General features: G+C 66.3%; 224 protein-coding genes, 8 tRNA genes, 1 other RNA gene and 5 pseudogenes (1 of these 238 running past the window's edge). 128 read left to right on the forward strand and 110 right to left on the reverse strand.

The genetic code is table 11. The features are described from left to right. Window positions 1-269 precede the first annotated feature (269 nt). From V0Z78_RS13435 to V0Z78_RS13450, 4 genes are all read left to right on the forward strand, one after another. Window positions 270-1097, forward strand: coding sequence for an FkbM family methyltransferase (locus V0Z78_RS13435; RefSeq protein WP_336345186.1), 828 nt, complete (start codon window positions 270-272; stop codon window positions 1095-1097). Next, the gene (locus V0Z78_RS13440) at window positions 1094-1861 is read left to right on the forward strand and encodes a CDP-alcohol phosphatidyltransferase family protein (RefSeq protein ID WP_336345187.1); all 768 of its coding nucleotides are present in this window, start codon (window positions 1094-1096) and stop codon (window positions 1859-1861) included. The genes V0Z78_RS13435 and V0Z78_RS13440 overlap by 4 nt, the downstream gene beginning before the upstream one ends. 76 nt (window positions 1862-1937) lie before the next feature. Beyond that, window positions 1938-2936, forward strand: a complete 999-nt coding sequence (locus tag V0Z78_RS13445; protein ID WP_336345188.1) for a zinc-binding dehydrogenase — start codon at window positions 1938-1940, stop codon at window positions 2934-2936. A 1-nt stretch (window position 2937) separates the two neighbouring features. Continuing rightward, the gene (locus V0Z78_RS13450) at window positions 2938-3834 is read left to right on the forward strand and encodes a class I SAM-dependent methyltransferase (protein WP_336345189.1); all 897 of its coding nucleotides are present in this window, start codon (window positions 2938-2940) and stop codon (window positions 3832-3834) included. Here V0Z78_RS13450 and V0Z78_RS13455 read toward each other — a convergent pair. The 6 genes and pseudogenes from V0Z78_RS13455 to V0Z78_RS13480 form a co-directional block, all read right to left on the reverse strand. Then, complete coding sequence (locus V0Z78_RS13455; RefSeq protein ID WP_336345190.1) at window positions 3831-4811, reverse strand: CapA family protein; 981 nt, start codon at window positions 4809-4811, stop codon at window positions 3831-3833. The genes V0Z78_RS13450 and V0Z78_RS13455 overlap by 4 nt on opposite strands. 87 nt (window positions 4812-4898) lie before the next feature. Continuing rightward, the gene (locus V0Z78_RS13460; RefSeq protein WP_336345191.1) at window positions 4899-5180 is read right to left on the reverse strand and encodes a hypothetical protein; all 282 of its coding nucleotides are present in this window, start codon (window positions 5178-5180) and stop codon (window positions 4899-4901) included. 124 nt (window positions 5181-5304) lie between these two features. Continuing rightward, a complete protein-coding gene (locus V0Z78_RS13465; protein ID WP_336345192.1) occupies window positions 5305-5829 on the reverse strand; it encodes a helix-turn-helix transcriptional regulator in 525 nt (174 codons plus the stop codon). Window positions 5830-5867: 38 nt separating this feature from the next. Continuing rightward, window positions 5868-6190, reverse strand: a pseudogene (locus tag V0Z78_RS19075) (PLP-dependent transferase); the annotation flags it as partial. Between the two features lie 65 nt (window positions 6191-6255). Further along, window positions 6256-6456, reverse strand: a complete 201-nt coding sequence (locus tag V0Z78_RS13475; protein WP_336345193.1) for a hypothetical protein — start codon at window positions 6454-6456, stop codon at window positions 6256-6258. Window positions 6457-6500: 44 nt separating this feature from the next. After that, window positions 6501-7031, reverse strand: coding sequence for an Ntn hydrolase family protein (locus tag V0Z78_RS13480; RefSeq protein ID WP_336345194.1), 531 nt, complete (start codon window positions 7029-7031; stop codon window positions 6501-6503). Window positions 7032-7632: 601 nt separating this feature from the next. On the opposite strand from V0Z78_RS13480, the gene V0Z78_RS13490 reads away from it, so the two are divergent. From V0Z78_RS13490 to V0Z78_RS13515, 6 genes are all read left to right on the forward strand, one after another. Beyond that, complete coding sequence (locus tag V0Z78_RS13490) at window positions 7633-8763, forward strand: homoserine dehydrogenase (protein WP_409338741.1); 1131 nt, start codon at window positions 7633-7635, stop codon at window positions 8761-8763. Window positions 8764-8899: 136 nt separating this feature from the next. Continuing rightward, window positions 8900-9988, forward strand: a complete 1089-nt coding sequence (locus V0Z78_RS13495) for a YihY/virulence factor BrkB family protein (RefSeq protein WP_336345196.1) — start codon at window positions 8900-8902, stop codon at window positions 9986-9988. Window positions 9989-10123: 135 nt separating this feature from the next. After that, window positions 10124-11392 (forward strand): translation elongation factor EF-1 subunit alpha, encoded by a 1269-nt coding sequence (gene tuf / locus V0Z78_RS13500; protein ID WP_336345197.1) that lies wholly within the window; start codon window positions 10124-10126, stop codon window positions 11390-11392. Between the two features lie 3 nt (window positions 11393-11395). Then, window positions 11396-11704 (forward strand): 30S ribosomal protein S10, encoded by a 309-nt coding sequence (gene rpsJ, locus V0Z78_RS13505; protein WP_336345198.1) that lies wholly within the window; start codon window positions 11396-11398, stop codon window positions 11702-11704. 102 nt (window positions 11705-11806) lie between these two features. Continuing rightward, a complete protein-coding gene (locus V0Z78_RS13510; protein ID WP_336345199.1) occupies window positions 11807-12421 on the forward strand; it encodes a rhomboid family intramembrane serine protease in 615 nt (204 codons plus the stop codon). A gap of 90 nt (window positions 12422-12511) precedes the next feature. Beyond that, window positions 12512-12583, forward strand: a tRNA-Ala gene (locus tag V0Z78_RS13515). Between the two features lie 205 nt (window positions 12584-12788). Here the strand turns inward: V0Z78_RS13515 and V0Z78_RS13520 are convergent. Next, entirely contained in the window at window positions 12789-13841 is a 1053-nt protein-coding gene (locus tag V0Z78_RS13520) for a hypothetical protein (RefSeq protein ID WP_336345200.1), read from the reverse strand. 624 nt (window positions 13842-14465) lie between these two features. Here V0Z78_RS13520 and V0Z78_RS13525 point away from each other — a divergent pair. The 3 genes from V0Z78_RS13525 (at window position 14466) to V0Z78_RS13535 (ending at window position 18127) form a co-directional block, all read left to right on the forward strand. Beyond that, on the forward strand, window positions 14466-15650 hold the full coding sequence (locus V0Z78_RS13525) for a flavin-containing monooxygenase (RefSeq protein ID WP_336345201.1): 1185 nt from the start codon (window positions 14466-14468) through the stop codon (window positions 15648-15650). Window positions 15651-16109: 459 nt separating this feature from the next. Beyond that, a complete protein-coding gene (locus tag V0Z78_RS13530) occupies window positions 16110-16583 on the forward strand; it encodes a DUF1330 domain-containing protein (RefSeq protein WP_336345202.1) in 474 nt (157 codons plus the stop codon). A gap of 266 nt (window positions 16584-16849) precedes the next feature. Further along, entirely contained in the window at window positions 16850-18127 is a 1278-nt protein-coding gene (locus V0Z78_RS13535) for a glycosyl hydrolase (protein WP_336345203.1), read from the forward strand. Window positions 18128-18582: 455 nt separating this feature from the next. Here V0Z78_RS13535 and fer read toward each other — a convergent pair whose 3' ends face one another. Continuing rightward, the gene (gene fer / locus V0Z78_RS13540; protein WP_336345204.1) at window positions 18583-19224 is read right to left on the reverse strand and encodes a ferredoxin Fer; all 642 of its coding nucleotides are present in this window, start codon (window positions 19222-19224) and stop codon (window positions 18583-18585) included. A 176-nt stretch (window positions 19225-19400) separates the two neighbouring features. Between fer and V0Z78_RS13545 the strand changes: the two genes are divergently transcribed. Next, window positions 19401-19676, forward strand: coding sequence for a hypothetical protein (locus V0Z78_RS13545; RefSeq protein ID WP_336345205.1), 276 nt, complete (start codon window positions 19401-19403; stop codon window positions 19674-19676). 97 nt (window positions 19677-19773) lie between these two features. Here the strand turns inward: V0Z78_RS13545 and V0Z78_RS13550 are convergent, their stop codons facing one another. Then, on the reverse strand, window positions 19774-19929 hold the full coding sequence (locus V0Z78_RS13550; RefSeq protein WP_336345206.1) for a hypothetical protein: 156 nt from the start codon (window positions 19927-19929) through the stop codon (window positions 19774-19776). Between the two features lie 184 nt (window positions 19930-20113). Between V0Z78_RS13550 and V0Z78_RS13555 the strand changes: the two genes are divergently transcribed. Continuing rightward, window positions 20114-20830: a class I SAM-dependent methyltransferase gene (locus V0Z78_RS13555; protein WP_336345207.1), complete on the forward strand. Its 717-nt coding sequence runs from the start codon at window positions 20114-20116 to the stop codon at window positions 20828-20830. 75 nt (window positions 20831-20905) lie between these two features. On the opposite strand, the gene V0Z78_RS13560 is transcribed toward V0Z78_RS13555, so the two are convergent. Further along, window positions 20906-21283: a DUF7522 family protein gene (locus V0Z78_RS13560; RefSeq protein ID WP_336345208.1), complete on the reverse strand. Its 378-nt coding sequence runs from the start codon at window positions 21281-21283 to the stop codon at window positions 20906-20908. A 241-nt stretch (window positions 21284-21524) separates the two neighbouring features. Here V0Z78_RS13560 and V0Z78_RS13565 point away from each other — a divergent pair, with 241 nt between their 5' ends. Further along, on the forward strand, window positions 21525-22088 hold the full coding sequence (locus V0Z78_RS13565) for a universal stress protein (RefSeq protein ID WP_336345209.1): 564 nt from the start codon (window positions 21525-21527) through the stop codon (window positions 22086-22088). A 334-nt stretch (window positions 22089-22422) separates the two neighbouring features. On the opposite strand, the gene V0Z78_RS13570 is transcribed toward V0Z78_RS13565, so the two are convergent. Together V0Z78_RS13570 and V0Z78_RS13575 are read right to left on the reverse strand one after the other, a co-directional pair. After that, a complete protein-coding gene (locus V0Z78_RS13570; RefSeq protein ID WP_409338742.1) occupies window positions 22423-23730 on the reverse strand; it encodes an RNB domain-containing ribonuclease in 1308 nt (435 codons plus the stop codon). Window positions 23731-23800: 70 nt separating this feature from the next. Beyond that, window positions 23801-24112, reverse strand: coding sequence for a DUF7562 family protein (locus V0Z78_RS13575; RefSeq protein ID WP_336345211.1), 312 nt, complete (start codon window positions 24110-24112; stop codon window positions 23801-23803). A 441-nt stretch (window positions 24113-24553) separates the two neighbouring features. On the opposite strand from V0Z78_RS13575, the gene V0Z78_RS13580 reads away from it, so the two are divergent. Next, a complete protein-coding gene (locus tag V0Z78_RS13580) occupies window positions 24554-25033 on the forward strand; it encodes an RNA-binding protein (protein WP_336345212.1) in 480 nt (159 codons plus the stop codon). A 55-nt stretch (window positions 25034-25088) separates the two neighbouring features. On the opposite strand, the gene V0Z78_RS13585 is transcribed toward V0Z78_RS13580, so the two are convergent. Next, window positions 25089-25769: a DUF1028 domain-containing protein gene (locus V0Z78_RS13585; RefSeq protein ID WP_336345213.1), complete on the reverse strand. Its 681-nt coding sequence runs from the start codon at window positions 25767-25769 to the stop codon at window positions 25089-25091. Between the two features lie 85 nt (window positions 25770-25854). Between V0Z78_RS13585 and V0Z78_RS13590 the strand changes: the two genes are divergently transcribed. Beyond that, the gene (locus tag V0Z78_RS13590) at window positions 25855-26223 is read left to right on the forward strand and encodes a cell division protein SepF (RefSeq protein ID WP_336345214.1); all 369 of its coding nucleotides are present in this window, start codon (window positions 25855-25857) and stop codon (window positions 26221-26223) included. A 5-nt stretch (window positions 26224-26228) separates the two neighbouring features. Here V0Z78_RS13590 and V0Z78_RS13595 read toward each other — a convergent pair whose 3' ends face one another. Beyond that, the gene (locus V0Z78_RS13595) at window positions 26229-26564 is read right to left on the reverse strand and encodes a NifU family protein (protein ID WP_336345215.1); all 336 of its coding nucleotides are present in this window, start codon (window positions 26562-26564) and stop codon (window positions 26229-26231) included. 76 nt (window positions 26565-26640) lie between these two features. After that, the gene (locus V0Z78_RS13600; protein ID WP_336345216.1) at window positions 26641-27612 is read right to left on the reverse strand and encodes an ROK family protein; all 972 of its coding nucleotides are present in this window, start codon (window positions 27610-27612) and stop codon (window positions 26641-26643) included. 125 nt (window positions 27613-27737) lie between these two features. On the opposite strand from V0Z78_RS13600, the gene V0Z78_RS13605 reads away from it, so the two are divergent. Further along, window positions 27738-28562, forward strand: coding sequence for a DUF2171 domain-containing protein (locus V0Z78_RS13605; protein ID WP_336345217.1), 825 nt, complete (start codon window positions 27738-27740; stop codon window positions 28560-28562). 30 nt (window positions 28563-28592) lie between these two features. On the opposite strand, the gene V0Z78_RS13610 is transcribed toward V0Z78_RS13605, so the two are convergent. Then, window positions 28593-29039, reverse strand: coding sequence for a universal stress protein (locus tag V0Z78_RS13610; protein ID WP_336345218.1), 447 nt, complete (start codon window positions 29037-29039; stop codon window positions 28593-28595). A 100-nt stretch (window positions 29040-29139) separates the two neighbouring features. On the opposite strand from V0Z78_RS13610, the gene V0Z78_RS13615 reads away from it, so the two are divergent. From V0Z78_RS13615 to V0Z78_RS13625, 3 genes and pseudogenes are all read left to right on the forward strand, one after another. Continuing rightward, window positions 29140-29877, forward strand: coding sequence for an SDR family NAD(P)-dependent oxidoreductase (locus V0Z78_RS13615; protein ID WP_336345219.1), 738 nt, complete (start codon window positions 29140-29142; stop codon window positions 29875-29877). 36 nt (window positions 29878-29913) lie between these two features. Beyond that, window positions 29914-30264: pseudogene (locus V0Z78_RS13620) on the forward strand (DRTGG domain-containing protein); the annotation flags it as partial. 74 nt (window positions 30265-30338) lie between these two features. Next, window positions 30339-30518, forward strand: coding sequence for a DUF7511 domain-containing protein (locus tag V0Z78_RS13625; protein ID WP_336345221.1), 180 nt, complete (start codon window positions 30339-30341; stop codon window positions 30516-30518). A 219-nt stretch (window positions 30519-30737) separates the two neighbouring features. Here the strand turns inward: V0Z78_RS13625 and V0Z78_RS13630 are convergent, their stop codons facing one another. The 4 genes from V0Z78_RS13630 to V0Z78_RS13645 form a co-directional block, all read right to left on the reverse strand. Further along, a complete protein-coding gene (locus V0Z78_RS13630; protein ID WP_336345222.1) occupies window positions 30738-31136 on the reverse strand; it encodes a GIY-YIG nuclease family protein in 399 nt (132 codons plus the stop codon). 131 nt (window positions 31137-31267) lie between these two features. After that, the gene (locus V0Z78_RS13635; protein WP_336345223.1) at window positions 31268-31945 is read right to left on the reverse strand and encodes a helix-turn-helix domain-containing protein; all 678 of its coding nucleotides are present in this window, start codon (window positions 31943-31945) and stop codon (window positions 31268-31270) included. Between the two features lie 110 nt (window positions 31946-32055). Continuing rightward, window positions 32056-32457 (reverse strand): MoaD/ThiS family protein, encoded by a 402-nt coding sequence (locus V0Z78_RS13640; protein WP_336345224.1) that lies wholly within the window; start codon window positions 32455-32457, stop codon window positions 32056-32058. Between the two features lie 92 nt (window positions 32458-32549). Further along, complete coding sequence (locus V0Z78_RS13645) at window positions 32550-33737, reverse strand: MFS transporter (RefSeq protein ID WP_336345225.1); 1188 nt, start codon at window positions 33735-33737, stop codon at window positions 32550-32552. A 79-nt stretch (window positions 33738-33816) separates the two neighbouring features. On the opposite strand from V0Z78_RS13645, the gene V0Z78_RS13650 reads away from it, so the two are divergent. Beyond that, the gene (locus V0Z78_RS13650) at window positions 33817-34728 is read left to right on the forward strand and encodes an ABC transporter substrate-binding protein (protein WP_336345226.1); all 912 of its coding nucleotides are present in this window, start codon (window positions 33817-33819) and stop codon (window positions 34726-34728) included. Here the strand turns inward: V0Z78_RS13650 and V0Z78_RS13655 are convergent. From V0Z78_RS13655 to V0Z78_RS13670, 4 genes are all read right to left on the reverse strand, one after another. After that, window positions 34717-35358, reverse strand: coding sequence for a TVP38/TMEM64 family protein (locus V0Z78_RS13655; RefSeq protein ID WP_336345227.1), 642 nt, complete (start codon window positions 35356-35358; stop codon window positions 34717-34719). The two genes, V0Z78_RS13650 and V0Z78_RS13655, sit on opposite strands and share 12 nt — an antisense overlap. Before the next feature lie 87 nt (window positions 35359-35445). Further along, window positions 35446-36780, reverse strand: a complete 1335-nt coding sequence (locus V0Z78_RS13660) for an MFS transporter (protein ID WP_336345228.1) — start codon at window positions 36778-36780, stop codon at window positions 35446-35448. A gap of 177 nt (window positions 36781-36957) precedes the next feature. Further along, a complete protein-coding gene (locus V0Z78_RS13665) occupies window positions 36958-37371 on the reverse strand; it encodes an arsenate-mycothiol transferase ArsC (protein WP_336345229.1) in 414 nt (137 codons plus the stop codon). 229 nt (window positions 37372-37600) lie between these two features. Continuing rightward, window positions 37601-40066: a PAS domain S-box protein gene (locus tag V0Z78_RS13670; protein ID WP_336345230.1), complete on the reverse strand. Its 2466-nt coding sequence runs from the start codon at window positions 40064-40066 to the stop codon at window positions 37601-37603. Between the two features lie 219 nt (window positions 40067-40285). On the opposite strand from V0Z78_RS13670, the gene V0Z78_RS13675 reads away from it, so the two are divergent. After that, window positions 40286-40687, forward strand: a complete 402-nt coding sequence (locus tag V0Z78_RS13675; RefSeq protein ID WP_336345231.1) for a VOC family protein — start codon at window positions 40286-40288, stop codon at window positions 40685-40687. On the opposite strand, the gene V0Z78_RS13680 is transcribed toward V0Z78_RS13675, so the two are convergent. Next, on the reverse strand, window positions 40681-41181 hold the full coding sequence (locus tag V0Z78_RS13680; protein ID WP_336345232.1) for a uracil-DNA glycosylase: 501 nt from the start codon (window positions 41179-41181) through the stop codon (window positions 40681-40683). The two genes, V0Z78_RS13675 and V0Z78_RS13680, sit on opposite strands and share 7 nt — an antisense overlap. 120 nt (window positions 41182-41301) lie before the next feature. Here V0Z78_RS13680 and V0Z78_RS13685 point away from each other — a divergent pair, with 120 nt between their 5' ends. Next, on the forward strand, window positions 41302-41904 hold the full coding sequence (locus tag V0Z78_RS13685; RefSeq protein WP_336345233.1) for a hypothetical protein: 603 nt from the start codon (window positions 41302-41304) through the stop codon (window positions 41902-41904). A 23-nt stretch (window positions 41905-41927) separates the two neighbouring features. Beyond that, window positions 41928-42698 carry a GTP cyclohydrolase III gene (locus V0Z78_RS13690; RefSeq protein WP_336345879.1) on the forward strand — a complete coding sequence of 257 codons (771 nt, stop codon included), beginning with the start codon at window positions 41928-41930 and terminating at the stop codon, window positions 42696-42698. 23 nt (window positions 42699-42721) lie between these two features. Here V0Z78_RS13690 and pdxT read toward each other — a convergent pair whose 3' ends face one another. Both pdxT and pdxS read right to left on the reverse strand, forming a co-directional pair. Continuing rightward, window positions 42722-43306, reverse strand: a complete 585-nt coding sequence (gene pdxT / locus V0Z78_RS13695) for a pyridoxal 5'-phosphate synthase glutaminase subunit PdxT (RefSeq protein ID WP_336345234.1) — start codon at window positions 43304-43306, stop codon at window positions 42722-42724. A gap of 25 nt (window positions 43307-43331) precedes the next feature. Continuing rightward, complete coding sequence (gene pdxS / locus V0Z78_RS13700; protein ID WP_336345235.1) at window positions 43332-44240, reverse strand: pyridoxal 5'-phosphate synthase lyase subunit PdxS; 909 nt, start codon at window positions 44238-44240, stop codon at window positions 43332-43334. Between the two features lie 123 nt (window positions 44241-44363). Here pdxS and V0Z78_RS13705 point away from each other — a divergent pair, with 123 nt between their 5' ends. From V0Z78_RS13705 to V0Z78_RS13715, 3 genes are all read left to right on the forward strand, one after another. Further along, entirely contained in the window at window positions 44364-45692 is a 1329-nt protein-coding gene (locus tag V0Z78_RS13705; protein ID WP_336345236.1) for a PQQ-dependent sugar dehydrogenase, read from the forward strand. 67 nt (window positions 45693-45759) lie between these two features. Next, window positions 45760-46143 carry a 6-pyruvoyl trahydropterin synthase family protein gene (locus V0Z78_RS13710; RefSeq protein WP_336345237.1) on the forward strand — a complete coding sequence of 128 codons (384 nt, stop codon included), beginning with the start codon at window positions 45760-45762 and terminating at the stop codon, window positions 46141-46143. Then, a complete protein-coding gene (locus V0Z78_RS13715) occupies window positions 46143-47198 on the forward strand; it encodes a glycosyltransferase family 4 protein (RefSeq protein ID WP_336345238.1) in 1056 nt (351 codons plus the stop codon). The genes V0Z78_RS13710 and V0Z78_RS13715 overlap by 1 nt, the downstream gene beginning before the upstream one ends. A 1-nt stretch (window position 47199) precedes the next feature. On the opposite strand, the gene queC is transcribed toward V0Z78_RS13715, so the two are convergent. From queC to V0Z78_RS13735, 4 genes are all read right to left on the reverse strand, one after another. Then, window positions 47200-47868 carry a 7-cyano-7-deazaguanine synthase QueC gene (queC, locus tag V0Z78_RS13720; RefSeq protein ID WP_336345239.1) on the reverse strand — a complete coding sequence of 223 codons (669 nt, stop codon included), beginning with the start codon at window positions 47866-47868 and terminating at the stop codon, window positions 47200-47202. Window positions 47869-48006: 138 nt separating this feature from the next. Then, window positions 48007-49347: a TIGR00341 family protein gene (locus tag V0Z78_RS13725; RefSeq protein WP_336345240.1), complete on the reverse strand. Its 1341-nt coding sequence runs from the start codon at window positions 49345-49347 to the stop codon at window positions 48007-48009. 2 nt (window positions 49348-49349) lie between these two features. After that, the gene (locus tag V0Z78_RS13730) at window positions 49350-49517 is read right to left on the reverse strand and encodes a hypothetical protein (protein ID WP_336345241.1); all 168 of its coding nucleotides are present in this window, start codon (window positions 49515-49517) and stop codon (window positions 49350-49352) included. 286 nt (window positions 49518-49803) lie between these two features. Further along, complete coding sequence (locus V0Z78_RS13735; RefSeq protein ID WP_336345242.1) at window positions 49804-50586, reverse strand: 7-carboxy-7-deazaguanine synthase QueE; 783 nt, start codon at window positions 50584-50586, stop codon at window positions 49804-49806. 129 nt (window positions 50587-50715) lie between these two features. Between V0Z78_RS13735 and V0Z78_RS13740 the strand changes: the two genes are divergently transcribed. The 3 genes from V0Z78_RS13740 (at window position 50716) to V0Z78_RS13750 (ending at window position 52887) form a co-directional block, all read left to right on the forward strand. Beyond that, the gene (locus tag V0Z78_RS13740; protein ID WP_336345243.1) at window positions 50716-51219 is read left to right on the forward strand and encodes a hypothetical protein; all 504 of its coding nucleotides are present in this window, start codon (window positions 50716-50718) and stop codon (window positions 51217-51219) included. Window positions 51220-51298: 79 nt separating this feature from the next. Then, window positions 51299-51439, forward strand: coding sequence for a hypothetical protein (locus V0Z78_RS13745; RefSeq protein ID WP_336345244.1), 141 nt, complete (start codon window positions 51299-51301; stop codon window positions 51437-51439). Further along, window positions 51439-52887, forward strand: a complete 1449-nt coding sequence (locus V0Z78_RS13750; RefSeq protein ID WP_336345245.1) for a sodium/proline symporter — start codon at window positions 51439-51441, stop codon at window positions 52885-52887. Before V0Z78_RS13745 ends, V0Z78_RS13750 begins: the two co-directional genes overlap by 1 nt. A gap of 4 nt (window positions 52888-52891) precedes the next feature. Here V0Z78_RS13750 and V0Z78_RS13755 read toward each other — a convergent pair whose 3' ends face one another. Both V0Z78_RS13755 and V0Z78_RS13760 read right to left on the reverse strand, forming a co-directional pair. Further along, complete coding sequence (locus tag V0Z78_RS13755; RefSeq protein ID WP_336345246.1) at window positions 52892-53320, reverse strand: universal stress protein; 429 nt, start codon at window positions 53318-53320, stop codon at window positions 52892-52894. A gap of 66 nt (window positions 53321-53386) precedes the next feature. Further along, window positions 53387-53791, reverse strand: coding sequence for a hypothetical protein (locus tag V0Z78_RS13760; protein WP_336345247.1), 405 nt, complete (start codon window positions 53789-53791; stop codon window positions 53387-53389). An 80-nt stretch (window positions 53792-53871) separates the two neighbouring features. Between V0Z78_RS13760 and V0Z78_RS13765 the strand changes: the two genes are divergently transcribed. From V0Z78_RS13765 to V0Z78_RS13785, 5 genes are all read left to right on the forward strand, one after another. Continuing rightward, window positions 53872-55614: an aldehyde ferredoxin oxidoreductase family protein gene (locus V0Z78_RS13765; RefSeq protein ID WP_336345248.1), complete on the forward strand. Its 1743-nt coding sequence runs from the start codon at window positions 53872-53874 to the stop codon at window positions 55612-55614. Then, window positions 55611-56327 carry a DUF7124 domain-containing protein gene (locus tag V0Z78_RS13770; protein ID WP_336345249.1) on the forward strand — a complete coding sequence of 239 codons (717 nt, stop codon included), beginning with the start codon at window positions 55611-55613 and terminating at the stop codon, window positions 56325-56327. The genes V0Z78_RS13765 and V0Z78_RS13770 overlap by 4 nt, the downstream gene beginning before the upstream one ends. Before the next feature lie 200 nt (window positions 56328-56527). After that, the gene (locus V0Z78_RS13775; RefSeq protein WP_336345250.1) at window positions 56528-56773 is read left to right on the forward strand and encodes a hypothetical protein; all 246 of its coding nucleotides are present in this window, start codon (window positions 56528-56530) and stop codon (window positions 56771-56773) included. Next, window positions 56770-57441: an aspartate/glutamate racemase family protein gene (locus tag V0Z78_RS13780; RefSeq protein ID WP_336345251.1), complete on the forward strand. Its 672-nt coding sequence runs from the start codon at window positions 56770-56772 to the stop codon at window positions 57439-57441. The genes V0Z78_RS13775 and V0Z78_RS13780 overlap by 4 nt, the downstream gene beginning before the upstream one ends. A 152-nt stretch (window positions 57442-57593) precedes the next feature. Further along, the gene (locus tag V0Z78_RS13785) at window positions 57594-58100 is read left to right on the forward strand and encodes a GNAT family N-acetyltransferase (protein WP_336345252.1); all 507 of its coding nucleotides are present in this window, start codon (window positions 57594-57596) and stop codon (window positions 58098-58100) included. Window positions 58101-58230: 130 nt separating this feature from the next. Here V0Z78_RS13785 and V0Z78_RS13790 read toward each other — a convergent pair whose 3' ends face one another. Genes V0Z78_RS13790 through V0Z78_RS13810 form a run of 5 tightly spaced genes read right to left on the reverse strand, consistent with a single transcriptional unit; the run spans window position 58231 to window position 61842 of the window. Then, entirely contained in the window at window positions 58231-58401 is a 171-nt protein-coding gene (locus V0Z78_RS13790; protein ID WP_336345253.1) for a hypothetical protein, read from the reverse strand. 32 nt (window positions 58402-58433) lie between these two features. Further along, window positions 58434-58772 carry a hypothetical protein gene (locus V0Z78_RS13795; protein ID WP_336345254.1) on the reverse strand — a complete coding sequence of 113 codons (339 nt, stop codon included), beginning with the start codon at window positions 58770-58772 and terminating at the stop codon, window positions 58434-58436. Then, window positions 58772-59035, reverse strand: coding sequence for a hypothetical protein (locus V0Z78_RS13800; protein WP_336345255.1), 264 nt, complete (start codon window positions 59033-59035; stop codon window positions 58772-58774). The genes V0Z78_RS13795 and V0Z78_RS13800 overlap by 1 nt, the downstream gene beginning before the upstream one ends. A 40-nt stretch (window positions 59036-59075) precedes the next feature. Continuing rightward, on the reverse strand, window positions 59076-59702 hold the full coding sequence (locus tag V0Z78_RS13805) for a TorD/DmsD family molecular chaperone (protein ID WP_336345256.1): 627 nt from the start codon (window positions 59700-59702) through the stop codon (window positions 59076-59078). A 1-nt stretch (window position 59703) separates the two neighbouring features. Then, the gene (locus tag V0Z78_RS13810; protein WP_336345257.1) at window positions 59704-61842 is read right to left on the reverse strand and encodes a 4Fe-4S binding protein; all 2139 of its coding nucleotides are present in this window, start codon (window positions 61840-61842) and stop codon (window positions 59704-59706) included. Between the two features lie 190 nt (window positions 61843-62032). Between V0Z78_RS13810 and V0Z78_RS13815 the strand changes: the two genes are divergently transcribed. From V0Z78_RS13815 to V0Z78_RS13830, 4 genes are read left to right on the forward strand one after another with little or no spacing between them, the layout of a single operon-like run. Next, complete coding sequence (locus V0Z78_RS13815; protein ID WP_336345258.1) at window positions 62033-65422, forward strand: molybdopterin oxidoreductase family protein; 3390 nt, start codon at window positions 62033-62035, stop codon at window positions 65420-65422. Continuing rightward, window positions 65423-66097 (forward strand): 4Fe-4S dicluster domain-containing protein, encoded by a 675-nt coding sequence (locus V0Z78_RS13820; protein WP_409338743.1) that lies wholly within the window; start codon window positions 65423-65425, stop codon window positions 66095-66097. Next, window positions 66094-66618, forward strand: a complete 525-nt coding sequence (locus V0Z78_RS13825; RefSeq protein WP_336345260.1) for a hypothetical protein — start codon at window positions 66094-66096, stop codon at window positions 66616-66618. Before V0Z78_RS13820 ends, V0Z78_RS13825 begins: the two co-directional genes overlap by 4 nt. Further along, window positions 66615-67727 carry a cytochrome b/b6 domain-containing protein gene (locus V0Z78_RS13830; RefSeq protein ID WP_336345261.1) on the forward strand — a complete coding sequence of 371 codons (1113 nt, stop codon included), beginning with the start codon at window positions 66615-66617 and terminating at the stop codon, window positions 67725-67727. Before V0Z78_RS13825 ends, V0Z78_RS13830 begins: the two co-directional genes overlap by 4 nt. 172 nt (window positions 67728-67899) lie before the next feature. Here the strand turns inward: V0Z78_RS13830 and V0Z78_RS13835 are convergent, their stop codons facing one another. Beyond that, window positions 67900-68373: a DUF4112 domain-containing protein gene (locus tag V0Z78_RS13835; RefSeq protein WP_336345262.1), complete on the reverse strand. Its 474-nt coding sequence runs from the start codon at window positions 68371-68373 to the stop codon at window positions 67900-67902. 128 nt (window positions 68374-68501) lie between these two features. After that, complete coding sequence (locus tag V0Z78_RS13840; RefSeq protein ID WP_336345263.1) at window positions 68502-68900, reverse strand: hypothetical protein; 399 nt, start codon at window positions 68898-68900, stop codon at window positions 68502-68504. Window positions 68901-68979: 79 nt separating this feature from the next. Between V0Z78_RS13840 and V0Z78_RS13845 the strand changes: the two genes are divergently transcribed. Continuing rightward, entirely contained in the window at window positions 68980-69159 is a 180-nt protein-coding gene (locus tag V0Z78_RS13845; RefSeq protein WP_336345264.1) for a hypothetical protein, read from the forward strand. A gap of 98 nt (window positions 69160-69257) precedes the next feature. On the opposite strand, the gene V0Z78_RS13850 is transcribed toward V0Z78_RS13845, so the two are convergent. Next, entirely contained in the window at window positions 69258-70556 is a 1299-nt protein-coding gene (locus V0Z78_RS13850; protein ID WP_336345880.1) for an MBL fold metallo-hydrolase, read from the reverse strand. A gap of 191 nt (window positions 70557-70747) precedes the next feature. On the opposite strand from V0Z78_RS13850, the gene V0Z78_RS13855 reads away from it, so the two are divergent. From V0Z78_RS13855 to V0Z78_RS13885, 7 genes and pseudogenes are all read left to right on the forward strand, one after another. Then, window positions 70748-72058 (forward strand): chymotrypsin family serine protease, encoded by a 1311-nt coding sequence (locus V0Z78_RS13855; protein WP_336345265.1) that lies wholly within the window; start codon window positions 70748-70750, stop codon window positions 72056-72058. Between the two features lie 11 nt (window positions 72059-72069). Further along, a complete protein-coding gene (locus tag V0Z78_RS13860) occupies window positions 72070-72252 on the forward strand; it encodes a hypothetical protein (protein ID WP_336345266.1) in 183 nt (60 codons plus the stop codon). Window positions 72253-72470: 218 nt separating this feature from the next. Continuing rightward, window positions 72471-72863 (forward strand): 30S ribosomal protein S6e, encoded by a 393-nt coding sequence (locus V0Z78_RS13865; protein ID WP_336345267.1) that lies wholly within the window; start codon window positions 72471-72473, stop codon window positions 72861-72863. 8 nt (window positions 72864-72871) lie between these two features. After that, window positions 72872-73297 (forward strand): DUF7112 family protein, encoded by a 426-nt coding sequence (locus V0Z78_RS13870; protein ID WP_336345268.1) that lies wholly within the window; start codon window positions 72872-72874, stop codon window positions 73295-73297. Next, window positions 73294-73719 carry a DUF5807 family protein gene (locus V0Z78_RS13875; protein ID WP_336345269.1) on the forward strand — a complete coding sequence of 142 codons (426 nt, stop codon included), beginning with the start codon at window positions 73294-73296 and terminating at the stop codon, window positions 73717-73719. Before V0Z78_RS13870 ends, V0Z78_RS13875 begins: the two co-directional genes overlap by 4 nt. 67 nt (window positions 73720-73786) lie before the next feature. Further along, complete coding sequence (locus tag V0Z78_RS13880) at window positions 73787-74479, forward strand: hypothetical protein (protein ID WP_336345270.1); 693 nt, start codon at window positions 73787-73789, stop codon at window positions 74477-74479. A gap of 63 nt (window positions 74480-74542) precedes the next feature. Then, window positions 74543-75154, forward strand: a pseudogene (locus tag V0Z78_RS13885) (arsinothricin resistance N-acetyltransferase ArsN1 family B). Here the strand turns inward: V0Z78_RS13885 and V0Z78_RS13890 are convergent. Further along, window positions 75137-76285, reverse strand: a complete 1149-nt coding sequence (locus V0Z78_RS13890; protein ID WP_336345271.1) for a DHH family phosphoesterase — start codon at window positions 76283-76285, stop codon at window positions 75137-75139. The pseudogene V0Z78_RS13885 and the gene V0Z78_RS13890 overlap by 18 nt on opposite strands. Before the next feature lie 41 nt (window positions 76286-76326). Further along, entirely contained in the window at window positions 76327-76761 is a 435-nt protein-coding gene (locus tag V0Z78_RS13895; RefSeq protein WP_336345272.1) for a universal stress protein, read from the reverse strand. Window positions 76762-76844: 83 nt separating this feature from the next. Here V0Z78_RS13895 and V0Z78_RS13900 point away from each other — a divergent pair, with 83 nt between their 5' ends. Continuing rightward, window positions 76845-77300: a universal stress protein gene (locus tag V0Z78_RS13900; protein ID WP_336345273.1), complete on the forward strand. Its 456-nt coding sequence runs from the start codon at window positions 76845-76847 to the stop codon at window positions 77298-77300. A gap of 15 nt (window positions 77301-77315) precedes the next feature. On the opposite strand, the gene V0Z78_RS13905 is transcribed toward V0Z78_RS13900, so the two are convergent. Then, complete coding sequence (locus V0Z78_RS13905; protein ID WP_336345274.1) at window positions 77316-77840, reverse strand: GNAT family N-acetyltransferase; 525 nt, start codon at window positions 77838-77840, stop codon at window positions 77316-77318. A 1-nt stretch (window position 77841) separates the two neighbouring features. Then, window positions 77842-78210, reverse strand: a complete 369-nt coding sequence (locus V0Z78_RS13910) for a universal stress protein (RefSeq protein ID WP_336345275.1) — start codon at window positions 78208-78210, stop codon at window positions 77842-77844. An 80-nt stretch (window positions 78211-78290) separates the two neighbouring features. Between V0Z78_RS13910 and V0Z78_RS13915 the strand changes: the two genes are divergently transcribed. After that, window positions 78291-79097, forward strand: a complete 807-nt coding sequence (locus tag V0Z78_RS13915; protein ID WP_336345276.1) for a DUF5806 family protein — start codon at window positions 78291-78293, stop codon at window positions 79095-79097. Window positions 79098-79110: 13 nt separating this feature from the next. Here the strand turns inward: V0Z78_RS13915 and V0Z78_RS13920 are convergent, their stop codons facing one another. From V0Z78_RS13920 to V0Z78_RS13940, 5 genes are all read right to left on the reverse strand, one after another. Beyond that, window positions 79111-79944, reverse strand: coding sequence for a cupredoxin domain-containing protein (locus tag V0Z78_RS13920; RefSeq protein WP_336345277.1), 834 nt, complete (start codon window positions 79942-79944; stop codon window positions 79111-79113). A gap of 487 nt (window positions 79945-80431) precedes the next feature. After that, on the reverse strand, window positions 80432-80599 hold the full coding sequence (locus V0Z78_RS13925) for a hypothetical protein (protein WP_336345278.1): 168 nt from the start codon (window positions 80597-80599) through the stop codon (window positions 80432-80434). 87 nt (window positions 80600-80686) lie between these two features. Next, window positions 80687-81160 (reverse strand): DUF7529 family protein, encoded by a 474-nt coding sequence (locus V0Z78_RS13930; protein WP_336345279.1) that lies wholly within the window; start codon window positions 81158-81160, stop codon window positions 80687-80689. Between the two features lie 37 nt (window positions 81161-81197). Next, window positions 81198-82481 carry a dihydroorotase gene (locus V0Z78_RS13935; RefSeq protein ID WP_336345280.1) on the reverse strand — a complete coding sequence of 428 codons (1284 nt, stop codon included), beginning with the start codon at window positions 82479-82481 and terminating at the stop codon, window positions 81198-81200. 25 nt (window positions 82482-82506) lie between these two features. After that, window positions 82507-83211, reverse strand: coding sequence for a lipoate--protein ligase family protein (locus tag V0Z78_RS13940; protein WP_336345281.1), 705 nt, complete (start codon window positions 83209-83211; stop codon window positions 82507-82509). A 96-nt stretch (window positions 83212-83307) separates the two neighbouring features. On the opposite strand from V0Z78_RS13940, the gene V0Z78_RS13945 reads away from it, so the two are divergent. Next, window positions 83308-84201, forward strand: coding sequence for a hypothetical protein (locus V0Z78_RS13945; RefSeq protein WP_336345282.1), 894 nt, complete (start codon window positions 83308-83310; stop codon window positions 84199-84201). Between the two features lie 84 nt (window positions 84202-84285). Beyond that, window positions 84286-84741: a PaaI family thioesterase gene (locus tag V0Z78_RS13950; RefSeq protein ID WP_336345283.1), complete on the forward strand. Its 456-nt coding sequence runs from the start codon at window positions 84286-84288 to the stop codon at window positions 84739-84741. 60 nt (window positions 84742-84801) lie between these two features. On the opposite strand, the gene V0Z78_RS13955 is transcribed toward V0Z78_RS13950, so the two are convergent. The 4 genes and pseudogenes from V0Z78_RS13955 to V0Z78_RS13975 all read right to left on the reverse strand — a co-directional run bounded on the left by V0Z78_RS13955 (window position 84802) and on the right by V0Z78_RS13975 (window position 86425). Next, window positions 84802-85125: a rhodanese-like domain-containing protein gene (locus V0Z78_RS13955; protein ID WP_336345284.1), complete on the reverse strand. Its 324-nt coding sequence runs from the start codon at window positions 85123-85125 to the stop codon at window positions 84802-84804. Window positions 85126-85239: 114 nt separating this feature from the next. After that, window positions 85240-85665, reverse strand: coding sequence for a desampylase (locus tag V0Z78_RS13960; protein ID WP_336345285.1), 426 nt, complete (start codon window positions 85663-85665; stop codon window positions 85240-85242). Window positions 85666-85702: 37 nt separating this feature from the next. Then, window positions 85703-86189: pseudogene (locus tag V0Z78_RS19080) on the reverse strand (DUF4385 family protein). Then, on the reverse strand, window positions 86186-86425 hold the full coding sequence (locus V0Z78_RS13975) for a hypothetical protein (protein WP_336345286.1): 240 nt from the start codon (window positions 86423-86425) through the stop codon (window positions 86186-86188). Before V0Z78_RS13975 ends, V0Z78_RS19080 begins: the two are co-directional and overlap by 4 nt. 59 nt (window positions 86426-86484) lie before the next feature. Between V0Z78_RS13975 and V0Z78_RS13980 the strand changes: the two genes are divergently transcribed. Further along, entirely contained in the window at window positions 86485-87237 is a 753-nt protein-coding gene (locus V0Z78_RS13980; RefSeq protein ID WP_336345287.1) for a 2-keto-4-pentenoate hydratase, read from the forward strand. Here V0Z78_RS13980 and V0Z78_RS13985 read toward each other — a convergent pair. Beyond that, the gene (locus V0Z78_RS13985; RefSeq protein ID WP_336345288.1) at window positions 87234-87806 is read right to left on the reverse strand and encodes a cysteine hydrolase family protein; all 573 of its coding nucleotides are present in this window, start codon (window positions 87804-87806) and stop codon (window positions 87234-87236) included. The genes V0Z78_RS13980 and V0Z78_RS13985 overlap by 4 nt on opposite strands. Window positions 87807-87876: 70 nt before the next feature. Here V0Z78_RS13985 and V0Z78_RS13990 point away from each other — a divergent pair, with 70 nt between their 5' ends. Together V0Z78_RS13990 and V0Z78_RS13995 are read left to right on the forward strand one after the other, a co-directional pair. After that, entirely contained in the window at window positions 87877-89433 is a 1557-nt protein-coding gene (locus V0Z78_RS13990; RefSeq protein WP_336345289.1) for an Hvo_1808 family surface protein, read from the forward strand. 38 nt (window positions 89434-89471) lie between these two features. Beyond that, window positions 89472-90638, forward strand: coding sequence for a nicotinate phosphoribosyltransferase (locus V0Z78_RS13995; protein ID WP_336345290.1), 1167 nt, complete (start codon window positions 89472-89474; stop codon window positions 90636-90638). A gap of 4 nt (window positions 90639-90642) precedes the next feature. On the opposite strand, the gene V0Z78_RS14000 is transcribed toward V0Z78_RS13995, so the two are convergent. After that, the gene (locus tag V0Z78_RS14000) at window positions 90643-91248 is read right to left on the reverse strand and encodes a TIGR00296 family protein (protein WP_336345291.1); all 606 of its coding nucleotides are present in this window, start codon (window positions 91246-91248) and stop codon (window positions 90643-90645) included. Between the two features lie 103 nt (window positions 91249-91351). Between V0Z78_RS14000 and rnpB the strand changes: the two genes are divergently transcribed. The 5 genes from rnpB (at window position 91352) to V0Z78_RS14025 (ending at window position 96963) form a co-directional block, all read left to right on the forward strand. Beyond that, window positions 91352-91696: RNase P RNA component (gene rnpB / locus V0Z78_RS14005), an RNA gene on the forward strand. A gap of 131 nt (window positions 91697-91827) precedes the next feature. Further along, window positions 91828-94062 carry a heavy metal translocating P-type ATPase gene (locus tag V0Z78_RS14010; RefSeq protein WP_336345292.1) on the forward strand — a complete coding sequence of 745 codons (2235 nt, stop codon included), beginning with the start codon at window positions 91828-91830 and terminating at the stop codon, window positions 94060-94062. A gap of 41 nt (window positions 94063-94103) precedes the next feature. After that, window positions 94104-94787 (forward strand): metal-dependent transcriptional regulator, encoded by a 684-nt coding sequence (locus tag V0Z78_RS14015; RefSeq protein WP_409338744.1) that lies wholly within the window; start codon window positions 94104-94106, stop codon window positions 94785-94787. 95 nt (window positions 94788-94882) lie between these two features. After that, on the forward strand, window positions 94883-95809 hold the full coding sequence (locus V0Z78_RS14020; protein ID WP_336345293.1) for a ZIP family metal transporter: 927 nt from the start codon (window positions 94883-94885) through the stop codon (window positions 95807-95809). Between the two features lie 80 nt (window positions 95810-95889). Continuing rightward, window positions 95890-96963 carry an alpha/beta hydrolase gene (locus tag V0Z78_RS14025; RefSeq protein WP_336345294.1) on the forward strand — a complete coding sequence of 358 codons (1074 nt, stop codon included), beginning with the start codon at window positions 95890-95892 and terminating at the stop codon, window positions 96961-96963. 27 nt (window positions 96964-96990) lie between these two features. On the opposite strand, the gene V0Z78_RS14030 is transcribed toward V0Z78_RS14025, so the two are convergent. Further along, on the reverse strand, window positions 96991-97248 hold the full coding sequence (locus V0Z78_RS14030; protein WP_336345295.1) for a hypothetical protein: 258 nt from the start codon (window positions 97246-97248) through the stop codon (window positions 96991-96993). 419 nt (window positions 97249-97667) lie between these two features. Here V0Z78_RS14030 and V0Z78_RS14035 point away from each other — a divergent pair, with 419 nt between their 5' ends. Then, a complete protein-coding gene (locus V0Z78_RS14035) occupies window positions 97668-98654 on the forward strand; it encodes an aminopeptidase (RefSeq protein WP_336345296.1) in 987 nt (328 codons plus the stop codon). 328 nt (window positions 98655-98982) lie between these two features. Here the strand turns inward: V0Z78_RS14035 and V0Z78_RS14040 are convergent, their stop codons facing one another. The 3 genes from V0Z78_RS14040 to V0Z78_RS14050 all read right to left on the reverse strand — a co-directional run bounded on the left by V0Z78_RS14040 (window position 98983) and on the right by V0Z78_RS14050 (window position 103316). Beyond that, on the reverse strand, window positions 98983-100074 hold the full coding sequence (locus tag V0Z78_RS14040) for an aminopeptidase (protein WP_336345297.1): 1092 nt from the start codon (window positions 100072-100074) through the stop codon (window positions 98983-98985). Window positions 100075-100148: 74 nt separating this feature from the next. Further along, the gene (locus V0Z78_RS14045) at window positions 100149-100583 is read right to left on the reverse strand and encodes a CBS domain-containing protein (RefSeq protein ID WP_336345298.1); all 435 of its coding nucleotides are present in this window, start codon (window positions 100581-100583) and stop codon (window positions 100149-100151) included. 84 nt (window positions 100584-100667) lie between these two features. After that, on the reverse strand, window positions 100668-103316 hold the full coding sequence (locus V0Z78_RS14050; protein WP_336345299.1) for a valine--tRNA ligase: 2649 nt from the start codon (window positions 103314-103316) through the stop codon (window positions 100668-100670). A 204-nt stretch (window positions 103317-103520) separates the two neighbouring features. Here V0Z78_RS14050 and V0Z78_RS14055 point away from each other — a divergent pair, with 204 nt between their 5' ends. After that, window positions 103521-104432 (forward strand): decarboxylating 6-phosphogluconate dehydrogenase, encoded by a 912-nt coding sequence (locus tag V0Z78_RS14055; protein ID WP_336345300.1) that lies wholly within the window; start codon window positions 103521-103523, stop codon window positions 104430-104432. Window positions 104433-104625: 193 nt separating this feature from the next. Here V0Z78_RS14055 and V0Z78_RS14060 read toward each other — a convergent pair whose 3' ends face one another. The 3 genes from V0Z78_RS14060 to V0Z78_RS14070 all read right to left on the reverse strand — a co-directional run bounded on the left by V0Z78_RS14060 (window position 104626) and on the right by V0Z78_RS14070 (window position 106025). Then, complete coding sequence (locus V0Z78_RS14060; RefSeq protein WP_336345301.1) at window positions 104626-105303, reverse strand: DJ-1/PfpI family protein; 678 nt, start codon at window positions 105301-105303, stop codon at window positions 104626-104628. A 102-nt stretch (window positions 105304-105405) separates the two neighbouring features. After that, window positions 105406-105648, reverse strand: coding sequence for a hypothetical protein (locus V0Z78_RS14065; protein ID WP_336345302.1), 243 nt, complete (start codon window positions 105646-105648; stop codon window positions 105406-105408). An 86-nt stretch (window positions 105649-105734) separates the two neighbouring features. Beyond that, the gene (locus V0Z78_RS14070; protein ID WP_336345303.1) at window positions 105735-106025 is read right to left on the reverse strand and encodes a HalOD1 output domain-containing protein; all 291 of its coding nucleotides are present in this window, start codon (window positions 106023-106025) and stop codon (window positions 105735-105737) included. Window positions 106026-106285: 260 nt separating this feature from the next. On the opposite strand from V0Z78_RS14070, the gene V0Z78_RS14075 reads away from it, so the two are divergent. From V0Z78_RS14075 to V0Z78_RS19085, 5 genes and pseudogenes are all read left to right on the forward strand, one after another. Next, on the forward strand, window positions 106286-106765 hold the full coding sequence (locus V0Z78_RS14075) for an Lrp/AsnC family transcriptional regulator (protein ID WP_336345304.1): 480 nt from the start codon (window positions 106286-106288) through the stop codon (window positions 106763-106765). Window positions 106766-106927: 162 nt separating this feature from the next. Then, window positions 106928-107509 (forward strand): 2Fe-2S iron-sulfur cluster-binding protein, encoded by a 582-nt coding sequence (locus V0Z78_RS14080; protein WP_336345305.1) that lies wholly within the window; start codon window positions 106928-106930, stop codon window positions 107507-107509. Window positions 107510-107630: 121 nt separating this feature from the next. Further along, a complete protein-coding gene (locus V0Z78_RS14085; protein ID WP_409338748.1) occupies window positions 107631-108992 on the forward strand; it encodes an MATE family efflux transporter in 1362 nt (453 codons plus the stop codon). Window positions 108993-109035: 43 nt separating this feature from the next. Then, a tRNA-Arg gene (locus V0Z78_RS14090) sits at window positions 109036-109108 on the forward strand. Between the two features lie 366 nt (window positions 109109-109474). After that, window positions 109475-109809: pseudogene (locus V0Z78_RS19085) on the forward strand (tyrosine-type recombinase/integrase); the annotation flags it as partial. A gap of 4 nt (window positions 109810-109813) precedes the next feature. Here the strand turns inward: V0Z78_RS19085 and V0Z78_RS14095 are convergent. After that, window positions 109814-110419, reverse strand: a complete 606-nt coding sequence (locus V0Z78_RS14095; RefSeq protein WP_336345307.1) for a homing endonuclease associated repeat-containing protein — start codon at window positions 110417-110419, stop codon at window positions 109814-109816. 230 nt (window positions 110420-110649) lie between these two features. Here V0Z78_RS14095 and V0Z78_RS14100 point away from each other — a divergent pair, with 230 nt between their 5' ends. Further along, on the forward strand, window positions 110650-111066 hold the full coding sequence (locus V0Z78_RS14100) for a hypothetical protein (protein WP_336345308.1): 417 nt from the start codon (window positions 110650-110652) through the stop codon (window positions 111064-111066). Window positions 111067-112868: 1802 nt separating this feature from the next. Then, complete coding sequence (locus V0Z78_RS14105) at window positions 112869-113741, forward strand: hypothetical protein (RefSeq protein ID WP_336345309.1); 873 nt, start codon at window positions 112869-112871, stop codon at window positions 113739-113741. Window positions 113742-113967: 226 nt separating this feature from the next. On the opposite strand, the gene V0Z78_RS14110 is transcribed toward V0Z78_RS14105, so the two are convergent. The 6 genes from V0Z78_RS14110 to V0Z78_RS14135 all read right to left on the reverse strand — a co-directional run bounded on the left by V0Z78_RS14110 (window position 113968) and on the right by V0Z78_RS14135 (window position 121084). Beyond that, window positions 113968-114171 (reverse strand): hypothetical protein, encoded by a 204-nt coding sequence (locus tag V0Z78_RS14110; protein WP_336345310.1) that lies wholly within the window; start codon window positions 114169-114171, stop codon window positions 113968-113970. Between the two features lie 44 nt (window positions 114172-114215). Further along, window positions 114216-114884: a hypothetical protein gene (locus V0Z78_RS14115; RefSeq protein WP_336345311.1), complete on the reverse strand. Its 669-nt coding sequence runs from the start codon at window positions 114882-114884 to the stop codon at window positions 114216-114218. Window positions 114885-115237: 353 nt separating this feature from the next. Continuing rightward, complete coding sequence (locus tag V0Z78_RS14120; protein ID WP_336345312.1) at window positions 115238-115549, reverse strand: hypothetical protein; 312 nt, start codon at window positions 115547-115549, stop codon at window positions 115238-115240. 1 nt (window position 115550) lies between these two features. Continuing rightward, entirely contained in the window at window positions 115551-117590 is a 2040-nt protein-coding gene (locus V0Z78_RS14125) for a hypothetical protein (RefSeq protein ID WP_336345313.1), read from the reverse strand. Window positions 117591-119312: 1722 nt separating this feature from the next. Continuing rightward, window positions 119313-120338: a tyrosine-type recombinase/integrase gene (locus V0Z78_RS14130; protein ID WP_336345314.1), complete on the reverse strand. Its 1026-nt coding sequence runs from the start codon at window positions 120336-120338 to the stop codon at window positions 119313-119315. 476 nt (window positions 120339-120814) lie between these two features. After that, window positions 120815-121084, reverse strand: a complete 270-nt coding sequence (locus V0Z78_RS14135; RefSeq protein WP_336345315.1) for a DUF7571 family protein — start codon at window positions 121082-121084, stop codon at window positions 120815-120817. A 176-nt stretch (window positions 121085-121260) separates the two neighbouring features. On the opposite strand from V0Z78_RS14135, the gene V0Z78_RS14140 reads away from it, so the two are divergent. Beyond that, entirely contained in the window at window positions 121261-121467 is a 207-nt protein-coding gene (locus V0Z78_RS14140; protein ID WP_008418277.1) for a cold-shock protein, read from the forward strand. A 476-nt stretch (window positions 121468-121943) separates the two neighbouring features. Here the strand turns inward: V0Z78_RS14140 and katG are convergent, their stop codons facing one another. From katG to V0Z78_RS14170, 6 genes are all read right to left on the reverse strand, one after another. Then, window positions 121944-124136: a catalase/peroxidase HPI gene (katG, locus tag V0Z78_RS14145; protein WP_336345316.1), complete on the reverse strand. Its 2193-nt coding sequence runs from the start codon at window positions 124134-124136 to the stop codon at window positions 121944-121946. Between the two features lie 295 nt (window positions 124137-124431). Beyond that, window positions 124432-125184 carry a TraB domain-containing protein gene (locus V0Z78_RS14150; RefSeq protein ID WP_336345317.1) on the reverse strand — a complete coding sequence of 251 codons (753 nt, stop codon included), beginning with the start codon at window positions 125182-125184 and terminating at the stop codon, window positions 124432-124434. Window positions 125185-125300: 116 nt separating this feature from the next. Continuing rightward, window positions 125301-125975, reverse strand: coding sequence for an ABC transporter permease (locus V0Z78_RS14155; protein WP_336345318.1), 675 nt, complete (start codon window positions 125973-125975; stop codon window positions 125301-125303). Beyond that, complete coding sequence (locus V0Z78_RS14160) at window positions 125972-126937, reverse strand: ABC transporter ATP-binding protein (protein WP_336345319.1); 966 nt, start codon at window positions 126935-126937, stop codon at window positions 125972-125974. The genes V0Z78_RS14155 and V0Z78_RS14160 overlap by 4 nt, the downstream gene beginning before the upstream one ends. Then, window positions 126934-127638 (reverse strand): ABC transporter permease, encoded by a 705-nt coding sequence (locus tag V0Z78_RS14165; protein WP_336345320.1) that lies wholly within the window; start codon window positions 127636-127638, stop codon window positions 126934-126936. The genes V0Z78_RS14160 and V0Z78_RS14165 overlap by 4 nt, the downstream gene beginning before the upstream one ends. Before the next feature lie 3 nt (window positions 127639-127641). Beyond that, window positions 127642-128586 carry a glycine betaine ABC transporter substrate-binding protein gene (locus V0Z78_RS14170; protein ID WP_336345321.1) on the reverse strand — a complete coding sequence of 315 codons (945 nt, stop codon included), beginning with the start codon at window positions 128584-128586 and terminating at the stop codon, window positions 127642-127644. 295 nt (window positions 128587-128881) lie between these two features. Here V0Z78_RS14170 and V0Z78_RS14175 point away from each other — a divergent pair, with 295 nt between their 5' ends. Continuing rightward, window positions 128882-129118 (forward strand): DUF7385 family protein, encoded by a 237-nt coding sequence (locus V0Z78_RS14175; RefSeq protein WP_336345322.1) that lies wholly within the window; start codon window positions 128882-128884, stop codon window positions 129116-129118. Between the two features lie 66 nt (window positions 129119-129184). On the opposite strand, the gene V0Z78_RS14180 is transcribed toward V0Z78_RS14175, so the two are convergent. From V0Z78_RS14180 to V0Z78_RS14190, 3 genes are all read right to left on the reverse strand, one after another. Next, window positions 129185-129334 carry a hypothetical protein gene (locus tag V0Z78_RS14180; RefSeq protein WP_336345323.1) on the reverse strand — a complete coding sequence of 50 codons (150 nt, stop codon included), beginning with the start codon at window positions 129332-129334 and terminating at the stop codon, window positions 129185-129187. A 156-nt stretch (window positions 129335-129490) separates the two neighbouring features. Beyond that, window positions 129491-130276, reverse strand: coding sequence for a DUF4397 domain-containing protein (locus tag V0Z78_RS14185; protein ID WP_336345324.1), 786 nt, complete (start codon window positions 130274-130276; stop codon window positions 129491-129493). Window positions 130277-130333: 57 nt separating this feature from the next. Beyond that, window positions 130334-131923: a bacterio-opsin activator domain-containing protein gene (locus V0Z78_RS14190; RefSeq protein WP_336345325.1), complete on the reverse strand. Its 1590-nt coding sequence runs from the start codon at window positions 131921-131923 to the stop codon at window positions 130334-130336. A gap of 233 nt (window positions 131924-132156) precedes the next feature. Here V0Z78_RS14190 and V0Z78_RS14195 point away from each other — a divergent pair, with 233 nt between their 5' ends. Together V0Z78_RS14195 and V0Z78_RS14200 are read left to right on the forward strand one after the other, a co-directional pair. Continuing rightward, window positions 132157-132339, forward strand: a complete 183-nt coding sequence (locus tag V0Z78_RS14195) for a UBP-type zinc finger domain-containing protein (RefSeq protein ID WP_336345326.1) — start codon at window positions 132157-132159, stop codon at window positions 132337-132339. 249 nt (window positions 132340-132588) lie between these two features. Beyond that, on the forward strand, window positions 132589-133077 hold the full coding sequence (locus V0Z78_RS14200; protein ID WP_336345327.1) for a hypothetical protein: 489 nt from the start codon (window positions 132589-132591) through the stop codon (window positions 133075-133077). Between the two features lie 245 nt (window positions 133078-133322). On the opposite strand, the gene V0Z78_RS14205 is transcribed toward V0Z78_RS14200, so the two are convergent. Together V0Z78_RS14205 and V0Z78_RS14210 are read right to left on the reverse strand one after the other, a co-directional pair. Beyond that, window positions 133323-133817 carry an ester cyclase gene (locus tag V0Z78_RS14205; protein ID WP_336345328.1) on the reverse strand — a complete coding sequence of 165 codons (495 nt, stop codon included), beginning with the start codon at window positions 133815-133817 and terminating at the stop codon, window positions 133323-133325. Between the two features lie 162 nt (window positions 133818-133979). Next, a tRNA-Val gene (locus V0Z78_RS14210) sits at window positions 133980-134053 on the reverse strand. 78 nt (window positions 134054-134131) lie between these two features. Between V0Z78_RS14210 and V0Z78_RS14215 the strand changes: the two genes are divergently transcribed. Together V0Z78_RS14215 and V0Z78_RS14220 are read left to right on the forward strand one after the other, a co-directional pair. Continuing rightward, window positions 134132-134614, forward strand: coding sequence for a DUF192 domain-containing protein (locus tag V0Z78_RS14215; RefSeq protein ID WP_336345329.1), 483 nt, complete (start codon window positions 134132-134134; stop codon window positions 134612-134614). 47 nt (window positions 134615-134661) lie between these two features. Continuing rightward, window positions 134662-136572, forward strand: a complete 1911-nt coding sequence (locus V0Z78_RS14220; protein ID WP_336345330.1) for an ABC transporter ATP-binding protein — start codon at window positions 134662-134664, stop codon at window positions 136570-136572. Here the strand turns inward: V0Z78_RS14220 and V0Z78_RS14225 are convergent. Further along, window positions 136569-136916 carry a DUF5789 family protein gene (locus V0Z78_RS14225; RefSeq protein ID WP_336345331.1) on the reverse strand — a complete coding sequence of 116 codons (348 nt, stop codon included), beginning with the start codon at window positions 136914-136916 and terminating at the stop codon, window positions 136569-136571. The two genes, V0Z78_RS14220 and V0Z78_RS14225, sit on opposite strands and share 4 nt — an antisense overlap. Before the next feature lie 92 nt (window positions 136917-137008). Between V0Z78_RS14225 and V0Z78_RS14230 the strand changes: the two genes are divergently transcribed. Beyond that, entirely contained in the window at window positions 137009-137746 is a 738-nt protein-coding gene (locus V0Z78_RS14230) for a creatininase family protein (protein WP_336345332.1), read from the forward strand. Here the strand turns inward: V0Z78_RS14230 and V0Z78_RS14235 are convergent, their stop codons facing one another. Beyond that, a complete protein-coding gene (locus V0Z78_RS14235) occupies window positions 137747-138238 on the reverse strand; it encodes a DUF5790 family protein (protein WP_336345333.1) in 492 nt (163 codons plus the stop codon). 63 nt (window positions 138239-138301) lie between these two features. After that, the gene (locus tag V0Z78_RS14240; protein ID WP_336345334.1) at window positions 138302-138643 is read right to left on the reverse strand and encodes a dihydroneopterin aldolase family protein; all 342 of its coding nucleotides are present in this window, start codon (window positions 138641-138643) and stop codon (window positions 138302-138304) included. Window positions 138644-138732: 89 nt separating this feature from the next. On the opposite strand from V0Z78_RS14240, the gene V0Z78_RS14245 reads away from it, so the two are divergent. Continuing rightward, window positions 138733-139344: a translation initiation factor IF-2 subunit beta gene (locus V0Z78_RS14245; protein WP_336345335.1), complete on the forward strand. Its 612-nt coding sequence runs from the start codon at window positions 138733-138735 to the stop codon at window positions 139342-139344. Between the two features lie 55 nt (window positions 139345-139399). Next, a complete protein-coding gene (gene azf / locus V0Z78_RS14250) occupies window positions 139400-140146 on the forward strand; it encodes an NAD-dependent glucose-6-phosphate dehydrogenase Azf (RefSeq protein ID WP_336345336.1) in 747 nt (248 codons plus the stop codon). A 4-nt stretch (window positions 140147-140150) separates the two neighbouring features. Here azf and V0Z78_RS14255 read toward each other — a convergent pair whose 3' ends face one another. Together V0Z78_RS14255 and V0Z78_RS14260 are read right to left on the reverse strand one after the other, a co-directional pair. Next, window positions 140151-140444: a hypothetical protein gene (locus V0Z78_RS14255; protein ID WP_336345337.1), complete on the reverse strand. Its 294-nt coding sequence runs from the start codon at window positions 140442-140444 to the stop codon at window positions 140151-140153. A gap of 40 nt (window positions 140445-140484) precedes the next feature. Then, a complete protein-coding gene (locus V0Z78_RS14260) occupies window positions 140485-141108 on the reverse strand; it encodes a DUF309 domain-containing protein (protein ID WP_336345338.1) in 624 nt (207 codons plus the stop codon). Window positions 141109-141298: 190 nt separating this feature from the next. Between V0Z78_RS14260 and V0Z78_RS14265 the strand changes: the two genes are divergently transcribed. Continuing rightward, entirely contained in the window at window positions 141299-141448 is a 150-nt protein-coding gene (locus V0Z78_RS14265) for a DUF1328 family protein (RefSeq protein ID WP_336345339.1), read from the forward strand. A gap of 586 nt (window positions 141449-142034) precedes the next feature. Here the strand turns inward: V0Z78_RS14265 and V0Z78_RS14270 are convergent. Continuing rightward, window positions 142035-142107 (reverse strand) — tRNA-Arg (locus V0Z78_RS14270). A 126-nt stretch (window positions 142108-142233) separates the two neighbouring features. Between V0Z78_RS14270 and V0Z78_RS14275 the strand changes: the two genes are divergently transcribed. The 3 genes from V0Z78_RS14275 (at window position 142234) to V0Z78_RS14285 (ending at window position 145091) form a co-directional block, all read left to right on the forward strand. Further along, on the forward strand, window positions 142234-143499 hold the full coding sequence (locus V0Z78_RS14275; protein ID WP_336345340.1) for a hypothetical protein: 1266 nt from the start codon (window positions 142234-142236) through the stop codon (window positions 143497-143499). A gap of 342 nt (window positions 143500-143841) precedes the next feature. Then, window positions 143842-144609, forward strand: a complete 768-nt coding sequence (locus V0Z78_RS14280; protein WP_409338749.1) for a sulfite exporter TauE/SafE family protein — start codon at window positions 143842-143844, stop codon at window positions 144607-144609. A 77-nt stretch (window positions 144610-144686) separates the two neighbouring features. After that, window positions 144687-145091 carry a universal stress protein gene (locus V0Z78_RS14285; RefSeq protein WP_336345342.1) on the forward strand — a complete coding sequence of 135 codons (405 nt, stop codon included), beginning with the start codon at window positions 144687-144689 and terminating at the stop codon, window positions 145089-145091. Between the two features lie 111 nt (window positions 145092-145202). Here the strand turns inward: V0Z78_RS14285 and V0Z78_RS14290 are convergent, their stop codons facing one another. Next, window positions 145203-145991: a YihY/virulence factor BrkB family protein gene (locus tag V0Z78_RS14290; protein WP_336345343.1), complete on the reverse strand. Its 789-nt coding sequence runs from the start codon at window positions 145989-145991 to the stop codon at window positions 145203-145205. A 169-nt stretch (window positions 145992-146160) separates the two neighbouring features. On the opposite strand from V0Z78_RS14290, the gene V0Z78_RS14295 reads away from it, so the two are divergent. From V0Z78_RS14295 to V0Z78_RS14310, 4 genes are read left to right on the forward strand one after another with little or no spacing between them, the layout of a single operon-like run. After that, window positions 146161-147600 (forward strand): single-stranded DNA binding protein, encoded by a 1440-nt coding sequence (locus tag V0Z78_RS14295; RefSeq protein ID WP_336345344.1) that lies wholly within the window; start codon window positions 146161-146163, stop codon window positions 147598-147600. 44 nt (window positions 147601-147644) lie between these two features. Further along, window positions 147645-148952, forward strand: a complete 1308-nt coding sequence (locus V0Z78_RS14300; RefSeq protein WP_336345345.1) for an aminotransferase family protein — start codon at window positions 147645-147647, stop codon at window positions 148950-148952. Window positions 148953-148997: 45 nt separating this feature from the next. Continuing rightward, window positions 148998-149429, forward strand: a complete 432-nt coding sequence (locus tag V0Z78_RS14305) for a histone (protein ID WP_336345346.1) — start codon at window positions 148998-149000, stop codon at window positions 149427-149429. 19 nt (window positions 149430-149448) lie between these two features. Next, a complete protein-coding gene (locus V0Z78_RS14310; protein ID WP_336345347.1) occupies window positions 149449-150456 on the forward strand; it encodes a histone deacetylase family protein in 1008 nt (335 codons plus the stop codon). Here V0Z78_RS14310 and cca read toward each other — a convergent pair whose 3' ends face one another. Then, window positions 150457-151809: a CCA tRNA nucleotidyltransferase gene (gene cca, locus V0Z78_RS14315; RefSeq protein ID WP_336345348.1), complete on the reverse strand. Its 1353-nt coding sequence runs from the start codon at window positions 151807-151809 to the stop codon at window positions 150457-150459. Window positions 151810-151902: 93 nt separating this feature from the next. Here cca and V0Z78_RS14320 point away from each other — a divergent pair. From V0Z78_RS14320 to V0Z78_RS14330, 3 genes are all read left to right on the forward strand, one after another. Continuing rightward, a tRNA-Asn gene (locus V0Z78_RS14320) sits at window positions 151903-151975 on the forward strand. Window positions 151976-152381: 406 nt separating this feature from the next. After that, window positions 152382-152456 (forward strand) — tRNA-Ile (locus tag V0Z78_RS14325). Window positions 152457-152784: 328 nt separating this feature from the next. Then, complete coding sequence (locus V0Z78_RS14330) at window positions 152785-153027, forward strand: hypothetical protein (RefSeq protein ID WP_336345349.1); 243 nt, start codon at window positions 152785-152787, stop codon at window positions 153025-153027. 19 nt (window positions 153028-153046) lie between these two features. On the opposite strand, the gene V0Z78_RS14335 is transcribed toward V0Z78_RS14330, so the two are convergent. The 4 genes from V0Z78_RS14335 to V0Z78_RS14350 all read right to left on the reverse strand — a co-directional run bounded on the left by V0Z78_RS14335 (window position 153047) and on the right by V0Z78_RS14350 (window position 158780). Then, window positions 153047-154135: an aminotransferase class I/II-fold pyridoxal phosphate-dependent enzyme gene (locus tag V0Z78_RS14335; protein ID WP_336345350.1), complete on the reverse strand. Its 1089-nt coding sequence runs from the start codon at window positions 154133-154135 to the stop codon at window positions 153047-153049. A gap of 78 nt (window positions 154136-154213) precedes the next feature. Then, window positions 154214-155239, reverse strand: a complete 1026-nt coding sequence (locus tag V0Z78_RS14340; RefSeq protein ID WP_336345351.1) for a lipid II:glycine glycyltransferase FemX — start codon at window positions 155237-155239, stop codon at window positions 154214-154216. Beyond that, window positions 155236-156849: an alkaline phosphatase family protein gene (locus tag V0Z78_RS14345; RefSeq protein WP_336345352.1), complete on the reverse strand. Its 1614-nt coding sequence runs from the start codon at window positions 156847-156849 to the stop codon at window positions 155236-155238. The genes V0Z78_RS14340 and V0Z78_RS14345 overlap by 4 nt, the downstream gene beginning before the upstream one ends. Further along, complete coding sequence (locus tag V0Z78_RS14350) at window positions 156846-158780, reverse strand: asparagine synthase-related protein (protein WP_336345353.1); 1935 nt, start codon at window positions 158778-158780, stop codon at window positions 156846-156848. Before V0Z78_RS14350 ends, V0Z78_RS14345 begins: the two co-directional genes overlap by 4 nt. Before the next feature lie 286 nt (window positions 158781-159066). On the opposite strand from V0Z78_RS14350, the gene V0Z78_RS14355 reads away from it, so the two are divergent. Next, window positions 159067-159140: transfer RNA gene (locus tag V0Z78_RS14355), tRNA-Phe, on the forward strand. Window positions 159141-159643: 503 nt separating this feature from the next. After that, complete coding sequence (locus V0Z78_RS14360; RefSeq protein WP_336345354.1) at window positions 159644-159778, forward strand: DUF7503 family protein; 135 nt, start codon at window positions 159644-159646, stop codon at window positions 159776-159778. On the opposite strand, the gene V0Z78_RS14365 is transcribed toward V0Z78_RS14360, so the two are convergent. Next, window positions 159779-161884 carry a hypothetical protein gene (locus V0Z78_RS14365; protein ID WP_336345355.1) on the reverse strand — a complete coding sequence of 702 codons (2106 nt, stop codon included), beginning with the start codon at window positions 161882-161884 and terminating at the stop codon, window positions 159779-159781. 153 nt (window positions 161885-162037) lie between these two features. Here V0Z78_RS14365 and V0Z78_RS14370 point away from each other — a divergent pair, with 153 nt between their 5' ends. After that, window positions 162038-162757 carry a DUF7504 family protein gene (locus tag V0Z78_RS14370; protein ID WP_336345356.1) on the forward strand — a complete coding sequence of 240 codons (720 nt, stop codon included), beginning with the start codon at window positions 162038-162040 and terminating at the stop codon, window positions 162755-162757. A gap of 108 nt (window positions 162758-162865) precedes the next feature. On the opposite strand, the gene artA is transcribed toward V0Z78_RS14370, so the two are convergent. Then, on the reverse strand, window positions 162866-163771 hold the full coding sequence (gene artA / locus V0Z78_RS14375; protein ID WP_336345357.1) for an archaeosortase A: 906 nt from the start codon (window positions 163769-163771) through the stop codon (window positions 162866-162868). Window positions 163772-164133: 362 nt separating this feature from the next. On the opposite strand from artA, the gene V0Z78_RS14380 reads away from it, so the two are divergent. Next, entirely contained in the window at window positions 164134-165060 is a 927-nt protein-coding gene (locus V0Z78_RS14380) for a PGF-CTERM sorting domain-containing protein (protein ID WP_336345358.1), read from the forward strand. 187 nt (window positions 165061-165247) lie between these two features. On the opposite strand, the gene V0Z78_RS14385 is transcribed toward V0Z78_RS14380, so the two are convergent. Together V0Z78_RS14385 and V0Z78_RS14390 are read right to left on the reverse strand one after the other, a co-directional pair. After that, entirely contained in the window at window positions 165248-165391 is a 144-nt protein-coding gene (locus V0Z78_RS14385; protein ID WP_336345359.1) for a hypothetical protein, read from the reverse strand. 430 nt (window positions 165392-165821) lie between these two features. Then, window positions 165822-168113, reverse strand: coding sequence for a BGTF surface domain-containing protein (locus tag V0Z78_RS14390; RefSeq protein ID WP_336345360.1), 2292 nt, complete (start codon window positions 168111-168113; stop codon window positions 165822-165824). A gap of 481 nt (window positions 168114-168594) precedes the next feature. On the opposite strand from V0Z78_RS14390, the gene V0Z78_RS14395 reads away from it, so the two are divergent. The 3 genes from V0Z78_RS14395 (at window position 168595) to V0Z78_RS14405 (ending at window position 170901) form a co-directional block, all read left to right on the forward strand. Then, window positions 168595-169125: a 50S ribosomal protein L16 gene (locus tag V0Z78_RS14395; protein WP_336345361.1), complete on the forward strand. Its 531-nt coding sequence runs from the start codon at window positions 168595-168597 to the stop codon at window positions 169123-169125. A gap of 147 nt (window positions 169126-169272) precedes the next feature. After that, entirely contained in the window at window positions 169273-170118 is an 846-nt protein-coding gene (locus V0Z78_RS14400; RefSeq protein WP_336345362.1) for an ATP-grasp domain-containing protein, read from the forward strand. A 33-nt stretch (window positions 170119-170151) separates the two neighbouring features. After that, window positions 170152-170901 (forward strand): restriction endonuclease, encoded by a 750-nt coding sequence (locus V0Z78_RS14405; protein WP_336345363.1) that lies wholly within the window; start codon window positions 170152-170154, stop codon window positions 170899-170901. Window positions 170902-171001: 100 nt separating this feature from the next. Here the strand turns inward: V0Z78_RS14405 and V0Z78_RS14410 are convergent, their stop codons facing one another. The 3 genes from V0Z78_RS14410 to V0Z78_RS14420 are packed head-to-tail and all read right to left on the reverse strand — an operon-like array spanning window position 171002 to window position 172967. After that, window positions 171002-171454, reverse strand: a complete 453-nt coding sequence (locus V0Z78_RS14410) for a thiol-disulfide oxidoreductase DCC family protein (protein WP_336345364.1) — start codon at window positions 171452-171454, stop codon at window positions 171002-171004. A gap of 34 nt (window positions 171455-171488) precedes the next feature. Beyond that, entirely contained in the window at window positions 171489-171869 is a 381-nt protein-coding gene (locus V0Z78_RS14415; protein WP_336345365.1) for an Hsp20/alpha crystallin family protein, read from the reverse strand. A 42-nt stretch (window positions 171870-171911) separates the two neighbouring features. Further along, entirely contained in the window at window positions 171912-172967 is a 1056-nt protein-coding gene (locus V0Z78_RS14420; protein ID WP_336345366.1) for a type II glyceraldehyde-3-phosphate dehydrogenase, read from the reverse strand. 213 nt (window positions 172968-173180) lie between these two features. Here V0Z78_RS14420 and gap point away from each other — a divergent pair, with 213 nt between their 5' ends. The 8 genes from gap to V0Z78_RS14460 all read left to right on the forward strand — a co-directional run bounded on the left by gap (window position 173181) and on the right by V0Z78_RS14460 (window position 180576). Beyond that, window positions 173181-174230 (forward strand): type I glyceraldehyde-3-phosphate dehydrogenase, encoded by a 1050-nt coding sequence (gap, locus tag V0Z78_RS14425; protein ID WP_336345367.1) that lies wholly within the window; start codon window positions 173181-173183, stop codon window positions 174228-174230. A 47-nt stretch (window positions 174231-174277) separates the two neighbouring features. Then, a complete protein-coding gene (locus V0Z78_RS14430; protein WP_336345368.1) occupies window positions 174278-175474 on the forward strand; it encodes a phosphoglycerate kinase in 1197 nt (398 codons plus the stop codon). A 5-nt stretch (window positions 175475-175479) separates the two neighbouring features. Continuing rightward, a complete protein-coding gene (locus V0Z78_RS14435; protein ID WP_336345369.1) occupies window positions 175480-176430 on the forward strand; it encodes a calcium/sodium antiporter in 951 nt (316 codons plus the stop codon). Continuing rightward, the gene (locus tag V0Z78_RS14440) at window positions 176427-177143 is read left to right on the forward strand and encodes an urea carboxylase-associated family protein (RefSeq protein ID WP_336345370.1); all 717 of its coding nucleotides are present in this window, start codon (window positions 176427-176429) and stop codon (window positions 177141-177143) included. Before V0Z78_RS14435 ends, V0Z78_RS14440 begins: the two co-directional genes overlap by 4 nt. A 60-nt stretch (window positions 177144-177203) precedes the next feature. Next, on the forward strand, window positions 177204-177959 hold the full coding sequence (locus V0Z78_RS14445; RefSeq protein ID WP_336345371.1) for a YqcI/YcgG family protein: 756 nt from the start codon (window positions 177204-177206) through the stop codon (window positions 177957-177959). A gap of 43 nt (window positions 177960-178002) precedes the next feature. Continuing rightward, window positions 178003-178965 (forward strand): aminopeptidase, encoded by a 963-nt coding sequence (locus tag V0Z78_RS14450; RefSeq protein ID WP_336345372.1) that lies wholly within the window; start codon window positions 178003-178005, stop codon window positions 178963-178965. Between the two features lie 273 nt (window positions 178966-179238). Beyond that, window positions 179239-179886, forward strand: coding sequence for an HVO_0476 family zinc finger protein (locus V0Z78_RS14455; RefSeq protein WP_336345373.1), 648 nt, complete (start codon window positions 179239-179241; stop codon window positions 179884-179886). A gap of 60 nt (window positions 179887-179946) precedes the next feature. Further along, window positions 179947-180576, forward strand: coding sequence for a protein-L-isoaspartate(D-aspartate) O-methyltransferase (locus tag V0Z78_RS14460; RefSeq protein ID WP_336345374.1), 630 nt, complete (start codon window positions 179947-179949; stop codon window positions 180574-180576). 93 nt (window positions 180577-180669) lie between these two features. Here V0Z78_RS14460 and V0Z78_RS14465 read toward each other — a convergent pair whose 3' ends face one another. After that, entirely contained in the window at window positions 180670-182238 is a 1569-nt protein-coding gene (locus V0Z78_RS14465) for an amidase (RefSeq protein ID WP_336345375.1), read from the reverse strand. Between the two features lie 179 nt (window positions 182239-182417). On the opposite strand from V0Z78_RS14465, the gene V0Z78_RS14470 reads away from it, so the two are divergent. From V0Z78_RS14470 to V0Z78_RS14490, 5 genes are all read left to right on the forward strand, one after another. Then, a complete protein-coding gene (locus tag V0Z78_RS14470; RefSeq protein ID WP_336345376.1) occupies window positions 182418-183176 on the forward strand; it encodes a protein-L-isoaspartate O-methyltransferase family protein in 759 nt (252 codons plus the stop codon). A 24-nt stretch (window positions 183177-183200) separates the two neighbouring features. Continuing rightward, window positions 183201-183380 (forward strand): hypothetical protein, encoded by a 180-nt coding sequence (locus V0Z78_RS14475; RefSeq protein WP_336345377.1) that lies wholly within the window; start codon window positions 183201-183203, stop codon window positions 183378-183380. Between the two features lie 282 nt (window positions 183381-183662). Further along, window positions 183663-184652 carry a helix-hairpin-helix domain-containing protein gene (locus V0Z78_RS14480; protein WP_336345378.1) on the forward strand — a complete coding sequence of 330 codons (990 nt, stop codon included), beginning with the start codon at window positions 183663-183665 and terminating at the stop codon, window positions 184650-184652. 181 nt (window positions 184653-184833) lie between these two features. Beyond that, a complete protein-coding gene (locus V0Z78_RS14485) occupies window positions 184834-185259 on the forward strand; it encodes a rhodanese-like domain-containing protein (RefSeq protein ID WP_336345379.1) in 426 nt (141 codons plus the stop codon). Between the two features lie 776 nt (window positions 185260-186035). Further along, a complete protein-coding gene (locus V0Z78_RS14490; RefSeq protein WP_336345380.1) occupies window positions 186036-186596 on the forward strand; it encodes a ferritin-like domain-containing protein in 561 nt (186 codons plus the stop codon). Between the two features lie 490 nt (window positions 186597-187086). Here V0Z78_RS14490 and V0Z78_RS14495 read toward each other — a convergent pair. Continuing rightward, window positions 187087-187159: transfer RNA gene (locus tag V0Z78_RS14495), tRNA-Asp, on the reverse strand. A gap of 187 nt (window positions 187160-187346) precedes the next feature. Between V0Z78_RS14495 and V0Z78_RS14500 the strand changes: the two genes are divergently transcribed. From V0Z78_RS14500 to V0Z78_RS14525, 6 genes are read left to right on the forward strand one after another with little or no spacing between them, the layout of a single operon-like run. Beyond that, entirely contained in the window at window positions 187347-187574 is a 228-nt protein-coding gene (locus V0Z78_RS14500; protein WP_336345883.1) for a DNA-directed RNA polymerase subunit H, read from the forward strand. Continuing rightward, on the forward strand, window positions 187574-189139 hold the full coding sequence (locus V0Z78_RS14505; RefSeq protein WP_336345381.1) for a DNA-directed RNA polymerase subunit B'': 1566 nt from the start codon (window positions 187574-187576) through the stop codon (window positions 189137-189139). The genes V0Z78_RS14500 and V0Z78_RS14505 overlap by 1 nt, the downstream gene beginning before the upstream one ends. A 3-nt stretch (window positions 189140-189142) precedes the next feature. Next, entirely contained in the window at window positions 189143-190969 is a 1827-nt protein-coding gene (gene rpoB, locus V0Z78_RS14510; RefSeq protein ID WP_336345382.1) for a DNA-directed RNA polymerase subunit B, read from the forward strand. An 18-nt stretch (window positions 190970-190987) separates the two neighbouring features. Beyond that, window positions 190988-193927 carry a DNA-directed RNA polymerase subunit A' gene (locus V0Z78_RS14515; protein WP_336345383.1) on the forward strand — a complete coding sequence of 980 codons (2940 nt, stop codon included), beginning with the start codon at window positions 190988-190990 and terminating at the stop codon, window positions 193925-193927. After that, window positions 193920-195122, forward strand: a complete 1203-nt coding sequence (gene rpoA2 / locus V0Z78_RS14520; RefSeq protein ID WP_336345384.1) for a DNA-directed RNA polymerase subunit A'' — start codon at window positions 193920-193922, stop codon at window positions 195120-195122. The genes V0Z78_RS14515 and rpoA2 overlap by 8 nt, the downstream gene beginning before the upstream one ends. A gap of 6 nt (window positions 195123-195128) precedes the next feature. Next, window positions 195129-195554 carry a NusA-like transcription termination signal-binding factor gene (locus tag V0Z78_RS14525; RefSeq protein WP_336345385.1) on the forward strand — a complete coding sequence of 142 codons (426 nt, stop codon included), beginning with the start codon at window positions 195129-195131 and terminating at the stop codon, window positions 195552-195554. Window positions 195555-195616: 62 nt separating this feature from the next. On the opposite strand, the gene V0Z78_RS14530 is transcribed toward V0Z78_RS14525, so the two are convergent. Further along, window positions 195617-196486: an MBL fold metallo-hydrolase gene (locus V0Z78_RS14530; RefSeq protein WP_336345386.1), complete on the reverse strand. Its 870-nt coding sequence runs from the start codon at window positions 196484-196486 to the stop codon at window positions 195617-195619. A gap of 138 nt (window positions 196487-196624) precedes the next feature. Between V0Z78_RS14530 and V0Z78_RS14535 the strand changes: the two genes are divergently transcribed. After that, window positions 196625-197053, forward strand: coding sequence for a 30S ribosomal protein S12 (locus V0Z78_RS14535; protein ID WP_336345387.1), 429 nt, complete (start codon window positions 196625-196627; stop codon window positions 197051-197053). Window position 197054: 1 nt separating this feature from the next. Continuing rightward, window positions 197055-197672: a 30S ribosomal protein S7 gene (locus V0Z78_RS14540; RefSeq protein WP_336345388.1), complete on the forward strand. Its 618-nt coding sequence runs from the start codon at window positions 197055-197057 to the stop codon at window positions 197670-197672. 89 nt (window positions 197673-197761) lie between these two features. Here V0Z78_RS14540 and V0Z78_RS14545 read toward each other — a convergent pair whose 3' ends face one another. Then, on the reverse strand, window positions 197762-198517 hold the full coding sequence (locus tag V0Z78_RS14545) for a DUF5781 family protein (protein WP_336345389.1): 756 nt from the start codon (window positions 198515-198517) through the stop codon (window positions 197762-197764). 228 nt (window positions 198518-198745) lie between these two features. Between V0Z78_RS14545 and V0Z78_RS14550 the strand changes: the two genes are divergently transcribed. Then, window positions 198746-200932: an elongation factor EF-2 gene (locus tag V0Z78_RS14550; RefSeq protein ID WP_336345390.1), complete on the forward strand. Its 2187-nt coding sequence runs from the start codon at window positions 198746-198748 to the stop codon at window positions 200930-200932. Between the two features lie 168 nt (window positions 200933-201100). On the opposite strand, the gene V0Z78_RS14555 is transcribed toward V0Z78_RS14550, so the two are convergent. Continuing rightward, window positions 201101-202045, reverse strand: a complete 945-nt coding sequence (locus V0Z78_RS14555; protein ID WP_336345391.1) for an ArsA family ATPase — start codon at window positions 202043-202045, stop codon at window positions 201101-201103. 95 nt (window positions 202046-202140) lie between these two features. Here V0Z78_RS14555 and V0Z78_RS14560 point away from each other — a divergent pair, with 95 nt between their 5' ends. Further along, window positions 202141-203313: a 3-dehydroquinate synthase II gene (locus V0Z78_RS14560; RefSeq protein ID WP_336345392.1), complete on the forward strand. Its 1173-nt coding sequence runs from the start codon at window positions 202141-202143 to the stop codon at window positions 203311-203313. Here the strand turns inward: V0Z78_RS14560 and V0Z78_RS14565 are convergent. The 3 genes from V0Z78_RS14565 to V0Z78_RS14575 all read right to left on the reverse strand — a co-directional run bounded on the left by V0Z78_RS14565 (window position 203300) and on the right by V0Z78_RS14575 (window position 204132). Continuing rightward, the gene (locus tag V0Z78_RS14565) at window positions 203300-203716 is read right to left on the reverse strand and encodes a DUF7575 domain-containing protein (protein ID WP_336345393.1); all 417 of its coding nucleotides are present in this window, start codon (window positions 203714-203716) and stop codon (window positions 203300-203302) included. The genes V0Z78_RS14560 and V0Z78_RS14565 overlap by 14 nt on opposite strands. A 58-nt stretch (window positions 203717-203774) precedes the next feature. Next, window positions 203775-203918, reverse strand: a complete 144-nt coding sequence (locus V0Z78_RS14570; protein ID WP_336345394.1) for a hypothetical protein — start codon at window positions 203916-203918, stop codon at window positions 203775-203777. A gap of 73 nt (window positions 203919-203991) precedes the next feature. After that, complete coding sequence (locus V0Z78_RS14575) at window positions 203992-204132, reverse strand: hypothetical protein (protein ID WP_336345395.1); 141 nt, start codon at window positions 204130-204132, stop codon at window positions 203992-203994. 91 nt (window positions 204133-204223) lie between these two features. On the opposite strand from V0Z78_RS14575, the gene V0Z78_RS14580 reads away from it, so the two are divergent. Together V0Z78_RS14580 and thiD are read left to right on the forward strand one after the other, a co-directional pair. Next, the gene (locus tag V0Z78_RS14580; RefSeq protein WP_336345396.1) at window positions 204224-205246 is read left to right on the forward strand and encodes an AIR synthase family protein; all 1023 of its coding nucleotides are present in this window, start codon (window positions 204224-204226) and stop codon (window positions 205244-205246) included. Then, entirely contained in the window at window positions 205243-206610 is a 1368-nt protein-coding gene (gene thiD, locus V0Z78_RS14585; protein ID WP_336345397.1) for a bifunctional hydroxymethylpyrimidine kinase/phosphomethylpyrimidine kinase, read from the forward strand. The genes V0Z78_RS14580 and thiD overlap by 4 nt, the downstream gene beginning before the upstream one ends. A gap of 66 nt (window positions 206611-206676) precedes the next feature. Here thiD and V0Z78_RS14590 read toward each other — a convergent pair whose 3' ends face one another. Both V0Z78_RS14590 and V0Z78_RS14595 read right to left on the reverse strand, forming a co-directional pair. Further along, entirely contained in the window at window positions 206677-207390 is a 714-nt protein-coding gene (locus tag V0Z78_RS14590) for a 5-formyltetrahydrofolate cyclo-ligase (protein ID WP_336345398.1), read from the reverse strand. 40 nt (window positions 207391-207430) lie between these two features. Further along, window positions 207431-208426 carry a patatin-like phospholipase family protein gene (locus tag V0Z78_RS14595; RefSeq protein WP_336345399.1) on the reverse strand — a complete coding sequence of 332 codons (996 nt, stop codon included), beginning with the start codon at window positions 208424-208426 and terminating at the stop codon, window positions 207431-207433. A 100-nt stretch (window positions 208427-208526) separates the two neighbouring features. On the opposite strand from V0Z78_RS14595, the gene V0Z78_RS14600 reads away from it, so the two are divergent. From V0Z78_RS14600 to V0Z78_RS14625, 6 genes are all read left to right on the forward strand, one after another. Next, window positions 208527-208898 carry a cupin domain-containing protein gene (locus tag V0Z78_RS14600; RefSeq protein WP_336345400.1) on the forward strand — a complete coding sequence of 124 codons (372 nt, stop codon included), beginning with the start codon at window positions 208527-208529 and terminating at the stop codon, window positions 208896-208898. A 48-nt stretch (window positions 208899-208946) separates the two neighbouring features. Next, window positions 208947-211619 (forward strand): DNA mismatch repair protein MutS, encoded by a 2673-nt coding sequence (gene mutS / locus V0Z78_RS14605; protein WP_336345401.1) that lies wholly within the window; start codon window positions 208947-208949, stop codon window positions 211617-211619. Next, window positions 211616-213601 (forward strand): DNA mismatch repair endonuclease MutL, encoded by a 1986-nt coding sequence (mutL, locus tag V0Z78_RS14610; protein ID WP_336345402.1) that lies wholly within the window; start codon window positions 211616-211618, stop codon window positions 213599-213601. The genes mutS and mutL overlap by 4 nt, the downstream gene beginning before the upstream one ends. A gap of 35 nt (window positions 213602-213636) precedes the next feature. Further along, the gene (gene kdgK1 / locus V0Z78_RS14615) at window positions 213637-214590 is read left to right on the forward strand and encodes a bifunctional 2-dehydro-3-deoxygluconokinase/2-dehydro-3-deoxygalactonokinase (RefSeq protein ID WP_336345403.1); all 954 of its coding nucleotides are present in this window, start codon (window positions 213637-213639) and stop codon (window positions 214588-214590) included. Window positions 214591-214676: 86 nt separating this feature from the next. Continuing rightward, complete coding sequence (locus V0Z78_RS14620) at window positions 214677-215792, forward strand: hypothetical protein (RefSeq protein ID WP_336345404.1); 1116 nt, start codon at window positions 214677-214679, stop codon at window positions 215790-215792. A gap of 58 nt (window positions 215793-215850) precedes the next feature. Further along, window positions 215851-216875 carry the 5' portion of an NAD(P)/FAD-dependent oxidoreductase gene (locus V0Z78_RS14625; protein WP_336345405.1) on the forward strand. It continues 373 nt past the right edge of the window, so the window shows 1025 of its 1398 coding nt (coding positions 1-1025); it begins with the start codon at window positions 215851-215853; its stop codon lies off the right edge, out of view.

Consider the following 216875-nt stretch of genomic DNA (forward strand, 5'->3'; position numbering starts at 1 on the left):
TCGTCCTTGTCCTCACTGATGAGTCGGACGACCTCCTCGGTGAGGCCCTTCTCGCTGCGCAGGGCGCTGCGTTCCTCGTTCTTGTGGTCGAAGCGCTCCTGGTTCTTGGTGAGTTCTTCCGAGCTCATGATCTGGTTCGGGGTAGGCAGCGAGCGCGTAAGAATGTGTGCACGGCTGTGGGGGCGCGAAACCGGTTTCGGTTACTCTCGCGATCCGAACGGACGAAGGGGAAACATCAAAGCCCGTTCCACCCGTCGATTGACACATCGATGGGCCGAGACGAGCTTCTGCGCGCGGTGATCGGGGGCTCCAGCCGCGCGGCCCGTCGCGTTCTCCGTCTGGCTCGTCACCTCCCTCACGACGCGTACTACGGGCTCTCGACCCGCAACTACCGCCACCGAGGGATTCTCACGCGAAAGCGCGTCCGTGAGGGGTCCTTCCGCAGCTACGAGCTCTACGACAGACACGGCAACGACTGGCTGCTCGACGCGCTGCTCGATCGCTGCTGGGACGACGACTGCGTCGTCGACGTCGGCGCAAACACCGGCGTTTACGCGCTGTCGGTCGCCGCCGAACGTCCCGAGGCGTCCGTCGTCGCGATCGAACCGGATCCGCGGACGGTCGATCGGCTCCGCGCGAACGTCGAGGCGAGCGGGTTCGACGACCGGATCGAACTCCTCCCGATCGGGCTCGGGGCCGAACCGACGACGCTGCCCTTCTACCGCTCGAACTACCACGAACTGAGCTCATTCAACCGGTACAACGCCGAGCGCTGGGAGGCCCGCGTCGTCGGCGTCGAGGGAATTTCCGTGGAGACCCTCGATGGGCTCGTCGCGGACGGCGAGATACCGCCGCCGGACCACCTGAAGATCGACGTCGAGGGGTTCGGCCGCGAGGTACTCGAGGGCGCCCACGAGACCCTCGCGACCCACCGACCGTTCGTCTACGTCGAGCCCCACGCCACTCACGAGGACGAGCGCGATCGAACCGGGAGCGCGGCCGTGGGCATCCGCGCGATCCTCGAGGAACACGACTACGCGATCATCCCGGGCGAGGACGCGTGGGTCTGCGTTCCGGAGACGGAGGCCGACGCGTGAACGACGTCTACGCCGGAACGACGCTGCGTCGTCTCCGGCTGCGCTGGGTCGTCGTCGCGAGCATCGCCGCCGTCGCGACGGCGCTTGCCTACGATCTGTTCACCGCGCGCTTCGCGACCACGCTTGCCCGCCGCTGGCTCGTGCTCTCCGGGCTCGTCCTCGCCTACGAACTCGCGTTGTTGTGGCGCTTTCTCCCGCGCAACCACGACGGCGAACGGCTGGCTCCCTCGCTCGGACCGGCGACGCTGCTCACCGTCGTTCGCGGCGTTGGCGTCGCCTTCCTCGCCGGCTTCCTCCTGTTGCCCCAGCCGACCGAGTCGCTGGTCTGGCTGCCCGCCGCGCTCTACGGGCTGGCGGCGCTTCTGGACTACGTCGACGGCACGCTCGCGCGCCTCACGGACCGCGTCACCGAGCTCGGGACGCGTCTCGACGTCGAGATCGACGCGCTCGGAATCCTGATCGCGCCGCTGCTCGCCGTGGCCTACGGACAGCTCCCGGTCTGGTATCTGCTCGCCGGCGCGGCACGATACCTGTTCGTCGCCGGGAAACGCCATCGCCGGCGGACGGGAAAGCCGATCCACGACCTGCCGTCGGGGCCGATCTCCCGGATCCTCGCGGGCGTCCAGATGGCCTTTCTCACCGTCGTCCTCTCGCCGCTGCTGACCCCGCCGGAGGCGACGGTTCTCGCGGCTGCCGTGCTGATCCCGTTTCTCGCGAACTTCCTCCGGGACTGGTGGCACTTGACCGGACGACTCCCGAGATGAGGGCAAAGAACGATGGGGGCCGGCGTCGAAGGGCGGACGTGTCGATCACGAGCCCTCCCGTCGCTGAACGTCACTGATGCCCGCACGCGCCGTCTCCTTTCGCGGTCCCGAGGAGGTCGCCGTCGTCCAGGAACCCGTTCCCCGGCCGGACGCCGACGAGGCGCTCGTCGAGGTCGAGTGTTCGGGGATCAGCCCGGGGACCGAACTGCTGCTCTACCGGGGCGAGGCGCCGACCGACCTCCCTGCCGACGAGACCATCCCCGCGCTCGACGGCGACCTCGAGTACCCGCTTCGGTACGGCTACGCCGTCGTCGGCCGGGTCCGGGAGGTCGGCGAGGAGGTTGATCCGGACTGGCTCGATCGACGGGTGTTCGCCTTCCACCCCCACACGAGTCACGTCTGCCTTCCGCCCGGGGAACTCCGGACGATACCCGAGGATTGTTCCGCGGCAGCCGCGACACTGCTGCCGAACGTCGAGGCCGCCGTCAACTTCGCGATGGACGCCGGGCCGATCGTCGGCGAGCGTGCGGTCGTCTTCGGCCAGGGCGTGCTCGGTCTGCTCACGACCGCCCTGCTCGCCGAGTACCCGCTCGACGCGCTCTGTACGGTCGATCGCTACCCGATCCGGCGCGAGCGCTCCCGGACGCTGGGCGCCGACGCGACGTTCGCCCCCGACGAGGACGACGCCCTCCACGAGGCGCTCGACGGCGCGGATCTCGCGATCGAGCTCTCGGGCGATCCGGCGGCGCTCGACGCGGCGCTTGAGGCCACCGGCTACGACGGCCGGGTGATCATCGGATCGTGGTACGGGAGGAAACGGGCCGACCTCGATCTGGGCGGGCGATTTCACCGGAGTCGGATCTCGATGCGGAGCAGCCAGGTGAGCACGATCGATCCCGAACTGCGCGGGCGCTGGGACAAGGACCGACGACTCGACGTCGCCTGGGACCGTCTGGTCGACCTCGACGCCGACGCGTTGCTCACCCATCGCGTTCCGGTAGAGGAGTGCTCCGAGGCATATCGACTGCTCGCCGAACGACCGAACGAGGCGATCGGCGCCGTCCTCACCTACTGAGATGAGCGAGAACGACTTCCAGCGCTACCTGCACGCGAAACGCACCGTCGACGATCGTGCGATCGATCGGCGGGTGCTCGATCGACTGACGGAGGAACTCCCCGCCGCCCGCCGGGTCGGTGAACCGCTCCGCGTCCTCGAGGTCGGCGCGGGCGTCTGTACGATGCCCACTCGTTTGCTCGAGCGTGACGTCTTCCCCGACCGGACCCGATACGTCGCCGTCGACGAACGCCCGGAGAACGTCGCCGCGGCCCGTGATCACCTCCGCGAACGGGGGTTCGAGGCCGACGACGGGGACGAAAACGAGGGAACCGGACGGCTTCGATACGCTGATGGCGAGCGGACGGTCGACGTCGAGCCGGTCCACGGCGACGCGTTCAAAGTCGAGGACGAAGGCGAGTACGACCTGCTGATCGCGGGGGCGTTTCTCGACCTCGTCGACCTCTCGCGGGCGCTGCCACGGCTGTTCGATCGCCTCCACTCGGGGGGGCTGTTCTACTTCCCGATCACGTTCGACGGCGCGACGATCTTCGCCCCCGAACTCGCGCTCGACGACCGGATCGCGGAGCTCTACCACCGCGACATGAACGAACGCACCCGGGACGGACGGTCGGCGGGCCACAGCCGGACGGGGCGGCGACTGTTCACGCGGATACCGGAGGCCGGCGGCGAGATCCTCGCCGCGGGGAGTTCGGACTGGATCGTCCACCCGCCGTATCCCGCCGACGAGGCGTTCTTCCTCCGTCACATCCTCCGAACGATCGAGGGGGCGCTCTCGGGTCATCGGGAGCTCGACGCCGAGGTACTCGACGAATGGATCGAGACGCGCCGCGGACAGGTCGAACGCGAGGAGCTGACCTACGTCGCCCACCAGCTCGACGTCCTTGGGCGGCTCTAGGGTTCGACCACGAGGTGCTCGCCGTCGCGCTTGAACTCAGTCCCGAACGGTTCCGACAGGTCGCGCATGCGTTCACGGCTCCACGCCGCGGCCCGCTTCGAGGCCGGGTGGACCGCGCAGTCGCTGATCTCCGTCGGAACGAGCCGGAGCTCCTCGATCTCCCCGTCCGCAATCCGGAGTTCGAACAGGAAACCCCGGTCGTTCCGCAGATCGGAATCGACCGCGTAGTCGTCGACGAAGTCGCCGCAGTCGTAGCAGATCGGCGCACCGTCGTACAGCTCGATCCCCTGGAAGACGTGCGCCGAATGGCCGTGGAGCAGGTCGACGCCGCGATCGACCAGCCAGCGGGCGAACTCCTCGAACGTCTCGGGCGGCTCGGTCACCATGTTCGGCCTCCAGTGGAGCGACGCCACCAGCAGATCGGGGTCGCGTTCGCGCGCCCGATCGAGCGCTCGGTCGATGGCCGTCCGGGCCTTCCCGTCCTCGACGTCGATCTCGATCCGGGCGGTTCCCGGCGAGTCGGGGCCGGCGGCGTACTCGGGCGTGTTATCGGTGAGCGCGATCACGGCGATCCGGAGGTCTTCGACCTCGACGATCGCCGGTTCGAACGCCTCCCGACGGTCGCGTCCCGCTCCCGCGTGCGCGATATCCGCTTCATCGAGATGGCGAAGGGTGTCGAGCAGCGCGGGCTCCTCGAAGTCCAGCACGTGGTTGTTCGCGAGGCTCGCGAAGTCGACGCCCACGTCAGAAAGCGCGGGGATCGCCCAGTCGGGGTCCGCCCGGAAGTGGAAGGGGTGGTTCGTCCGTCGCCAGGGGCGCCCGCGGGTCGAGAGACAGCACTCGAGGTTGACGAACAGTCCGTCGAGCGCCCGCAACCGCCCGCGAAGATCGCCCCAGACCGCCTCGACGGATCGACGGCGCTGGCGCTCGTCGACCTTTCGACCGAGCATCACGTCGCCGGTGAATCCGAGTCGCATATCGGCGTTACGTGCCACTACGATACGAACTGCACGGCTGTTTGACGGGATCGGTCGGTAGGACGGACTTCAGTGATTTAGTGACAGTTAGTGACAGCCTCCGCCCGCCATCATCCCGTCGTGATCGTGTTCCTCGTGCATGGTGTCCCGGTCGTTCGCGTGTCCGTGACCGTCCATATGTTCGTGATCGTCTCCCCGTTCGTGTTCGTCGTGCTCGTGCTCGCTTTCTGTCGGCTCGTCGTAGCCGTGCTGTCCATCCTCTTCGTGGAATTCGGCGGCTGTCGCGTCGGCGGCAGTCGCCGCTGACAGTCCGACGCCGAGCAGCGAGAGCGCGAGCAACGTGACGGCTATCGTCGTGAGTGTGCGCATGTTCGGTTACCTCCACTCGTGTGTAGGCGCGTCTCCTACTCCTATCCGTGGGTGTGAACTGGCGGCGGAGATTGCCCGAGAACGTTCATCGAGCGCTGTGAGCGTTTTTCACGACCGAGATCGTTCATCCGTCGGATTCGCGGCCTTCCAGGCGGTGGCCGGGGTAGATCCGATAGGTTCGACCCTGTCGTTCCCGCCGGAGCAGGCCGCGTTTCTCGAGATCGGTCACCGTCTGGCTCACCTTCGCCTTCGAGAAGTCGGATCGATCGCGCACCTCGATCTGAGTCAGGCCCGGCGAGTCGAGCACCGGACCCAGGACCCGTTGTTCGTCCTCCGGTAACAGCTCGAGGGGATCGTTCTCGCGCTCGCCCTCGTTCGGCGGTTCGATCGGCTCCGAGGTCGCTCCGGCATCGGTGCTTTCCTCCTCGGAGTTCGAAGGTTCGGTCAGTCCGTCGCGTCCCACCGCGTAGAACCCGGCGACGACGGCGGCGGTGAGTATCCCGCCGAAGACGTACCAGAGGGCGCCGGTGCCGTGCATGGAGGCGTGCATCCCGCTCGCCGTTCGAGCGCTCCACCAGCCGGCGACGCCGAGGCCGAGCAGCGCCGCGACGACCGCGACTACCAGCCGATCGGCGGTCCGTCGATCCATCGACGGAGGTAGCGTTCGGGGTCACCTACGCCTTGCGATCAGGTCGCGCGATCGATCGCTCGATCGATGTCGGCGATGATATCGGCGGGATCCTCGATGCCGACCGAGATCCGACCGAGGTCGTCGTTGACGCCGCTCGCGAGCTTCTCCTCGTCGGTGAGCCGCTGGTGGGCCGTCGAGGCGGGGTGGCTGATAAGCGCCTTCGCGTCGCCGGCGTTCGCGAGCAGGCTCGCGAGCTCGACCGCCTCGCAGACGCGCCGGCCTCGTAGCCAGCGCGGGACGACGTCCCGCGGGCGGACGGGTCCGACCCGTCAACGCCCTCGAGGCCGAACGTGATCGTGCCGCCGGAGCCGCGCTGGAGGCGAGGTCGGATGAACTACCGTGCGCGGATCGAGGACGAGGGTGCGGCCGGCTCCGACGGGCGGGTCACTCCTCCCGCCAGGGCTCGGGAGCGACCCCGAGCGCGACCACCAACGGTCTGTAGACCGCGCCGACCCCCAGCGCGATCACGACGCCGGCCCAGAACGGGATTCCGGCGAGGGCATCGACGACAGCGACGACGACGAACACGAGCACCATCACGGCGACGTAGTGGGGAACGAGCCGGCGCAGTTCCGTGGAGTCCATGGTGACGTTCGGATCGCGACCACCGTAGAACCTCGCTCGTAACGCTATCCGTCCGCGAGCGTCCAGACGTCGATCTCCTCGCCCGTCTCGGCGTCGCGTTCGGCGACGGTCTCGAGGACGTCCTTCAGGGGCTCGGCGGCCTCCTCGACGCCGGTCTCGCGATCGACTCCGTCGAGCCCGCCGATCGCGACCTGCGCCCCGGTGCCCAGCGCGAGCACGTCGTCACCGACCGATCCACCCTCGGCGTCGATCGCCCGTAGCGCCGCGATCCCCTCCTCGCGCGCGGCGACGATCGCCTCGGCGCCCGTCTCGCTCGCGACGTCACCCGCGAGCCGTTCCAGTGCGTCAATGCTCGGCCCGTGGTCCTGACGGTCGCGTAGCTGACGCAGTTCGTCCTCGAGACGGCGGCCGAACTCCTGGATCGCGCTCGCGGAGCCGGTCGCGCCGGCGCCGGCGGCGTCGAACGCGAACAGCTTTCCGAGGTCGTCGCTCCGCACGGTACTCCCGTCGGTCGCACGCCGGTCGGCCGCGAGCGCGACGCCGTCCGCGAGCCTGATCCCGACTACGGTTCCCATACCCCCCGAGACGGTAGCGGGCCACATGAACGTTGGTCCGACGAACCCGCCTCCTCCGTGGAGCGGCCTCGCCTCACGGCCGCTGGCCACGCGAACGGAAGAGGGGAGGTATCCCGAACGATCCCGATCGGACTCGAACTCGTTCTCGTTGCGGTCCGGCGACGCGAAAGGACGAACGCCGTACACGGCGTGACGACTGTGAACCCTTATGGTCGCCCGAGCGCGAGAGGGGGCATGCACCGACATGGCGGCCACGCGGAGGTGGGAGGATGAGCGAGGCTCGCGCCTACACCGTCAGGCTCGAACTCGTCGACGAGCCCGGCGAGCTGCTGCGAGCGCTGCGTCCCATCGCCGAGAACGGCGGCAACCTGCTGTCGATCTACCACGAGCGTGGGAACCTCACTCCACGGGGACGCATCCCGGTCGCGGTCGACCTCGAGTGCCCGCCCGAGCGCTTCGAGGGAATCGTCTCGAGCCTGCGCGAGGCCGGCGTCAACGTCATCCAGGCCGGCGCGGAGCACTACAGCGAGGAGGTGAGCGTGATCCTGGTCGGTCCGCTGATCGAGACCGACCTCTCTGACACGCTGCGGTGGTTCGAGGAGTGTGGGAACCTCTCGGTGATCGATCTCTCGCTCTCGGCGCCGGAGGACGACCGACCCAGCGCTCGCCTCCGGCTGGCGGCGGCGGCCGACGGCGTCGAGAACGCGCTGGGACGCGTTCGCGAGCTCGCCTCCGAGAAGGGGCTGCTCGTGATCGAACCACAGCTCGACCGCCCGGAGGGCGCCGCATGAGGCTCGCCGTCGTCGGCGCCGGCGCCGTCGGACGCGCGACCGTCGAGCTCGCCGGCGAGTACGGTCACAGCGTCACCGCGGTCGCGGACTCGACGGGCGCAGCGATCGACCCCGACGGCGTGGATCCCGAGACGGCGTTCGCGACGAAGGGCGAGACGGGAAGCGTCGGCTCCGACGACCCCGACGCGGCGCTCGCCGCGGAGTACGACGTCCTCGTCGAGGCGACGCCGACTACGCTCGGCGACGCCGAGCCGGGCTTCTCGCACGTCCGGGCCGCCCTCGAGCGCGACCGGCACGTCGTCCTCGCGAACAAGGGTCCGGTCGCCGAGCGCTACGGCGACCTACGCGAACTCGAACGCGAGAGCGCGGGCGAGATCCGGTTCGAGGCGACGGTGGGCGGGGCGATCCCCGCCATCTCGACGATCGAGGACTTCGGCCCCAGCCGGATCACGGCCGCACGCGGCGTGCTCAACGGCACCGCGAACTTCATCCTCACGCGCATGGCCGCCGAGGGGCTCGGCTACGAGCACGTGCTGAGCGAGGCCCAGGACCTCGGCGTCGCCGAGGCGGACCCCTCCTTCGACGTCGAGGGGACCGACGCCGCGCTCAAGTGCGTCATCATGGCGAACGTCCTGAGCGACGATCGGGAGTTCACCCTCGCGGACGCCGACGTCGAGGGGATCGAGGAGATCCCCGGTACCGCCCTCGAACTCGCCGCCGAGGACGGTCGGACCGTCCGGCTGATCGGCGAGGCGACCCGCTCGGGCGTTCGCGTCGGGCCGCGGCTGATCCCCGAGAACGGCACGCTCGCGGTCACCGGGACGCGAAACATCGTACAGATCGAGACGACCCATGCGGGCCGACTGAACGTCAGCGGACGCGGCGCGGGCGGCCCCGAGACCGCGACGGCGATCCTCTCGGACGTCGGCCGACTGGGCTGAGCCACCCCGGCCGTCGATCCGTCGGTTCTCTCGGGAGTCGCTTCCGTGTCGTTCGACGCTCGGACGACGGGTTCTCGACTCGCCGTCGTGGTCGCAAGCACGAGGGCTATGTGCGTCTCGGCACAAGCCACGACGAATGGATACCCGTCCCGAACGTCTGAAGTCAGTCGCACAGTCGGTCGCCGACGAGGTCAGCGAACAGAACGTGCCGTTCATGGCCGGCAGCATCGCCTATCAGGCGTTCGTCTCGCTCATCCCCCTGCTGGCGCTGGTCTTCCTCGCCGTCGCGGTCGTCGGCGACCAGTCGATGGCGAACCAGGTCACCGACTACACCCAGTCGTTCCTCCCACCGAGCGCACAGGACCTGCTCAGCGGCTACATCCAGGGCGAGGCGGACAGCAGCACCGCCGGCGCGGGCGTCATCGGGGCCGTCACGCTGATCTGGGGGACGCTCAAGATCTTCCGCGGCCTCGACACCGCCTTCTCGGAGATCTACAACTCCACGGCGGAGAACTCGCTCGTCGACCAGATTACCGACGGGCTCGTCGTCATCGCCACGATCGCCGGCGCGGTCATCGCCGCGGCGGTCGCCACGACCGCCTTCGCGGCCCTTCAGGAGATCCCGTTCATCGGCCTCCTCAACCCGGTGCTGCTGATCATCGGGCTGTCGATCGTCTTCTTCCCGATGTACTACCTCTTCCCCGACGTCGAGGACGTCACGCCCCGACAGGTCGTCCCCGGCGTGCTCGTCGCCGCGGTCGGCTGGGCGCTCCTGCAGGCGCTGTTCCAGATCTACCTCGCGTACGCCGGGACGGGGAGCGCGAGCGGCCAGGACGTCATCGGCGCGATCCTGCTGTTGCTGACGTGGCTCTACCTCAGCGGACTCGTCCTCCTGCTCGGGGCGGTCGTCAACGCGGTCCTCGCCGGCCGGGGTACCGCGGACGAGCAGCCGGACACCGACCGCGCCGTGGAGGAGCTCCACGACGAGGCCCGCGCCCTCGAACACGAACGGGAACGCCTCGAGCGGACGCGTACCGAACGGGCGACCGAGCGGAGCACGTCCGAACGACGGCGCGACGAGCCCGCCGAGTCCGACGAGCGCGATGGGGCCGACGACGTCGAGGCGTTGCGCCGGGCGAACCGGGCGCTGCGACGTCGGGTCCGGTGGTACGAGAAGCCGGTCTGGAAGCGGGCCGTCTGGCGGCTGCTCGGCTCCGGCCCATGACGGGCCCGATGCGGCGGCCGATCCGTGCGAGCTAGTGTCAGGAATCGCCGGACGTGACGGAGGTAGCGTATCGAAATGGTTTTATGAACAACTGGCGAAAACCTCTGTATAAGCGCCTCTGCGCGTGAGACACCCATGAGCGAAGACAAACCGCACCAGAACTTGGCCATCATCGGCCACGTCGACCACGGCAAGAGCACGCTCGTCGGCCGACTGCTGTACGAAACCGGCAGCGTCCCCGAGCACGTCATCGAACAGCACAAGCAGGAAGCCGAAGAGAAGGGCAAGGGCGGCTTCGAGTTCGCCTACGTGATGGACAACCTCGCCGAGGAACGAGAGCGAGGCGTAACCATCGACATCGCCCACCAGGAGTTCGACACCGACGAGTACTACTTCACCATCGTCGACTGTCCGGGCCACCGTGACTTCGTGAAGAACATGATCACGGGCGCCTCGCAGGCCGACAACGCGGTGCTCGTCGTCGCCGCCGACGACGGCGTCGCGCCCCAGACCCAGGAGCACGTCTTCCTGGCCCGAACCCTCGGCATCAACGAGCTGATCGTCGGGGTCAACAAGATGGACCTCGTCGACTACAGCCAGAACGACTACGACGAGGTCGTAAGCGAGGTCAAGGACCTGCTCAACCAGGTCCGCTTCGACACCGAGAACGCGAACTTCATCCCGATCTCGGCGTTCGAGGGCGACAACATCGCCGAGCGCTCCGAGAACACCGACTGGTACGACGGCAAGATCCTGCTCGAGGCGCTCAACGGCCTCGCGCCGACCGAGCCGCCGACGGACGCGCCGCTGCGCCTGCCGATCCAGGACGTCTACACCATCTCGGGCATCGGTACCGTCCCCGTCGGACGCGTCGAGACCGGCATCCTCGAGACGGGGATGAACGTCTCGTTCCAGCCCAGCGACGTCGGCGGCGAGGTCAAGACCGTCGAGATGCACCACGAGGAGGTCCCCCGCGCCGAGCCCGGTGACAACGTCGGGTTCAACGTCCGCGGCATCGGCAAGGACGACATCCGCCGTGGCGACGTCTGTGGCCCGGCCGACGACCCGCCGAGCGTCGCCGAGACGTTCAAGGCCCAGATCGTCGTGATGCAGCACCCCTCGGTGATCACCGCGGGCTACACGCCGGTCTTCCACGCCCACACCGCCCAGGTCGCGTGTACGATCGAGTCGATCGACCAGAAGATCGACCCCGCGTCGGGCGAGGTGAAGGAGGAGAACCCCGACTTCATCCAGTCGGGCGACGCCGCCGTCGTCACCGTCCGCCCGCAGAAGCCGCTCAGCATCGAGCCGTCACAGGAGATCCCCGAACTCGGGAGCTTCGCGGTCCGCGACATGGGTCAGACCATCGCGGCCGGTCGAGTGCTCGAGGTCAACGAGAAATAACCGATGCAGCAGGCACGCGTCAGACTCGCCGGTACGAACCCCAACGACCTCGACAACATCTGCGACGACGTTCGCGAGATCGCGGACAAGACCGGCGTCTCGGTGTCGGGTCCGATCCCGCTCCCGACGAAGACGCTCGAAGTCCCGGCGCGTAAGTCGCCGGACGGAGAAGGGACGGCCACCTGGGAGCACTGGGAGATGCGTGTCCACAAGCGCCTCATCGACCTCGACGCGGACGAGCGCGCGCTCAGACAGCTCATGCGCATTCAGGTTCCCAACGACGTCAGCATCGAGATCGTCCTCGAGGACTGACTCCGACGCCCGGAAGCGACTCCGGGTCCGATCTCGATCCGCACGCCACGCGGATCCGCCGCTCGCGCGCAGATTTTTGTAGTCCGCTTCGATAGTACTGGCATGGCGAGACGAATCTGGAGCCCCGTCCTGGAGACGCTCGCGCTGTTTCTGTTCGTCTTCGCGGTCCAGGGGCTGGCGTACGTCGTCGGTGCGGCGAGTCTCGTGGTGGGGCTGTTCGTGCTCAGACCCCCGATCGAGGTCCAGCCGTGGACGATCGTCACCAGCGTCTACGCCCACGGCTCGCTCGGCCACCTCGTCTCGAACAGCGTCGGCCTGGTCGTCTTCGGCTGGCCGATCGCCCGCGCGACGACGCGGATCCGGTTTCACGCGTTCTTCGTCGTCACCGGCGCGCTCGCCGGGATCGGCCAGGTCGTCGTCACCGGAAGCGGCGAGGCGGCCGGCGTCCTCGGAGCCAGCGGCGCCGTCTTCGCGCTGATGGGCTACCTGATCGCCGGCAACCGCCTCTCGGACGGTATCGCCGGCCTGATCCGGGTCCCCACCTGGCTGACCGCGGTCGTGTTCCTCGTTCTCGCCGCGGCGATCACGGTCGCGACCGCGGCGCCCGGAGTCGCGCTGATCGCACACTTCACCGGCTTTCTCTTGGGATTGGTCGCCGGCCGTGTCGGCGTTCTGAACCCAGGATCGTCGCGGAAGGCGGCCGAGCAGACCGTCTGAGTCGGCCGCCGTTCGGGCGTAGAGCGCCTCGAGAGCACCGACGTCCCGAAACACAAGCTACAAATAGCGCTCGTGGTTACGAGACGACGAGGGCTCGTAGATCAGTGGTAGATCGCTTCCTTCGCAAGGAAGAGGCCCTGGGTTCAAATCCCAGCGAGTCCATGTTTCTGCGCGCCGAGCACTCTCGCGAGGCGCGCGAATTCGATGTGAGCAGGGAGTGGAGCGAACGCAGTAAGCGAGGGGGGCTCCCAGCGAGCCCACTACCGTTCTACATCCTCTCGAAGGTCACCAATAATCCAACACTGCGGCGGTAGAACGCGGATGCGAGCGTCTAGCCGTGAGTCCTCGCCTACTGACAAATTCGAGTTCACTCCTCCCAGTGGATGTCCTCCGCTCCACCCGATTCCCGAAGAGTAAACGGTCCCACCGCAAGCGTCCGCTTCGCCACAGTAGCGATGCGGAGGATATACGCCAACAGCACGATGAACGGGGCAGTTCCGATCGTCACCGAAGCACACACCACCAGCAGGGCGGTATCCATGCCGAGTACCGTCCCGGAGATGAATCTCGGATCGAAGAACAGGATCATCGCGAAGGCAGTGATGAGCGCCGGGACCGCCGTATAGAGGATCGCGTGCGAGAGGTTGATTAGCTCCCACTGGAAGTAAAACGTCTTAAAGTGTTCGCGAGCCGGGCCCAGAAACTGCAATATCTCCAGAAGATCGTCGAACTCGTTCAACACCTCCTCAGAAAGAGAGGACCGGTGTTCGTTCTGTATGCGACGACCGGTGTGTATCTTCCGCGAATAGTCGTAGTCCAATGCCGCATTGAGCACCTGAAACGTCCCGAACTCCGCCCCGTTCAGTTGATCGCTGACCTCCGATGCATTATCGGTGATATCGTCGATATACTCCTCGATCTTCTCATGGACGTCCCCTGCGATATCGTCGCTAATACCGTTTCGAACCGTGTCAGCCTGCTTCTGGCTCGCTTCGACGAGCGCCCGGAAGAACGTGGCTGGTTCGGTGGGACTCACGGTCAGTCCCGCGACATCCTCGACGTCCTGGCGAAAGTCCATCGCACCCTGCATCTGGTTGCGCTGCTTCCCAAGCGGACCGAGTTCCTGGGCAATCACGAGCTGATTGATCCCCAGGATCAGTGTGACGGCAGTGATGACACCGGTGACGAGCGACGAGAACACGAAGTTCACCGATGACTCGGTTTGAAGGATGGTGATCGGAGCCGGACTGGCGGCGATGAACGCGACGAGCATGGCGAAGAGACCGATCGTCAGGATGCCGACGATGCTCCAGCGGTTCGCATCGAGAAGGATCCATCTCTTGAGGCGACCGTCGCCCGCTCGCTCCTGCATCGTATCGCCCGGGCCCGGATCGTTGTCGGACTGATCCAGAACAGACACTCTACCCTCCGGTCCGGCGGCGGGACGCATAGGGAATTCGATTCGCCGGGCGGGAAACGTTTCGTCGCTCGATCGCGTTTCAGCCTCGTTTCGAGCTCCTCAGGTTCACTTCCCGTTTCGTCGGTTATCTGATCTCGTCTACACTTCCTTCCGTCATCACGTGGGCCCGATCATCGGCTCGCGCTGTTTCCCACGCTCGATGCCCTCGAAGGAGAGGGCTCATCGACGGCGAACGCTTCACCCTCGCTGTCTAAGGCGATCCTCTCGGGTATGACGACCGCGATCGTTCCCACCAAATCGACGATTGACTCGCCGTCTGTCGCCGGATGAATGTTCGCTGTCCGAGAGCGCCGTGTCCAACACAGGTTAGCCGCCTCCGAACGGATGATGGTGTAGACGGTGGCGTGCCAACTCTTCAGACGAGCACCTGGTTCATCATCGACCTATTGAACTCAGCGTGCTGAATAGAGCGCGCGTATCTTGTAGTATTGACGGTACTACGAACCATGGACTGAGAAACGTTAACTCGCCACAAATCATAGTAGTGGTGTGATTCAAAGCCGACGCGTCGGTGTCTGAAACTCACAGAGCAAAGCGCAGCATCGAAGCAAGAGGAAACAATCCATGACTGAACATTACGGGACCATCGTAATCGGCGGCGGCCAAGCCGGCTTGGCCGCCGGATACTACCTGAAAAAGTACGACCAAGACTTCGTCATTCTCGATGCGAGCGACCGCGTCGGCGACGCATGGCGGGCCCGTTGGGACTCCCTCCGGGTGTTCACGCCCGCCCGCTACTCGAGCCTACCGGGGATGGACTTTCCGGGCTCACCGTACGCCTTCCCTACGAAGAGCGAAGTGGCCGATTACCTGGAGGCCTACGCCCAGCGGTTCGACCTGCCCGTCGAACTCGGCGTCCGCGTGGACGGGCTGGAACGGAGCGGCGATGGCTTCCTCGTCACGGCAGGCGACCGGCGGATCGAGGCGGATACCGTCGTGGTGGCGATGGCGAGCTACCAGGTCCCGAAGGTCCCGGATTTCGCGGCGGAGCTCTCCGACGACGTCGTCCAGCTGCACACGAGCGACTACCGCAACCCCGATCAGCTCCAGGACGGGGACGTGCTCGTCGTCGGAGCGGGCAACTCCGGTGCCGAGATCGCCCTCGACGTCGCCGCTTCACGCCGGCTGCAAGCGAGACGCTCCGCGTCTCGCCCTGTCGCCTCCGAGCACGAAACGTGGCTGTCGGGCCGGGACGTCGGCCACGTACCGTTCCACGTCGACTCGTGGGTCGGCCGTCACCTCGGGGTCCCGTTCGTAATGCGCGTGCTCTTCCACCGGATCTTCACGACGGGGACGCCGATCGGGCGCCGTATCCGCCCGAAGATGCTCTCACAGGGCGGCCCGCTGGTGCGCACGAAGCCGGGCGATCTGGCCGCGGCCGGCGTCGAGCGGGTGCCTCGCATGACCGGCGTTCGCGACGGTCGCCCCGTCGTCGGGGACGACGACGTTCTCGACGTCGAGAACGTCGTCTGGTGCACTGGCTTCCGCCCTGACTTTTCGTGGATAGAGCTCCCGATCTTCGACGGGAAGGAACAGCCCAAAGAGCCCGTCCACGTGCGCGGCGTCGTCCCGGACGAGCCGGGACTGTACTTCGTCGGCCTGTTCTTCCTGTACGCGATGACGTCGGGGCTGTTCACCGGCGTCGGTAGGGATGCAGAGTACGTCGTCGACCACCTGACGTCGACGGCGCGGCAGCAGCCTCGTCCGAGCTCTACCGGATCGGTGGACGGACTCCTACAGCAGTCGTAGTTGAGTTCAGTGTTGCCCCCGGGTCTGAGAACGGCCAGTCTCGCGAACGTCGCCATCTCACACGGTCTACTTCGTCCTCACCTGGATCCGGATTACCCGTGGTGACCTCACCCGCTGTATCTCGCACAGGGTTTCTGGCAGCTACTCGGTAGTTCGCTACATCTCTGCAAGGTAACAAATGGGTAGTCAGCGGATCCTAGACGTCACTACTACCTATCCCCTGTCCAGATCGCGTACTGACTACAACGGTTGTATACAACAGACGGTCATCGCTCGTTTCAGTCCCTGGGAGACGAAACAGCCGTTAGGTATGTGTGCGTACCGAGTACCTTCCTCCTCGAAACACGTCGTCACAAAGCAACAGTCAGAAGTTTTGATAGTATGATACTTATATGTGGTATGGTGTCATAGAACACACTCCCGCTAGCTCTGTAGCGACGGGCATGCGGGAGTGAAACCATGAGCCAGGAACCCACTTCGAACGGCATCTTCCGCCGAACGCTGTTGAAAGCCGGGGCGGCCATAGCGGGCACGCTCGGGATGACAACGTCCGTAACCGCCAGTAGCCCTACGGAGGAGACACGGGATGACGAACAGGAACCAAGCGAACCCGATCCATGTCAGAAAGCATACCTCATCGTCGTCAGCGAGATAACGGACATGGACCGATTTATGAACGAATACCTTCCTGTTGCTGCTGAGACGGCTGATGCCTACGGCGGGGAGACACTCGTTTTCTCGTTTGACCCGAACGTGGTTGAAGGCGAATGGGACCATACTCTGACGGTCGTCGTGGAATTCCCATCCCTCCAAACAGCACGAGAGTGGTACGCCGATGAAACCTACCAGGAAGTCAAGCAGATTCGCCATGAGACCACCGCCTACACGAATCTGATATTTGCCCCTCAATTCGTCCCTGAAGATCTTTCATAAGGGATTTTATCACATTCCTTCTACTACTGAATTGGATGAACCCTCCGTAGTTCATCCACTATTTCCGGGAGTCTTGGGTAGTACCCGAAGGCCCCTTCCGCTGAACCCATCGGTAACTGATAAACACCTCGGCGGTACGAAACTTCCCGTCTCGGCCGTAGGAACCCCGACGAGTCCGGCCGAGCGGATCGAACCCCGTCGTTTTCTCACGTCTCGTTCGCCGAAACGGTCAACAGAGCTATCAGTAGTATAGTTGTCATTTCGTCATGGATCGTAGACGGTTCATCGAACTGTCCGCGGCAGGGACGGGTATCGCGCTCGCTGGATGTACGGCTAACGACGGGGCCGAGAACGCGAAGGCCGCCGAGGACGGGACCGACGTCGAGGAGGACCCGGAGGAGACCGAACCTGAGGAGGAGCGACCGGAGCCGGAGGGCGGCGACGGGCGTCCGTACACGCACTACTCGCTCGACGTTCGGGACGAGCGATCGGCGGGCTACCCGGTCTGGGTCGACCGGAACGGGCGCGTCTACGGGCGCGACGGTCCGCGCGTGCTGGTGAGCGACGACTGGTGGGAGACGACCGAGACCCTCTACTCCTTCGAGGAGGAGGGGACGAAGGATGAGTACGTGCAGACGGTCATCGTCCCGGACAGCGGGCGCGTGATCGCCGGAATCGGGGGACGCGGCGAGACCGGCGGAAAGGTCGAGCTCGTCGACGAGGATCTCGGCGGGTCGGAGACGCTCTACCGGTTCGACTACGGCCGCGTCTCGAGCGAGTTCGGCCACGTCGCGTACGAGGACGTCGTCGTCATCGGCACGTACCATCTGTCGGACTTCGAGGCGAACAGACACGCCAACGAGGTGATCCTCTCGACCGACGGCGGGAAGTCGTTCGAGCTGATCCTCGAACCCGAACTCCACACCGAGGACGCCGCCAACCACCACGTCCACGACGTGGAGTACGACCCGTACGCCGGGCGCATCTGGGTCGCGGTTGGCGACCACGGCAACTCACAGATCTACTGGAGCGACGACCTCGGCGACTCGTGGACGGAACTCGACGAACGTGGTCGCGTGACGATGGTGACGCAGATCGCAGCGTTCGAGAACTGTGTCGCGTTCGGCACCGACGGCGTCCCCGAGGGGATCATCCGCTGGAAGCGCGACGGCCCGAACGACGAACCGGACGGCGTCGCGGACCTCGTCCGCCCGCACGTCGAGATCGAGACCGACCCCGACGACGACGTGATGGAGCTGTACGCGCGGCGGCGCTGGCACGTTCGCGAGGACGACGGACGCGAGCTGTGTCTGATGCCCTTCGGCTACTCGACCATGCACGAGACCGCGAGCGACTCGGTCGTGCTCGCCAGCGTCGACGGCGACGAGTGGTACGAACTCTACCGAACCGAGACCCGGGACGTCCTGCTCTCGAACGTCATGGGTCCGCTCTCGATGGACGGCGACCGACGGACGCTCGTCTCCGATAGCTTCCAGGCGGAAGGACACCAGATCGACGCGACGGTACCGTTGTTCTGGAACTAGCTGCCGTTCGATCGTCGGCGAAACGATTCGAAAGGACCCGAACGAGGACGATGCCGGAGGAGGGTCGCTCGATCGACGACGGGGGTCGCTTCCGTCGTGTCTCCATCCGGTTCCTCGATTCGGTGTGAACGAAACGACCCCACGGAGTCCGCGGGCAGCGGCGACGATCCGCCGGCCGATCGTCTCCCGGTGAATCCTTACTCCTCGACTACCTCTAGTGGGTAGGGAACGAAGTCGCCATGATGCCACCGTTCATCCGCCGCTGTCCCGAGTGCGGCCACGTGAGTCTGAGTCGTCGGTTCGAGAGCGTCGATGACGACCCGAACCGCGTCGAGTGTCCCTCGTGTGACCATCGGTTCGAGCCGACCGAGAGCCCCTGGTTGAACTGAACGTCGAGACGTTCCGACCGTCGCCGGCTGGCTCGGTCGTGACTCGCCGACGGAGTCGAGTCGGGATCAGTCGTTGGCGTGGGCTCGCTCGAACGGACGGGGCGGAAGACGGAGTTCGCCGAGGTCGGGCAGGTCCTTGACGTTGTAGACCACCTTCATCTCGTCGGTGGCCGGCGTGCCGTTGCACGAGAGCCGGATCCCCCGATCGAGCATCTCCGGCGGGAGGATGTGATTGACCGGCATCGCCATCTCGCCCTCCACGATCGCGACGGCACAGTTCGCACACGCCCCGCCCCGGCAGGCGTAGGGCCAGGCGAACCCGCGGTTCTCGGCGGCCTGCAGGAGCGACTCGCCGGGCTGGACCAGAAAGCGGCCGTGATCCGCCGCGTCGAGTCCCTCGTTGGCGGCCTTCTCGAAGAGATCCCCGTCGTCGAGCGTCCAGCCGTAGTCGTCGAGGACCTCGTAGTTGAGGTACTCGACCCGGGACTCCGGCCCCCGGTGGAGGTCGTCCTCCTCGGGATCGACGTCGATCCCCCCGCCGTTATCGCCCGCCTTCACCTCCTCGTACGCCTCCCTGACGAGCTGGAACTCCCGTGCGGAACCGCCCTGGTCCGGATGGCTCTCCATCACCCGGCGCCTGTACGTACGGTCGATCGCCTCCTCGTCTGCATCCGGATCGATCCCTAGAACGGCGAACGGGGACTCCACGAACGGTCCTAGCCGGCCCAGGCTGATAAATCCCTCTCGACGGCGACTTCCCGGCGTACGATCCATTCCCGCGAAACGATCGTCCGCGAGTCCCGTCACCTCCTGGGGACGAGTATTACTTCGTCCTGTAGTTAATCAGGGAAAGAACTAATACGCACCCCTCGCAATACCATACCATGATCGCCCAGAAGGCCGGACGCCGAACCCCACGTCGGTCCGACGAGAAGCTCGCGATCCTGGAGTTCGTCCTCCAGCGAGACAGCGCCCGTCTCAGCACCCTCATCGAGACGCTCTCGCTCGACGACGTCGAGACCCGCGACGTGCTGCTCGAACTGCGTGACGACGATCTCGTCTCCGCCTGCCCGCTGGACGAGGACGACCTCGTCGTGACGTCGCTCCCGCGGCTCCGGGGCCAGGACCGGACGAAGATCCACCGCCTGCTCTACAACTGAACGATTGCCGACCGCTCGCTCGTTTTACGATCGATCCGTCCGACGGATCGTGACGACTACCGAGAACGCACTCCTCGCTCGGTCGCACCCTACTCCTTCACGCACCGTTCGAAGTCTCTCTACTCCCTTCGTCGCTCAAGTTGACGCCCGCGGTGAGCCCCGAGACGTCGCCCCCGACGATCAGTACGTCGATCGTTCGGTTCGACGATCGGGACTCCGGGGTGTTCTCGTGGACCGTGGACCGCCGACTCATGGCGAGGGATACGTCGCGACCGAAGCAATCGTGATCGTCCGGCCCCCTCGTCGACACTCACGATCGACACGTCCGGCGTCTGGTGCCTCTCGGGCAGCCGAGACTGCTGCCGCCGGCGCGAACCCACGAGGAACCGCATGACGTTAGTTCCCGGCTCGCCACGGGGCAACGCACGAATCCGATCATGAACGACCTCCTCCGATCCGTGGTGACGGACTGGCTACGACGGGCGTACAACGCGACGATCAGGAACCACCTCCCGCGGAAGATCGGCTACTACAACGGCGTCGCGGTCCGGGCCCCGCGGCTGTTCGACTTCACCGATCACATCCCGGACTACAAGGCCGAACAGATGGACTGCATCGCCGCCGCGGTCGAGGCCGGGGACACGGTCGTCAACGTCGGCGGCGGTTACGGCGTCTCGACGGTCGTCGCGGCCCGTCGCGTCGGCCCGTCCGGCCGGGTGGCGACCTTCGAGCCCGCGGAGGAGGTGCTCGGTCCGCTCCGCGAGACGGCCGAGATCAACGACGTCGCCGATCGCGTCGAACTGCGGCACGCCGCGGTCGGGTCCCCCTCGCACCCCAAGGGGTCGATCGAGGGGGCCGAGACCCTCCCGCCGTCGGCGCTTCCCGAGTGTGACGTCCTGATCCTGGACTGTGACGGTGCCGAGGCGGAGATCGTGCCCCGCCTCGAGATCCGACCGCGTGACCTCGTGATCGAGTCCCACCCCCGCTACGGCGTCGATACCGGAGCACTGCTGTCGGTTCTCTCGTCCATGGAATACGAGTTTCCGGATCGCTACTTCGACGGAACCGGGGGGACTCACCACTTTCTCGCCACGAGAACCCCGGAGAAGTACTCCGAGGAGTGCACCGCCGGCCGCGACCGCCCGTCCGGCTGAACGGCGCTCGGCGGAGACACCCCGGGCCGGACGAGCCGACCAGCCCGGGCCGGGATGCCGCTTCGGGGTATCGTCTCAGGCCTCGGCCAGGACGGACTTGAGCGCGGTCGAGAGCTCCTCGAAGCGGTCGATCGAGAGCGAGTCGGTCGTCACCCAGACGCCGTGCTCGCCCTCGATGACCCGGGTGAGAAAGCCGTGTTCGAACATGCGGATCGTCGCCTCGTACTCCCCTAACTGGGTGTTCCGGTAGGCCGACTGGGAGCGAAAGCCCATCCGTTCGTGATCGGCGAACCCGACGAGGTCGGCCGTGCGGTCGAGATCCGACCGGAGGTAGAGCTGTTCGACGTGTTCCTCGTCGAAGTAGGTGATGCTCCGGAGTTCATCGCCGACGGCGGTCCGACAGACGCTCAACAGTTCCTCTTCGAGCTCCGGGTCGATGACGTTCTCGCCCATACCATCCAACCGACGGTAGGGCGGAATAAGCTGACGGTGGATGACTCGCCCGTCTCCGGCGAGTCGTTCCTCCCTTGATCTCCCTCGAGGATCTCCGGTACGGATCGGACGACGGTCGATCCACGCTGGAGCCCGCACTCGCGACCTCCCTCGATCCCTCGGAACTCGAACGCGTCTCCGATCACGATACGCGGTGTCGGCGACGGTAACTTACATCACCATCTACCGTGAACTATCCTCCATGGGAGTGGATACACTTCTACTGGCCGTCGGAGAGGAGGACGCCACGCGAATCGATCCGATCGCTGATACGGTGATCGACGTCGCAGTTCCGACCGGGGCGACCGTCGTGATCGCACACGTCCTCACCGAGGAGACGTACCGGCGCGCGCTCGACGAGGCGGGCGAGGAGACGACGACCGTTCTGGAGGAGCGCTTTAGGGACCGACTCCCCGACCGGCCCGGGTTCGAGGGCGACGTCCCGGCGTGGCTCGAACGGCGCTCCTGGACGGGCGAAGAGGTCAGACCGGAGGCGGTCGAGGCCGTTCTCGATCGAAAGGACCTGATCCGGGAGCTGGCGGTGGCGTTCGACGAGGCGGACGTCGAGTACGAGATCCGTGGCTCCGTCGGCGATCCCGCGGAACGGATCGTCGCCATGGCCGACGAACTCGACGCGGACTTCGTCGTCGTGGGCGGTCGGGACCGGTCGGCGACCAGCAGGAAACTGTTCGGGAGCGTCTCCCAGACGATCCTCAGGTCGGTGCGCTGTCCCGTGATCTCGATCCGGCAGGACGTCAGCGAGTAGCCGTCGATCCGCGCACTGTGCGTTCGATCACGCGTCGACGAACCACCTCTTCTTCCCCGAGGACACGTCGCCCGATCGACGACTCGCCTCCTTCCGCTCGTCCGACGAGCTCCTCCGGTCCTCCCGCCGATACTGTACGTGTGAGACGTTCTCGACGTATCATCGAACCTGGGGACCTTTCGCGCTTTCGTGCATATTAACTCGAGTATGAGTAAAGCAACTCGCTACAAGCTGTTCGTACGGGACGCGAAGAAAGTCAGCAGCGACGAACGCCGGTACTGAATCGTTCGGCACCCTCCTCACCGTTTCTCTCCTCTCTCATCGCTTCCGCACGCTACTCCATCTCCGCCTCCGTCGTCTCGGTCTCCGTCCCCTCTACGATCTCGAGGCCGCGGTTGTTGACTGCGTTGGGATCGAGCCCCACCTCCTCGAGGAACTGTTTGTACTCGCGTTCGCACTGTTCGCCGGCCTTCTGGCGGTCCGACGCCCGATCGCAGAGCGCCACCAGGTCCTCCGGAACGTCGTTGGTGTAGACGATCCAGTGGTTGATCAGATCGGAGAGTCGGCGGATGGGGCTCGTGAAGTGTCCGTAGATCTCGAAGTTGAGCGCGTGGTGGCCGCCGAAGGGGTCGTTCATGTAGCGCGCACGCGGCATCACCTTCATCACCGCCCACTGGATCTTGCCCAACTGTCGTTCCGGGGCGCTCTCGAGGGTGGCGTTGACCGCCTTTCGGGGGTCGTCCCACGCCTCACCGGGGATCGAGACGCCGTCGAGCTCCTGGATCTCCTGGAGCGCCTTGTCCCACTCGTCGGGACTCGGTTGGGGGTGGACGCGGTACATCGCCTCGACGCCCCGACCCCACATGAGCTCGTGGGTAACCGCCTTGTTCGCCTTCAGCATGCACTCCTCGATGATGGTGTGGGCGCGGTCCCGACGCGGGTTGAGCACGAGCGAGCCGTCCTCCTTTCGCTGCTCGTGCATCTGATCGGCCAGGTCGTGGACCAGCACGCACTCCTCGTGCAGCGGCGCGTCGGGATCCTCGAGGCGCTTCTCGGCCTGCGCGTAGGTCAGTCGCTCGTTCGACTCGATCACCGACTTGTAGATCTCGATCGTCTCGTAGGAGAGGGTCTCCTTGTCGAGGTGCATCTCCACCGTATGCGCGAGTCGGTCCTCCTCGGGAACCAACGAGCAGACCGTCTCCGCGAGGGTGGGCGGCAGCATGTGTACCGTGTACGCCGGGAGATAGACGGTGTTGGCCCGCTCGACCGCCGAGGACCACATCGACGTCTCCGGGGTGACGTAGTGGGTCACGTCCGCGATGTGGACCCAGAGGACGAACTCCTCGTCGCGCTCCTCGATCGAGATGGCGTCGTCGAAGTCCTGGGCGTCGATCGGGTCGGTCGTCCACGTCGTCAGATCGCGGAGGTCGCGGCGTTCGTCGACCTCGCTCTCGATCTCGCTCTGGACCTCCTCGGTGCGGGCTTCCGCCTCCTCGATCACCTCGGGGGGGAACTCGTCGGGTATCTCGAACTTCTCGAACAGTTCCTCGCGCTTGTTCTCGAGGTGGCGCGCGAGCTCCTCGCTGATCTCGACCGGGCCCTGGCCCTCGACGGTACCGGCCTCGGACTGGGCGTCGGTCATACGCATGCCTCCGGTGGCGTCATGCCCCCGGCTACGATCGAGAGCCAGTTAGACGTATCGGCGTGGCACCCTACCGCTCGCGCTCGCGTTCCTCGGCATCGACGGGGCCGTAGCGCTCCTCGACCAGCGCACAGTACCACGAGAGGAACTCCTCCTGTGGGTGTTCGCCCGCGTCGATCTCCACGAGCAGCCCCTCGAGTTCCTCGCGGGGCTGATGACAGAGCTCGCGATAGCAGCCCTTACAGAGGTGTTCGAACGTCTTCCCCTCCCGGTCCCACCGGTCGCCGTACTTGTCGTACTCGCGCGCGTCCGACCGTTCGACGTCGGCGTCACAGGCGATACAACTCACGGGCCGCTGGCCCTGTTTGCGGGGGCCCCACATGCGTCGCTAGAGGAATGGCCCCCACTTAGCCCTTTTCGCACGGCCGACGCGAAGCGACCTCCGGATCACGAGCGGCCTTCCACCGCGGTTTAGTGGCCGCCGCCCCTCCCGTCGACGAACGGCCCCGACCGACGACTTCGAGACCGTTCGCCAGAGGGCGATCGAGGCGATCGAACGCGATGACGTCGTCTCCGTCTACGCCGGCCTGATCCACGAGGACCGCCAGGACGCCTACTACTTCGCGAACGACGTCGACGACGAGCTTCAGCGCATGGCCGTCCGGCAGCTGGGCATGCTCACCCGAGTGCTCACCGAGCAGTCCGACCTCACCGCCGAGGAGGTCACTGAGATCGCGCGCGAGCGGGCCGACGAGATGAACCTCCAGTCCTGACCGTCGTCGGGAACGGACGTTTTATGCGCGACGGCCGTCAGGAGGTGGGTATGCAGGTCAGATCCCGCCACCACCTCCGCAACGACGAGGTGCGCGAACTCGAAGCCGCCCTGGGGTCGGCGCTGGGCGTCGAGCTCGACGCCGACAGTTACGAGCTCGTCGAGCTCGCGGACTCCCCGTTCGACCTCGTGCTCGTCGACGGCGAGCCCGCGGTCTTCTACTACGAGGACGAGCCCTTCCTCACCGTTCGCGGGGCGAACGACCACCCGCCGGAGACGGGCGTCGTCACCGTCGACGCCGGCGCGGTGTCGTTCGTCTCGAACGGTGCCGACGTGATGCGCCCCGGCATCGTCGACGCCGACGACGACATCGAGCCCGGCGACCTCGTCGCGATCGCCGAGGAGTCCCACGGCAAGGTGCTGGCGGTCGGTCGCGCGGAGACCGGCGGCGACGACATGGTCGGCGAGTCCGGAAAGGTCGTCGACTCGATCCACCACGTCGGCGACGATCTCTACGCGTTCACCGTGTAGTCCGGCCGACGACCCCCTTCCGCCTTCCCCTGCAGAACGCGTTCCGTCTTCTCGGTCACCCGCCGTCCTCGTCGGCCGTCCCATGGGTCTCGGCGTGGCCTCGCCTGGCCAGCTCGTACGTTCCGCGGAGCTCGGCGATCGGCTCCTCGCTCGCGTCGACGCGGAGGTCGTCGTACGCCGCCACCGGCGTCGGTTCCGTCGCCGAGACGACCCGAAGCGCCGAGCTCTGAACGGAGCGCTCCGTCCGCCGGTCCCCGCCCACGTCCTGGCCCGCCGCCAGCGCGTCGATCAGTCTCTCGGCGAGCGGTCGATTCCCGTCCCGGTTCGCCTCGTACGTCTCGGCGGTCGCCTCGAGCACGGACTCGTCGGCCAGCAGGTTTCCGGCGACGGTGTAGCCCTCGCCCTCGCGGTGGCCGAACCACCCCCGACACTCGTCGCCGGAGAAGGCGAACGTTCCTTCGTGGTCGACGCCGTGGAGCTGGCGGCTCTCGACGTCGTCGTCGGCGTTCAACAGCGCACGGAGGGCGTCCTCGATCGCCAGCCCCTTGTCGACGTAGCCGAGCCCCCGACGACCTAGATCGACGTTGACCAGACTCTGTGTGGCGATCGCGCCGTTTCCGCTCACGAACGGGCAGAGCCGACCCACGCCCGGAAGGCGCGTCGTCACCGCGACGCCGAACCGACGGCCGTCGGCTCCGTCGTTAGTGGGTTCACGAACACAGATGCTGAACGTCATCGTCGGCGGTTCGCTGGGCGCCGACAAAAAGGCGTCTCGACGCGTCTGACGCAAGAACTATACGCGCAGGGGAGCACCCTCGTCCATGGGGTTTATGGACAAACTGCTGGGCGAGCAGACCTCCCAAAGTCGCCGCCGAAACGTCGACGACTACGTCGAGGTCGGCCTCGGCGACGTCGAGGCGGGCCCGGGCGAGGGGGGTACGCAGATACACATCGCCGAGATCGACGGCCAGCGCGACCTGATCGCGATCAAGGACGCCATCTACGACGGGGACATCGTCATCGCGGACATCGTCAGGCTGCGAACGAGCGACAGCACGGTCGAGCACGTCATCGACGAGCTCAGACAGGTCGCCCAGGAGGTCGACGGCGACATCGTTCAGAAGGGTGACGATCAGATCATCGTCGCCCCGACGGGACTCTCGATCAACCGGAAGAAGCTCGGTCGCTGAGCGAGCTATCCGCGACCGCCCTCGCTGCGGTCGATGCCCATGACGCTCTCGGGCTGATCGACGCCGAAGCTCTCGCCGGCCTCCGGTGCCCGTACCGTGACCTCCTCGATCTCCGGCCACTGGAGCAGTTCGGCCTCGATGTTGCCGGTCGTGATCTCGCTGACCTCACAGCCTCGACAGCCGCCGCCGAGTTCGATGATGGTCTCGCCGCCGGGCTCGGCCTTGCGGACGGCGCTCGTCCCGCCGTGCATCTCGATGATCGGCATCTGTTTCGCGATCCAGGTCTCGACCCGGGACTGGAGCGTCTCCGCGTCGTCGGGGTCGCCGGCGTCGGTGCTCATTGCTCGAACGTAGTCCGTGTGGACTCGAAAGGGTTTGGGTTGTTCTCGCGGGCGTTGGGCCGAACGATCGCCTCACTCACAGCCGCGAACGGTCGCCGGTCCCGCCGGTGAGCGCGCTCGCGACCGCGCCGTGGAGGACGACGTCGTCGCCGAGCGTCGTGAGCCGGATCTCGGGGAGGTTGACGAACACCATCTCCTCGAGCTTCTCCCGGACGGGATCGAGCGTCAGTTCGGGGTTGTTCGTCGCGACCGCCCCGCCGACGTAGACCACGAGCGGGGCGTAGGCGTGGACGAGGTTCGCGACGCCCATCGCGTTCCAGTGGCTGACCTGGTCGATCACGTAGCGGGCGAACTCGTCTCGCTCGGCCTGCTCGAACACGTCGGCGGCGGAGAAGTCGGGGTCCTCGATCGGGAGGCCGGTGTCCATCCCCTGTGCGTCCCGGTAGAGCAGTCGGGCGTACTCGGGGATGTTGTTCCCCGAGCAGTAGGCCTCCCAGTGGCCGTCGTGGCCACAGCCGCAGGTCCGCAGCCCCTCGGGATCCAGCGTCATGTGGCCGACCTCGCCGGCGTTGCCGTCCCAGCCGGTGAGGACGTTGCCGTCGACCGCGACGCCGGCACCGATCCCCGAGGAGATGGTCAGGTACACCATGTCGTCGGGGTTGCGCTCGGCGTGAAAGCGTTCGCCGATCACCCCGGCGATGGTGTCGTTGTGGAGGTAGACCCGCTCGGAGCCGATCAGCTTCTCGACGGGCCCCGTCAGCGGGACCGTCTCGACGGTGTCGGGGAGGTTCGCGGGGTTCTCGATCGTCCCCGCCGCCAGGTCGAACGGTCCGAAGCTCCCGATCCCCGCCGCCCGAACCTCCCGTGGATCGACCTCTGCCATCGAACAGGCCTCGCGGAGCGTCCGCAACACCGCCTCGGTGACGTCGATGCCCGTCGGTCCGGCCGGGGTCGATCGTTTCGCCGTCGCCAGGATCGTCCCCTCCTCGTCGGCGACGGCCGCTCGGGTGTTCGTCGCGCCGAGGTCCACGCCGGCGTAGTATGCCATCCTGATTGCCGAAACGAGTCGCGCGTCACTTAACTGCATAGATTCTGCCGACAGCGTTCACATGATACCCCCGCACAGGCCGGGTCGCCCATTATCCGACCGGTCGCCCTACTCGCGACCGTATCATGAGCTCCGATTCTCGCACCCGACCGACCGAGGACGACGAGGGAAAGAACGTACTCGACGCAAACGGCGACCGCGTCGGCCTCGTAGCCGCAGTCGAGGGGGGGACGCTCCACGTCGAGACCGATCCGAGCATCACCGACGACCTCAAGGCCGCGCTGGGCTGGGGCGACGCCGAGGACACCCGGGCCGTCGACGAGTCCGAGATCGAGCGGATCACCGGCGACACCGTCCACCTCGCGTCGAGCGGGGGCGGAGCGGACACCGGGACCGCCGACACCGAGGGCGTCGAGCCGGGCACCGGCTCCGAGTCCGGCATCGGGGCCGGCTCCGAGACCGGAGCCCGCGAGGACGTAGCTGCGGACGAACGGGCGGCGGGGTCCGGGGAGGTCGGCGACGCGGGCGACGGGACCACCCCCCGATCCACGGACACCGCCGGAAGTGAGGAGGACGACACGGAGGTCTCCGAGATGCCGATGGACGACACGGGCGACGTCACCACCGGCCGGACGACCGAGTCCGGCGGAAGTGACGAGATGAGCGAGACGGGGGTCGACGAGGCTGCCGAGGATGGGGCGACCGAGGAGATGGGCGTCCCCGGCGAGGGGGTCGGAACGCCCGAGGACGAGGACGTTCAGGACCCCGCCCCAGACGAGCCGCGCGACGCCGAGGACGCCCGCGAGGTGGCCGACGACCTCGACGAGGACACCGAGGGCCCGACCGAGAACCCCGAGGAGCAGCCCTCGGTCGGCGAGGCCGCTACCCGCGGGGCCGAGGAGGACGACGCGAAGCTCGGCTCCGACGACGAACGCGACGACCGCCAGTAGCGCGGAGCCGAGGCGAACGCGGAGTATCCGTCAGTCCTGGACGAAGGTGACGGGACACGGCGAGGAGAGCATCACTTCCTGGGCGGTGCTTCCGAAGACCGCCTTGCCCGCCGGGCTCCGCCTGCGCCCGCCGACGAGCACGCGGTCGGCGCCGACGTCCTCCGCGAGGCCGACGATCGACTCGCCGCGGTCGCCGACGGAGCCGCGGATCTCGTAGTCGATCCCGGCGGCGTCGAGCGACTGGGCGATGGTCCGGGTCTCGACGTGGCGTTCGGCGACGGCGCTGGGGTCGGGACGATCGCCGGCGCTGAAGTCGAGGCGGTCTACCACCTCGTCGTACTCCCGCTGGGTGAACACGTGTCCTAGTACCACGTGTGCGCCCGTCGGCCCCGCGACGTCGATCGTCGCCTCGCCGAGTCGTTTCGCCCTGTCCTCGTCGTCCTGCCCGATCGCGACTAGTATCGTTTCGATCGCCATGCCCCACGTACATGTCCATTCGTTATAAACGCTTACCGGACCTCGACCGTCGTGAGCGCGATTCCCGCACAGCTATGGGACGACCGCCCCGACTCACGACGTGATCGAACCCGACCTCGAGGGGCGGACCGTTCTAGTGACCGGCAGCGCGAAGGGTCTCGGCCGAGCGTTCACGCTCGCCTGTGCCGACCGGGGTGCGGACGTCGCCGTCCACTTCAAGACGAGCGAATCAGCGGCCCGTGAGGTCGCCGAGTCGGCCCGCGAGCGCGGTGCCGAGACGACGACCGTCCGCGGCGACGTCACCGATCCCGACGAGGTCGACGCGCTGTTCGGGATCGTCGAGGCCGACCTGGGTCCGGTCGAGATCCTCGTGAACAACGTCGGCGCGTTCGCGCCGCGACACTGGGCCGAGATCGACGTCGAGACGTGGCGACGCGTGATGGAGACGAACGTCACCGGCACCTACCTCTGTTCGAGGCGCGCGCTGACGGGGATGCGCGATCGGGGCTACGGGCGGATCGTCAACGTCGGCTACGCCTCGAGCGAGAAGGGGATGGTCAACCCGAAGAACGCCCCCTACTTCATGGCGAAGTCGAGCGTGCTGATGTTCACCCGGATGCTGGCGGCCGACACCGCGGAGGACGGGATCACCGTCAATGCGGTCTCGCCGTACGTGATCGAGAACTCCGCGGAGTTCCCCGAGGAGCTCCCCCGAGGGCGACCCGCGGCCTACGAGGACGTGATCCAGGCGCTCTTTACCTTCCTCGAGGAGGGAAGCGGCTACATCAGCGGCACGAACCTCGAGGTCGACGGCGGCTGGCTTCCCGAGGACGTCTGAACGCTCGGAGACCGTTTCCGCGCGGTCGCATCGACGGGCGCGATGGGCGGTGACTCCACGCTCCGACACTTTCGGCGGACGCGAAACGCCGCGCTGATCACGGGCGGCGACCGTTCCGACGTCCGGACCGTCGCGCTCGAGGCCTCGGGTGTGACGCGTCCCGTCCTCACCGGGGGGATCCGGCCGTCGAGCGCGGTCGTCGGCAAGGCCGAGGAGCGGGGGGTCCCGATCATGGTCGTCCGGTCCGACACGCTCTCGACGATCGACCGCGCCGAGGACGTCGTCAGACGCGGTCGAACGCGGGATGCCGAGACCGTCGAGCGGATGTGCGGGCTGCTCTCGAAGCACGCGGACGTCGAGAGCGTGCTCGACGGGTACCGACCGTAGCGCTTCGACCGAACGGCCCTCGACCGGCGTGTGCAAGCGTACGGCAGTTAATCGATACACCGTAATCCACGACCGTGAGCGTTCCATTCCAAGCGCACGACGACGACGGACCGTTCCGCCTCATCACGCACGAGGAGGGCGAGCGGCTCGACTGCTGGACGGTCGTCCCCGAGACGCTTGCGTCCGACGAGCGATACACCGCCTGGATCAGCGCCGACTCCTCGACGTTCGCCGACCTCGAGGAGTGGCGCTGATCGTCCACGGCTTACGAACCCGAACGCGGTCGCAGTCGAAACGGTCCGTCCCGTCGTTTCCACGCGCCGGAATCGCCGTCGTCCTCTTCTCTGCCCCTCACGCGCCCGCTGATCGCCGTCGTTCACCCGAGCGGCCGCGGCCGCGTTCGACTCGGAGCCGGAGCGAAACGCCCTCCGGCTCGTCGGTCGGGGCCGGGGTCTCCGCGTGCGGACGGCCGGTCACCTGTGAGCGCGTTCGACCGCCGCCAGCAGCGTTCGTCGGTCGTCCGTGTACGCCAGATGTGACGAACAGCCGCAGTCCGAGGCTCCGAACCCCGTGATCCCGGCGTCGGGGAGAGCGCGGGCGACCGCACACTCGATCTCCCGTTCGGTGGTGCGAACCGCCCGATCGACACGAGTCGCGTCGTGGTCGAGCAGGTAGTCGACGTGCCAGTGGTGGACGTCTCGCTCGCCACGCGCGAGCTCGCGATGTCGGTCGACCCGCGAGAGGCCGCCGGGACCGAACGCGCTGCCGGTGTACGCGTACCAGCCGGCCGGGAAGCGGTGTTCGCCCAGCGCGCCGACCTCGATCGTCGTCGACTCCGAGAGCTCGATCACGAGCGTGTACGTCCCGCCCATGGTCGGTCCGGGATCGCCGACGTAACGACGCTGTCGGTCGTACTCTAGACGTTCGGGTTCCGGCGGCCGATGCGTTCGCGACCGGGAGATCCGCTCTCCGAGCGCGCGCTCGAGCCGACGTCGCCGCAGGGCTACGACCGCTCGGTCGGTGCCGGCGGTGCCGCCCCTTCCCGTTCGGGGAGCTCGCGGACGAACCGCTTCACGATGACCTCCTCGACGCGGTGGAGCGTCTCGCTGCAGGTCGACTTCGCGACGCCGAGTTCCTCGGCGAGCTCCGTGAGCGAGCACCCCCGTGGCGTGTCGTAGTACCCGCCCTCGACGGCCGCCAACAGCACCTCGCGCTGTCGCTCCGAGAGCAGCTCCTCGGTGTCGACTCGCTCGTGGACGTACTCGACCTCGAACCGGAGTCCGAACCTCCGGAGCCGGTCGCCGAGCACGGAGAGGTGCTCGCGCGAGCCGGTGACGTCGACGGTCGCGACCCCGTTCCGGATCTCGACCGGGAGCTCGATCGGGGTTCGTGACTCCCGTGCCGAGAGCAGGATCAGGGGCTCGGTCGTCTCGAACTGGACGATCGCCCGTCCCTCGTCGCGCTGGAGGACCGACAGCGACGCGAGGTCGTCGGCCGCGCGCATCTCCGCGAGGATCGACTCGACGTCCGGCGCGTCGATCCGCACCACCCCGAACCCGGCGTCCTCGCCGTCGCCGGGCATCGCCGCCAGCACGCGGAAGTCGGCCTCCGGCTGAGCCGTCGAGACCTCCTCGATCCAGACGCCGTCCGGCAGCGTGATCGACAGCCGCGTCCGTGCCATGTGTGTACACGAGCCGTTTTCGTTCGGCGGTGAATACGCTGTCGTTTCGAGCGCCGGCGGTCAGCGGTCGCGGTGGCCTCGGCCACTCGCCCGCCGATCTCAGCCGGCGACTAACAGCAGAACATGAACGGGTAGATGAGCGCGACGCGGTCGCCGTCGCTCAACTCGGTGTCAAGCCCGTCGAAGTGCTCGTTGAACCGCCCGTTGACGGTCACGCGGGCGTACTTGCGCGTCTGCTCGCCCTCGGGGTTCTTCCGCCAGGTGCCCGGTAGCTCGTCGGGAGTGGGCGCCCAGCCGCTGTGGGTGGCCTCGGCCTCCGTCTCGGCGATGAGCATGTGCTCGATGTCGTGCTCCTCGAACAGCGCCGCGAGCAGGTCGCGGAGCTTCGTCCCCTCGAACTCGTACTGAAAGCGGTGTTCGCCTACCGCGGTGTAGACGTGCCCGGTGCAGACGACCGTGACGGTGCGATCGGACGTTCGCTCGGGCTCGCCCTCGGATCGCGTCGTGCTCATGGAGGGTCGTAGTCCCCGGAGCACGGAAGCCACGATCCCGAACACGTTCGGTTGCGGGACGAACGCGCCCTCCCTCCCCTCGACGTCGGGACTCAGAGACCCAGATCCAGCGTCCGGTTGAGCACGAGCGCCGCCACCACTACCGAGAGCAGCGCGACGAACACCGAGAACGCCGCTCCCCAGCCCGCGAGGTCGGCGACGCTGCCGACGACGGCGCTTCCGGTCGCGCTGACGATCATGTACGCCGTCCGCACCAGCCCGAAGCCCGCCCCCTGCTCCTCGGCCGAGAGGTTGTCCATGAAGCGCGGCAGGATCGCGGCCCCCCAGCTCATTCCCGTTCCGACCAGCACGATCGCGCCGACGAGGACCGGAAGCCCGGCCCCGACTACCAGCGTCCCGTACCCGGCGATCCCCGAGAGCGCACAGAGCCCGGCCGCCGCGTCGCGCCCGATCCGGTCCGAGAGCACGCCCACGCCCGGCTGGGTGATCCCGTGGACGACGAAGTAGAGCGAGAACAGCGCGCTCGCGGCCGCCGCCGAGTGGCCGTGGTGGTAGATCAGGAAGGCGGGGAGGAAGGAGGCGGTCGCCTGCCAGACGAACTCACAGAGGATCGCGAGCAGCGCGGTGAAGGCGATCCGCGGGCGGGTAAGCAGGTCCCGAACGGGCCCGAGGGCGAAGCGTTCGCGCATCGGCTGGCCCGGGCGGGCGGGCTCGGTGGGCCGCACCTTCCAGGCGAACAGCAGGAAGATCGGCGCCGCGACGAGCGCGCCCAGCCCGATCGAGGCGCGCCAGCCGACCCAGCCGGCGACCGCCGCGGCGGCGACCGGCGCGAGCAGGCCGGCGAGCGGCGCCCCCGAATTGTGCAGGCCGATCGCGGTGCCGACCCCGTCGAACGTTCGCGTCAGCAGGCTGGTCGCGACGCTGTAGTGGAGGCCGGCGACCCCGCCCAGAACGACGGTGAGAAGCACGAAGACCGGCATCGACGGCGAGAGCGAGAGCAGGCCGCTCGCCGCAGCCGTGAGTCCGATCGCGGCGAGGATCACCGTCCGTTCGCCGTAGCGGTCCGCGAGCACGCCCGAGGGGAACTGCGCGAGCGCGTACGCCGCCCAGAGCCCCGTCAGCGCCAGCCCAACCAGCCCGGAGGAGGCGCCGAACGCCGCCTCGATCCGGGGAACGACGGGGCTGATCACCAGCCGCGCGACCATCGTCGCGAAGAACGCGAGCGTACAGAGGACGAGGACCGTCCACCGATAGTCCCATTCCCGCTTCCGCCGAGCCATCCCCTCTGCCTACCCGAGCCACCCCGAAGTCCCCGTCGATCCCGGTCAGCTATATGCTCCCGGGCACCCTACTCGGACCATGCGCGTCGTCACCCTGCTACCCTCGGCGACCGAGATCGTCCACGCGCTCGGCGTCGAACCCGTCGCGGTCTCGCACAGCTGCGACCACCCGCCGGAGGTCCGCGAGACGCCCGCGATCACCCACACCTCGGTCGACGTGGCGGCCGACAGCGCCAGCATCGACGAGGCGGTGCTCGAGGCCGAGCGCGCGGGCGGCGTCTACGGGATCGATGCCGAGGAACTCGAGCGCGCCGACCCCGACCTGATCGTTACGCAGGGAGTCTGCGACGTCTGTGCGGTCGACACCGTCCTCGTGCGGGAGGCCGTCGAGGAGCGAGGGCTGGACTGTGAGGTGCTCACGACCGATCCCCACAGCCTGGAGGACGTCCTCGCGGACGTCGAGCGGATCGGACGGACGATCCGCCGCGAGGAGCGCGCCACCGCCCTGGTCACCGATCTCCGCAGGCGAATCGAGCGCGTCCGCGAGCGCACGCCCGACGAGGGCGGGCCACGCACCCTCGACCTCGACTGGATGTCCCCGGTGATGGTCGGCGGCCACTGGGTGCCCGAGCTCGTCGAATCCGCCGGCGGCGAGTACGGGATCGTCGAACCGGGCCGGGCCTCGACGCCCGTCGAGTGGTCCTCGGTGATCGAGTTCGACCCCGAGGCGCTCGTGGTCGCGCCCTGTGGGTTCGACGTCGATCAGACCGTGGAGAACCTCGCGGAGCTCACGGGCCGGGAGGGCTGGGAGGACCTCACGGCCGTTCGCGAGGGGCGAGCCTGGGTGGTCGACGGCTCGGCGTACCTCAACCGCCCGAGCCATCGCCTGGTCGACTCGCTCGAGGTACTCGCCGGCTTACTCCACCCTGAGCGGTTCGACGCACCCCCCGAGACCGTGGCTCGGCCCCTCTCGACGCGATCAGTCGCGTAGCCGCGAATAGAGCGGCTTTCCCACCACGAGCAAACCGACTAGCGTGAGCGCGAGAACCGTGAGGGGGTCGAGCCCCTCGATCCCCTCGGCGCTGAACGCCTCGAGCTGTGCGCCGACGAACACCAGCCCGACGAGCCAGGGAAGGTCGCCGACCACGGTGCCGAGGACGAACCTGCTCGTTCGCACGCCGGCGACGCCCGCACCGTAGGAGACGAGGTCGGCGGGAACCGGAAGCAGCCGTGCGCCCGCGACCGCCCGAAGGTCGCCGGTCGTCTCGGCGAACCGTTCGCCCAGCTCGCTCACTCGGCCGAACGCACCGGCGTCGGCCTCGAGGTATCGCCCGATCGCGAACGGCGGGAGGCTCGTGAGCAGGAGGCCGACGAGGGCGATGAGGACGCCCGAGACGAGCCCGAAGTAGAAGCCGACGGCGACGGCAAACGGGCTGTGTGGCCAGCCGACGAACGGCCGAAGCAGGTAGAGCGCGAACAGGAGGGGAAGCAGCCACGGCGAGCCCTGAAGCGCCAACAGAACCTCGACGGCCCGCTCGGGCCCGAACGCGACGGCCGCGACCACGATCGCGCCGAACAGCGCGAACCCGAGCAGCGCCCGGAGGCGATCGCGCGTGGTCACGTCCGCGCTACGCCCGCCTCGCCGATGAACCTGCCGTCCGAACCACGCCGATCGGACGACCCGACTCTCGACGGACCGTCGATCGGCTCAGGCGTACGGCTCGAACTCCCTCCCGAACGCGAGGAAGTACGCCGTGCCGGCGACCCCGATCAGGCTCGAGAGCGCGAACGCCACGGTGGGACTGCCGCCGTAGGCGAGGTCGGTCCCCGGGATCGAGAGCCCGCCGTAGATCGCACCGCCGAGCGCCGCGCTCGGGATCACGACCGCGTTGCGCACGAGGTAGTACGCCCCCGAGACCCGCCCGCCGGTATCGCGTTCGGCGGGGCCGACGATCAGCGCCTTGTGGGCGGGGAGCCCGGCGAACCGAAGCCCCGAGAACGCGAACAGCAGTGCGACCACCCCTGCGTTCGCGGGTGCGGAGATAAGGAGTACCGGGAAGACCGCGTACACCGCGAAGCCGAGCGCGACGACCGGCTTCAACCCCACCGATTCGGCGAACTTCGCGGCCAGCGGCATCGAGACCAGCGCGATCACCATCTCGACCGCGAGCAGCACGCCGAAGAAGACGGCGGGAGAGAGGTCGAACGGGCCGATCGTGAGTCCGACCTCGAGGAACTGGGTGACGACGATCACGAAGAAGACGTAGACCATGCCGTTGGCGAAGCGCACCAGGGTGTCGCCGACCAGCAGGGGGCGGAGTTCGGGGGGTAAGTTCCGCAGGTCGTTCCGGATCGCGTCGAGACCCTCGAACTCCTTGCCGAAGGAGTCCTCCGATTCGTACAGGTAGTGCTGGACGGCCGTCGCGAGCAGGCCGAAGACGAGAGCGATCGCGAGGACGTACCGGAAGCCGACGGCGAAGTCGGCGAAGCGGTAGAGCACGCCGGCGGCGATCAGCGGGCCGACGAGGAAGGCGGTTCGACGGAAGACCTCGGTGCTCGCGAAGCCGCGGGCGAGCCGCGAGGGTGGGACCGCCTGCTTGACGATGGCGAACGTCGCACCGAGCCCGAACGACTTCCAGGCCTGCGCGAGGAACAGTCCGACGAAGATCCAGATCCACGGCTCGAGGACGACCCCGCCGATCTCGACGGTACCGAGGGCGGGCGCGACGAGCCAGAACGCGAACCCGAGACTCGAGAGCAGGCCGAAGGCGGTGAGCGAGACCCGCGAGCCGATTCGATCGGAGAGCACGCCGCCCGGATAGGGGTAGACGGCGCTGATGACGTTCCCGACGCTGCCGAACAGTCCGATCACGAACGCACTGGCGCCCAGTGCGGCCATGTACTCAGGAATGTATCGGCTGGTCATCTGGAAGCCGAGGCTGAACGCGAACATCGCGAGCGAGAGGACGAGCACGTCCCGTTCCAGGGAGAGGAACCGTCGGAACGTCGAGAGGGCGTCCAGCGACTCGGGCTCGGCGCTCATCCCCGGCCGTCGGCCGTACTCCCGCTGGTCTCGAAGCGACGTCGACGTTCACGCCGTCGTCCCCGCGTCGGCGCGTCCTTCGTGTTCGGATCCATGCTACCGGGTGGATTATCGGCGGCGATCACGTTACTGGTATCGGTACCAGAACCGTGGACCGCTCTCGCCGCTCCGCCGAGCCTACCCGCCGGTCTCGATCCGATCGAAGAGGTCGGAAACGCGGCGTTCGATCTCGTCGCGCTGGGCGCGTGTGGCGTCGATCGCGTCGCCGCTGGGGTGGGCGACCTCCCACGTCTCGGTCTCTCCCTCCCAGTCCGCCGGACGAACTCCCTCGATCGAACAGCCCATCGTCACGACGTGTGTCGCGCTCTCGACGTCCGACGGCGTGATCGCTCGGGGCTCCCGATCGCGGACGTCGATCCCCTTCTCGTCCATCACGTCGATCACCTCTCGATGGATACGGTCGGCGGGGTCGGTGCCGCCGGTGAGCAGTTCGACGTCGAGACCTCGGCGCTCGCGCTCGCGTTCGGCGAACGCGGTCGCCATCTGGCTCCTCCCTGCGTTTCCGGAACAGACGAACGCGACGGTCGTCATACGCTCCGGTAGGGGATCGGAGCGGATAAAGACCGAGTCGACGATCGACCTCGAGGACGGAAACGGACCGCATAGATGCGCGGACGGACGTGAGGTGGATGAGCTCCGCACGTGCCCCTGACAGCGCGTTCCGGTCACGACGCGCCATCGGGACGAACAGCCCCGTCGAAGGAAACGGTACTCCACAACCTGTTGCGTTCGTCGGAGACGACAGTGCAACCAGTTGCACTCACTCCAGCAGCGACGCGAACGACGCGCGTTCGGCCGCCCTGAGCGTCCGGTGAAACGTCGATCGGTTGACTCCCAACTGCTCGGCGAGTTCGGCGCCCGTCGTCTCGCGCGGATCCTCGAAGTAGCCGCTGAAGTACGCCACCTGTAGGATCTCCTGCTGGCGGTCGGTCAGTTCCGCCGTGGCCGCCCCCTGCCGTTCGGATCGGGCCATCGACGGGCGGTCGAGATCGTGGCGGCCGACGAGCTCGACGGTCCGGTAATCCGAGCGCAGCGACTCGACGAACCGGCGGACGGCCGACTCGGTGGGCATCTCGACGGTAACGGTCACCTCCTCGGCCGTGGCGGTCATCGATTCGATCCTCCCGCCGTGTTCGACGGCCTCGTCGAAGAGACACGGCTTCTCGTCTCGAACCGGCGGCCGGACGATCAGTTCGTAGAGCGCGTCCCCCTCGACGACTCGATGACTGGTCTCGATTCGGTCGATCCCCGCGACGAGTTCGTCCATTCGCTCCGGCGTGGTACCGTCCACGGCGACGAACCACCGGGACGCGCCGTCGGAACGGGGAACCAGGCCCCGGTGTTCGATCCGACAGCCCTCGTCGGCGAGTCGCTGGGGGGCGAACTCCGGATCGCGAACGCGGAGGCGTAGCTCGGTGACGCCGTCGCTCGCCAGCGCGTTTCGCGTCTCCATGGCGTCGATCGCGTACCCGATCGTCTCGCCGAGTTCGCGGAGCACGCCTCGTTCGCGCTCGCCGAACGCGTCGGCGCGATCGGCGTAGACACAGAGGACGCCGTAGCTTCGACCGCGGTGGGCCAACGGCACCGCCGCGATCGACTGGTAGTTTCGCGAGAGCGCCTCCGTCCGCCGGTCCTCGTCTCGGTCCTCCAACAGCGCGCGATCGACGGCGAGCTCCCCGGTGCGGGCCGTCCGCGCTGGCGCCGAGTCGTCGGCCTCGGTCGACGACTCGAGCTTCTCGAGATACGACTTCGGGATGCCCGACCACGCTTCGGGATCGATCCCTTCGTCGACCACCTCGCCGATCCAGGCGAACCGATAGGGCTCGGCCGCGGCGAGGCGCTCACAGACGGTCGACGTGATCCCGGCTCGACAGTCGGATCGGACGATCGCCTGGGTGACGCTCCGTATGATGTCGGTGACGTGGTTGAGTCGTTCGAGCTCCTCGTTGGCCCGCTGGAGGGTCTCCCCCTGTTCGCGGAGGGCGGCTTCCCGTTCGGTTCGATTGAGCGCGGCCTCCACGTCGTCACACAGGAGGCGGGCGAGCGAGACGGCCTCCTCGTCGAACGCCGCCGTTCGATCGGTCGGAACGACGAGCACCCCGTGGGTACCGATCGGGATCACGGCCGCCCTCACGCCGTCGTCGACCATCCGCGTCTCGCCGTCGACGAACGCCTCCCAGATCGGCGAGCCGTCCTCGATGCTCGATCGTACCTCGACGACCTCCCTCGCCGCCGGGCTCCGGGCGGCCGGTCGCAGTGCGTGGGTCTCCGAATCGAACGCGTACACCGCGGTCCGCGAGACCGGCAACAGCTCCGTGGCGGCGGCGACCGCGAGCTCGCACACCTCCTCGCCGGATTCGGCCCGCATCATCCGAGTCGTCGCCTCGTGTACCGTCGAGAGCGCCTGCTCGCGGCGTTTTCGGCCGGTGATGTCCTTCACGACGAAGACGGCGCCGTCGAACTCGCCGTCCTCGTACAGCGGGACGCCGTTGATCGACAGCCACCGACTCTCTCCGTCGATTCGGGCCGGATACTGGAGGTCGTAGACCGGCTCCTCGCGCTCTCGGATCACGTCGAACGGCCGTTGGCCCGCCGGCACCGGCTCGCCGTTCTCGTAGATCGTCCAGGGGACCTCCGACAGCGGCGTCCCGGCGATCTCGTCGGTTCCCATGACCTCGTTCATGCGCTCGTTGCCGAACGTGATCGTTCGCTCGGCGTCGATGACGAGGATCGTCACCGGACAGGTGTCGAGGATCCGCTTCGTGAGATCGCGCTCGTGGCGGAGCTGCTCCTCGATCCGCTTTCGTTCGGTGATGTCCACCGCGATGCCGACCACCTCGTCGATCTCGCCGTTCTCGTCCTCGACCGGGAACGACCGGTCGTGGATCCAACGCACCTCCCCGTCGGGCCGTTCGATCCGGTAGATCTCGTCGAACCCACCCCGTTCGATCTCGTTGTCCACGGCGTCGGCGACGCGTTCGCGGTCCTCGGGATGGACCGACTCGAGCAGCGTCTCCGGGTTCTCGTACAGTTCCTCGCGCGATCGTCCCCACACCTCCTCGAAGGCGGGGTTGACGTAGATCGTTCCGAACCGCTCGGGATCGCTGATCCAGAACACCTCCTTTGCGTGCTCGGTGAGCCGACGGAACTCCCGCTCGTGCTCCTGGAGATATCGACCGGCGCTCTCGTCGATCGGCGATCGTTTAACTCCCGTCGGATCGGCCATGACATTCGAAAGGAGAAGGACCGTCATAAACCTGTTCGCACCCTGAACGCTTTGGTCCTCGCGCTCCTCGAATCGCGCGATGAGAACGACCACTATCGGGCCGCACCGGACGACCGCACGGATCGCCTGGGTTCGCCCGAACGACGTCGGTGCCGTCGTTCGCGATCAGGCCCCGTACACGGCCGTCCGACCGCGCGCGGCGAGACCGGGGGTGGCGGTATGATCGAGGTCGCGGACCTGGACCACGTCGCCGTCCGTGTGAGCGACGTCGACCGCGCCCTGGAGTTCTACCACGAGCTGCTCGGTCTCCCGATTCGCGACCGCGCACTGTTCGAGGACGGCGAGCTACCGTTCGTCGCCGTCGTCGCCGGCGGCAGACACCTCCATCTCGTCCCGACCGACGAGCCCATCGACGTCGACGGCGAGCACGTCTGTCTGTTGCTTCGCTCGGACGACACCGACTCACGCGGGGCGATCGAGGGGTTCCTCGACGAACTACGCGAGGCCGGCGTCGACGTCGAGGAGGGCGAACCCCGCGAACGACTCGGCGCGTACGGCCGTGACTGGGCCGCCTACGTCCGTGATCCCGACGGTCGACGCGTCGAGCTGAAGTTTCACTGAGGTCGGCTCAGGATCGCCGCGAAGTCCTCCTCTAGCGTGTCCACTTTGCTCCGGTCGTAGAGGGCGGCCGCAGGGTGGAACGTCGGGATCGCTTCTCGATTCCGAACGGTCCTCGACTCGCCGCGCAGGTCGGTGATCGTCTCGTCGGTATCGAGCAGCTCACGCGCGGCGAACGACCCCATCGGCACGATCACGTCCGGGTCGACGCGATCGATCTCCGCGTCGAGCACCCCGCACCACGCCTCGATCTCGTCGCGGTACGGATCGCGGTTCTCCGGCGGTCGCACCTTCACGAGGTTCGTGATGTAGATCTCCCGCCGGCCGATCCCCACCTCCTCCAGAACGCGCTCGAGCCGTTCGACCTCGTCGGCTCCGGGCGCCTCCCCGACGGGCATCACGTCGGCATCGAGCGGGTCGACCGACGGGACGAACTGCGAGCGGTCGAACCGTTCCTCGGGGACGGCCGCGAGTTCGGTCTCGAACTCCGGGCACATGTCCCGTCCAACGGACGGCGGACGCAAAAACGGGCAGCCGGCGATGTCCGACCCGACGTCGCGATGCCGTCATCCGAATCGCTAAGTAAAGCGAAACGAACGTGCCGGTGTCGAACGGCAATGGAACGCGTTCCGTGCGACGAGGTCGTCCGCGCGTGGCTCGCCCGGGAGCGAGACGACCTCGAGGACTCGATCGAGGCGCTCTCCCCCGAGGCAGCCCTCGACGCGCTGCTCAGCGAGAACCCCGGCGCGGCGGCGTTCCTCTGGCGCGACGCCCCCGTGACCTGCTACCGGCTCTCCCTCTCTCGCGAGGAGTTCGACCGACTCCACGTCGTCCCCGGGCCCGAGGGGATGCTCTGGCGGGCGCTCTCGCCAGACGGCACCGTTCGGGGTGCCGCGGCGCGGATCGACCACGGCGATCCCGAGCGGCTGACCCGCGAGACCGGCGTCGACGTGCTCGCCATCGAGTCGCTCGCGACGTCGATATCCTCATCCTCGGTAGAGGAGCCGTTGGTCCTCTCGACGCGCCGGGGCGCGGTGCCGTGGCGCGTCGCCGACGGCAACCACCGCGCGACGGCGATGGCGCTGTCGGTGCGGCGCGGCGGCGAGTACGTCCCGTGGCCGGCGTATCTCTGCGTGGGGGCGAACCCGGTGCTCGAACCGCTCTCCCAGCGCGTTCGCGGCCTCTTCGGACGGCTTCGTCGGGATTCCAAAACGCAATAAAGCCATGGTCCCCACACTACCCTATAGTGACGACACAGATCTCGCTGGTCCAGATCGACAACTACGGGCCGTGGACGGTAACGCCCGAACCCCGCCGCGAGGTCGACCTCCAGACGCTCCAGTCGCGCCTATACGCCGACCTCTGCCAGGCGATCGGCCGGGAGGGTGGCTACGTCTTCTTCACCCGTTTCGACAACATGATCGCCGTCACCAACGGGCTCGACCTCGAGGACCACGCGCTGATTCAGGAGTCGATCGGCAACCGGTATCCCGTCTCGATCAGCATGGGCGTCGGCGTCGCGGAGACCCCCCGGAAGGCGCTGGCGGACGCCACCGAGGTGCTCCAGACCGCCGGTAGCGCCCAGGACGGCGAGCGTCGCGAGATCCTCGGCGGGGAGCCGCTCGAGGTCGACCGCACCGCGGAGGACGTCCGGATCGCCCACTTCGACGTGGTCGACGTCACCGGCACCTACACCGACCGGGTCGACGCCTTCGAGACGTTCATCACGATCGAGCAGGGCTACGCCGCGCTGATGCGCCACATGCACCGCGAGCACGACTCGCTCTCCTTCTTCGTCGGCGGCGACAACATCATCGCGGTCTGTCCCGAACTCGCGTCCGAGCGCTACGAGAGGGCGATCGAGCACGTCGCCCGGGAGGCAGGGGTCGATCTCCAGGTCGGCGTCGGACGCGGCACGACCGCCCACGGTGCCGGTATGGCCGCGAAACACGCGCTCGAGGCGTGTCGCCACAACGGCACCCGCGTCGAGCGAACGATCCCGGCCGACGACTGACCGGCGCGACGGCGCTCACGCCTTTACTGCTCGAAGAACGCCAGGTCGTGGATCCCCGACGACCCGGCGAGTTCCGGGTGGAACGCCGTGCCGACGACGGGGCCGTCCCGGACGGCGACGATCCGTCCGTCGTGTTCGGCGAGCACCTCGACGCCCTCGCCGACCTCGGTGACCTGTGGCGCGCGAATGAACGCTGCCGGGAACGGCTCGTCGCAGCCCTCGACGTCGAGCGACGTCTCGAAGCTGTCGCGCTGGCGGCCGAAGGCGTTGCGATCGACGGCCGCGTCGATCAGTCCCAGACACTCGACGCGCTCGTCGCCCGCGTCCCGTGCGGCGACGATCAGCCCAGCACACGTCGCGAGAAGCGGCTTTCCGGCCGCCACGTGCTCCTCGATCTCGGGGGCGATCCCCCCGCGGTGGACGAGCCGGGAGATGGTCGTGGACTCGCCTCCTGGCATCGCCAGCAGGTCACAGTCGGGGACCACCCCCGACTCCCGGACCTCCCGCACCTCGACCCGCTCGCCGTGGCGGGCGGCGGCGCGCTCGATCGCGTCGGCGTGCTCGCTGACGTTGCCCTGGACGGCGACGACGCCCGCGATCAGGCCCATCGTTCGGCTTCGATCACGGCTACGGTCACACGCCGCGTCCCTGGAGGCGCTCCTCCTCGGGGAGGTTCGCGTTGGCCTCGCCCTTCATCCCCCCGCCGATCCCCTCGGTGATGCCGGCGAGCGTCTCGGGGTCGTCCCAGGCGTTGACCGCCTCGACGATCGCCTCGCCCATCGCCTCGGGGTTCTCGGCGCCGAAGATGCCGCTACCGACGAAGATGCCGTCACAGCCGTGGTGCATCATCAGCGCGGCGTCAGCGGGCGTGGCGATCCCGCCGGCCGCGAAGTTCACGACCGGGAGGCGTCCGCTCTCGGCGGTCTCCTCGACGAGGGCCGCCGGCGCCTCGTGTTCGCGGGCCCACGCGGTCCGTTCCTCGCTGGACATCCCCTGGAGCTTTCGGATCGTCGCCTTGATGTTCCGCTGGTGGTGGACGGCCTGGTTCACGTCGCCGGTGCCCGCCTCGCCCTTCGTGCGGATCATGGCGGCGCCCTCGTCGATGCGTCGAAGCGCCTCGCCGAGGTTCCGCGCGCCACAGACGAACGGCGCGGTGAACTCGCGCTTCTCGATGTGGTAACTGTCGTCAGCGGGCGTGAGCACCTCGCTCTCGTCGATCATGTCGACGCCGATCGTCTCGAGGATCTCCGCCTCCTTCGTGTGACCGATCCTCGATTTGCCCATCACGGGGATGGAGACCTCCTCGATGATCTCCCGGACGTCGCCGGGGTCGGCCATCCGGGCGACGCCGCCGCGCTTTCGGATGTCCGCCGGGACGGCCTCGAGCGCCATCACCGCGACGGCGCCGGCGTCCTCGGCGATCCGGGCCTGCTTCCGGTCGACGACGTCCATGACGACGCCGCCCTTCTGCATCCGGGCGAACCCGCGCTTGACGAGGTCGGTCCCGTGACGGAGCTCCTCGAGATCGGTCGGTTGTGACATACCGGATCTTGGACTCCGTGGACTAATGTACGTCGATGCCGGAGGCGAGCGGTTCCTCTCCTTCGGCCTCGCCGATCGACGGCACGTGCAGGTATTTCCGTCCCGGATTCGTAGGGCCGCTCCATGGTTCCCCGCACCGGCCGCCGCCGGTTCCTGGCGGCGGTCGCCGCCGGTACGACGACCGGCCTCGCCGGCTGTTCGATGGACGGCTCCGACGACGCCGAGGCCGACTCGGCCGATTCCGACAGGGTGCAGCCGGCGACGCTCACCGGCCTGCCGGACGCGATCGCCCTCGAACTCGTGACGGACGAACTGGTGACGCCGACCGCCGTCGCATTCGTGCCCGACGCCGATCGGCGGTACGTCGCGGAACGGGAGGGGGTAGTCCACGTCCACGAGGACGACCGCCTCGACGAGCCGCTGCTCGATCTGACCGGCTCGATCGAGTCCGGCGGCGAGCAGGGACTGCTCGGCCTCGAACTCCACCCCGAGTTCGCCGAGAACCGACGGCTGTTCGTCCGCTACAGCTCGCCGTCCCGGCCGGGGACGCCCGACGGTTACAGCCACACGTTCGTCCTCGCGGAGTTCGAGGTGAGCGAGGACGGCAGGGAAATCGTGGCCGACGCCGAGCGCGCGGTCCTCGAGATCCCCAAGCCCAACGAGATCCACAACGCCGGCGACATCGCGTTCGGGCCGGACGGCTACCTCTACGTCCCGGTCGGCGACAGCGCCGCGTCCCCCGACCTCGAATGGCAGGGGCCCGGCACCGGCGGTTACGGCCAGGACGTCGTCGAGAACCTCCTGGGAAGCGTCCTCCGCATCGACGTCGACGACCGGGCGGACGGCGAGGGGTACTCGGTGCCGGACGACAACCCCCTGGTCGGTGAGGACGGTCTCGACGAGTACTACGCGTGGGGCTTTCGGAACCCCTGGCGGATGTCGTTCGACGGCGACGACCTCTTCGTCGCCGACGTCGGGAAGGACGAGTGGGAGGAGGTGAACCTCGTCGAGCGCGGCGGCAACTACGGCTGGAACGTCAAGGAGGGAACCGGCTGTTTCAACGCCGAGAACTGTCCGAACGAGACGCCCGAGGACGTCCGCGGCGGCGAGCCGTTGCTCGATCCGATCGTCGAGTACCCACACCCCGGCGGCGAGGAGGAGCCGGCGGTCGGCGGCGTCTCGGTGATCGGGGGGCACGTCTACCGCGGCTCGGCGCTCTCGGAACTGGAGGACACATACGTCTTCGGCGATCTCCACGCGGACGGCCGGCTGTTCGCCGCCCGACCCGCCGAGGACGGCGGGCTGTGGTCGATCGGCACCGTCGAGATCGCTGCGGGCGCGGAGGGCCTCGAACGGCTCTTCGCGTTCGGCCGCGACCCCGTCGGGGAGCTCTACGTGCTCGGGAGCGGCGCCGACGCGAGCGGTCTCTTTCGGATCGTTCCGGCCTCGTGAGGTCCGACCCGGTCGTGGTAGCTCGACCGGGCCGAACTATTTGGGCTCGCGGCCGTATCCTCCCTCCATGTACCGCGTCTCCGTCTCGACCGACTTCGTCGCACAGCACTTCCTCACCGTCCCCGACCCCGGCCCCGAGGGCGAGCCCCACTCGCACCGCTACGAACTGGAGGTTCGCTGTCGGGGTCCCGAACTGAACGAGTACGGCTACCTGCTCGACATCGACGAGCTAATCGCGGCGGTCGACGCCGTCGAGGAGCGCTACCGGGACGAGCTACTCAACGACCGCGAGGCCTTCGACGGGTTGAACCCCAGCGTCGAGCACTTCGCGCGGATCGTCGCCGACCGCCTTGCCGGGAGCCTCGACGCCCCGGAGGTCGAGACGCTGACGGTCAGGCTCCACGAGGACGAGATCGCCTGGGCGAGCTACGAGCGGGCGTTGACGGCCTGATGTACGTCGGCCTCGTCGTCTATGGCGACCTCGAACCGCGGTCGGGGGGCTACCGCTACGATCGCGAACTCGTCGAGGGGCTCCGCGCCTGCGGCGACCGCGTCGACGTGATCTCGCTGCCGGAGACGGGCTACCTCCGCAGTCTGGGTCACGGCCTCTCGTCGCGACTCTCCCGAGCGTTCGACCGGCCGTTCGACGTCCTCCTGCAGGACGAGCTCTGTCATCCCTCGCTGTTCCGGGCGAACCGCACGGATCGTGGCTACCCGATCGTCTCGATCGTCCACCACCTCCGATCGAGCGAGGACCGCTCCCGGGTCGATCGATGGCTCGCCACGGGCCTCGAACGCCGATACCTTCGGAGTGTCGACGCCGTGGTCTGTCCCAGCCGGGCGACCCAGCTGTCGGTCTCGCGGCTCGCGTCGGTTCCCGGAATCGTCGCCTGGCCCGGGCGGGGACGCTTCGCCCCGCGGATCTCGGCGACGGCGATCCGCGAACACGCCCACGAGGGGCCTCTCGAACTGCTGTTCGTCGGCAACCTCGTCCCGCGCAAGGGGCTCGACGACCTGGTTCGCGGGCTCGCGCGGGTCGACGGCGACTGGCGGCTGACCGTCGTCGGGAGCGAGGGCAACGCGGGTCACGTCGCTCGGGTCCGGACGCTGATCGACGACCTCGATCTCGCCGATCGGGTCCGGTTCACGGGCTGGCTCGACGACGACGCGCTCGCCGAACGGTTCGAACGCGCCCACCTGCTCGCGGTCCCCTCGAGCCACGAGGGGTTCGGCATCGCTTATCTCGAGGGGATGGGGTTCGGTCTGCCGCCGATCGCGAGCGCCGACGGCGGCGCCGCCGATCTCGTGGACGACGGTCGGACCGGGTTCCTCGTCGCGCCGAACGACCCGGCGGCGATCGGCCGCGCCGTCGGTTCCGTGATCGACGACCGCGCTTTCCTCGCCGACCTGGGGATCGCCGCGCGCGAACGCTACGAGCGCCACCCGACTCGCGAGGAGACCGCGGGTCGGATCCGCGCGTTTCTGGAGACCCGGATCGGCGGGTAGCTCAGTCCGTCGCGTACGCGATTGGGTCCTCGCTGCCGGCGCGCTCGAACGCCTCTCGCCTGTAGGAACAGGAGTCACAGGTCCCGCAGGCCGGCTCCTCCGCGCGATAACAGCTCCACGTGTGCTCGTAGGGGACGCCGAGATCGAGGCCGCGTTCGGCGATCTCGGTCTTCGAACGTTCGACGTACGGCGCCTCGATCGAGATCGCCGTACCTGGCTTCGTCCCCGTATCGACGACGCCCTGGAACGCCTCGAAGAAGGCGGGCCGGCAGTCGGGGTAGCCCGCGAAGTCCTCGCTGTGGGCGCCGATGAAGACGGCCTCCGCGCCGCGGGCCTCGGCGTAGGAGACCGCCATCGACAGCAGGTTCGCGTTCCGGAAGGGGACGTACGTGTCGGGGATCTCATCATCGTCGCTCGCGTCGCCCACCGCCATCGACTCGTCGGTGAGGCTCGAGCCGCCGATGGCACTGAGATGATCGGTCTCGATGTGGAGGAAGTCGCTCGCGTCGAGTTCCTCGGCGATCCGGTACGCGCAGTCGTACTCCTTCCCCTCGGTTCGCTGGCCGTAGGAGGTGTGGAGCGCGCTGATCTCGTAGCCCTCGTTTCGAGCCTCGTAGGCGGCGGTCGCGCTGTCCATGCCCCCCGAGAGGAGGACGACGGCTTCCGTCATGGGCGAGCGGATGCGCCGAGCGTGAATAGACCCCTCGGAACTCACGGGGATCAGTGAGGGGGCGTCTCTCCTCGTAGTCGGACGATCGAAACCGGACTGGAACGATCGAGCATCCCGAAAACTACCACGAGCCGGCCGTCACTGCGACTCCCTCAGGACGTAGCGGACGTATATCTCGGCTTGACTCGAGTCGAGAATCGGTCCGATACCCGGAACGTGGAACGAGGACCGAATCCGCGTGTCGGTCCGCTGCTGGATGCTATCGGCGAGGGACAGTGGTTCCTGTCCAGGCGGAACGCTGACGGTGACTATGACGCGTTGGGGCTGCTGGAACGGGACCGGATCTTCATACTGCACTTCGGTGTCGATCAGTTCGACGTCCGCGCCCGTCTCGGCGTCGACGGCGGCCGAGACGTCGCTTCGGAGCTCCTGCTCGAACTGCGAGGTTCGATAGGCGTCGTAGGAGACCAGCCCGAGAAACCCCGAGAGGACGAGCGTGAGTGCGATGAACACGAGGATCCGCCGTCGCGTTTCCCTCGACGCCCGGTTCTCTTTCGACCAGGTCGTCGGACGATATCCCTTGTACCAGAACACGCCGAGGCCGGCGATGTTGATCGCACAGACGTTGACGAGTACGGACACGCTCGCGCTCAACGCCACGACCGGCATGCCGTATGCGATACCGATGCCGACGACGCCGAGCGGCGGGACGAGCGCTGCGGCGACCATCACGCCTACGAGAACCTCCGACGAACCGGCCGTCAGACTCCACGCGCCGGCGACACCCGCACCGATCGCGATCACGAGCGTGAGGAGGTCAGGTGAGACACGGCTGTTGATCTCCGAGATCGCGAGAACGTCGGTGCCCGGCGGCACGAGGTTCGTCGCTTGAACGAACAGCGTGAACAGCGTCGCGGCGGCGACGGCGGCGACGAGCCCGATCGCCTGCTGTTTGACCCCTTCGCGAAAGAGGTTCTCGTTGTCGAGCACCGTTCCGACGCCCGTACCGATCGCCGGGCCCAACAGCGGGGCGATCACCATCGATCCGACCACGACGGCCGCGGAATCGAGCAGTAGTCCGGTGGTGGCGACGATCGAACTGATGGTCGTCAGGAGGAGGAACGTTCGATGCGCGGGCGACATGTCCTCGGCCCGTTCGAAGAGTTCCTCGCGGGCGATGCGGGTCGTATCCCTCGGATCGCCGCCCTTCTCGTAACGGGATTCGAGTTCCTCGAACTGCCGGGAGACGACGGTTTCGGCCGCCGTGACGATGACGTACGAGTCCTCCTCCGTCTGGACCTCCCTGAGCTGTGACAGAATCGGTTCGACGGCGGGGGTCGGAAGCGGAAAGGAGATCACCGAGTTCAGATCGCGATCGCTCGCCTCCTCCGTAAGGACGAAATCGATGTTCTCCTCGTCGAGAATGTCGACGATGGCTCCTCGTTTCTCCTCCGAAACGAGGACCTGTACGAGTCGCATCGTCACTCGTCCGTGATACCGCCGGAGTCGGCGTTCGAACCGTCCGTTTCGGGACCCGGTCCCGAGACCATCCGGCCGCCTACCTGCCCCATCCAGTCGGCGACGTTCTCGAACAGTCGGTGCGGTCGCCGTTGCCGCGTCAGCGTCGGTCCTCGGTCTGATCGTTCCATCGTTACTCCGTATTCACACCTGCGTACAGGTTATAGATGTGTATTGCTTATGCAGGGATGATCCATATCCTATCAAAAGATGATTGATTCGGCGAGGCGGTCTTCGATCGAAGACGGCTCCGTTTCGGATGGAGTGACCGTAATCCAGTATGCGGGTTTCCCGTCCCTATCTTCAGAGATGAGATCCCCGTGTTTACCGAGGACGGGCGGATAGAGCGAGTCAGCCGTGGAGCCGTGACTAACGAGCGAGGGTCGTACTTCGTCGGACCGTGCTTCTACTGCTCTCTCAGGTTCCCGGCGCGTCGTTCCACAGGTCGACGTGCAGTCGCGGGGTGTAGCGAAAGCCGTACTCCATCGCGAGATCCGCGACCGTCCCCTGAGTCTCGTCGAGCCGGTCGCGCGTCGCGCCCTCGGGCATCAACAGGACGTCCTCGTCGGCCACCGGAACCCGTTCGCGAAGCCGGCCGAGCAGCTCCGTGATCTCCTCGACGTCCCCTCGATCGGTGACGACGAACTTCAGCTGGTGGTCGTAGCGTTCGATCAGCGTCGAGAGCGCCTCGAGGTCGAGTCGGCGCTCCTCGTGGCGTTCCGCCCACTCGCCCTCCCCCTTCGGGTCGCGTTCGGGCGTGGGAGTGCTGCTCTCGAGTTTGGGACTGACGCTCGCGAGGTCGATCGGGGTATCGGGGTCGGGGACGATCGTCCCGTTGGTCTCCACGGTGGTGTGATAGCCCGCCTCGGCGAGCCGTCCCAACAGTCCCTCGCTCGCGTCGTGGAGCAGCGGCTCGCCGCCCGTGAGGACGACGTGATTCGCGCCGTGCTCGTCGACCCGCTCGTGGACCGTGTCGAGGTCCATCCAGTCGCCCGAGGGCTCCCAGGAGGTGTGATAGGAGTCGCAGAACCAACACCGGAGGTTACAGCCGCTGGTGCGGACGAACGTGCTCGGCATGCCGGCGAGCCGTCCCTCCCCCTGGAGCGAGTGAAAGAGCTCGTTGATCGGCAACGCCGGGGCCTCCGTCCGTGGTTCGGAACGGTCGGATCCGGCGGGGGTCTCCGAGCGAGGGTTCGTCATGGGCGAGCCGAGGCGCCGCAGGCGGGTCAACGTTGCGCACCCGCGGCGACCCGCGATCCGACCCCGACGAGCCCGGCTTCCGCGACTCCCGACCGCGGTTTTATGTCCCCCTCGGTCGTGGCATGAGGTATGGCACTGATAGAGATAACGGTCGACAACCCTTCACTCATCAACACCGGCGAGGGCGGGGCGACGAGCGAGGACGAGGAGTCGGGTCTCGGGCTCTCGAGCGGGCGGAGCGAGAACGAGAGCGACGCCGACACCGACCTGATCGGAACGGTCGGAACCCTCGTAACCGCGCTCTCCGCGCTCGCCGGCGTGCTCCGCCAGCTCCGCTCGGAGGAGACGGAGGGCACCGAGGGCGGCCTCGACCTCGTCGACGAGACCGCCGAGGAGGACGAGCCGCTCATCGGCAGCGCTGACGAGATCGGCGACACCGAGGACGAGGCGCTCGAGACCGGCCTCGAGGGCGAAAGTGACGACGAGGACGAGGACGTCGCTGCCGACGAGGAGTCGTCGGGCTCCGGCCTCGGAACGAAGGTCGCCGTCCTGCTCGTCGTCGTGCTGGTCGTGGCCGTCCTGCTCTCCCGGGGCGACGACGAGGACGTCGAGTTCGAGGAGTTCGACGCGTAGAACGACGAGCGAACTCCGCAGGGGATCGTCGATACCGCGACGTCCGGATTTTTGTACGGGCGTTTCGAACCGTCGTCTGATGACCGCTACCACGGGATTGCCTCCGGAGACGATCGTCGTGCTTCTGCTGTTGGGGCTCGCGCCGGTCGTGACGTATCTGCTCTACCGAATCGATCGACGACGGGCCGACGGCTACGTCTCGGTGCTGGGGAGGCGCTGATGGTCTCCGCGCTCGCACTCACCTTCGGCGCGTACCTGCTGATCCTGATCGCCATCGGGCTGTACTTCTTCCTCACGACCGAGACCGAGCGGCTCTCGGACTACCTGCTCGCCGGACGGGACGTCGGTACGTGGCCGATCGCGGTCTCGGAGGTCTCCTCCGTGGCCAGCGGCTGGACGTTCTTCGCGTGGGTCGGCGTCGGCTTCACGATCGGTCTCGGCGGGCTCTGGTTCTCGTTGACGATGGTGCTGCTGGTGATCCTGATGTACCGCTACGTCGCCTCGCCCTTCCGGCGCCGCTCGGAGGAACTCGACAGTCTCACCGTCGTCGACCACCTCTCGAGGGCGTTCGCCGACGAGCGGCTCGGCCCCGCGATCCGTCTCGTCTCGACCGTCGCGATCGTCCTCTTCATGACCTCCTACATCGGCGCGCAGATCATCGCGGCCGGCCAGGCGATGGACACCGGACTGGGAATCGACTACGCGAACGCCATCGTCCTCGGGGGTCTCGCGGTCGGATTGTACACGGTTCTCGGCGGGTTCAACGCCTCGGTGTGGACCGACTTCTTCCAGGGGATCCTCATCTTCGTCGCCGTCGTCTCCCTGCCCGTACTCGCGATCCTCGAGGTCGGCGGCTGGTCTCAGTTCCTCGTGGAGGCCAACGCCGCGAGCCCCGATCTCCTCTCGCTCTCGGCCGGCGAGGCCGGGCGGGGGCTCGCGCTGTTCGCGCTCGCGTACGTCACGTTCGCGTTCGGGACGATCGGCCAGCCCCACTCGCTGATGCGCTTTCAGGCGATCCGCTCCGAACGCCTCGTCAGTGCCGCCTCGGTGATCGCCGTCACCTTCCAGACGCTGCGGCTGGTCGTCCCGCTGTTCATCGGCATCGCCGGACGGGTGCTCTACGAGGACGTCGGCAACCCCGAGAACGTCGCGATGGTGATGCTCGTCGACCTCTTTCCCGCTGCCGTCGCGGGGATCCTGCTCGCGGCGATCGTCAGCGCGATCCTCTCGACGTCTGACTCGATGCTGATCGTCACCTCCTCGGACGTCACCCGCTTCTACGAGGCGTACGTCGATCCCGACGCGAGCGAGGCCCGCCTGATCGTCCTCGGGCGCGTCGTCGTCGCGAGCGTAGCGCTGTTGGGCATCGCGCTCGCGTGGCTCCAGCCTGGAACGATCTTCGAGATCATCGAGTTCGCGTACGTCGGCATGGGCGTCACCTTCGGGCTGCCGCTGTTGTTCCTGCTGTTCTGGGAACGCACCACCGCCGAGGCGGTGTTCGCTGGCGTGACGGTCGGGCTGGCGGGGTCGATCGTCAACCTCTACGTCCCGCCGTTCTCGAACTACTTCCCGATCCTCGTCTGGCCCGTCACCGTCGGCGCGATCCTGCTCGTCGGCTACGCGACGTTCGACGAACGCCGGACGACGACCGCGGCGACGGCGGACTGATCGCTCACCGCACCACCGTCACCGGTATCGGCGAGCGCCGGACGACGTTCTCCGCGACGCTCCCGAGCAGCACCCGGCTGATGCCCGATCGGCCGTGGCTCCCCATCACGATGTGTTCGACGTCGTGCTCGGTGGCGTAGTCGAGGATCGCGCGTGCGTCCTTGCCGGTCACCACCTCCGTCTCGACCGTGAGGCCGCGTTCCTCGGCCCGCTCCCGTGCCTTCTCGACGATCTTCTTCGCCTGTTCGCGGCGCTGCTCGCGTAGCTGGTCGAGGTCGACCCAGCCCTCGATCCCGCCGTACGTGTTGAACTCGCGGGGGTCGATCACGTGGAGTATCGTTACCCTCTCCTCGGCGAACTCCTCGAGCGCGTACTCCAGGGCGGCTCGCGCCTGCTCCGATCCATCGACGGGCACCAACACTCGTTTGACCATGGTGATAGGTTGGCGTTCTGAATGATTATCCCTTGTGGTGGGTTCGTCGAACCGGCCGCTGGACGGCTACTCGTCCCGGTCGGCCCGCTTGCGCCATCGGCGGCGCTGGCGGCGCTCGCTGACGTGGCCGAGCCCGTCCGCGAGCTCGTCGCGCAGCTCGGTCTCGAACCCGTCGATCCCGTCGAGCAGCCCCGTTCGGAACTCCTCGACCAGCTCGTAGGACCAGTCGTCGCCGTACGCACCCGCGGGCAGGTGATCGTCACGGAGCTCGTTCGCCAGCTCCTCGTGGCCCGCCGAGCGGAGCTCCTCCTCCGCCTCGTAGAACCGGTCCATCGCGCGACCGAGCTCGTGGTGGAACGCCAGCAGGTCGCCGTAGGCCCGGTGAACGTACTCGATCCCGAGCTGGCAGTCGTGTAGCGCCCTCCGCTCGGGCTCGCTCAGATCGGGCTCGCTCTCGCTCGGGTCTGCCATGTCCGATCCACTCTACGGGTCGCCATAGCCCTTTCCCGGAGCAACGAGCTTATGACCGCTTCGGGCGTTACCTGTGACGAATGTCGAACCCGCCGGATCGCCTGCTTCGGGTCGATCTCACCCATCGGACGGTCACCACCGAACGCGTCCCCGAGCGATGGCTCCAGGAGTACGTCGGCGGGAAGGGGCTCGGCGCTCGCTACCTCTACGATGAGCTCGCACCCGGTACCGACCCGCTCGGACCCGAGAACGCCCTGCTGTTCATGATCGGGCCGCTCACCGGACGGGCGCCCGGCGAGCCGCGCTACGCCGCGATAACCAAGTCACCGCTGACGGGTGCCTTCCTCGACTCCTACAGCGGCGGCGAGTTCGCGGGGGCGCTTGCGGGTTCGCTCGGGAACTGCCTCGGAGTGATGATCACCGGGCGAGCCGTAGAGCCCCTCGCGCTCGTCGTCGAGGACGGCGAGGCGACGCTCGAACCCGCCGGCGAACTGTGGGGTGCGGACGCCGAGGCGACCGCGGAGACGCTCGAGGGTCGCGTCGCCTGTATCGGCCCTGCGGGCGAGAAGCGGGTGAGCTACGCGACCATCGCCGCCGACGGCGGCGACCACCACGCCGGCCGGGGAGGCGCGGGCGCGGTGATGGGATCGAAGCGGCTGAAGGCCGTCGTCGCCCGGGGCGACCCGCCCGAGGACTCCTCGGCACTGTACGAGACCTACGAACGGCAGTTCCTGGACGAGGGGACGGGCCGATGGCAGGCGACGAGCGAGACGCTCGAGTCGGTCGACTTCGCCGACGAGGTCGGGGCGCTCGCGACCCACGGCTGGCAGGAGAGCCGGTTCGAGGGAACGGACGGGATCGGCATCGAGGCCGCCCGCGACGCCGCGACGGGGCGGGAGCGAGACGGTCCCATCCCCGGCGGCTTCGAGGTCGACACCGACGAAGGCGAGAGCGTCCCCCGCGGGGCGGCGCCGATGACGCTCGGTGCGGGCCTCGGCATCGACGAGTTCGACGCGGTCGCGACGCTCGGCGCGCGCTGCGACAGGTTAGGAATCGACGTCATCTCGACGGGCAGCGCCGTCGCCTGGGCGATCCGCGCGAGCACCGACGGGCTGATCGACCGCGAGATCGAGTTCGGCGACGGGGCCGCCGCCGCCGATCTGGTGGAGGAGATCGCCGCCCGTTCGACGCCGCTGGGAGACGCGCTCGCCGACGGCGTCGAGCGAGCGGTCGAGGAGTTCGGCGGTGAGGACCTCATCCCCGCGGTGAAGGGGATGGCGCTCCCCTCCTACGACCCGCGGGGAGCGAGCGCGATGGCGCTCGCCTACGCCACGAGCGATCGGGGCGGCTGTCACCGCCGCGCCCGGCCCATCGAGAGCGAGGCGCTCTCGCCTGACTGGGACGACGCCGAGCGCGTCCGGCGCGTGATCGACGAGCAGGACCGCCGCTCGGTGCTCTGGAGCCTGATCGTCGACGACTTCGTCGGCGAGGGGTTCGCCGACCTGGGCGCGGCGTGGCTCTCGGAACTGGGCTACGATCACACCCCCGAGACGCTACGACGGACGGGCGAGCGGATCTGGACGCTCACCCGGCTGTTCAACGTCCGCGAGGGCCTCGAGCGCGAGGCGGACGCGGTGCCGACGCCGCTCACCGAGCCGGCCGTCGGCGGGCCGAACGACGGCCACGCGATCGACGCCGGGGAGTTCGAGGCGCTGCTCGATCGCTACTACGCCGCCCGCGGCTGGGACGAGCGGGGTCGGCCCACGCGTGAGACGCTCGATCGACTGGGGCTGGACGACCTGAACGAGGGTTCGAAACGATGACCGACAGCATCGACCTCGACGAGATCGAGACCGAGACGGACGAGGCCTCGGAGGGACCCGACCCGAACCGCGGCGACTGGTTCTGGCGCGGTAAGGGGGAGCCGGAGGACGAGACTCCAACGGCCGGGACCGACGCCGATTCGGGGCCGGCCGCCGACTCGACCGACGACGGAAGCGGCTCCGAGACGCCGACCGGCCCCGGAGCGGCGACGCCGCACGTTCCCCGCGAGAACCGGAACAGGCCCGTCGGCATGCCGACCGACCAGGGCGGGGCGGGGGGAACCTCCGCACGGCAGGCGGCCGAGGACGAGCGAAACGACGGGGGCGTCCCCGAGGAGGCCTCGGGTCCCCACGGTGGGGGTGCCGACGAGATGACGATGGCGTTCACCTACCGAGCGGCGAAACGCCTCGCTGATCCGGGGTTCGTCTTCGCGAGCGCGGCGTGGGCCGACTGGGTCGGCCTCGTCGGCGAGGCCGACGCGCACGTCCTCAACAAGTTCCAGCGCGAGAACGGGATCGACGCCGACTTCTTCAACGGCTCGGGCACCGGCCCCGCCGAACGCCTGGCGGAGATCACCGAGATGTCGATGTTCTTCGCCGAACGGATGGTCCTCGTCGGCACGGCCGAGGAGGAGTGGATCGCGGAGGAGGCGGGCTGGGAGTTCGTCCCGGTGGAGACCGCGGCGGAGAAGGCCGGCTGGGAGCTCGAGTAAGCGCCCCGCCACGCCGGAGGCCGTTCCGACGAACCCACGAGACGGCGCATGATCGACCGTGATAAATACCTCCTGCTATGGAAGCGCGAACGTTAATATCAGATTAGTCACCCGCCTCTGGACATGGGTAGGGACGTGGGAGTCAACAGTTGGAGAGGCCTCGAACCCCGACGACCGGCGATACGCTCGGTGAGAACCCGATGAGCGACACGGATCCCGATTCCAACTGGAACGTACCTGACGGCGGCGGTCGTATCGAGGTGGCGGAAACCACGTCCAACCGTCGGCGTGGTTCGTCGCACTCCTTCACCGATCCGGAGCTCCAGCGGATCGGCGATACGTCGCTGGTCCCGCACCCCACCGCCGAGACGACGGGGATCGTGTCGTCGCCGTCGTTCAGGACGGATCCGAACGGTACTTCCATCAGGTCGAGGGCTGGTAGATGACGCTCGGCGTCCTGGGCGGCGTCGGTCCCGCCGCGACGGTGAACTTCCTGGAGACGCTGATAGCGATCACGCCGGCGCGCAGGGACCAGGACCACATCGAAACGATCGTCTACAACGATCCGACCGTCCCCGACAGGACGGACGCGATCCGCGGCGAAGACGACGTACGAGAGCATCTGGTCTCGAACGCGGAGGCGTTGGACCGGATGGGCGTCGAGTACGTCGTGATCGCGAGCAACCTCACGCACTACTGGTTCGAGGACGTCGCGAATGCTGTGGATGCGGAGATGATCCACATGATACGGGCGGTGTGTGAGGAGATCGGCGAGCGGGAGTACGATCGCGTCGGACTGCTGACCACGACGACCGCGCGCGATATCGGACTGTACGAACGGTTTCTCGACGACGCCGAACCCGTCTATCCCGACGAGATGGATACCCTGATGGAAGCGATCTATCGGTACAAAGCCGGCCACAAGGCGGATGCACGGCGTCGAGTCGACGACACCGTCCGCGACCTGTCGGCGGAGGTAGATGCCCTCGTGTTGGGGTGTACCGAGTTCTCCGCGATGGAGTGGACGGAGGTCGGTCCGACGATCGACCCCGTCGAGGTCGTCGCGGGCGAATGCGTGGCGGAACTGTACTCGGGGGAAACGCTCGGTGACTGAGTCACCAGGGACTGCTGGCTACGTTCGAGACGTCTCTCGCGTTCCGTCCATCGACTGCCGGCCACATTGGATCACGGCGGCATACGATCCCGAACGGCCCCTTCGTATACACGGACGCGAAGACCTTTCCGAAAGTACGACGGTGCCCTTCTATGGAAACGAGCCCCCTTCGGAAGGACGAGATCGAACCCTTCGTCGACGAGTTGTGGCTCCCCGCTCGGCGTGAAATGACGACGATGCGGGAGTACGCGATCGCGGACGATATCCGCCAGAAAGGACTGACCCACCATCGTTCCCGGCTCTCCGACGACGATCTCATCACGTATCTCGCTCGTCGCGAACGGCAGTTTCTCGGATACGTGACCGCGGAAGTCCGGACTCCGACGCCGTTCTTCCAACAGGTACGGGAGTGCCACATCACCGAGATATTCGTCCGGAAGGACGCCCGTCGGCGAGGGGTCGCGGCAGCACTGCTCGATACGGCCGAGGACTGGGGGCGTGCCAAGGACTGCGAACACCTCGATCTCTACGTCGATCGGGAAAACACGGCCGCGAAAACGCTCTATGAAGAGGAGGGATACGCCGTCGAGCGATACACGATGAAGAAACGATTGGAGGGCGAAACCAGCGACGAATCGGACAACGAGACGGTACGGTGAGTGCCGCGAAGCGCCTCGCGGCTCCGGAATTCGTCTTCCCGGGTGGCGTAGGCCGACCGGACCGCCGAGGAAGCGAATCGGGAGTTCGTGCCCGTCGAGATCGCGGGCGAGAAGTCGGCTGAGGATCCGATTAGTCGTCGCCGTCGTTTCGGTCCTCGTCGTCGAGGTCGAACGAGACCTCGCCGTCGACCTCGCCGTCGTTGATCTCGTGGGGACCGGTGTGTGACCAGGTCTCGTGGCCGTCGATCGTCTCGATGGCCGGCTCGGGTCTCCAGTCGGTCTGCTTCTTCTCGTGTGTCATAGGGTAACGATGCGGCTCGAACGGCTTATACCCTACCCTTCGGTGCGGTCGTCGTCCAGGAACACCCGCGCGAACAGGTCGACGTAGAGCGCGAGGACGCCCTCGGGACCGATCCCCACTCGTTCGGCTTGTTCGTCGAGAAACGCCGCGAGCTCGGCGCTCGGCTCGTATCGGATCGTCCCGTCCTCGACGTCGAACTCGACGTCGGTGTGGCCGCCGACGAGATGTTCGATCTCGAGCAGCGCCTGTTCGGCCTTCACGCTCATCGCCTCCTCGTCGTCCATCATCCGGCGGTCGCCCCACTCGGCGGCGGCCGTCCTGAACCGGTCGCTCGCCTCGATCGAGATCGAGGCGTCGTGTTCCTCACCCATCAGCGCCGTTCGGGCGGGAAGCTCTCGGGTGCGGGGTCCGATTCGGCGAGTTCGGCGTACAGATAGACGAGCAGGACGCCGAGAACGAGCAGTACGATCAGCCCCATCAGTCCGCTGACGCCCGAGGGGCCGACCCAGTCGGTGGCCAGTATCGAGTCCATGCTACCGAAGACGCTGGCGGCGGTCACCGCGAGCCAGGCGCCGAATAGCAGGGACGCGATGGTGAGCACCGGGTTGTGCTCGATCGCGGTCTTGAGTGCCATGCTCGAACGTGGGTGTGTGTCACGATAAAAGCGTTGCGCCTCACGCCATCTGGCCGGCGAGTTCGTCCTCGAACTCGACGACGCCCGAGAGGAGGTGACCGACCGCCTCGTAGAACGCGCTGTCGGCGTACTCGACGACGTCCGCGGCGCAGTCGTCGATCCAGCGGGTCAGGTGCTCCTCGAGAAAGACCCGTTCGTAGCCGAACGCCTCCTCGGCGCCGGTTCGCTGGCGTTCGATCTGCCTGCGAAGGAAGGCGAGCTCGACGGCGACGTAATCGGCCTCCTCGGGGTAGCTCTCGGGAGGCTTCCAGCCCGCCGCGCCGTAGCTCGACTCGACCATCGCCTTCCCCTTCCCGAGGTAGTCCATGTCCTCCCGGTAGTAGCTCTCGTGGGCGGTGACGGGCGGGCGTGGTCCGACGAATATCCGGGTGTACTCGCGGTTGAGTTCGGTCTGGACCTCCTCGATCGGTCGGCCCTCGTTCGCGTCGATGAACGCCCGCAGCCGCTCGAAGCCCGCGTCGAGGTCGTCGTCGATTCCCTCCGTCGGGAAGCGGATCTCGCCCGAGAGCAGCGACTCGACGAACTCCTCGGTCGGCGGGTTCCAGAGCGCCTCGATCAGGAAGTCGACCAGTTCGAGCCGCGCGGCGTAGATCGCGTCGTCGTCCATCTCAGTTGCCTCGGTCGTAGACCAGGAACGCCCGGCAGTCCGGACAGTAGTTGAAGACGCTCTCCTCCGCGTTCGGCGCCAGCCCCGCGACGAGGTCGCCGACCTCCTCCTCGATCTTCGCGGCCGAACGCTCGCTCGTGAACGGATCCCCACACCGGGCGCACTCGAGCATCTCGCCTTCGAACGTCTGGACCCAGGCGGGATCGCCGTCCGCGTTCTCCGTATCGGTCTCCGAGCGGTTCTCCGGGAGCAGCGAGAGGTCCAGCCCGTCGTGCATGGTGATCGCGCTCTCGGGACAGCCCTCCTCGCAGAGCCCGCAGTTGACGCACTTCTCGTGGTTGAACTCCAGTCCCCACTCCGTCCGGCGGATGGCGTCGGTCGGACAGAGGTTCGAACACGTCGGTGTGAGCGTGCAGGCGTCGTTCACCTCCATCCGGCCGAAGTCCTTCAGCCCGCGGATCACCTCGCGTTCGGGATCCGCGTGTTCGAGAACGGCGCGGACGCTCTCGAGCGTCCAGCCGTGGTTGTAGAACTCGGGGTTCTCGTGGTCGCTGTGGAGCAGGGTGCCGTCCGCGCGGTGCTCGCCCTCCGGAACGGGCGAGGGATCGAGGGACTCCTCGAACGCCGCGAGCGAATCGGCGAACGCCTCGGGATCGTCGGCCTCGGGCGCGAAGAAGCCAACGCGCTCGCCCAGCCCCAGATCCCGCGTTGCCCGGTTGAGCCGCTCGACCAGTTCCTCCTTCGGATCGGCCCCCGAGTGGCGACAGTCACACCCGCATCCGAGGATCGCGACGCCCGCCGCGCCGCAGGCCAGCGCGTGGGCGACGTGTGACTCTCCCACCGTATCCGCGCAGTTCACGCCCACGGGGAGGATCGGTGGGTACTCGATCCCCCCGCCCGCGGCGGCTCGCCGGCCGTACTCGCTCAGCGCGTCGTCGGCACGCTCGCCGCAGACGAACGCGACGATGGGGGTCTCGATGCCCGAGGAACCCCGTGAGAGCCAGCCGCCCTGATCCGCGCCGGTCGAGAGCAGTGCCTCGACCTCGCGAGCGATCCGCTCGTTCGAGGGCTCGCGCAGGCTCACCGCGCCCGTCGGACAGGAACTGGTACAGGCGCCGCAGTTCTGACACGCGATCGGATCGATTTCGACCTCGTCGGGACGGGGCTTCGCGACCGCGTCGTGGGGGCAGGCGTCGTAGCAGGCCCGACAGCCCTCCTGGTTCGATTCCCCCGAAGCGCAGACGTCCATCTCGAAGTCGAGGAACTCGGGCTTCCGGATCCCGCCCAACAGGCTCTCGACGGCGGCCACCGTCTCCGGGCCCGCGTTGGTGTAGTAGCCGATCCGTCCACCGCGGGCCTTCGGCTTCGCGCCGGGGTAGACCACCTGATCGACCTCGAGCTCCCGGGTGACGCCGTCCATCTCGATGGCGTCGGTCGGACAGACGTCGGTCCACTCGCCGTCGGGCGCCTCGGGTGCGATGTCGACCGGCCGCCGGGTGACCATTCCGTCGGGACCCTCGTGGACGCACTTCATACAGGAGATGCAGTCCTCGGTGACGCGTGCTTCAAGCCGGACGGAGAACTCGCCGAACTCCCCCGTGACGTCGGATACCCGGCCGCGCTCGATCGTCACGTCGTCGAGACCGTCGGTGCCGGCGAACTCCTTTCCGTCGGCGATCAGCGTCACCTCGGCGTCCCCCGAGAGGGTCGCGGCCGCCTCGGCGTCGCCGACGACCGCGACGCGCTCGCCGGCCTCTCGAGAGATCGAGCGGCTGATCGCTTCCTCCTCGAGGCCGGCGTAGCGCGCGTTGACCAGCCGCGCCGTCTTGTCGGTCGCCTCCTTCTCGGAATGGACCCAGCCCGCCCCCTCTCGCTGGTCGACGAAGGAGACCATCTCGGGATGGAGGCCGTGTTCCTCCGCGACGCCCCCCAGCTTCTCCTGGACGCCGGGTTCGGGACAGGTGATCAGGAGCTCGTCGAGCTCGTACTCCTCGATCACCTGCTCCATCGCCGGAAGCCCGTCCCCACACAACAGCTCGGAACTGGCGGCGATGTCGACCTCCTCGATCCCCTCGCGGGCGGCCTCGAGGTCGATGTCGCAGGTGCCAGCACACGAGCAGACGAACGCGCCGGTTTTCATTAGACGGTGGGTAGTGAAGGGTGGGGAAAGGTCTTGCGACCGGGCGAGAAACACGACGCCCTTCCCGGGTTCTATTCCAAGCGCAACACTAATACGCGTCTACTCAATAGCCGTAAACCATGAAGGGGACTATCACGGATAATTCACGGCGTCGGGCCGTGAACTGCTCGGATCGGAGTGGTGGGGGAACATGAGTGCCGAACCGGTCACGCTGGACCTCGATCGGCGATCGTTCCTCAAGGCCAGCGCGCTCGCGGGTGCGGTCGCGCTCGGCGGCGCTGGCGCGGGCCAGGCCCTCGCACAGGACGAGGAGGAGGAGAAGCCGGGGACGAGGCCCGACGCCGAGATGTCGAAGACGATCTGTAACTACTGTGCGGTCGGCTGTGGCTTCCGCGGCGTCAAGGAGGGCAATTCGTTCGTCGCGATGGAGCCGTGGTTCGAGAACCCGATCAACAACGGCTCGCTCTGCTCGAAGGGAGCGGGGATCCTCGAGACCGAACACTCCGACCGGCGCCTGAAACGCCCGATGCGTCGGATCGACGGCGAGTGGCAGTCGATCTCGTGGAACGAGGCCTACGACATCATCGAGGAGAAGTACGCCGAGATCCTCGAGGAGTACAGCCCCGAGAGCGTCATGATGATGGGCAGCGCCCACCACGCGAACGAGGAGGCCTACGCCTTCCGAAAGCTGGCGGCGTTCATGGGGACGAACAACTGCGACCACCAGGCGCGGATCTGTCACTCGCCCACCGTCACCGGACTGGCGAACACGTGGGGCTACGGGGCGATGACCAACACGATCAACGACTACCGGAACTTCGATCTCCTGCTCATCATCGGGCAGAACCCCACCGAGTCCCACCCGATCGCGATGCAGCACATCCTCGAGGGACAGGCCCGAGGGGGCACGATCGTCTCCATCGATCCCCGGTACACGAAAACCTCGGCACACGCGGACCACTACCACCGCCTCCGGCCGGGCACCGACGTGGCGCTGCTGATGGGGCTGATGCGCTACCTCCAGCAGCAGAACGAACTCGACCAGGAAATGCTCTCGGGCCGGGTCAACGGCTGGCCCGACGTCGAGACCGAACTCGAACACTACGACCTCGAAACGGTCGCCGACATCACCTGGATCGACGTCGAGGACCTCGAGGCGATCGGCGACCTGATGATCGAGAACAAGCCCAACATCCAGATCGAGTGGGCGATGGGCGGCACCCAGCACAACAACGGCACCCAGAACATCCGGTCGTACGCGCTGACCTCGCTGGCTGCGGGAAGCGCCGCTCGAAGCGGCGGCGGCCTGCAGGTGATGCGCGGACACGCGAACGTCCAGGGCGCAACCGACCTCGGGGTCGACGCCACGATCCTGCCGGGCTACTACTCGGTGTCGGCGCCCGGCTCGTGGGTCCACTGGACGAACGTCTGGGACCAGAGCCCGTGGACCAGCGGCTCGACGGACTTCTGGGACCTCTACGAGCGCTTCGCGCTGATGCCGAACGACATGTGGCAACAGATGACCGAGGGCGACGAGGCGGCCGCGGCGGGGGAGGCAGAGGAGGAGGAGGAGAGCGAGGGCGAGGACGACGTGGCCGAGGACGTCGAGGAGGCCGAGGACACCGGGTCGGGTCCCGAGCAGGACTCACCGACCGAGGCCGGCGACCAGTCGGGCGACCCCGCCGACCAGGGCGGCTCCGGCGACGTCGACAACCCCGATCAGGACACCACCCAGCAGGCCGAACGCCGGATCGAGGACCGTTCGATGATGTTCCAGGACGGGCTCACCGTCGCCCGCTGGTACGAGGCCGCCCTCCAGCAGGAGGATCGACTCCACGAGTCGAACCTCTACCAGCCCGACCCGCTGAAGATGACGTTCATCTGGGGCCACTCGGTCAACTCCATCACCGAGATGGACAAGATGAAGAAGGCGATGGAGGCGCTCGAGCTTCTCGTGGTGGTCGACGTGTTCCCCTCGATTGCGGGAACGCTCGCCGACGCCGACGCCGACAACATTCTGTTGCTCCCGGCGTCGAGCCAGTACGAGCACCACCGCTCGGTGACCAACTCGCATCGCTCGGTCCAGTGGAGCGAGCCCGTCTCGCCGCCGGCCCACGACTCCAAGCCGGACCTCCAGATCATGCAGGAGCTGGCCGCGCGCTTCGGGTTCGGACAGCACTTCGACTGGGGGAGCGGCGAGGAGCTGTACAACGGCAAGAGCACCTACGAGGCCGTTCTCCGGGAGATCAACCTCGGGGTGCGAACGGTCGGCTACCAGCAGAACCCCGCACGCCTCCAGCGACAGAAGGAGTACGACGGGGACTTCAGCACCGAGACGCTGCGGGCCGACAGCGAGGGAACGCCGGTCAGCGGCGAGTTCTGGGGGCTGCCGTGGCCCTGCTGGGGCGACGAGCACCCCGGCACGCCGATCATCTGGCGTGATGACATCCACCCCGCCCAGGGCGGCCACGACTTTCGGGCGAACTGGGGTATCACCGCTCCCAGTCCCCAGGAGTGGCAGCAGACGAACGTCGACAAGGAGTACCCGCTCACGGAGACGGTCGCCCAGGAGGGTGAGGCGGGCCTCGACATGCTCCGGGATGCCTATCAACCCGACTGGTACGACGGCGAGATCGAGGGCGTCCCCCAGTACCCGGGCTTCACGACGGTCCTTCCCGAGGATCCGTCTGACGCCTCGTCGATGACGCTCCCGATGGAGTACGCGCTCCGCGACGACACGTCGGTCTACGACTGTGCGGCCGCGTTGAACGAACAGCGCGGTCACCAGCACGATCTCCAGTTCTACGAGCAGTTCGACAACCCCCAGCCGGACCCGCCGACAGGACGCGGTCGGGCGCGGGGGGTCGCGTGGAACTTCATCGATACGGTGCCGAAACACCGCGAGCCGATCGAGAGCCCGCGGCCCGACCTGGCCGAGCAGTGGCCCGCGAACGGGGAGCAGACGAACTTCTTCCGTCTCGACCAGAACAACGCCGTCACCCAACAGGAGGCGACCCAGCGCGCCTACGACGAGGGGATGAACACGATCCTCACCACGGGTCGACAGGTCGAACACCAGGGCGGCGGCGCGGAGACCCGGAACAACGAACTCACCGCGGACATCCAGCCCCACATGTACGCCGAGATCCATCCCGACATGGCGGAGGAGCTCGATATCACCGGGGGCGACGACCACGTCATCCTCACCTCCCAGGACAAGGGCTCGATCCTGGTGAAGGCGAAGGTGACCTACCGGCCACAGGGTTCCGACGAGGTCTTCTGTCCGTATCACTGGGGCGGGGTCCGCCACGGCCAGGAGTTCACCGACAACTACCCCGAGGGGACCAAGCCGCTCGCGATCGGCGAGAGCGCGAACTTCATCACCTCGAGCGGGTTCGACGCCGAGACCCAGATGCAGGAGACCAAGGCGGGGATGGTTCGCGTCGAGAAGGCGACCGAGGAACGCATGGAGGAACTGAACATGGAGTTCATCGACTACCCACAGGACGAGCACGGCCTCGGCGGGTCTGTCGAGTGGGACGTCCGCGATTACGACATGCAAGCAACGGGGGACGACTGAATGTCAACGAACGACCCTACAGAAGCGAAACTCAGCAACGGCGTAATGAGCGTCGGCGACGGGACGCGGATCTTCCCCGACGTCGAGGCGTGTATCGACTGTGGCGGCTGCGTGGTCGCCTGTAAACGAACCTGGGACGTCCCCGTCGACGAACAGCGCATCGACATCACGACGATGCTCGAGGGCCACGAGGCCGACGAGGGGTACAACGGCAAGCAGGTCCAGGCGATCGAGGACGGGAAGAACCCCGGCGAGACCAGCCTCCCGATGCAGTGTTATCACTGCGATAACGCCCCCTGTGTGTCGGTCTGTCCGACCAACGCGCTGCAGAAACGTGACGACCGGTTCGTCGAGGTCGTCGACGACCTCTGCATCGGCTGTCAGTACTGTCTGTCGGGCTGTCCGTTCGGCGCGCCGCAGTATCCCGACTCCGACGACGGCGTCCCCTCGATCGTCGGCTCGGGCGGAACGATGGACAAGTGTACCGGCTGTCAAGAGCGCCAGGAGGCGGGTCAGGGGCCCGCTTGCGCCGAGGAGTGTGCGACCAACGCCATCCTCGTCGGTTCGACCGGTGAGATCGCCGACGAACTCGAGAAACGCGGCAGCGGCTCCTTCTTCAACGACACCGCCCTGGAGGTCATCTTCGGGGAAGAAGCGGACATGATGAAACGATGAGTTCCGATTCCACATCCGATCCCGACGGCGAGACCGAGGTGGCGGCCGCCGAGGACCCGCAGGAACCGACCGAGAACCGTCGCGGGCTCTCGGATCGAACGGCGTTTTGGACCAGCCTGCTGCTCTCGATCGTGATCGCGGTCGGGTCGATCTGGGTGGTCGGCCGACTGGGCGACTTCTTCGAGGCACTCCAACGCGTGCGCCCGACCATCGAGGGCGGCGGCGTCGGCGCGGAGTGGGTTCGGGGCAACACGTTGCCCGCCCTCGAGTGGCTGATCACGCTCGTTCACTTCGCGGACGTGATCATGGGCGTGTTCATCCTCGTGATGGTGTTCATCCACTGGATCGCGTTCCGCCGGCTCGCGGCGCGGATGCGCCCGCCGGACGCGCCACGACGGAGCAGCGACGCCGTCGCCACCGACGGCGGTGAGCGGTCCTTCGGATCGCAAACGGTAGAGAACGAGCGAGACCAGCCGGCCGAGGACGAACCCGCAGGTCGACGTGGAGGTGACTCGGCGTGACCAACCTCGACCACGGCAAGTTCTCCCGCGTCACCACGATGTTCCACTCGCTGCTGGCGCTGACGGTGTTCGTCCTGTTCTTCACGGGCTACTCCGTCGCCTTCAACAGCGAGCTCTGGTGGCTCGTCGAGCTCATGGGCGGCAACCAGGGGGTGCTCGCGATTCACCGGATCGCCGGCTTCGCGCTCATCCTGCTGACAAGCTTCTGGGTGCTGTATATGCTGCTCCGGATGGGCGGCTCGGCGAGCTTCGCGGCGGTGTTGCCCAACCCGGACGACATCGCCGCCTTCGTTCAGGACGTGAAGTTCGCGTTCGGGATGGCCGACGAGCGCCACCCAAACGCACGCCAGTTCGCGGGCTACTCCGCCGAGGAGATCCCGATGCTCTCGTACATCGGGAAGGGCGTCGTCGCCATCTTCACCGTCGAGCTGTTGCTGTTGATGATATCGGGGCTGTTGATCTGGCAGAAGACGATGCTGATCGACTTCTACAACTCCCAGTCGGTCGTCATCGCGTTCGTCGGCTTCCACGGGCTGCTCGGCGTCATCATGATGATGGGGGTGATGTTCCACACGTTCGAACACACTGCCCATCCCGCGTTCTACCCCGTCGAGATGAAGGCGTTCCTCCCGAAGAAGGACACCCCCGAGTACCACGGCGACGAGGAGACGTCCTCCGTGACGGGCATCGAGCAGCTCCGTCTCAAATCGAGCTGGGGCTGGGCGACGAACCTGCTCGGCGCGCTCGTGATCATCGGCGTCGTGAGCGTCCTGATCGCCAGCATGGACTACGGCGGTTATCCGATCCCGGAGACGCTCGTCTTCGGCGAAGGGAGCGTGCTTCGTACCATCGGCGTGAACATCGGGATCCTCGTGCTGTTCATCGGGCTGTTCCTCTCGATGTACGGTAACGTTCTCCGGGCGCGCTACATGCGCCAGCGCCGCGAGGGGCGGAGCCGGAGCGCCACCGTGACCGACGGCGGTGAGCGAAGCGAGGGGTCGCGATCCTCGTCGGACCGATGGTCCGACGGCGGTGAGCCGAGCGGTGCGAGGCGAACGTCGGAAGACGAGGGGAGCGATTCATCCGGAAGCGAGCGGGCCGACGACTGACCGCTCCCGGTACCACTCCCTCGTCGAACGAAACCCTCGAAGAAGACCTGCGTTCTCCCCTCTCTCGGCGACGCGACCGTCCGCCGGATCGATGCTTCAGAAACGGTGCGCTCCGAGCGCTACGGAACGAGAGTCCGAGCGGCGGCTACGATCGAGCGGTGATGGACGGGCGTTACGCGTCGAGCTCCCGCTTGAGCATTTCGACGTTCCACTTGTTCGCCTTCCACGCCGCGTCGAACACCGTCCCGATCACGGGGATCGATCCGACGACGGCGTCGACGGCGACCAGGCCGACCATGAGTGCGAGCTTCGATTTCGATACTCCCACCCGTGCCGCCTCTCCGATGATGTAGAGCGAGATCAGCGTCGCGATGGCGTCCCCACCCACGGGGACGATCCCGAGAATGGGGTCGAGACCGATACGGTAGTCCGTCCCCGGCACCGGCACCGCGTCGTCGAGCGCGTCGCCCAGCCACTCGATGCGCTCGAGCGTCGCCTCGACGTCTCCGGAGAGGGGGACGTCCTCGAGGCTCCAGTCGAACTCCCCGGTCTCGTCGCCGTTCCAGTCGAGTTCCCCGGTCTCGTCGTCGTCCCAGTCGGTTCCCGCATCCTCCTCCCAATCGTCTCCTCCATCATTGCTCGCCATGTCCTCTCTAGTTGTAGGACGGGTAAAGACGCTGGCCCCGCACTCGCAAGTCAGTCCGCCGGGCCGTCCCGTCGGCGTTCTCGCCTCCGTCTCGTCCCGGCGCTCTACGGCTCCGTGAGTCCGATCGGCTATCCGACCAGTTCCGTCGACTCCTCCGAGAGTTCGACCATCACGTCCTGTCGGGATTGGGCGTCGATCTGGTCGAGGTTGCGGGTCAGGACCTCGAGAATGTCCTTCGGTTCGGGGTAGACCAGCATGTTCCCGTTCCCGTCCTCCATCACGAGCTGGGTGTCGGAGAGGTTCACCCGGTTGCCCTCGATGCTCGCGACGATCGCGGGAAGCGCCTCGGCGCCGCCGGTGTCGCCCTCCTCGACCATCGTGATGTACAGTGAGTCCATCCCGATGAGGTCCTTGTACTCGCGGACGCGCTTCGCACACTCGACCATGTCACGAGTTACCTCGGTCTTCGACGGATTGCCGTGCTCGCCGTTGAAACAGTGTTTGCACACCCGGAGCTCCATTCGCATGTCCCGGGCTTGCCGCCGGGCGTGCATTACGGTTGCGCCTTCCGAAACCCTTAGTTGGATGCCTCGTGATACCGCGCGTATGGCAGGGATCCTCAACATGGTCTACGTCGCGCTCGTCTTCCTCGTGGCGGTCGGCGGGCTGCTCGCGCTCGCCTACACGACGCGGGAGTTCCGGAGCGACCGGGGGTTCGCCGTCGACCTCGCGCTGACGGTGCTGGTCGCGGCGCTCATCGTCGGGCTGGCACTCACGGTAGTATGACCGTCTCGCCGAGTTCGAGCGTTCACGCGTCGTAGCCGTCCCCGCGAAGCTCCGACGCGAACGGACCAGGAACGAAGAGCAGACGCACCGAGACGCGGCTACCGCGTTTCGACGTCGGTCCCGACCGAGACGGCCGATCCGAGCTCCGGTGCGCTCGCATCGAAGCCGACACCACGGAGATCCGTCGCGAACCGCTCACAGCGGTCTCCGTGATTGACGAGCAGCTTCGCGTCCCGGTACGGTTCGAGGAACTCCAGCAATCCCCTCCGATCCGCGTGCGCCGAGAAGTCGTAGGACTCGATCCGCGCGCTCACCGGCATGACCCGTCCGTCGATCTCGGCCCGTCCGGTCTCGAGCAGTTCGCGTCCGGGCGTCCCCGCCACCTGATAGCCGGTGAACGCCAGCGTGTTCGTCGGGTTCCGACGGATCTCGGGGACGTACGTCATCGCCGGTCCGCCGGTGAGCATCCCGCTCGTGGTGACGATCGCCGCCCGCTGGCCGGCGATCCGCCGACGTTGGCCGTCGCGACCGGTAACGAACCGCGCGTGGGAGGTCGCCCGCCGAAGCGCCTCGGCGTCGCGGACGAACTCCGGGTACGTCCGGAGCATCTCGGTCACCCCCTTGCCCATCCCGTCGACGTAGCATGGAAGGTCGTGGGTCTCACAGATCAGCAGCATCTCCTGGGTACGCCCGATCGCGAACGCCGGCACCACCACGGTGCCGCCCTCGTGAAGCGTCGTCTCGACGCTGCGGGCGAAGCGTTCCTCCACGGCCGCCCGGTCGTCGTGTTGCACGTCGGCGTACGTACTCTCACAGATCACGACGTCGGCGTCGGGACGGGCGGTCGTTCCCGGGACTAATCGTTGAGAATCGGTGTGGAAGTCACCGGTGTAGAGTAGCCGGACGTCGCCGTCGTCCACCAGGACGTGCGCGCTGCCGGGGATGTGGCCGGCGTCGAACAGCGTCACCTCGTAGCCGGCGGCCTCGAACGTCTCGCGGTAGCCATGGGTCTCCGAGACCTGCGACAGCCGCGCGACGTCGGTCTCGGTGAACGGACACCGGTAGGAGCCGCCGTGGAGCTTCAGCGTGTCACGCGCGAGCGTTCTGGTGAGCTCTCTCGTCGGTGGCGTCCAGTGTACCGTCGGCCGGGAGTCGCCAGAGAGCAGGGCGGGCACCGCGCCGGCGTGATCGAGGTGGCCGTGCGAGACGACGACCGCCTCCGGCTCCGGGTTTCCGAGAGGGAGGCGCGGCGGGTTGTCGGTGCTCATCCCGAAGTCGATGAGGAGCGACCCGTCGCCGTCGGACCGCGTCCGATCGCCGGCGGGGCCTCGTCCCTCGCCCACGAGGAGCGCGCTGCGACCGATCTCGCCGGCACCGCCGAGGAACTCGATCTCCATCGACGAGGGGTAGTCGCCGGACGGGTTTGTGCGCGTTGATCCGCCCGTCTCGCTCGGGACGTCCGGCAGGATCCGCATCGGGCGTAAATTGTACGATAACCATAGACATCATTTAATATGTGGAATAGCGTAAGAGTACTGTCTCAACCCGCTACGATCGTGGGTCTGAGCCGAGAAGAAGTGACGCAACGATGAACGACACAGTAGGCATTCAGGACGTCCCCGCGGACGTCCGACGAGAACTAGAAGAGCACGCCAACGTCGTCGGTGAGGGGATCGGCCTCGAACGGACTGAGGCGGAGGGATTGACGGACCGCGTAGCCGTCGTCGTCCTCGTCGAGGAGAAGGTGGAGGCGTCCGAACTGGACGAGGACGACCTCCTTCCCGAGACGATCGAGATCGACGGCGAGGAGCTACCGGTCGACGTACAGGAGGTCGGCGTGGTCACCGCCCAGGAGGCCGTCGAGGTGGCTCCTTCGGAGGCCGACCCCCTCGCCGTCCACGACGTCGTTCCCCTGGAGATGGACGAGGACGCCGACGTTCAGACCGCGGTCGAAGGGTTCGGCCGGGTCAAGAAGATGCGCCCCGCCCCCGGCGGCGTCTCGATCGGTCACCCGGCCGTGACCGCGGGGACGCTCGGGAGTTCGCCGCTCCGAACGAGACACGGTAAGACGGTGTTTCTCACCAACAACCACGTCGCCGCAGCCAGCGGCGATGCGAAGGTCGGCGACCCGGTCCTCCAGCCCGGGCGGTTCGACGGCGGCGCGGACCCGGCGGATCGGATCGGTACGCTCCTCGAGTTCAGTACGATCACCTTCGGCAGCAACGGTCGGAACGTCTCCGACAGCGCGCTCGTCGAGATCGCTCCCGATCACGTACAGACGGACCTCTTCGAGCTCCAGGAGGACATCCGGGGCTGGGAGGGGGCGGTAGTCGGCCAGTTCTACACCAAGACCGGCCGGACGACCGGCGTGACCCGGGGCAGGTGTACTGCCCGTAACGTCAACATCGGGGTGAACTTCGGCAGCAAGGGCATCGCGAACTTCGTCGGTCTCGACATGTTCGAGCGGATGTCCGCGGGCGGCGACAGCGGGAGCGTCATCGGGATCGAACGACCCGAGGGGTTCTACGGAACCAGCCTCCTGTTCGCGGGCAGCACCCAGGCCACGTTCGCCATCCCCATGAGCACCGTCCAGCAGGTGCACGGTCGGCTGGTGCCCATGACCTCGCACGACCTCGTGGAGGCGGAGGACCTCCGGATCGCCGGCCACATCGCGAGCGGATCGCTCGCGGCCAGCGAGACCAAGTACCAGTGGTTCGGCCCGTGGGACCCCAAGTACGAGGTCGACTTCACGGTCCATCCCACCTCGAACGGCGGCTACATTCGGGGCTCGGTCGACTCGCTCTACCGGAACCAGGCCGGAACGTACTACCTGGTGAAGATGGAGAACCGACAGAACGTGGCCGCGAACTACGACGTCCGGTACGTCGTCCGGCGGTGATCGGAGGGCCCATGCAGCTCACCATCACCATCGACGGAGACGAGATATCGACCACCGCGTTCGGCACGGACGAGGTTCAGGAGGCCATCGACGTGGCCGAGCCCGCTCCCGAACGGTTCCGTGGCTTCGACGCGGAGGACGAGGTCGTCCGGGACGCGCTACCCGCGCCCGCCCGATTCCAGCCGTCTCCGTAGCGCGAAAGAGGTCCCTTCAGCCGGGGGTCCTACGTGCCAGTGACTGGCACTCCGGCGTCAGGCGGGGCTCGTAGCCGAGGCCGGCGGTCCGCAGGAGATCCGAAGACGTCGCCCGGCTGCGGCGGGAGCTCTCCCGGGACGTTCGTAACGACGACGTCCGCAACGTACCGGAACGCCGCTTCAACACGCTTTTTACCCGCGGTCGACTCCTACCGACCATGGCTGACTTCCAGGTCGTCGTCTCGGATCCCGAGACCGGCACGACCTACCAGCGTGACGTCGACGGACAGGACGCGAACCGATTCCTCGGCATCGACCTCGGCGAGGAGGTCGACGGCGACGCGGTCGGACTCCCGGGCTATACCCTCGAACTCACCGGCGGCTCCGACGACGCGGGCCGACCGCTGCGATCGGACGTCTCGGGGCCCGCCCTCAAGCAGATCCTGCTGACGGGCGGCACCGGCTACAAACCCCAGCGCGACGGGGAGCGAAAGCGCGTTACCGTCCGTGGTCGCGAGATCAGCGAGGAGGTCGCACAGATCAACGCGAAGATCAGCGCCCACGGCGAGGAGAGCGTCGAGGAGCTCTTCGGCGGCGACGAAGACGAGTAACCCTTCTAATGGACCGGATCGCGAGCGACAACCCCGCGATCGAGACGCGACGGGCGACCGTCGCACGCCACGGCGGCACGCGGAAACGCGTCGAGATCCCCGGCAACGATCCGACCGGCGAGGTCGTCCGGCTCGTCCTCGACGGGACGATGTACCACGCCCGGATCGAGGGCGGGTTCGCCGACGCCGATCCCCACGTCGCCGGCGCGTACGAGACGCCCGAGATGGCTCGCTCCGGCGACGGCGCCGAACATCTCCAGGCGTGGCTCGACGCGGCGAACCGCTCGCCCGGTAGCACCGTCCTGCTCGACGTGATCGAGCCCGAGTTCGCCTACGGACTCCGAGAGCCCGGTGAGGAGGTCGTCTACGACGCGATCGAGAAGCCGCGCGACAGCCTGGCCTCGATCGCCCGCGACCTGGAGGAGATCGGATGAGCGAGAGCAAGCGCGAGGAGTTCCTGGCGGGCGAGCGGCCCGACGACGTGGCGATCTACCTGGCCGAGGGCGTCGTCGACGATCCCGACGCGCTCTCGGCGTACGGCGAGCGACTCGACGATGGCGTGCTGCTGGTCGTCCCCGGTGAGAGCGGGCGAAACGCCTTCTCGACGGCCACCGGGAAGGACGCGATGGCGTTCGCGAAGGAGGCGATGGGCGAGGAGGGCGAGATCGACGCCGACCTCACCGGCGGGCGCTGTCCCGCCTGTGGCGACGAGGAGATCCGTATCGTCTTCGCGTTCGCCGAGGAGCCGAACGAGGAGGTCGGCGGGATCTACGCCGAGGGTACGGTGATCCACGCCTACGCCCAGTGTGCCTGTGGCACCGCCTTCTCACAGCGCTGGGTCGCCGGCGAGCGTTGATCCCGGTGTTCGGCCCGAACCGCTCGCGGCCGCAGGCCTGATACGAGTCCGGGAAGTAGTTCCGTCAATGGCTTCCTACGAGACCACGGAGACGACCCGCGGCTTCCTCCTCTCGGGACGCGAGTGGAAGGTCGTCGGCCTCGCCACGGGACTGATGTCGCTCAACGTGCTCCTGATCTACGTTCTCGTCGCGACGCCGCTGGCGGTCGTCAACGAGTACCTCTTCTCGGCGCCGATCCTGGGCGTGCTCGTCTACGGGGCGGCGCTGATGGCCGGCGAGTGGGTCGCGGAACGCGGCATCGAGGACGGCAACTCGGCGCTCGCGTTCGGCGGGATGGCGCTCCTCCAGCTCGCGTTCGGCACGTTCGGCGCGGGCGTGCTGTCCTTCCTCTCGCGGGGGCTTCACGTCCCGGCGATCGCCATCACGGCCGTCGTGACCGGGGTACTGACGCTCGTCATCGCGACGTACGTCTACGCCCGCTCGAAGGACTTCGATGACTGGGGTACGTACGCGACCGTCTCGTTCGTCGGCGGTCTGATCGCCATCGCGATCGGCACGTTCGTTCTTCCCGTACTGCTCCTGGTCGGGTTCGTCCTGGTCTTCCTCGGGTTCCTGTTTCGCCTGGGCTGGGAGATCTGGCGCGTGCGCGAGCGCCGTGCTCCCGTCGCGCTCCAGGCGATCGGCGTCTACATCGCCGTGATGGGCGTGTTCGTCCACGTCCTACAGATCGTCGTTCGGATGCTCGCCCGCCGCGAGTGAACCCGGCGGGCCCACCACTGCTGGGCCCGCTACGTTTTTGACCACACGGTCGGAGGGAGCGGCATGACGGCACGCATCCGGCTTGCGTTCGAGGAGGACGCCGCAGCGATCCGTCGAATCTACGTCCCGATCGTCGAGGAGACGACGATCTCCTTCGAGACCTGCTCGCCTACCGAGTCGGAGATCACGGATCGGATCGCCTCGACGCTCGAGCGATACCCGTGGCTCGTCTGCGAGACGGGCGGGGAGGGGAACGGACGAGAGGTCGTCGGCTACGCTTACGCCGGCACACACAGGAGCAGGGACGCCTACCGGTGGTCGGTCGACGTCTCGGTCTACGTCGATCCCGACCATCGTCATCGGGGGATCGCCCGTGGCCTCTACACCTCGTTGTTCGCGCTGCTCCGTTGACAGGGGTTCTTCAACGCCTACGCGGGGATCGCGCTGCCGAACCCCGCCAGCGTGACGCTCCACGAGTCGATGGGGTTCGAGCCGGTGGGCACCTACCGAAAGGTGGGCTACAAACGCGGCGAGTGGCACGACGTGCGCTGGTATCAACGACGGATCGGGGAGCACTCGAAGGAACCCGAACCCCCGATCGGGCTGCCGGACGTGCGCGACTCTCCCGAGTGGGATCGCGCGCTCGCGAGCGGCGAATCAGTCCTCGGCTTCTGAGTCCGGCGCCGAGTCCGTCTCCTCCGGCTCCCTCGACTTGGCCTCCTCGTCCGCTCCCTCCGTCTCCTCCGGTGCGAGCGTTCGGAACGCGTCGAGGATCACCTGTTTGGTCACCGCGCCGCGGGTCGTCCAGTGGTGGGCGTAGTCGAGCATGTCGTCGTAGACGTCGGGCTTGCAGCCTGCGGCCTTCGGGTGGCCGCCGCCGCCGACCTGGCTCGCGACCTCGTGACACCGCTCGAACGCGTCGCTGCCCCGGATCGACGCGCTGCCGGCGGGCTTGACGATCACCGAGGCGTCGGCGCCCCGCTCGCGCATCGCCTCGGCGACCTCGTTCTGCGAGCACCGCCCGTAGGTGACGCCGACCGTCCAGGGGCCGATTTCGCGGGTCTCACCGCGTTCGACGGCCAGATCGATCAGCGCCTCCTTCTCGACGCGGCGCTCGGCGAGGTAGTCGAGGACCTCCTCGGGGAGGTCGGGGCCGTGTTCGATCACGACCTCGACGTACTCCTCGGGCTCCGACCAGTAGGAGAAGTCGGCGAGGTCGTCGCTCCGGGGGTCCTCCCGGATCCAGAGGTCGTGGTCCCGGGTGACGGCGGCGAGCTCGACCAGGTGGCGGGGTATCTCCTCCTCGAGCGCCCGGACCGCGACGTCGGCGGTACACTCCTCGTCGCTGTCGCCGACGACGAGCTCCGCGCCCGCCTCGCGGACCGCCGCAGCGACGTCGTCGTCCCACTGGTGGTGGTCGAACCACCTGACGGAGTCGGCGACGTAGACGGCCGCCTCCAGCTCCTCGTCGACGTACTCGTAGCGGTCGGGACAGAGGTCGCAGACGAACAGCTGCAGGTTCGGCTCGCCGTACTCCGCGACGCGGGCGAGCGAGTCCTCGATCTCGTGGGGGCTCGTCGGCAGCAACACGACCTCGCCGTAGAGTTCGCGGAGGATCGCGACGCAGGCCAGACCGTCGGCGTCGGGGTCGGCGATCACCGCCACGGAGGCTCCCGCGAGCGCCTCCTCGGCCTCGGCGTCCGCGGCGGCCTCCTCGAACTCGTCGGGGTAGAAGAAGCCCTGACCCGGCAGCACGGATCGCCGGGACAGCGACAGCGTCTCGTCGTCGATGAGGGTCTCGTCCATGTCCGTGACTCGGTGCCGATACTGAAAGCGTCCGCGATCCGCTACCGGCCGTCCTCGTCGAGCTGTCGCACCGTCAACACCGGGACGGGGCAGGTGCGCACGACGCCCTCGGCGACGCTGCCTAGAAGCAGGCGGTTCTCGCCGTGGCGGCCCCGCGTCCCGGTGGCCACGAGGTCGGCGTCGTGTTCGCGTGCGTAGGTGTCGATCTCCGTGATGGGGCGTCCCTCGCGGACGGCGGTGAGCACCTCGCGATCGGTCCGCCCCTCGAGGGTGTCGAGCGCGCGTTCGCCCTCGGCCTCGAGGGCGTCCCTGAGATCGTCCTTGAGTGCGTCGGGCGAGGCGTCGACCTCACCCGAGTCGACGACGTACAGCGCGTGGACGGTCGCGTCGAAGCGCTCGGCCAGATCGAGCGCGACGCCGATCGCTCGGGAGACGCTCTCGGAGCCGTCGGTGGCGACGACGACGGTGTCGAACATGGAGGCGATACCGCGGCGGACGGAATAAACTCCCCGGTGGGTGAGCGGGTGGGTTTTTGGGGAGCGACGACCCAGAGATGAGCATGACAGACGCGACCCCGTCGATCGAGACCGTCCTCGTGCCCGTCGACGGCAGCGAGGAATCGATCACGGCCGTCGAGTACGCCACCGCGATCGCCGAGAAGTACGACGCGAGCCTCCACGTCCTCTACGTGCTGGGCGAGGAGGTCGTTCGCGGGATCGAGACCGACACGATCGACCGCGAGGCCGTCGCCGACGAGGCGGCCGCCTTCGTTGACGTGACTGCGGAGATCGCCGACGAGGCGGGCGTTCCGGTCACGAGCTCCACCGCCTACGGCTTCTCGACCACGCAGAAGACCCGCCACCCCGGAAGCGCCATCCTCGACTGTGCGGAGGACGTAGACGCCGACTTCATCGTCGTCCCGCGCGAGCCCTCGCCCGACGAACCCGGCGAGATCCTCGAGCGAGCGGCCGAGTACGTCCTGCTGTACGCGAGCCAGCCGGTCCTCTCGACCTGACGACGGTCGACCGGATCAGTTCAGCCGCAGCGTCATCTCGAGCTCGAAGTTCTCGACCGAGCACCGCTCGAACCCCACCGACTCGTAGACGTGCACCCCGGCGTGGTTCCACCGCTCGACGGTGAGCCACACCTTCTCGACGCCCTCACGCTCGCCGTGGCCGAGCAGTCCGCGAATGAGCTTCGTGCCGATGCCCGCGCCCTGGTAGTCCTGATGGACGAAGATCGCCAGCTCCACGGCGTCGTTGTCGTCGGGGACGAGCGTCGCGTGACCCACGACGCGCTCGCCCTCGAGCGCCACGACGTCCTGGCCCTCATTGAGGATCGTATCGAGCCAGCTTCGGATCCGCGACTCGCGAGCCGGCGGGAGCCCTTGTGCACGGTCCGCGGGGTCGAAGGTGTCGTACATCTCGACGAGCGCGTCGAAGTGTTCGTCCTCGTAGACCCGAACTTCGATATCGCGGTCCTCTGCGTCGGTGAAGGTGATCGGTGGTGTCTCGTACGGTCCCGCGACCTCGTCGGGGTAGTCGTACTCCGGCATTTTAGCGAACCAGCGTGACGGTGGTCTCGGCGTTCAACACGACGAACTCCGCGATCGAGCCGACGCGGATCTTCCCCATCGGGCTGCGCTCGCCCCCGCCCAGAACGATCTGATCGTACTCGCCGCTGTCGGCGATCTGGACGAGCATCGCGCCGGGATCACCCTCGACGTGTCGGATCTCCGGATCGAGGTCGTACTCCGAGAGCCGTTCGATCACCTTCTCCTCGATCTCCTCGGGGGTCAGCTCCGTGTCGGGGTTCTCGAGGATGGCGACCGTCAGCGAGTCGCCCGCGCTCGTCGCGCGCTCGGCGGTCCGGCTGAGCGCGTGCCAGGAGTCGTCGGTGCCGCCGATGCCCAGGAGCAGCTTCATGGCGCGCGCTTCGGGATCTCTTCGCAAAAGCCTACCGGGACGGGCGATACGCTTTTCCTCGCGGCTCCGAAAGCCACTCCATGCCCGAGCCCTCCGGCCCCAACGCGGACGAACGCCCGCCCTCGGACGGCGAACGGACTGACCTGAACGACGCCGGAATCGACGAGTCCCCGCAGACCTCGGAGGACGAAAACTCGGCGGATCCTCGCGACTCTTCCGAACCGTCGGACGACCGGGAGACTCCCGACGACGGTGACGACTCCACTGGGTCGTCAGCCCGTCAGGCCGTGCCTGACGCCGGTGACGGATCGAGCGATCCGTCGGCCCGTCAGGACGTTCCTGACGACGTTCGAAGCTACGCTCGATTCACGAAGATGGACGGGGCGGCCTACGACCGGGTCAACGGCTTCCTCCGCGATCGGACCTACGTCACCGCCCGCGAGTGGGCGATCGCACGGCTGTGTGCCGACTTCCGCACCGAGACCGGCGTCGAGATGACGAAGATCGGCGAAAACCTCCCCGAACTCGTCCCCTTCATGACCGACACGTACAGCCCGCAGGCGGTCAACCAGGCGCGCGCCTCCTTCGAGGAGAAGGTCACGAAGTCCGGCGCGACGTTTCTCTACGGTGCCATGTCGGGGTTCTTCACCGCCGAGGAACTCGACGAGCTGATGTACGAGGCCACCGAGGTCGCGAAGTTCCTCCTGGAGATCGAGGGTGCCGACCTCACCGTCGAGGAGGAACTCGACGTCGAGGACCGCATCTCCGAGGTGATGCGCGACGTCCGTCGCTCGAGCGAGCGGCTGCGCGCCGAGGAAACCGGCCACGGCCACGAGAACTGCCCGCACTGCGGTGGCGACCTGACCGAAACGGACGCCGACGACTGAGTTTCCGGCCGACCTACTCCTCTTCTTCGAACAGCGTCGTCGGATCGAGCGGTTCCTCGATCGTCAGGTCGTCCCAGCCGACGCTCCCCTGTTCAAGGATGTTCTCGACGCTCATCTCGGGGGCGCCGAACACCGTCTGGACCGCGAGCGGCAGACTCTCGTCCGGTTCCGGTTCCTCGAAGTCGTCCTCGCCGACGACCAACCGCATGACCATTCCGAGGAAGAGATGTGGGAGGCAGAACAGGTCGTAAACGCCCGGTACGTCGAACTTGTACAACCAGTGCTCCTCGGCCATGTACGGCGGTGACGTGAATGGCGGGGCGTCGTCCGGAATCCGCTGGGGAACCTCGAAATACGCCGGCTCGGAGAACCGCGGGGTCATCGCGGTCACCGTATGAAGGCTCTCCTCCGGCGGGGAGACGTTGTAGAAATCGACGACGTCCCCGGTGTCGATGCTCAGTCCGACCGGATCGAAGAGGTACTCCGGGAAGTCCTCCTGGGGGTGTTCGTGGTCGCCGTGTGCGACCCCCGGCTGGATGTCCGTCTCCTCCGAGGGTGCCTCTTGGAAGAGGACGTTGCGCGGTTCGATGTCCAGCTCGACGACGTGATCCGGCTGGGTCGGCCACTCGCCCTCGTCGTCGCCGGCCAGTGCCGTATAGCCCGAGAGGCGGTCGATACACGGCGGACACCAGCAGTCGCCCCTCTCGCCGTTTCCGCCCGAGCCGTGTTCGCTGGCCGCGCCGACGCTCGCGAACGTCGACAATGCCGATCCGGCACCGACCGCCTTCAGTACGGTTCGACGACGACGGTCGAACGATCCCTCGTTGTGCTTGTCTTGCTCTGACATGCGATTCGCGGCTCGACGAGTCTTTTATTAACTATTATGTAGATAAAGCCATCAGCGAAACCGGATCGTTCTTTCCTCCTGGTCGGTCTACCCGCCATTCCGGGGTCGAATCTGGGGTTCTCCCGCCACCGAAACGTCTCGGACCTTCGACCGGACCCGATCGAGCGTGGCGGCCTAACGGGTCGTTATCGACCGCGGACGGACTTCGGCGTCGGCAGTAGGAGAGGCACGGATGCCGCCGAGTGGCCCCGTTCGGTCGTGTGGCACTCGAACGGCGGTTTCGTAGCAGGAGGACTCGCGAGAAGCAGGACCGCCGCCCGCGCTGCGAGGAGGACCTCGGGACGTCCGCTCGCCTCCGATCGGTTCTACGGAGAACGAATCGGGACGGCCACACGTCCTGACTCCACGGCTCCGTCGGTTCCTCGAATCGCCGTCGGTGGGTGGTGCTCCACTACCCTCCGGACTCCCGAATCCGGTAACGGATCGGTCACTGGGCGGACGAGGAGAACGATCGATCCGCGACCGGGGCGGAGCGCGAGTGTTGATAGCAGCTCAGTCCTGCGAGCGGCACGATCGCCTCACACGGCGATCCGTCCTTGCAGCTGCGCCCGCAGACGAACTTTCCCTCCGCGTTCGTCGGCGTCTCCCTCGACATGATCCGTCTCCTCCCTCTTCACATTAGACACGATTATTAATGAACGTTACGACGTGGGCGGCGACGGTCGTTCAGTGCCGGCATTCTTCACTGCTCAGGCCGGAAGATCGAGGGGTCGTCGTGCGAGAAGACGACCGTCTCGCCGTCCAGTTTTCTCAGGTAGGTCCGAAACGAACCCTCCTCGGTCGCGCGTTCGAACGTCTCCTCGGTCTCCTCACGGTCGTAGTACGCCGGGAAGACCACCGCCGTCTCGTCCTCCGGATCGCGCATGACGACCACCAGGAGGACGACGTCGCCCTCCTCGCGGGCGTAGACCTCCGAACTCGGGAACGAGAGCCCCCGTTCCTCGACCAGCGCCGCGAGCGGTTCGTACTCGTTGCCGGGGATCAACACGTCGAGTCCGCAGCGATCGTGCTCGTGGACGGCCGTGACGCTTCCGGGGTGGACGACGAGCGTCTCCCAGCCGTCCTCCTCGAACTCCTCGGCGATGGCCTCGGCCTCCCCCGTGAGCGTCTCCCAGTATGCGCTCGCGACCTGTGCCGCCCGATCCGGCCCTCTCATTGCTCGAAGGCGACGCGCGAGCGCCAAAAGCGGTTCGCTACTCCCGGACGTTCCGGCCGGTGGGGTCGCCGAACGCGCCGCTGTCCTCGTCGTTCTCGTAGACCCGCTTTCCACGGACCATCGTCCACTCAGGAAAGATCCCTTCGCGGCCCTCGAAGGGCGTCCATCCCGCCTTCGAGTGTAGCTCCTCGCCGCGGATCTCCCGCGGGGAGTCGAGGTCGTAGAGCGCGAGGTCGGCGTCCATCCCCTCGGCGATCCGGCCCTTTCGCGGCAGGTCGAAGACTCGTGCGGGGTTCGTCGCGACCAGGTCGCGAACGCGCTCGCGGGTGAACTCGCCGCGCTCGGCGGCCGCGAGCAACAGCGGCACCATCGTCTCGACGCCGGGGACGCCGCTGGGGGCGTCCCAGATCCCCGCGTCCTTCTCCTCGCGGGTGTGGGGCGCGTGGTCGGTAGCGACGACGTCCACGGTGCCGTCGCGGACCCGTTCGAACACTCCTTCCCTCCGATTCTCGCTTCTGAGCGGGGGGTTCATCCGGCCGAACGTCCCCAGTTCGTCGAGGTCCTCGCGCGAGAGAAACAGGTGGTGCGGGGTGACCTCGCAGGTCGCGCCCGCCCCCTTCGCGGCGTCGATCCCCTCTGGCGTGCTGGTGTGGGCGACGTGGAGAGCGGCGTCGCTTCGCTCCGCGACCTCGCAGGCGCGTTCGACCGCCGCCGCCTCGGCCTCTGCGGTCCGGTAGGCGCTCCAGGCGTCCGGATCGTCCTCGCCGCGTTCGCGAACCGCCTCCGAGAAGCGGGTCGCGTCCTCGGCGTGGACGGTCACGACGCACTCGCCCGCGGCCCGCTCGACCGCCTCCTCGAACAGCTCGGCATCGATCCCCATCTCGCCCGTCGAGTCGGCGAGAAAGACCTCCCCGAGCGCGAACAGCGGGCGCGAGAACAGTTCGTCGGGCTTCCAGTCGGGCGTGACCCCGCCGTTGATCCCGTAGTCGACGTACGACCTCTCGGCCAGGGCGGCCTTCTCGTCGAAGCTCGCTCCGTCGACCGTCGGCGGATCGGTGTTGGGCTGGTCGATAACGGCCGTGACGCCACCCGCCGCGGCCGAGAGCGAGCCGGTCTCCCAGGTCTCCTTGTGGGGGAAGCCGGGTTCGCGGAAGTGGACGTGGACGTCGATCGCGCCCGGCAACAGCAGCTTTCCCTCGGCGTCGATCCCGACGTCGTCCGCGTCGTCAGAGAGCCCCGGTCCGACGGCGGCGATCCGCTCGCCCTCGACCCGCACGTCGACCGACCGACCGTCCGCGAGCGTCGCGTTCCGGATGAACATTGCCCCCTCTCTCGCTTCCGGTGACCTACGGCTTTCGGTCGACACGGTCGACTTGGTCGACCCGTTCGATCCGCACCTCCCGGTCGCCGATCAGCCACGACTCGATCTCGCGAGCCACCGTGTGGGAGTCTGCCTCCCCGCCCGCGCGTTCGACGCTGCCGACCGACCCGGGATCGAACGGCGAGTCGAGCGCCGCGTAGACCGGTTCGAGGACGGCCGCGATCTCCTCGTGGCCGTCGACGACGACGATCCCCGAGACGAGCGCGCTATCCGAGCGGACGCGCTGGGCGATCCCCACCAGCTTTCCCCGACAGGAGAGCGAGTGACGGCCGGGACAGAAGCTGTCCGGGGGCTCGCCGCGCTCGACGGGCGCGCCGACCTCCCGGAGTGCGCGCTGGACGCGGTCGCTCGCGCGCTCGTAGCGCTCGTTCATCCCCGTCCGGGGGTCCTCGATCGGGAGCGCGAGCGCGAACGCGAGCGTCGAGCCCGTGTAGGCGACCGCCCGTCCACCGACGCTCCGTTCGAGCGGGGTGAAGCCTCGTTCGCGGGCGGCCTCGCGGGCCGCCTCGTAGCCCGGTTCGTTGCTCTCGCGCCGGCCGAAGACGATCTGGCGGTTGGGCGTCCACACGCGCAGGGCGGGCTCGCGGCGCTCGCCCGCCGTCTCGAGCATCTCCGCGGTGACCTGCCGGTCCGACGCTCGCGTTTCGGCCCGACCGCGCAGGACGCGCATGCGTCGCCGTTGGGGGCCGAGGAGGATATACTGTCGGCCGCGACCGTTCCTGGCATAGGGCGACGGTATAAGCGCGACCCGCCCCTACGGTCGGCGATGACCGTCGTCCTTCCCGACGAGGTACTCGCGCGCTATCCGCGGTTCTCGCTCTACAACTCGCCCTACCCAGCCCACGATCGGGGCCGTGCGATCGACCTCTATCCCGCCGAGGGAGCGCCGAGCCCCGTCGCCGGCGAGGTACGCGAGACGCGGACGGTTCGCGCGCCACCGAAACCCTACGCGCCGGAGCACGACCACCTGATCCTGATCGACGTCGACGAGTCACGTGCGTCGGTCCGTCGGAGCGCCTCGTCCGGCGACGACGGTGACCGGATCGCCCGCGTGCTCCACGTCGATCCCGCCGTCTCGGCGGGCGACCGCGTCGAGGTCGGCGACCCGCTCGGCTCGACGATCCGCGCGGGTTTCTTCGCGCCCTGGGTCGACGATCACCTCCACCTCGGGTTCCGATCGCACGACGCGAACCCGTACCGGGCGTCGGGTTCGGTCCCGATCGAGGTCGAGTCGACGGTCGAGCCACTCGCGTGGGACGGGACCGGCGAGGTCCGTGCGGTCGGCGAGACGTTCGTCGTGCTCGACGCGCCCGCTCACCCCGAACCCGGGAGGCGGTTCGCCGCGATCGGCGACGACTCCGGAGAAACGGCGCTCGACGGCGGACTCACGCACTACGACGGTGGCGGGGCGCTCGCCGGCGCGTCGGGCCCGGTCGAACTGCTCGGCGAACGGATCGGGGTCGCCGACGGGCGCGACCTGGCGTGGGATCCGGTTCGGGTGCTCGCGAACGACGAGCCGATCACCGGCATCTCGCTGTCCGTCGGACGGACGACGGCGGGAACGAAGCTCGTCCACCCCGATCACGACTTTTCGATCGGCGACCTGATCGAGGTGCGAATCGAGCGCCGTCCGAGTTCCGGCGACCGGACGTCCCGGTAGTCGGTGGTACCGGACACGACGACGCCCTGCCCGTCCGACCCGGCGACTCGCCAGCTACAAACGGGCGGACGAACGACGACGGGTATGACGGACCTCTCGGTCGACGGCTCGTTCCTCCAGTCGTACATCGACGAACACCACGACTTCCTCTCCTGGCTCGGCACCGACGTCGACGCCCTCGAGAAGGGCCGGATCGTCCTCTCGCTCCCGTACGACGAGAAGCTCACCAACGCCCGGCCCGGCGGGAGCGAGGACCGCCCGGAGATCAACGGCGGGGTCGCCGCGACGCTGATCGACACCGCCGGCGGACTCGCGCTGCGGACGACCCTCGACGACCCCCTCGAGGGCGGGGTGGCGACGATCAACCTCAACGTGAACTATCTCGAGCGCGCGACGGGCGACCTCACGGCGACCGGGGAGGTGATCCGTGCCGGGAACAGCGTCGGCGTCGGCGAGGTCGTCGTCGAGGGCGAGACCGACGGCGAGTCCCGACGAGTGGCTACCGGTCACGGGTCGTATCGACTGTTCAGAAGCGAGTGACGGTCCGAACGTGAAGCGAAGGTGGTCGCCGATCCGAGGGGACCCCGGATCCGCCCTGCTCTACTCGTTCTCCTCGAGTTCGTACTCCCAGGCCTCGTAGCCGCCGGCCATGCTCGTCACCGCCCCCGCGTCCTCGACGGCCTCGTAGCTGCCGATCAGCTTCGCGGCCTGAACCGAGCTCTTGCCGATCGGGCAGGCGACGACCACGTCGCCGTCCCAGTCGTGTCGATCGATCTCCGTCGGCAGCCGGTTCATCGGGATGTTGACCGCGCCGGGTATGTGTCCCCGTTCGTACTCGCTCTCCGGCCGGATGTCGACGATCCGGACGTCGTCGCCGTCGTCGATCCGCTGCTTTACCTCCTCGGGGGAGATCTCCTCGACCATGTGGGATCGATCGGGGACGAAGCGCCGTTAGGCTGTCGCTCCCCCGATCGCGATGGGCGGCGGTCGGCGGCTCTCGACCGGTCGGGTCGGCCCGCCGGAGTTCGAGATCGGCCGCTACCGTCGGTCACCCACGACGCGAACGATCTCCCCTTCGAACCGCTCGTTCTCGCCGTTCCAGCGCCACGCGCCGACGAACGGCTCGCCGTCGAGCGCGACGATCACGTACGAGAACCCCGGCCACGTCGCCCGATCGGCGTCGGTCTCGCTCGGCTCGGTCGGGCCGGCGGGATGCGAGTGGTAGAACCCGACGACGTCTCGGCCCGCCTCCTCGATCCCGTCGATCAGCTCGAGCTGCTGCTCGGGGTCGATGTGGTAGCGCGTCTCCGGGGTCTCGGCGACGTTTCGCGCGCGGTGGACCGTCTCGACGTGCGAGCGCTCCTCGCCGTGTTCGCCGCCGAGGACGCCGCAGACCTCCTCGGACGTCCCCTCGCGGGCGTGTTCGACGATCGCGTCGTAGCTCGCCCGGTCGAACTCTATCATGCCGCGAACTCGCCCTCCGGCGCCAAGGCGTCTCCGGTCATCCCTCGCGGTGGGCCTCCTTCGCCTCCTCGTAGGCCCCGTCCCCACGGACCTGCTCGAGGTACGTCTCGAAGCGAAGCGCCGCCTCGCGTTTCTCGGGATCCGCCCACTCCTCGGGCTCGCGCTCCTCGCCGTCCTCGTACTTCCGTCCGCCGGGATACCTCGCGTAGCGCATCGCCAGCGTGCCCGCTGGCACGCTTCTGGGCTGGCGGCGGCAGCCGCCCGGCCCGCGTGTAGCCCATCTGGAGGTACTTGCGGGCCATGTCCATCCCCGGGAAGTCGTCGGCCTCCCTGTACTCCTCGTAGCGCTCGTGGATCGCCGCCGCGGACTCCTCGGCCTCCTCGGGCGTCTTGAACGTCCACAGCGGGAGCAGTTCGTCCTTGTACGGCTGGACCTTGAAGACGCCCTCCTCGCCGCGGCCGATCTCGTACTCCTCCGGTCGTTCGCGGAAATCGATATCGTATTCGGGGCTATCGCCGCTCATTCGTGTCTCCGTAGTTCCGCGAGCGAACTCGGTGAGCGAGCGGTCGGGCCGAGCGACCGGAGGGAGCGAGGCCCGTTTTCGTGCAGGTTTTGCCAGCGAGTGAACGAAGTGAACGAGCGCGGCAAAAGGTGCTTGAGGACGCCCTCCTCGCCGCGGCCGATCTCGTACTCCTCCGGGTTCTCGCGGAAGTCGATATCGTACTCGGGACCGTCGTCCTCGGCGTCGGGATCGCTCACGGTCTCCAGTCGGGCGGGACGACACTACCCTTTTGCGCCGGTCGATCGTACGCGCTTACGTGACCCTCTCTGACGACGCGATCGGGTCGCTCGCCGATCGCGTCCACGGAGCCTTCCGCGACGCCCGAGCGACGACGCCGCCCTCGGCGAGCCACGAGCTCACGATCGAGGACGCCTACCGGGTCCAGCGGGCGGCCGTCGAGCGTCGCGGGGAGCCGCTCGCGGGCTACAAGCTCGGCTTCACGAACGAGCGCGTTCAGAACCAGGTCGGCGTCGACCGACCCGCCCACGGCCGCCTCACGGCCGACACGGTCTCCGACGAGACGTCCGTCGGTGTCGACGACTTCGTCTCGCCGCGGGTGGAGCCGGAGATCGCGTTCGTCCTCGAGTCGATCGAACCGCCGGCCGAGGTCCACGACGTGCTGGCCGCGACGCGGGCGGTCCTGCCGGCGATCGAGGTCGTCGACAGCCGGACCGGGAGCTGGTCGCCGACGCCCGTGGACGCGATCGCCGACAACGCGCTGGCCGCGGGGGTGCGCCTCGGGTCGACGGCGAACGCGATCGCGGGAACCGACCTCTCGATGGAGGCCGTCCAGCTCCGGAGGAACGGCGAGCTCGTGGAGACGGGCGTCGGCGCGAACGTCCTCGAACGCCCCGTTCGGACGGTCCGCTGGCTCGCGAACCGTCGCCCCCTCGAGGAGGGTGCGCTCGTGCTCACCGGGTCGCTGACGCCGACGGTCGAGCTGGCTGCGGGCGACGTCGTCGAGGCTCGCTTCTCGACGCTCGGGAGCGTCTCGATTCGCGCCGACTAGTCGAACTCGATCTCCGCTCTGGTCGTGGCCTCACCGAACAGCCACGCCGAGTGCTCGACCGCGTACTCGAGGTGGCCCTCCTCGAGGTAGCCCAGCGCGTCCTCGACCACCACGGGTCGGAAGTCTCGGAGCCCCGCGCTGCCCGCCGTGTGGAAGACACAGACGTTCGCGAGCGTGCCACAGAACAACAGGTCGTCGATTCCGTGGGCGCGAAGCCACCCCTCGAGTTCGGTGCGGTAGAACGCGTCGTAGGTGTGTTTCTCGACGACGTGGTCGTCCTCCTCGGGTTCGAGCTCCTCGACGATCCCCGCCTCCCAAGAGCCTTCGACGACGTGCTCGCCCCAGCGCTCGAACTCGTCGTAGTAGTGGGCGTCCTCGAACTGCTCGGGCGGGTGGACGTCCCGCGTGTAGACGAGCTGCACGTCGGCCTCGCGGGCGTGTTCGATCACGTCCCGTACCGAGTCGATCGCCTCCTCGCTCGCGGGGGCGTGGAGGCTCCCCTCCGGATGACAGAAGCCGTTCTGCATGTCGACGACGACGACCGCCGTCCGGTCGGAATCGAATCGCATGTCCGGAGGTAGGGCCTCGTGTGTCATAACCTACCGGATGGCTTTTACCGGTCGCGACCTCCGTTGGGGTATGCGTCGTCCTGCGGTGGTCTCGGCCGTTCTGTTCGTCGCCGTCACGGCCGCCGCGCTCGGGTTCGTCGGACCGATCGCGTTCGGCGACCCCGTCGAGGCCCAGCAGGGAGACGAGGAGGCCGACTGGCGCGAGTACGACGCCGACGACGAGTTCGAGATCGACGAGGCCGACGGGTTGAACGACGAGGAACTCGAGGCGGTCGTCTCGCGGGCGATGGTCCGTGTCGAGGAAATCAGGGGAATCGAGTTCGAGGAGCGCCCGCCGGTCACCGTGATCACGCGCAGCGAGTTCCAGGAGGAGTACGCCGGCTTCGGCGCCGAACCCACCGAGGAGGCCGCGGCCTTCGAGAACGCGAAGTACCGAGCGCTGTTCCTGGCGGGCGAGGACGTGAACGCGGCGGAGGCCAGAGCGGAGAACCAGGGCACCTCCGTCATGGGCTTCTACGAGCCCTCTACGGGCGAGATCGTCCTCGTCGCCGAGGGGGACCAGCCTCGGATGAACGAGACGATCCTCGCCCACGAGCTCTATCACGCCTACCAGGACGAACGCTGGGGGCTCGCGAACTACGACGCCGCGACCCAGGACGGCCGAAACGCCGAACTCGGGCTGATCGAGGGCGACGCGGTCTACGTCGAGACGCTCTACGACCGGCGGTGCGGCGAGGAGTGGGAGTGTCTGAGCCCGCCCGGTGACGGAACCGAACCCGGCGAGGCCGACCGGCCCGACCGGCCGGCGAACGTCGGCATCCTCCTGCTCGACTTCCAGCCCTACGACGACGGGCCGGTGTTCGTCGAGTCGATCCACGAGAACGAGGGATGGAAGGGGGTCGATGCCCTCTACGACGTCCCGCCCGAGACCGCAGAACAGGTGATCTCCTCGGGGGCCTACCCCGACGACGACCCCCGCGAGGTCGGGCTCGACGACGACCACGGTGAGGCGTGGGAGCGGATCGAACCCGACGGGCGGCCCGATCACGACCGGCTGGGGATGGCCGCGATCACCACCATGTTCGTCCATCCGCTCTACGAGGGAGACGGGGAGCCGGTCGTCGCCGCCGACGACTGGTTTACCACCGATCCCGACGAGGAATCGCCGCCCTACGGCGCGCTGAACTACGAGTCGGAGTACGCCACGGGCTGGGAGGGCGACCGATTCCACGCCTACCAGCACGAGGACGGCGCCACGGGCTACGTCTGGCGGATCGCCTGGGAGTCGCCCGAGGACGCCGAACGGTTCCTCGAGGGCTTCGACGCCCTGATCGCGTACTGGGGCGGCGAACGCACGGCGAGCGACACCTACGCGATCGAGGAGGGCGGCTACCGGGGCGCCTACCACGTCGCGAGCGAGGACGACGTCGTGACCGTCACCCACGCACCCACCGTCGACGCCCTCCCCGAGGTGTACGCGGACGCCGAACCCGATTCCGGCGATCCCGTCCCCGAGGAAACGGACGGCGAGGGCGAGGAGGGGCCGACGGACGAGCTACCCGGGTTCGGGATCGCGGTCGCGGTCGTCGCGCTGCTCGCGGCGACGTACCTCGTCGCTCGTCGCTAACCGCGTGGTTTTTTCGCACGCCCGGGCGAACGGGGCACATGGACGGAGACGCCGAGGACGAAGACGAAAACCCGTTCGACACGCTCTCGCCGGGGGCGATTCTCGACGGCACGGCGACGGACGCCTACTTCGATCGCACCGAGGCGACGCTCGAACACGCCGGCCGCAACCCCGACGTGACGGTCGAGGTGACGGCCGACCAGTTCCCCACCGGCGAGTTCGAGGTGTTCGCGGGCGTCGAGGACGTCGCGAACCTGCTCTCCGGTCTCGCCGTTGACGTTCGTGCGATCGAGGAGGGACGGCTGTTCGACGGCGGGCCGGTGATGCGGATCGAGGGGCCGTATCTGGAGTTCGCCCGCTACGAGACGTCGATCCTCGGCTTCCTCTCGCAGGCGAGCGCGTTCGCCACCGCCGCGCTCGAGGTCCGCCGGGCCGCCCCCGACTCGCAGGTGCTCAGCTTCGGAGCGCGCCACCTCCACCCGATGCTCGCGCCGATCGTCGAGCGGACGGCGCTCGTAGCGGGCCTCGACGGCTTCTCCCACGTCGCCGCCGGCGAGGTGATCGGTCGAGAGGCCGGCGGAACGATGCCCCACGCGCTGATCATCTGCTACGGCCGGGGAAACCAGGAGGAGGCCTGGCGGGCCTTCGACGAGGCTGTCGCCGCCGACGTGCCGCGGGTCGCGCTCTGTGACACCTTCTCCGACGAGGTCGACGAGACGTTGCGTGCGGCCGAGACGCTCGGCGACGACCTCGACAGCGTGCGGATCGACACCACCTCCTCGCGACGCGGGGACTTCCGCCAGATCCTCCGGGAGGTGCGCTGGGCGCTCGACGAGCGGGGCCACGAGGACGTCGGGATCTTCGCGAGCGGTGGGCTCGGTCCCGACGACCTGCGCGAGCTTCGCGACGTCTGTGAGGGATTCGGGGTCGGCAGCGCGATCACCAGTGCCGATCCGATCGACTTCGCGCTCGACATCGTCGCCATCGAGGGCGAGCCGATCGCCAAACGCGGGAAGCTCGCGGGCGTGAAGGAGGTCTACCGGACGCCAGACGGCGGTCACCACGTCGGGCTGGCGAAGCGGGAGCCGCCCGAGAAGGGAGAGGCGCTGTTGAAGCCGTTGATCGAGGACGGCGAGATCGTCAGGGAGTTCGACATCGATGCGTCGAGAGAACGGACACGGGCGGACGCCGAGGACGTCCGCTGAGTCGTTATCCGAGGTGTTCGATCGAGCCCTTGGGCTCGCGCTCGCGGAACACCTCGCCGTCGAACAGCACGACCATGACGTCGTCGTCTTGCCAGGCGTTCGGCGGTAGGCCGGCCTTCCGGCAGGTTCGATCGAGGTACTCGTGGGCGCTCCAGCCGTTCTCGACGGGGATCGTCGGGTAGAGCCAGCCGCTCTCGTCGCCGGCATCGACGGCCACGCCGTGTCTGCCGAGTTCGAGGTCCGAGAGCGGGTCGTCGGTGAGGACCAGGCTGCGGACGATACAGGTCGAGACGCCGACGGTGTCGAGTTCGGCCGCACGTACCTCCGAGCCACAGGAGTCGTCGCTCGCGGCGCTGATGGCGGCGTCGACGATCGCGTGTCCCAACTGGTCGTTGGTCTGGTAGGCGCCGGCACAGCCCCGCAGGCTCCCCCGGCCACGGGTGGACTCGATGCGTACCAGCGCTCCCGTTCGCTGGTAGAACGCATCGCGCATGCTCCCGGGCTGTTCTCGTTGACCGTGCAGAACGTACGACTCGATCGACTCGCGAGCCAGTTCGACGGCCCGAACGCCGTCCTCATAACTAAGGCTCACGCTTTGCGCCTCGGACATACACCGTACGTGGAGAGTGTGCGACTTCAACGCTTCCCTTTGGCTCGGTCCGTCAGACGCTTCGGGCGAACGGCTTATGCGGCGAAGGCGAGTAGACTGGACCGGCAGAGGGAGTCCGGCCACCGCGGCGTGTCCCACCGGGCACGCACGCGAGGAAAGTCCCCCCACCGTTCGGGCGGGCGACCGGGCGCAAGCCCGGAGCGGGAGACCGCTGGCTCTGGAACAGAGACGAGACCGCTTCGCTCGATCGATGAGGCGTGCGAACCCGACCGAGAGGAAGGGGAGCTAACCCGCCGAGAGCGAGAGCGGAGAACGGATGGAACGGCCACCCTCGCCGGTGCAAGTCCGCGCCGCGCGATGCGAGAGCATCGCCCAGGTAGCCCGAACGGAGGCGCGGACGCTCAGCCGAATGCCGGACCGAACAGAAGGGGGCTTACTCCCCTCAGCCGTTTTCACGTCCCGTACCGCCGGAGCCCGACCCACGTTAATAACTTAGGTCCGATTCATTACTAGGGTTTACTGAAAGCACGCCGGAAAATCGCAGGGAAGTTAATACACGTCGGACCCGAAGGACGGGTGATGACCACCAACGGAGGCGACGAGCCCGAGGTGGGACGGTTCTCGGTCCCCGAAATGGACTGTCCCTCCTGTGGCGGCAAGGTGGAGTCCGGCCTCTCCCGGCGCGCCGGCGTCGAGTCCGTCGAGACCCACCCGGCGAGCGGCCGGGTCGTCGTCCGGTACGATCCGGCGGTGACCGACCGCGAGGCGCTGATCGCGGCGATCGAGGGGACCGGCTACGCCGTCGAGGGCGACGCGGACGAGGGCTCCTCGGAGCCCATCCGGCGGAGCCCGCGGGCGATCGCGACGGCGCTTGGAGGCACGATCCTCGTCGTCGGCCTCCTGCTTCGCTTCGCCCTCCCGGGAGTCGACGCCGCGCTGTTCTCGATCCTCGGCCGGACGTACCTGCTCTCGCACGGCCTGTTCGTCGCCAGCGCGGCGATCGCCGGAGCGCCGATCCTCCGGGCGGGTCTCTACTCCGCCCGGGCGCGCTCACTCGACATCGACTTCCTGATGGGGCTCGGCATCCTCGGCGCGGTGGCCGCTCACCACCCCTTCGAGGGGGCGACGCTCGCGGTCCTCTACAGCGTCGCCGAACTGCTCGAGCGGTTCTCGATGGAGCGTGCGCGCCGCTCGCTCCACGAACTGATGGAGCTCTCGCCCGACACGGCGACGGTCCGGCGCGACGGCGAGGAGCGAACGATCCCCACCGAGGAGGTCGCCGTCGGCGACGTCGTCGTCGTCCGGCCCGGCGAGCGCCTCCCCATGGACGGGGTCGTGCTTGAGGGCGAGAGCGCGGTCGACCAGTCGCCGATCACCGGCGAGAGCGTTCCCGTCGACAAGGCCGAGGGCGAGGAGGTGTTCGCGGGGACGATCAATGAATCGGGCTACCTCGAGGTGCAGGTGACGAGCGAGGCGGGCGAGAACACGCTCTCGCGGATCGTCGACCTCGTCGCCGACGCCGAGCGCAAGAGGACCGACCGCGAACAGTTCGTCGATCGGTTCGCGAGCGTCTACACGCCGGCGGTGGTCCTCGCGGCACTGCTCGTCGCCGTCGTACCGCCGCTCGTGCTCGGCCGGGCGTGGGACGTCTGGTTCCTCCGGGGGCTCACGCTGCTCGTGATCTCCTGTCCGTGTGCGTTCGTCATCTCGACGCCGGTCTCGGTGGTGTCGGGGATCACCAGCGCCGCGCGCAGCGGCGTGCTGATCAAGGCCGGCACCCACCTCGAGGCGATGGGCGAGGTCGAGACGATCGCGCTCGATAAGACGGGGACGCTCACCGCCGGCGAGCTCGCCGTGACCGACGTCATCCCGGTCGGCGACCGCAGCGAGGAGGAGCTGCTGCGGTGTGCGGGTGCGATCGAACGCCGGAGCGAACACCCGATCGCGGCGGCGATCGACGAACGCGCCGACGGGTCCGGCGCCGCCGCCCGAGCGGTCGCGGGCTTCGAGAACCTGGCCGGCAAGGGCGTGCGCGCGGAGCTCGACGGAGTCGCCCACTACGCCGGCAAGCCCGCGCTGTTCGAGGAGCTCGGCTTCGACCTCTCGGGAACGCGGCTTCGAAGCGACGGTGGCCTCTGTCTCGAGGAGGGCTGTCGCGAGGACTGCGAGAGCCTCCGCGACGAGGTCGTCGCCCGGCTCGAACGCGAGGGGAAGACGGTGGTGCTCGTGGGCACCGACGAGCGGATCGAGGGCGTGATCGGGGTCGCCGACGAGATCCGTCCCGGCGCGCGCGAGGCCGTCTCCCGGCTGCGCGAGCAGGGGATCGAGCGCGTGGTGATGCTCACCGGCGACAACGAGGGGACCGCCCGTACCATCGCCCGCGAGGTGGGCGTCGACGAGTACCGCGCGGAGCTGCTCCCCGAGGAGAAGCTCGACGCCATCGAGGCGCTCGAACGCGAGGGGCGCGTGGCGATGGTCGGCGACGGCGTCAACGACGCGCCCGCGCTGGCGACCGCGTCCGTCGGCGTGGCGATGGGCGCCGCCGGAACCGACACCGCCATCGAGACCGCCGACGTCGCGCTGATGGCCGACGACCTCTCGCGGCTCCCCTACCTGGTTCGGCTCTCCCGGACCGCCAACGGCGTCATCCGGAGCAACATTGGCGGGAGCCTCGCGGTGAAGGCCGTCCTCGCGGCGGGCGCGCCGTTCGGTCTCGTGACGATCGTCCACGCGGTCGTGATCGGCGACATGGGGATGAGCCTCGCGGTGACGGGCAACGCAATGCGTCTGGCCCGGATCGAACCCGAGGAGTAGACGCCGACAGACTTAGGGATTAGCCCCGTCTAACCCGACCGATGATGCTCAGCGCGGTCATGGAGGACTATCTCAAGGCGATCTACCACCTCCAGAGCGAGACCGACGACGAGCGCGTGCGGACCTCGGCGATCGCCGACTACCTCGACGTGACGCCGCCGACCGTCACGAGCATGCTCTCGAAGCTCGAGGAGCGAGAGCTCGTCGAGCGAGAGAAGTACAAGGGGGTCGCGCTCACGCCCGACGGCGAGCGCGTCGCCCTCGAGGTCGTCCGTCACCACCGCCTGCTCGAGGCCTATCTCACGGAACACCTCGATTTCACGTGGAGCGAGGTCCACGACGAGGCCGATCGACTGGAACACCACATCAGCGAGGCGTTCGAGGAGCGCGTCGCGGCGGCGCTCGACGACCCGAAGGTCGACCCCCACGGCGCGCCGATCCCCAACGAGGACCTCGAACCGCCCGCGACCTCCGCGGGAACGGCACTCGCGGAGTGCGAGGAGGACGATCGGGTCGTCGTTCGCGAGGTCAGCGATCACGACCCGGAGATCCTCGAATACCTCTCCGAGCGGGGGATCAACCCCGGCGTCGAACTCGAGATCGTCGAGGTCGCCCCGTTCGGGATGATCACCGCCCGTCCCGCGGACCGCGAGGGAAGCCTCTCGCTGCCCGAGCGCGTCGCGCTCCACGTCCGGGTCGCGCCCGTCACCGAGGTGACGTCCTGATCGCGGAGTTCGGCCCATAATATATTTACTTTAGGTCCGTCTAACATCGGATGATGAATCACCGCCCCTCGGTCGGGCCCAGGGGGGGCATGTAGATGTCCTCCGGCTACGACCTCTCCCGATACGACCCTCCTCGTTGGCTGCTCGCCGTCGGTCCGATCGCCGTGCTCGCGATGGCGGTCGGAACGCTGTTTCTCACCTCGCCGTTCGGCGATAGCGCGGCGATAGCGAACGCCACCTCGATCGAGGTGCTCTGGTCGCTCTCGGTGATCGGTTTCTTCGCCGGCATCCTCCCCGTCCTGATCGGCATGCTCTGGTTCCCCTACGTCCGCTCGCTCGACGGCCGGTGGGTCCACGCGGTTCTCGCCCTCTCGGCGGGGATCCTGGCGTTCGTCGGCGTCGAGATCGTCGCCGAACTGTTCGGCTACGTCGCGGACGTCGGCACCGCCCGCCTCGGCGAGGCCGTCGCCGTCGTCGGCTCCCTCGGAACCTTCCTCGCGATGTACGGGGTGAGCGTCTGGCGGCGGCGAGTCGTCGCGGCCGGCGGACTCGGGGACGGGCTGCACGTGGCGTATCTGGTCGCGATCGCGCTCGGGCTGCACAGCCTCGGTGAGGGACTCGCGATCGGCAGCGCGTTCGCCCTCGGCCAGGAGGGGCTGCTCACGCTGCTGGTGATCGGTTTCCTGCTGCACAACGTCACCGAGGGCCCGACGATCATCGCCGCCATCGCGCGGGACGCCGAGGCGCCGCCGATCCGTCACTTCGCGTTCATGGGCGTGCTCGCGGGGGGGACCGTCATCGTCGGCGGCTGGGTCGGCTCGCTGCTCGTCTCGCCGCTCGTCGCGACGGCCTTCTTCGCCGTCGCGCTGGGCGCGATCGCACAGGTGATCATCGAGGTCGCCCAGCTCGTTCAGGCGGACGCCGGGCGGGTCCTGACGCGGCTCAACGCCGTCACCTTCGCGCTCGGGGTCGGACTGATGTTCCTCCTCGAGGACGTCCTCGTCGGGGGACTGTTGCTGTAGCGAACGATCGGAGGGCGGTTCCCGAGGTCGACTCCCGGACGTCCCCCTACTTTTATCGTGAACATCTACGGGGATTGGATATGGGTCATCGATCCCACTCAACCGACGAGTCGACGGACCGACGCTTCGACCGTTCACGACGCCGGTTCCTCGCGGGAAGCGCCGCCACGCTCGCGCTTCCGACGGTAGCGAGCGCGGCCGGCGCGAGCGAGCACGGAGCGGAGACGGACGACGAACTCGAGGCACACGACGTGACCGCCGGAGACGGGCTCCGACTGCGGATCTGGGAGCGCTCGCCCGACGACCCCGAGGAGGCCGTACTGTTCGTTCACGGCGCGACCTACGGCGGTCGATCGATGTTCGACCCGCCGGTCCCCCAGGAGTACGAGACGTGGATGCGGTTCGCCGCGAACCGGGGGCAGGCGGCGTTCGCCGTCGACGTACGCGGCTACGGCGAGAGCGAGCGCCCCGAGTTCGTCATGCGAAACGGCGAGCCCCCGGTGCGTGCGACGAGGGCCGCCTGTGACGTCGCCGACGCGCTCGCGTGGATCGGCGAGCGGTTCGACCGCGTTCACCTCGTCGGCGTCTCCTGGGGGACGATGATCGCCGGAACGCTGTTCGACGATCACGATCCGGAGGTCGTCTCGCTCGTCCAGGGGGCGCCGGTCTACGACCTCAGTCCCGAGCTCCGCGAGGCGTTCGATCACGACGGTACCTCCTATCGGACCGTCACGAAGCCCGAGGTCGAGGAGCGCTGGAACGCCCAGATCCCCGAGGACGCGGATCCCGCGGCCTTCCGCGGGGCCGACCCCGACGACGACTTCGTGCTGGACGCGGTCTGGGAAGCCCTCCACGACTCGGGCCAGCGTGCGAGCGAGGAGGAGATCCTCGCGCCCAACGGCACCCTCGAGGACGTCCAGCAGTCGCCGGTGTACGACGCCGCGGCGATCGACGTGCCGACGCTGATCGCACGGCCGTCGCTCGACACCACCTCGACCCGCGAGGACGCGCTGGCGCTCTACGACGCGCTCGAGGTACCCGAAGGGCGTGCCGAGTACGCCGAGTTCGACGGCGCAACCCACATGATCCACCTCGAACGCCGCCGTCACGCGCTCTACGACGCCGTTCACGGCTTCCAGGGGCGCGCGCCGTAACGTCCCGATCCGATCTCGTTCGGACGATCAGATCTGGCGAATCCAGACGCCATCGTCGTCGACGCGATCGATCGCCGCGTCGTCCAGGTCGTAGGTTCGATTCCTCCCGTCGCCCTCGTCATTTCCGTCGTCCCAGCCGAGTGCCTCCTTGATCGCGTCGGTGATCCCCTCGTCGCTCTCGACGCTCGCCCGTCCGTCGCTCACGTCCGAGACGGTGCCGATCCGCTCGCCGTCCGCGGTTCTGACCGGCTTGTCGCGGTCCTCGTCGGTGAACTCGTGTGCCATACCTCCCCTATCCACGGAACACACCTCTCGCTGTGGGTGACGATCGCAAGGGCGTTTTCAACCACCCTTCTCCTCTTCCCGGCCCCACCTTACGATTCATCGAGCTTCGGTACGAGAGAACCCATCAGCCCGCGTTCGTTCACGCGAGCAGGAGCCCTCGTCCACGACCGAGATCGGACCGCCTCGACTCATCGGGACGCTCGTACTGCCGAGGGAGGCGTTTAACCGGCCGCTCAGTTGGCGTGTTCATCGCCGAGAGGTTCATCGGCTACCGACGAGTCCAGGGGAGGTGTGCCGAAGAGAGGGCCCGTATCCGGACCGTTCCGTTGTGTAGAGACAGCGCAGCCGCTAACCGGGGTACCGGATGATATGCCCCCAGTTCCCAAACGGTTCCGTAGTACACGTCCGATTACGTCATGATGCGCGAACTCGAGTACAGCGTCGTCTGTCGTGAGGTCATCGAAGCGGTCGGCGAGGTAACGGCCGATGAGGAGGTCCTCATCGTCACTGATCCGCTGATGGTCGATATCGCCCGCCCGCTCGCCGCTGCGTCCCGTGGTCTCGGCGCACCGACGTCCATCGTCGTCAAACCGCGTCTCGAGGCGCACAACGTCGAACCGCCATCCGCTGTAGCGGGCGCCATGCGGAACGCGGACGTCGTCTTCGACGTGGGAACGCACGACGTCGCCCACACGGACGCTCGCCGGGCGGCCTCGAACGCCGGCACCCGGTTCGTGTTGATGCGTGGAATCACCGAGGAGGTGCTGATCGATCAGATGGATACGGATTACGACGACCTCCGCCGCGTGACCCGCGCGGTCTCGGCGATCCAGACCGCCGCCGAGTCGGCGCGGGTGAGGAGCGCTCGAGGCACGGATCTGACGCTCGATCTGACCGGCCGAAGCGGATTCCCCATCGATGACGGATTCGATGCGGGGCTCGTCGTGCTGCCGGCCGGCAAGTCCGCGATCACGCCCGTCGAGGGGAGTGCACAGGGAACCGTGGTCGTCGATTACTCCATCGATTCCATCGGCCGGCTCGATGAGCCGGTCGAACTCACGATCGATGACGGTCGCGTGACTGCCATCTCGGGCGGCCCGCAGGCGCAGGACCTTCGCGACCTCGTCGAATCCAAGGGCGAGTGTGCGCGGAACGTCGCCGAGGGCCCGTCCATCGGAACGAATTCGGAGGTGAGCCTCACGGGGAACCAGGCTACGGACAAGAAGAAGCGGGGAACGATGCACATCGCCATCGGCGACAACGTGACCCTCGGGGGCGAGGTCGAGTGCGACGTCCACCTCGATATGACGCTCTCGGAAGCGACCGTCACGTTTGACGGATTCACCGTCCTCGATGCGGGACGGTTCCGACGCCAAGCGGTGATAGACCACGCCGCCGAGTTGTGACGGCGTCCCGAATCACGGAGCTGATTCCGTCTCTCATCTCCGTTCCACCGCTACAGTATGACTTCGTGATGAATACCGCTCTGGGTCCGGTACGCGATTCTGGGACGGTAGGCAGGGTACGATCCGTCGTTACTCGTTTTCCTCCGTCGCCTCTTCGATTTGATACGAATCCGCTCGATCCCGCGAACCCTGCACGAAAACCGATTCGCTACTTCTCGAACCCCTCCTCCCAGCGGAACCGGCCGTTTCGCTGGACGACCTACGCGCACCGTTTTCCGCTCGCTCGCTCGTGCTCACTCGCGCAAAACCCTGCACGGAAAAGAACCGTCTACCCCTCGAACCCGTCCTCCCATTGGAATCGACCGTTCCGCTGGACCACCTCGTCGTCGATCTCCAGCTCTCCCTCGCTCACGTCGGTGATCAGGTCGACGTGGACCGCGCTCTCGTTTCCGGCCTCCCCATCGGGCAGGTTCGAGTCGTAGGCCCGCCCGAGCGCGAGGTGGACGGTGTCGCCCATCTTCTCGTCGAACAGCACGTTGTCGGTGTAGCGATCGATGCCGCGGTTCATCCCGATGCCGAGTTCGCCGAGTCGGCGCGCACCCTCGTCGGTCCCGAGCACCGTCTCGAGCACGTCCTCGTTGGCCCCCGCCTCGTAATCGACCACCTCGCCGTCCTCGAACCGCAGGTACACGTCCCGTAGACGCCTCCCGTTCACCGTCATCGGGACGTCGAAGAAGACCTCGCCCTCGGTGTCGTCGGGTGCCGTAAACACCTCTCCCGAGGGAAGGTTGTGCGAGTCGTAGGCCACGCTCGCAGCGGAGTTAACGGCCGTCCGACCCTCGATCGACATCGTCAGGTCGGTGTCCTCCTTCACGAGTCGGACCTCGCTTCCCTCGTCGAGCAGCTCCTTCATCCGCGCCATCTCCCCGGCGAGGGACTCCCAGTCGCGCAGCATCGCGCCGTAGGCGAACGCCTGGTACTCCTCGTAGGCCATGCCGGCCTGCTGGGCGAGGCTCCGCGTCGGATGAACGGTCGAGACCCAGTCGGTCGCCATGCGCGCCTCCCGGACCTCGGCGCTCGCGCTGGCGTATTCCTGACGGACGTCGCCGGGGACGTCCGCGGTCGCGCTCGTGTTGCGCCCGCCACCCAGTCGGAGGTAGACGTCGGCGTTCTCCACCAGCGCGAGTTCGTGGACGCCGGCCTCGAACTCGCCGTCATGGGCGGTGAGATACGCCCGGGTGACCTCGGCGGAGTCGTAGGTCGCGACGAGGTTCGCACCCCGCTCGCCGAGTTCCTCGGCGACGGCGACCGCCAGGTCGTGGGCGCCCTCCGCGACCGAGAGGACGACGTCGTCGCCCCGTTCGACCCGCGCGCTCCAGTCGACCAGCACCTCTGCGTGTTCGTGGATACGTTCGTCCATGGCCGAGAAGCGCACAGCGGGGAGAAAAGGGCGGCGGTCGCGACGATCGCGGGGTCATAGCGGTCAGCGCCGTCCTACCGCTCGTCGGACGCGTAGCCGGGTGACTGCTCCTCGATGACCTTCGCGGCCTCCTCGAGCTCCTCGGCGCTCGTCGCGATCACGTCGTCGAGCGAGACGATCCCCTCGAGCTGGCCCTCGTCGTCGACGACCGGCAGCCGGCGGACCTTCGCGTCGCCGAACGCCGTCGCCAGCTCGTAGGCCCCGGTGTCGGCGGCCACCGTCTCGGGATCCTCGCTCATCAGGTCCTCCGCGACCAGCGAGCTCACGTCGTCCTCCTGGCCGACCGCCAGCGCGATCGTTCGGTCGGTGACGATCCCGACCGGCGCGCCGTCCTCGACGACGACGACCGAGCCGACTCGCTCGTCGTTCATCGTCTCCGAGATCTCGCTCACTTCGGCGTCTCTCTCCACCGTTATGACGTCCTCTCTGGCGAGATCTAGAACGGGCATTGCAGTCGTCGGTTCGGCGGTGAGGCACGTAAGAAACGGGGTTGCGATGGCTGAGGTTTTACGACGACGGGTCGAGACGCTCGCTCAGGGGAAGACGAGCACGGTCGCGCCGTCCGTCTCGAGCACCGCGACCTCCTCGCCGCCCTCGGCGCGGTGTTCCTCGCGGATCTCGACCGCCTCGCCCGGCAGGGTGACCGTCTCGCCCTCGACCTCCAGTTCGATCTCGTCGTCGAGGGACTTCTGGCGCTCGATATCGGTGGGATCGCTCTCCTCGAGCGCCTTGAGGACCGCACCCGCCCGATCGCGGAACTCCGGGCCGATCACGCTTCGATCGGGGTCGACCTCCACGGGGACGAGTTCGACGTCCGGTCGTCCCTCCTCGACGTAGACCGGGGCGTTGATCGTCTCGCTCAGGTCGTAGGTGTCGAGCGCGTCGATCGACTCGGGGTAGACCTCGATCCGATCGAGCTCGGCGTTGAGCGCCATCCCCGCCTCTGACTTCCAGCCACGGACCGCGCTCGCGACCGCCGCGATGGTGCCGCCGACCGCCGTAGCCTCCTCCCGGTCCCAGTCGATCCTGACCGCGGGCCACTCGGCGGCGTGGACGCTCTCCTCGACGCCGGGGAGCTCGTTCCAGATCTCCTCGGTCACGAACGGTGAGAACGGCGAGAGCATCCGCAGTGATCCCGAAAGCGCAGTGTAGAGCGCGTGGCGGGCGGCGTTTCGCTCGCCCGGTCGGCCCTCGTAGAGTCGGCCCTTCACCAGCTCGAGGTAGTCGTCGGCCAGGTCGTGCCAGACGAACTCCCGGATCGTTCGGAGCGCGCTATCGAACCGGTAGGCGGCCATGTCCTCCTCGACCTCGTTCGCGACGCGATCGAGCTCGGTCAGGATCCACTTGTCGGCGGCGCGGTAGGCGGGTGCGTCGATGGCGGGAGTGTCCTCGTCGAGGTGGCCGTCGGCGAACCGGCTGATGTTCCAGAGCTTCGTGAGGAAGCGCGAGGCGCTGGTGACCTCCTTCGACTGGAACTGGATGTCGCTTCCGGGTTGCCCTCCAAGGGCGATCGCCTGACGGAAGGCGTCGGCGCCGTGCTCCTCGACGACCTCCTCGGGCTGGACGAAGTTGCCTCGGGATTTGGACATCTTGTTGCCGTCCTCGCCGAACACCATGCCGTTGATCAGCGCCTCTTCCCAGGGGATCTCCCCCTCGAGCGCCGCCGTCCGGAGGATCGTGTAGAACGCCCACGTGCGGATGATGTCGTGGCCCTGCTCGCGCAGTTGAACCGGCGAGAAGTCGGCCTCGGGCCAGCCCGCGACGTGCATCGCCGAGATGGAGGAGTCCATCCAGGTGTCCATCACGTCGGTCTCGCCGCGCCACTCGTCGCTCCCGCAGTCAGAACAGGCCGCGTCGGGGCCCTCGCGCGTCGGCTCGACGGGAAGCTCCTCGCTCTCGGCGACCCGGACGTTGCCACACTCCTCGCAGAACCACGCGGGGATCGGAGTGGCGAAGACGCGCTGGCGGGAGATGACCCAGTCCCACTCCATGCCCTCGGTCCACTCCTCCAGACGGGCGTACATGTGTTCGGGAATCCACTCGATCTCCCGAGCGTTCGAGAGGATCTCCTCCTGGTCGACCCGGATGAACCACTGCTCCTTCGAGAGGATCTCGATCGGCGTGTCACAGCGCCAGCAGGTTCCCACGGACTGCTCGACGACCTCCTCGCCCTGGAGGTAGCCGCTCTTCTGGAGCGCCGAGGGGATCCGATCCTTCGCCTCCTCGATACTGAGCCCCTCGAACTCCGTGGCGCGCTCGTTGAGGTGGCCGTCCTCGGTCAGCACGGTCCTGAGGGGCAGGTCGTACTCGGCCCACCAGTCGACGTCCTGCTTGTCCCCGAACGTACAGATCATCACCGCGCCGGTGCCGAACTCCGAGTCGACCTCCTCGTCCTCGATGAGCTCGACCTCCTGGCCGAACAGCGGTACGTCGAACGTCTCGCCCACTCGGTCGCCGTAGCGGTCGTCGTCGGGATCGACCGCGACTGCGACGCACGCCGGAAGCAGCTCCGGTCGGGTCGTGGCGATCTCGATGTCCGTCTCGCCGTCGTCGTCCGCCCGCGACTCCTCCGGCGGAGCCGCGCCGTCGAACCGGATCGTGTAGAGGGTGCCGCCGCGGTCCTCGTTCTCGACCTCGGCGTCGGCGATCGCCGTCTCACAGCGCGGACACCAGTTGACGGGGTGTTCGTCCCGGTAGACGTACTCGCGCTCGCTCATCTCGACGAACGAGCGCTGGGTCTTCCCCCAGTAGTCGGGGTCCATCGTCTTGTACTCGTGGTCCCAGTCCTGGGAGAAGCCGAGCAGCCCCATCGTCTCCTTCATCGCGTCGATCTGCTCCTCGGTGTGCTCGATGCAGAGCTCGCGAAACTCCTCGCGCGAGACGTCGGTGCGGTGGATGTCGTGGTTCTCCTCGACCTTCACCTCGGTGGGCAGACCGTGGCAGTCCCAGCCCTGTGGGAACAGCACGTCCTCGCCCTGCAGTCGGTGAAAGCGCGCGGCGAAGTCCATGTAACACCAGCCCAGCGCGTTCCCGATGTGGAGGTTGCCAGTCGGGTACGGCGGCGGCGTGTCGATCACGTAGTCTGGGTGCTCCTCCTCGTCGGCGTAGCCGTAGACGTCCGAGTCCTGCCAGCGCTCGCGCCAGCGAGGCTCGACGCTTGCGGGGTCGTAACTATCGTTCATGGGGTGTGTCTCTCTACTGAGCGTAAGTGGATTGCGTTGTCGAATCGATCGCTAACGACGTACTACCGACTGGGTCACGCTCATGCGCGAGTCCAGCGGGCGGGCTCGCATAAGCCTTCCCGTCGCAGCGACACGGCGAGGGCCGTCGTCCCGTTCGGCCCGCGAACCACAACCGATACCTTCGACCCCGCGCCATCGCCGAGCATGCAACTGGGCGTCATCGGACTCGGACGGATGGGCCGGATCGTCGTCGATCGGTGTCTCGACGCGGGCCACGACGTCGTCGCGTTCGACCTCTCGGCGGAGGCGACCGCGCGGGCGGCGGAGGCCGGCGCGGAGGCGGCCGACTCCGTCGAGGATCTCTGTGACCGGCTCGAGGCGGGCGAGGAGGGCGGACGGCGGATCTGGCTGATGGTTCCCGCCGGGGAGGCCGTCGACGCCACCCTCGCGGATCTCGAACCCTACCTCACGAGCGAGGACGTCGTCGTCGACGGCGGCAACTCCCACTTCGAGGCCTCCGTCCGGCGAGCCGAGGCCACGGAGGCGGCGTATCTCGACTGTGGGACCTCCGGCGGGCCCGCCAGCGCCGAGGCGGGCTTCTCGCTGATGGTCGGCGGACCCCGGCCCGCCTACGAGGCGCTCACCCCGGTGTTCGACGCCGTCGCGACCGGCCCCGAGGGCCACGACCGGATGGGACCCTCGGGGGCGGGCCACTACGTGAAGATGGTCCACAACGGCGTCGAGTACGCGCTGATGCAGGCCTACGGCGAGGGGTTCGAACTGCTCCACGAGGGCCGCTACGATCTCGACCTCGAGAGCGTCGCCCGGACGTGGAACAACGGCGCGGTCATCCGGTCGTGGCTGCTCGAGCTCTGCGAGGAGGCGTTCCGCGAGGAGGGCATCGATCTGGGCGACGTCGACGACTACGTCGCCGGCGGCTCGACCGGGACGTGGACCGTCCAGGAGGCGCTCGAACAGGAGATCGCGCTGCCGATCATCTACCAGGCGCTCGCCGAGCGCTTTGGCTCCCGAGCGGATGAGGGTCGGTTCTCGCGGCGGCTCTCGAACCGCCTGCGTTACGGCTTCGGCCGCCACGAGGTCGCTCGAAGGGAGTGATCGGCCACGAACGAAGCGAGCGTAGCGACGGCCGACCGGAAGGCGGTCGTCGCGCTTTTCGCCCACGTTTCGCCGAGGGCTGGTAAAGCCAGCCCGTAGCGCAAAAGGTGGACGGCTCCGGCCGCCACGAGGTCGCTCGACGCGAGGAGAGCGCGCCGGCCGGCGTGACGTCGAGCCCGGCAGCGACGCGCGTTCAGACGCGGTAGACCTCGCCCCGGTCGTACTCCAGGGTGGTCGCCACTCGGTCGGCGAGCTTCCGGTCGAACTCCCGCTCGAGTATCCACAGCGCCAGATCGATCCCCGAGGTGACCCCGCCCGCGGTCAGCACGTCGCCGTCGTCCACGACGCGAGGCACCGCCTCGCTCATGCGGCCAGAGGAACCCCGCTCCTCGCCGTCCACGACACGAGGTACGCCAGAACCCCCATCGTCGTCCCGCGCCTCGACCACCTCGGCCGCGGTCTCGCGCAGGTCCTCGAGCGCGCCCGCGTGGGTGATCGCGGGCCGGCCGTCGAGCAGTCCGGCGCGTTCGAGCAGCATCGCGCCCGTGCAGACCGAGGCGAGCGTCGCGCCGGCGTCGTGTTTCGCCCGTAGAACCGGCGGAAGCTCGTTGCGCCGGTACTCGCCCCAGGTCCCCCGGTCGTCGCGTCCGTTCCAGCCGCCGCCGGGGACGACGAGCAGGTCCGGCTCCTCGAGAACGCCGTCGGGTTCGACGCGCAGTCCGTGGCTCGCGGCCACCCGATCGACCGGCTCGCGGGTGACCGTCGAGACGTCGAGATCCGCGCCACGGTCTGCGGCGGTCGCGAACGTCTCGTAGGGCCCGATCGCGTCGAGCTCGTCGAACCCCTCGTACAGCAGAACGTCGACGTCCATGTTCGGCTATCGACGACGGCGACCGTAGCCTTTACTCCACCATCGCGTTCGGACCCCATCCGGATCGATCTCTTCCGCGTGGCGCCGGTCTACGTCGATCCGTCACGTCCACTTCCCCGGACGGCGATGGCCGAACCGGACCGACTCACGGTCGAACGACCGGTGAACGACCGTGTGTTCGGTTTCGAGGTAGTGTCGGATCGCTTGCCCGGTGCAGTCACCTCCGCGGCGCTCTTCGTCCGAATCCGTGATCCAGTCACAGGCGGTACAGTAGTGCATCTCACCCTCCCCCGGACGCGCCGAGACGGCCCTCGGTCGGTCGCGTTCCTCCTTCGAGGGGATCACCTACGTCCGTTCCGAGCCGCGGTCCGTGTCGGTTCCTGGCTGGAATCACGACGTCGCCTCTCGTCCGTTCGCCGGACTCGCGGCCGTCATCGCCCGCTCTCCGCCAGCGAGACGTCGCCGTTCCCGGTCACCGTGACCTCATAGCTGTCGTACGCGAAGGTGATGGCTCCCTCGCGTTCGTCTCGACTGTCGTTCAGACTGGCGACGAAGGCATCGAGCGCGTCGGGGTCGATCGACGGGTAGAGGGGTGGGAGATCCAACGGGGAGACGGCCTTTGCGTTCGCGACCGCGCTGACGATGGATTCACTGGCGCTCCGAACGGGCGGACAGACAGGCGTCGGGTCGGTAGCGTTCGGCGCGGCCAACCAATCATTCATACTCTCCTATCAACGGATGACGATATGAACCTATCGGAGCGTAATTCGAGATCCCCTATAAAAGAGTGTTCAGAGTAGAATCTCGCATATATTATCGATATCTCGTGGACTTTCGATGTCTTCCGTCCTTCCATTATAAAGGATCCAGCGTAGGATCGAAAATCCACTCATAGATCGGATTTATAGGAACTATCGAGACGCACTTCCTTCGTTGCAGGGAGCTTCGATACGCTCTTGGCGGCGGAGGATCGACGCCACACGTGGACCCGTATCAGCTCGACGACGTGGACGAGCGCCTTCTGAGCCTGCTGCAGGAGAACGGGCGGTATACGGCGACCGATCTCGCCGAACGGATCGGCGTCTCCGACAACACGGTTCACAACCGGATGCGGAGGTTGGAGGAGGCGGGTGTCATCACCGGATACACGGCGACGATCGATCACAAGCGGACGGAGCTCTCGCTCTACTTCCTGTTCACCTGTACGGTTCGCATCAGTCGGCGCTCCGAGATGGCCAACGAGGCGCTCGCGATACCCCGAGTGCTCGAGGTGACCGAGCTGATGACTGGCGAGAGGAACCTCCTGATCAAGGTGGTCGGCGCCAAGGACGTGGAAATCTCCCGGACCGCCGAACGGCTGGACGAACTCGGTATCGAGGTCAACGACGAGGACCTCATCCGTGCCGAACACGCCGTCTCGCTCGACTACGTTCGGCTCCGAGGGCTGGACTCCGAGGAGTGAACGTCGACACCGCGGTGACGACCCTCGCGACCGGCGTCCGGGTGACGTGAAGGCCGAGCCGGTCTACCGTTCTCCATGAACGTCGTCGCGATCCGCGCCCCGGGGCGATTCGAGTGAGGTGGATCAAAACGCTGTTAACCCACCCTTCCGTACCCCCCGGACATGGTAGACGTATTCGCCGCATCGATCGGGGCCTTCCTGACGCTCACCGTGGTGGTCCTGCACTTCGCGCGGGGCACCGAACGGTCGATTCCCGACGACATCTCCGAGGAGGTGCTCGAACGCCGCGCGGCGACCGTCCCCGAGACCGACTTCCCCGAGCCGATGAACCGCGCGATCGGCGGCGGCGGCGGTGCCGCTGCGGCCGTCGGCGCCGGCGGCGAGGGCGCCGAGGGCGAACTCGAGGAGGGCGGCGAGGAGGCCGCCGGGCCGGGCGACATCCCCGAGGACGAGATCGAGTACTTCGAGATCGAGTACGCGAAGGAGGGCGAGACGATCGAGGTCGCCAACAACGAGACGCTGCTCGAGGCCGGCGAGGACGAGGGGTGGGACCTGCCCTACGCCTGTCGGCAGGGCCAGTGCGTCTCCTGTGGCGGGCAGATCGCCGACGGCCCCTCCGAGGACTTCGTCGAACACGACAACCAGCAGATGCTCGACGAGAACGAACTCGAGGACGGCTACACGCTGACCTGCGTCGCCTACCCGCGCGGGGAGTTCACCCTCGAGACCAACGAGACGCCCTGAGGCTCTCGTTCACCTCGCCAACGCGGCGCGATCACAGCGTTGATACCGTCTCTTCTTCTCCTGAAACGTAGTGGCTGACTCGGAACGAAGCAGCCTCACCGAGGGTGGGCTGGTGCGTCCGATGGCCCGGCTGGCGTGGCCGATCGTCGTCTTCCAGCTCCTGCAGGTCACCTACAACCTCGCGGACACCCTCTGGCTGGGGCGGCTCTCGGCGGACGCCGTCGGCGCGATCAGCCTCGCGTTCCCACTGGTCTTCCTCCTGATCGCGGTCGCGAGCGGCTTCACTACCGCCGGCTCGGTGCTCGTCGCCCAGTACACCGGCGCCGAGAGCGAGCGCTCCGCGGGGCTGTTCGCCGGCCAGACGCTCGCGTTCGTCACGCTTCTGGCAGCCGTTCTGGGTGCCATCGGCTACCTCTACACCGGGGGGATGCTCTCGCTGTTGCCGAGCCAGGCCGCTACCGGCGAGCGGGTCGTCCCGCTCGCGGCAGACTATATGCGGGTGTTCTTCCTCGGGCTTCCGTTCCTGTTCGGCTTCTACGTCTTCGAGGCGCTGATGCGCGGCTACGGCAATACCCGCGCGCCGATGGCGCTCATGTTCGGCAGCGTCGCCGTCAACGTCGTCCTCGATCCGTTCCTGATCTTCGGCTGGTGGGCCTTTCCCGCGCTGGGCATCGAGGGCGCAGCGGTGGCGACCGTGTTCTCGCGGGGATTAGCGACGGTCGCCGGGTTCTACGTCCTCTTTCGAACCGGCGTGGGGCCCGACGTCGAACTCTCGCATCTCCGCCTCGATCCCGCGAACGTCCGCGAGATCGTCGAGCTGGGCGTTCCCACCTCGCTCGAGCAGTCGGCTAACGCGCTCGCGCTGGTCGTGCTCACCGCGATGGTGGTCTCGTTCGCCCCGCCGGTGGTCGCGGCCTACGGGCTCGGCAACCGGCTGATCTCGCTGGTCTTCCTGCCCGCACTCGGGATCTCGCGGGCGACCGAGACGATCGTCGGCCAGAACCTCGGCGCCGAACGCCCCGACCGCGCCGAACGGGCCGTCCGCCTCGCCGTCGGCGCCGCGAGCGGCGTGATGTTCCTGGTCGCCCTGGTCGCCGTCGCCTTCGCCCGGCCGATCAACGCGGTCTTCCTCGGCGACGTCCCCGGGGCCGCGGAGACCGTCTCGCTCGCGACCGAGTACCTCCGGATTCGTTCCGCGGAGTTCGCGTTCATCGGCGCGATGCAGGTCGTGCTCGGGGCGTTTCGCGGCGCCGGCAACACCAAGACCGCGATGGCCCTCTCGTGGCTGAACCTCTGGGGGGTGCGCGTCCCCGCCGTCTATCTGCTCGCGTTCGTCCTCGGATGGGGCGCGACCGGGATCTGGGTCGGCATGACGCTCGGACACGTCGTTGGCGCGGTGCTCGCCGGTGGCTGGTTCCTGCGGGGAACCTGGAAGGAGTCGGTGATCGACTCTCCGGACTCGGTGGCGGCCGCCGAGGACTGACGCTTCACAACGGTTAAACGGCCGACGTGAGTACTTCCGGTAAGGGCGCGTAGCTCAGTGGACAGAGTACTTGGTTCCGGACCAAGATGCCGCGGGTTCAAATCCCGTCGCGCCCGCTCTGCTGTATGCCGTCTCGGATTGACCCGACGGCGTCCAGGTGTTTATAAATCCGCTGCTCATTTTGGCACCCGATTTGAACACGCGATGAAGCGCGCCTCTTATCCTTCAGGTGGTTCAATAGATTTGTTATCGAGCATCCGGTTTAACTGTTTGCTACTGTTTAACACTCGAAATGGAACCCACTGAACACAAGGACTACAGCGGTTGGGAGTTCGCAAAGTCCGCGGGCGGATTACCGAAGTCAAGACCAACAGGCGGAACCCGGTTCCGAGGATGCTACCCGGGTCGAACCCGATGAAACACGTTCGCAGCACTACTTGAGTAGACACGCGCGCTACCGGAGAACCGTTGCTGACCGAACGACGGCAGACGCATTGAGACGGTGGCTGAAAGAGCGAGAAAACTACGGGATGTACCGTGAAACGGATTCATTGTGGTTAACGAGGGAGGGAAACCCCTACCAATTACAACCCCTCCGATACCTTCTCAGCCGTCTCTGCGATATTGCAGACATCCCAACGGAGAACCGGAAGATGTCGTGGTATGCAATCCGCCACTCCTTGGAACATACATGACCGCAGAACGGGATTCGAAAGCAGCACGGAGCCAACTACGACACAAGTCACCCCAGACAACGATGCGATACGACCAAACACCTGTAGAGGACAGGAAAGAAGCTCTGGAACGGATAAGATAAATAGTCATACATCGCTATTTTGTCCGTTATTTGGCTCAACCTCAGTAGAGCTCTGTCGGTTGGGCGTCAATCCTGCTGCTTCAAGGGCGGCATTCCATGACCCGAACCGAGTATGATATGTCGTTGGACTGAATTTGCCGTGGTCACGCATGTCGGTCATTTTGGGTGTCGATTCAAGCTCATCAGCAAGCCGTTGAAGCTCCGCTAGTAATTCATCAGCTGCGAGTTCGGCAGGCTGTTGGCTGTTGACTGACAATCCGGCCGCCATGATTGCGTTGTTCCATGAGTCAAACCGTTCCTGATAGACCTTCGCGCTGAACCGTCCATGGTCGGCCATATCAGTCTTCGTCGGCGTTGTCCCGAGTTCATCCGCGAGTTGCTGGAGTTCTTCGGCTAACGCATCGGCGGGGATTTTAGCTGGTCCGCGTTTGTTTGGCTCAAAGCCAGCCGCGGCAAGCGCATCGGTCCACGACCCGAATCGCTTTTGATATGTCTTTGCGGTAAATGCGCCATGGTCACGCATATCTTGCACCTTCGGCGTAGTTCCGAGTTTGTGAGCAAGTTGCTGGAGTTCCCTTAACAATTCATCGTCCGGAATACGTTCAGGCATGCTTCATCACTCCATATGTCTGGCTTCATTATTTCGTTTGTTCCCTTGCCTGTCTCTGATACTCACTATATGGTACCAGTTATTTTCAGATAAGAATGAGCAATCCTTTGAAGATGGTTTTATCGTAGCTAAGTTATAGCAATTTGGTTCGAGCAACTGCAAGGAGTGTGTTTAAGTATCCTGCGTCTGTCGTTGTATATGTGGTAGCGGATACCACCGAGGTAAAAACAATGAGTGACAAAAACCAACCCGATGAGGCGCGCCGAACGTTCATAAAAGGAGCTGCAGCGACTGGTGTAGCGGCGACTGGTCTCACTGCATTTAGCGGTAGTGCTGTCGGACAGCAGCAGCGAATTCGAAGCCTGAACATAAATCTGACGGAGCAAGATGGATTGCTGAACGTAGTCGTCCAGAATGTGAACGCTCTGAATAATGTCAATGTTGAAGACATCGTCGTCACCGTTATTGGGGGAGACGTCCTCAGTAACATTGAGGTTGACATCCGGAACATTGACGTTAACGTTGAGATTATAGACGACGTTAACGTGGAGAATGTACTGAATAACAATGTTGTTCAGGTCGCGGTTGTTGCACTTAGCGATACTGGTGATATCGTCGCACAAGGAAGCGATGCCCTCAACCTCTAAGTTGACGAATAACAACGACAACGATGAGTAGTTGACGTTATTTAATTTTTATTGGAGGGGGACTCCACCGCAGTCCACGTGAAACCCGTCAGTTACGACTGCGTCGCTCGGTTGACTCCCGGGTATCGATTCTAAGCCCGTTGTGGTACGACATCCGCATTCGGGCGTCCCAACCCTTATGCGAGATTGTCGAATCAAGAAGGCTAATGTCTAATCCACTCCATGATGGAAAGGTAGCAACACTCTCTCCATAGTCAGTAAAGGTCACTCGATACATGCGGCGAGTCGGCGTTTCAGCGAGTTGGGAGATATTCGTTACAGTAGGGTCAGCGGCCAGTCCCTCCTCAAAGGCTGCTAAATCACTGTTCTCTGCCCAAAATAGGTAGGTAATACCATCACTGGTTTGGTATTGTTCTTCATGACTGATGATTGTCTCGGGGGCGTGAGCGAGGGCGTCTTGAAGGATAGGCGAGTCCACTCGGAACTCAACGACTAACATACGACTACTATGGCAAGGAGGGAGAAAGAAGTAACAGGTGAACCACTGGAATCGAATGAGACTCCGGGAGATTGCGTTTCCTCAATGTTGTCTTAAACACCATGATGAACCATCCACTTTTTCTTTGGTAGTGGACCGATTTGTTCACCATGGTGGCAGCGACAGTCTCGCTATGCTACCAAGTATCAGGGAGAACCCAGGTACACGCCTGTCGGTTTGCTCTGAACTGAAAACCGGGGAAAGAGCTCATCCATCCTCCCGGTTTTTTGGGAACATTCCACTGCTCCCATCTTCCCACCATCCACCATGATGGACACCACTGGGATACTAATACTGCCCTGGTATCCACTTCGTGTATTGGTCTCAGAGGAACTTCAATTAGCAGCATGGTAAATCATGGAGGTATGATGAATTGGAAGCGATGTAGGGACCCGGTATCGACCTCGGGCAGCATCTCCAAGAGAAGTAGGACCGCATAGTGAACGACCTCCAAGATGGGTCTCAGTTAGCCCGCCATCTCGATGACGCAATCACGTCCATCCTCTTTATCGTTCTTCTTTCCAGAAGTGCCCACAGTCTTCACATTGGTAATTGTAAACATCCTGATAATCGGTAGACCGAACCGCGTCCTTCTTGGTTTTGATATTGGTTGAACCACATTCGTCGCAAGCCGGACTATTCGCTTGCATCACATGATGCGTTAGGTCTTGCCTGTTAAATTCTTTAGGTAATGAACGAATATGCGCTGTCGAACCCCGGCGGTTTACTGACGTAGGCGACTGGCGGTAGTCCGCGGTCTCTTTCTCCGGCGTTTGATGTCCATGCTACTACTTCTCCATGCCCATCCCCTGGTAGCCACTCCTTGGGTATTCCCTGGTTCCTGTCTTCCCCGATGGTTATGGCCACCCCCCAGTGGTTGTGGGTTGACCTGTTGGCTTCATGTCCTCCTGTAGGTCCTGAGTGCCGTTCTCCGAGGAGTTACTTTCTTCCATGTCTCTTTCCCAAAGAACAAATCCGCTCTCTCGGCTTGTTGTGGCCTCACCCCCTGTCCTGAATAGGGTATATTTCGAGCACTAAAACTTCTGACTGGTATATCAGGACTGGTCCGAAACTGTCCGTGTGAAGTAATTTCATCCAGCTTTTTGCTCGGGGTCAACCTCATCCCGAAATTCCGCTGGGAAATCTGCCATTCAGCTTAATGCAACGTCCCACGAATAAAACCAGCTATTGGCAAATACCGCTAATTACTGGAGCAAAATCCCCCTCCCAATAAATATAAATACTCATACAGGTGAGGAATATTATGGTTGAGAAAACTTGGACCCGGATTTCAGATAAATATGATGAATATATCACTCGATACCCGGACGAAGGACTACTTGGAGGAAAATTACCTCTCCGAGATTCTATTCTTTCAGGGAAAGGTAACTATTATGAAGCAATCGAAGGCAAGTTAGAAAGAGAGTGCTTGATTGGGTATGATTCAGAGACCTCCCCAATAGAAAATCTTCCTTCAGAAATCCGTATGAAGCTCCCAATAAAACTGACTCAGACTCTTCAAGTTCAGGTGACATCAGACAATCGACATTATTGGAAGACGACCTACGATACAGTGGATAACGCCCATAACTCGCATGGTTTCTTGAGGAACGGCCAGTGGTATGCTATCAGGAATTTATTCCATCTTTCACTGTGCCATTATGAGACGATAAATCGGCCTAGCCACCATAGACAATCTGACTATGTTCAGAAGGTGTTTAGGAATACAAGTACTATAGCCGCATACGTATCATACCCCATACTTGAAGGATACCTAAAATATCGTTGTAGACATGTGATTGAAAGAGATGGGACTGTGACACAGTCGAATGAAATTAAGAAAGTAAGACGAGGGGGATATTATGAACAGGGCAACAGATGCAGTAGTCTACTCGACATTCTTGTATACTTCGAGGAAAATATCGCAAATTCAAACTTAGAAGAGAACCTCGAACAGATGAGAGAAAAAATAGCCAACTTTGGGAATGTTGGAACAGATGAGGCATATGGACTCATCTACGGATGGCGAAATTCTAATTTACATGGTGAAGCGGAATCAGATGTGCAGTATGGAATCGTACTGAATTTGCTATGTCTATTGATTTGGGAAGAATTAATTCGAAATGATATGGTATAGCTGAGAATTCTCAACTCCTAATTCTGGTCCGAAGTCTTCAGCCGTTTCCGCCGGTTAGCCTGCTTTACTCCTCTCCGGACTGCTTGCTCAAGTTCAACATCGTCACCATCCGCGTAGTTATTGATGGTCATGTCGTACTGGGTCCGTTGGTCGTAAGTACCCCCTCCGGTTTTGATGGGTTTCGTATCCTCTCTCGGAGTGGGAATCCAGGTTTCGGTCCGCTCACCTATCCTTGAGTAGCGGGAGACATGGTCCCAACGGGGTCATTCAGGGCCTCTCCGATTCTCCAACCTTTCTCCGGGTCAACCTTGATATCCTCATAGCCTTCGAACCGTTCAATCTCATAGTCGGCCTCCATTTTCTCCATCTCGAAGAAGGGAAACCGGTTCAATTCAATCTTGTTGACGGCCTTGATGGTTGCATTCACCATCCAGTTGAGGTCACCACCAAGTTCTATCCTGTTAGGATATATTGCTACGACTCATAGTTTTTCAGAATTATCATCAATTTGTTGTAAAGGTGTGTATCAATTCTTGACAGATTTTTTATACTGTTCGGGGATGGGGGAAGAGACATTCCCGGATTTAACGAGCGCCCAGATGCGGAAACTAATACCATACTCCTTGTTGGTGCTTTCGGATGGCGTAGTGTTAATTGAACCTCAACTCCGTTATGTAGTGCCCCTTCTGAATCTTGAGAGTGAGCAGCTGGTAGCCACGAAGATTCCCCGCAGTCAGTTTGAATACCATGATTATACATAGGGGCATTCTTCAGAAGATGAGTAAAATTATATTCAGATGGAATGAATGCCAGTTCGAAAAATAACATTACTTCATCAAATTCGAATTCAGGCGTTGGTGGGCCCCGTTCATTAGATGAATAGAAGTATCGGCGCATCTTATTGAATTGCCGTATTATCGCATTAGCACCTGTAACTGACCGTACTGCGTGTTCAGATTTGACTTCAATAAGATGAGCTTCTATCAGAGCTTCCCCAGGTTGATAGAATACAACATATAAATCAGGGACTCCCCTTCTACCCGAATTTCGATAACTTGCTTCAGGTTCAAGAATATCTACTACATCCTTGGCCTCGTAATGCCGGATTAGACCATTTGTTAAATCATCTTCACGAAACCCCATGATAGTATACCATTTACACCACTGTTACTTATCCACATCGGCAATAGAATATCTGAACTCTACCGTCACAGCACCCTTATTAGTAGATAATACATCAGTACAGATGTCGGTTTATAGTGTCATTTGGGAAATGAAGGACAGTAATCATGTCGTAAGGTCGCTTAATCAATCTCTTCCCTGGCATTCGTAATTACGCTCTCAGCAGTCATTATCACGGCTCCAAGGGCAAACCCCAGAACCACATGCTTGAAGAATAGCAGTACATCTACGAGTAGTAGTAGCAGGTCCATATACTCTGTCAGTCGCTTTTTACCCAACCGAAGGTTCTTCCATCCTCTCCGTTGCTAACCACCTTAGCGGGCACATGAGGCCGTGTCGATGAAGCCACCTACTAACCTGGATTGGGAGGCATCAATCCACTCTGCATCCTCTTCTTGATTCATGCCAGCTTCCAGGTACAGAACCTCCAGGACCTCCTTATCCCGATAGGCCATTTCATCCTCTAGGTGTTTCGGAGGTTTCCGGTCGTCCAGGTAGTGAACTCCGAGGTACGCCTTGATAGCTCCCCAATGGGTGTCGTACTTCTCTGCTATCTCCGCGATTGACATTTCATTCACAATGTGGTCACGGAGGAGTGGTTGCTTTTGTTTGTACGGTTCGGTCATTTCAGAAGCTCTTCCCCTTCTGGTTTGTCGCCTCTTCTTCTTCCTCAACATCCACGATTCTATGCCGGAAGTCGTCTCCCCGGAAGTTCTCGATTTCTCGCTCGGCCTTTCCAATGTCGATGAAAATACTCCAACCGATGTCCCTCTCCTTCTTCTTCGGTTCTCCATCGTACAGACCGATGTAGGGATACTTCTCGGGTCCATCCCTCATCCGACCGTAGTAATCCTCCACCGACCCCAGGATGTCCTCGCTCAGGTCGTGCTCCCGCGCGTACTTCCGGATTTTGTCCAGGGACTTGGAGAGGTTAATCCGTAACTCGTTCTCCGAGGCCACCTTGTAATGGACTTCGGGCTTCAGCATGTTGTCCGAAGCCGCTCTACTGGCGATGTCAAAGAGGGTATCAACGTGTCGAGCACGGTTCTCCCCGCCGTTAGCCCCGGTTACGGAGTAAAGCATGGCCTTCTCAACGTCCTCATCCGTGAAGGTCAACTCGGCATCGAGGGCATCAGCGAATTTTTGGTAGAGCGTACATCCGAAGTGGATTGTTTGCATTCCCTGGATGTCCATTTCATCGGGGAGTTGGATGTCATTCTCCTGGATAAGCTCCCAGGTCTTTTCCCCCGATTCCTCCCACCGTTGCCGGAGGAAACCCTTGTCGTGATTGAGGAGGAACTTGAGCCAGGCCACCACATGCTGCGAGAGGTCATAGCCGCTGTAGTGAGCGACGTTACCATTCCCTCGGTGAGAAGTACCGGTCAACTCCGAGAAGGCTCTGTTCGTATCTGAACCCGTCTCAGTGGAACTTGACTTGAAGGCAACTGCAATCTGTCGCCTCTCCTCTGCCGCTCCTGAAATGGACTCCTCACCACTAACTACGACCGGGGCCTCAAGCTCGTAGGAGTCGTTTGACCCGTCCTTATTCCCGCTCATGATGAGGGACGGTCGGGTAGTTTTTCGGAGCTTGTCGTGGAAGTTATTGACCTTGTAATCCTGCATGTCGCTCGGCTTGTACTCATCGAACCAAATGGGAATGGAGTTGGTTGAGGAGAGAGCCACCTTCTCGTTGAAATCCCCGTCCTTGATGGTCAAGGGACGCTTCCCCATCCCGAACATATCCCAGAGTACACCGAGAGTAGCGGTTTTCCCCGCCCCGGTATCTCCCGTTACGGATAGCAGATTGAATTCTCCTTCCCAATCGAGGATGTATGGCTTCACGGAGGAGGCATAGAAGAAGCCAATAACGGGAAGTAACCGCTCCGTGTCTCGGGTTCGGGGAAGTAGCTCAATAATTTCGGCTACCTTCTCCCGGTCGAATTTATCAGGGCAACTCCATGCCCGCTCCGTGGCAATATTCCGGGCATCATAGAGGATTTCCTCCTCCTCGCTCCACCCGTCTGCCGTAAGGTTCCGGTTGGGAGTGACCCAAACCCCATCATTCAGACCGAGGTGATGGGTTCCTTTCTTCTCGACCCGGTCTTGCTTGGTGATGTACTGCCTCAGGTCTGCAAGATTTCCGTCGCTTCCCTTCCAAACGGTGGTCTCTCCAACGCAAACCTCCCGCTTGAACTTCCGCTTATCGTGGAAAACTCCGGTGTCAACGGTCACCTCGAAAGGACTCTCATCCATGCGCGGATGGACGACGAAATTCATCTTCTTCTCGTCGTTGGGAGTCGTTACAATGGACTTGTACTCCAGCGTGAAGTTGGACCACTCTTCCCAGTGCTCTCCCTTATCACGGCCGTAGCCCCCGTTGCTCTCGGAGACATTCAGGTTAGGAGTGCTATCCGGCAGGGAATTCTCCCTTATTTCTTTGACTCGCTTTTGTCGTTCTTCATACTTTTCCTTCTGCTCTTCGGTCAAATCAGAATTAGTCATATTTTCACTTTCGTTCTCCTCTTCCTGCTCTTCTTCCTCCTTCTTCCGAAGGTCAGATTTCTTGATAGTCTCTCCCTCGTTAAACCGGGGGTTGTTCAAATCCAGAAACCCCGAAGAATCAAAAGGAGAGTCCTTGTGCTCGCACTCAATCTCGTCAAAGTCCATTCTCGAAGTCGTTATGTCGCAGTAAATCCAATATTGGCATGTTGACGGGTGGAGCCGTCAGACATGCAGCCTCTACCTCTGCTTTCCGAAACCGGAACAGTGGCTACTCCGAACCACGTATTCTGTCGGTCTCGATAGTGAAATATTCAGTCAGTCATTAATGAATTCCTCATCCAGTTTTTCCCGAACGAACTCGGAGAGGTTGAAGTAACCGTCACCTCTCACCGGGTCCTTGTGTCGTTCCTTCAATGAAATGGACGTTATCCACGTTTCTTCTTCTTTCTGAAACTTAGTTGACATTGTTGAAAATCGTGTCCTACCGCTTATCGGTCAAAAATTCTATACCTCAGTAGCTCCAATCTCGGATTGGCTTCTAACCACCCGAAATTGCGGTCGTTATTTTTGGTCACGGTCCTGCAAGGCCCGCTGTTGGGTTCGAGTAGTATCGAACTGGATTTCTTGCATCGAACAGGAGGATTCTGATTGCCTTCGGGGAACCACCCCCAGGCATGAACCTCGGTGGTTCAAATCTCCTCACCCCGGAAGTGCTACTTCCGTTCCGTCAGTGGGCGAGTTACCTGGGCCAGCTAACTCCTACCCACTCCTCAGTTACCACTATTTTGGGGTCGGTTGAGGAGACACAATGCCTCAACCAACGTGGTAGCGACTGTAGGAGGGCCGAATCCGGAGTTACCCTGGAGGGCACCGGACACGACTTGTGGCTTTCATCGGGGCTTTCGTTCAGGTCATTTCCCACCTAATAATAAGGGATACTCAGTAATAAATGCTATGTGACAATAATTACCACAGTTTTGGGAGATAGAAAGCTTCTCTTCTCGTTTTGAGAGTTCTCTTTTCGGGATAAGAAAATTCCAGAATTTAAGTTTGGGAATGATGGGGTAGATTGAAGGAAAGGAGTGCGTGCCAGAATTACAGTTGGCACGGGTGTAAAACCTGGCTCCTTTATATACTCCTGGGAATCCCTCACCCTGTTTCATGAAAAACTCCCGAGGATGTTCCAGCATGTTCCGGCAATGTTCCACCCCCTGGAACACCAAAAATCGCGAGAAGGGGAGGAGGTGAGAAGGAAATGTTCCACTGTTCCACCTAATTCTCTCTACAGTGTGTGTAACGGTGAGGAAGGTACTGGAATTACTATCACCACCTCCAACCGATTTACACACGTTGTTCAGAGAATTTGGTGGAACATTTAGAAGAGTAATTACTATAACGGTAGTAGGAGGCTGTTACCTACGGAATACTGGAGATAAAAATGTTCCATCCCCCATGGAACATCGGTGGAACACGGTGGAACAGGTAGAACATTTTCCCGTGGAGCCCGGAAATTGACTCCTAAAAGGAGGTAGTAGTCTCCGGGTAGCCTACGGTATTTCCTGGAGAAATCGCATTGAAGCCCTACCTACTACTGGCTTTGAGCTCGTGAGAATGGGAAGGAGTGGAGTATAGTGAGAGTATTCACTTCGTAGTCTACAAGGACATACTCGTTTGGAGTGAATCCTGGTACTGAAAATACCCGTGGAGGGCTTGTCTTCCTGGAAAGGAGATATACCTGCGTATTCGGGCTTCCTAAGCCCTGAAACCCCGGAATCTGAGTATCTAACTTTCTCTGGGATTCTACGATGGAGACGATGGATGCCCCTCGTATCTCTTGGGGACCACTGAGAACGGTAATGCGGGGAATTGACGACGGGTAGGGTGGGTTTAGATGTTGTCGAGATATGTCCGCCGCTGTTCTACTTTTTCCTCCTCCGTCCGTTGGTCATAGTGCTTTTCCAACACGTCTGGTCCGACGTTCATCCGGTCGCTGACAACCTTCTCGGGTACCTCTTCGGTAAGATGATGGGTGATGGAGCCCCGTCGAATAGCATGAGGACTCACGACAGATGGACAGTCGTAGTATGCCTTCTTGTGGTCATCGCGGGCTACGCATGTCTCCATGTCTCTGTTGTGGGGACATTCCCCTGAAATCACACATGGGCGCGTCCATCGGTAGACCCGGTCTCGAATAGTACTTTTTGTGGCTCGTCCCTGTGAAGTAGTAATAAGCGGACATCTTCCATACTCATCAACTGTATCCGGTCGATTGTGGCTCATCCAGTCCTCTATGACTTGACAGAGCTCTGTATTCAGAGCTATCAATCGCTCTCCCTTCGCTTTGTTTTTCAACGGTGTCCCTCGGTCTGGGCGATGGTGGGTCTGAAGCCGTTGGTTTTCCAAGTCATAGTCGTCAACGTCGAGTCCATAGATGGCCCCGGTTCGCATTCCGGTATGCCAGAGCAAGAGAACCGTCACATGGTCAAATGACGCGTAGTGGAAGCGAGCAAGATAGTTGAGGATTCTCTCTGCTCGGTCGGACTCTAACATCACTTCTCGTTGGTTATCTCCGTCATCCAACGTCGGAGAGACCACCTTGTCTGAGAGGTCGGGTTGAACAGCGTCGATGGCTTCACACCAGCGAATGAATACTCGGACTGTATCCATCTGTGTCTTTACCGTGACTTTGTTGAGGTCTCCATCATCTCGCCGCCAGAGCTTATAGCGGTGCATGTCACGGCCACTGAGACCGTTCAGGTTGTCGATACCCTCCTCGTCGCACCATCGAATGAGATGGTTCAGACGGTATCTATGGGCCTGCAGACTCGCTTTTGTGAGGTCAGTACGCCTGTCTTGGAGGTAGAGCTCAAGAGCTTCCTCCGGGGTCATGGGTTCGAGGTTGGTTTCGTCCATCGTTATCGCCTCGAACCACCCGAAGGATGGTCGATAGCCGGCCTGGCCCGTCCAGGATATCCGGTAGCTGGTTCCGAAGTCGTCGGAAGCCCGCGCAGCGCCTCAAGGGCGCGAGCAGGACCCGAGATGCCGCGGGTTCCCCTCGAACGAAGTTCGAGGGGGCACGTCGAAGGCTCTGCAACTTTGTTGCAGGTTCTTCGACTCTGTCAAATCCCGTCGCGCCCGCTCGCTCACTTCGCTCGCGTGCGCCCCTGACTGCCGCTCGTTACGTCACCGGCGGTTTCGCCGCCGATTTCCGGCGGGACCTTCGGTCCCGCACGGCTCGCGGCAGTCCCGTCGTGCCTATATTTGAAACACATCTAACCGCCATCCAACGCCGGTGTTGCTTACTAGATGAGACGTATGCGAGATACGGAGGTTGCACGTCTATCGAACGGCCCCCTTGACGAAGAATAGTGTTTGAGCGCAACTGCCGTTCAGGTGGAGACGTGTCCACGCGTCCAGCCAGGGTCGTGGCCGGTACGGTTTATGATGTCCGACCGACACGCTGGACAGTAGTCGGGGGTGACGGATTCACCTCGAGGAACGTACACTGCGCCGTCACACTTCACACACGCATCCGCGACGATGGTCGCGCAGTTCGCACAGACGCTGAAGTCGTCAACCGTGAGTTCGCGCAGGGGTTCGAGCTGTTTATCGAGGAGATACTCGTCGATGACCGTCTGGCAGTTCTGGCATGGTTTCATGTCGATGCATGTCATACCTCGTGACCATACGGTAAATACCTGTCCCGAAACCGAACTAACTGCCGAAATCCGAACGAACTGTACGCACGACCACCCGTTCGAGGTATGGAGACGGGAGCCGTGGTACCGCGATGCTCGGAAGTGTTATCAGTCGTTGGAGACTACATTTGTTTGTAATGGCAAACGGAAAAGTTGATTTCTTCAACGATACTGGCGGCTACGGTTTCATTTCGACTGACGACGGCGACCTCGACGACGACGAAGACGTCTTCTTCCACATGGAGGACGTCGGCGGAGAGGACCTGACGGAAGGTACTGAGGTCGAGTTTGACATCGAGTCCTCACCGAAGGGGCCCCGCGCGGCGAACGTCGTCCGACAGTAATACCGAGACACACTCGTCGCTCACAGCGACAAACACTACCTTCGATTTTTCAGACGGTTACACGTTCCAGCCGAGGCTATCTCTACCCTCCAGAAACACCGACATCAAGAACGTTGTGTGACCGATACGCGCCCCGTATCTCGCAGGACGCTACGAAATCCTCTGATGACTACCGTATATCTCCGATCTCGGATCCGTCAAACTCGGCCGTTTCACGCCGCAAAGGGCGATTCGTTCGCCCTGTGAACGAGCGCCCTGCGCCCGTTGGTCTCACTCGCGTACGCCCCTGACTGCCGCTCGTTACGTCACCGGCGGTGAAGCCGCCGGTTTCCGGCGGGACCTTCGGTCCCGCACGACTCGCGACAGTCCCGTCGTACCCGTCGTTCTACATGGCGCTTCCCCGTTCACCGATTCGCTTCCGTAACGGAGACGATACGCCGAAAAGAGACCCTGTGTCTACGGATCCTCGACCGCGATCACTCGAGATCGAAGCGGTCGAGCTTCATCACCTTCTCCCAGGTGTCCACGAAGTCACGCACGAACTTCTCCTCGGCGTCGGCGGACGCGTAGACGTCCGCGACGGCTCGAAGTCGGGCGTTCGAACCGAAGACGAGGTCCACGCGGGTCCCCGTCCATTCGACCTCGCCCGTCTCGCGGTCGCGAATCTCGTAGATCTCCTGGGCGTCCGAGGGCTCCTCGCGCTCCATGATGTCCTCGGACTCGGATTCCTCGCCTTCCTCGGCGCCCTCCCACTCGTAGTCCATGTCGAGCAGGTTCACGAAGAAGTCGTTGGTCAGCGTCCCCGGTCGGTCGGTGAGGACGCCGAAGTCGGTGTCCTTGTAGTTCGCGCCCAGCACGCGCATGCCGCCCACCAGGACCGTCATCTGGTCGGTCGTCAGGTCAAGCAGGTCGGCCCTGTCGACCAGCAGCTCCTCCTCCGAGCGGTCGCTCTCGATCCCGAGGTAGTTGCGGAACCCGTCTGCCTCCGGTTCGAGCGCCTCGAAGGACTCGACGTCGGTCTGTTCCTGCGAGGCGTCGGTACGGCCCGGCTCGAACGGGATTTCCATGTCGTAGCCGGCGTCCGCCGCGGCCTTCTCGACGGCCGCGTTGCCGCCCAGGACGATCAGGTCGGCGAGCGAGACCCGCACGTCGTCGGATCGCGAACCGTTGAACTCCTCTCGGATCTCCTCGAACGTGTCCAGGACGGTCGCCAGCTGTGCGGGCTCGTTCACCTCCCAGTCACGCTGCGGTCGGAGGCGGATACGGGCCCCGTTGGCCCCGCCGCGCTTGTCGCTGTCGCGATACGTCGACGCCGACGCCCAGGCGGTCTTGACCAGCTGGGAGCGAGAGAGGTCCGAGTCGAGGATCTCCTCCTTGAGCTCGGCGATCTCCGCCTCGTCGATCAGGTCGTAATCGGCGTCGGGGATCGGGTCCTGCCAGAGCATCTCCTCGTCCGGGACCTCCGGACCGAGGAACCGCTCGGGCGGGCCCATGTCGCGGTGGATCAGCTTGTACCACGCCTTCGCGAACGACTCCTGGAACTCCTGGGGGTTCTCCCGGAAGCGCTCGAGGATCTCCCGGTACTCCGGATCCTTCTTCAGCGCGACGTCCGTCGTCAGCATCATCACGTCCTCCTTCTCCGAGGGGTCCTCGGCGCCCGGCGCGGTCTCGTTGAGCTCGCCGCCGGTCGTGGTCCACTGCCACGCGCCGCCGGGGCCACGATCGGGTTCCCACTCGTGGTCGAGCAGGTTGCCGAGGTAGCCCATGTCCCACTGGGTCGGCGTGGCGTTCCACGGGCCCTCGATCCCGCTGGTGATCGCGTCGCTCCCCTTGCCGGAGCCGTGGCTGCTCTCCCAGCCGAATCCCTGCTGGTCGATGGGGGCCGCCTCGGGCTCGGGGCCGACGTGCTCGTCGGGGTTCTCCGCGCCGTGGACCTTCCCGAACGTGTGGCCGCCGGCGATGAGCGCGGCCGTCTCCTCGTCGTTCATCGCCATCTGGCCGAACGACTCCCGGATGTTCTCCGCCGACGCTTCCGGATCCGGGTTACCGTCCGGCCCCTCGGGGTTGACGTAGATGAGCCCCATGACGGTGGCGGCGAGGTTCCCCTCGAGTTCACCCTCCTCGGTGAAGCGGTCGGAGTCCTCCCACTCGTCCTCGGGCCCCCAGTCGACGGCCTGGTCGGGCTCATAGGCGTCCTCGCGCCCGCCGGCGAAGCCGAACGTCTCGAACCCCATCGACTCCAGGGCGACGTTCCCGGTCAGGACGATCAGGTCTGCCCACGAGAGCTTGCGGCCGTACTTCTGCTTGACCGGCCAGAGCAGCCGACGCGCCTTGTCGAGGTTCGCGTTGTCGGGCCAGCTGTTCAGCGGCGCGAAGCGCTGCGTGCCGCCGGTCGCGCCGCCGCGTCCGTCGCTAACGCGGTAGGTGCCGGCGCTGTGCCACGCCATCCGGATCATCAACGGTCCGTAGTGGCCGTAGTCCGCCGGCCACCAGTCCTGGGAGGTCGTCAACACGTCCTCGATGTCCGCCTTCACCTCGTCGAGGTCGAGCTTCTCGAACTCCTCGGCGTAGTCGAACTCCTCCTCCATCGGACTCGCCGGACGAGCGTTCTGGTCGAGGATCTTCAGGTTCAACCGGTTCGGCCACCAGTCCTCGTTGGATCTACCCATGGCCGGGGGGTTGTCGCTCTCGTCTGTTAAGGTTGTCCATCGGCAACGATGTCTTCGCAACAGCCCAAGAAATTCATCGGATTCGTGAACTCTCGTACGTGATGGGTTCGCGTTTCGGACTCGGTACGGGTTCGCGCTCCGGGGGGTGGGTGGTCGGCTCCACACGTTCGCTTTGATCGTCAGTGATCGAAGCGAACGTCCGTATCGGCGTTCTCTGACGTCTCCGTCCACCCGACGCCCGTCTCGATCGAGGGTCGACGCGTCTCCCGGTACCGCTCTCGATCGGGTACGCCGGCTACTCGATCGGTACCTCGGTGACCGAACGACCGGATTTCCTGATCGGGACCGAGACGGTCGGCTCGGCGTCCCGCTCCTCGAGCTCGTCGAGCGCGGCCAGGATGCCGTTGTGGTGTGCCGCGCCGACGACCGCGACGACGTCGTAGCCCTCGTGGCGAAGGGCGTAGAGCCGTTCGGCCATCGCCCGGTCCCGTCGGTCGAGCAGCTGATCGGCGACCTCCGGGACGAGCGTGCGCATCTGATCGACCATCGGCTGGACGTCGTCGCCGCTTCTGACGTCCCTGAACGGAAGCGTCAACGTCTCGATCTGGCGGAGACGTTCGGCGGGCCCCATCAGCTGCATCCGGAGCAGCATCTTCGGGACCGTCACCAGCCCGACCTTCGACGAGAGCGTCGAGAGGACGTCCTCCAGAGGCTCGTCGATCGGCGCGATCTCGATCCCCAGTTCGGCGGCGGTCTGTATCGCGGACTCCATGTCCGACTCCTCGGGGTCGAAGCCGTAGAGCCGGGCGACGGTCCGCTGGATCGCCTGGAGCGTCCGGTAGGTGGGCGTGGTGGTCGGGGAGGCCCCGCGCGACAGCTCGTCCGGTCGCAGGCGCGAGCGTCGATCGAGGCGGTCGAAACGCCGCTCGTCGAGTTCGACGGCGACCACGTCGGGCCGTCGATCCCGAATCGTCTCGCGGACCCGGCGGCGGTGAGTCGACGAGAAGTGGACGCTCGGGACGATGGTGATGGTTCCTCGTTTGGCCATGCTCGAGGTTCGCGCTCTACGGACTTAGCCTCCGGCACCGCATACGACGGCGACGTCGGCCCGTTCCCGGCCGACGGCCGGCCCGAACCCGCCCGTCGATGGTTCGGAACGCGGCGCTACCCCGTCATCATCGACTCGTCCTGAACGGCCTCCCCGCCAAGCCGTCGCTCGACGAGCGCGAGCAGGCTGTCGAGACCGATCGCCAACAGCGCGCCGGGTATCGCGCCGGCCAGGATCCGGGACGTGTCGAAGAGGTCGATGCCGCTGATGACCCAGACCCCGAGGCCGCCGCCGCCGATGAAGAACGCGAGGTACGCCGTGCCGACGTTGATGACCGTGCTCGTCCGGATGCCGGCGAACACCACCGGCACCGAGAGCGGGAGCCGGATCCGCCGCAGGACGTCGGTGTCGGTCATTCCCATTCCGCGAGCCGCCTCGACCGTACTCTCCTCGACGTTCTCCAGCCCCGTGATCGTGTTCGTGAGAATCGGCAACAGCGCGTAGACGAACAGCGCGATCACCGCAGACCTGAACCCCAGACCGAAGACCGGAAACGCAAGCGCGATCACCGCGAGCGTCGGGATCGTCTGGGCGACGTTCCCGACCGAGAGGATCGTACTTCGGAGGCGGTCGTACCGAACCGCGACGATGCCGAGCGGGACGGCCACCAGGATCGCAGCGACCTCCGAGATCAGCACGAGTGCGAGGTGCTGGCGGAGCAGTTCGAGGAACTCGACCCAGTTCGCCGTCAGATACTCCGCCGCGCCGTACAGGTTGCCGAGGACGCTCATCGCTCGACCTGCGCGCGCTGTGTGTCCTGGATCCGTTCTCGGGTCACACGGCCGACGAGCCGGTCGTCCCCGTTCCTGACCGAGAGCGTGTCGGTGTCCTCCTGGAGCATCCGCGACAGCGCCGATTCGAGGTTGGCGTCGGGCGACACCGCCTCGTCCGGCGTCCTCCCGTCTTGCGTCCCGTCGGCGACCGGCTCCATGACCTCCTCGACGCGGATCAGTCCGAGCCGCTTGAGGGTGCGGTCGTCGCCGATGAACTCCTCGACGAACTCGTTCGCCGGCTGGCTGAGTATCTCGTTGGGCGTCCCGTACTGGACGATCTCGCCCACGTCGAAGATGGCGATCCTGTCGCCCATCTTCAGCGCCTCGTCGATGCTGTGGGTGACGAAGAGGATCGTCGTGTTGATCTCCTCCTGGATCTCGAGGAACTCGTCCTGGAGGTCCTCGCGGGTGATCGGATCGAGCGCCCCGAACGGCTCGTCCATCAGCAGGACGTCGGGGTCAGCCGCGAGCGCGCGTGCGACGCCGACCCGCTGGCGCTGTCCGCCCGAGAGGGCGGTCGGGTACTGGTCGCGGTACTTCGCGGGCGGCAGGTCGACCAGCGCCAGCAGTTCGTCCACGCGCTCGTCGATCCGCTCGCGATCCCAGCCCTTGAGCTCCGGCACGGTGGCGACGTTCTCGCCGACGGTCATGTGGTCGAACAGCCCCACCTCCTGGATCACGTAGCCGATGTCGCGCCTGAGCTCCGTGGCGTCGAGCGTTCGGGTGTCGGTCCCGTCGTAGTAGATCGTTCCTTCGGTCGGCTCCTCGAGGCGGTTGACGAGCTTCATCGTCGTCGTCTTGCCACAGCCGGAAGGACCGACCAGCACCGTCGTGGTCCCCTCCTCGACTCGGAAGCTGACGTTCTCTACCGCCCTCGTTCCGTCGGGATACACCTTGGTGACGTTCTCGAACTCGATCATCCGACCACCCCCCAGAGCGCTCGTGCCGCCAGGCTCCGCTCGACCTCCTCCCCGTTGCGCAGGTAGAGGACCTGCTCGACCGCCTCGAACAGGTAGTCGGCCGCCAGTGCGAGCAGCGATACCAGCACGGTCGCCGTGACGATCATCTCGGTGTACGACTCGTAGATGCCGACGAAGATGTAGTCGCCGAGGCCGCCGGCGCCGACGTACGCGCCGACGGTAGCGACCCCGATCAGGATCACGACCGCGTTCCGCACTCCCGCGGTGATCACCGGCAGCGCGTTCGGAAACCGGATACGCCGGAGACGCTGTCGCCTCGTCATCCCCAGTCCGGTTCCCGCCTCGATCGCCCCCTCGTCCACCCTCGTCAGTCCGATGTAGGTGTTGCGGATGACGGGCAGTTGGGCGTAGAGCACGAGCGCGACGATCACCGGCGGATTGCCGATGCCGACGAACGGTATCAGCAGTCCGAACAGCGCGATGCTGGGGATCGTCATCGCGACGCCGGCGAGCCACAACACGAGCGTCGAGGTGGATCGATACAGCGTGATCGCGATCCCCAGCGATATCCCCAGCGGTAGCGCGATCAACAGCGTCTGGAACACGAGTTCGACGTGTTCTACGGTCGCGATGACGAGTTCGACCCAGTTCTCCGAGACGTAATCGAGATACGAGATCGGCAGGGTGGGTGTCGAATACATGGCCTAGATCAGGCCGTTCTCGTCGAGGTGGTCACGCGCGACGGACTGGGCGCTCTCCTCCTCGACCGCGATCCGTACGTTCAGTTCGATCACCTGCTCCTCGGAGGTAAGCGAGTCCGAGACGGCGTTCAGCTCCTCCTCCATCTCGGGGTGCTCCTCCAGGCTCTCCCCGTCGACCAGCGGCGCCGGGTTGTACGGGAGGAAGAACTCCTCATCGTCCTCGAGGACGATCAGATCGAACTGCTCGATGTTGGGGTTGGTCGTGAAGACCATGCCGATCTCCGCCTCGCCCTGGCCGACGATCTCGTAGGTCAGATCCGCGCTGACGCTGCGCGTGTCGAGCTCGTCCACCCGGTCCTCGAACCCGTAGTGCTCGACGAGTCCGGGCCAACCGTCGCTTCGCTCCTGGAACTCGGATCCCAGCACGACGGTGAGGTCGGTGTTGCCCTCGGTCACGTGCTCGGCGAGCCCGCTCATCGTCTCGATCCCGGTCTCCTCCACCCACTGCGGGTTCGCACCGATCCCGTACGTGTTGTTGTAGGAGGCGGGCCGGAGGTACTGGAGACCGTGTTCCTCCTCCATCTCCGCTCTGGTCCGTTCGTAGAGCTCGTCGGGGTCGGCGATGACCTCGTCGTGCTGGGGCGGGATGGTGGCCCACGCGCCGCCGGTGTAGAGGTGATAGAAGTCCACCTCGCCGTTGCTCACGGCCTCGAAACACTGGCGTGCGCCCCCGAGGCCGATCTCGTCGTTGACCTCGAGGTCCGTGTTGGCGTCGAGGACCTCGTATCCCATGTAGCCGAGCAGGCGCGCCTCGCTCCACTGCATGGACGCCACGTCGACGCTGTCTCCTCCCCTGAGCGCGTCGGCACAGCCCCCAAGCGCGATCGTCCCCGTCGCGGCCAGCGCCGCGCCCCCTCGACGGAGACTTTCCCTGCGATTGAGCTTCATGAGTGCGGATAGGTCTCGAGTAACTTATTCACCCCACTTGCAACGATCTCTCTCAGTGCATAGGGGTTCGAGCGACGGCTCGGAGTCTCGTTATCGTCCCTCGACAGCGGTATGCTCCGTGCCGACGAAGGACCTGCTCCGTCCACCCTTCATCTACACCCCTCTGAACGAGCGGGTGAGCCGCGGTCGGCGAGCGGCTGCTCCGACATCGGTTCGCCGACGTTCAGGTCGTCGATCCATCGGTTCCGCCGTCCGACGGAGAATACTTTATTCGGTAGCCGCACGCGTACCCGGTATGGGAGAGATCGACGGCCTCGATGAGATGAAGAGCTACCTGACGCCGCGCCAGGAGACCGAGATGACGGCGACCTACCAGAACACCACGGCCATCGCGTGTCCGGTCTGCGAGGAGTCCTTCGACAACCTCGTCGTCTGCAAACGTGACGAAACGAGCCTCTCGCTCGAGAAGGTGATGAGCCTCTGTACCGTGACGAACGACGACGGCCGCCTGTTCCTGTTCACGCACGAGTAGGTTCGACGACCGTCCCGAACCCGAACGCCCGCGTCCAGACCGACCGCCTCCTCCCGCTGCGGGCAGCTACCGCCGGTCGCTACCCCACCGTCCGTGACTGGACGCCGCCCACCCCTCCGGCGTGGTTCGTTCGTGGTTCTCGGGACACATCGACAGGTGGCCGTACTTCGCCCTCTCCGTGAGGAACGCCTTACCGCACAGGTCACATTCGTTCATGGTTCACGGCTTCTCCGGATCACACCGCTATCGAGTTCGTAGAGATGACAACACTTCGTTATGACGTGCAATATACCGGTCAGCGGGGACGTAGTTCGCGTTCGATCGAACAGCCGAACGCGGACGCGTGGATTCGTTCGATCGCCGTCGTCGACGCTACGCCGAATCGACGCTCAGCACGAGGTCGAACGGCTCGTCGGCGGGGGCGTCCTCGGGCGCGACGTAGCCGGCGGCGAACGCCGAGGCGACCGTCCCGCCCGCGGCGTCGACGTCCACGCCGAGGACCGCTTCCTCGCGCTCGCCGGCCGGGTAGACGCACAGCCGGTAGGAGCCCGCGGGCACCTCGGCGTAGCCCGAGTCGCCGAACTCGACGCCCTCGAACAGCGTGTCGCCGGTCTCCGCGACGACGACGTCGACGGCGGGTGCGTCGGGCGAGGCGTGGACCGCACGGATGCGGGCGGTGTCGTCGCCGGGATCGCTGTTGTCGTCCTCGAACACCGCGAGTTCGAGGGGCTGGTTCTCGTCGGCGACCTCGCCGATGGCGGCGACGGTCAGGTCGGCCGCGGGCACGTCGAGGTCCTCCTCGAGGACTGCCTCCTCGCTACCCGCGCCGGCCGGCGCGACCTTCACGTTGTAGCTCCCTGCGGGGAGTTCGAGATACTCACTGACCGCCTTGAACGGGACGTCCTCGAGGACGGCCTCGTCGTCGACGAAGACGTCGACGTTCGGCGCGTCGGGCGAGAGGTGCGCGACGCGGACGTTTGCGACCTCTTCCTCTCCTCCTTCCATCGATTCCTCGTCACTGCTCTCGCCGCCCTCGTTGCGCTCCTCACCGTCGTCGTGGCTGTCCGCGCTCGCGAAGCCGCCGGTGAGGGCGACGGCGGCCACGCCGCCGCCGATCTGTACGAATCGTCGCCGTGAGATACCGGTTCGTTGTGGCATTCTGTAACTCCGATCGATGGTATGGCTGCCAATCCCATCAGCGCTGGACCCGACTAGTCAGGTGTCTCGCTCGAAGAACTCGTCGAGGACCTTCCGCTGGGCCGCGCGGAGGTGCTGGTGGAACGTCGAGCGCGAGATGCCCATCGAGTCGGCGAGCTCCGGGCCAGAGATCTGGCGCTGGGGCTCGAAGTAGCCGCTCACGTAGGCCTTCCGCAACGCCAGCAACTGTTTGTCCGTGAGCCGTTCCTCGACCGAATGGCGGTACTCCGCATCGGTCCGCGGTGGCCGTTCGTGTTCGTGTCGCGCGACCAGTTCGGCGCCCGGACAGCTTTCGGTAACCGCCTCGACGATCGAGCGCGGACGAACGCCGGCCGGCACGAGCAGCCGGAGACGTCCCTCTCCCTCGGCCGCGGTCATCGAGCGTATCCGAACCCCCCTGTTGGCCAGTCGCGTGACGATCGATGCCCCGCCGAGTCGGAACTCGATCAACCCCGACGTCGCGTCCGCGGTCAACAGGACCGCCTCCTCGACCTCCTCGAACCGCGCCGCGAGGTCACGGACCTCCTCGGGGTCGCCGCCCGTCACCGTGAAGAACGCGAGCGAGGCGCTGTCGAGCGCCGTCCCTTCGTAGGAGAACCGACAGCCGGTTCGAGAGGAGAGCCGAACGACGAAGAGGTCCTCCTGGCCGAGCGAGAAGTCGAGTTCGACGGCGGTGTCGACCGTCAGGATCCGTCGGCTCTCGAGCGCGTCGAACGTGCTCGCGATCGCCCGGCCGATCGACGTGAGCACCACCCGTTCGTGTTCGACGAACGCGTCGTCCCGGGCGGCGTAAACGGTTAGAACGCCGTGCGTCGTCTCGCTGGCCACCAGCGGGATCGCGGCCATGGCCCGGACGCCCTCGTCCCGGATCCCGCCGTGCCAGCGTCGGTGCGACCCGATGCCGGAGACGAACTGGGCGGTCCCGGTCTCGAGCGCTCGGACGGTCGGGTCCTCGTTCCCGTCGACCGAGAGGCGTACGTCGTCGAGGTCACGGGTTCCCGCCCACGATTCGGGGACGATCCCGTCGGTCGTCGCCCGCTCCCCGATCCACGCCCCGTCGTACGCGTCGTCGTCGGCCAGCCGCTCGCATACGGCCCGTCCGACCCTCTCCCGGGTCGTCGCGTGGACGAGCGCCTGGGTGACGTCCTCCAGCAGTCCATCGATGCGGTCCAGAAGCCGCTGGAGCTTCGCGCGTTCGCGCTCGACCTCCTCGACCCGGCGTTTGATCTCGAACTCGGCCTCCTTTCTCGCCGTCACGTCCGTCTGGAAGCCGACGAAGTGCGTCACCTCCCCGTCCTCGTGCAGCGGCGCGATGTCGACCCTGTTCCAGAACTCCGTTCCGTCCTTCCGGTAGTTGCGCAGTTCGACGGAGACCGCCTCCTCGTTCTCGATCGCCTCCCGCATCGCCGTGACCGGCTCGTCCTCGGTGTTCCTCCCCTGGAGGAACCGGCAGTTGCTGCCGAGCGTCTCCTCCTTCGGATATCCCGTCAGTCGTTCGAAGGCGTCGTTGAGGTAGATCAGCGGGTTGTCCGGCCGCCTGGCGTCGGCGATCGTGATGCCGATGGGCGCCTCGTCGATCGCCCGTTCGATCAACGGATCGTTGCTCATGGCACAGGTCGTCGAGGAACCGACAAATAGCTTGAGTCGACCTGGGAAGCCCGTCGAGCCTCGGCCGAGCGGGTCGACGTCGGCCGTCGTGACGACGCCGGCTCCGAACGGGACGAACGGTCCCGCGCCGGGGGTTCGGTCGTCCGCCGTCGACGCGCGCCTCGCAACCGTATTTATGATGCCGGAACGGGCAGGGACCACACTCAGGCGAATAGCGTTCCAGCCTAGAGACAGTGAACGACCGAACCGAGTACGTCTGTACCGAATGCGACTGGTCCGTCTGCATTCGAGAGGAGGGAGAGGGCGACGCCTCCCGACTCGCGATCGAACACTACCTCGAGTCCGGACACTCGGTCGCACGCGAGGACGAACCGGATCCTCGTGGTCAACAACCCCTCTGGTCCACCCGACGGTAAGTGTCCACCGGCCGCTACGTATCCCGCGCCGGACCGCCGCCGTCTCGCGTTCGTCCGGTAGGCGGCTCTCGCTTCGAACCCGTCGATGGAACGAGCCATCACCGGTCTCCCGGTCGAACTGTCCGCTCGATGACCTTCCGCCGGGGACCTGAGATCCCTCAGCGGGCCGATCACGCCCTTCCGCAGGGGACCCCGTTCGACCTGTCGATCCCCCGAACCCACTTCTACCGTCCGCCCCAACCGTCGGCCATGAACGACGACGGCGGGATCTCGATGTCGGTCGACGAGTTCGTCGAGTACTGCCGGACGCAGGCGGGGCTCCTCTCGGGGGAGGTCGAGACGATGAGCGAGGCAGCCGACGACCTGCTGGCGGAGATCGACGAGGGGTTGGACGAGGTTCGAACGCGCCTCGATGGCCGGGCGACCGGCGTCGAACGGGCCGAAGCCCCGGCGGGCGGTCCGAATGCCGGAGACGTCGACGTCGCGGCGATCGAGGAGCTGGAGGCGGCTCTCGAGGAGAAACAGGCGGTCCTCGAGGCCAAACGAACCCGGATGAACGTCTTTCGAGAGCTCGCCGCCGGGTACACCGACCTCGCCGAGGAGCTCCGGTCGGACGTGAACGACGGCCGCGAGGCGATGGAGCGGGTCGTCCGCTTCGAGGCCGACCGCGACGCGCCGGCCTACTTCGATCGCCAAACGGTGTGTGAGGCTGCCTCGAGCGAACCCGACGACGGATAGGGACGGTACCGGCGCTCGTGGGAGTACTCGCTCTAGAACGGTGCGTTCGGGCGGACTCGAACCACGCCGAGACGGTCCGCCCGTCCTCCAGGCCCGAATCGCTCGTGGCGTTCGTGCGGACAGAACCACGCGGCCGGCGCCCGAACCTACCCCCGTCGGCCGTGACTTACTCGACCGAACCGTGGATCTCTTCCATGTGATCGTCAGTCGCGAACGCTCAGGGCGGTGAAACAGATCGTAGGTAACTATCGATCGGCGAGACGGCCCTTCAGTTGGCCGATCATGAGTCGAACGATCTTGCGGGGCGAGTCGGGGATCGCGTCGAGCTGCTGGAGGAGGCCGAGCATGTCGTGGTTGTTGTAGACCTCGACGATCTCCCCGTCCTCGACGTGAACGAACGAGATCCCCGTGACGGCCACCGACTTACCGGTGGCGGGGATGTCCATGAGGGCCCCTTCGTGGGTGCCGCGAGCGGTCCAGCGGACGCTCACACGGTCACCGTCGGCGATCGTCTCCTCGATCGCGAAGGAGAGGTCCGGGAACGCACTGAAATGCATGGAGAGGAACGCCTCGTACTCCTCGCGGTCGATCGGCTCGGGGCCGCTCATCCCGTAGAGCAGGCAGTCTTCGGCGTACAGTTCGGGGATCAGTTCGAGGTCGTGGCCGTCGAGAACCTCCGTGAAGGCGCGCTCGACGATCTCGTTCTCGTGGTTTCGATCGACGTAGGTGTGTGCAGGCATGGTATGTACGACCATGTAGGATTCGAGGAAGGATAACCGTAGTGAGAGCAGTGCTATCTCGGGCTCACGAGGATGATCGCCACCGCGATGGTCGCCCGCGACGACTTCCAGGAGTTCACCGCGAGCGAAGCGAGCCGGAGGCGAGCGCAGTAAAAAGCTGGATGGGTTCGGGCGGATTCGAACCACCGATCTCGGCCTTGTAAAGGCCGCGTCATAACCAACTAGACCACGAACCCGCATCCCGAGACAGTCGTTGCGGTGGAATAACCCTTCTGGATCGAAACCGATTACTCTCGAAGGGCCCATCCGTCGGTATGGCGCTCCGTCGCGGTCCGGTCGCAGTCGTCGCGCTGTTGGCGACGCTGATCCTCGCGGTGTTCGTCGTCCAGGCCGGGGGGATCGCACACTTCGTCGGCAGCGAGGACCGCGCTACGGTGACGATCACCGACGGCGACGAGGAGCTGGCGGTCGTCGACAGCGAGGTCGCCGACGGCTCCCGCGAACGCTACACGGGACTGAGCGATCACGAGTCGCTCGCCGAGGACGAGGGGATGCTGTTCGTCTTCGAGAACGAGGACGAGCGGAGCTTCGTGATGCGGGACATGGCCTTCCCCCTCGACATCCTCTTCATCGACGCCGACGGCCGGATCACGACGATCCACGAGGCGCCCACCGAGGAGGGCTCCGACCTGACGAGCTACCGCGGCGAGGCGAAGTGGGTGCTCGAGGTGAACTACGGCTACGCCGACGAACGCGGCATCGAGGAGGGCGACCGCGTCGATATCGAGTACCGGTGAGGACCGCGTAACAACCCTTTTCCTCGTTAGCCCCCGAAGACGGTGTAATGGCCGCTCACGACGACGATCCGTTCGAGACACAACGGGAGCAGGTCGACGACGCGATCCTCCGGTTGTTTCGTGAGTACGGCGTGGACCACCGCTTCGAGTACGCGGTCGGTCTCGTCGCAAGCGTCGTCGCACGGCTGCTCGATCTACTGCCGACGATCATGCTCGGGGTCGCGATCGACGCGATCCTGGTGGGGACGACCGACTTCAGCCTGTTTCTCGTCCCCGACGCCTGGCTGCCGAGCACTCCCGACGGACAGTTCGCGCTCTCGGCCGCGATCATCGCGGGCGCGTTCGTCTTCGGCACCGTCTTCCACTGGCTGCGCAACTGGGGCTGGAACGCCTCCGCACAGTACATCACCCACGACGTCCGGGTCGACACATACGAGCGGATGCAGCGGCTGGGTCTCGAGTTCTTCTCCGACAAGCAGACCGGCGAGCTGATGAGCATCCTCTCGAACGACGTCAACCAGCTCGAGCGCTTTCTCAACGACGGGCTCAACTCCGCCTCCCGACTGCTCTTGATGATGTTCGGCGTCGCGGGCGTGTTGCTCTATCTCAACTGGCAGCTCGCGCTGGTCGCGCTGTTGCCCGCGCCGCTGATCGCGGGGTTCACCTACGCGTTCATCCGGATCATCCGCCCGAAGTACAAGACGATGCGCGCGACGGTCGGCGCGCTCAACTCCCGGCTGGAGAACAACCTGGGAGGGATCCAGGTGATCAAGTCGAGCACCACCGAACGCTACGAGGACGACCGCGTCGACGACGCCTCCTACGAGTACTACGACGCCAACTGGGACGCCATCTGGACGCGGATCAAGTTCTTCCCGACGCTGCAGCTGATCTCCGGGCTGGGCTTCGTCTTCACGTTCGTCGTCGGGGGATACTGGGTGTTCGTCGGCCCGCCGGGGCCGCTCTCGGGCACGCTCACCATCGGGACGTTCGTCGTCTTCATCACGCTCAGCCAGCAGATCATCTGGCCGATGGCGCAGTTCGGACAGATCATCAACATGTACCAGCGCGCCGACGCCTCGAGCGCCCGCATCTTCGGGCTGATGGACGAGACCGGCATGCTCGAACAGGACGTCGACGCGCCCGATCTGGTCGTCGAGGAGGGTCGCGTCGAGTACGACGACGTGACGTTCGGCTACGACGAGGAGCCGATCGTCGAGGACATCGACTTCACGGTCGAACCCGGCGACACCTGCGCGTTGGTCGGCCCCACGGGCGCCGGGAAGTCCACCGTGTTGAAGCTGCTGCTCAGGATGTACGACGTCGACGAGGGCGCGATCCGGATCGACGGCCAGGACCTCCGGGAGGTCTCGCTGCGGAGCATCCGCCGGTCGATCGGCTACGTCAGCCAGGACACCTTCCTCTTCTACGGCACCGTGAGGGAGAACATCGCCTACGGCACGTTCACGGCGAACGACGAGGAGATCGTCGAGGCCGCCAAGGCGGCCGAGGCCCACGAGTTCATCGCCGACCTCCCCGGCGGCTACGACACCATGGTGGGAGAACGTGGCGTGAAGCTCTCGGGCGGCCAGCGCCAGCGGATCTCGATCGCCCGTGCGATCCTCAAAGATCCCGACGTGTTGATCCTCGACGAGGCGACCAGCGACGTCGACACCGAGACGGAGATGCTGATCCAGCGCTCGCTCGACGACCTCACCGAGGACCGAACCACGTTCGCGATCGCCCACCGCCTCTCGACGATCCGCGACGCGGAGACGATTCTCGTCCTCGAGGACGGCTGGATCGTCGAACGCGGCGAACACGAGTCGCTGCTCGAGAACGGTGGACTATACGCCCACCTCTGGGGGGTGCAGGCGGGAGAGATAGACGAGCTCCCGGAGGAGTTCATCGAGCGGGCGGCCAAACGCCAGGCTCAAACCGAGGCGGACGACGACTAGAACGACTCCTGTTCCTCGTCCTCAGCCCCTTGCGCCTCGTCCCCGCGGTCCGAGTAACCCTCGCGACCCACCGCGTCGTCGCCGACCATGTTCATGACCATCGTCTCGAGGCTGCCGGCGTCCTCGTAGGTCTGTTCGTTGTCCTCGAGCGGGGAGAGGATCTCCTTGAGGGTCGTCGTCTCGCCGGAGAGCTCGAGCTCCGCGTCGCCGTGCTGCTCTACGAGTTCGTCGTGGTCGATGGGGTAGTCGATCTCGTCCTCCATCGTCTCCTCGAACTCGCCGAACTCGACGCCCTGTTCTCTGCTCTCGTCGCCGTCCATGGTGGTCGAATCGTCGTCACTCATAGCACTCGAACGTCTATGCCCGAACACAAAACGGTTCCTCCTGCGAGAACCGGGACCGTCGGAACTAACTCCCGGGTTCGCGATTCGCCGATATGCATCTCGAGGAGGTCGCCTGGACCGACGCCGACGCCGCCGAGACCGACCTCGCGCTTCTCCCCGTGGGATCGACCGAACAGCACGGCCCCCACGCCCCCCTGGGCACCGACACCCTTACCGCCCGAGCGATAGCCGACGCCGCTGCGGAGGCGTACGACGGCGAGGTGGTCGTCGCACCGCCGGTACCGGTGGGAATCGCCGAGGAACACCGTCAGTTCACCGGGACGCTGTGGGTCTCGCCGGGGACGTTTCGCGCCTACGTTCGGGAGACGGTCGCGAGCCTCGCGCATCACGGATGGGACCGCGTGGTCGTCGTCAACGGCCACGGCGGCAACGTCCCGGCGCTCGAGGAGATCTGTGCCCGGATCGTCCGCCACGACGCCGCCTACGCCGTCCCGTTCACCTGGTTCGAGGGCGTCGGCGAGCACGCGGGCGACATGGGCCACGGCGGCCCCCTCGAGACGGCGCTACTCAGGTGCGTCGAGCCCGAACTCGTTCGGGAGGACCGAATCGAACAGGCCCGCGAGGGGGCCGCACCGAAGTGGGGCGAGTGGCTCAGTCGGGTGAACCTCGCGGTCGACTCGGCGGAGTTCACCGAGAACGGCGTCGTCGGCGATCCCGGAGCGGGCGACGAAGAGCGCGGCGAGGAGCTGCTCGCGCTGGCGAGCGCGGCGCTGGTCGAACTGCTCGAGGCGATCGTCGACCGGGACGTCTCCCGACCGCCACACCGCTGATCACTCCTCGCCTTCCTCGCCTTCCTCGCCTTCTTCGCCGTTCTCGTCGTCGTCCTCGCTCTCGTTCTCCTCATCGTCCTCCGAGTTCCCGTTCTCCTCGTCGTCCTCGAACTCCTCGAGGCTTCCGCGGAGCTCGGGGACGGTGCTCGCGAGGTCGCCCACGCTGTCGCGGGCGTCCTCGATCTCACCGATGAGCTCCTCGAGTTCGTCGAGTTCCGCCTGGAGCGACTCGGGGTCCTCGAAGGCGTCGGCGCGCTCGCCGACCATGAACCACTTCTTCGCGTCGCGAAGGCGGGCCGTCGCGTCGCCGGTGTCGAGCGTCGACTTGAGACCGTTGAGCACGCCGAGGACGTTATCGGCGTCCGTTTCCCAGATCTCGTCGGCCCCGGGAAGCTCGGCGCGGGCGGCGTCGAGGTGGGCCTCGACGTCCGATCGGATCTCGCTCGCGGCCTCGCCCAGAAGGTCATCGTCGTCGAGCGTGGACTGGCTCATGGCGTGTGGTTCGACCCGAACCGTTTTAATAGTGACCCGAGTGCGGAGCGGAAGTGAAGCCGTTCACCTCTCGACGCTCACGACCCGCATGCGTGGGTAGCCCTCCTCGAGCTCCATCCTCGTGTGGACGTCGCATCCCTCGTACTCCACGGTGATCTCGACGTCCATCAGCGGCCCGTGGAGCTCGGTGTAACCGATCACGGGATCGATCGCCTCGGCCAACCGGTCCTCGCGGATCTCGACGTCGACGTCGGTACAGTGGGGCTGGTTCTCGATCGCCTCCTCCATCGCGCGTTCGAGCCCCGGCGCGCTCTCGTGGTCGACGGGCGTGCCGGTGAACTGGTGGTAGAGCGTGCCGAACTTGATGCCGGCCTCGAAACAGGCGACCTCGCTCTCGGTAGGCATACGCGGGGCGAGGGCGGATCGGAGGAAGGTCCTTTCGGTGGGACGAGGAATCACGAAGCCCCTATAGGCTCTCGGCCCCTCCCTCCGATATGGACTATAGCTCAAGCCTCGATAGAGCGATGGACGAGGTGCCGGACATCCAGGGAAGCAGCGAACGGCTCTCGATCCCCGACCCGCAGGCCCAGAAGGACGGTGCCTTCACCCGGCTGACCAACCTGGGGGAGATCGCGGACACGCTCAACCGCGAGGCCGAACACCTCCATCGGTTCATCCAGCGCGAACTCGGTACCAGCGGGAAGTTCGACGACGGCCGTGGCCGGTACAACGGCAACTTCGGGAGCGAGGAGTTCGACGCTGCCGTCTCCAGCTACGTCGAGGAGTACGTCCGCTGTTCGGAGTGTGGACTGCCCGACACCCGACTCGTCCGTGAGGACCGCACCCCGATGCTCCGGTGTGACGCCTGCGGGGCGTTCCGCCCCGTCACGAAGCGCCGCCAGACCTCCCAGACCCAGCAGCGCGACGCCGTCGAGGAGGGCCAGACCTACGAGGTGAAGATCACGGGCACCGGACGCAAAGGCGACGGCGTGGCCGAGCGCGGCGAGTACACCATCTTCGTCCCCGGGGCGGAGGAGGGCGACGTCGTCACGATCTACATCGAGAACGTCAGCGGCAACCTCGCCTTCTCGCGGATCACGCAGTAATCGTCGTAACGGAAATCGCACGTTTCTTAGGCGCCGACGTCGACCCTCCGCGTGAATGGACGCTCCCGTCTTGCTGACCGGCTCCGAGGGACGCGTCGGTCGCGCCATCCTCGAGCACCTCGACGACGCCTACGACTGGCGACTGCTCGACCGCGAACCGCCGTCGGGCGAGCGACTAGGCGAGTCCATCGTCGCCGACATCACGGACCGGGAGCAGATCGCCCAAGCGGTCGAGGGCGTCGACGCGATCATCCACCTCGCGGGCGATCCCCGACCCGAGGCCCCCTGGCAGAGCGTCCTCCGGAACAACATCGACGGCACCCATACCGTCCTCGAGGAGGCCGTCGAGGCGGGCGTCGAGAAGTTCGTCTTCGCCTCCTCGAACCACGCGGTTGGCTCCTACGAGACCAACGATCGGACCCCGGACATCTACCGGCCCGAGGACGACTTCCGGCTCGACGGCACGGAGCCCCCGCGGCCGGGCAACCGCTACGGCGTCTCGAAGGCGACCGGCGAGCTGCTCGGACGGTACTTCCACGACGAACACGGCATCAGCGTCGTCTGCGTACGGATCGGCAACCTCACCAAGGACCGCCCGCCTCGAGACTACGAGCGCGGCCAGGCGATGTGGCTCTCGCATCGAGACTGTGCGCACCTGTTCGATCGCTGTCTGCAGGCCGACTACGGCTACGAGATCGTCTACGGCATCTCGAACAACGACCGCCGGTACTACTCGCTCGAACGCGCCCGCGAGGTGCTCGACTACGATCCGCAGGACAACTCCGCTGAGTTCGACGAGTGATCGGTCACTCGATCTCGGTGATCTCGAGCTGACCCGAGGGGTCCCCGACGCGCGCCTCGATCGAGGCCTGCTCCGTTCCGTCGGCCGACCGCGCCTCGATCCGGACCGGCCGGCTCTTGCGCCCCAGGTCGGCGATGAGCTCGTCGTCGGTGGTGCTTCGGATGCGCCCCTCGATCTCGTTTTTGTGGATCGAGACGGTGATCTGGTCGAACTCCGGCTGTTCGTCGGTCTCGTCTCTGACCTCGCCGAACTCGACGTGGACCTCGATCTCGTCGCCGTCCTCGGTACTGAAGCGCATGGAGGATCGTTGGTCTCCCATCCCTATCGGTGTGGCGCCGTCACTCGCCGGGATCGAACAGTCCTTCGACGTCGCGCTCGCGGCTGCGCCGTCGAGCGACGCGCTCCTCGAGTCGTCTCGTGACGAGTCCGCGGTGGCGTTCCTCACGAACGAGATCGAAGACGAGCGCGAGGAACGGCCCCCGTCCCGACTCCTCGAGTTCCTCGCGGGCGTATCCGATCGCTCGGCCGATCACCTCGTCGTCTAGCCCGAACGCCTCGGCCAGCGCACGAGCGGCGGTGAACGTGGCCTCGGCGTCGAGATCCTCGGGCGTGACGGCGACTCCGGCGTGGGTAAGCATCGGCGGCGAACCTCGTTCGATCCGCTCGGGATCCGCCGCGAGACCGGCGAGGTACCCCCGAACGGGGGCGAGAGCGATTCCGTGGTAGTCCTCGGGAAGCCCCTCGAGGTACTCGCGGGCGCTCTCCGCCAGTCCCGTCGCTCCGACCCAGTTCCGGTTTCGGGCGTGGTGAACGGCGGCGGTGAACTGGATGAGACCGTGGAGCAGACGCTCGTCGTCCGTCCCCGACTCGAGCTCGAGCCAGCGCTCCTCCCAGACGTCGTGGGCCGCGTGGTGCTCGCCGGCGTTGTAGACGGCGACCCCGGCCTGGAGCACCTTCTCCATGCCCGGGGATGGGACGACGACGGACATAACGACTCGGAACGAAACTCCCGTCCCGTTATCAATACCCGGGAGATGCAGGCGGGGGGGTTTCCCGACACATGTCCGAAAGCGTACCGGACATGATCCGAACCAGCATACAGTGGACGCGACGTACCGATCGAAAGCCGACGGCCGAGGGGGGTCTCTGAGGATGGTTCTCGAACTCGCCCTCGCCTTCTTCGTCCTCGCGATCATCGCCGGTGCGCTCGGCGCCGGCGGCGTCGCGGGGATGTCGATGCAGATCGCGAAGATCCTCGTTCTGGTCTTCCTCGTACTGGCCGTCATCTCGTTGCTCTTCTAGGAGGACGCGATCGCCCGGACGTTCGTCGCCCGAGGCGATCGCGCTCCCGCAGTTCTTTTGACGCTACCCTTGGAGCGACGCGAACCACCGAACCGGCCGTAATCGACGTCCGCGTCCCGAAGCCCTCGAACGCACCGATCGAGAATCGATCGTTCTCCTCGTCCTGCTTCGTCGCCGAACGGTCACAACGGACTCCCGGTTACGTCGTTCGCGCTTCGTCTCCGCCGCTCGAATCCCGACTTGGGTCCCGCCGGGGCAGTTGCTACACTTCGGTTCCGGTAGATCGAAAAGCGTCCTGACGGAGTCTCACGCGAACCGCGCGGGACCGACGGTCCCGCTGGAAACCGGCGGCTTCGCTGCCGGTGATGTGGTGAGCGTGAGGCACGTCAGGGCGCGAATGAGTGAACGAATGAGCGTCCCGACGGAGATTTGAACCCACTCACTTCGCTATGCTCGTTCGCTGCTCAAATCCCGCGTCGAGTTCTGCCGACGCAGTCGCTCGTTTCATTACGTCATCAAAACGTCCTGACGGAGTCTCGCGCGAGTGAAACGAGCGCGAGGCACGTCAGGGCGCGAACGAAGTGAGCGTCCTGACGGAGATTTGAACTCCGGTCACAGGCTCCGCAAGCCCGTAGGATGGTCCACTACCCTACCAGGACTCGATTCGTGATACGGCGGTTCCGGTTATAGGGGTTACGATACGCTCGTTCGTTACCGGCCGGTAAGCGACCTCGTTCCACGGACGTTATCGAACAGATATATATTATTTCCGTTATTTTACTGGCGTGACGGAACGCGAACGCTCCGGACCCGTGGACGCCGATCGACGTCTGAGCCGGCGGTCGTTCCTCGCGGTCGCGTCCGCGGGAGCGGCCGCGGCGGTCCCGTTCGTCCGCGGAGCGGGAAGAGAGGACCGTGACGGGCTAATCACCGACACCGACGGGTTCGACCCGACGCGCCACGGATTCGGGTTCCACAACTGGCGGATCCAACGGGGTCCGTACCCGGGCGTCGAGGGCTCAGATCCGGAAGGGGAGTTCGTCGAACGGTGGGACGAACCGTTCCGGCGTGCGTTCGACAGCCCGCTGACCTCGATGCCGGGTCGGCTCCGCGAGGCGCTCGCCGAACATGCCCGCGAGGGACTGCTCGAGGCTACGCGGACGAACGGCTACTGTTACGGCATGGTGTTCGCCGCCCAGCAGTACTTCGAGCGGCCGGGAACGATCCCCGGTGGGTTCGAACACGCGAGCGAGATCGAACACCCGGAGGCGCCGCTCTCGACTCCGGAGACGCCGGTGCTCGACGACGTCGTGGACTACCACACCGCTCAGTACCTCGACTTCTACGCCTGGTTCGGTCGGTACGGGCTGATGAAGCCGGACTGGATCGACTACGACGAACAGCTTCGCGAGATCACGGCGGCTCTCGACCACTACGGAACGGCGGGGGTGACGCTGGTGAGCAGGACGGCGGTCCGCTCTCACCAGGTGCTCGCCTACGACTACGAACGACGGCCCGACGGCGTGAGCATCGCCGTCTACGACCCGAACTACGCCGCCGCGACCTACGACGACTGGACGCCGACGATCGAGATCGACACCGCCGGCTCGACGCCGGCGGTCGAGCCGATCGGTCTCGGCGAGGGCTACTCCGACTTCGTCCACAACCAGTACGACCGCCGGATCCGCAGCGGGTACGGCGATCGGTCGCCGTCGCTCACCTCGCAACCGGGCGCGCTGGATCGCGTCCTGGGACGAACGCTGTTCGTCGAGGTCGAGGGGCCGGTTCGGACGGCCATCGTCGGCCCCCACGGGCAGCCGGTGAATCGAACCCGGGGGGATCGGACGATTTACTACCGCTACGGCGCCGTCGAGGGGACCTACCGGATCCGGGTGATCGGCGAGACGGCCGGAGCCTATTCGATCGACGTCTACGCGGGCGGCCATCGGGACGACCTGCTCGAGGACGCCACCCGAACGTCGATCGAGACCGGCGAGACCCATCGGTACGACCTCGCGCTCGCGCCCGAGGGCACGCTCGAGCGGATCTGATCCGGGGCGGTTACGGTCGACGTACCGGAATCCGAGGACGAACGGAAAGCTTATTTGCCGAGTGATCATCGGAGACGAAAACGGACGACGGGGCTCGGTCGGACCGGCCGATTCGCCGCCCGCATCCGGACACATCATGACTCCGAAGTATAGGGTAGTCGATCGAACGAACGAGTCCTCGGCGACCGCCTGGATCGTGGACCGCCTCGATGCGGACCGCTCGGTCGCCGGGAGCGGCGCAGCCGTCGCTCGTGAGGATACGAGACCGGGAGCGGTCGTCGGCCCCCGTCGGCGAGTCGGTTCACGACAGCCCTGCCCCTCGGCGGTGGGTGCGGACTCGTGATCTCGGTCGAGCTCGCCGTGGTGCTCGCGGTGATCGCCTTCTTCGCGGGGATCGGCATCACCGCGATCGGTCCGGGCGGCATCTTCGTGACGGTCGCGCTGTTCACGCTGACGCCGATCAGCGCCGCCGAGGTCGCCGGCACCGCGAGCGCGACGTTCATCGCGACCGGCCTGCTCGGCAGCGCCGTCTACCTCCAGTCCGGCGAGTTCGCCTACGGTCACGCCCGCGAGCTCGCGTTGCTCCTGAGTACGGCGAGCATCGCGGGCGCGCTGGCCGGCTCGCAGGCGAACCTCCTGCTTCCCGACCGCGTCTTCGGCTATCTGCTCGCGGCCTTCGTCGCGGGCGTCGGCGGGCTGATCGTCTATCGCGAGGCGGTCGGGCTCAAGCCATCGGACCGACTCGAGGCGGTTCCCGCCCGCCAGCGCCGGCTGCTGATCGGGACGATCGGGTTCGGAATCGGCGTCCTCGGAGCGATGCTCGGCGTCGGCGGCCCCGTCGTCGCGGTGCCGATCCTGGTCGTATTGGGCGTGCCGATGCTCGTGGCGGTCGCGGTCGCACAGGTCCAGTCGGTGTTCATCTCCAGCTTCGCGACGGTCGGCTACGTCGCGGTCGACGCGGTGTCGTTCCCGCTGGTTCTCGTCGTCGGAATCCCACAGCTGATCGGGGTGGTGGTGGGGTGGCAGGTCGCCCAGCGAGTCGACCCCGAGCGGCTGCGAGTCCTCCTCGGCGTAGTGCTCGTGCTGATCTCCCCGGTGCTCGTGCTGTAGCCGCCGCGATGCGCGAGCACCCGTTGTCGTTCCGTCGTAGCCCACGTGTTTTTGCCGCGGGACGCCGTAGCACGAGCATGGCGGAAACCATTCTCGTCCCGGTGGACGATTCGGAGCGCTCGACCGAGGCCCTCGAGTTCGCCCTCGAGAACGATCCCGACGCCCGGTTCGTCGTCATCCACGTTCACGAACCGGTCTACGGCGAGAGTCTCGCCGGACAGGAGATCGAGACGGAGCGAACCGGCGCGGACGAGCTGTTCGAGCAGGCGCGCGGGCTCGCCGAGGAACGCGGCGTCGAACTCGAGACGGTCACTGCCGAGGGGACGCCCTCGGCGGCGATCGTCGAGTACGCGGAGAACAACCCGGTCGAGAAGATCGTGATGGGTAGCCACGGCCGCGAGGGGGCCTCGCGGGTGCTTCTGGGTAGCGTCGCCGAGAACGTCACCCGCCGGTCGCCGGTGCCGGTGACGGTGGTGCGTTGAGCGAAGTGAAGCGTAGCAGGGAGTGAAGCAAACGGAACGACCGAGGTGCGCGATCGGAGTCGGGAGCGAGCGGGAAACTGCAACCGACGGGCCGGACGCCGGAGCGGTCCGTCACTCGGCGAGTGGATCTCGACCCGCGAGCACGACGTTCACGACCGCGCCGACGAGGACGAGCACGGCGGCGAAGTAGAGCCAGGTGAGAAACAGCAGCACCGCGCCGAGGAGGCCGTACGCCGCGTAGTCGCCCGCGTTGGCAGCGTAGATCTGGAAGACGATCTGGAGGACGAGCCAACCGACCGCTGCCACGAGTGCGCCCGGGAGCGCCTCGCGTGCCGTCATCTCGACGGGCGGCATCACGTAGTACAGCGGCAGGAAGACGCCGACGAGGCCGACGATCAGCGCGACGTAGCCGAGCACGCCGATGAAGGGGATGCCGATCCGCGTCGCCTGGCCGAGCACCACTCCGAGCCCGATCATCAGGACGGCCGCCAGACCGACCGTGAGGAGGACGGTCAGCCCGTCCTTCACCTGCCCGAGAAGCCCCGTCTGTGGCTGCAGTCCGTAGACCTCGTCGAAGGCGAGATCCATCCCGCGGAACAGCTTGAGCCCGCTCCACGTCAGGGCGACGATGCTCGCGACGCTCGCGCCGGCGCGACCGCTCGAGGCCGTCAACGCCTGCTCGACGACGGTCGCGCCCTGGTCCGAGATCTGGCCCTGGACGGTCGAGACGATCCGCTGGGCGAACGCCTCCCCGCCCAGCAGCGAGCCGAGGGCGATCGCGAGCAACAACAGCGGGATGACGGAGACGAACGCGTAGTAGGCGACGCTCGCCGCCAGAAACGTGACGTTCTGTTCCTTCGTGAGGTCGAGGATCGAGCGAACGGTTCCTGTAGCACCCATGGCTCATCGTTGAGGCCGACGGAGTATAAGTGCCGACTGCCGGCAGGTGACGGACCCGGCGCTCGCGATCGACGACATCGAGTGGCCGGCGTCCACCTCGACGTTCGCCGCGGCACCGGCGGAGACGGCAATGCTTATGCGCGGACCCGCCGTGCCTTTCGATACGGTTATGGGCGTGATAGAGGACGTTTATGCGGACGTAGAGGCCGACGTATCCCTCGAGAAGTTTCGTGAGGCCGTCGAGTCGAAGGTCGAGCAGATGGGCGGGCTCGCGGACGAGGAGACCGCGGCCATGCTGATCGCCCACGAACTGCGCGACGAGGAGGTGAACGGAGTCGCCGACATCGAGCCCGGGATGGAGGAGGTGAAGTTCCTCGCGAAGGTGATCAGCGTCGGCGAACTTCGCACCTTCGAGCGCGACGACGAGGACGAGGAGGGCTACGTCATCAACGTCGAGGCCGCCGACGAGAGCGCGACGGTCCGGCTCGCGTTCTGGGACGAGCAGGCCAGAGCGATCGACGAGGAGGGGATCGAGCCCGGCACCGTCCTTCGGGTGAAGGGCCGACCCAAGGAGGGCTTTTCGGGCCTCGAGGTGAGCGTCTCGCAGGCCGAGGAGGACCCCGACGCCGAGATCGACGTGACGATACAGGACACCTACCGGGTCGAGGACCTCTCGCTCGGCCTCTCGGACGTCGATCTGCGGGGGAAGGTGCTCGCGACCGACTCGATCCGCACCTTCGAGCGCGACGACGGTTCGGAAGGGCGGGTCGCGAACCTCACGCTCGGCGACGAGACCGGGCGGATCCGGGTGACGCTCTGGGACGAGCGCACCGAGGCCGCCGAACGCCTTTCGCCCGGTGAATCGGTCGAGGTCGTCGACGGTTACGTCCGCGAGCGCGACGGGGACCTCGAGCTCCACGTGGGCAACCGCGGCGCAGTCGAGTCGATCGACGAGGAGGTCGAGTACGTCCCGCGGACGACGCCGATCGAGGAGCTCGAGATCGAGGACGTCGCCGACATCGGCGGCGTCGTCCGCTCGGCGGACCCCAAGCGCACCTTCGAGCGCGACGACGGCTCCGAGGGCCAGGTCAGGAACGTTCGAGTCCAGGACGAGACCGGCGACATTCGCGTGGCGCTCTGGGGTGAGAAGGCCGACATCGACCTCGGACCCGGCGACGCAGTCCAGTTCGCCGACGTCGAGATCCAGGACGGCTGGCAGGACGACATCGAGGCGAGCGCCGGCTGGCGTTCGACGGTGACCGTCACCGAGTCGACACCCCAGCCGGCGGACGGCGACGGCGACAGCGCGAGCCTCGCCTCGTTCGGTGCCGACGGGGACGCCGCGAGCGACGATCGGTCGGCCGGGTCGTCCGGGGACGGCGAACGATCGACGGCAGCTGGAAGCGAGGCGAACGGCGAAGCGAGCGACGCGGGCGGTGAGATCGTCGAGTTCACCGGAACGGTCGTCCAGCCGGGCAACCCGGCGAAACTCGACGACGGCGAGACGACGATGACCGTGCTGACGGACGCCGACCTCTCGCTCGGCGAGGAGGTCACCGCCCGGGGGCCGGTCCGGGAGGGACGCCTCGACGCCGAGGAGGTCCGCTGAGCGAACTGAGGTAGTTTTTTCACCGGACGTCGACATGGGCGAGTATGTCACACCAGCCCACGAATCCCCCGAGCGCGTCGCTCGCCCACTGGTCACACCCGGACAGGGAGCCGCCGACGATCGTCGAGGGCGATGGGTGTTACGTGGTCAGCGAGACGGGCGAACGGCATCTCGACTTCCTCTCGCAGCTCTACTGCGTGAACGCCGGCCACGGAAACGAGCGGATCGCGAACGCGATGAGCGACCAGCTCGAACGGATCGCCTACGTCTCGTCGGCGAAACACAACGACACCCGAAGCGAGCTGGCCGATCGACTCGAGGCGATCGCCCCGGGCGAGCTGTCGTCGACGTTCTTCTCGGTATCGGGAAGCGAGGCCAACGAGGCGGCCGTCCAGATCGCCCGCGAACACACGGGGGCGTCGAAGGTGCTCACTCGGTACCAGTCGTACCACGGAGGGACCCAGGGTGCGGGCGGGCTGACAGGCGATCCGTCGACCCGGGGGGCGCTCGAGCCGTACGGATCGACGGCGACCGCGAAGTTCCTGCCGCCGCTTCCCGAGGCGTTCGACGGGAGCGAGGGCGAGGAGCTGGCGGAGCGGGCCGCGAACCACCTCGAGTACGTGATCCGGAACGAGGGCCCCGAGACGGTGGCGGCGGTCCTGATCGAGCCCGTCGGCGGGACCAGCGGCGCGTATCCCGCCCCGGCCGGCTACTTCGAGCGGGTCCGCGAGCTCTGTGAGGAGTACGGCGTGCTGCTGATCGCCGACGAGGTGATCACGGGCTTCGGCCGGTGTGGCGAGTGGTTCGGGATCCAGACCGAGGGCGTCGAGCCGGACCTGCTCACCTTCGCGAAGGGGGTGACGAGCGCGTACGCCCCGCTCGCCGGCGTGCTCGTCCGCGACGACGTCGCGGCGGGCGTTCGCGAGGAGGGGTTCGACCTCGGCCAGACGTTCGGCGGCCACCCCGTCTCGTGTGCGGCGGGCGTCGCGGCGCTCGACGTCTACACCGAGGGCCTCCTCGAGAACGTCCGCGACCTCGAGGCGCGCTTCGATCGGGAGATGCGCTCGCTCGCCGAGCACGAGGCGGTCGCGAACGTCCGCGGGCGGGGCTTCCTGTGGGGTGTCGAGTTCGCGGACCCCGGAACGGGTGAGGCGTTCGTCGACCCGTGGGTCGAGCCCGACGCCGACAATCCCGTCCGTGCGGTGATCGCCGAGGCGTCCGATCGTGGAGTACTGATCGGGGCGGGTCGGCCGGCCACGCAGGTCATCTGTGCCCCGCCGCTGTGTGCGGACGCGACGATCATCGAGGAGGGCGTCGACGCGCTCTCGGCGTCGATCAGCGCCGTCTTCTGATGGGACGACGAAAACGCTTAAGCGTCAGAGCGGTCCGTTTCGTGTATGAGCGTCGAGTTACCGTTCGCGCCGGTGGATTCGATCATCCGGCGCAACGCCGACGGGTTGCGCGTCAGCCAGGCGGCCGCCGAGGAGCTCGCGACCCGGATCCAGGACCGGGGCGCACGGCTCGCAGCGGGGGCCGCCGAGGAGGCGACCGCCGACGGTCGGAAGACGCTGATGGCCGCGGACTTCGGCGTGAGCGAGGCCGTCGACCCCGAAACGCTCGAGCTGCCGGTCGCGCCCGTGGATCGGATCGCACGCCTCGACATCGACGAGAGTTACCGGGTGTCGATGGACGCCCGGATCGCGCTCGCCCAGCTGCTCGAGGCGTACGCCGACGACCTCGCGGGGGCGGCCGCCACCCTCGCCCGACACGCCGACAGACGCACCGTGAAGGCAGAGGACATCCGAACGTACATCGAGCTCGTCGAATGAACCGACGGGGATCGGGAGCATGAGATTCGGCTACAGCGAGACCTGCCTCGAACACGACACCGGCGAACGCCACCCGGAGACGGCAGATCGGCTGCGGGCGATCAAGCAGGGGCTCACCCGGAAGCACGGCGTCGAGTACGTCGACGCCGACCCCGTGGACGTCGATCGGGTGGCGGCGGTCCACGACGCCGACTACGTCGAGGAGGTACGCGAGTTCTGTGCGGCCGGCGGGGGGAACTGGGACCCCGACACGGTCGCCGTCGAGGAGACGTGGGACGCCGCGCTGACCAGCGCCGGTCTCGCGGTGTGGGCCGCTGAGGCCGCGCTCGCGGGCGAACAGGGGCGCAAGACGCCGTTCTCGCTGGGTCGACCGCCGGGCCACCACGCGACGATCGACGACGCGATGGGGTTCTGCTTCTTCAACAACGCCGCGGTCGCGGCCCAGGCGGCCCTCGACGACGAGGCGGTCGATCGGGTGGCGATCGTCGACTGGGACGTCCACCACGGCAACGGCACCCAGGACGTCTTCGAGGACCGCGGCGACGTCTTCTACGCCTCCATCCACGAACAGGGGCTCTACCCGGGGACGGGCGAGGCCGAGGAGACCGGCTCCGGCGAGGGCGAGGGGACGATCTGTAACGTCCCGCTGCCGGCGGGAACCGACATCGGCGGCTACCTCTACGCGATCGACGAGGTGCTCGAGCCCGCGCTCGCGCGCTTCGATCCCGACCTCTTGATTGTGAGCGCGGGGTTCGACGCACACCGCCACGACCCCATCTCGCGGATGCGCGTCTCGACCGACGGGTTCGGCCACCTCACGATCGCGCTACGGGAGATCGCCGAGGACGCCGGTGCGCCGATCGCGTTCGTCCTCGAGGGGGGCTACGGGCTGGACACGCTGTCGGAGGGGGTCGCGATGGTCCACGAGACCTTCGACGGCCACACGCCGGTCGAGCCGGAGATCGACCCGCAGGAGGGCGTCGAGGAGATCATTACCGACCTGCGGGAGTACCACGACCTCGGATAGTCAGGGGCGTGGATCGTAGTAGTACGCGAGTTCGGCTCCGAACTCCTCGAGCAGCGCCGTCACCTCCCCGCCGACGAGCAGATCGTAGTCCTCTCGCAGAGCACGTTCGACGTCGGGACCGAGCGCCACGTCGAAGAGCATGCCGCCCTCGAGCAGGCCGACCGCCGTCGTGTGTCCCCGATCACGCTCGACGACGTACCGGTCGCCATCGACGAACGGACCGTAGGCGTCGCTTCCGGCGTACTTCTCGTAGAAGGCTGCCGCGTGCTCCCCGACGTGGACCGGCGGCCCCTCGTGGCGCTCGACGGCCGGCAGTGAGGCAACGGCGCACTCGACGAGCAGGACGGCGTTCTCGTCGGCGAAGGCGCTCGATCGGAGGACGGAGAAGCCGCGTCGATCGAGCTCGTCGGCGATCCCCGAGAGCGACTTCTCGAGCTGGGGATAGAGCTGGTCCTCGACGACGTCGGGGGCGGAAAAGCGGAGGGCGATCGGCGTCGTCTCGCGGCGCTCGAGGTGGGAGAGCAGCGCGTCACGGTCGAGCGGCCCGGGGTCGTCGGGCTCGAAGCACTCGATCGAGGGGTCCGTGAGCAGCGCGCGGGCGTGGTGTTGGAACCGTGCGAGGTTGGTCTCCGAGAGGACGGCGGCGACGTTGCGCTCGGGGTCGGTGGGGTCGACCACGATCAGCGGATCGTCGAACGAGCGCGTCCCGTGGTCCTCGGGGTCGAGTCCGACGGGCGGGTGCCAGTCGGCGGCGGCCTCGATCAGCGGACGAAAGCCGTCGAATTCGAGCACGAGGAGTTCGGTGAGATAGCCCGAGAACCCCTCGGTACGGAGGTCGCTGCCGTAGATCCCGCATGCGACCAGGAACCCCTTGAGCACGCGGACGTCCGCGGCGAGCTCGTCGGTGATCTCGCGCTCGACGTAGCGCGTGTGAAACGGGGTGCGGTCGACCGCCGAACGGGCCTCGGTCGCGCGCTCGACGCGGTAGCAGGGGACGAGATCGACGTCGAACCCGTCGAACTCGCCGGTGACGTAGGGATGTTCCGCGAACTCGGCGCGGCCCTCGGGGAGGACCTCGTGGCCGACGGCCAGCCCGTAGGACTCGAGGTCCTCCCGAGGGAGATCGGACGGGAACCGAACGAACAGGTCGATGTCGCGGTCGCCGGCCAGCCAGGTGTCCCGGGCGGTGCTGCCGACGCGGAGGACGTCGGTCTCGACGGGGAGGTCGGCGGTCGCCGATTTGGTCCGTTCGACGAGGTCGGCGGTCGCCCGCTGTAGCCGTTCGCGCTCGTCGGGCCCGGGCGTGACCCGGTCGCGGACGGCGGCGACGGTCTCGCGAAAAGCGTCGGTCATCGGCGGAGGTATTCGACGGGCCGTCGAAAGGGTATCGATGGGTGCCGGAGAAACGAAAGCCCTATGGGGGGACTGCGTTTAGGTAGCGGTGAAGCCGCCGTAGCTCAGTTGGTAGAGCACCTGGTTGTTACCCAGGTTGTCCCAGGTTCGAGCCCTGGCGGCGGCGCTTCTTCCGGCGCACAATGCGACGAGCAGAGCGAGGAGTCTGTGCGCCGGGGACGCATCCGGCAGGCGAGAGCAGACGAGTCGCAGCCTGCGAGCGAACGGGGTGAGCGAAGCAGGACCGTCTCGGCGTGTTCGAGCCCTGGCGGCGGCGTAAAATCCCTTGGATTTTACGGCTAACCAGAACGCGAGGCGTTCCGGTGACGGCGTGGATTTTGCCGAAATTCACGGGAGGCAGGACGTAGTCCTGTGACGGCGTCTTTTCCGATCCACTACCGCGGGAAGCCCCAGGCTTCGAACGTTCGGTTCCGAGGGAGATGTCGGTCCGCGACGGTGACCGGACGCGGGTTCGTCGGCGCGAGCACGCCATCCGGCAGAACTTAGTTCGGCCGTCCAGTACCCGAACTACGGGGCCCATATCTCAGTCTGGTTAGAGAGACCGGCTCATAACCGGTTCGTCCTTGGTTCAAATCCGAGTGGGCCCATTACCTCGTCGCGAACACACCCGTGAGCGATGAGTATTGACGCTCGACGGATTTGAAGTAGAGAACCGAGCGGAGCGAGGTTCGCGTGGTTCAAATCCGAGTGGGCCCATCTCTCACGGCGAGTACCCTCACGAGCCGTGAAATCAGTATTCAGGGGGTTTGGATCACGGAACGGGCGTCTCGCGAGCGGAGCGGCTCGAACGGCGGGCGGTAGTCCGGTTCACTCGAACGTCACGGCGATCCGAGCCCGTCCGTCGTCGCCCCGTCTTAATCCCCCTGTGCTGGCAGGGCGAGACGACTCCCCGACGAGGGCTCTGGTACCGTTACGATGATCGGATCACTCACGGTCGGTAAGAAGGCTGCCAAGTACGGATACAAAGCGTACGGCGTTCCGGGCGCGGCCATCGCCGGTGCCGGCGGCGCGATCGGTGTGGCCGTCGCGAAGAAGGGTGCCGAAGCCGTCATCGAGACCGATTCGGGGGCGACGATCGATACGATCGCCCCCGAGGAAGGAACCGAGATCGACGTCGTAGTCGAGGACGAGTTCGACGGTACTCCCGCCGACCGGTAGCCTCCGTCTTCGTCTCCGTTTATCGCCGTTTCTCTGGCACCAGCGGGCCCAGCCCCTTGAGATCCAAACCCTGGTGAACCGGGAGCGTGTGGAGGTGGGTGGCGAGGTAGTTCTCCGTCTCGAACTCCGCGTCGTCACTGATCTCGTGCGGCAGCGGCGGCCACGGTGCGCTGACTCCTTCGAGGGGGCCGAGGTCGTCCGGGTCGTCGACGAACACGGTGTAGTACTGCGGACAGACGCCATCGGGGAGTTGGGGAAACACCGGCTCGACGCCCTCGACGTCGCGGATCGCTCGGTCCCAGACCCGGTAGTTCGCTCGTCTGGCGGCGATCACGCGTTGGGGATCCGTCCGGTCGAACACCCGCAGTGCGAGTCGAGACATCGGTCCCTTCGCCTCCTCGTAGATCGATCGGGGATCCTCGCCACCGTCCGCCACCTTGTGATCGACCGCCGTACGCGGCCCGGGGATCCGATCCCGCAGCCATCGGATCGCGGACAGGGCCTCCCGTGCAACGGGGTAGCCGCTGACGGATCGACCGAGCGACCGTGCACAGTAGCGGTAGTCGTCGAGACCGTACCGACTTCGGACCTCCGAGCGCGTGAGGTCCGTCTCCGAGAGTGACTCGTTCGAGACGAACAACAGGGCGCCGTTCGGTACCGGAAGCAGTTTTCTGAGGCTCGTGATCCCGATGTCGCCGAGCGTTCCGAGCAGTCGACCCTCGCTCGTGCTCAGCGGAGCGTGGGCGTTGTCGTCGATCAGGAATGCGTCGTGTTGCTCACACAGCGTTCGCATCGTCGAGACGTCCTCGGGGGGTTGAGGATGCCCGAAGTAGTGTGTGAGCATGGCCGCGAGCGATTCCTCGTCGAGGAGTCGCTCGACGTCCTCGAGGTTCGGACGGAGCCGCCGATCACACCGGTAGTATCGGGGCTCGAGCCCGGCGTCTCGAAACGACTCGATGATCCCGTGTGGCAGATAGGCCGGGAGGACGACGTTGGTCGTCTCGGGTCGTTCGGCCAACAGCAGATCGAGACCGTCACGCACGGCGATCTTGCCGTAGCCGTAGAACGCGTACCGGGACGCGCCGTGCTCGGTCAGATACGAACGCATACCGTCGGTTCTCGGCCGTCTGAACACGGTACGGGCGGTGAGTCGAGGGTTTGAGCCGGGCATGAAGGGGAGGTGGGTTCAGCGGGGAAACGGGACGAGACTACGCAGACCGCGAACGGTGCTCACCGCCTCCGCGCGCGGGGAGCGCCTTCGTACGCCGTGATAGGCCGCAAGATCCGGCGCGAACTTCGACTTATACCGGCAGATCCGGCGCTGGTTCGCGCCCACGAAGTCGTAGCGCTCGATCCCGCGGGACTTCGCGTCCTCCATGATGTGCCAGTCGAGCAGGTCGTTGACCGGGATGTCGACGTCGCCCTTGGTGCCGCCCTGCCAACGGTAGATCGTGTCGTCGTGCTCGATGGCGACGATCCCGCCGGCCATCCCACCGTCGGTCGTATAGCAGGTGTACGGTTTGATCTGGTCGTCCGGAAACGTCTCGTACAGCCGAGTGACGTAATCGTCGTCGATGAAGTAGGGCGTGTCCTGGTCCTCGTGGCGCTCGCGGACGCGATCGATGATCTCCTTTGCCTCGTCGAGGCCGCCGATCTCGATCTCGTAGGCGTCCTCGTCGGTGTTGCGGACGTTCGAGCGTGCGTCGCTCGAGAGCGCCATCAGCAGGTCGTCCGTATCGGGGGTGAGGTCGGTGACGTACGTGTAGTAGGGTTCGACCTCGTAGCCCTTCTCCTTGAACGGTCGGTGATCGAGATACCGGTCCGTGTTTCGGATGTGGGTGAGGTCGGGTTCGAGGTTCGCCTCGATCCACTCGTGGCAGGTGTAGACGAACCGCCGGTTGCGCCGCTCGAGCTTGCGCTGTTTGAGCTGATGGGCGTCGAGCAGCGCCGCGCCGAGGTAGTAGACCTCGGTATGGGAGGGCGGGGTGACGACCAGCGTGAACGGTCCCTTCCGTTCCTCGAAGACGGGGAGGATGCCGACCGCCTGTTGGCCCTTGTACGCGACGAGCGGATGAAGCGTCGTGTCGGTGTGATCGGCGAGCAGTTCGAGTCCCGCTCGCTGATGGAACGGACCCGCCTCCTCCGAGCGGCTCACGTAGCTGTCCCACTGTTCGAGTTCGTCTCCTTCGGCACGTCGTACTGTGATGCTCATTCGTTACCCTCCAGATAACCGAGAGCCGACAGCCGGTCCTCGATCTCCTCGTCGTCGGTCTCTCGCACGCTCTCGTCCAGTTCGGGGTAGCCGTACTCCTCGGTGGCGTCGACCGCCGGGAGCACGTCGCCGTCCATCCGATCGCTTCTCGGCGCGCCGAGCGCGGCACAGATCGTCGGCGCGACGTCGAAGAGGTGTGCGTCCCCGAGGTCGGCGTCGGCGTCGACTCCCTCGCCCGAGATCGCGACGATCCCGTCGCGCTTGTGGTTCCACGGCTCGGACGGCGGACCGAACACCTCCCCCTTGAAGTCGGCCGAGAGGAACTGCTCGAACTCGTTGGGGACCATCACGACGTCGACGCTCTCGTCGGCGTGGGGCCCCCAGAAGTACTCCTCGCGCGGGCCGACGGCCTCGAACATCGCCTTCCCGTCCGGCGTCTCGACGTCGGAGAGCAGTTCGATCAGCTCCTCGCGGACCGACTCGTACTCCGACTGCGGGACGATCCCGTCGGGTTCGCGTCCCTCGACGTTCATCCGCAGTCCGAGTTCGATCCGTGAGCGCATGTACGCCGCCGACTCGGCGAAGTCGACCTGTTCGTTCCCCGCCCGTCGTGCGTTCGCGGGGATCACGCGCTTGACCAGCCCATCGAGGCCGGCCGCGCGGAGCGCCCTGCCGGCGCGGGCGGGCGTGATCCCGACTTGGGCGGCGGCGCCGATCGCCCTGCCCGCCAGCCCCGGCGAGGGCGCCTCGGCCTCGCCTCCCTGGCGGAGCTGGCTGTTCAACATCGGAAGCCAGGCGGGCATGCCCGACCCGCCGGTCATCGTCTCGACGTATCCCTCCTCGTCGAGGAACTCGTTGACGCGGAGTTCGTACTCGTCGTAGCGTCCCATCCCGTGATCGCTCGCGATGATCACGGTGTCGGGATCGCAGTCCTCGAGTAGCGTCCCGACCTCCTCGTCGACCGCCCGGTAGATCTCCTCGACGTAGTCCTGGCGGTCGGGGTTCTCGTGGAAGACGCTGTCGGTCTGTTGGAACTGAACGAATCCGAACTTGGGCTCGAACCGCTTGGCGAGATACCGGAACGCGGCCCCGCGCATCCGCACGAGGTCGACGTACTCGCCGGGCTGCTCGCGCTCCTCGTCGGGGTAGACGCGGTACTCGCCGATCTCCTCGCGGATCTCTGAGAGCAGACCCGTCGGATGACAGTCGGGGTTCTCGGGGGCCGTGTAGCCCGGCACCACTGCGCCGTCGATCTCCGGCGGCGGCGCCGTCACGGGGACGTTGACGACGACGCTGCTCATCTCCTGGTGGGTGAGCAGCTCCCAGAGAGCCGCCTCCCGGACGTGCGTCGCGTTGACGACGTCCCAGTCGTAGCCCTCGTAGGTGAGAAAGCCGAACACGCCGTGTTTGCCCGGGTTTGCGCCCGTATACAGCGATGGCCACGCGCTCGCGGTCCAGGGCGGGATCTGGGACTCGAGGGGGCCGCTCGCCCCGTCCTCGATGATCGACTCGATGTTCGGAAGCGCGTCCTTCTCGAACAGGGGATCGAGGATCGGTGCACAGGCGGCGTCGATCCCGATCAACAGCGTGTCTATCGACTCGTTACTCACCGCGGGCCCTCCGGCGGCGTGATTCGTTCCTGGTCGTCGATTCGGTCATCGTCGGTGTACATGGTGGCTATCTCTTCAGTTGTTGGCATCGTAAGTACGGTCAGAAGCGTATAGAGCTCCACGACGTTGTTCTCCCCGTCGAGGTGGTCTCGATAACAGTTGCGGACGTCCTCGAACTCGACGAACGGCAGTCGCTCGATCAGCTCCGCACGTGATTCGATCGCCTGCCAGTAGAAGTCGTCCCTCCGAATCAGCTCCGCGTCGTTGATCCATGACCCGTTGCTGAGGTGTGACTGCGGCGGGCTCTCCCCCATGGCGTGTTTCCGCCAGAGGGCGTAGAACGTGCGTCCGAGGTAGTCCACCGGAAACGAGTGATCGAGACTCAGTCCCGTGTGTGCGTGCGGGATCGACGCGAGCTTCGGATCGAGGCGTTGGATGGCGGCGTTGATGACGTTTCGTCGCAGACGATATCGGATCGGCATCCGAAGCGAGAGGTCCACGAGACGGTTGTCCAGAAACGGCGTCCGGTAGGGAAGCATGCTTCGGAGGCTGTTGCGGAAGATGATGTCGTCGTCGTTGGTCAGCGGGAAGTAGCCGCTGGTGTAGACGAGGTCGTCGATCGAGTCGTAGCGAACGCCGTGGTGAACGATCTCGTCGCCGTCGCGGTAGACGTTCTCCTCGAGCACCGTCCGGAGGTCGGTCGACAGCGGCAGGCTGTCGTCGCTCGGAGCGCTCTCGAGGAGCCAGTCGATGAACTCCGGAAGGCTGTCGATGCTCGACTCGATCGGCAGCGTGAGGTTGCCGATCGGGTCGAGCGAACACGACGGCGAGGGGACGGCATGGCCCTTGAACAGCGTGTCGGCGTACATCCCCGAGAGCAACACGTCGACCCGGGAGGTGATCTCCCGCTCGAACCCGCTCGCGTACCCCTGTGTGAACCAGCCGTTGAAGTTGTTGAACGCCCGGTTTCGATCGAGCGCGCTCGCCTGGTAGTTCGGGTCGCGTCTGAGGAAGACGAACTCGTTGCCCGACTCGATCGCCACCCGTTCCGCGGTGCGGGCCTCCCGGCTCATCCAGTCGGCCATGTGGAAGGCGGTCACGTTCGAACCGAGCGCTGCGAGGTTGAGACGGGAGTCGCTGCCGCCGCTGAGCAGCGCGCCGTACCGGAGGTCGTCGCGGCGCCACTCGTCGATCACCTGCTTGAATGTCCGCGTGAACTCGTCGGCGAACGCGTCGAAGGAGACCTCCTGCGGGCGGAACCGCGGCTGCCAGTAGCGTTCCGCGTCGATCGAGCCGTCCTCGAGATCGATCGTCGAGACCGTCGCCGGCTGGAGCTCCTCGATACCGGCAAGCGGTGTCTTCACGCCGAACGTCCGGCGATAGACCAGATACTCGTGGAGGTAGCCCAGATCGAACTCCGTCTCGACCTCCGGACGTCGCGCGACGTTGTCGATGTCGGTCGAGAACGCGACGCCGTCGTCCGTCCGGGTGTAGTAGACCGGGATCGACCCCAGTCGATCGGTGACGACCGATAGTTCGCCGGCCGCCTCGTCGTGAACGAGGACGACGCAGTTTCCGTTCAACCCGCCCACGAACTCCATGCCGTGGGACTCGTAGAGCTCCGCACAGTAGGCGGCGCTGTCGACGCTCTGAGGTCGGGGTCGGTGTCCGTCCGACCCGCCGATCGCCGTGTCGTCGAAGCCGTAGACCTCGCCGAGCACCCAAACGCGGACCGTCTGGTCGATGTCGACGGGCCGGCCGTCGCCGAGCAGCGGGTGGGTGACGAGTCGAACCGACAACGCCTCGTCCGTGAAGTCCGAGACGGCGTACTGACTCGAGCGGGAGGCGGTCCTCTCGGGGAGGTCGTGCCCGACTGCTCCGTGGACCCCAGTAAGCCGCCCGTCGTCCTCGCGACGCTCCTCGTCCCCCATACCACGTCGTGCATCGGGGAATGGGTTGAATCCTGCGGTCCGCTCACCTGACTCGAACCGCCGTCTCGCTCGCTTCATGCCGTCTTCCATGTCTCGCTATCGTCAGCCAGATTATTTATTTTTTCTGGCGTTATCACCCGAATATGATCGAAACCGGCCTTTACTTTTCGAGAAATGGGAGCCGTACGTATGAACTATTTGGACCGTCGACGTCGAGTCCGGTTGCGGAGTTCGGTGCCGGACGTTTCGAAATCCTTTTTTGACGGCTCGGCCTCGTCTCGAACGGGCCGCCTTAGCTCAGACTGGGAGAGCACTCGACTGAAGATCGAGCTGTCCCCGGTTCAAATCCGGGAGGCGGCATTCCGCACTGTCGTTTCTCGTTCTGTTCCCCAGCGACGTTCTCTTACTACGAGCGAACGTACCGATCGACCGACAGATCGATCGCTCTCTCATCCGAACGCCCGGTTCGGCGTCTGGCGTCGGAGAACCCGTTCCCGCCGACCGACGGAGACACGAGGAACTCCATCCGTACCTTGGTGCACACGTTCCCGAACGACCGATTTCGTATCCTATGATCGCCTGTGGGGTTCGAACCGGTCGTCAATCCTTCAGACGTGTCGATTCTACCGATGCCTCCGACGCGGAACTAAATAACTAATTTCAGACATAACAGCTATATGACTTCATTCCCATACATATGTATGACGATACGAGTCCTCGAATCCCTCTCCCTGCGTCCGTATTAGCCGTATCGATATCATAAACACTCTTTATTGCCTATTTGAAGTCAGTAAATTGACTATATTTAGTATCTATATTATTCGAATAATTTCATATTAGTGGGGCCCCTCGGACCAATTGCAATGTCGAACGACAGCATCAAAACGTACCTGGCGGATCACCCACGAATGACCGGCGTCCTCTTCACGACCCTGCTGTTGCTCTCACAGGCGGGCAACGCGGCGGCGGGCTGGGCTACGACGACGGCTGGCCCGTAGTCACAACGTTCCGACGTCGACGTACTGACTCCAACTCAGTTCATTGTTGATTTTGATGGGGAACTCGTCGAGTTGGAGGAAGTCGTGTAGTTCCTGTTCCGACAGTTCGAACGAACCTATGTGGCCCGAGTTGAGGTGATGGCAATCGTTGTCCGCGACTTGGGGAAATACCATGCTCCCCATCCCTTCGACATCGTTCACATATGTCTTGATCTTCACCGAGTATGAGCTCGACTCGGGGGTTATCTGACAAACCATCGGTGATCCGCTATTCGATTGTGTGATCGTCATTCCGCCGTCCCCAATGACGATGTAGTCCCCGCCCACGACGCTCGCGTCCTTGGCCACCTCGAGCGCCGCGCGCAGCGGGAACCCGGAGTTCAACAATCGGGCGAGGTCCGAACCGATCGTGACCGCGCCGGTGTTGACGACGTCGGTCAACGTAGCGATCCCGCCGATTGCCCCCCCGTCGATCAGCGCCATCCCCTGATCGTAGGACCGGCAGCCGTTCAGGAGGAAGGCGTCGACGCCGATCCGATCGAAACCCTCGGCGTCGAGTCGGCCGTCACGACAGACGAACCCGTCTGGTTCGACGTGACCGATGTAGTGGAGGAAGTCGGCGTCCGTCTCAAGGACGGTCGCGAGTTCGTCGGTCCGTAGGTCACGCCGAACGCGCACGTCGAAGGGCAGCTCCTCGCGTGAACCGTACACCGAGTCCACCAGTCCACGCTCCTCGTCCATCTCCCCGTCGTTGCACACCACGACGACCTCGATCTCTTCGGCCGACTGTTCGCGGGCGAGGCGGTTCCGGTACGCCTGCGGGATCGCCTTGCTCGCGCTCATCGGCGTCTCCTCGCCGACCCACGTCTGCTCGAGCGAGTCGGCCGTCTCGGGTTCGACGTACGCGTTCGCCGAGGATCGAGCGACCGCGTTTCCGCCGTTGCTCCGCGTCGGACTTCGAAGGAACCCCTCGACTGCGGCGGTCTCGGTCGGCGTGGCCGGCACTCGCTCGGCGGTCGGGGTCCGTATCACCGCCAGATCGTTCACCAGAAACGGGAGCATCTCCACGCTGTCGGCAGTGGGCGTGACGTGGGAGGTGAGTTTCCAGTCGGGGAACTCCGGTTCGATCGCCTCGTAGGGAATCTCCAGGTACGCCTCCAACTGCGACGCGAGCGGCCGATCGTAGAGGGTAGCGAAATCCAGATCCAGCACGTCCTCCAGCGCGCGTCGCTCGTGGAGGTCGATCGGGTAGAGGCCCTCGGTACGAATGAGACAGTCGAGGAAGAACGTCCTCTTCAGTACGCGTTCGACCTCGCGTTCGAACGCCTCGCCCGTCCCCAGCGGGTGGACGAGACCCGAGTCGGTGACGAGTCGGGCCTCCTCACCGGGTTCGACGGTCGCACCGAGGTAGTACGCGAGCGACGCGGCGGGATAGACGTAGCGGTACTCCGCCGGGAGCTCCAGACGGACTCCGGTCTCCGGTGGGGCGAACTCCTCGGGGATCTCGAGGTGATCGCCGCGTTCGATCGTCGGTGGATGGCCCCGCAGGGTGGGGTAGGACCGCTCGGGGCTCGTCGTTTTCAGCGCCGATCCCAGCGCGGAGACGGCGGCCATCACGTCCTTCGGATCGTCGGTCGTCGTGATCGTTCCGGCGGGTCGGTCGTGCTTCGAGCGCGCGCCTAACGTGACGCTCGTCGGCTCGGGAAACTCGATTCGCATCCCGTCGGCGTCCGCGGAGAGGGCTACGGCCGACTCCACACGTACGTAGAGTTTCAACGGCGCACAGAGTTCGAGACCGTACGTCCCGTCGGGAAACCGTTCGTCGGCGAACTGGCCCGTCTCGGCGATCATGTGGCCGTCGCCGTCGCGGACGTACACTGCGATCGCCGTCGGCAGTACGATTGCGTCCGTCTCGACGCTCACCGCGGCGTCGACCGGGAACCGGAACCGATCGGGGCTGCTCTCGACGGGCGTGTTCGCGCCCGACAGCAGCATCGAGTAGCGACGGCGTTCGACGGCGTCCACGACCTTGAGGGTGTCATCCTCCGACTCGAAGCGGATCGCCGTCGAATCCGTCACCGCCACCCGACCGATCGAGGGATCCATCGTGATGTTCTAGTTACTATCGATAGGAGACAAAAACCTATCGCTCCCGCTGTTGACACGACTCATCGTCGACCGTTGACGAACCCTCGCATGTCAGCTTTTATAGAGATCCGCAACGTTTATGTTTTCTTCCGTTAAGGATACAACGAGAGAATGCGTGACGAGGGCCGGGATTCGGCGCGATCGGCGTACGAGGAGACCACCGCACTGGTCCAGGAGCTCGACGAGCTCAAACAGCGTGGCTCCAACCTCTTGGTGGTGGGTTCGCGGATGCCTGGCGCCCACCGCGCGGCCTGCCGACAGTTTCTCGGCGAGGAGAGTACGGGGCCGCGGCGGCGGCTGTTCGCGCTGGCGAACCCCTGTACTCCGGTCACAGAGCGCACTCCGGAGACGGAACTCGAGCCGGACTCGCTTCGCGTCGTTCGGTACGCGGCCGCGAACCGAAGCACAGCGGCTGCACGACCCGCCGTCGAGCCGAGCGTCAACGAACCGAGCGTCGATGAGACGACGATCGAACACGACGACCTCGGTGAGTTCGGCCGGGCCGTCTCGCGGAGCATCGCCGAGTTCGAGGCCGCGAGCAGCGGGCTCTCCCCGGCGGAACTGCGCCTCTGTTTCGATTCGCTCACCCCGTTGCTCTCGGAGTACGAGCCCGAGACGATGTTCCGGTTCCTCCACCTACTCACTCACCGGGTCCGTTCGGTCGACGGGATGGGCCACTATCACCTCACTACCGACCGCAACACCCGAAGCGTCGCGCTGCTCGAACCGCTGTTCGACGCCGTCATCGAGCTCTGTCTGCACGACGGGTCGCTTCACCAGCGCTGGTGTCTCCGCGATAGCGGCTTGACGACCGGCTGGCTCCAGTTCTGACGGCGCTGGCGCTCGCGGCGAACGATCCCAGTCCAGCCCGCCTGTTCTCGAGAGCACGCTGACATTACTCCGCAGCGTTGCACCGCGGTCCCGCCGCGGAGCCGCGTCTCAGTCGTCCGCCGGCCTCGGCGGCTCGTCGCCGCGTTCCTCCTTACGGCCGACCAGTGCCGCGAGCTCCTCGACGATCACGAGCAGTTCCGGGAGCAGTTTGACGACGAGCCAGGCGATCCCCAGCAGCGCGAGGACCGCAAGCCCCTGGGCGAGGATCCGATCGGCGACGAAGAAGGAGACTCGAAGCGGGTTCTCCAGTCCGAACAGCCACATGACGGGGCCGACGAGCGCCGGGTGGTCGAACAGCTGGTGACCGATCGAGTAGGCGATGAACACGTTGCGCACGACGTTGAGCACCCAGATGATCGAGAGCGCGGCCGCGAGCGCGATTACGCGTCGCCGAAGCGGCGCCTGCACGGCGGCGATCAGTCCGCCGAAGATCGCCATGCTCCCGATCCCGGTACAGGCGAAGATGATCCGCGTGGAGTAGGTGCCGCCGCCGTCGAGTGCGAAGACGAACGTGTTCCTGAGCCCCTGTTCGTCGACCTCGAACGCCGGTGTCGAGCCGAGCAGCCGGAGGCCGGCGTACGTCTGGTTCGCCACCAACTCGATCAGCGTGTCGTGAAAGAACGCGATCGCCTCGAACGGCATGTAGATCAGCCCCATCACCCCGACCGCCCGCGAGAGCACGAGCAGCGAGTCGCGGCCCGCCGCGAGCCGACGGGCGACGTAGAGACAGGCCGGCACCGCCGCCACTGCGAGCACGGTCTGGACGATGCTTCGGTGCTCGATCGAGAAGAAGGGGATCATCAGCAGCCAGAACAGTCCGAACGCCGCCCACGCGACGGCGGTGATCGTGCGCGCCGCTGACCGGTCGCGCCAATCGGCCGCGATCCCCGTGACGAACAGCCCGACGACCACCCAGCCGAGGACGTCTGTCACCGGGGAGAGATCGGGCACCATAGCTCCGGAAGGGGGTGGCGTTGTAATATGTTTGTTGGGCTATCCGACGAAGATAGGCATCAGTCGTTGGAGTCGAGACGAACGAGTACCCGATCCGGTGGTTCGGAGCGTCGTCGGTAGGAGGATACCGTATGACTGACCGGTATCCGTCTACCCGGTATTAGACGGGTATTAACTATTACTTTACATATTATTTCTGTTATGTATGACGTGGAACAGCAGAAACGACGATGGACGTCTCGATACGACCTACCTTTTGCGGCGAGGTGAGTACTTCTGTTACCGAAGAGATACCCCGGAGCGGAACGCCGACCTTGAGTTCCCCTCGGTGAACGAACGCTTCCCGGACGACGGAGGCGTCTATGCGTAAATCGGTAGAAGGTGTTCTGCCGGTCGTCGTCGGGCTCCTCGTGGTGGTGAGCGCCATCTCCGCAACCGGCGTCGTCGCGGAACCCGGCGTGTCGGAAGAAGCATACGTTCAGGCGGCCCCCGAGAAGGGTGACGCCTACTTCGAGGCGCAAGCCAGCGACGGGAGCTGGATCAGCTACAAGAACCCGCGCGACGAGTACCGCAGTCCGTATCTCGGCGACGGATCGACGAAGATGTGCGTCGTGCTTCTCAACGAGGAGGGCGAGCCCATCGTCGGTGAAACCGTTCCGAACACGACGATCACGATCCCGACGGGGGACACGCTCAACTGGCACTCCTCGGCCGGCCCGATAACCGTGGAGTTGCCGCTGACCGAACACTACGATCGACCGCTGGACGCTGATCAGTTCGGGACGAGCGACCTCCCGCAGGGCGATGGCTATCTGGACTCTCACTGCTACGAGTTCCACGGCAATCCGGAGGACGCCACCGTCGAGTACGGCGAGGCTGAGGTCGACGGAGAGCACGCCGACCGGCTCGAGGTCGTCGGCTACATTCAGCACGCCCACAGCGCGTGGAACTCCGACATCGATCCGATCGCCGACGCTGAGTCCTACGAGGAGGCGGGCGGCGGCTGGACCTTCCGTCCCGACGGCTCGCACGGCCAGGTCGTCGTCGTCCTCCAGCTCGACTCGCCGGAGACGGCGTCCAACGGGAGCGACGGGGACGCATCCGGCGAAGCCGATGCCGACACGGCGGGCGCGACCGACGGAGCGGCGAACGAGTCCGACGGGAACGCCGATGACGAGGCGAACGCGGAGGCAGGTGCCGAACACGAGGTCGATGAGCAACCCGGCTTCGGCGTTCTCGTAACCGTCTTCGCGCTCTCGCTCGGCGTCCTCGCGAGAACGCGTCGCTGATCCGACGGTTCGATTCTCGTCCGCTCGTCTCGTTTCGACCTTCGGACGCGGGTTGGGAGGGAAGTCGGTCAGTGCGTTCGACGACGGTGAACGGTCAGAGAGCCCGAGGGTCGGAGCAAATCGGCGTCAGCGAGGGCGAACAGAAGCGCCTCGATACGACTCATCGCCGCCCGAATCTCGCCTCCCATCATTCTGCGTACTCGACGATGGCATCGTCAGTGGTCTCCAGTCCGAACCGATCGGCGTCGCGACTGTAGATCACGTCATGTGCAACACCACGAAACGCAGAAACGTACTCCTCGAGGACGTCGGCGTCGGCGAGGATCCGCATCGATCAGCCCGCATGGTCGCCGACCACCGCGTCCGATTCGCTCCGTTCGAGAAGCTCGCGGGTTCGCCGTTCGCTACCGTGTCGGATGGCGGCCTTCCGTTCGCGCTCGGCGGGCCCGTCACGGCGGCAGTAGTACGCGAGCGCGTGAAAGAGATCGAGCGTTGGGAGATACCGTGGGATCCTCGTCGGCGGCGACGAACCGCCGTTTCACGTCGAGCACGGTGTTCGCGAGCGCTCGATCCGCGGATCGCCGGATCAGGTCCTCTCGTCGCGAACGGCCTCGGTCCTGCGGGTCGTATCGCTACAAACGTCTGCGTCGTACGACGGTGATCCGAGCGTTCGTTCCTCGCCGTCGCTCGACGGTCGGGTACCAAAAAAACCGCATCGCAGGGGTCCGGGCGGTCCGGATGTTCGTAGGGGAGGGACGTGCTTACTGGCGTCGGAGCGCGATGCCCGCGGCGGCCAGGAGCGCGATCAGGGCGACTGCGATGCCGAAGCCGGGCTGCTCGTCAGCGGGCGAGCCGGGCTGCTCGTCATCGTTGTTGTCGTCCTTCTTCTCGTCGCTCTTCTTCTCGTCCTTCTTGTCGTCCTTCTGCTCGTCGTCCTTCTTGTCGTCCTCGTTGGCCTTCTCGTTGTAGTCGACGTCCTCCTCACCGAGGGTCAGCGTGACCTCGTCGGGGGTCTGGTCGTCGACGGTGAGCTTGCCGTTGGCCTCGACGCCGTCGTACGAGGCGTTGACCTTGTACTCGCCGTGGGCGAGTTCGAGGGTCGCCTTGCCGTCGTCGTCGGTGGTGGCGCTCTGGTCGCCGACGGTGATCTCCGCGCCGGAGACCGCGTTGCCGTCAGCGTCCTCGACGTTCACGACCACCGAGTGGCGGTCGCCGTCAGCGGACTCGGTCAGGATCGCGTTGACCTGAGCCTGAACGTCTCTGTCGTTCTGGTCGGTCATCGTCACGGTGAACTCCTGATCGGCCTGGTGCTCGCTCAGGTCGAACTCGGCCTCAACGGAGCCGTCCTCCTGGACCTCGACCGTCTGGCTCATGAGGAACGGGTCCTCGCCGGTGGCACGAAGCTGGACTCGGACGTCCGTACCGGGTGCCGCGTTCGACTCACCGGTGATGACGGCTTCCTCATCGTTGGGGACCAGCAGCTGATCCTCCTTGTTGAAGTCGCCGGTGACCTCGATCATCCGCTCGACGATGCTGAACTCGGCGTTCACCGAGTCAGCGTCGAAGTAGTCCGAGCCATCCTCTTCGAGAGTGAGCTCGTACTCCTCACCCGCTTCCATGTCATCCGTGTTCAGGATAACGAAGAAGCGGTCGTTCTCGGGATCCTCGACGAGATCGTAGTCGCTCTCGGCGAGCTGGCTACCATCGTCGTACTGGTCGTTGGTCTGCTCGAGCACGAAGTTGAAGTGGTCCTCGAACTGACCGACGTCGATGGCTCCGAAGACACCCGAGGCCTCGAAGGCGAAGACGATCGTGTCTCCCTCCGCAACCTCGTTACCCTCGCTCGTCGCGTTGGTGATGTCCTCGATGGAGCTGTCACCATCGAGACCAGCGTCGCTCGGTGCGATGCCCGTCGTCACGTCGTCAATCGAGCCCTCGGTCAGGAAGAGGGCCGAGACGTCGACTTCCTCGCGGCTGTCGCCCTCACCCACGTGGAGCTGAAGGTCGAAGTCCGCGGGGAGCAGGCGCGATTCGTCCGTGTTGTCGGTGATCAGTTGCTCGTCGTTTTCGTCGACGGCGATGTTCACGGTGTCGTCGCTGTCATCAGCCGTGTCGAAGGCAGCGTCATTGTCCTCGCCAGCGAGGTACGTGTTGAAGTACACGGTGACCTCGCCGTCGCCGTCAACGTCGTTGACGTCGAGGGTGACGTTGTAGTTGTCGTCCTGCTCGATCAGCTCGACCTGAGCCGAGTCGGTGTTCTCCATGTCGACGGTGAACTCGACGATGTCACCGGCTTCCTCGGAGTAGGTCGACTGGTCGAACTCGGCGCTGGCGCCGCTGCTCTCGTTCACTTCGATCGTGGCGGTGTCCGATGCGTCGGTGTCCGCGACGTCGAAGTTGAACTCGTACTCGCCGGGTTCGAGCTCGCTGAGGTTCGCGCTGAAGTCACCGCGATCCTCGATGACGACGTAGTCATCGTGGACCGAGACGACGTCCTCACCGAAGATCGTCTGCAGATCCTCGCCATTGAGGCCGTCAGCGCTGACTTCGGTCTGGAAGCTCGCGCGCTCGGAGTCGATGGTCAGCGTGACATCGGAGGCTGCGTCCGATCCCTCGACCACCTGCTCCTCATCGAACTCGGCGCTGAGGGTCTGGACTCGAAGGTCGAAGGTGACATTGTTCTCACCCTCACCGTCAAGAGTGTAGGAATCTGCATCGAGGTCACTGGTGTCGATCGTCAGTTCCTCGGTTGCATCGGCACCTGCCGAGATCTGGTACTCGCGGATCCAGTCGCCATCCTCGTTGAAGAGGTCGACGGTGGTGTCCGCATCTACAGTGCCATCAGTTGTTTCGGCGAGATCGCCGTACTGTACGAGTGCCGTCTGCCCCTGATAGAGTCGGTCTCCGTCCTCAATCGATACCTCGGATTGAGGGTTGTGGGCCGCCGCCGCCGCCCCCGCGAAGGAGACGGACATGGCGAACACGGAGAGGACCATCAGGGCGGCAAGGAACACCGCACGTCCCTTGTCGCGTCGTGTGTGTGTTTGCTTCATGGTTGTTTCGTGTGACGTCGCGTTCTCGCCGTGGAGGACCCGCGTAGGCACCGATACGACGATACTGGCTCCGTCTTCTGGGTAGGGGTACTCTGATCCAGACGCAGGCCTATAATAAGCTTTGTGAAAACTTACAAAATAAAACATTTCTAGCGCCCTAATCAAGGTGGCGCGGCGTGTCGGTTCCGGACGAGCACGAGGAGAAAACGGGTCTACACGCGCTGACGGCGGGATGGCTGAGACCCCTCCCGCCGCTACCCCAGGTCTTCCTGCTGACTTCTTCCCAACGTCTCGGAATCTGTAGGGGATCTCCTCAGAATCCGTCCCTTCTCGGCTCCCCGTCGCGGCGATCGGACGAGCCACGAAGACGTCCCGCCTGCCCTGCGCTACGGGTCTCCGCCTGGAACGGCGCGGCACGGTCGCTCGGCGGGCTTCGAAGGGGTTATGTGGCGCGTCGGCCTGGGATCCACCAAGAGTACCCATGGTCGACAAACCCGCCTCCATGTACCGGGAGATCTCCAAGCAGCCCTACACTCGACGGGAGTACATCACGGGGATCCCCGGCTCGAAGATCGCACAGCACCGCATGGGCGACCGCGACCGCGACCCCGAGGACTGGCCCGTCCAGATCAGCCTCTCGGTCGACGAGGAGTGCCAGCTCCGAAACAGCGCGCTCGAGGCCTCGCGACTCGCGATGAACCGCCACCTCATCAAGGAGCTCGGCGAGTTCAACTACGCCGCCCTGCTCCGGAAGTTCCCCCACCACGTCCTGCGGGAGAACAAGCAGGCGACCGGCGCCGGCGCGGACCGCGTCTCCGACGGGATGCGCCAGGCGTTCGGCAAGGTCGTCGGCACCGCGGCGCGCGTCCCGAAGGACGAGCGCATCTTCACCATCTGGTGTGAGGTCGAGGACGCCGCCGTCGCCAAGGAGGCGCTCCGTCGTGCGTACAACAAGCTCTCGCCGCCGTGTACGGTCACCGTCGAGCGCGGCGAGAAGCTCCTGATCTCGTAACCCGGCTCCGTCCGTTTTCGTCACCGTCGTTCGAGCGGCGCGTCGACCCGTCCAGCCGAGCGGCCTCGCGGGCGCGCTCACGCGATAAAAAACATAAATGAAGGTGCGAAGCGAGGGCTCTTTGCGCACCCTCCCCGAGTGACGTCCATGCTGCGACTCGCGGTCGCCACCCGCGCGGAGACGTTCGAGCGACTCGAGACCTCCCTCGCCGAGCGCGGGATCGAGGTTCGTCACCTCCGAACGAAGGAGCGAACGGTGGCGCTCTCGGAGCCGCCGTGGTCGCCCGACGAGTTCGACGTCGGGCTCGTCTTCCCGCCGCGGCTGATGGAGGGCGGCCTCGCCGACGCGCTGGTCCCGATCCCCTGGATCAACGACCGCGAGGCGGTGCTCACCTCCCGGAACAAGGCGGAGACCCTCGCGCGCCTCGCGCGAGCGGCCGTCCCCGTTCCCGAGTCGGTGCTCGTCTCGAACCCCGTCCCCCGCGAGGACCTCGTCGCGACCTTCGAGCGGTTCGACCCGCCGGTCGTGATCAAGCCCAACTCGACGACCCGTGGCGTCGGGATCGCCCGCGCCGACGACCTGGACTCGTTTCTGGGGATCTGTGACCACCTCGGGTTGGTCCACGACTTCCGCGCGACCGGCGATAAGTCGTTTCTCGTCCAGGAGTTCATCCCCGACGCGCGCGACTACCGCGCGATGGTGCTCGACGGCGAGTACGTCGGTGCCGTCGAGCGCCGCGGCGAGGGCTGGAAACACAACGTGCACGCGGGTGCGAACGCCGTCGGCGTCTCGCTTCCCGAGGAGCACCGTCTACTCTGCGAGCGGGTGGCCACGACCCTCGACGTCCCCCTCTTCGGCATCGACCTGCTCGTCTCCGGCGATCGGGCGGTCGTCTCCGAGACCAACGCCCGCCCTACGGTCGATGACGCGACGAAGTACGAGCCGGGGTTCGACCGGCGTCTCGCCGACCTCGTGCGCGCACATTCGGGGTAAAGGTTGATAATGGCTACCCGCTCAGCACGTAGCGTGGGACACGCTCCCGAGAACGGTCCGGATCGGCTTCGCGGCCTCGACGCCGAGGCCTTCCAGTCGCTTCTCCGATCGTTCGTGACGACTCGCTGGGGCGTCGACGAGTCGGAGATCGACGTCTCGCCGCCCTCGCCGGCCCGCGGAACCGACGTCGTCGTTCGCGGACGCGCCACGATCGTCCACGCCCGACGCTACGCCCAGGGATCGATCAGCGCGAACCAGCTTCGCGACCTCGCGCTGCTTCGCGATCGGCGGACCCTCGACACGCTCGTGGTCGTGACGACCACCGGCTTCACCGAGGACGCACTGAACCTCGCCGACGAGGCCGACATCGAGTGTATCGACGGCCGGCGACTCCACCGACTGCTCCGACGACACGACGTCACGATCCCCGAGCGTTCCGAGCCGCCGGACCTCTCGACGACGGTCGCGGAGCTCGCGGTCTACTGGCCCGAGCAGCTCCAGGAGACCGCCCAGGAGATCGTCGCGTGTATCGACCGCTCCGGGGAGCTCGAGTACGGTCTCGACCGTGCGGACCACGGCACCGACCTCGACCTGCTCCCCCTCGGTGCGGATCATCCGACGCTCAAGCTCCGGTTCTCGACCGCCGGCCTGCTGCTTTACGCCCGCCGGCCAACGGGCTGGCGGCGGGTCGTCGCGGTCTCCGCCCACGGCGGCCACCGGCCGTCGGACCTCCTCGATCGGGTGCGCGCAGCCGCCGACGACAGCCTCGACTCGTCGGCCTGAAGGAGGGAGGAAACGTGGAATCGAGACGACGGTTGGGATCTACGCGGCGTCGTTGAAGCGGTCGTTCGTCGAGAGGGGCGCGTCCTCGGCGAGCCGGACGTTACCGATCCCTGACGGCTAGCGCCGTGCCGTCGGCCGCCGCGGCGAGCGCGGCGAACCGCTCCTCGGCGGCCGACGCGAGTGGGTAGACGTCGTGGTACGGGTCGGGATCGTGGTCGCCGCCCGCGGCGGTGCTCCGGATCGCGTCCGCGATCGACTCGTAGTTCTCGCCGACGACGTCCTGAACGAGCACCGGCATCCCCGCCCGGTCACAGAGTTCGCTCGCGGCCGCGCGGCCCGCGTACACCCGTTCCTCCTCGTCGTCGACGAGCACGAGCGCGAAGGGTACCTCCTCGAACTGTGCCTCCAGAAACGCCTGTGCGGGCTCGTCGCTCCAGGCGATCGCGCCGACCCCACGGACACGCCGTAGCGCCGTCGAGGCCGCCGAACAGAACGGACACTCGCCGTCGTAGATCAGTACGCCGTGGTACGTCGGATCACGCGATTCGACCATGAGGGCGGATGGAGCCGTGAAGAGTAACGCGTTCTCAATCGACGTCGATGGCGGCCGAGCCGTCGGCGCGCTCGAAGGTCACCTCGAGGACGCCGTTGTTGTAGGTCGCCCGCGCCGAGTGCTCGTCGACCTGGGTGGGGAGGTCGATGCGTTCGTCGTACGCCCGCCGATCGCTGTCGGCGCTGATCGTCAGCGCGTCGCCGTCGCAGGTGAGACCGATGTGGTCCTTCTCGACGCCGGGGAGGTCGGCGATCACGCGCACCGACTCCTCGGTCTCGTAGATGTCGACGTGGGTGTCGCTCCCGAACCCCGCGTTGCCGACGTCGACGCTGCCGCCGCCCATCATCTCGTTCATCATCCGCTCGATCTCCCGGAAGATGTCGTCGAAGGGATCGTTGCGGTCGTCGCGTCTCATACCCCGGATAGGTGACCCCGTGGCAAAAGGGTTTGCGGCGGACTACGGCGACGGCGAGGCGACTTTCGAACGCTCGTGCGGCTCCGGCAGCCCGATCCCCAGCGTCTCGTCGGTCAGCGCCATGCTCTCCTCCTTGTCCGCGAGCCCCGTCATCGCGCGGATCGCATCGACGTTCTCGGGAATCACGTCGCTCTCCTGATGGATCGCCTGGAACATGTAGAGGTCCGACCCCTCGACGTTGATGGAGTCGCCCCAGACGCAGTTCTCCCAGAGGTCGCCACGCGGCCGGCCGTAATCCCGGGCGAACTCCCGGAGCTTTCCGGTGCCGTCGATCGCCATCTCGCCGTCGACGACGAAGATCCGCGACTCCCGACCGAGCAGTTCGCGTACCTCCTCGGTGTCGGGCTCCTCGGCGAGTTCGATGTTGAGGCTGTGCATGTGCATCAGCGTCGCGGGCACCTTCAGCCCCATCGTGTCGATGTCCAGGTCGGGGAGGATCGTCCGCACGTCGGGGCCGTGGTGCGAGGGGACCGTTACCGGATCGGGGAGGATGTCGTTGATCGGTCCGCGACCCGTCTGGTCGGGGTCGCCGCCGCGCCGGACGAGCGTCACGCGCACCTTCTCGACGCCGTAGGCCTCCTCCAGGGGAGCCACGAGTCGGGAGAGGCCGGTCGTGTTGCAGGAGACGACCCGGACGTAGTCGGCGTCGACCGCCCGCTCGAAGTTCGCGCGGGCGTTGAAGCTCGTCTCGACGAGGTCGTCCGACTCCTTTCCCTGCAGGATCGCGGGGGTGTCGGCGGCGCGGTACTTCGCGAGGTTCTCCGCGCCGATCCCGCCGGGGGTCGCGTCGACGACGAGGTCGCTCTCCTCGATCAGTTCGTCGGAGGTACCGACGGGGTCGAACCCCGCCTCTCGAAAGGAGGGCAGTCGATCCTCGAGGGCGGCGTACAGCGGATAGTCGCGGCGGACGGCACCCTCGGCACCGAAGTCGGGACTCGCCTTCGCGACGCCGCAGACCGCCATGTCCGGCTGTGCTGCGACCGCGTCGGCGACGCGCTTGCCGATGGTACCGTAGCCGTTGATTCCCACCTGTAGCATGTACTCGGTCGTGGGAGGCCGAAGGGAATAATATTTACGCGTTAATTACATTAGAAATTAACTCGGCTGCGAGTAACGGGCCCGGAGGAACGGCGATCGTTCGGTCCCCGCCGCGCCCACATTGCGGGCCCCGAATCGCCATCACGGCGATCCTCGTCCTCGTGACCGCGTGCTGACGTAAGATACTTGGTTCAGGGCGCCGATAATTCAATTATGAGTAAAGCATTAGCGGACGATCCGGTACGGGTGGGGCTCAACGGGTTCGGACGGATCGGACGCAACGTCCTCCGCGCGGTCATCGAGACGCCGGAGATCGAGCTGGTGGGCGTCAACGACATCATGGACGTCGAGGACATGCACTACCTCGCGAAGTACGACACCGTCCAGGGCCGCCTCGACGGGCTCGAACTTGAGGGCGACTCGCTGGTCTACGGCGACCGGGAGATCCCGACGTTCAGCGAGAAGGACCCCGCGCAGCTGCCGTGGGACGAGCAGGACGTCGACGTCGCCTTCGAGGCGACCGGCATCTTCCGCACCTACGACGACGCCGCCCAGCACCTCGAGGCCGGCGCCGATAAGGTGATCATCTCCGCCCCGCCGAAGGGCGAGAAGCCGGTTCAGACGATCGTCTACGGCGTCAACCACGACGAGTACGACGGCGAAGACGTGCTCTCGAACGCCTCTTGCACTACGAACAGCGTCGCGCCGGTCGTGAAGGTGCTCGACGAGGAGTTCGGCATCGAGTCGGGCCTGCTCACGACGGTCCACGCCTACACCGGCACCCAGAACCTCGTCGACGGCCCCTCGGGCAAGACCCGCCGCGGCCGGGCGGCCGCGGAGAACATCATCCCGACCTCGACGGGCGCGGCCCAGTCGACCACCGAGGTCCTGCCCCAGCTCGAGGGCAAGCTCGACGGGATGGCGATGCGCGTGCCCGTCCCGAACGGCTCGATCACCGACCTCGTCGTCGACCTCGAGGGCGACGTCGGCGTAGAGGAGGTCAACGCGGCGTTCAAGGAGGCGGCGACCGGCGATCTCGAGGGCGTGCTCGGCTACACCGACGACGAGGTCGTCTCCCGTGACATCCTCGGACTGCCCTTCTCCTCGTACGTCGACTGCGACTCGACGCTCTCGGTCGAGGGCGGCCAGGTGAAGGTACTCACCTGGTACGACAACGAGTACGGCTTCGCGAACCGGATGCTCGATCTCGCACGGTACGTCGTCGACCAGGAGCAGGAGGAGCACGCCGAGGCGGCGGCGTAGACGACCGAACGACCGGCCTTTATTATCGCGGTCGATCTCTACGAGGTATGTTCAGAACGCTCGACGACCTGCCGGGCGACCGGCGCGTGCTGGTCCGTATCGACGTCAACTCCCCCGTCGAGAACGGCGATGTCCGGGACAACAAGCGCTTCTCGCGACACGCCGAGACGCTTCGGGAGCTCGCGGACGCCGGCCACCGCGTCGCCGTCCTGGCCCATCAGGGTCGCCCCGGTCGCGACACCTTCGTCGATCTCGAAGGACACGCGGAGATCCTCTCCGAGCATCTCGACCGTGAGGTGCGCTACGTTCCGGACACCTACGGGGATCGGGCGCTGGAGGCGATCCGCGGTCTCGAGTCCGGCGAGGTCCTGCTTCTGGAGAACGTCCGCATGGTCGACGAGGAGCTCGCGGATCGCAGCCCCGAGGCACACGCCGAGAGCGCGCTGGTCGGGACGCTCGCTCCCGAGTTCGACGCCTACGTCAACGACGCCTACTCCACCGCACACCGCGCTCACGCCTCGATCGTCGGCTTTCCCCGAGTAGTGGACGCCTACGCCGGCCGGGTGATGGAGGCCGAGTACGAGGCCAACTCCGCGATCCAGAACCGGGAGTTCGACGGCGAGGTGACGATGGTGCTGGGCGGGACGAAGGCCGACGATCTGATCTACGTGATGGAGCGCGTCGAACACACGGTCGACCGGTTCCTCCTCGGAGGGATCGTCGGCGAGCTCTTTCTCCGCGCGGCGGGCCACGACGTCGGCTACGACGTCGAGGGATCCGAGCTGTTCGACGAGCAGTGGGACGAAGGGGAAGAAACGATCCGCGAGCTGTTCGAGGAGTACGGCGACCGGATCCGGCTCCCGGCGGACCTCGCCTACGAGGACGACGGCGAGCGAAGCGAGGTCGGCGTCGAGGGCGTCGAGAAGGAGACCTCGTTTCTCGATGTCGGGGGCGACACCGTCGCGGAGTACGAGTCGTTCGTCGAGGACAGCGAGGCCGTCTTCGTGAAGGGGGCACTCGGCGTCTTCGAGGACGAGCGCTTCGCGGCGGGGACGGTGGGCGTTCTCGAGGCGATCGCGTCGACCGACGCCTTCTCGGTCGTGGGCGGCGGCGACACCGCGCGAGCGATCGACCTCTACGATCTCGACGAGGGGAACTTCTCGCACGTCTCGATCGCCGGCGGCGCGTACGTCCGTGCGCTGACGGGTGAATCGCTGCCCGCGATCGAGGCGCTAGAGCGCTAAGCAGAATGGCCACTGGTCTCGTCGTGTCGCTCGCGCTGCTCGCGGGCGCGGTGGTCGGTCTCTGGATCGGTGCCCGGGCGTTCGTCGACGGCGCCGTCTCGTTCGCGCGGTCGTTCGGCCTCTCGGAGCTCGTGATCGGACTGACGGTCGTCGCGGTCGGCACGTCGATGCCGGAGCTGGTCGTGAGCGTCGACGCCGCCCTCGCCGGGACGGGCGACATCGCCGTCGGCAACGTCGTTGGTTCGAACGTCTACAACCTCGCGTTCATCCTCGGCGTCCTCGCGCTGTTCGGGAACGTCGCGGTTCCCCGGGCGCTCGTGCGCCGCGACGGACTCGCGCTGCTCGGGGCGACCACGCTCGCCGCCCTCGCCCTCCTGGATCTCCGTCTCGGCCGGCTCGAGGCGGCGATCCTGCTGCTCGCCCTGGTGGCGTATTTCATCGCGCTCGCGCGCGCAGGATCGCCGTCGTCCTCGGTCGCGGACGCGGGAACGGTCGGGGACGAGGACGACCCGTTTCGCCTCCGCGATCTGGTCGCGTTGGTCGGAGGGTTGGCGCTCGTCCTGGCGAGCGGCCACGCCCTCGTCGCTGCCGCGGTCGATCTCGCACGGTCGTTCGGCGTCTCGGAGTGGGCCATCGGCGCGACGATCGTCGCAGCGGGCACCTCGACCCCCGAGTTCGTCGTCTCGGCGCTCGCCCTCTCGCGGGGTCGTCTCGGCGTCTCCGTCGGCAACCTCCTCGGAAGCAACGTCTTCAACGCGCTCGGGGTTCTCGGGATCGCGGGTCTCGTCCGGCCGTTACCGATCGATCCGGCCGCGCTCCCGGACGTCGGCTGGTTGCTCGTCGTCACCGCGTTCGTGACCCTCTCGCTGTGGAGCGGCCACCGGCTCTCCCGGGTCGAGGGTGGGTTGCTCGTCGGCTCGGAGCTGTTGCGGTGGGGGCTCGACTTCCTCCGGTGACCCGTTCGACGGCATCGTCGGACGTCGTCGGCGACCGCGACCGAAAGGCCGGTTACGCGCGCCATCCCAGCCTGCGTATGCACCACCGCATTCCGGAACGAAGCGGAGCCGCGTTCGGCGTCGACAGCGGTGAGACGTTCTCGGTGTCGACCCCCGAGGGACGACAGGTGGCGGATCTCGTCGCGTTCGTCCGCGACGATCCCGACGAACGGTTCTCGCAGTCCTACACGCGCGACCTCAACGGACGGATCAGGATCTCGACCGGCGACGCGCTCTACACCACGGCGGGCGAGGCGATCCTCGAGATCATCGACGACGACTGTGGCGTTCACGACGTCCTCTTCGGGCCGTGTACGGAGTGGATGCTCACCGACCGACCCCATGCCGAGGGAGTCCAGAACGAGCCCGGCGGCTGTCGCGAGAACCTCGCGCTCGCGCTCGAGGCCGCGGGAGTCGACGAACGGGTGCCCGACACGATGAACGTCTTTCAGGAGTCGACGGTCACCGATCAGACGTACTTCGACGTCCGCGAGAGTCCCGCCGAGCCCGGGGACCGGGTGACGTTCGAGGCGGCGAAGGACGCGGTCGTCGCGGTCTCGGCGTGCTCGGCGAAGGGCGTCGCGAGCGGCTCGGATCTGGGCCCGATCGACCTCCGGCTCCCCGAGGGGACGGCCGTCCACGAACGGTCGGTCCGCGAGACGGACGGGGAGTGATCCGACCGGAGGTCCGCTTCCGAAACACCCACCTTCGCGGGTTCCGAGGAACGAACGAGAATGAGCACACCGGGATCGGACGGACTGTGGACGCGGAGCGATCTCGAGTCGGCCATCGAGCGCGGCGACCTGGCCGACTGGAAGGCGACGCGCTACCGGACGTTTCATCGGACCATGACCGACGACGAGGCGCCGTACCCGTGTTACTTCGCCGTCGAGGCCGAGGAGGAGGGCCTGTTCCGCTACGTCTTCCCCGGCGACCCCGACGATCCCGACGCCAGAACTCGGCTGGCCAGCGCGCTCGAGGCCTATCTGGCGGACTACGAGTCGATCGGCGAGTTCACCTCGCTGGTGGTGCTGTTCGAGCCGGCCGGCGACCAGCCACCCGAGGCCTACAAACGCCAGTTCTGGAACCTGCTCGAGTGGCTCGGGGAGAACGATCCGGAGCCGTGGCCTCGGCGGGTTCCGACCGACCCCGACCACCCCAAGTGGCGCTACTGCTTCGCGGGCGAGCCGCTGTTCCTCGTCGCCCGCGCGCCGTTCTACGAGGCCCGGCGGAGCCGCCACACCGCCCACGGGCTCGAGGTCACGATCCAGCCGACGGGCGTCTTCGAGGAGCTCTCGGGCATGTCCGACGAGGGTCAGCGCGCCCGCAGCACCATCCGCGACCGCCTGAGCGAGTACGACGACGTCCCAAGACACCCCGACTCGGGTGACTACTCCGACCCGCGCCGGCGCGAGTGGAAGCAGTACATGCTCCCGGAGACCAACGCGGAGAGCGTCGCCCGGTGTCCGCTTCCCGAGCGCTCCCAGTGACGGGACCGCTACGACTATGCCCGCGCCGACCGAGCCCTCCTCCATGTCCGACCTGCGAGCCGCAGCCGAGACCGCGGTCCGCCAGTGTATGAACCTCCGTGCCGAGGAGTCGTGCGCCGTGGTCACCGACGACGAACGAGAGCGCATCGGCGAGGCGCTCTACGGGGTCGCCCGCGAGATCACGGACGACGCGGTCCTGCTCAGGTACCCACCCGGACCACAGCACGGCACGGAGCCACCGGCGCCGGTCGCCGCGGCGATGCGGGACGCGGACGTGGTGCTCGCACCCACCTCGAAGAGCCTGAGCCACACCCGCGCACGCGGCGCGGCGACCGACGCGGGAGCGCGTGCCGCCACCCTCCCCGGGATCACCGAGGAGGTGTTCACCACCGGGCTGGACGCCGACTACGAGCGCATCCACGAGGAGTGTGAGCGCCTGCTCGAGCAGGTCGCGAGCGCCGAGGAGATCCGCGTGACCTCACCGCAGGGAACCGACGTCGCCTTCCGGCCGGGCGAGCGCGAGTGGCTCTCGGATACGGGGATCGTCCACGAGGCCGGCGACTTCTCGAACCTCCCGGCAGGAGAGGTGTTCGTCAGTCCCGAGGACGCGAACGGGACGTACGTCGTCGACGGGACGATGCACCCCCACGGACTGCTCGAGGAGGGCCACGAGATTCGGATCGACGTCGAGGACGGCTACGTCACCGAGGTCAGCGATCCCGACGTGGCGGCCGAACTCGAGGAGGCCGCCGACGAGGCGGGCCGAGACGCCTACAACCTCGCCGAACTCGGCATCGGCACGAACGTCGCGGTGACCGAACTCGTGGGATCGGTCCTGCTTGACGAGAAGGCCGCCGGCACCGTTCACGTCGCGATCGGCGACGACGCGGGGATCGGCGGCGAGACGGACGCCCCGATCCACTCCGACGGGATCCTGCGCGAGCCGACGGTGTACGCGGACGGGGAGGTCGTAGAGCTCCCGAAGTCGAACGGGCGTCGCCCGTGAGACGGCGCGGAAGTGGAACTTCCGCGAGTCGAGTGAGCGGCGCTAGGTGCGAACTGGGGAGGTCGTAGACCTCCAGTCGGTCGAATGGCGCGGGACGACTTCGTTCCGCGGATCGCTCGAGCAGTTCGTTGCCGGAGGACGGGCGTCGGCCGCGAGACGGCCCGGGGAGCGAACCGCCTGGCCGATCGGTGGACGGAGCGTCGCCCCGTCGAGCGCCGTTCCACCGTCCGCCGCCTCGGGGAGTTTTTACCGTCCGAGGCGTTAGAACACGCCATGAGCGACACCGCGACGCAGGTGGCCGTCACGTGCCCCTCCTGTTCACCCGACGCCGAGACCGTCCACGAGGTGCTGAAACCCGACGAGCCGGCGACGGTTCGCTGTACCGACTGTGGCCACACCCACAAGACCCGCATCGAGACCGAGCGGACGATCGAGGCCGACGTGATCGTCTCCCAGGAGGGCGAGTCGTTCGCCGCGACCGTCGACGTCCCCGCGGACGAACAGGTGGCCGTCGGCGAGGAGTTCGTCCTCGAGACCGACGAGGCGATCATGCTCGTGCGGATCACGAGCATCGAGCTCGGGGGCGATCAACGCGTCGAGCGCGCCCACGGCGAGGAGCTGGGGACGCTCTGGACCCGCGCGGTCGACAACGTCGAGGTGAACGCGACGATCCACCCCGCGGACAAACGCGACGAGAGCCGCAGCGTCAAGCTCCAGGTCCCCGGCGACCACGAGTTCGTCGTCGGCGAGCGCGAGGAACACGGCGACGAGGAGTTCACCGTGGTCGGCATCCACGTCGAGAACGACGCCGCCGGCTACGAGCGGACGAAGCTCGACTTCGACGGCGACACCGTCCCCGCGAAGGACGTCAAGCGGCTCTACGCCGAGGACGAGAGCTCGAGCGCCTGGTCCGCCTGGTAACGTCCGGAACCGTTCCGTCCGAACCGATCCGACCGACACGTTCGACCCACCACTCGAACCATGACCGACTACGACGACGCCCGCGCCCGACTCACGGATCAGCTGACCCGTCGCGAACGGATCTCCGAGTCGACCGCCGCCGCCATCGGGGCGGTCCCGCGCCACGAGTTCGTCCCCGAATCGCGTCGAGGCGAGGCCTACGCCGACCGGCCGCTTCCCATCGGCGACGACCAGACGATCAGCGCCCCGCACATGGTGGCGATCATGATCGACCTCCTCGACGCCGAGGAGGGCGACCGAGTCCTCGAGATCGGTACCGGCTGTGGCTATCACGCCGCGGTCACGAGCGAGGTCGTCGACCCGGAGAACGTCTACAGCGTGGAGTTCGGCGAGAAGCTCGCGGAACGGGCCCGCGAGACGCTCGAACGCGTCGGTTACGGCGAGGTGAGCATCAGACAGGGTGACGGCCGCGAGGGCTGGCCCGAACACGCCCCCTACGACGCCGCCTACTTCACCTGCGCGGTGCCGGAGATCCCCGACGCCGTCGTCGAGCAGGTCCGCCCAGGGGGGACGGTCCTCGCGCCCGTCGGCGACTGGTCGCAGAAGCTCATCGAGGCTCGCGTCGGCGAGAGGGGGATCGAGTCCCGCGAGCGTCGCGGCGCGGTCCGCTTCGTCTCGATCCGGGGGTGACGACCCCCCATCCCCGAGGGATGAGGAGCCGCCGGACCGATCCGCAGGCGATCACCGATCCCGGCCTGAACGACGAACGACGGGACGACGGCGCTACCGACCCGGGTAGTCGTCGTGCCACGGGTTCGTCCGTTCGTAGGCGGCGCTCGCCGCGACGATCGTCCGGTCGTCGTTGACCGGGCCGATGAGCTGTAACCCCACCGGCGTCCCCCGGTCGGTCAGTCCCACCGGCACCGACGCGGCCGGGTGGCCGGTCATGTTGTTCACCGTCGTGATCAGCCAGCCGACGATCGGGTGGACGTCGACGCCGTCGACCTCGGTCGGACCGAGCTCCTCGTTCGGGAACGGCGGTACCGACAACGTCGGCGTGGCGAGGAGGTCGTACTCCTCGAGCGCCGATTGAATGCCGTCGTACGCCCGCGAGCGCGCGTCGATCGTCGTCTCCAGCGCGTCGTCACGGATCTCCCCCTCGTCGAGGTACTCGTAACCGGTCTCGATGATCTCGACCAGTTCGTCCGGGAAGAGCTCCCGCTCCTCGGCGAGCGGGTCGACGTCCTCCTTTTCCTTCATCTCCTCCGCGAACGTCGCGTACGACGTCGTCCAGACGATCCAGACCGCGTCGATGAACTCCTCGTAGCTCTGGCCGAGGTCGACTTCGGTCCGCTCGACGCTCGCACCTTCCTCGGTGATCGCTTCGACCCTCCGGTCGACGACGTCTCGAACGCGGTCGTCGACGGGGTACGTGTCCAGCCCGGGGCTGTAGCCGATCGAGAGTCCCTCGACGTCGTCCTCGAGCGCGCCTCGGTAGTCCGTCGTCTCCTCGTCGTCGCCGTACATCACTGATAGCGTGAGCGCGGTGTCCGCGACCGACCGGGTCGAGACGCTCGGCTGGAAGTACGTATCGCCAGTCCCGAACTGTCCCGGTTCGTCGACCTCGGGGAACAGGCCGTAGGTCCCGGTGAACGACGCGGGAATGCGGATCGAACCCGCTCCGTCGGTCCCCGTCGCGAACGGGAGCATCCCGTCTGCGACCGCTGCGGCGCTGCCCCCGGAGGAGCCGCCCGAGTTCCGATCGAGGTCGAACGGCGTCGACGTCGGCCCGATGATCAGGTTGTCCGTCTTTCCCATGTAGCCCCCCTCGGGCGTGTTCGTCTTCCCGACGGGAATCGCGCCCGCGTCGAGGAACGCCTGCACCTCGGGATCCGTCTCCTCCGCGATTCGGTCCTCGAACGCGAGGAAGCCGTCGGTGAAGCGAACCCCTTCGAGCCGCTGGCGGTCCTTGATGGCGAACGGGATCCCGTGGAGCGGGCCGAGGTCGTCTCCCCGCTCGACCGCGCGTTCGGCCTCCTTCGCCTCCTCGCGGGCCCGATCCGGCAGCAGGGTCAGGAAGGCGTTGATCTCATCGTTTCGCTCCTCTATCCGGGTGAGGAACGTTTCGACGACCTCGACCGGCGACAGTTCGCCCGCCCGGATCCGCTCGGCGAGCACCGTCGCCGGGGTGAAACAGATCCCGTCGTATGCCTCGTTCGTACCGGCGTACGCGGGGCCGACGCCCCCGAGGCCGAACAGCGCCGCAGTACCGCCGGCGATCCCTCCCAGGTGCTCGCGCCTCGTCTGCGTGAATCGTCCTCGATCTTCCGAATGCGTGGGTTTGTCATCCATGCCTGCAGACGTCCGAATCCCGACTTGGTAAGTGATTTCGTGTATATTGCGATGTTTTATGAACCAAACAATAGGTGAACGAAACGGCCGCGGCCGTCGACGGATGGCGAACGACATCGCGGTTGGAACGCCGTACCAGCAAGCGCGAGGTTGATGTAGCCGCGCGACCGACGGCCGACATGGACCTCGCCGTTCTGCGCGAGGACATGGTCGACGGCCTCGAACACGAGGTCAAGTCCGTCCTCCACACGGATCGGGTCGCGCTGGCCATGCGGGACGTGCCGCGCGAGGCGTTCGTCGAGAACGAGCGCGTCGCCTACACCGACCGTGCCATCGAGGCCGACGGCACGACCGTCCTCGCCCCCAGCACCGCCGCCCGACTCCTCGAGGCACTCGACGTCCGACGGGACGACGTCGTGTTGGTCGTCGGCGCGGGCGTCGGCTACACTGCCGCCGTCCTCGCGGAGATCGTCGGCCCCGAGAACGTCCACGCCGTAGACATCGACCGTAACATGGTCCATACCGCGCGCCGCAACCTCGCCGACGCGGGCTACGGCGAGGTGTTCGTCGACTGCCGGGACGGTGCGGGCGGCCTCCCGGAGTACGCCCCGTTCGACCGAATCCTGATCGAGGCCGCCGCGGTGCGCCCACCCGCTGCACTGGTCGAACAGCTCGTCGCCGGCGGTCGGCTGGCCATGCCGATGGGGACGACCGACCAGACGCTCGTCGCACTCGAGCGCACGGAGGACGAGTACGAGATCGCCGAGCGGGTCTGCCCGGTCGCGTTCCGACCGCTGCTGGTCGAGGGCCAGCAGCCCGGGTCGGTCGAGCGGAACCGCACTGCCCGCGAGGACCGCGAGTTCGCGGAACGTCACGCCCGGAAGCGAAACGGGTGGGAACAGGAGTGGATCGACTGGGAGCACGACGGCGGGTACTAATCCCGTCCGTCACGACATCCGACCATGCCATCCTCACGGGGCGACCCCCGCGTACTGTTCGTGATGAACCTCGTTCTCTCGACGCTGTTCTGCTACGTCGTCGTTCGAGGGCTCGACTTCATCGGCGCCGTCGGGTTCTCCTGGCCGCTGGTCGCCGGCACGACCGCCGTGCTCGTGATCGTCACCCACCTCGTGACGCGATGAGGTGATCGATCGACGGCGCGGCGCTCGACTCTCGTCGCCGTTCACGCCTCTCACACGGGGACCCGAGCACTTCCGCTCGCCCTCCCCGGCCTCCTCGATCCGACTTGACGTTCCGTCCGCCGCGGATGATCCCGGTCTAACCATCTGATGGTAACTACTACCTTCCAGTGCCATTTTGGGGCAATACTTATCCGTGTGAGGGCCCTCCCTTCAGACGCGAAGAAGTCGTGACGGCATGTAGACCGGTGCGACCGCCGTCCGACACCCCACACCACACTAACCATGATCAACGCAACCACGCCGATCCAGACGGCCTTCGAAATGCAGCGAGAATCGATCAAACAGACCCAGCAGCTCTTCGAGCAGAGCCTCGAGCTCCAGCAGAACGCCCTCGAGGCGTTCTTCCAGAACGGCATCAGCGCCCAGCGATCCGCCCAGCAGCAGGGCGCCGAGCTGCTCCAGCAGCTCGCCAACGCCCAGTACGACGCCATCGAGTCGGCCGTCGACGAGGACGAGATCCGCTCGGCGGTGGACGAGCAGTTCGAGCAGAACGCCCAGCACACCCAGCAGCTCCTGAACGCCCAGTTCGAGCAGGGCACCGAGCTGCTCCAGCAGCTGTTCAACGCGCAGTACGACGCCGTCGAGTCGGCCGTCGACGACGAGCAGTATCGCTCGGCGATGAACGGCCAGCTCTACGACTTCGAGGTCGCCCAGGAGGAGGCCTGGGACGAGTTCGAGTCCGGCTTCGTCGAGGCCTTCGAGGCGCTCACCCGCCAGCAGCAGCAGGTCGTCGCTCAGTCGGTCGACGCGTTCCTCGACGCCCAGCAGCAGACCGAGCAGCAGACGATCCAGGGCGTCCGCCAGGCCGAGCAGGCGACCCAGACCGCCCAGCAGCAGGGCCAGCAGCTCGCCGAGACCGCCCAGCAGCAGGGCGAGCAGGTCGTCCAGACGGTCCAGCAGCAGACCGAGGAGGTCGTCGAGTCGGCCGCCGAGGGCGCAGAGGAGATCGCCGAGGAGAGCGCCGACGCGGCCGAGGACGTCGCCGAAGAGAGCGCCGACGCGACCGTGGTCGCAAGCGAGTCCGACGACGACGGTCAGGAGCTCGAGTCCATCGAGGGTCTCGGCGCGACGTACGCCGACCGACTCCGCCAGTACGGCATCCAGTCGGTCGAGCACCTGGCGCAGGCCGACGGCGAGACGGTCGCCGACGCCGCCGAGATCTCCGAGGAGCGCGCGAGCGAGTGGATCACTAGCGCGCAGTCCCAGGCCTAATCCGGCCGAACGAGACTCGGATCTGCGAGCGATACGATCTTTTCATTCTCTTCGGACGAGGAGCCGTAGCCATACGTTCACCAGACGGGAGTCTGGACCGATAGAGTAGTAGCCGCTTCTCGAGACAGGCTGGCGATCATGTTCATTAACTGGTATATGTCTCGAGAGGGTAAGGAGGCGTATGCTCCCCCCCGATCGGACGGGAGGATCCGAGTCCGTCTATCACGAACTCGACCCGAAGGCGTTCCGCGAACTCGTGAACCGGCCGGACGTCTACACGCTCGACGTCCACGTCCCCGAGCAGCGGCACGTCGACGGGACGGACGCGTTCATCCCCTACGATTCGATCCGCGATCACCGGAACCTCCTCCCCGACGAGGACACCCCGATCGCCCTCTACTGCCGCAGCGACGGCATGAGCCGCGAGGTCACCGCCGTCCTCTCCGAACTGGGCTACGAGGAGATCCACCTCCTCCGGGGCGGTATTCAGGCCTGGAACGAACGCGACCTCCCGCTCTCGGAGCATCGCTTCGGCGGACCCGGCGTTCGGACCGATTCGCTCGAGTCGGACGGCCACACGGATCCGGACGACGAGGACGATCCGTGATCCCCGTACAGGGTTCGAACTCGATCGGTCCGCTCACTCCGTTCGCTACGTTCCCCGTTCTCGGACTTCTCCACGATCGTTCTCGGATTTCGGCGTATTCGCGACGAAATCGCCGCTTCTGAACGTGACGTCGGAGACGCGCCCGAGGAGGACGCAAACCGGTTTCGCTACCTGATTCACGAACGCGGAGCTACTCTCCTTCGGACTCGTTGTGGACCGTATCCATGGCCGGTATCTCGACATGAGGTGGCTGGAATGAGAGGGATACTCATCGTCCAAGAGCAGTAGTCCATCCCAGCGGATCCCAGAACCCTGGCCCAGGGTTTTCCGAGTCGAGTCCGATACTGCCGTACTTCTCGTACGTAGTGTACGTAACGATGCTTCCCGGATCCGGTCCTCCTCATAGGTTACTCGAACTGCTGGCTCTTCTCCGGTGCTGGGAACGCCTACTGGTGAACGAGGGGACCGAACATGAACGTCGACGAGAAGTCCTCTCCTGACGGGACGCAAACATATTATTTCTCATACTAATGCTGGAGAGAATTTGGAATAGTTTCTTTATGGTGACGGCACTTGATACAGACGCGGGTTTACAACACAAGATCATGAAGGATACAGACAACGGTTCGAACTTCGATCGGTTGACGGAGACGATGAACGACCAACTGACCAGCCGCCGCAGCTTCCTCGCTGCCTCGGCAGTGGTGGGAGCGGGCGCATTCGGCGCGATGCCAGCAAGTGCCGATGAGCACGGTGACGGTGAAATGAGTGGAGAGATGCCACCAACTGAATTCGTCACTGAAGGCGAGTTCGAGGACGACGTCGATATCCTCAACTACGCACGTCTCCTCGAGTTCCTCGAGGCCGACTTCTACCGCCAGGCGCTCGAGAACATGAGCGAGCGAGATCTCGTCTGCTCGGATCCCATTCGAGCGTTCGGTGATCCGATTCAGGATCGAGTCTACGGCGATCTGCAGACGATTCTGGAACACGAGGAGACCCACGCTGAAGTCCTCGGCGCGACGATCGAAGAGCTCGGGGGCGAGCCGATCGACGAACCGGAGTTCGAGTTCGGTGCAGCCGTCGAAGAACCGACGGAGTTCCTCGCCACCGCAGCGCTGCTCGAGGACACCGGCGTCAGCGCGTACGCCGGCGCGGCCCCCTCGATTCAGAACGCGGATCTGATTCCGCCGGCGCTCAGCATCCACAGCGTCGAGGCGCGCCACGCGTCGTTCCTGCGCGTGCTCGGCGGTGAGATCGGCTTTCCCGCAGCGTTCGACCAGCCGCTCTCACGAGCGGAAGTCGAGGAGGCCGCCAGTCAGTTCATCGTTCAGTAACACCTACACGCCTTTCCGATTTTCTAGCAAGTTCGCCGGTCGATAGAGACACTCTTCTGACCTACAGCTGGCATTCAAATGGAATTCAAACCGCTAAACCTTTCTTCGCTCAGTTTCGCAGTTAGCTCCCTGGAGTCCCTTTCCGATTCCGGTCGTATTCGCGACGGCGAAGCCGTCGCTCATGGACGTGAAATCGAAGAAGCGCCCGAGCGGGATTTGAACCCCGGTCGTTTCGCTCACTTCGTTCGCTACACTCCCTGCTTCAAATCCCTCGTCTGCGTTCCTCGAAATCGGGGTGTTCGCGACACAGCAAAGCTGGTCGCTCACGGGTTTGATTTCGAGAGAACGCCCGAGGCGGGATTTGAACCACCACGACTTTGGTCGCTTCGCTCCCTCGTCGTGTAATTCAAATCCCTTGGTAGCCGCTTTGTGATTCCGACCGGACTCGCGACGAGCGTACTCGTCGCTCGTGGATGTGGAATCACGAAAGCGCCCGAGGCGGGATTTGAACCCGCGTCACGACCGTGACAGGGTCGTATGATGGGCCACTACACCACCCGGGCCGTCGCATTCACCGATTGCGGGCTTGCAGATATAAGGCTTTCCAAACGGATGGCGGTGTGGTGAACGCCCCCGTATCGCGCGTACGAGTCACGAGTAACAACGCTTAAATGCGACTCGCCTGTACTGGCCTGTAGTATCTCGTGACAGCCGCTTCTCCCGTTAGCCAGCCACGCGCGACAACGACCAATCATGGACGCAAGTGAACACACCCTGGTACCCGACCACTCCCTCATGGACGAGGAGGAACTGCAGTCGGTGCTCGACGAGTACGACATCAAGCGCACCGACCTACCGAAAATCAAACGCTCGGATCCGGCGCTGCCCGACGAGGCCGACGTCGGCGACGTCGTGAAGATCGTCCGCGACTCGCGGACGACCGATCGAGCGGTCGTCTACCGACTGGTGATCGACTGATGGACCAAACCGACCGACGCACGATCTCCCGAGAGTACTTCTCGAAGGAACGGCTCGCGGAACACCACTTCCGCTCGTTCAACGACTTCCTGAACCGCGGCATGCAGCAGGTCGTCGACGAGAAGGAGACCATCGACACCGACATCGGCGACAAGGAGGGCGAGGAGCCGGTCTACGTCGAACTCGGCGACGTTCGCGTCGTCACCCCCCGCGTGCGGGAGGCCGACGGCAGCGAGGAGCTGCTCTACCCCCAGGAGGCCCGCCTTCGCAACATCACCTACGCCGCCCCGGTCTTCATGGAGATGTCGATCGTCAAGGGCGGCGAGGAGGAGGAGGAACGGGTCGTCGACACGACCGAGACGAAAGTGGGGCGAATGCCGATCATGGTCGGCTCCGAGAAGTGCAACATCGCGGGCTTCTCCGACGAGGAGCTCGTCGAGATCGGCGAGGACCCCGCCGATCCCGGCGGCTACTTCCTCGTCAACGGCTCCGAGCGCGTGCTGATGACCTCGGAGGACCTCGCGCCCAACAAGATCCTCGCCGAGTACGACACGAAGTACGGCGACGAGATCCAGGTCGCGAAGACGTTCAGCCAGCGCCGGGGCTACCGTGCGCTCGTGCTCTGTGAGCGCGGTCGCGACGGGCTGCTCGAGGTGAGCTTCCCGAGCGTCTCGGGTTCGATCAACTTCGTCACGCTGGTCCGGGCGCTCGGACTCGAGTCGGACGAGGAGATCGTCCACCGGGTCTCGGACGACCCCGAGATCGTGAAGTTCATGCTCGAGAACCTGGAGGAGGCGGACGTCCAGAGCACCGAGGAGGCGATCGAGACGCTCGGAAAGCGCGTCGCCTCGGGCCAGGGCAAGAACTACCAGCTCAAGCGCGCGAACTACGTCATCGACCGCTACCTGCTGCCGCACCTCCACGAGGACGGCGTCCCCGACGAGGACGTCCGGATCAACAAGGCGTTCTACCTCTGTCGGATGGCCGAGGCGTGTTTCGAGCTCGCGCTCGGACGCCGCGAGTCCGACGACAAGGACCACTACGCGAACAAGCGTCTGAAGGTCAGCGGCGACCTGATGACCGATCTGTTCCGGACGGCGCTGAACAAGCTCGCACGCGACGTGAAGTACCAGCTCGAGCGCGCGAACATGCGAAACCGCCAGCTCTCGGTCAACACCGTGGTGCGCTCGGACGTGCTGACCGAGCGGCTCGAACACCCGATCGCGACGGGCAACTGGGTCGGCGGGCGCTCCGGCGTGAGCCAGCTGGTCGACCGGACCGACTTCATGGGCGTACTCAGCCACCTCAGGCGGCTCCGTAGCCCGCTCTCGCGGAGTCAGCCCCACTTCGAGGCGCGCGACCTCCACGCCACCCAGTGGGGTCGGATCGGCCCCTCCGAGACCCCCGAGGGGCCCAACTGTGGGCTGGTGAAGAACTTCGCCCAGTCGATGGAGCTCACCCAGGACATCGAGGACGAACAGGGACTCAAACGAGAACTGGCGTCGATGGGCGTCGAGGGCATTCCGGGCCTCGACTCGACCACGCGAACGCCGGCGGACGACTAACTCATGGCACAGGCACGAGACGCGAAAGTATACGTCAACGGCAGTCTGGTCGGGACCCATCCCGACCCCGAACAGCTCGCAGAGCAGGTCAGAGAGGCGCGACGCCGCGGCGAGGTCAGCGAGATGGTCAACGTCTCGGTGAAGGACCGCACCCGCGAGGTCGTGATCAACGCCGACTCCGGGCGGGCGCGCCGCCCGCTGCTCGTCGTCGAGGACGGCGAGCCGCTGATCACCGAGGAGACGATCGAGTCGCTCAAGGACGGCGAGATCGAGTTCGAGAGCCTCGTCGATCACGGCTACGTCGAGTTCATCGACGCCGAGGAGGAGGAGGACATCTACGTGGGCGTCGAGCGCGAGGAGCTCACGGAGGACCACACCCACCTCGAGATCGACCCGTCGCTGATCTTCAGTATCGGCTCGGGCATGATCCCCTACCCCGAGCACAACGCCTCGCCCCGGATCACGATGGGCGCGGGGATGATGAAGCAGTCGCTCGGACTGCCGAGCGCGAACTACCGCATCCGGCCCGACACCCGCCAGCACCTGCTGCACTACCCCCAGCTGGCGATGGTGAAGACCCAGACCACCGAGCAGATCGGTTACGACGAGCGGCCCGCCGCGCAGAACTTCGTCGTCGCGGTCATGTCCTACGAGGGGTTCAACATCGAGGACGCGCTCGTGATGAACCAGGGCTCGGTCGAGCGCGCGCTCGCCCGCTCGCACTTCTTCCGGACCTACGAGGGCGAGGAACGGCGCTACCCGGGCGGCCAGGAGGACCGCTTCGAGATCCCGCCGGACGACGTCCGCGGCGCGCGCGGCGAGGAGGCGTACACCCACCTCGACGAGGACGGCCTGGTCAACCCCGAGACGGAGGTCGACGAGAGCTCCGTTCTGCTTGGGAAGACCAGTCCGCCACGGTTCCTCGAGGAGCCCGACGACATGGGCGGGCTGAGTCCGCAAAAACGCCGCGAGACCAGCGTGACGATGCGTTCGGGCGAGTCCGGGATCGTCGACACCGTCACCCTGATGGAGGGCGAGGACGGCTCGAAGCTCTCGAAGGTGAAGGTGCGCGACGAGCGCATCCCCGAGCTCGGCGACAAGTTCGCCTCGCGACACGGCCAGAAGGGCGTGCTGGGCCACCTCGCCCCCCAGGAGGACATGCCGTTCACCCAGGAGGGGGTCGTCCCCGACCTCGTCCTGAACCCCCACGCGCTGCCCTCGCGGATGACTGTCGGCCACGTCCTCGAGATGCTCGGCGGCAAGGTCGGATCCCTGGAGGGACGCCGCGTTGACGGGACGGCCTTCACCGGCGAGGACGAGGAGGAACTCCGAAGCTCGCTCGAGGAGCGCGGCTTCGAATCCTCGGGCAAGGAGGTCATGTACTCGGGGATCTCCGGCGAGAAGATCGAGGCCGAGATCTTCGTCGGCACCATCTTCTACCACAAGCTCTACCACATGGTGTCGAACAAGCTGCACGCCCGCTCTCGCGGGCCGGTGCAGGTGCTGACCCGCCAGCCCACCGAGGGACGCGCCCGCGAGGGCGGACTGCGGGTCGGCGAGATGGAGCGCGACACCGTCATCGGCCACGGCGCGGCGATGACGCTCAAGGAACGCCTGCTCGACTCCTCGGATCGCGAGTACCTCGACGTCTGTGGCAACTGCGGGATGACCGCCGTCGAGAACACCCGACAGAACCGCGTCTACTGTCCGAACTGCGGCGAGGAGACCGACATCCACGAGATCGAGATGAGCTACGCGTTCAACCTGCTGCTCGACGAGATGAAGGCGCTCGGGATCGCGCCGCGGCTCGAACTCAAGGACGCGGTCTAATCTACCACTACCCAACCCATGCCACCACAAACCACCCCAAAAGAGATCGATCGGATCACCTTCGGGCTGATGGACCCCGAGGAGTACCGGGACATGAGCGCGACGAAGATCATCACCGCCGACACCTACGACGACGACGGCTTCCCCATCGACATGGGGCTGATGGACCCCCGGCTCGGCGTGATCGACCCCGGCCTCGAGTGCAAGACGTGCGGGAAGCACTCGGGCGCCTGTAACGGCCACTTCGGCAACATCGAGCTCGCCGCACCCGTCATCCACGTCGGCTTCACGAAGCTCATCCGACGCCTGCTCCGCGGGACGTGTCGGGAGTGTTCGCGCCTCTGTCTCACCGAGGAGGAGAAGGAGGAGTTCCGCGAGGACCTCGTCCGTACCCGCGAGCTCTCGGACGACGTCAACGACGTGACGAAGGCGGCGATCCGCCAGGCGCGGAAGAAGGACCGCTGTCCCCACTGCGGGGAGGTCCAGTTCGACATCCAGCACGAGAAGCCCACGACCTACTACGAGGTCCAGCAGGTGCTGACCAGCGAGTACTCCGAGCGAATCGCCCAGGCGATGCAGCCCGATGAGGACGAGGAGGACGACGAGGGGACGAGCCCCCGGGCGCTCGCCGACGAGACCGGCATCGACATGTCGAGGATCAACCAGATCCTCTCGGGCGAGTTCCGGCCCCGACGCGCCGACCGGGAGGCGCTCGAGAAGGCGCTCGACCTCGATCTGACCGAGGAGGACATGAACAAGCTGATGCCCTCGGACATCCGCGACTGGTTCGAGGACATCCCGGACGAGGACATCGAGGTGCTCGGGATGGAACCCGCGAAGTCCCGGCCCGAGTGGATGATCCTCACCGTGCTGCCGGTGCCACCCGTGACGGCGCGGCCCTCGATCACGCTCGACAACGGCCAGCGAAGCGAGGACGACCTCACCCACAAGCTGGTCGACATCATCCGCATCAACCAGCGGTTCATGGAGAACCGCGAGGCGGGCGCCCCCCAGCTGATCATCGAGGACCTCTGGGAGCTGCTGCAGTACCACGTCACGACGTTCATGGACAACGAGATCAGCGGGACGCCGCCGGCGCGCCACCGCTCCGGCCGCCCGCTGAAGACGCTCAGCCAGCGCCTGAAGGGCAAGGACGGCCGCTTCCGTAACTCCCTCTCGGGCAAGCGGGTGAACTTCTCCGCGCGGACCGTCATCAGCCCGGACCCCACCCTCTCGCTCAACGAGGTCGGCATCCCCGACCGGGTGGCCCGTGAGATGACCCAGACGATGCAGGTCACGACGCGCAACGTCGAGGACGCCCGCCGGTACGTCGCGAACGGCCCGGAGGGCCACCCCGGCGCGAACTACGTCCGGCGGCCCGACAACCGCCGGCTGAAGGTGACCGAGAAGAACTGCGAGGAGCTCGCCGAGAAGGTCGAGGCCGGCTGGGAGGTCAACCGCCACCTCGTCGACGGCGACATCGTGATCTTCAACCGCCAGCCCTCGCTCCACCGGATGAGCATCATGGCCCACGAGGTCGTGGTGATGCCGTATAAGACGTTCCGACTCAACACCGTCGTCTGTCCGCCGTACAACGCCGACTTCGACGGCGACGAGATGAACCTCCACGCGCTCCAGAGCGAGGAGGCGCGCGCGGAGGCCCGCGTGCTGATGCGCGTCCAGGAGCAGATCCTCTCGCCGCGCTTCGGCGAGAACATCATCGGCGCGATCCAGGACCACATCTCGGGGCTCTACCTGCTGACCCACACGAACCCGCAGTTCTCGGAGACGCAGGCGCTCGACCTGCTTCGCGGGACCGACATCGACGAGCTGCCCGAACCCGACGGCGAGGACGAGGACACCGGCCGGCCCTACTGGACCGGGCGAACGATCTTCTCACAGCTGCTGCCCAAGGGACTGAACCTCGAGTTCACCTCCGCCGCGGGCGATGCGGTCGTCATCGAGAACGGCGACCTCCTCGAGGGAACCGTCGACGAGGACGCGGTCGGCGCGTTCGGCGGCGAGGTCGTCGACACGCTGGTCAAGGAGTACAGCGAGACGCGCGCTCGCGTCTTCATCAACGAGGTCGCCAGCCTCGCGATGCGGGCGATCATGCACTTCGGCTTCTCGCTCGGCATCGACGACGAGTCGATCCCCGAGGCGGCCGGCGAACAGATCGACGAGGCGATCGCCAGCGCCTACGACCGCGTCGAGGAGCTCATCATGACCTACGAGAACGGCGATCTCGAGTCGCTCCCCGGACGAACGGTCGACGAGACCCTGGAGATGAAGATCATGCAGACGCTCGGGAAGGCCCGCGACAGCGCGGGCGACATCGCGGAGGATCACTTCGCCGACGACAACCCCGCGGTGATCATGGCCGAGTCCGGCGCGCGTGGCTCGCTGCTGAACCTCACCCAGATGGCCGGCTGCGTCGGCCAGCAAGCCGTGAGGGGCGAGCGGATCAACCGCGGCTACGAGGGCCGGACCCTGAGCCACTACCCGAAGGGCGACCTCTCCGCGGAGGCACACGGCTTCGTCGAGAACTCCTACCGCGCGGGACTCTCCCCGCGGGAGTTCTTCTTCCACGCGATGGGCGGTCGCGAGGGATTGGTCGACACCGCCGTCCGAACGTCGAAGTCCGGCTACCTCCAGCGTCGGCTGATCAACGCGCTCTCCGAACTCGAGACGCAGTACGACGGTACCGTCCGCGACACGAGCGACAAGATCGTCCAGTTCGAGTTCGGCGAGGACGGCACCTCGCCCGTCCGGGTCTCCTCCTCGGAGGAGGTCGACATCGACATCGAGACGATCGCCGATCGCGTCCTCGAGGAGGAGTTCGACTCGGAGGACGAGCGGCGGGCGTTCCTCGGTCGGCGCGAGTCGCTGACGAACCTCTCGGAGCACGCGGACGCCCGTCGGATGGACTCGCCCATGGAGGTGGAGTCCGATGACTGAATACGACGTGAGCGACGACGTCGAGGCGGTCGTCGAGGACACCGAGCTTCCGCGACGGATCAAGGACCGGGTATACGAGACGATCGAGACGCGTGACGGCGTCACCGTCGAACAGGCCGACGAGATCGCCCAGGCGGTCGAGAGCCGATACGTCGACACCCGGGTGGACCCGCTCGACCCCGTCGGGACCGTCTCGGCCCAGTCGATCGGCGAGCCCGGGACGCAGATGACGATGAACACGTTCCACTACGCCGGGGTCGCGGAGATCGACGTCACGCAGGGACTGCCACGACTCATCGAGCTGGTCGACGCCCGTAAGACGCCCGACACGCCGATGATGACGGTCTACCTCGAGGACGAGTACGCGACCGACCGCGAGAAGGCCCACGAGGTGGTCTGGAACATCGAGGCGACGCGCATCCTCGCGCTCGGTGACGTCTCGACGAACGTCGCGGACATGAACGTCCAGATCGACCTCAACGAGGGTACGCTCGAGGAGCGGATGATCGAGCCCGAGGAGGTCGCCGAGATCATCGAGGACGAGCTGGGCGTCACCACGATCCAGCAGGGCACGAACGTCCAGTTCGGTCCCGAACAGCCGAGCTACCGCGAGCTGCTCCAGCTGGTCGAGGAGCTCCGCGAGATCGTCTTCAAGGGGATCGAGGAGGTCTCGCGCGTCGTCGTCCGCAAGGAGAACGTCGACTCGACGGACGAGGACGCGTCCGGCGAGGAGTTCGTCCTCTACACCGAGGGGTCGGAGTTCGGCGACGCGCTCGCGATCGAGGGCGTCGACGCCTCGCGGACCACGTGTAACAATATCCACGAAATCTACCGCAACCTCGGCGTCGAGGCAGCCCGCGAGGCGATCATCAACGAGACGATGGATACGCTCCGCGAGCAGGGGCTCGACGACGTGAACGTTCGGCACCTGATGCTGGTCGCTGACATCATGACCACCCGCGGGACGATCGAGTCGATCGGCCGCCACGGGATCGCGGGCAGCAAGGACAGCGTGCTCGCGCGCGCGTCCTACGAGGTGACGGTCAACCACCTGCTCGACGCGGCGATCCACGGCGAGATCGACGACCTCAACGGCGTCATCGAGAACGTGATCGTCGGGAAACCCGTCAAGCTCGGCACCGGCGACGTCGACCTGCGGATGGGCTCGCTGATGTCGGGCTCCGCCTCGGACTGACGACCGATGGGACGGACGCTCTCGGACGACGCGCTCCGCTACATCACCGTCTTCGAGGACGTCACCGGCGCGCCCGCGACCGACTGCGTGGTCGACGCGGAGGCCGACCGGCTGGTGTTCGTCGTCTCGACCGGCGAGATGGGCAAGGCGATCGGCCCGAACGGGCGGACGGTCCGGCGCCTCGAGGAGCGTCTCGGCAAGGACGTCGACCTCGTCGAGGACGCCGACACTCCCGAGGCGTTCGTCGCCAACGCGCTCTCGCCCGCGGCCGTCTACAACGTCACGATCAGCGAGAACGAGACGACCGTCGCCTACGCCGAGGTCGACCGGGAGGACACCGGCGTCGCGATCGGTTCGGGCGGTCGAAACATCGAGACGGCACGGCTGCTCGCCGAGCGCCACTTCGACATCGACGACGTCCAACTGACCTGATTCGCCGTCGCGTCCTCCTCTCGAACCCCGTTTCTCCCGGCGCTCGACTCCGATCCGAGTTCCTACCGCGTTCGAGCGGCGGGCACCTCGAACCGGGCGGTGTCGCCGCGACCGACGTACTCGACTCTGTCCTCGAGCCCCGCCTCGCGTACCGCCTGCTCGAACTCCTCGAGCGACGATTCGAACACGTCGTAGTCGTCGTAGTGGATCGGGATCGACGTCTCCGCGTCGAACAGTTCGACCGCCTCGACGCCCTGGTCCGCGTCCATCGTCAGCAGGAGGCCGAGCACCTTCGTCCCGCCGAGATGGAGGAGCGCGACGTCGATGCCGCCGTATCGCTCGGGAATCTCCTCTAGCGCGTCGTACATGACGGTGTCGCCAGTGACGTAGAGTCGGAGCGCCGTCCTCCCGGGGGTCCCGTTCGGTCGAAACTCCAGCATGCTTCCCATCACGGGCGGCAACGCCTTCGAGACCCCGGGCGGTCCGTGTCTGCCGGGCATCGAGGTGACGTCGAGCCGGACGTCCCCCTTGCGGACGCGAGCCGCCTCCCAGGTATCGAGCGGGTACGTCTCGCGAAACCCCTTCCCCGCGAGGTCGTCGGCCGCGTGCTGGGTGGTCACGATCGGGAGGTCCTTATCGAGTTTCTCCTCGGCGATCCGATCGAAGTGATCGCCGTGCATGTGCGAGAGGAGCACGAAGTCGATCGGCGGGAGCTCCTCGATGTCGATCGCCGGCTCCGTCTGCCGTTCGGCGCGGATCCCGTAGCCGAGGTGGACGTGATCACCGCTGTGGAGGAAGTTCGGATCGGTCAGGATCGTGAACCCCGCGTACCGGACGATCACCGTGGCCGTTCCGACGAAGAAGATCGAGCCGTTCTCGAGGTCAGCGTCGCCGGCGTCGTCGGGGATCTCGAACTCGTGTCTCGGTGTCACGGCGGACGATCGGTTCGCCGTCACTTACGTCTCGTCCCTTCCGGATCCGGACGTTGATGACGTTCCGACTCCGGCTCGCGCCGTCGACGGCGCGGAAAGGCGATCCTTAAGTGGCTTCACGGGATAGAGACCGGTACTATGGCGAACGGCAAGTACGCGGCGCGCAAGATCAAGCGCGACCGCCAACAGAGTCGGTGGTCCGACTCGGAGTACGCCCGCCGCGAGCGGGGCCTCCGGAAGAAGTCGGACCCCCTCGAGGGTGCTCCCCAGGGTCGGGGAATCGTCCTCGAGAAGGTCGGTATCGAGGCGAAACAGCCCAACTCCGCGATCCGAAAGTGCGTGCGGGTGCAGCTGATCAAGAACGGCAAGCAGGTCACCGCGTTCTGTCCCGGCGACGGCGCGATCAGCTTCATCGACGAGCACGACGAGGTCACCATCGCGGGGATCGGCGGCGCGAAGGGTCGCGCGATGGGCGACCTCTCGGGCGTGAACTACAAGGTCGAGAAGGTAAACGGCGTGAGCCTGATCGAACTCGTCCGCGGCAACGCGGAGAAACCGGTGCGCTAAGATGAGTGCAGAGGAAGAACAGCCGGAACCGGACCAGCCGGCCGGCGACGAGGACGTCGACACCGACGCGAAGCTGTTCGGCCGCTGGGAGGTCGACGGCATCGAGTACGCGGATCCGAGCACCAAGCGCTACATCACGATCACGCCCATCGCCCACACGATGGGCCGCCACGCCTCGAAGCAGTTCCAGAAGAGCGAGATCAGCATCGTCGAGCGGCTGATCAACCGCCTGATGCAGACCGAGGAGAACACGGGCAAGAAACAACAGGCGCTCGGGATCGTCCGCGACGCATTCGAGATCGTTCACGAGCGCACCGAGGAGAACCCGGTGCAGGTGCTCGTTCACGCCGTCGAGAACGCCGGCCCGCGCGAGGAGACGGTCCGGCTGAAGTACGGCGGGATCTCGGTTCCCAAGGCCGTCGACGTCGGCCCGCAGCGGCGCGTCGACCAGGCGCTGAAGTTCATCGCCGAGGGCGCCTACAGCGCCTCCTACAAGAGCTCGACCGACGCGAGTGAGGCGCTCGCACAGCAACTCATCGGCGCCGCCGACTACGACGTCCAGACCTCCGCGATCAACCAGAAGGAGGAGAAGGAACGCGTCGCCGCCGCCGCCCGGTAACGCCTCTCTCGTCTGCTCTCCTTCGTTTCTCTCAGCTCCCTGCCAGTCACCGGCGCGTCCTCCGATCGACGGACCGCCGAGCGACGAGTCTAATCGGCGGCTCGTTCCGCGGGGACGACGTACGAACGGGTCGTCTCGACGAGCGCCTTGCGGTACTCGCTCTCGTCGGGGTCGTCCGCGAGGCCCTTGAACCGGCGCCTAAACGCCTCGAACGCCACCTCGGGCGCGTCCTGAGCGGCGGCGCGTGCCAGGTCGTAGAGGCGGTGGTCCTCCGAGACGAGGTCGTGACGTTCGACCAGCGCGAGCGCGAACGCCGCGTTGACGGCGGCGATGTCGGGATCCGTCGCCGTCGAGAGCCGCTGGGAGCCGGGTCGCGGTGGGACGCCGGGCCGATCCGCCAGCGCTGACGCGAGGCTCGACTCGAGGAAGGAGACGAGCTTGTCGGCGGGCCCGAGCGTGAGCGTGATGTCGTCGGCGTAGATGTCCTTCATGTGGTTCGCGATCTGGTAGCAGTGCGCGAGCTTCCGGCGCTCGACCGTCCGCCCGGTGAGCGCGAGAAAGAGCGCCTCGTCGGTCGACTGGGTGTGCGATGGGTGGGCCTGCTCGTTTCTGTGCATGTGAGCGAACTCGTGGAGCGCGAGTTCGCGGGCCATCGCGCTGGTGGCGGCCTGTCGGGAGATGTTGAGAACGTGGTACTCGCCGGGATGCGAGGTCCAGGTGCGCTCGTCGGGGTCCTCCCGGATGCGGACCTGGACCGGGAGTGAGAGGTCGTACTCGGTCTCGAAGACGTCACGAGCGCTCAGAAACGGGGAGGGCGGGGCGGCACCGGTCACGTGCACGTCCATGGTTACCGGTAACACGGGGTCCGAGACGTATTACTATTGTGTTAGGAGACGGCGATAGGGTCACCCTGAGGCGTCGAAACGGCCGGTCGGGCAAGGGGGCTCGATTCCCGTCTCGACGGCGCGTGCGGTTCGGCGACACGTCGCCGTCGAGGTCGCACCGTCGATCGTTCCGGTCCGGGCTCGCGAAAAACACTACGCTTTTCACGCCTCTTCCGATAGGAGACGGTAATGGGTAGACGCAAGAAGATCGTTCAGGAGTGTGAACGGCTGATGGACAACCCGGAGCACATCCGGAACATCGCCATCGCCGCACACGTCGATCACGGCAAGACGACGCTGACGGACAACCTGCTCGCCGGCGCGGGCATGATCTCCGACGAGACCGCCGGCCAGCAGCTCGCGATGGACACCGAGGAGGACGAACAGGAACGGGGCATCACGATCGACGCCGCGAACGTCTCGATGACCCACGAGTACGAGGACACCAACCACCTCATCAACCTCATCGACACGCCGGGCCACGTCGACTTCGGGGGCGACGTCACCCGTGCGATGCGCGCGGTCGACGGCGCGCTCGTGGTCGTCGACGCCGTCGAGGGCGCGATGCCCCAGACCGAGACCGTCGTCCGGCAGGCGCTGCGCGAGGGCGTCAAGCCCACGCTGTTCATCAACAAGGTCGACCGGCTCATCAGCGAGCTCCAGGAGGGCCCCCAGGAGATGCAACAGCGCCTCGTGTCGGTCATCGATGACGTCAACGAGCTCATCCGCGGAATGACCGAGGACATGGACGACATCGACGACTGGACCGTCTCCGTCGAGGACGGGACGGTCGCGTTCGGCTCGGCGCTCTACAAGTGGGGCGTCTCGATGCCGTCGATGCAGCGAACCGGCATCGACTTCGGCGACATCATCGAGCTCGAGCGAAACGGGAACCGCCAGGAGCTCCACGAGCGCACGCCGCTCTCGAACGTCGTGCTCGACATGGTCTGTGAGCACTTCCCCAACCCCGTCGACGCCCAGCCTCGACGTATCCCGCGCATCTGGCGCGGCGACGACGAGTCGGACATCGCGGAGACGATGCGGCTGGTCGACGACGAGGGCGAGGTCGTCCTGATGGTCACCGACATCGGTATCGACCCTCACGCCGGCGAGATCGCCGCCGGTCGCGTGTTCTCCGGTACCATCGAGAAGGGCCAGGAGCTCTACGTCTCGGGCACCGCGGGGAAGAACCGCGTCCAGTCGGTCGGCATCTACATGGGCGGCGAGCGCGAGGAGGTCGAACACGTCCCCGCCGGCAACATCGCCGCGGTCACCGGGCTTCGGGACGCGATCGCAGGTTCGACCGTCTCCAGCGTCGAGATGACGCCGTTCGAGTCGATCGAGCACATCTCCGAGCCCGTCATCACGAAGAGCGTCGAGGCGAAGAGCATGGACGACCTGCCGAAGCTCATCGAGACGCTGCGCCAGGTCTCGAAGGAGGATCCCACGATCCAGATCACCATCAACGAGGACACCGGCGAGCACCTGATCTCGGGTCAGGGCGAGCTCCACCTCGAGGTCATCACCCAGCGCATCGAGCGCAACCAGGGCATCCCGGTCAACACCGGTGAGCCGATCGTCGTCTACCGCGAGGCGGTCCGCGGGGCGACCGAGACCGTCGAGGGGATCTCGCCGAACCGCCACAACCGGTTCTACCTCACCGTCGAGCCGCTCTCGGAGGAGATCGTCGACCAGATCAAGCTCGGCGACGTCTCGATGGACATGCCCGAACAGGAGCGCCGCGAGGCGCTCCAGGAGGCGGGCATGGACAAGGACACCTCCCAGAACGTCGAGCACATCTTCGGCACCAACGTCTTCATCGACGACACGAAGGGGATCCAGCACCTCAACGAGACGATGGAGCTCGTCATCGAGGGGCTCGAGGATGCCCTCGACGAGGGGCCGCTCGCGGCCGAGCCCGTCCAGGGGACGCTGATCCGGCTGAACGACGCGCGCCTGCACGAGGACACCATCCATCGTGGCCCCGCACAGGTCATCCCCGCAGTCCGTCGGGCGGTCCACCGCGCGCTGATCCACGCTCGCGTCTCGCTGATGGAGCCGATCCAGAACGTCCGCATCGACGTGCCCAGCGAGCACATGGGTGCTGCGAGCGGCGAGATCCAGGGTCGACGCGGCCGCGTCGACGACATGTACCAGGAGGGTGACCTCATGGTGATCGAGGGGATCGCCCCCGTCGGGGAGATGATCGGCTTCTCGAGCGACATCCGCTCGGCGACGGAGGGTCGTGCGTCCTGGAACACCGAGAACGCCGGCTTCCGCATCATGTCCGACAACCTCCAGCGCGAGAAGATCATGGAGATCCGCGAGCGAAAGGGGATGAAGCTCGAACTCCCTGAGGCCGTCGACTACTTCTAAACGGACCTTTTTACGCCTCGGGGTCGCGAAGCGACCCCCTCGCCACAAAAAGCTCCACCAAAAAAGGCCGAGAGCGCAACAGGCGCTCTCGGTCCGCCAGCGGTGGACCGCGAACGGTACGATCCGAACGATCGGATTGGGATGCAGAGATAATGCAGTCGGACGACCCTACACGCCGAGCCGCTTCGCGATCGCCTCCAGGGACTCGATGCCGTGGACCTCGCCGACCCGGTCGGGGAGCGTCCGAACGTCGAGGCCGGCGAAGCGCTCGTCGATCTCAGCGAGGCGCTGTTCGTGGAGGTCCTGGCGGGTACGACACCGCTCGCAGTCCTCGTCGATCTCCTCAAGCACCCGGTTGACGACGGCGGTTCGTACCGGCAGACCCGCCTCGTCCAGCCGTTCGACCAGTCGCTCGGACTCGCTGATCGCCATCGTCTCGGGAAGCAACACGACGCGGAACTCGGTCCGATCGGGGTCCTTCAGCAGGTCGCGGGCGCGCTCCATTCGCGCCTTCAGGTCGGCGAACCCGTCTCCCTCCTCGCTTCGCCGTCCGCCGCCGAAGTAGTAGGCCGGCCCCATCGTCATCCGCTTCGCGGAGTCCGCGAGCCGCTGGACCTGCCCTCGGACCGAGAGCGTCTTCTTGAGGGTGGCGCTCATCACGTCGGGCAGGTCGAGCAGTCGCAGGGTGTGGCCCGTCGGCGCGGTGTCGAGGACGACGTACTCCCAGCGCTCGGAGTCGGCGAACTCGACGAAGACGTCGAGCGCCGCCACCTCGTCGCCGCCCGCTGGCACTCCGGCGCCGAACACCTCCTCGACGTCCTCGTCGTCGAGCTGGAGGCCGGCCGACCGCAGGTCGGCTGCGAGTCCCGAGGCCAGTTCGCGGTACTGCTCGGCGCGCTCGTCGGGGTCGATCTCGGCCGCCCACAGCCGGGGGCGGACCTCCCGGGGCTCGCCGCCGAGGTCGGTCTCGAACGAGTCCGAGAGCGAGTGGGCCGGGTCCGTCGAGAGCACGAGCGTCTCGTGGCCCGATTCCGCGAGCGAGAGGCCCGTCGCGGCCGCACAGGTGGTCTTGCCGACGCCGCCCTTCCCGCCGTAGAGAACGAACTGGGTCACCTCGATCGATAGGGGGGCGGAACGTAAACCTCCCCGGCCGGCAGTCGTCGGTACGGTTCGCCACGTTCAAGCCCGCGCCGTTCGAGCGGGAGGGTATGACACGATCCGTCTGGCTCAAGGCCGACGACGCCGTCGGCGACTGGGAGGCGCGCAAACGCCGAATCACCGCCGGCCTCGAGGCGGGGGTGGACTGGGTGCTCGTCGACGAGGGCGACGTCCAACGGGTTCGGGAACTCGGCGCGGTGAACGTCGCTGCCTTCCGGTCGGGCGGCGACGTCCACGTGATGGACGTCGAGGAGGCCGAACCGCCCGAGGTGGAGGCGACCGTCGTCGGGAAGAAGGGCGAGGGCGACGGGACGGTCGATCTCCCCGAGGACTTCTCCGGCTCGGCGGACCTCTCGGAGCTTCGGCGCGAGAGCGACGTCCCGCAGGGGGCGTACGTCCGCATCCTCGACGAGTACTACGAGGCGTTCGCCGAGGAGGCGGCCCAGGAGGCCGAGTACACGTTCGTGATCGGCGAGGACTGGACGATCATCCCCCTCGAGAACCTCATCGCCCGCATCGGCGACGAGACGGAGCTGATCGCCGGCGTACAGACGCCCGAGGAGGCCCGCACCGCATTCGAGACCCTCGAACGGGGGGCCGACGCCGTCCTGCTCGACTCCGACGATCCCGACGTCATCCGCGAGACCGTCGCCGTGCGCGATCGCTCCCGGCGGGAGACGCTCGAGCTGGAGTGGGCCGAGATCACCGAGGTCGAGCAGACCGGCAGCGCCGACCGGGTCTGCGTCGACACCGGGAGTCTGATGGAACACGACGAGGGGATGCTCGTCGGCTCGATGAGTCGGGGGCTCTTCTTCGTCCACGCCGAGACCGCCGAGTCGCCGTACGTCGCCTCGCGACCGTTCCGAGTGAACGCCGGCGCCGTCCACGCCTACGTCCGCACGCCCGACGGCGGAACGCGGTACCTCTCTGAACTGGAGAGCGGCGACGAGGTCCAGATCGTCGACGCCGAGGGCAACACCCGCGAGGCGATCGTCGGCCGGGTGAAGATCGAACGCCGACCGATGTTCCGAATCGAGGCCGAGACCGATGGCGGCGACCGGGTGGCGACGCTGTTACAGAACGCGGAGACGATCAAGGTCCGGACCCGTGATGGTCGCAAGGCCGTCACCGACCTCGATGTCGGCGACGAGGTGCTGCTCTACCACGAGACGGTGGCGCGTCACTTCGGCGAGGCCGTCGAGGAGCGAATCATCGAGAAGTAGGAGCGGGCTCCTCGGCGTCGGCCGCGGCGCTCGGGAGCGGTTCGGTACACCAGTGACAGAAGTCGAGTTCGAGTTCCTCGTCCAGTTCGTGACCACAGTGAGGGCATCGCCGGCCCTCGACGCGCTGTTTCGTCCGGCTCGCCTGCCAGTAGGCGTCGCCCGCGCTGAACGCGATCACCGCGAACAGGGCGAGCTGGGCCTCGAACGGGAGCTCGGACGAGAGCGCGAACGCGCCGCTCACCGAACTGATCCCCTCGACCATCCCCTCCGGAACGAACAGCACCACCGACAGAACGACCATCCAGAACCAGAGCAACGCCCGGAACCACGACCGAAGATAGACGTGGCCGAGACCGGGCATGACGATGGCGAGGACTGCCGCCAGCCACGGCCGTTTATGCATATTTCCGGTCACTACAGCGGCGTGAGCACCCCGGCTACTTAACCGGTTCGGCCTCGGCTCAGATCCCCAGGAGCCGTAGAACGACGCCAACGAGGACGATGAGCAGGCCGAGACCGATCCCGATTCCCGGAATCGGCACCGGCAGGAGACCGATTCCGGCCACGATACCGAACAGGATGACCAGCGACGAGATTCTGACCATGGTCGAGGTTCTCGCGTCCGGCCCAAAGGGGTTGGGCCGGCGCTCGCCGTCCCCCGACCCGCGGCCGTCGACGTCAGTAGCCCAGCCAGCGGCCGACGACGCCGGCGATCACGATCAGCAGCGCGACCAGGAAGGCGACTCCCGGGATCGGGATCAGGCCGGCGATCCCCGCGACGATTCCGATCGCGATCGCGACCGTCGAGGCTCTGACCATGTCGTCGTTCGTCGCGAGCGACGGAAAGGGGTTGGGCCGTCGTTCGCCAGTCCATCACCATCGCTAAGTATCACAGGGTTGTTACCCCGGTATGAGCGATCTCGGCAAGGTGGATCGGGCGTTCTTCGACGAGTACATCTACCCGAACCTCGGCGCGGACCGCGACGACGTGAGCCTCGCACCGCAGCACGGCGTCGACTTCGGCGTGATCGAAACCGGAGGGAGGGCGATCGCGCTCGCGACCGACCCCGTGTTCGTCATGCCCTCGCTGGGGTTCGACCGGGCGGCGTGGTTCGCCTTCCACATCCTGATGAGCGACGTCGCGGTCTCGGGGATCCCGCCGACGCACCTCTCGGTCGACCTGAACCTCCCCGCGGAGATCACCGACGAGCAGTTCGCTACCGTCTGGGAGACGATGGACGAGGAGGCCCGCGAACTCGGCGTCTCGATCGTGACGGGCCACACCGGTCGGTACGCCGGCTGCAACTACCCGATGGTCGGCGGGGGCACCGCGCTCGCGGTGGGCGATCCCGGCGACCTCGTTCGGCCCGACGGCGCCCGCTCCGGCCAGAAGGTGCTGATCACGAAGGGGCCGGCGATCGAGGCGACCGGCCTGCTCTCGATCCAGTTCGAGGAGATCCTCGATCTCGAGGACGACGTGATGGCGGCGGCGAAGGACCGCTTCTACGACATGAGTCCCGTCAAGGACGCGCTGGTGGCCTCGGCTGCCGGGCCCGTCACCGCGATGCACGACGCCACCGAGGGAGGCATCTACGGCGGTCTCCACGAGATCGCCCGCGCCGGCGGCGTGCGCATCGACGTCGAGCGCGACGCGATCCCCGTCCTCGACGGCGTTCCGGAGACCTGCGCGGCGTTCGACATCGACCCGTGGATCTCGATCAGCGAGGGCACCCTGCTGTTGACCGTCGAGGAAGAGGGCGCCGCGGACGTCCTCGCCGCGCTCGAGAGCGAGGGGGTCCCCGCCGCGATCGTCGGCGAGACGAGCGAGGGCGAGGGCGTCCACTTCGACGGCGAGGCGGTCGAGCGTCCCGAGCGCGACCCCTTCTGGGCCGCCTTCGAGCAGGGGATGGCCGAACTAGAGGGCGAGCAGTGACCCGCGAACCGGCTCCCCAGGCGCCGCCGGTCGCGCTGACGATCGCGGGCAGCGACTCCGGCGGAGGGGCGGGGATCCAGGCCGACCTGAAGACGATGGAGGCCCACGGCGTCTTCGCGACGACTGCTCTGACCGCGATCACCGCCCAGAACACCCGCGGCGTCGAGCGTTCGCACGTCCTCCCGCTCGAGGAGATCGACGCCCAGTTCGACGCGGTCGTCTCCGATTTCGACGTCGGTGCGATCAAGACGGGGATGCTCGCGACGAGCGAGGTGGTCGACCTCGTCGCCGAGAAGCTCGCGAGCTACGACGCGCCTGCCGTGATCGACCCAGTGATGGTCGCCGCGACCGGGGATCGGCTGCTCGAACCCGAGGCCGAGCGCGCCTACGAGCGGCTGATCGCCGAGGCGACGCTCGTCACCCCGAACGCCGACGAGGCGGCCGTCCTGACGGGCGTCGAGCCCGAGGACGCCGAGGACGCCCGCGAGGCCGGCGAGGCGCTGGTGGAGACGGGCGCGGAGGCCGCGCTCGTGAAGGGCGGGCACCTGCCGACCGAGGAGGTGAAGGACGTGCTCGTCACCGCCGACGGCGCGCGAACGTTCGAACACGCCCGTATCGAGACCGAGGCGAACCACGGCTCGGGCTGTACGCTGGCCTCGGCGATCACCGCCCGACTCGCCGCCGGCGAGGACCTCTCCGAGGCCGTCGAGGGATCGTTGGCGTTCATGGAGCGCGCGGTGCGCTACTCGCTCGACGTGGGCGAGGGGCCGGGTGCGGTCCACCACCTCGCCGACCTACGAAACCGGGCCGAGCGCGAACCGACCGCCGAGGCCGTCCAGGGGATCGTCGACCGCTTCGGCGAGGAGAACGTGCGCGCGCTGGTGCCCGAGGTGGGGATGAACGTCGTCGGTGCAACCCCCTACGCCGAGGACGTCGGAGAGACCGCCGCGGTCGAGGGGCGGATCACCCGCACCATGAGGGGGATCAGTCCCAATGGAGGGGTGCGCTTCGGCGCGTCGAGCCACGTCGCGCGGTTCCTCCTCGCCGCCCGCGAGTTCGATCCCGCCCTCCGATTCGCCGTGAACTGCCGGTTCGACGAGGACGTGGAGCGGGCGCTCGGAGCGCTCGACGCGCCGAGCGCGGAGTTCGACCGTACCGGGAAGCCCGACGGCGTGAAACGCGAGGATGGGGGTGCGATGGAGTGGGGCGTCCGGCGGGCGTTCGGCGACGGGCACGAGGACGGGGAGACGCCCGCGGCCGTGATCGACCGCGGCGAGGTGGGCAAGGAGGCGATCGTGAAGCTCGTCGCCCCGGACGCGGAGATCCTGGTCGAGCGGACGCTCGCGGTTCACGACGCGCTCTGAAGCGGGGGTACGGCTCCTAGAGGACGGTCGTGGCGTTCGTTCTCGGGACGTCCTCGAGGGTCGCTCTCACTCCTCGATCTCGCCCTCCAGACGACGGAGGACGGGAATCTCGTCGAGTCGTTCCTCCGAGAGGAGCGACCAGTCGATCCCCGCGGGCTTCCCGCCGGCCTCGGTCCGAATCGTCCGCTCGGGTGTGACGATCAGGTCCATCGAGACGTCGTGAGGCTCGATATCGACGTCCTCGTCGACGACCTGCATCCCGTGGACGGTGGTCGCCGTCGGGGTGTCGTCGGTCACGAGGTCGAGCTCGCGAAGGACGGCGAACTCCAGATCGGAGTAGCCCTCGCCCTTGCCGATTCGCGCGCCGTCCTCGGTGACCGCTACGCTGCCGGAGACGATCAGATCGATCTCGGGCATCTCGTCGGGCCCGACCGGAACGCCGTGATCCGAGACGCCCGAGACGGTGGTCGCCTCGTCGATATCGCTGACCTCCGCGGGATCGAGTTCGAGAAACGGCTTCTCGTCGCGGAGACGTGGCTGGGCCATGTAGAGGGTCTTTCCCGCCCGGAGAGCCCGCCTTCGTACGGGAAGCTGTGGGGCGTCGGGGTTTGCCTTCACCGTCCGAGCGTCCGCCCACTCGGGCCGGTCGGCCAGCGGCCGGGCGGCCTCATCGGCCCCCGCGAAGTTAGGGATGCGCCCGTGGGGCGGGAACGGAAAGCGCGCTTCGCCGCTCTGCTCGAGAGCGTCCCAGATCCGCTCACGGATCGTCGGTTTGTCCATGCCGCCGCCTTCGCGAGCGGGAGCAAAAGGGTGGCGCGTCTCAGCCGCGACGCTCGGCTCGCTCGTCGAGGAAGCGCTCGGCGCGCCGAGCGCCGCGCTGCATCAGCCGTTCGATGAACTCCGGATCGCGATCCAGTTTCGAGGACGTCGACAGCTCGCCACCCATCTCGATGAACTCGACGTCGACCGGCTTGTACTCCCCCGAGAGCGTCCCCTCCTCGACCCACTCGTTCACCTGCTCGATGAAGTCGACCTCCTGGTAGAGCGAGAGGTTGCCCGCGAGTTCGTTGCGGCGGTCGGCGATCTCCTCGAGCGACTCGGGCACCTCGTCGCGGCGTCGAGGGTTGATCTGAATGATCCAGATCTCGTCGGGCTTGTCCTCGAGATCGCGGGGCTCGAGGAACTCCCGGATCGGCGGGTTCTGGCTGAACAGCCCGTCCCAGTACCAGTGGTCGTCGATCTCGACCGCCTCGAACAGGGTCGGGATCGCCGCCGAGGCGAGCACCGCCTTCGACGTGACCTCGCCGTTTCGGAAGGTGGCGAACTCGCCCTCGGTGACGTCGGCCGCCCCGACGATCAGGTCGAGGTCGGCGTCCGCAGCGAGGTCGGGCACCCGCTCGAAGTCGATGTGCGACTCGAGCGTGTCGAGAAAGCGCCGTCGTCCGACCGACGTGAAGGGCACGTCGTAGGGGCTTGCCTCGAGAACCGGCCAGCCCCGCTCGGCGATCTCCGCCGTTCGGACGGTCCACTCGTTGGCCATTCGATCGAACAGGGAGCGGGCTGCCATGTCCCGCCAGACCCCCTCGAGGGTCTCGATGGCCCGTTCGGCGTCGCCGTCGAGCAGCCCGTACCAGGCGGCGGCCGCACAGACGGCGCCCCCCGAGGTGCCGCTGAGCGCGACGGGCTCGAACGAGCGATCCTCGCGTTCGCGGAGGAGGCGCCCGAGCACGCCGGCGGTGAACGCCGTGTGGCTTCCCCCGCCCTGACAAGCGATCGCGACGCGATCCGGGTCCTCGGCGTCGGTATCGGTGCTCATGCGCGTTGATACGAGCGGCCTGGCTCTTAGTTCAGGGTGATGCCAGAGGAACCGAACGCCGACGACAGCGGTTAACCGATCGGGGCCGTATCGCCGAGCCATGACGAACGACTACGGCATGATCGACGTCACCGAAGCCGAGCGGACGCCCTCCGCCTCGTCGGGGACCGACCACGTCGACCTCGTCTCCGAACTGGGCTGTACGGAGATGCGCCCGAAGCTGTGGGAGCTCTCGCCGGGCGATACGATGAGCTACCACCGCCAGCGCGAACAGGAGGAGTTCTACTACGTGCTCGAGGGGCCCGCGCGGATCCGTATCGGCGACGAACGGATGGACGTCCCCGAAGGGACGGCGATCCGGATCCCGCCCGAGACCCCCAGACGGGTGTTCAACGACACCGACCACGAGCACCGCTGGTTGATCGTCGGCGCGCCCCCCGTGGAGAACGACGGCGAGGTGTTCGAGGAGTAACGCTCCGGACCCAACACGGTTTTAGCCCTCACGGTCGACCCTACGGGCATGACAACGGGCGGAATCGTCGGGGAGTTCCTCTCGCTGAAGGAGGGGACCGACGCCGACCTGCTGGCGATGCAGTGTGGTGACTTCTACGAGTTCTTCGCCGACGACGCCGAGACCGTGGCCGAGGAGCTCGATCTCCGGGTCTCACAGAAGTCCTCGCACGGTTCGTCGTACCCGATGGCCGGCGTCCCGCTCTCGGAGCTCACGCCGTATTTGAAGGCGCTCGTCGAGCGGGGCTATCGCGTCGCCGTGGCCGACCAGTACGAGACCGAGGACGGCCACGCCCGCGAGATCACCCGCGTAGCCACGCCGGGCACCTTGCTCGAGACGAGCGACGACGACGCCCGTTATCTCGCTGGGATCGTCCGCGTCTCCGAGGGGCTCTACGGGCTGGCGTTCGCCGAGGTGACGACCGGGCGATTCCTCGTCACCCGTATCGAGGGCGAGAACGCCGTCGAACGGGCGATCACGGAGTGTTACCGTTACGATCCCGTCGAGGTGCTTCCCGGCCCCGACCTGCGGGAGGACGAGGGGTTCCTCGAACGACTCGAAGAACGGGTCGACGCTTCGGTGGCGCTCCACGAGACGAACGCCTTCGCGCCCGGCGCGGCGACCCACCGCACCCGCGAGCAGTTCGGCCGCGAGACGCTCGCCGGCCTCGGACTCGAGACCGAGGGACCGGAGGTCCGGGCGGCGGGCGCGGTGCTCTCCTACGTCGAGGAGACCGGCCTCGGTGTTCTACCCTCGATGAGCCGGCTGCAGCCCTACCGGCCCGACGACTACGTCGCCTGCGACGTCACCACCCAGCGCAACCTCGAACTGGTCGAGACGATGACGGGCCACGGCGGCTCGCTGTTCGCGACGATCGATCACACCGCCACGGGGGCGGGCGGACGACTGCTGAAGGAGTGGCTCAAACGCCCCCGGCGGTCGCTCGGCGAGCTTCGGCGCCGCCAGGACGCGGTCGGCGCGCTCTGCGAGTCGGCGCTCGCCCGCGAGGACCTGTGCGGGACGCTCGGGGGCGCCTACGACCTCGAACGGCTGGCGAGTCGCGCGACCCACGGGAGCGCGGACGCCCGCGCCCTGCTTCGGGTTCGCGATAGCCTCGCACTCCTCCCCGCGATCGCCGAGCTGATCGAGGGTGACCGGCGCCTCTCGGAGTCGCCCCTCGTCGACGTGCTCGATCGGCCCGATCGGGAGGCGACCGCCGACCTGCGCGAGGAACTCGACGAGGCGCTCGCGGAGGAGCCCCCGAAGACCCTCCGCGAGGGCGGCCTTCTCACCCGGGGCTACGACGAGGAGCTCGACGCGCTCATCGAGGATCACGAGGCGGCCCTGGAGTGGATCGAGACGCTCGCCGGTCGCGAGAAGAACGAGCACGGACTCACCCACCTGCAGGTCGACCGGAACAAGACGGACGGCTACTACATCCAGGTCGGGAAGAGCGAGGCCGACGCGGTGCCCGAGGACTACGAGCAGGTGAAGACGCTGAAGAACTCGGTTCGCTTTACCACCGACGCCCTCGAGGAGCGCGAACGCGAGATCCTCCGGCTGGAGGAGAAGCGCGGCGAGCTCGAGTACGAGCTGTTCTGCGAGCTTCGCGATCGCGTCGCTGAACGGGCTTCACTGCTGCAGGACGTCGGGCGAGCCTTCGCGGAGATCGACGTTCTAGCGAGTCTCGCGACCCACGCGGTGGAGAACCGCTGGAGCCGTCCCGACCTGGAGGAGGGAGACACACTCGACATCGAGGCCGGCCGTCATCCCGTCGTCGAACGCACGACGGAGTTCGTCCCGAACGACGCTCGACTCGATTCTGAACGAGCCTTCCTGATCGTCACCGGCCCGAACATGTCGGGGAAGTCCACCTACATGCGCCAGGTCGCGCTGATCGTTCTGCTGGCCCAGGTGGGAAGCTTCGTCCCCGCCGAGCACGCCCGGATCGGGCTCGTCGACGGCATCTACACCCGCGTGGGCGCGCTCGACGAGCTCGCACAGGGCCGCTCGACGTTCATGGTCGAGATGCAGGAGCTCTCGAACATCCTCCACTCCGCGACGGAGGACTCGCTGGTGATCCTCGACGAGGTCGGGCGAGGGACGGCGACCTACGACGGCATCTCGATCGCGTGGGCCGCCACCGAGTACCTCCACAACGAGGTGCGCGCGAAGACGCTGTTCGCGACCCACTACCACGAGCTGACGGCGCTCGCGGAGCACCTCGATCGGGTCGAGAACGTCCACGTCGCGGCCGAGGAACGAGACGGCGAGGTCACCTTCCTGCGGACGATCCGCGAGGGGCCGACCGACCGTTCGTACGGCGTGCACGTTGCCGGCCTCGCAGGCGTCCCCGACCCCGTCGTTTCCCGATCGCGCGACGTGCTCGATCGGCTGCGCGAGGAGAAGGCGATCGAGGCGAGAGGATCGGGATCGGCGGGATCGGACACCCAGCAGGTGGTGTTCGACGTCGGCTCCGGGCAGCTACGGACCGCGACGACCGACGGCGGCGACGGCAGCGATGGAACCAACACGGAGAACGGCGAGGACGACTCCGACGACGCGCTCGATCCCGAGTCGGAGGCGGTCCTCTCGGAGCTCTCGGGGATGGAGCTCGCGAACGTCTCGCCGGTCGAGCTCATGAGTCGGGTCCAGGAGTGGCAGGGGAGGCTCCCGAGATGACTCGCCCCGAGATCCACGAGCTCGACGCCGCGACCGTCGATCGGATCGCCGCCGGCGAGGTGGTCGAGCGGCCCGCCTCCGTGGTGAAGGAGCTCGTCGAGAACGCCCTCGACGCCGACGCCTCCTCGATCACCGTGGAGATCGATTCCGGCGGCGTCGACCGGATCCGCGTCGTCGACGACGGAATCGGGATGACCGAAAACGAGCTTCGGACGGCGGTGAAACAGCACACCACGAGCAAGCTCCGCGACGCCTCCGATCTGGAGGCGGGGATCGAGACGCTGGGCTTTCGCGGCGAGGCACTCCACACGATCGGCGCGGTCTCCCGGACGACGATCACCACGAGGGCGCGCGGTACCGAGGGTGCGGGGACGAAACTCATCCTCGCGGGCGGCGAGGTCGAGTCGGTCGAGCCCGCCGGCCCGCCGACGGGCACGGCGGTCGAGGTGAGCGACCTCTTCTTCAACACGCCCGCCCGGCGGAAGTACCTCAAGCGCGAGGCGACCGAGTTCGACCACGTCAACACCGTCGTCACGCGGTACGCGCTCGCGAACCCGGAGGTGGCGTTCACGCTCGAACACGACGGCCGCGAGGTGTTCTCGACGACTGGACAGGGCGGGCTCCGCGCGACGATCCTCGCGGTCTACGGCCGGGAGGTCGCCCGCGCGATGGTGCCGATCGAGGACGTAGTCGAGGGTCCCCTCGAGGCGATCACGGGCTACGTGAGCGACCCCGAGACCACCCGCTCGAGCCCGACCTACGTCTCGACGTTCGTCAACGGCCGGTACGTTCGCAGCGGGGCGCTCAGAGGGGCGGTCGTCGACGCCTACGGCACGCAGCTCGCGCCCGACCGCTATCCGTTCGCAGTGCTCGACCTCTCCGTGCCGGCCGAAACCGTGGACGTCAACGTCCACCCCCGCAAGATGGAGGTGAAGTTCGAGGAGGAGGCCGCGATCCGCGAGCAGATCGAGGCGAGCGTCGAACGGGCGCTGTTGGATCACGGGCTGGTCCGCGCCTCGGCCCCGCGCGGCCGCTCGGCGCCCGAGGAGACGACCGTCGCGCCCGAACCGGACACCGAGACCGAGACCGAGACTGAGGAGGCGACCGGTGAGGCGAACTTCGAGGGCACGGCGAGCGCTGCGGGGGTGGAGTCGGCTGCGAAAGCGGGAGAAGAGGCGGGAACGGGATCGAGCACCGGGACCGAGCGGGCGGCCGAACCGCGCCGTTCGGTCGGTGAATCGGCGAGCGCCGATCGAGACGGAGACGAGCGGGAGACGACGCCACGGCGGGACGAGCCGCGCTTCGTCGCGACCGAACAGTCCACGCTCGACGGACCCGCCGCGGGGCCCGAGGCCGTCGACGAGGGGTTCGAGCGGCTCCCCGACCTCCGGGTGCTCGGCCAGCTACGCGACACCTACGTCGTCGCCGAGGGCTCGGAGGGACTCGTCCTCGTCGACCAGCACGCCGCCGACGAACGGGTCCAGTACGAACGCCTGCGCGGGGCGCTCTCCGGCGGGACGACCACCCAGGCACTGGTCGAGCCCGTCGAGATCGGGCTCACCGCCCGCGAGGCCGAACTGTTCGACGCCCACGCCGAGGCGCTCTCGCGGCTGGGCTTCTCGGCCGACCGGGAGGGTCGCGTCGCACGGGTGCGGACCGTCCCCGCGGTCTTCGACGCGACGCTCTCGCCCGAACTGCTCCGCGACGCACTCGGAGAGTGCGTCTCGGGCGACCCCGGAGAGACGGTCGACGCGACCGTCGACGGGCTGCTAGCGGATCTCGCGTGCTACCCCGCGGTGACGGGCAACGTCTCGCTGGCGGAGGGATCGGTCGTTTCGCTGCTCTCCGCGCTCGACGACTGTGAGAACCCCTACGCTTGTCCACACGGCCGACCGACGCTGATCCGCGTCGATAACGAGGAGCTCGCCGACCGCTTCGAGCGCGACTACCCCGGACACGCGAGCCGCCGCGAGCGCGAGTAGTCGGGACTTTTACGCCGGCGCGCGAATCACGGCGCATGACCGATCTCGTGACCTTCGGCGAGACGATGCTTCGGTTCTCGCCGCCGGGCAACGAACGTCTCGAGACGACGACCGAACTCGAAGTCCGCGCGGCGGGCGCGGAGAGCAACGTCGCCGTGGCGGCCGCCCGGCTGGGTGCCGAGGCGGTCTGGATCTCGAAGCTACCCGACTCGCCGCTGGGTCGACGGGTGACGAGCGAGCTCGAGAGCTACGGCCTCGAGACCGACGTCGTCCGGAGCGACGAGGGCCGCCAGGGCACCTACTACCTCGAGTTCGCGGGCGAACCCCGGGGTACGAACGTGATCTACGACCGCGCGGACGCGGCGGTGACGACCGCGAGCGCGGAGGAGCTCCCCGCCGAACGGATTCGCTCGGCCGAGTGGTTCTACACCAGCGGAATCACGCCCGCGCTCTCGGAGACGCTTCGCGAGACGACCGAGACGTTGTTGTGGAGCGCGCGCGATTCGGGGACGAAGACGGCGTTCGACCTGAACTACCGGAGCAAGCTCTGGTCACCCGAGGAGGCCCGCGAGACGCTCACGAACCTGTTCGAGCACGTCGACGTGCTGGTCACTGCGGTCCGTGACGCACGTGAAATCCTCGGACTGTCGGGCGACCCCGAGTCGATCGGTCGCGAACTGGTCGACGAGCACGACTTCGAGACCGTCATCGTCACCCTCGGCTCGGAGGGCGCGCTCGCGATCCACGACGGCCGGACGATCGAACAGTCCGCCTTCGAGACCGAGACCCACGACCCGATCGGCACCGGCGACGCGTTCGTCGGCGGCTACCTCGCCCGGCGGATCCGCGGCGCCGACGTCGAGGAGGCGCTCGAGGTCGGGGCGGCCACGGCGGCGCTCAAGCGCACCATCCCCGGCGACATCGCGGTCATCACCCCCGAGGAGGTCGAGCGCGTGATCCGCGAGGGCGGCGAGGGGATCTCGCGGTAGCGACCGTTGCGGCCGATGAAACGGTTCTGACGCCGAGAGATACTGCGCCGTAACCTTTATCGGATGATGATTTCACTGTATAAAATATGAAAAGAAGGGAGTTCATCGCGGCGCTGGCTCTCGGAGTGATGGGCGCTCCCGTCGCTGCACAGGGAGACGGCGAGGCGTACGCCGGGACGAACGTCTCGTTCGACGTGGACGATCGGGCCGTCGTCGACTATCAGGTCGGTGGCGCGCTGCTGTTCGAATCGGTTGCCGTCGAGGCACAGAGCGATCACGACGGCAGGTCCGGCGCCGGCGTCGGCGCGGACGTCGAGCTGTCGGCCGTAACCGACCTGCGGGGGGCGGCGCTGTCGATGAGTGCACGGACCGAGACGCGCGCGACCGTCGAGACCGATGGAAGTGCCGAGATGACCGCCCACGATAGCGAACGGGGACAACTCGTCGTCAGCGCGAACGGCGAGTCGCAGTTCGTCGAAGCCGAACTCGGTGCCGACGCCACCGTCGAGACCGAGGACGACCGGCGGGCTGTCGTGACGACCGGCGACGGAGGCTACGTCACCGCGATCGTCGTCGGCGACGGCGGCGTCGCGGTCAACGGGAACGACGACCTCGTCGCCGACCTCGACGGCAACGCGACGGTCGTCTTTCGAGCCAGCGGCGAGGAGCGCAGCGAGGACGACGAGGAGGCCGAGCGCCTGATCGCCGACGGCGAGGCCGCAATCGAGGTCTACGTCGATCGCGCCGACGGTGAGGCCGTGAGCGACGCGGTCCGGTACGCCGACGACACGAGCGCCGGGGTGCGGGCCAGCGCCGAGAACACCGTCGAGGTGACCGTCGATCGGACCACTGACGAGGGGACCGTCGTGCTGACCAGCGTCTCCGAGGCGGCGATCGGCGCGACCGAGGAGTTCTCGGTGACCGTCGACGGCGAGGCGGCGACACGGGTCGAGTCAGCCGGTGAACTCGCAGGTGTCGCCGACGAGGGGCCCGCGTTCGCCGTGGCCCGGGGCGCGAGCGCCGACGCAAACGCCGAGGTGCTTGTCGCGGTCGATCACTTCTCCGAACGAACGATCGCGATGAGCGCCGACGACGAGACCGGCGACGACGCTGGCGGTGCGAACGCCGAGACCCAGCCCGGCTTCGGTGTCGCCGCCGCACTCGGCGCGATCCTGGCCGCCCTGCTCGCGGGACGGCGGTGAGGTGCGAGAGCCGTCAGATCACCGAACGGCTAAGCAGGCGGCGAACCCAGAGCATCGTATGACACACGTCGCGATCGTCGGCGCGTACGGAAGCGCGGGCGTCGCCGTCGCCGGTTCGCTGGCGGAGGAGTCCGGAATCGAACTCACGTTGATCGACGACGGCGAGCCGGGCGGCGGCCTCTGCATCCTCCGGGGTTGTATGCCCTCGAAGGAGGTGCTCTCGGCCGGCGCACACCGATTCCAGGCGCGAAACGACCACCGCCTGAGCGGCGTTCCCGACGTGGATCTCGAGGAGGTGGTCGCGACGAAGGACGAACACGTCGAGTCGTTCGCCGAGCACCGGCGCTCGGCCGTCCACGAACTGGCCGAACGCGAGAACGTCGAGTTCCTCCACGAGACCGCCCGGTTCGTCGACGACCACACGGTGGCGGTCGGTGACCGGGAGATCGAGGCCGACTACGTCGTGATCGCGACCGGCTCGACGGTGAACGTTCCCGACCTCCCCGGGATGGACGAGGTCGAGTACACGACGAGCGCCGACGTCCTCGACGCGACCGGGTTCGGCGAGCGCGGAATCGTCATGGGCTTCGGCTACGTCGGCCTCGAACTCGTCCCCTACCTCTCGGAGGCCGGCGGCGTCGACTTGACGGTGATCGAACACGACGACGCCCCGCTCGACGAGGCCGATCCGGTCTACGGCGAGCGGCTGCTCGAGCTCTACCGCGAGAAGTTCGATCTCGAGATACTGACGACCACCCTCGAACGAACGGTCGAACCGACCGACGACGGGGGCGTCAGGATGGAGGTCGAACGCGACGGTCGCGAGGAGACGCTCGAGGCCGACGAGCTGTTTCTCTTCACCGGTCGCCGACCGAGCCTCGACGGGTTGGAGCTGGAGAACACCGCTCTCGAACCCGAGCAGGGGTGGGTCGAGCCCACGATGCGGGCCCGCGACGACGAGCGGACGTTCGTCGTCGGCGACGCCAACGGCCACGAACCGATCCTGCACGTCGCAAAGGAGCAGGGCTTCGCGGCCGCGGAGAACCTCCTCGCCCACGCTCGAAACGAGCCGCTCGAACCCTA

Source organism: Halalkalicoccus sp. CG83, from assembly GCF_037081715.1.
Taxonomy (GTDB): Archaea; Halobacteriota; Halobacteria; order Halobacteriales; family Halalkalicoccaceae; genus Halalkalicoccus; species Halalkalicoccus ordinarius.

What these genes read in the sequence shown, in the direction of transcription:
- V0Z78_RS13930 (WP_336345279.1), bottom strand. Translation starts at nt 81,160, where the DNA reads ATGAGAGGGCCGGATCGGGCGGCACAGGTCGCGAGCGCATACTGGGAG.
- V0Z78_RS14560 (WP_336345392.1), top strand. Translation starts at nt 202,141, where the DNA reads ATGACACGATCCGTCTGGCTCAAGGCCGACGACGCCGTCGGCGACTGG.
- V0Z78_RS14045 (WP_336345298.1), bottom strand. Translation starts at nt 100,583, where the DNA reads ATGCCCGTTCTAGATCTCGCCAGAGAGGACGTCATAACGGTGGAGAGA.
- V0Z78_RS14230 (WP_336345332.1), top strand. Translation starts at nt 137,009, where the DNA reads ATGCATCTCGAGGAGGTCGCCTGGACCGACGCCGACGCCGCCGAGACC.
- V0Z78_RS14055 (WP_336345300.1), top strand. Translation starts at nt 103,521, where the DNA reads ATGCAACTGGGCGTCATCGGACTCGGACGGATGGGCCGGATCGTCGTC.
- V0Z78_RS14040 (WP_336345297.1), bottom strand. Translation starts at nt 100,074, where the DNA reads ATGGACGAACGTATCCACGAACACGCAGAGGTGCTGGTCGACTGGAGC.
- V0Z78_RS13575 (WP_336345211.1), bottom strand. Translation starts at nt 24,112, where the DNA reads ATGTGGGGCCCCCGCAAACAGGGCCAGCGGCCCGTGAGTTGTATCGCC.
- gap (WP_336345367.1), top strand. Translation starts at nt 173,181, where the DNA reads ATGAGTAAAGCATTAGCGGACGATCCGGTACGGGTGGGGCTCAACGGG.
- V0Z78_RS14130 (WP_336345314.1), bottom strand. Translation starts at nt 120,338, where the DNA reads ATGGACGAAACCAACCTCGAACCCATGACCCCGGAGGAAGCTCTTGAG.
- V0Z78_RS14025 (WP_336345294.1), top strand. Translation starts at nt 95,890, where the DNA reads ATGGGTCATCGATCCCACTCAACCGACGAGTCGACGGACCGACGCTTC.
- V0Z78_RS13525 (WP_336345201.1), top strand. Translation starts at nt 14,466, where the DNA reads ATGACTGAACATTACGGGACCATCGTAATCGGCGGCGGCCAAGCCGGC.
- V0Z78_RS14515 (WP_336345383.1), top strand. Translation starts at nt 190,988, where the DNA reads ATGCCACCACAAACCACCCCAAAAGAGATCGATCGGATCACCTTCGGG.
- V0Z78_RS14380 (WP_336345358.1), top strand. Translation starts at nt 164,134, where the DNA reads ATGCGTAAATCGGTAGAAGGTGTTCTGCCGGTCGTCGTCGGGCTCCTC.
- V0Z78_RS14140 (WP_008418277.1), top strand. Translation starts at nt 121,261, where the DNA reads ATGGCAAACGGAAAAGTTGATTTCTTCAACGATACTGGCGGCTACGGT.
- V0Z78_RS13595 (WP_336345215.1), bottom strand. Translation starts at nt 26,564, where the DNA reads ATGAGCACCGACGCCGGCGACCCCGACGACGCGGAGACGCTCCAGTCC.
- V0Z78_RS13450 (WP_336345189.1), top strand. Translation starts at nt 2,938, where the DNA reads ATGAGCGAGAACGACTTCCAGCGCTACCTGCACGCGAAACGCACCGTC.
- V0Z78_RS14415 (WP_336345365.1), bottom strand. Translation starts at nt 171,869, where the DNA reads ATGAGACGCGACGACCGCAACGATCCCTTCGACGACATCTTCCGGGAG.
- V0Z78_RS13910 (WP_336345275.1), bottom strand. Translation starts at nt 78,210, where the DNA reads ATGAAGCTGCTCCTGGGCATCGGCGGCACCGACGACTCCTGGCACGCG.
- V0Z78_RS14120 (WP_336345312.1), bottom strand. Translation starts at nt 115,549, where the DNA reads ATGACCGAACCGTACAAACAAAAGCAACCACTCCTCCGTGACCACATT.
- V0Z78_RS14465 (WP_336345375.1), bottom strand. Translation starts at nt 182,238, where the DNA reads ATGGATGACAAACCCACGCATTCGGAAGATCGAGGACGATTCACGCAG.
- V0Z78_RS14030 (WP_336345295.1), bottom strand. Translation starts at nt 97,248, where the DNA reads ATGGCACACGAGTTCACCGACGAGGACCGCGACAAGCCGGTCAGAACC.
- V0Z78_RS14000 (WP_336345291.1), bottom strand. Translation starts at nt 91,248, where the DNA reads ATGTCCGAGGCGCAAAGCGTGAGCCTTAGTTATGAGGACGGCGTTCGG.
- V0Z78_RS13860 (WP_336345266.1), top strand. Translation starts at nt 72,070, where the DNA reads ATGCAGCTCACCATCACCATCGACGGAGACGAGATATCGACCACCGCG.
- V0Z78_RS13985 (WP_336345288.1), bottom strand. Translation starts at nt 87,806, where the DNA reads ATGCGATTCGATTCCGACCGGACGGCGGTCGTCGTCGTCGACATGCAG.
- V0Z78_RS13455 (WP_336345190.1), bottom strand. Translation starts at nt 4,811, where the DNA reads ATGCGACTCGGATTCACCGGCGACGTGATGCTCGGTCGAAAGGTCGAC.
- V0Z78_RS14265 (WP_336345339.1), top strand. Translation starts at nt 141,299, where the DNA reads ATGGTTCTCGAACTCGCCCTCGCCTTCTTCGTCCTCGCGATCATCGCC.
- V0Z78_RS14550 (WP_336345390.1), top strand. Translation starts at nt 198,746, where the DNA reads ATGGGTAGACGCAAGAAGATCGTTCAGGAGTGTGAACGGCTGATGGAC.
- V0Z78_RS14015 (WP_409338744.1), top strand. Translation starts at nt 94,104, where the DNA reads ATGATGCTCAGCGCGGTCATGGAGGACTATCTCAAGGCGATCTACCAC.
- V0Z78_RS13935 (WP_336345280.1), bottom strand. Translation starts at nt 82,481, where the DNA reads ATGTTCATCCGGAACGCGACGCTCGCGGACGGTCGGTCGGTCGACGTG.
- rpoA2 (WP_336345384.1), top strand. Translation starts at nt 193,920, where the DNA reads ATGACTGAATACGACGTGAGCGACGACGTCGAGGCGGTCGTCGAGGAC.
- V0Z78_RS14105 (WP_336345309.1), top strand. Translation starts at nt 112,869, where the DNA reads ATGGTTGAGAAAACTTGGACCCGGATTTCAGATAAATATGATGAATAT.
- V0Z78_RS14390 (WP_336345360.1), bottom strand. Translation starts at nt 168,113, where the DNA reads ATGAAGCAAACACACACACGACGCGACAAGGGACGTGCGGTGTTCCTT.
- V0Z78_RS13840 (WP_336345263.1), bottom strand. Translation starts at nt 68,900, where the DNA reads ATGCGAATGGAGCTCCGGGTGTGCAAACACTGTTTCAACGGCGAGCAC.
- V0Z78_RS13800 (WP_336345255.1), bottom strand. Translation starts at nt 59,035, where the DNA reads ATGGCACTCAAGACCGCGATCGAGCACAACCCGGTGCTCACCATCGCG.
- V0Z78_RS13750 (WP_336345245.1), top strand. Translation starts at nt 51,439, where the DNA reads ATGGTCTCCGCGCTCGCACTCACCTTCGGCGCGTACCTGCTGATCCTG.
- V0Z78_RS13530 (WP_336345202.1), top strand. Translation starts at nt 16,110, where the DNA reads ATGAGCCAGGAACCCACTTCGAACGGCATCTTCCGCCGAACGCTGTTG.
- V0Z78_RS14020 (WP_336345293.1), top strand. Translation starts at nt 94,883, where the DNA reads ATGTCCTCCGGCTACGACCTCTCCCGATACGACCCTCCTCGTTGGCTG.
- V0Z78_RS14540 (WP_336345388.1), top strand. Translation starts at nt 197,055, where the DNA reads ATGAGTGCAGAGGAAGAACAGCCGGAACCGGACCAGCCGGCCGGCGAC.
- V0Z78_RS13745 (WP_336345244.1), top strand. Translation starts at nt 51,299, where the DNA reads ATGACCGCTACCACGGGATTGCCTCCGGAGACGATCGTCGTGCTTCTG.
- V0Z78_RS13955 (WP_336345284.1), bottom strand. Translation starts at nt 85,125, where the DNA reads ATGGTCGAGGAGATCTCCCCCGAGGAGGTAAAGCAGCGGATCGACGAC.
- V0Z78_RS14095 (WP_336345307.1), bottom strand. Translation starts at nt 110,419, where the DNA reads ATGCCTGAACGTATTCCGGACGATGAATTGTTAAGGGAACTCCAGCAA.
- V0Z78_RS14475 (WP_336345377.1), top strand. Translation starts at nt 183,201, where the DNA reads ATGCCATCCTCACGGGGCGACCCCCGCGTACTGTTCGTGATGAACCTC.
- V0Z78_RS14570 (WP_336345394.1), bottom strand. Translation starts at nt 203,918, where the DNA reads ATGGTCAGAATCTCGTCGCTGGTCATCCTGTTCGGTATCGTGGCCGGA.
- V0Z78_RS13810 (WP_336345257.1), bottom strand. Translation starts at nt 61,842, where the DNA reads ATGAAAACCGGCGCGTTCGTCTGCTCGTGTGCTGGCACCTGCGACATC.
- V0Z78_RS13785 (WP_336345252.1), top strand. Translation starts at nt 57,594, where the DNA reads ATGGAAACGAGCCCCCTTCGGAAGGACGAGATCGAACCCTTCGTCGAC.
- V0Z78_RS13790 (WP_336345253.1), bottom strand. Translation starts at nt 58,401, where the DNA reads ATGACACACGAGAAGAAGCAGACCGACTGGAGACCCGAGCCGGCCATC.
- V0Z78_RS13850 (WP_336345880.1), bottom strand. Translation starts at nt 70,556, where the DNA reads ATGGAGATCGAGTTCCTCGGCGGTGCCGGCGAGATCGGTCGCAGCGCG.
- V0Z78_RS14595 (WP_336345399.1), bottom strand. Translation starts at nt 208,426, where the DNA reads ATGAGCACCGATACCGACGCCGAGGACCCGGATCGCGTCGCGATCGCT.
- queC (WP_336345239.1), bottom strand. Translation starts at nt 47,868, where the DNA reads ATGACGGAAGCCGTCGTCCTCCTCTCGGGGGGCATGGACAGCGCGACC.
- V0Z78_RS13635 (WP_336345223.1), bottom strand. Translation starts at nt 31,945, where the DNA reads ATGGCACGGACGCGGCTGTCGATCACGCTGCCGGACGGCGTCTGGATC.
- rpsJ (WP_336345198.1), top strand. Translation starts at nt 11,396, where the DNA reads ATGCAGCAGGCACGCGTCAGACTCGCCGGTACGAACCCCAACGACCTC.
- V0Z78_RS13775 (WP_336345250.1), top strand. Translation starts at nt 56,528, where the DNA reads ATGAGCGACACGGATCCCGATTCCAACTGGAACGTACCTGACGGCGGC.
- V0Z78_RS14010 (WP_336345292.1), top strand. Translation starts at nt 91,828, where the DNA reads ATGACCACCAACGGAGGCGACGAGCCCGAGGTGGGACGGTTCTCGGTC.
- V0Z78_RS13880 (WP_336345270.1), top strand. Translation starts at nt 73,787, where the DNA reads ATGGCTTCCTACGAGACCACGGAGACGACCCGCGGCTTCCTCCTCTCG.
- V0Z78_RS13460 (WP_336345191.1), bottom strand. Translation starts at nt 5,180, where the DNA reads ATGCGCACACTCACGACGATAGCCGTCACGTTGCTCGCGCTCTCGCTG.
- V0Z78_RS13890 (WP_336345271.1), bottom strand. Translation starts at nt 76,285, where the DNA reads ATGGACGAGACCCTCATCGACGACGAGACGCTGTCGCTGTCCCGGCGA.
- V0Z78_RS13825 (WP_336345260.1), top strand. Translation starts at nt 66,094, where the DNA reads ATGAGTTCCGATTCCACATCCGATCCCGACGGCGAGACCGAGGTGGCG.
- V0Z78_RS14340 (WP_336345351.1), bottom strand. Translation starts at nt 155,239, where the DNA reads ATGAGCATCACAGTACGACGTGCCGAAGGAGACGAACTCGAACAGTGG.
- V0Z78_RS14295 (WP_336345344.1), top strand. Translation starts at nt 146,161, where the DNA reads ATGGGCGTGATAGAGGACGTTTATGCGGACGTAGAGGCCGACGTATCC.
- V0Z78_RS14590 (WP_336345398.1), bottom strand. Translation starts at nt 207,390, where the DNA reads ATGGACAAACCGACGATCCGTGAGCGGATCTGGGACGCTCTCGAGCAG.
- V0Z78_RS14175 (WP_336345322.1), top strand. Translation starts at nt 128,882, where the DNA reads ATGGGAGAGATCGACGGCCTCGATGAGATGAAGAGCTACCTGACGCCG.
- V0Z78_RS13630 (WP_336345222.1), bottom strand. Translation starts at nt 31,136, where the DNA reads ATGGGCGGGACGTACACGCTCGTGATCGAGCTCTCGGAGTCGACGACG.
- V0Z78_RS13945 (WP_336345282.1), top strand. Translation starts at nt 83,308, where the DNA reads ATGACCGTCGTCCTTCCCGACGAGGTACTCGCGCGCTATCCGCGGTTC.
- V0Z78_RS14335 (WP_336345350.1), bottom strand. Translation starts at nt 154,135, where the DNA reads ATGCGTTCGTATCTGACCGAGCACGGCGCGTCCCGGTACGCGTTCTAC.
- V0Z78_RS14565 (WP_336345393.1), bottom strand. Translation starts at nt 203,716, where the DNA reads ATGCATAAACGGCCGTGGCTGGCGGCAGTCCTCGCCATCGTCATGCCC.
- V0Z78_RS14365 (WP_336345355.1), bottom strand. Translation starts at nt 161,884, where the DNA reads ATGGATCCCTCGATCGGTCGGGTGGCGGTGACGGATTCGACGGCGATC.
- V0Z78_RS13735 (WP_336345242.1), bottom strand. Translation starts at nt 50,586, where the DNA reads ATGACGAACCCTCGCTCGGAGACCCCCGCCGGATCCGACCGTTCCGAA.
- V0Z78_RS13545 (WP_336345205.1), top strand. Translation starts at nt 19,401, where the DNA reads ATGATCGCCCAGAAGGCCGGACGCCGAACCCCACGTCGGTCCGACGAG.
- V0Z78_RS13675 (WP_336345231.1), top strand. Translation starts at nt 40,286, where the DNA reads ATGATCGAGGTCGCGGACCTGGACCACGTCGCCGTCCGTGTGAGCGAC.
- pdxT (WP_336345234.1), bottom strand. Translation starts at nt 43,306, where the DNA reads ATGGGCCTGATCGCGGGCGTCGTCGCCGTCCAGGGCAACGTCAGCGAG.
- V0Z78_RS14185 (WP_336345324.1), bottom strand. Translation starts at nt 130,276, where the DNA reads ATGCCACAACGAACCGGTATCTCACGGCGACGATTCGTACAGATCGGC.
- V0Z78_RS13805 (WP_336345256.1), bottom strand. Translation starts at nt 59,702, where the DNA reads ATGGACGACGACGCGATCTACGCCGCGCGGCTCGAACTGGTCGACTTC.
- V0Z78_RS13640 (WP_336345224.1), bottom strand. Translation starts at nt 32,457, where the DNA reads ATGAGCACGACGCGATCCGAGGGCGAGCCCGAGCGAACGTCCGATCGC.
- V0Z78_RS13710 (WP_336345237.1), top strand. Translation starts at nt 45,760, where the DNA reads ATGTACCGCGTCTCCGTCTCGACCGACTTCGTCGCACAGCACTTCCTC.
- V0Z78_RS14190 (WP_336345325.1), bottom strand. Translation starts at nt 131,923, where the DNA reads ATGAGCAACGATCCGTTGATCGAACGGGCGATCGACGAGGCGCCCATC.
- V0Z78_RS13680 (WP_336345232.1), bottom strand. Translation starts at nt 41,181, where the DNA reads ATGTGCCCGGAGTTCGAGACCGAACTCGCGGCCGTCCCCGAGGAACGG.
- V0Z78_RS13950 (WP_336345283.1), top strand. Translation starts at nt 84,286, where the DNA reads ATGACGGACCTCTCGGTCGACGGCTCGTTCCTCCAGTCGTACATCGAC.
- V0Z78_RS14385 (WP_336345359.1), bottom strand. Translation starts at nt 165,391, where the DNA reads ATGCGGATCCTCGCCGACGCCGACGTCCTCGAGGAGTACGTTTCTGCG.
- V0Z78_RS14260 (WP_336345338.1), bottom strand. Translation starts at nt 141,108, where the DNA reads ATGGAGAAGGTGCTCCAGGCCGGGGTCGCCGTCTACAACGCCGGCGAG.
- V0Z78_RS14115 (WP_336345311.1), bottom strand. Translation starts at nt 114,884, where the DNA reads ATGGGGTTTCGTGAAGATGATTTAACAAATGGTCTAATCCGGCATTAC.
- V0Z78_RS14125 (WP_336345313.1), bottom strand. Translation starts at nt 117,590, where the DNA reads ATGGACTTTGACGAGATTGAGTGCGAGCACAAGGACTCTCCTTTTGAT.
- V0Z78_RS13560 (WP_336345208.1), bottom strand. Translation starts at nt 21,283, where the DNA reads ATGGGCGAGAACGTCATCGACCCGGAGCTCGAAGAGGAACTGTTGAGC.
- V0Z78_RS13795 (WP_336345254.1), bottom strand. Translation starts at nt 58,772, where the DNA reads ATGGGTGAGGAACACGACGCCTCGATCTCGATCGAGGCGAGCGACCGG.
- V0Z78_RS14305 (WP_336345346.1), top strand. Translation starts at nt 148,998, where the DNA reads ATGAGCGTCGAGTTACCGTTCGCGCCGGTGGATTCGATCATCCGGCGC.
- V0Z78_RS14600 (WP_336345400.1), top strand. Translation starts at nt 208,527, where the DNA reads ATGACGAACGACTACGGCATGATCGACGTCACCGAAGCCGAGCGGACG.
- V0Z78_RS13905 (WP_336345274.1), bottom strand. Translation starts at nt 77,840, where the DNA reads ATGCCGGAGTACGACTACCCCGACGAGGTCGCGGGACCGTACGAGACA.
- V0Z78_RS13645 (WP_336345225.1), bottom strand. Translation starts at nt 33,737, where the DNA reads ATGGCTCGGCGGAAGCGGGAATGGGACTATCGGTGGACGGTCCTCGTC.
- V0Z78_RS14460 (WP_336345374.1), top strand. Translation starts at nt 179,947, where the DNA reads ATGACCGACTACGACGACGCCCGCGCCCGACTCACGGATCAGCTGACC.
- V0Z78_RS13435 (WP_336345186.1), top strand. Translation starts at nt 270, where the DNA reads ATGGGCCGAGACGAGCTTCTGCGCGCGGTGATCGGGGGCTCCAGCCGC.
- V0Z78_RS13600 (WP_336345216.1), bottom strand. Translation starts at nt 27,612, where the DNA reads ATGGCATACTACGCCGGCGTGGACCTCGGCGCGACGAACACCCGAGCG.
- V0Z78_RS13765 (WP_336345248.1), top strand. Translation starts at nt 53,872, where the DNA reads ATGTCGAACCCGCCGGATCGCCTGCTTCGGGTCGATCTCACCCATCGG.
- V0Z78_RS14470 (WP_336345376.1), top strand. Translation starts at nt 182,418, where the DNA reads ATGGACCTCGCCGTTCTGCGCGAGGACATGGTCGACGGCCTCGAACAC.
- V0Z78_RS14290 (WP_336345343.1), bottom strand. Translation starts at nt 145,991, where the DNA reads ATGGGTGCTACAGGAACCGTTCGCTCGATCCTCGACCTCACGAAGGAA.
- V0Z78_RS13940 (WP_336345281.1), bottom strand. Translation starts at nt 83,211, where the DNA reads ATGCGCGTCCTGCGCGGTCGGGCCGAAACGCGAGCGTCGGACCGGCAG.
- V0Z78_RS14360 (WP_336345354.1), top strand. Translation starts at nt 159,644, where the DNA reads ATGTCGAACGACAGCATCAAAACGTACCTGGCGGATCACCCACGAATG.
- V0Z78_RS14110 (WP_336345310.1), bottom strand. Translation starts at nt 114,171, where the DNA reads ATGGTGAATGCAACCATCAAGGCCGTCAACAAGATTGAATTGAACCGG.
- V0Z78_RS13915 (WP_336345276.1), top strand. Translation starts at nt 78,291, where the DNA reads ATGCCCGAGCCCTCCGGCCCCAACGCGGACGAACGCCCGCCCTCGGAC.
- V0Z78_RS14505 (WP_336345381.1), top strand. Translation starts at nt 187,574, where the DNA reads ATGGACCAAACCGACCGACGCACGATCTCCCGAGAGTACTTCTCGAAG.
- V0Z78_RS13755 (WP_336345246.1), bottom strand. Translation starts at nt 53,320, where the DNA reads ATGGTCAAACGAGTGTTGGTGCCCGTCGATGGATCGGAGCAGGCGCGA.
- V0Z78_RS14395 (WP_336345361.1), top strand. Translation starts at nt 168,595, where the DNA reads ATGGTCGACAAACCCGCCTCCATGTACCGGGAGATCTCCAAGCAGCCC.
- V0Z78_RS13665 (WP_336345229.1), bottom strand. Translation starts at nt 37,371, where the DNA reads ATGACGACCGTCGCGTTCGTCTGTTCCGGAAACGCAGGGAGGAGCCAG.
- V0Z78_RS13875 (WP_336345269.1), top strand. Translation starts at nt 73,294, where the DNA reads ATGAGCGAGAGCAAGCGCGAGGAGTTCCTGGCGGGCGAGCGGCCCGAC.
- pdxS (WP_336345235.1), bottom strand. Translation starts at nt 44,240, where the DNA reads ATGTCACAACCGACCGATCTCGAGGAGCTCCGTCACGGGACCGACCTC.
- V0Z78_RS14180 (WP_336345323.1), bottom strand. Translation starts at nt 129,334, where the DNA reads ATGAACGAATGTGACCTGTGCGGTAAGGCGTTCCTCACGGAGAGGGCG.
- V0Z78_RS14285 (WP_336345342.1), top strand. Translation starts at nt 144,687, where the DNA reads ATGGCGGAAACCATTCTCGTCCCGGTGGACGATTCGGAGCGCTCGACC.
- V0Z78_RS14200 (WP_336345327.1), top strand. Translation starts at nt 132,589, where the DNA reads ATGAACGACGACGGCGGGATCTCGATGTCGGTCGACGAGTTCGTCGAG.
- V0Z78_RS13565 (WP_336345209.1), top strand. Translation starts at nt 21,525, where the DNA reads ATGGGAGTGGATACACTTCTACTGGCCGTCGGAGAGGAGGACGCCACG.
- cca (WP_336345348.1), bottom strand. Translation starts at nt 151,809, where the DNA reads ATGACCGACGCTTTTCGCGAGACCGTCGCCGCCGTCCGCGACCGGGTC.
- V0Z78_RS14135 (WP_336345315.1), bottom strand. Translation starts at nt 121,084, where the DNA reads ATGAAACCATGCCAGAACTGCCAGACGGTCATCGACGAGTATCTCCTC.
- V0Z78_RS14255 (WP_336345337.1), bottom strand. Translation starts at nt 140,444, where the DNA reads ATGCGCTTCAGTACCGAGGACGGCGACGAGATCGAGGTCCACGTCGAG.
- V0Z78_RS14245 (WP_336345335.1), top strand. Translation starts at nt 138,733, where the DNA reads ATGGACTATAGCTCAAGCCTCGATAGAGCGATGGACGAGGTGCCGGAC.
- V0Z78_RS13475 (WP_336345193.1), bottom strand. Translation starts at nt 6,456, where the DNA reads ATGGACTCCACGGAACTGCGCCGGCTCGTTCCCCACTACGTCGCCGTG.
- V0Z78_RS14545 (WP_336345389.1), bottom strand. Translation starts at nt 198,517, where the DNA reads ATGGACGTGCACGTGACCGGTGCCGCCCCGCCCTCCCCGTTTCTGAGC.
- V0Z78_RS13465 (WP_336345192.1), bottom strand. Translation starts at nt 5,829, where the DNA reads ATGGATCGACGGACCGCCGATCGGCTGGTAGTCGCGGTCGTCGCGGCG.
- V0Z78_RS13820 (WP_409338743.1), top strand. Translation starts at nt 65,423, where the DNA reads ATGTCAACGAACGACCCTACAGAAGCGAAACTCAGCAACGGCGTAATG.
- V0Z78_RS14225 (WP_336345331.1), bottom strand. Translation starts at nt 136,916, where the DNA reads ATGAGTGACGACGATTCGACCACCATGGACGGCGACGAGAGCAGAGAA.
- V0Z78_RS13770 (WP_336345249.1), top strand. Translation starts at nt 55,611, where the DNA reads ATGACCGACAGCATCGACCTCGACGAGATCGAGACCGAGACGGACGAG.
- V0Z78_RS14350 (WP_336345353.1), bottom strand. Translation starts at nt 158,780, where the DNA reads ATGGGGGACGAGGAGCGTCGCGAGGACGACGGGCGGCTTACTGGGGTC.
- V0Z78_RS13925 (WP_336345278.1), bottom strand. Translation starts at nt 80,599, where the DNA reads ATGTCGAGGGAGACGCCGACGAACGCGGAGGGAAAGTTCGTCTGCGGG.
- V0Z78_RS14215 (WP_336345329.1), top strand. Translation starts at nt 134,132, where the DNA reads ATGGCGCTCCGTCGCGGTCCGGTCGCAGTCGTCGCGCTGTTGGCGACG.
- V0Z78_RS13605 (WP_336345217.1), top strand. Translation starts at nt 27,738, where the DNA reads ATGAGCTCCGATTCTCGCACCCGACCGACCGAGGACGACGAGGGAAAG.
- V0Z78_RS13660 (WP_336345228.1), bottom strand. Translation starts at nt 36,780, where the DNA reads ATGAGCGCCGAGCCCGAGTCGCTGGACGCCCTCTCGACGTTCCGACGG.
- artA (WP_336345357.1), bottom strand. Translation starts at nt 163,771, where the DNA reads ATGGTGCCCGATCTCTCCCCGGTGACAGACGTCCTCGGCTGGGTGGTC.
- V0Z78_RS13995 (WP_336345290.1), top strand. Translation starts at nt 89,472, where the DNA reads ATGGACGGAGACGCCGAGGACGAAGACGAAAACCCGTTCGACACGCTC.
- V0Z78_RS13760 (WP_336345247.1), bottom strand. Translation starts at nt 53,791, where the DNA reads ATGGCAGACCCGAGCGAGAGCGAGCCCGATCTGAGCGAGCCCGAGCGG.
- V0Z78_RS13480 (WP_336345194.1), bottom strand. Translation starts at nt 7,031, where the DNA reads ATGGGAACCGTAGTCGGGATCAGGCTCGCGGACGGCGTCGCGCTCGCG.
- mutL (WP_336345402.1), top strand. Translation starts at nt 211,616, where the DNA reads ATGACTCGCCCCGAGATCCACGAGCTCGACGCCGCGACCGTCGATCGG.
- V0Z78_RS13845 (WP_336345264.1), top strand. Translation starts at nt 68,980, where the DNA reads ATGGCAGGGATCCTCAACATGGTCTACGTCGCGCTCGTCTTCCTCGTG.
- V0Z78_RS13685 (WP_336345233.1), top strand. Translation starts at nt 41,302, where the DNA reads ATGGAACGCGTTCCGTGCGACGAGGTCGTCCGCGCGTGGCTCGCCCGG.
- V0Z78_RS13715 (WP_336345238.1), top strand. Translation starts at nt 46,143, where the DNA reads ATGTACGTCGGCCTCGTCGTCTATGGCGACCTCGAACCGCGGTCGGGG.
- V0Z78_RS13780 (WP_336345251.1), top strand. Translation starts at nt 56,770, where the DNA reads ATGACGCTCGGCGTCCTGGGCGGCGTCGGTCCCGCCGCGACGGTGAAC.
- V0Z78_RS14070 (WP_336345303.1), bottom strand. Translation starts at nt 106,025, where the DNA reads ATGAATGATTGGTTGGCCGCGCCGAACGCTACCGACCCGACGCCTGTC.
- V0Z78_RS13445 (WP_336345188.1), top strand. Translation starts at nt 1,938, where the DNA reads ATGCCCGCACGCGCCGTCTCCTTTCGCGGTCCCGAGGAGGTCGCCGTC.
- V0Z78_RS14370 (WP_336345356.1), top strand. Translation starts at nt 162,038, where the DNA reads ATGCGTGACGAGGGCCGGGATTCGGCGCGATCGGCGTACGAGGAGACC.
- V0Z78_RS14580 (WP_336345396.1), top strand. Translation starts at nt 204,224, where the DNA reads ATGAGCGATCTCGGCAAGGTGGATCGGGCGTTCTTCGACGAGTACATC.
- V0Z78_RS13865 (WP_336345267.1), top strand. Translation starts at nt 72,471, where the DNA reads ATGGCTGACTTCCAGGTCGTCGTCTCGGATCCCGAGACCGGCACGACC.
- V0Z78_RS14485 (WP_336345379.1), top strand. Translation starts at nt 184,834, where the DNA reads ATGCTCCCCCCCGATCGGACGGGAGGATCCGAGTCCGTCTATCACGAA.
- V0Z78_RS14400 (WP_336345362.1), top strand. Translation starts at nt 169,273, where the DNA reads ATGCTGCGACTCGCGGTCGCCACCCGCGCGGAGACGTTCGAGCGACTC.
- V0Z78_RS14310 (WP_336345347.1), top strand. Translation starts at nt 149,449, where the DNA reads ATGAGATTCGGCTACAGCGAGACCTGCCTCGAACACGACACCGGCGAA.
- V0Z78_RS14480 (WP_336345378.1), top strand. Translation starts at nt 183,663, where the DNA reads ATGATCAACGCAACCACGCCGATCCAGACGGCCTTCGAAATGCAGCGA.
- V0Z78_RS13495 (WP_336345196.1), top strand. Translation starts at nt 8,900, where the DNA reads ATGGATACCCGTCCCGAACGTCTGAAGTCAGTCGCACAGTCGGTCGCC.
- V0Z78_RS14100 (WP_336345308.1), top strand. Translation starts at nt 110,650, where the DNA reads ATGAGTGACAAAAACCAACCCGATGAGGCGCGCCGAACGTTCATAAAA.
- katG (WP_336345316.1), bottom strand. Translation starts at nt 124,136, where the DNA reads ATGGGTAGATCCAACGAGGACTGGTGGCCGAACCGGTTGAACCTGAAG.
- V0Z78_RS13585 (WP_336345213.1), bottom strand. Translation starts at nt 25,769, where the DNA reads ATGACGTTCAGCATCTGTGTTCGTGAACCCACTAACGACGGAGCCGAC.
- V0Z78_RS14330 (WP_336345349.1), top strand. Translation starts at nt 152,785, where the DNA reads ATGATCGGATCACTCACGGTCGGTAAGAAGGCTGCCAAGTACGGATAC.
- V0Z78_RS13670 (WP_336345230.1), bottom strand. Translation starts at nt 40,066, where the DNA reads ATGGCCGATCCGACGGGAGTTAAACGATCGCCGATCGACGAGAGCGCC.
- V0Z78_RS13740 (WP_336345243.1), top strand. Translation starts at nt 50,716, where the DNA reads ATGGCACTGATAGAGATAACGGTCGACAACCCTTCACTCATCAACACC.
- V0Z78_RS13705 (WP_336345236.1), top strand. Translation starts at nt 44,364, where the DNA reads ATGGTTCCCCGCACCGGCCGCCGCCGGTTCCTGGCGGCGGTCGCCGCC.
- V0Z78_RS14050 (WP_336345299.1), bottom strand. Translation starts at nt 103,316, where the DNA reads ATGAACGATAGTTACGACCCCGCAAGCGTCGAGCCTCGCTGGCGCGAG.
- V0Z78_RS14160 (WP_336345319.1), bottom strand. Translation starts at nt 126,937, where the DNA reads ATGATCGAGTTCGAGAACGTCACCAAGGTGTATCCCGACGGAACGAGG.
- V0Z78_RS14170 (WP_336345321.1), bottom strand. Translation starts at nt 128,586, where the DNA reads ATGAAGCTCAATCGCAGGGAAAGTCTCCGTCGAGGGGGCGCGGCGCTG.
- azf (WP_336345336.1), top strand. Translation starts at nt 139,400, where the DNA reads ATGGACGCTCCCGTCTTGCTGACCGGCTCCGAGGGACGCGTCGGTCGC.
- V0Z78_RS13870 (WP_336345268.1), top strand. Translation starts at nt 72,872, where the DNA reads ATGGACCGGATCGCGAGCGACAACCCCGCGATCGAGACGCGACGGGCG.
- V0Z78_RS14410 (WP_336345364.1), bottom strand. Translation starts at nt 171,454, where the DNA reads ATGGTCGAATCGCGTGATCCGACGTACCACGGCGTACTGATCTACGAC.
- V0Z78_RS13535 (WP_336345203.1), top strand. Translation starts at nt 16,850, where the DNA reads ATGGATCGTAGACGGTTCATCGAACTGTCCGCGGCAGGGACGGGTATC.
- V0Z78_RS13555 (WP_336345207.1), top strand. Translation starts at nt 20,114, where the DNA reads ATGAACGACCTCCTCCGATCCGTGGTGACGGACTGGCTACGACGGGCG.
- V0Z78_RS13990 (WP_336345289.1), top strand. Translation starts at nt 87,877, where the DNA reads ATGCGTCGTCCTGCGGTGGTCTCGGCCGTTCTGTTCGTCGCCGTCACG.
- V0Z78_RS14420 (WP_336345366.1), bottom strand. Translation starts at nt 172,967, where the DNA reads ATGCTACAGGTGGGAATCAACGGCTACGGTACCATCGGCAAGCGCGTC.
- V0Z78_RS13550 (WP_336345206.1), bottom strand. Translation starts at nt 19,929, where the DNA reads ATGAGTCGGCGGTCCACGGTCCACGAGAACACCCCGGAGTCCCGATCG.
- V0Z78_RS14080 (WP_336345305.1), top strand. Translation starts at nt 106,928, where the DNA reads ATGGTAGACGTATTCGCCGCATCGATCGGGGCCTTCCTGACGCTCACC.
- mutS (WP_336345401.1), top strand. Translation starts at nt 208,947, where the DNA reads ATGACAACGGGCGGAATCGTCGGGGAGTTCCTCTCGCTGAAGGAGGGG.
- V0Z78_RS14150 (WP_336345317.1), bottom strand. Translation starts at nt 125,184, where the DNA reads ATGGCCAAACGAGGAACCATCACCATCGTCCCGAGCGTCCACTTCTCG.
- rpoB (WP_336345382.1), top strand. Translation starts at nt 189,143, where the DNA reads ATGGCACAGGCACGAGACGCGAAAGTATACGTCAACGGCAGTCTGGTC.
- V0Z78_RS14235 (WP_336345333.1), bottom strand. Translation starts at nt 138,238, where the DNA reads ATGAGCCAGTCCACGCTCGACGACGATGACCTTCTGGGCGAGGCCGCG.
- V0Z78_RS13920 (WP_336345277.1), bottom strand. Translation starts at nt 79,944, where the DNA reads ATGTCAGAGCAAGACAAGCACAACGAGGGATCGTTCGACCGTCGTCGT.
- V0Z78_RS14450 (WP_336345372.1), top strand. Translation starts at nt 178,003, where the DNA reads ATGTCCGACCTGCGAGCCGCAGCCGAGACCGCGGTCCGCCAGTGTATG.
- V0Z78_RS13570 (WP_409338742.1), bottom strand. Translation starts at nt 23,730, where the DNA reads ATGACCGACGCCCAGTCCGAGGCCGGTACCGTCGAGGGCCAGGGCCCG.
- tuf (WP_336345197.1), top strand. Translation starts at nt 10,124, where the DNA reads ATGAGCGAAGACAAACCGCACCAGAACTTGGCCATCATCGGCCACGTC.
- V0Z78_RS14205 (WP_336345328.1), bottom strand. Translation starts at nt 133,817, where the DNA reads ATGCCTGCACACACCTACGTCGATCGAAACCACGAGAACGAGATCGTC.
- V0Z78_RS14535 (WP_336345387.1), top strand. Translation starts at nt 196,625, where the DNA reads ATGGCGAACGGCAAGTACGCGGCGCGCAAGATCAAGCGCGACCGCCAA.
- V0Z78_RS13855 (WP_336345265.1), top strand. Translation starts at nt 70,748, where the DNA reads ATGAACGACACAGTAGGCATTCAGGACGTCCCCGCGGACGTCCGACGA.
- V0Z78_RS14060 (WP_336345301.1), bottom strand. Translation starts at nt 105,303, where the DNA reads ATGGACGTCGACGTTCTGCTGTACGAGGGGTTCGACGAGCTCGACGCG.
- V0Z78_RS13730 (WP_336345241.1), bottom strand. Translation starts at nt 49,517, where the DNA reads ATGGAACGATCAGACCGAGGACCGACGCTGACGCGGCAACGGCGACCG.
- V0Z78_RS14575 (WP_336345395.1), bottom strand. Translation starts at nt 204,132, where the DNA reads ATGGTCAGAGCCTCGACGGTCGCGATCGCGATCGGAATCGTCGCGGGG.
- V0Z78_RS14155 (WP_336345318.1), bottom strand. Translation starts at nt 125,975, where the DNA reads ATGAGCGTCCTCGGCAACCTGTACGGCGCGGCGGAGTATCTGACGGCG.
- V0Z78_RS14445 (WP_336345371.1), top strand. Translation starts at nt 177,204, where the DNA reads ATGAGCACACCGGGATCGGACGGACTGTGGACGCGGAGCGATCTCGAG.
- V0Z78_RS13835 (WP_336345262.1), bottom strand. Translation starts at nt 68,373, where the DNA reads ATGGCGAGCAATGATGGAGGAGACGATTGGGAGGAGGATGCGGGAACC.
- V0Z78_RS14490 (WP_336345380.1), top strand. Translation starts at nt 186,036, where the DNA reads ATGCCACCAACTGAATTCGTCACTGAAGGCGAGTTCGAGGACGACGTC.
- V0Z78_RS14300 (WP_336345345.1), top strand. Translation starts at nt 147,645, where the DNA reads ATGTCACACCAGCCCACGAATCCCCCGAGCGCGTCGCTCGCCCACTGG.
- V0Z78_RS13900 (WP_336345273.1), top strand. Translation starts at nt 76,845, where the DNA reads ATGACAGACGCGACCCCGTCGATCGAGACCGTCCTCGTGCCCGTCGAC.
- V0Z78_RS13590 (WP_336345214.1), top strand. Translation starts at nt 25,855, where the DNA reads ATGGGGTTTATGGACAAACTGCTGGGCGAGCAGACCTCCCAAAGTCGC.
- V0Z78_RS13650 (WP_336345226.1), top strand. Translation starts at nt 33,817, where the DNA reads ATGCGCGTCGTCACCCTGCTACCCTCGGCGACCGAGATCGTCCACGCG.
- V0Z78_RS13610 (WP_336345218.1), bottom strand. Translation starts at nt 29,039, where the DNA reads ATGGCGATCGAAACGATACTAGTCGCGATCGGGCAGGACGACGAGGAC.
- V0Z78_RS14430 (WP_336345368.1), top strand. Translation starts at nt 174,278, where the DNA reads ATGTTCAGAACGCTCGACGACCTGCCGGGCGACCGGCGCGTGCTGGTC.
- V0Z78_RS14035 (WP_336345296.1), top strand. Translation starts at nt 97,668, where the DNA reads ATGCGCGAACTCGAGTACAGCGTCGTCTGTCGTGAGGTCATCGAAGCG.
- V0Z78_RS14525 (WP_336345385.1), top strand. Translation starts at nt 195,129, where the DNA reads ATGGGACGGACGCTCTCGGACGACGCGCTCCGCTACATCACCGTCTTC.
- V0Z78_RS13725 (WP_336345240.1), bottom strand. Translation starts at nt 49,347, where the DNA reads ATGCGACTCGTACAGGTCCTCGTTTCGGAGGAGAAACGAGGAGCCATC.
- V0Z78_RS14435 (WP_336345369.1), top strand. Translation starts at nt 175,480, where the DNA reads ATGGCCACTGGTCTCGTCGTGTCGCTCGCGCTGCTCGCGGGCGCGGTG.
- V0Z78_RS14620 (WP_336345404.1), top strand. Translation starts at nt 214,677, where the DNA reads ATGAAAAGAAGGGAGTTCATCGCGGCGCTGGCTCTCGGAGTGATGGGC.
- V0Z78_RS13580 (WP_336345212.1), top strand. Translation starts at nt 24,554, where the DNA reads ATGCAGGTCAGATCCCGCCACCACCTCCGCAACGACGAGGTGCGCGAA.
- V0Z78_RS14455 (WP_336345373.1), top strand. Translation starts at nt 179,239, where the DNA reads ATGAGCGACACCGCGACGCAGGTGGCCGTCACGTGCCCCTCCTGTTCA.
- V0Z78_RS13960 (WP_336345285.1), bottom strand. Translation starts at nt 85,665, where the DNA reads ATGATAGAGTTCGACCGGGCGAGCTACGACGCGATCGTCGAACACGCC.
- kdgK1 (WP_336345403.1), top strand. Translation starts at nt 213,637, where the DNA reads ATGACCGATCTCGTGACCTTCGGCGAGACGATGCTTCGGTTCTCGCCG.
- V0Z78_RS13895 (WP_336345272.1), bottom strand. Translation starts at nt 76,761, where the DNA reads ATGTTCGACACCGTCGTCGTCGCCACCGACGGCTCCGAGAGCGTCTCC.
- V0Z78_RS14085 (WP_409338748.1), top strand. Translation starts at nt 107,631, where the DNA reads ATGGCCCGGCTGGCGTGGCCGATCGTCGTCTTCCAGCTCCTGCAGGTC.
- V0Z78_RS14220 (WP_336345330.1), top strand. Translation starts at nt 134,662, where the DNA reads ATGGCCGCTCACGACGACGATCCGTTCGAGACACAACGGGAGCAGGTC.
- V0Z78_RS14240 (WP_336345334.1), bottom strand. Translation starts at nt 138,643, where the DNA reads ATGCCTACCGAGAGCGAGGTCGCCTGTTTCGAGGCCGGCATCAAGTTC.
- V0Z78_RS13510 (WP_336345199.1), top strand. Translation starts at nt 11,807, where the DNA reads ATGGCGAGACGAATCTGGAGCCCCGTCCTGGAGACGCTCGCGCTGTTT.
- V0Z78_RS13815 (WP_336345258.1), top strand. Translation starts at nt 62,033, where the DNA reads ATGAGTGCCGAACCGGTCACGCTGGACCTCGATCGGCGATCGTTCCTC.
- V0Z78_RS14165 (WP_336345320.1), bottom strand. Translation starts at nt 127,638, where the DNA reads ATGTATTCGACACCCACCCTGCCGATCTCGTATCTCGATTACGTCTCG.